General features: G+C 69.0%; 223 protein-coding genes, 1 tRNA gene and 9 pseudogenes (1 of these 233 running past the window's edge). 110 read left to right on the forward strand and 123 right to left on the reverse strand.

Annotation, left to right across the window (positions count from 1 at the left end; translation table 11 throughout):
- The 6 genes and pseudogenes from AB0M48_RS20635 to AB0M48_RS20660 form a co-directional block, all read left to right on the forward strand.
- Nucleotides 1–210 carry the 3' portion of a tyrosine-type recombinase/integrase gene (locus AB0M48_RS20635; protein ID WP_363844205.1) on the forward strand. 768 nt of this gene lie to the left of the window's left edge, so the window shows 210 of its 978 coding nt (coding positions 769–978); its start codon lies beyond the left edge, outside the window; the stop codon is at nt 208–210.
- 129 nt (nt 211–339) lie between these two features.
- Complete coding sequence (locus tag AB0M48_RS20640) at nt 340–1161, forward strand: Ku protein (protein WP_363844209.1); 822 nt, start codon at nt 340–342, stop codon at nt 1159–1161.
- Entirely contained in the window at nt 1162–2604 is a 1443-nt protein-coding gene (ligD, locus tag AB0M48_RS20645; protein WP_363844212.1) for a non-homologous end-joining DNA ligase, read from the forward strand.
- Nucleotides 2594–3466 carry a non-homologous end-joining DNA ligase gene (ligD, locus tag AB0M48_RS20650; RefSeq protein WP_363844214.1) on the forward strand — a complete coding sequence of 291 codons (873 nt, stop codon included), beginning with the start codon at nt 2594–2596 and terminating at the stop codon, nt 3464–3466. The genes ligD (AB0M48_RS20645) and ligD (AB0M48_RS20650) overlap by 11 nt, the downstream gene beginning before the upstream one ends.
- A gap of 33 nt (nt 3467–3499) precedes the next feature.
- Nucleotides 3500–3964 (forward strand): annotated as a pseudogene (locus tag AB0M48_RS20655) (GrpB family protein); the annotation flags it as partial.
- 87 nt (nt 3965–4051) lie between these two features.
- The gene (locus tag AB0M48_RS20660; RefSeq protein ID WP_363845148.1) at nt 4052–4537 is read left to right on the forward strand and encodes a GrpB family protein; all 486 of its coding nucleotides are present in this window, start codon (nt 4052–4054) and stop codon (nt 4535–4537) included.
- On the opposite strand, the gene AB0M48_RS20665 is transcribed toward AB0M48_RS20660, so the two are convergent.
- Entirely contained in the window at nt 4515–5486 is a 972-nt protein-coding gene (locus AB0M48_RS20665) for a helix-turn-helix domain-containing protein (protein WP_363844217.1), read from the reverse strand. The genes AB0M48_RS20660 and AB0M48_RS20665 overlap by 23 nt on opposite strands.
- A gap of 53 nt (nt 5487–5539) precedes the next feature.
- On the opposite strand from AB0M48_RS20665, the gene AB0M48_RS20670 reads away from it, so the two are divergent.
- The 3 genes from AB0M48_RS20670 to AB0M48_RS20680 all read left to right on the forward strand — a co-directional run bounded on the left by AB0M48_RS20670 (nt 5540) and on the right by AB0M48_RS20680 (nt 9442).
- The gene (locus AB0M48_RS20670; RefSeq protein ID WP_363844220.1) at nt 5540–5932 is read left to right on the forward strand and encodes a cupin domain-containing protein; all 393 of its coding nucleotides are present in this window, start codon (nt 5540–5542) and stop codon (nt 5930–5932) included.
- 62 nt (nt 5933–5994) lie between these two features.
- On the forward strand, nt 5995–8718 hold the full coding sequence (locus AB0M48_RS20675) for a BTAD domain-containing putative transcriptional regulator (protein ID WP_363844223.1): 2724 nt from the start codon (nt 5995–5997) through the stop codon (nt 8716–8718).
- Between the two features lie 34 nt (nt 8719–8752).
- On the forward strand, nt 8753–9442 hold the full coding sequence (locus tag AB0M48_RS20680; protein WP_363844226.1) for a hypothetical protein: 690 nt from the start codon (nt 8753–8755) through the stop codon (nt 9440–9442).
- On the opposite strand, the gene AB0M48_RS20685 is transcribed toward AB0M48_RS20680, so the two are convergent.
- From AB0M48_RS20685 to AB0M48_RS20700, 4 genes are read right to left on the reverse strand one after another with little or no spacing between them, the layout of a single operon-like run.
- The gene (locus AB0M48_RS20685) at nt 9403–10926 is read right to left on the reverse strand and encodes an ABC transporter ATP-binding protein (protein ID WP_363844229.1); all 1524 of its coding nucleotides are present in this window, start codon (nt 10924–10926) and stop codon (nt 9403–9405) included. The genes AB0M48_RS20680 and AB0M48_RS20685 overlap by 40 nt on opposite strands.
- 5 nt (nt 10927–10931) lie before the next feature.
- Nucleotides 10932–11750: an ABC transporter permease gene (locus AB0M48_RS20690; RefSeq protein ID WP_363844232.1), complete on the reverse strand. Its 819-nt coding sequence runs from the start codon at nt 11748–11750 to the stop codon at nt 10932–10934.
- Nucleotides 11747–12697 carry an ABC transporter permease gene (locus tag AB0M48_RS20695; protein WP_363844235.1) on the reverse strand — a complete coding sequence of 317 codons (951 nt, stop codon included), beginning with the start codon at nt 12695–12697 and terminating at the stop codon, nt 11747–11749. Before AB0M48_RS20695 ends, AB0M48_RS20690 begins: the two co-directional genes overlap by 4 nt.
- Nucleotides 12698–14419 carry an ABC transporter substrate-binding protein gene (locus AB0M48_RS20700; RefSeq protein ID WP_363844238.1) on the reverse strand — a complete coding sequence of 574 codons (1722 nt, stop codon included), beginning with the start codon at nt 14417–14419 and terminating at the stop codon, nt 12698–12700. It abuts the gene before it with no gap.
- Nucleotides 14420–14499: 80 nt separating this feature from the next.
- On the opposite strand from AB0M48_RS20700, the gene AB0M48_RS20705 reads away from it, so the two are divergent.
- Both AB0M48_RS20705 and AB0M48_RS20710 read left to right on the forward strand, forming a co-directional pair.
- The gene (locus AB0M48_RS20705; RefSeq protein ID WP_363844241.1) at nt 14500–15327 is read left to right on the forward strand and encodes a M55 family metallopeptidase; all 828 of its coding nucleotides are present in this window, start codon (nt 14500–14502) and stop codon (nt 15325–15327) included.
- 446 nt (nt 15328–15773) lie between these two features.
- Nucleotides 15774–17060, forward strand: coding sequence for a M20/M25/M40 family metallo-hydrolase (locus AB0M48_RS20710; protein ID WP_363844244.1), 1287 nt, complete (start codon nt 15774–15776; stop codon nt 17058–17060).
- On the opposite strand, the gene AB0M48_RS20715 is transcribed toward AB0M48_RS20710, so the two are convergent.
- The 5 genes from AB0M48_RS20715 to AB0M48_RS20735 form a co-directional block, all read right to left on the reverse strand.
- Entirely contained in the window at nt 17037–17537 is a 501-nt protein-coding gene (locus AB0M48_RS20715) for a pyridoxamine 5'-phosphate oxidase family protein (RefSeq protein WP_363845151.1), read from the reverse strand. The two genes, AB0M48_RS20710 and AB0M48_RS20715, sit on opposite strands and share 24 nt — an antisense overlap.
- 63 nt (nt 17538–17600) lie before the next feature.
- Nucleotides 17601–18176: a pyridoxamine 5'-phosphate oxidase family protein gene (locus AB0M48_RS20720; protein ID WP_363844247.1), complete on the reverse strand. Its 576-nt coding sequence runs from the start codon at nt 18174–18176 to the stop codon at nt 17601–17603.
- Nucleotides 18169–18825 (reverse strand): DinB family protein, encoded by a 657-nt coding sequence (locus AB0M48_RS20725; RefSeq protein WP_363844250.1) that lies wholly within the window; start codon nt 18823–18825, stop codon nt 18169–18171. Before AB0M48_RS20725 ends, AB0M48_RS20720 begins: the two co-directional genes overlap by 8 nt.
- A 5-nt stretch (nt 18826–18830) precedes the next feature.
- The gene (locus AB0M48_RS20730) at nt 18831–19430 is read right to left on the reverse strand and encodes a DinB family protein (RefSeq protein ID WP_363845154.1); all 600 of its coding nucleotides are present in this window, start codon (nt 19428–19430) and stop codon (nt 18831–18833) included.
- 4 nt (nt 19431–19434) lie between these two features.
- On the reverse strand, nt 19435–20157 hold the full coding sequence (locus AB0M48_RS20735; protein ID WP_363844253.1) for a class I SAM-dependent methyltransferase: 723 nt from the start codon (nt 20155–20157) through the stop codon (nt 19435–19437).
- Nucleotides 20158–20262: 105 nt separating this feature from the next.
- Here AB0M48_RS20735 and AB0M48_RS20740 point away from each other — a divergent pair, with 105 nt between their 5' ends.
- The gene (locus AB0M48_RS20740; protein WP_363844256.1) at nt 20263–21921 is read left to right on the forward strand and encodes a M14 family metallopeptidase; all 1659 of its coding nucleotides are present in this window, start codon (nt 20263–20265) and stop codon (nt 21919–21921) included.
- Between the two features lie 11 nt (nt 21922–21932).
- Here the strand turns inward: AB0M48_RS20740 and AB0M48_RS20745 are convergent, their stop codons facing one another.
- Nucleotides 21933–23138, reverse strand: coding sequence for an FAD-dependent monooxygenase (locus AB0M48_RS20745; RefSeq protein WP_363844259.1), 1206 nt, complete (start codon nt 23136–23138; stop codon nt 21933–21935).
- 85 nt (nt 23139–23223) lie between these two features.
- On the opposite strand from AB0M48_RS20745, the gene AB0M48_RS20750 reads away from it, so the two are divergent.
- From AB0M48_RS20750 to AB0M48_RS20760, 3 genes are all read left to right on the forward strand, one after another.
- On the forward strand, nt 23224–23757 hold the full coding sequence (locus AB0M48_RS20750; RefSeq protein ID WP_363844262.1) for a helix-turn-helix domain-containing protein: 534 nt from the start codon (nt 23224–23226) through the stop codon (nt 23755–23757).
- Between the two features lie 61 nt (nt 23758–23818).
- Nucleotides 23819–24268 carry a hypothetical protein gene (locus AB0M48_RS20755; RefSeq protein WP_363844265.1) on the forward strand — a complete coding sequence of 150 codons (450 nt, stop codon included), beginning with the start codon at nt 23819–23821 and terminating at the stop codon, nt 24266–24268.
- An 82-nt stretch (nt 24269–24350) separates the two neighbouring features.
- Complete coding sequence (locus tag AB0M48_RS20760; RefSeq protein ID WP_363844268.1) at nt 24351–25115, forward strand: alpha/beta hydrolase; 765 nt, start codon at nt 24351–24353, stop codon at nt 25113–25115.
- Here AB0M48_RS20760 and AB0M48_RS20765 read toward each other — a convergent pair.
- The 4 genes from AB0M48_RS20765 to AB0M48_RS20780 all read right to left on the reverse strand — a co-directional run bounded on the left by AB0M48_RS20765 (nt 25112) and on the right by AB0M48_RS20780 (nt 27922).
- Nucleotides 25112–25657: a TetR/AcrR family transcriptional regulator gene (locus AB0M48_RS20765; RefSeq protein WP_363844271.1), complete on the reverse strand. Its 546-nt coding sequence runs from the start codon at nt 25655–25657 to the stop codon at nt 25112–25114. The genes AB0M48_RS20760 and AB0M48_RS20765 overlap by 4 nt on opposite strands.
- A 7-nt stretch (nt 25658–25664) precedes the next feature.
- Nucleotides 25665–26645: an agmatine deiminase family protein gene (locus AB0M48_RS20770; RefSeq protein ID WP_363844274.1), complete on the reverse strand. Its 981-nt coding sequence runs from the start codon at nt 26643–26645 to the stop codon at nt 25665–25667.
- Between the two features lie 79 nt (nt 26646–26724).
- Nucleotides 26725–26985 (reverse strand): pentapeptide repeat-containing protein, encoded by a 261-nt coding sequence (locus AB0M48_RS20775; protein ID WP_363845157.1) that lies wholly within the window; start codon nt 26983–26985, stop codon nt 26725–26727.
- A gap of 532 nt (nt 26986–27517) precedes the next feature.
- The gene (locus tag AB0M48_RS20780) at nt 27518–27922 is read right to left on the reverse strand and encodes a helix-turn-helix domain-containing protein (RefSeq protein WP_363844277.1); all 405 of its coding nucleotides are present in this window, start codon (nt 27920–27922) and stop codon (nt 27518–27520) included.
- A gap of 48 nt (nt 27923–27970) precedes the next feature.
- Between AB0M48_RS20780 and def the strand changes: the two genes are divergently transcribed.
- Nucleotides 27971–28549 (forward strand): peptide deformylase, encoded by a 579-nt coding sequence (gene def / locus AB0M48_RS20785; protein WP_363844280.1) that lies wholly within the window; start codon nt 27971–27973, stop codon nt 28547–28549.
- On the opposite strand, the gene AB0M48_RS20790 is transcribed toward def, so the two are convergent.
- Nucleotides 28489–29664: a hypothetical protein gene (locus tag AB0M48_RS20790; protein ID WP_363844283.1), complete on the reverse strand. Its 1176-nt coding sequence runs from the start codon at nt 29662–29664 to the stop codon at nt 28489–28491. The genes def and AB0M48_RS20790 overlap by 61 nt on opposite strands.
- A 185-nt stretch (nt 29665–29849) precedes the next feature.
- On the opposite strand from AB0M48_RS20790, the gene pip reads away from it, so the two are divergent.
- A complete protein-coding gene (gene pip / locus AB0M48_RS20795) occupies nt 29850–30830 on the forward strand; it encodes a prolyl aminopeptidase (RefSeq protein ID WP_363844286.1) in 981 nt (326 codons plus the stop codon).
- Here pip and AB0M48_RS20800 read toward each other — a convergent pair.
- Nucleotides 30815–32086: an ArgE/DapE family deacylase gene (locus AB0M48_RS20800; protein WP_363844289.1), complete on the reverse strand. Its 1272-nt coding sequence runs from the start codon at nt 32084–32086 to the stop codon at nt 30815–30817. The genes pip and AB0M48_RS20800 overlap by 16 nt on opposite strands.
- A 103-nt stretch (nt 32087–32189) precedes the next feature.
- Between AB0M48_RS20800 and AB0M48_RS20805 the strand changes: the two genes are divergently transcribed.
- The gene (locus tag AB0M48_RS20805) at nt 32190–32627 is read left to right on the forward strand and encodes an Lrp/AsnC family transcriptional regulator (RefSeq protein WP_363844292.1); all 438 of its coding nucleotides are present in this window, start codon (nt 32190–32192) and stop codon (nt 32625–32627) included.
- A gap of 312 nt (nt 32628–32939) precedes the next feature.
- Here AB0M48_RS20805 and AB0M48_RS20810 read toward each other — a convergent pair whose 3' ends face one another.
- Entirely contained in the window at nt 32940–33911 is a 972-nt protein-coding gene (locus tag AB0M48_RS20810; RefSeq protein ID WP_363844295.1) for a YafY family protein, read from the reverse strand.
- Between the two features lie 62 nt (nt 33912–33973).
- Here AB0M48_RS20810 and AB0M48_RS20815 point away from each other — a divergent pair, with 62 nt between their 5' ends.
- Nucleotides 33974–34372, forward strand: coding sequence for a VOC family protein (locus tag AB0M48_RS20815; RefSeq protein ID WP_363844298.1), 399 nt, complete (start codon nt 33974–33976; stop codon nt 34370–34372).
- Here the strand turns inward: AB0M48_RS20815 and AB0M48_RS20820 are convergent.
- The gene (locus tag AB0M48_RS20820) at nt 34323–34886 is read right to left on the reverse strand and encodes a WHG domain-containing protein (RefSeq protein ID WP_363844301.1); all 564 of its coding nucleotides are present in this window, start codon (nt 34884–34886) and stop codon (nt 34323–34325) included. The genes AB0M48_RS20815 and AB0M48_RS20820 overlap by 50 nt on opposite strands.
- Nucleotides 34887–34953: 67 nt before the next feature.
- Between AB0M48_RS20820 and AB0M48_RS20825 the strand changes: the two genes are divergently transcribed.
- A complete protein-coding gene (locus tag AB0M48_RS20825; RefSeq protein WP_363844304.1) occupies nt 34954–35448 on the forward strand; it encodes an FBP domain-containing protein in 495 nt (164 codons plus the stop codon).
- Here the strand turns inward: AB0M48_RS20825 and AB0M48_RS20830 are convergent.
- The 9 genes and pseudogenes from AB0M48_RS20830 to AB0M48_RS20870 all read right to left on the reverse strand — a co-directional run bounded on the left by AB0M48_RS20830 (nt 35435) and on the right by AB0M48_RS20870 (nt 40021).
- Entirely contained in the window at nt 35435–35644 is a 210-nt protein-coding gene (locus tag AB0M48_RS20830) for a hypothetical protein (RefSeq protein ID WP_363844307.1), read from the reverse strand. The genes AB0M48_RS20825 and AB0M48_RS20830 overlap by 14 nt on opposite strands.
- Before the next feature lie 205 nt (nt 35645–35849).
- Nucleotides 35850–36026 carry a hypothetical protein gene (locus AB0M48_RS20835; RefSeq protein WP_170176235.1) on the reverse strand — a complete coding sequence of 59 codons (177 nt, stop codon included), beginning with the start codon at nt 36024–36026 and terminating at the stop codon, nt 35850–35852.
- A 146-nt stretch (nt 36027–36172) separates the two neighbouring features.
- Entirely contained in the window at nt 36173–36934 is a 762-nt protein-coding gene (locus AB0M48_RS20840; RefSeq protein ID WP_363845160.1) for an isocitrate lyase/phosphoenolpyruvate mutase family protein, read from the reverse strand.
- A 23-nt stretch (nt 36935–36957) separates the two neighbouring features.
- Nucleotides 36958–37419, reverse strand: coding sequence for an SRPBCC domain-containing protein (locus AB0M48_RS20845; RefSeq protein WP_363844311.1), 462 nt, complete (start codon nt 37417–37419; stop codon nt 36958–36960).
- Nucleotides 37416–37778: a metalloregulator ArsR/SmtB family transcription factor gene (locus tag AB0M48_RS20850; RefSeq protein WP_319989108.1), complete on the reverse strand. Its 363-nt coding sequence runs from the start codon at nt 37776–37778 to the stop codon at nt 37416–37418. The genes AB0M48_RS20845 and AB0M48_RS20850 overlap by 4 nt, the downstream gene beginning before the upstream one ends.
- Nucleotides 37775–38239: an SRPBCC domain-containing protein gene (locus tag AB0M48_RS20855; protein WP_363844315.1), complete on the reverse strand. Its 465-nt coding sequence runs from the start codon at nt 38237–38239 to the stop codon at nt 37775–37777. Before AB0M48_RS20855 ends, AB0M48_RS20850 begins: the two co-directional genes overlap by 4 nt.
- A gap of 88 nt (nt 38240–38327) precedes the next feature.
- Nucleotides 38328–38498 carry a DUF397 domain-containing protein gene (locus tag AB0M48_RS20860; protein WP_363844318.1) on the reverse strand — a complete coding sequence of 57 codons (171 nt, stop codon included), beginning with the start codon at nt 38496–38498 and terminating at the stop codon, nt 38328–38330.
- Nucleotides 38464–39338 (reverse strand): annotated as a pseudogene (locus AB0M48_RS20865) (helix-turn-helix transcriptional regulator). The gene AB0M48_RS20860 and the pseudogene AB0M48_RS20865 overlap by 35 nt, the downstream one beginning before the upstream one ends.
- A gap of 95 nt (nt 39339–39433) precedes the next feature.
- A complete protein-coding gene (locus AB0M48_RS20870; protein WP_363844321.1) occupies nt 39434–40021 on the reverse strand; it encodes a TetR family transcriptional regulator in 588 nt (195 codons plus the stop codon).
- Nucleotides 40022–40112: 91 nt separating this feature from the next.
- On the opposite strand from AB0M48_RS20870, the gene AB0M48_RS20875 reads away from it, so the two are divergent.
- The gene (locus AB0M48_RS20875; RefSeq protein WP_363844324.1) at nt 40113–41144 is read left to right on the forward strand and encodes an NAD(P)-dependent alcohol dehydrogenase; all 1032 of its coding nucleotides are present in this window, start codon (nt 40113–40115) and stop codon (nt 41142–41144) included.
- Nucleotides 41145–41163: 19 nt separating this feature from the next.
- Here AB0M48_RS20875 and AB0M48_RS20880 read toward each other — a convergent pair whose 3' ends face one another.
- Entirely contained in the window at nt 41164–41529 is a 366-nt protein-coding gene (locus AB0M48_RS20880) for a hypothetical protein (protein ID WP_363844327.1), read from the reverse strand.
- A gap of 56 nt (nt 41530–41585) precedes the next feature.
- Between AB0M48_RS20880 and AB0M48_RS20885 the strand changes: the two genes are divergently transcribed.
- Nucleotides 41586–42152, forward strand: coding sequence for a TetR/AcrR family transcriptional regulator (locus tag AB0M48_RS20885; RefSeq protein WP_363844330.1), 567 nt, complete (start codon nt 41586–41588; stop codon nt 42150–42152).
- A gap of 71 nt (nt 42153–42223) precedes the next feature.
- Nucleotides 42224–43642: a carboxylesterase family protein gene (locus tag AB0M48_RS20890; protein WP_363844333.1), complete on the forward strand. Its 1419-nt coding sequence runs from the start codon at nt 42224–42226 to the stop codon at nt 43640–43642.
- A gap of 65 nt (nt 43643–43707) precedes the next feature.
- On the opposite strand, the gene AB0M48_RS20895 is transcribed toward AB0M48_RS20890, so the two are convergent.
- Nucleotides 43708–43968 carry a hypothetical protein gene (locus AB0M48_RS20895; protein ID WP_363844336.1) on the reverse strand — a complete coding sequence of 87 codons (261 nt, stop codon included), beginning with the start codon at nt 43966–43968 and terminating at the stop codon, nt 43708–43710.
- A gap of 89 nt (nt 43969–44057) precedes the next feature.
- On the opposite strand from AB0M48_RS20895, the gene AB0M48_RS20900 reads away from it, so the two are divergent.
- The 4 genes from AB0M48_RS20900 to AB0M48_RS20915 are packed head-to-tail and all read left to right on the forward strand — an operon-like array spanning nt 44058 to nt 46330.
- Nucleotides 44058–44429 (forward strand): hypothetical protein, encoded by a 372-nt coding sequence (locus tag AB0M48_RS20900; protein WP_363844339.1) that lies wholly within the window; start codon nt 44058–44060, stop codon nt 44427–44429.
- A gap of 52 nt (nt 44430–44481) precedes the next feature.
- Nucleotides 44482–45078, forward strand: coding sequence for a thioredoxin domain-containing protein (locus AB0M48_RS20905; RefSeq protein WP_363844342.1), 597 nt, complete (start codon nt 44482–44484; stop codon nt 45076–45078).
- Nucleotides 45075–45611 carry a vitamin K epoxide reductase family protein gene (locus tag AB0M48_RS20910; RefSeq protein ID WP_363844345.1) on the forward strand — a complete coding sequence of 179 codons (537 nt, stop codon included), beginning with the start codon at nt 45075–45077 and terminating at the stop codon, nt 45609–45611. The genes AB0M48_RS20905 and AB0M48_RS20910 overlap by 4 nt, the downstream gene beginning before the upstream one ends.
- A 56-nt stretch (nt 45612–45667) precedes the next feature.
- The gene (locus AB0M48_RS20915; protein ID WP_363844348.1) at nt 45668–46330 is read left to right on the forward strand and encodes a hypothetical protein; all 663 of its coding nucleotides are present in this window, start codon (nt 45668–45670) and stop codon (nt 46328–46330) included.
- Nucleotides 46331–46335: 5 nt separating this feature from the next.
- On the opposite strand, the gene AB0M48_RS20920 is transcribed toward AB0M48_RS20915, so the two are convergent.
- On the reverse strand, nt 46336–46884 hold the full coding sequence (locus AB0M48_RS20920) for an HAD family hydrolase (protein ID WP_363844351.1): 549 nt from the start codon (nt 46882–46884) through the stop codon (nt 46336–46338).
- On the reverse strand, nt 46881–47618 hold the full coding sequence (locus AB0M48_RS20925; protein ID WP_363844354.1) for a DeoR/GlpR family DNA-binding transcription regulator: 738 nt from the start codon (nt 47616–47618) through the stop codon (nt 46881–46883). The genes AB0M48_RS20920 and AB0M48_RS20925 overlap by 4 nt, the downstream gene beginning before the upstream one ends.
- A 74-nt stretch (nt 47619–47692) precedes the next feature.
- On the opposite strand from AB0M48_RS20925, the gene AB0M48_RS20930 reads away from it, so the two are divergent.
- Genes AB0M48_RS20930 through AB0M48_RS20950 form a run of 5 tightly spaced genes read left to right on the forward strand, consistent with a single transcriptional unit; the run spans nt 47693 to nt 50977 of the window.
- Nucleotides 47693–48853 (forward strand): MFS transporter, encoded by a 1161-nt coding sequence (locus tag AB0M48_RS20930; RefSeq protein ID WP_363844357.1) that lies wholly within the window; start codon nt 47693–47695, stop codon nt 48851–48853.
- 10 nt (nt 48854–48863) lie between these two features.
- Nucleotides 48864–49535 carry an RraA family protein gene (locus AB0M48_RS20935; RefSeq protein WP_363844360.1) on the forward strand — a complete coding sequence of 224 codons (672 nt, stop codon included), beginning with the start codon at nt 48864–48866 and terminating at the stop codon, nt 49533–49535.
- Nucleotides 49536–49539: 4 nt separating this feature from the next.
- Complete coding sequence (locus AB0M48_RS20940) at nt 49540–50112, forward strand: TIGR03086 family metal-binding protein (protein ID WP_363844363.1); 573 nt, start codon at nt 49540–49542, stop codon at nt 50110–50112.
- Nucleotides 50113–50156: 44 nt separating this feature from the next.
- Nucleotides 50157–50555: a VOC family protein gene (locus tag AB0M48_RS20945; RefSeq protein WP_090062591.1), complete on the forward strand. Its 399-nt coding sequence runs from the start codon at nt 50157–50159 to the stop codon at nt 50553–50555.
- Nucleotides 50556–50560: 5 nt separating this feature from the next.
- The gene (locus AB0M48_RS20950) at nt 50561–50977 is read left to right on the forward strand and encodes a YciI family protein (RefSeq protein ID WP_363845163.1); all 417 of its coding nucleotides are present in this window, start codon (nt 50561–50563) and stop codon (nt 50975–50977) included.
- A 65-nt stretch (nt 50978–51042) separates the two neighbouring features.
- Here AB0M48_RS20950 and AB0M48_RS20955 read toward each other — a convergent pair whose 3' ends face one another.
- The 3 genes from AB0M48_RS20955 to AB0M48_RS20965 all read right to left on the reverse strand — a co-directional run bounded on the left by AB0M48_RS20955 (nt 51043) and on the right by AB0M48_RS20965 (nt 55549).
- A complete protein-coding gene (locus AB0M48_RS20955) occupies nt 51043–54105 on the reverse strand; it encodes a S8 family serine peptidase (protein ID WP_363844367.1) in 3063 nt (1020 codons plus the stop codon).
- A gap of 188 nt (nt 54106–54293) precedes the next feature.
- The gene (locus AB0M48_RS20960; protein WP_363844370.1) at nt 54294–54986 is read right to left on the reverse strand and encodes an aspartate/glutamate racemase family protein; all 693 of its coding nucleotides are present in this window, start codon (nt 54984–54986) and stop codon (nt 54294–54296) included.
- Nucleotides 54987–54994: 8 nt separating this feature from the next.
- Complete coding sequence (locus tag AB0M48_RS20965) at nt 54995–55549, reverse strand: TIGR03086 family metal-binding protein (RefSeq protein WP_363844373.1); 555 nt, start codon at nt 55547–55549, stop codon at nt 54995–54997.
- A gap of 98 nt (nt 55550–55647) precedes the next feature.
- Between AB0M48_RS20965 and AB0M48_RS20970 the strand changes: the two genes are divergently transcribed.
- Nucleotides 55648–56205, forward strand: a complete 558-nt coding sequence (locus AB0M48_RS20970; RefSeq protein ID WP_363844376.1) for a DUF6597 domain-containing transcriptional factor — start codon at nt 55648–55650, stop codon at nt 56203–56205.
- On the forward strand, nt 56172–56384 hold the full coding sequence (locus AB0M48_RS20975; RefSeq protein WP_363844379.1) for a helix-turn-helix domain-containing protein: 213 nt from the start codon (nt 56172–56174) through the stop codon (nt 56382–56384). Before AB0M48_RS20970 ends, AB0M48_RS20975 begins: the two co-directional genes overlap by 34 nt.
- Here the strand turns inward: AB0M48_RS20975 and AB0M48_RS20980 are convergent.
- Nucleotides 56377–56799 (reverse strand): VOC family protein, encoded by a 423-nt coding sequence (locus AB0M48_RS20980; RefSeq protein WP_363844382.1) that lies wholly within the window; start codon nt 56797–56799, stop codon nt 56377–56379. The two genes, AB0M48_RS20975 and AB0M48_RS20980, sit on opposite strands and share 8 nt — an antisense overlap.
- Before the next feature lie 123 nt (nt 56800–56922).
- Here AB0M48_RS20980 and AB0M48_RS20985 point away from each other — a divergent pair, with 123 nt between their 5' ends.
- The gene (locus tag AB0M48_RS20985; RefSeq protein WP_363844385.1) at nt 56923–57513 is read left to right on the forward strand and encodes a LysE family translocator; all 591 of its coding nucleotides are present in this window, start codon (nt 56923–56925) and stop codon (nt 57511–57513) included.
- Here AB0M48_RS20985 and AB0M48_RS20990 read toward each other — a convergent pair.
- From AB0M48_RS20990 to AB0M48_RS21030, 9 genes are all read right to left on the reverse strand, one after another.
- Nucleotides 57510–58754: an RNA polymerase sigma factor gene (locus AB0M48_RS20990; protein ID WP_363844388.1), complete on the reverse strand. Its 1245-nt coding sequence runs from the start codon at nt 58752–58754 to the stop codon at nt 57510–57512. The genes AB0M48_RS20985 and AB0M48_RS20990 overlap by 4 nt on opposite strands.
- Nucleotides 58755–58761: 7 nt before the next feature.
- Nucleotides 58762–58992, reverse strand: a complete 231-nt coding sequence (locus AB0M48_RS20995; RefSeq protein ID WP_363844391.1) for a hypothetical protein — start codon at nt 58990–58992, stop codon at nt 58762–58764.
- Nucleotides 58993–59061: 69 nt separating this feature from the next.
- Nucleotides 59062–59901, reverse strand: a complete 840-nt coding sequence (locus AB0M48_RS21000; RefSeq protein WP_363844394.1) for an NAD(P)H-binding protein — start codon at nt 59899–59901, stop codon at nt 59062–59064.
- Nucleotides 59898–60653, reverse strand: a complete 756-nt coding sequence (locus AB0M48_RS21005; protein WP_363844397.1) for a TetR/AcrR family transcriptional regulator C-terminal domain-containing protein — start codon at nt 60651–60653, stop codon at nt 59898–59900. The genes AB0M48_RS21000 and AB0M48_RS21005 overlap by 4 nt, the downstream gene beginning before the upstream one ends.
- 61 nt (nt 60654–60714) lie before the next feature.
- The gene (locus AB0M48_RS21010; RefSeq protein WP_363844400.1) at nt 60715–61413 is read right to left on the reverse strand and encodes a hypothetical protein; all 699 of its coding nucleotides are present in this window, start codon (nt 61411–61413) and stop codon (nt 60715–60717) included.
- 66 nt (nt 61414–61479) lie between these two features.
- The gene (locus AB0M48_RS21015) at nt 61480–61989 is read right to left on the reverse strand and encodes a general stress protein (RefSeq protein ID WP_363844403.1); all 510 of its coding nucleotides are present in this window, start codon (nt 61987–61989) and stop codon (nt 61480–61482) included.
- A 140-nt stretch (nt 61990–62129) separates the two neighbouring features.
- A complete protein-coding gene (locus tag AB0M48_RS21020) occupies nt 62130–62621 on the reverse strand; it encodes a GNAT family N-acetyltransferase (protein WP_363844406.1) in 492 nt (163 codons plus the stop codon).
- A gap of 40 nt (nt 62622–62661) precedes the next feature.
- Nucleotides 62662–63918 (reverse strand): hypothetical protein, encoded by a 1257-nt coding sequence (locus AB0M48_RS21025; RefSeq protein WP_363844409.1) that lies wholly within the window; start codon nt 63916–63918, stop codon nt 62662–62664.
- A complete protein-coding gene (locus AB0M48_RS21030; RefSeq protein ID WP_363844412.1) occupies nt 63915–64493 on the reverse strand; it encodes a sigma-70 family RNA polymerase sigma factor in 579 nt (192 codons plus the stop codon). Before AB0M48_RS21030 ends, AB0M48_RS21025 begins: the two co-directional genes overlap by 4 nt.
- An 85-nt stretch (nt 64494–64578) precedes the next feature.
- Here AB0M48_RS21030 and AB0M48_RS21035 point away from each other — a divergent pair, with 85 nt between their 5' ends.
- On the forward strand, nt 64579–64869 hold the full coding sequence (locus AB0M48_RS21035) for a hypothetical protein (RefSeq protein ID WP_363844415.1): 291 nt from the start codon (nt 64579–64581) through the stop codon (nt 64867–64869).
- Nucleotides 64870–65362: 493 nt separating this feature from the next.
- Entirely contained in the window at nt 65363–66094 is a 732-nt protein-coding gene (locus tag AB0M48_RS21040) for an SDR family oxidoreductase (protein ID WP_363844418.1), read from the forward strand.
- Here AB0M48_RS21040 and AB0M48_RS21045 read toward each other — a convergent pair.
- Both AB0M48_RS21045 and AB0M48_RS21050 read right to left on the reverse strand, forming a co-directional pair.
- The gene (locus AB0M48_RS21045; protein WP_363844421.1) at nt 66076–66579 is read right to left on the reverse strand and encodes a DUF2087 domain-containing protein; all 504 of its coding nucleotides are present in this window, start codon (nt 66577–66579) and stop codon (nt 66076–66078) included. The two genes, AB0M48_RS21040 and AB0M48_RS21045, sit on opposite strands and share 19 nt — an antisense overlap.
- 65 nt (nt 66580–66644) lie before the next feature.
- Nucleotides 66645–67121, reverse strand: coding sequence for a hypothetical protein (locus AB0M48_RS21050; protein WP_363844424.1), 477 nt, complete (start codon nt 67119–67121; stop codon nt 66645–66647).
- Nucleotides 67122–67170: 49 nt separating this feature from the next.
- Here AB0M48_RS21050 and AB0M48_RS21055 point away from each other — a divergent pair, with 49 nt between their 5' ends.
- Together AB0M48_RS21055 and AB0M48_RS21060 are read left to right on the forward strand one after the other, a co-directional pair.
- Nucleotides 67171–68136: a YafY family protein gene (locus tag AB0M48_RS21055; protein WP_363844427.1), complete on the forward strand. Its 966-nt coding sequence runs from the start codon at nt 67171–67173 to the stop codon at nt 68134–68136.
- 8 nt (nt 68137–68144) lie between these two features.
- Nucleotides 68145–69311 carry a glycosyl hydrolase family 28-related protein gene (locus AB0M48_RS21060; RefSeq protein WP_363844430.1) on the forward strand — a complete coding sequence of 389 codons (1167 nt, stop codon included), beginning with the start codon at nt 68145–68147 and terminating at the stop codon, nt 69309–69311.
- Here AB0M48_RS21060 and AB0M48_RS21065 read toward each other — a convergent pair.
- The 5 genes from AB0M48_RS21065 to AB0M48_RS21085 are packed head-to-tail and all read right to left on the reverse strand — an operon-like array spanning nt 69289 to nt 74277.
- The gene (locus tag AB0M48_RS21065; RefSeq protein ID WP_363845166.1) at nt 69289–70065 is read right to left on the reverse strand and encodes a DUF3626 domain-containing protein; all 777 of its coding nucleotides are present in this window, start codon (nt 70063–70065) and stop codon (nt 69289–69291) included. The two genes, AB0M48_RS21060 and AB0M48_RS21065, sit on opposite strands and share 23 nt — an antisense overlap.
- Nucleotides 70058–70675, reverse strand: a complete 618-nt coding sequence (locus tag AB0M48_RS21070; RefSeq protein WP_363844433.1) for a DUF2238 domain-containing protein — start codon at nt 70673–70675, stop codon at nt 70058–70060. The genes AB0M48_RS21065 and AB0M48_RS21070 overlap by 8 nt, the downstream gene beginning before the upstream one ends.
- Nucleotides 70665–71204 carry a sugar O-acetyltransferase gene (locus AB0M48_RS21075; protein ID WP_363844436.1) on the reverse strand — a complete coding sequence of 180 codons (540 nt, stop codon included), beginning with the start codon at nt 71202–71204 and terminating at the stop codon, nt 70665–70667. The genes AB0M48_RS21070 and AB0M48_RS21075 overlap by 11 nt, the downstream gene beginning before the upstream one ends.
- Nucleotides 71201–71959 carry an SWIM zinc finger family protein gene (locus AB0M48_RS21080; protein WP_363844439.1) on the reverse strand — a complete coding sequence of 253 codons (759 nt, stop codon included), beginning with the start codon at nt 71957–71959 and terminating at the stop codon, nt 71201–71203. The genes AB0M48_RS21075 and AB0M48_RS21080 overlap by 4 nt, the downstream gene beginning before the upstream one ends.
- A complete protein-coding gene (locus tag AB0M48_RS21085) occupies nt 71956–74277 on the reverse strand; it encodes a DEAD/DEAH box helicase (RefSeq protein WP_363844442.1) in 2322 nt (773 codons plus the stop codon). Before AB0M48_RS21085 ends, AB0M48_RS21080 begins: the two co-directional genes overlap by 4 nt.
- A gap of 41 nt (nt 74278–74318) precedes the next feature.
- Between AB0M48_RS21085 and AB0M48_RS21090 the strand changes: the two genes are divergently transcribed.
- The 6 genes from AB0M48_RS21090 to AB0M48_RS21115 all read left to right on the forward strand — a co-directional run bounded on the left by AB0M48_RS21090 (nt 74319) and on the right by AB0M48_RS21115 (nt 81326).
- Nucleotides 74319–75074, forward strand: a complete 756-nt coding sequence (locus AB0M48_RS21090; protein WP_363844445.1) for a TetR/AcrR family transcriptional regulator C-terminal domain-containing protein — start codon at nt 74319–74321, stop codon at nt 75072–75074.
- Between the two features lie 106 nt (nt 75075–75180).
- Nucleotides 75181–76422 (forward strand): hypothetical protein, encoded by a 1242-nt coding sequence (locus AB0M48_RS21095; protein WP_363844448.1) that lies wholly within the window; start codon nt 75181–75183, stop codon nt 76420–76422.
- Nucleotides 76419–77375, forward strand: a complete 957-nt coding sequence (locus AB0M48_RS21100) for a glutamate ABC transporter substrate-binding protein (RefSeq protein ID WP_363844451.1) — start codon at nt 76419–76421, stop codon at nt 77373–77375. Before AB0M48_RS21095 ends, AB0M48_RS21100 begins: the two co-directional genes overlap by 4 nt.
- 13 nt (nt 77376–77388) lie before the next feature.
- The gene (locus tag AB0M48_RS21105) at nt 77389–79521 is read left to right on the forward strand and encodes a tetratricopeptide repeat protein (RefSeq protein ID WP_363844454.1); all 2133 of its coding nucleotides are present in this window, start codon (nt 77389–77391) and stop codon (nt 79519–79521) included.
- Nucleotides 79521–80489: a protein phosphatase 2C domain-containing protein gene (locus AB0M48_RS21110; protein WP_363844457.1), complete on the forward strand. Its 969-nt coding sequence runs from the start codon at nt 79521–79523 to the stop codon at nt 80487–80489. Before AB0M48_RS21105 ends, AB0M48_RS21110 begins: the two co-directional genes overlap by 1 nt.
- Nucleotides 80490–80558: 69 nt before the next feature.
- On the forward strand, nt 80559–81326 hold the full coding sequence (locus tag AB0M48_RS21115) for an alpha/beta fold hydrolase (RefSeq protein WP_363844460.1): 768 nt from the start codon (nt 80559–80561) through the stop codon (nt 81324–81326).
- Here the strand turns inward: AB0M48_RS21115 and AB0M48_RS21120 are convergent.
- Entirely contained in the window at nt 81319–82350 is a 1032-nt protein-coding gene (locus tag AB0M48_RS21120) for a LacI family DNA-binding transcriptional regulator (RefSeq protein ID WP_363844463.1), read from the reverse strand. The two genes, AB0M48_RS21115 and AB0M48_RS21120, sit on opposite strands and share 8 nt — an antisense overlap.
- Before the next feature lie 145 nt (nt 82351–82495).
- On the opposite strand from AB0M48_RS21120, the gene AB0M48_RS21125 reads away from it, so the two are divergent.
- The 3 genes from AB0M48_RS21125 to AB0M48_RS21135 are packed head-to-tail and all read left to right on the forward strand — an operon-like array spanning nt 82496 to nt 85278.
- The gene (locus AB0M48_RS21125) at nt 82496–83512 is read left to right on the forward strand and encodes a sugar ABC transporter substrate-binding protein (protein WP_363844467.1); all 1017 of its coding nucleotides are present in this window, start codon (nt 82496–82498) and stop codon (nt 83510–83512) included.
- 3 nt (nt 83513–83515) lie between these two features.
- Nucleotides 83516–84517: an ABC transporter permease gene (locus AB0M48_RS21130; RefSeq protein WP_319989165.1), complete on the forward strand. Its 1002-nt coding sequence runs from the start codon at nt 83516–83518 to the stop codon at nt 84515–84517.
- Complete coding sequence (locus AB0M48_RS21135; RefSeq protein WP_319989166.1) at nt 84514–85278, forward strand: ATP-binding cassette domain-containing protein; 765 nt, start codon at nt 84514–84516, stop codon at nt 85276–85278. The genes AB0M48_RS21130 and AB0M48_RS21135 overlap by 4 nt, the downstream gene beginning before the upstream one ends.
- Here AB0M48_RS21135 and AB0M48_RS21140 read toward each other — a convergent pair.
- Nucleotides 85247–85612: a DUF4440 domain-containing protein gene (locus AB0M48_RS21140; protein WP_363844472.1), complete on the reverse strand. Its 366-nt coding sequence runs from the start codon at nt 85610–85612 to the stop codon at nt 85247–85249. The genes AB0M48_RS21135 and AB0M48_RS21140 overlap by 32 nt on opposite strands.
- Before the next feature lie 3 nt (nt 85613–85615).
- On the opposite strand from AB0M48_RS21140, the gene AB0M48_RS21145 reads away from it, so the two are divergent.
- Nucleotides 85616–85984 carry a helix-turn-helix domain-containing protein gene (locus AB0M48_RS21145; protein ID WP_363844475.1) on the forward strand — a complete coding sequence of 123 codons (369 nt, stop codon included), beginning with the start codon at nt 85616–85618 and terminating at the stop codon, nt 85982–85984.
- On the opposite strand, the gene AB0M48_RS21150 is transcribed toward AB0M48_RS21145, so the two are convergent.
- Together AB0M48_RS21150 and hrpA are read right to left on the reverse strand one after the other, a co-directional pair.
- Nucleotides 85958–86248 (reverse strand): hypothetical protein, encoded by a 291-nt coding sequence (locus AB0M48_RS21150; protein ID WP_363844478.1) that lies wholly within the window; start codon nt 86246–86248, stop codon nt 85958–85960. The genes AB0M48_RS21145 and AB0M48_RS21150 overlap by 27 nt on opposite strands.
- An 18-nt stretch (nt 86249–86266) precedes the next feature.
- Entirely contained in the window at nt 86267–90133 is a 3867-nt protein-coding gene (gene hrpA, locus AB0M48_RS21155; RefSeq protein ID WP_363844481.1) for an ATP-dependent RNA helicase HrpA, read from the reverse strand.
- A gap of 418 nt (nt 90134–90551) precedes the next feature.
- On the opposite strand from hrpA, the gene AB0M48_RS21160 reads away from it, so the two are divergent.
- The 3 genes from AB0M48_RS21160 (at nt 90552) to AB0M48_RS21170 (ending at nt 91860) form a co-directional block, all read left to right on the forward strand.
- Complete coding sequence (locus AB0M48_RS21160) at nt 90552–91133, forward strand: DUF4240 domain-containing protein (protein ID WP_363844484.1); 582 nt, start codon at nt 90552–90554, stop codon at nt 91131–91133.
- A 116-nt stretch (nt 91134–91249) separates the two neighbouring features.
- Nucleotides 91250–91498: a hypothetical protein gene (locus AB0M48_RS21165; RefSeq protein ID WP_363844487.1), complete on the forward strand. Its 249-nt coding sequence runs from the start codon at nt 91250–91252 to the stop codon at nt 91496–91498.
- Entirely contained in the window at nt 91498–91860 is a 363-nt protein-coding gene (locus AB0M48_RS21170) for a hypothetical protein (RefSeq protein ID WP_363845193.1), read from the forward strand. The genes AB0M48_RS21165 and AB0M48_RS21170 overlap by 1 nt, the downstream gene beginning before the upstream one ends.
- On the opposite strand, the gene AB0M48_RS21175 is transcribed toward AB0M48_RS21170, so the two are convergent.
- From AB0M48_RS21175 to AB0M48_RS21185, 3 genes and pseudogenes are all read right to left on the reverse strand, one after another.
- On the reverse strand, nt 91776–92141 hold the full coding sequence (locus AB0M48_RS21175; protein WP_363845169.1) for a hypothetical protein: 366 nt from the start codon (nt 92139–92141) through the stop codon (nt 91776–91778). The genes AB0M48_RS21170 and AB0M48_RS21175 overlap by 85 nt on opposite strands.
- Before the next feature lie 73 nt (nt 92142–92214).
- Nucleotides 92215–92765, reverse strand: a pseudogene (locus tag AB0M48_RS21180) (adenosine deaminase); the annotation flags it as partial.
- 94 nt (nt 92766–92859) lie between these two features.
- Nucleotides 92860–93141 carry a hypothetical protein gene (locus tag AB0M48_RS21185; protein ID WP_363844490.1) on the reverse strand — a complete coding sequence of 94 codons (282 nt, stop codon included), beginning with the start codon at nt 93139–93141 and terminating at the stop codon, nt 92860–92862.
- A gap of 149 nt (nt 93142–93290) precedes the next feature.
- Here AB0M48_RS21185 and AB0M48_RS21190 point away from each other — a divergent pair, with 149 nt between their 5' ends.
- The 4 genes from AB0M48_RS21190 to AB0M48_RS21205 all read left to right on the forward strand — a co-directional run bounded on the left by AB0M48_RS21190 (nt 93291) and on the right by AB0M48_RS21205 (nt 96413).
- Nucleotides 93291–93662, forward strand: coding sequence for a DUF4180 domain-containing protein (locus AB0M48_RS21190; protein ID WP_319989176.1), 372 nt, complete (start codon nt 93291–93293; stop codon nt 93660–93662).
- Between the two features lie 52 nt (nt 93663–93714).
- Nucleotides 93715–94761, forward strand: a complete 1047-nt coding sequence (locus tag AB0M48_RS21195; RefSeq protein ID WP_363844494.1) for a beta-eliminating lyase-related protein — start codon at nt 93715–93717, stop codon at nt 94759–94761.
- Nucleotides 94758–95876 carry a site-specific integrase gene (locus tag AB0M48_RS21200; RefSeq protein WP_363844497.1) on the forward strand — a complete coding sequence of 373 codons (1119 nt, stop codon included), beginning with the start codon at nt 94758–94760 and terminating at the stop codon, nt 95874–95876. The genes AB0M48_RS21195 and AB0M48_RS21200 overlap by 4 nt, the downstream gene beginning before the upstream one ends.
- Nucleotides 95877–96242: 366 nt before the next feature.
- On the forward strand, nt 96243–96413 hold the full coding sequence (locus AB0M48_RS21205) for a hypothetical protein (RefSeq protein WP_363844500.1): 171 nt from the start codon (nt 96243–96245) through the stop codon (nt 96411–96413).
- 145 nt (nt 96414–96558) lie between these two features.
- Here the strand turns inward: AB0M48_RS21205 and AB0M48_RS21210 are convergent, their stop codons facing one another.
- Nucleotides 96559–97008 (reverse strand): nuclear transport factor 2 family protein, encoded by a 450-nt coding sequence (locus tag AB0M48_RS21210; RefSeq protein WP_363844503.1) that lies wholly within the window; start codon nt 97006–97008, stop codon nt 96559–96561.
- Between the two features lie 110 nt (nt 97009–97118).
- On the opposite strand from AB0M48_RS21210, the gene AB0M48_RS21215 reads away from it, so the two are divergent.
- Together AB0M48_RS21215 and AB0M48_RS21220 are read left to right on the forward strand one after the other, a co-directional pair.
- Entirely contained in the window at nt 97119–97493 is a 375-nt protein-coding gene (locus AB0M48_RS21215; protein ID WP_363844506.1) for a YciI family protein, read from the forward strand.
- Nucleotides 97490–98668, forward strand: coding sequence for a sigma-70 family RNA polymerase sigma factor (locus AB0M48_RS21220; protein WP_363844509.1), 1179 nt, complete (start codon nt 97490–97492; stop codon nt 98666–98668). Before AB0M48_RS21215 ends, AB0M48_RS21220 begins: the two co-directional genes overlap by 4 nt.
- On the opposite strand, the gene AB0M48_RS21225 is transcribed toward AB0M48_RS21220, so the two are convergent.
- Genes AB0M48_RS21225 through AB0M48_RS21235 form a run of 3 tightly spaced genes read right to left on the reverse strand, consistent with a single transcriptional unit; the run spans nt 98640 to nt 101215 of the window.
- On the reverse strand, nt 98640–99332 hold the full coding sequence (locus AB0M48_RS21225; protein ID WP_363844513.1) for a histidine phosphatase family protein: 693 nt from the start codon (nt 99330–99332) through the stop codon (nt 98640–98642). The two genes, AB0M48_RS21220 and AB0M48_RS21225, sit on opposite strands and share 29 nt — an antisense overlap.
- 9 nt (nt 99333–99341) lie before the next feature.
- On the reverse strand, nt 99342–100169 hold the full coding sequence (locus tag AB0M48_RS21230; RefSeq protein ID WP_363844516.1) for an undecaprenyl-diphosphate phosphatase: 828 nt from the start codon (nt 100167–100169) through the stop codon (nt 99342–99344).
- Entirely contained in the window at nt 100166–101215 is a 1050-nt protein-coding gene (locus AB0M48_RS21235) for an LLM class F420-dependent oxidoreductase (RefSeq protein ID WP_363844519.1), read from the reverse strand. Before AB0M48_RS21235 ends, AB0M48_RS21230 begins: the two co-directional genes overlap by 4 nt.
- 72 nt (nt 101216–101287) lie before the next feature.
- On the opposite strand from AB0M48_RS21235, the gene AB0M48_RS21240 reads away from it, so the two are divergent.
- From AB0M48_RS21240 to AB0M48_RS21250, 3 genes and pseudogenes are all read left to right on the forward strand, one after another.
- Nucleotides 101288–102253, forward strand: coding sequence for an aldo/keto reductase (locus AB0M48_RS21240; RefSeq protein ID WP_363844522.1), 966 nt, complete (start codon nt 101288–101290; stop codon nt 102251–102253).
- Nucleotides 102254–102670: 417 nt separating this feature from the next.
- Nucleotides 102671–103108, forward strand: a pseudogene (locus AB0M48_RS21245) (hypothetical protein); the annotation flags it as partial.
- Nucleotides 103105–103317, forward strand: a complete 213-nt coding sequence (locus AB0M48_RS21250) for a DUF5703 family protein (protein ID WP_166053823.1) — start codon at nt 103105–103107, stop codon at nt 103315–103317. The pseudogene AB0M48_RS21245 and the gene AB0M48_RS21250, both read left to right, overlap by 4 nt.
- On the opposite strand, the gene AB0M48_RS21255 is transcribed toward AB0M48_RS21250, so the two are convergent.
- Entirely contained in the window at nt 103310–104242 is a 933-nt protein-coding gene (locus AB0M48_RS21255; RefSeq protein WP_363844525.1) for an aldo/keto reductase, read from the reverse strand. The genes AB0M48_RS21250 and AB0M48_RS21255 overlap by 8 nt on opposite strands.
- Before the next feature lie 69 nt (nt 104243–104311).
- On the opposite strand from AB0M48_RS21255, the gene AB0M48_RS21260 reads away from it, so the two are divergent.
- The 3 genes from AB0M48_RS21260 to AB0M48_RS21270 all read left to right on the forward strand — a co-directional run bounded on the left by AB0M48_RS21260 (nt 104312) and on the right by AB0M48_RS21270 (nt 109350).
- Nucleotides 104312–105034 (forward strand): helix-turn-helix transcriptional regulator, encoded by a 723-nt coding sequence (locus tag AB0M48_RS21260; protein ID WP_363844528.1) that lies wholly within the window; start codon nt 104312–104314, stop codon nt 105032–105034.
- Nucleotides 105035–105080: 46 nt separating this feature from the next.
- Nucleotides 105081–108719, forward strand: coding sequence for a hypothetical protein (locus AB0M48_RS21265; RefSeq protein WP_363844531.1), 3639 nt, complete (start codon nt 105081–105083; stop codon nt 108717–108719).
- A gap of 187 nt (nt 108720–108906) precedes the next feature.
- Nucleotides 108907–109350 (forward strand): hypothetical protein, encoded by a 444-nt coding sequence (locus AB0M48_RS21270; protein WP_363844534.1) that lies wholly within the window; start codon nt 108907–108909, stop codon nt 109348–109350.
- Here the strand turns inward: AB0M48_RS21270 and AB0M48_RS21275 are convergent.
- The 10 genes from AB0M48_RS21275 to AB0M48_RS21320 all read right to left on the reverse strand — a co-directional run bounded on the left by AB0M48_RS21275 (nt 109331) and on the right by AB0M48_RS21320 (nt 118681).
- A complete protein-coding gene (locus tag AB0M48_RS21275) occupies nt 109331–110434 on the reverse strand; it encodes a hypothetical protein (RefSeq protein ID WP_363844537.1) in 1104 nt (367 codons plus the stop codon). The two genes, AB0M48_RS21270 and AB0M48_RS21275, sit on opposite strands and share 20 nt — an antisense overlap.
- Before the next feature lie 9 nt (nt 110435–110443).
- Nucleotides 110444–111535: a hypothetical protein gene (locus tag AB0M48_RS21280; RefSeq protein ID WP_363844540.1), complete on the reverse strand. Its 1092-nt coding sequence runs from the start codon at nt 111533–111535 to the stop codon at nt 110444–110446.
- 11 nt (nt 111536–111546) lie between these two features.
- Nucleotides 111547–112380: an alpha/beta hydrolase gene (locus AB0M48_RS21285; RefSeq protein WP_363844543.1), complete on the reverse strand. Its 834-nt coding sequence runs from the start codon at nt 112378–112380 to the stop codon at nt 111547–111549.
- 64 nt (nt 112381–112444) lie between these two features.
- Nucleotides 112445–113230: an SDR family NAD(P)-dependent oxidoreductase gene (locus AB0M48_RS21290; RefSeq protein ID WP_363844546.1), complete on the reverse strand. Its 786-nt coding sequence runs from the start codon at nt 113228–113230 to the stop codon at nt 112445–112447.
- 10 nt (nt 113231–113240) lie between these two features.
- Complete coding sequence (locus AB0M48_RS21295; protein ID WP_363844549.1) at nt 113241–114566, reverse strand: M20/M25/M40 family metallo-hydrolase; 1326 nt, start codon at nt 114564–114566, stop codon at nt 113241–113243.
- Between the two features lie 19 nt (nt 114567–114585).
- Nucleotides 114586–115476: a glutaminase gene (locus tag AB0M48_RS21300; protein ID WP_363844552.1), complete on the reverse strand. Its 891-nt coding sequence runs from the start codon at nt 115474–115476 to the stop codon at nt 114586–114588.
- Nucleotides 115477–115502: 26 nt separating this feature from the next.
- Complete coding sequence (locus tag AB0M48_RS21305; protein WP_258951411.1) at nt 115503–116096, reverse strand: DUF6801 domain-containing protein; 594 nt, start codon at nt 116094–116096, stop codon at nt 115503–115505.
- Between the two features lie 143 nt (nt 116097–116239).
- The gene (locus AB0M48_RS21310; RefSeq protein ID WP_363844555.1) at nt 116240–117316 is read right to left on the reverse strand and encodes a helix-turn-helix domain-containing protein; all 1077 of its coding nucleotides are present in this window, start codon (nt 117314–117316) and stop codon (nt 116240–116242) included.
- A 139-nt stretch (nt 117317–117455) separates the two neighbouring features.
- Nucleotides 117456–118118 (reverse strand): GAP family protein, encoded by a 663-nt coding sequence (locus AB0M48_RS21315; RefSeq protein WP_363844558.1) that lies wholly within the window; start codon nt 118116–118118, stop codon nt 117456–117458.
- Nucleotides 118115–118681, reverse strand: coding sequence for a TetR family transcriptional regulator C-terminal domain-containing protein (locus tag AB0M48_RS21320; protein ID WP_363844561.1), 567 nt, complete (start codon nt 118679–118681; stop codon nt 118115–118117). Before AB0M48_RS21320 ends, AB0M48_RS21315 begins: the two co-directional genes overlap by 4 nt.
- Nucleotides 118682–118760: 79 nt before the next feature.
- On the opposite strand from AB0M48_RS21320, the gene AB0M48_RS21325 reads away from it, so the two are divergent.
- The 6 genes from AB0M48_RS21325 to AB0M48_RS21350 all read left to right on the forward strand — a co-directional run bounded on the left by AB0M48_RS21325 (nt 118761) and on the right by AB0M48_RS21350 (nt 123683).
- A complete protein-coding gene (locus tag AB0M48_RS21325) occupies nt 118761–119165 on the forward strand; it encodes a hypothetical protein (protein ID WP_363844564.1) in 405 nt (134 codons plus the stop codon).
- 142 nt (nt 119166–119307) lie between these two features.
- Nucleotides 119308–120126 carry an ABC transporter ATP-binding protein gene (locus AB0M48_RS21330; protein ID WP_363844567.1) on the forward strand — a complete coding sequence of 273 codons (819 nt, stop codon included), beginning with the start codon at nt 119308–119310 and terminating at the stop codon, nt 120124–120126.
- On the forward strand, nt 120123–120830 hold the full coding sequence (locus tag AB0M48_RS21335; RefSeq protein WP_363844570.1) for an ABC transporter permease: 708 nt from the start codon (nt 120123–120125) through the stop codon (nt 120828–120830). The genes AB0M48_RS21330 and AB0M48_RS21335 overlap by 4 nt, the downstream gene beginning before the upstream one ends.
- Nucleotides 120803–121969 carry a histidine kinase gene (locus tag AB0M48_RS21340; RefSeq protein ID WP_363844573.1) on the forward strand — a complete coding sequence of 389 codons (1167 nt, stop codon included), beginning with the start codon at nt 120803–120805 and terminating at the stop codon, nt 121967–121969. The genes AB0M48_RS21335 and AB0M48_RS21340 overlap by 28 nt, the downstream gene beginning before the upstream one ends.
- Nucleotides 121966–122571 carry a response regulator transcription factor gene (locus tag AB0M48_RS21345; RefSeq protein ID WP_363844576.1) on the forward strand — a complete coding sequence of 202 codons (606 nt, stop codon included), beginning with the start codon at nt 121966–121968 and terminating at the stop codon, nt 122569–122571. Before AB0M48_RS21340 ends, AB0M48_RS21345 begins: the two co-directional genes overlap by 4 nt.
- Nucleotides 122572–123600: 1029 nt before the next feature.
- A tRNA-Leu gene (locus tag AB0M48_RS21350) sits at nt 123601–123683 on the forward strand.
- A 42-nt stretch (nt 123684–123725) separates the two neighbouring features.
- Here AB0M48_RS21350 and AB0M48_RS21355 read toward each other — a convergent pair.
- Both AB0M48_RS21355 and AB0M48_RS21360 read right to left on the reverse strand, forming a co-directional pair.
- Nucleotides 123726–124361, reverse strand: coding sequence for a recombinase zinc beta ribbon domain-containing protein (locus AB0M48_RS21355; protein WP_363845172.1), 636 nt, complete (start codon nt 124359–124361; stop codon nt 123726–123728).
- Complete coding sequence (locus AB0M48_RS21360; protein ID WP_363844579.1) at nt 124358–125188, reverse strand: recombinase family protein; 831 nt, start codon at nt 125186–125188, stop codon at nt 124358–124360. Before AB0M48_RS21360 ends, AB0M48_RS21355 begins: the two co-directional genes overlap by 4 nt.
- A gap of 520 nt (nt 125189–125708) precedes the next feature.
- On the opposite strand from AB0M48_RS21360, the gene AB0M48_RS21365 reads away from it, so the two are divergent.
- From AB0M48_RS21365 to AB0M48_RS21375, 3 genes are all read left to right on the forward strand, one after another.
- Complete coding sequence (locus AB0M48_RS21365; protein ID WP_089961360.1) at nt 125709–126278, forward strand: QsdR family transcriptional regulator; 570 nt, start codon at nt 125709–125711, stop codon at nt 126276–126278.
- A 119-nt stretch (nt 126279–126397) separates the two neighbouring features.
- Nucleotides 126398–127759, forward strand: a complete 1362-nt coding sequence (locus tag AB0M48_RS21370; protein WP_363844582.1) for an alpha/beta hydrolase domain-containing protein — start codon at nt 126398–126400, stop codon at nt 127757–127759.
- Nucleotides 127756–129066, forward strand: coding sequence for an alpha/beta fold hydrolase (locus AB0M48_RS21375; protein WP_363844585.1), 1311 nt, complete (start codon nt 127756–127758; stop codon nt 129064–129066). Before AB0M48_RS21370 ends, AB0M48_RS21375 begins: the two co-directional genes overlap by 4 nt.
- 33 nt (nt 129067–129099) lie before the next feature.
- Here AB0M48_RS21375 and AB0M48_RS21380 read toward each other — a convergent pair whose 3' ends face one another.
- Nucleotides 129100–129708, reverse strand: coding sequence for a glycoside hydrolase (locus AB0M48_RS21380; protein ID WP_363844588.1), 609 nt, complete (start codon nt 129706–129708; stop codon nt 129100–129102).
- Between AB0M48_RS21380 and AB0M48_RS21385 the strand changes: the two are divergent.
- Nucleotides 129655–129786: pseudogene (locus AB0M48_RS21385) on the forward strand (IS256 family transposase); the annotation flags it as partial. The gene AB0M48_RS21380 and the pseudogene AB0M48_RS21385 sit on opposite strands and share 54 nt — an antisense overlap.
- A 68-nt stretch (nt 129787–129854) precedes the next feature.
- On the opposite strand, the pseudogene AB0M48_RS21390 reads toward AB0M48_RS21385, so the two are convergent.
- The 3 genes and pseudogenes from AB0M48_RS21390 to AB0M48_RS21400 form a co-directional block, all read right to left on the reverse strand.
- A pseudogene (locus AB0M48_RS21390) lies at nt 129855–129992 on the reverse strand (IS30 family transposase); the annotation flags it as partial.
- A 29-nt stretch (nt 129993–130021) separates the two neighbouring features.
- A complete protein-coding gene (locus tag AB0M48_RS21395) occupies nt 130022–130450 on the reverse strand; it encodes a hypothetical protein (RefSeq protein WP_363844591.1) in 429 nt (142 codons plus the stop codon).
- 281 nt (nt 130451–130731) lie between these two features.
- On the reverse strand, nt 130732–131310 hold the full coding sequence (locus tag AB0M48_RS21400; protein ID WP_363844594.1) for a PH domain-containing protein: 579 nt from the start codon (nt 131308–131310) through the stop codon (nt 130732–130734).
- Between the two features lie 444 nt (nt 131311–131754).
- Here AB0M48_RS21400 and AB0M48_RS21405 point away from each other — a divergent pair, with 444 nt between their 5' ends.
- The 10 genes from AB0M48_RS21405 (at nt 131755) to AB0M48_RS21450 (ending at nt 141599) form a co-directional block, all read left to right on the forward strand.
- On the forward strand, nt 131755–132132 hold the full coding sequence (locus AB0M48_RS21405; protein WP_363844597.1) for a hypothetical protein: 378 nt from the start codon (nt 131755–131757) through the stop codon (nt 132130–132132).
- Nucleotides 132133–132632: 500 nt separating this feature from the next.
- Nucleotides 132633–133529 (forward strand): YbaB/EbfC family nucleoid-associated protein, encoded by an 897-nt coding sequence (locus AB0M48_RS21410; protein WP_363844600.1) that lies wholly within the window; start codon nt 132633–132635, stop codon nt 133527–133529.
- Between the two features lie 31 nt (nt 133530–133560).
- Entirely contained in the window at nt 133561–133992 is a 432-nt protein-coding gene (locus AB0M48_RS21415) for an SRPBCC family protein (protein WP_363844603.1), read from the forward strand.
- Nucleotides 133953–135077 (forward strand): helix-turn-helix domain-containing protein, encoded by a 1125-nt coding sequence (locus AB0M48_RS21420; RefSeq protein ID WP_363844606.1) that lies wholly within the window; start codon nt 133953–133955, stop codon nt 135075–135077. Before AB0M48_RS21415 ends, AB0M48_RS21420 begins: the two co-directional genes overlap by 40 nt.
- A 132-nt stretch (nt 135078–135209) precedes the next feature.
- Nucleotides 135210–135641 carry an NfeD family protein gene (locus tag AB0M48_RS21425; RefSeq protein WP_363844609.1) on the forward strand — a complete coding sequence of 144 codons (432 nt, stop codon included), beginning with the start codon at nt 135210–135212 and terminating at the stop codon, nt 135639–135641.
- Nucleotides 135642–135645: 4 nt separating this feature from the next.
- The gene (locus AB0M48_RS21430; protein ID WP_363844612.1) at nt 135646–136692 is read left to right on the forward strand and encodes an SPFH domain-containing protein; all 1047 of its coding nucleotides are present in this window, start codon (nt 135646–135648) and stop codon (nt 136690–136692) included.
- A gap of 39 nt (nt 136693–136731) precedes the next feature.
- Nucleotides 136732–137034 (forward strand): DUF3040 domain-containing protein, encoded by a 303-nt coding sequence (locus AB0M48_RS21435; protein WP_363844615.1) that lies wholly within the window; start codon nt 136732–136734, stop codon nt 137032–137034.
- Nucleotides 137035–137168: 134 nt separating this feature from the next.
- Nucleotides 137169–138500, forward strand: a complete 1332-nt coding sequence (gene nhaA / locus AB0M48_RS21440) for a Na+/H+ antiporter NhaA (RefSeq protein WP_363844618.1) — start codon at nt 137169–137171, stop codon at nt 138498–138500.
- A 117-nt stretch (nt 138501–138617) separates the two neighbouring features.
- The gene (locus tag AB0M48_RS21445; RefSeq protein WP_363844621.1) at nt 138618–139247 is read left to right on the forward strand and encodes an NAD(P)-binding protein; all 630 of its coding nucleotides are present in this window, start codon (nt 138618–138620) and stop codon (nt 139245–139247) included.
- 294 nt (nt 139248–139541) lie between these two features.
- Nucleotides 139542–141599 (forward strand): acyltransferase family protein, encoded by a 2058-nt coding sequence (locus AB0M48_RS21450; RefSeq protein ID WP_363844624.1) that lies wholly within the window; start codon nt 139542–139544, stop codon nt 141597–141599.
- Here AB0M48_RS21450 and AB0M48_RS21455 read toward each other — a convergent pair whose 3' ends face one another.
- The 4 genes and pseudogenes from AB0M48_RS21455 to AB0M48_RS21470 all read right to left on the reverse strand — a co-directional run.
- A complete protein-coding gene (locus AB0M48_RS21455) occupies nt 141600–142418 on the reverse strand; it encodes a hypothetical protein (protein WP_363844627.1) in 819 nt (272 codons plus the stop codon).
- On the reverse strand, nt 142408–142653 hold the full coding sequence (locus tag AB0M48_RS21460; RefSeq protein ID WP_363844630.1) for a hypothetical protein: 246 nt from the start codon (nt 142651–142653) through the stop codon (nt 142408–142410). The genes AB0M48_RS21455 and AB0M48_RS21460 overlap by 11 nt, the downstream gene beginning before the upstream one ends.
- On the reverse strand, nt 142653–143864 hold the full coding sequence (locus AB0M48_RS21465; protein ID WP_363844633.1) for a cation:proton antiporter: 1212 nt from the start codon (nt 143862–143864) through the stop codon (nt 142653–142655). The genes AB0M48_RS21460 and AB0M48_RS21465 overlap by 1 nt, the downstream gene beginning before the upstream one ends.
- A 115-nt stretch (nt 143865–143979) precedes the next feature.
- Nucleotides 143980–144459, reverse strand: a pseudogene (locus tag AB0M48_RS21470) (ABC transporter permease); the annotation flags it as partial.
- 912 nt (nt 144460–145371) lie between these two features.
- Here AB0M48_RS21470 and AB0M48_RS21475 point away from each other — a divergent pair.
- The gene (locus AB0M48_RS21475) at nt 145372–146532 is read left to right on the forward strand and encodes a glycoside hydrolase family 5 protein (protein WP_363844636.1); all 1161 of its coding nucleotides are present in this window, start codon (nt 145372–145374) and stop codon (nt 146530–146532) included.
- 525 nt (nt 146533–147057) lie between these two features.
- On the opposite strand, the gene AB0M48_RS21480 is transcribed toward AB0M48_RS21475, so the two are convergent.
- Complete coding sequence (locus AB0M48_RS21480) at nt 147058–147894, reverse strand: SDR family oxidoreductase (protein ID WP_363844639.1); 837 nt, start codon at nt 147892–147894, stop codon at nt 147058–147060.
- A gap of 452 nt (nt 147895–148346) precedes the next feature.
- Between AB0M48_RS21480 and AB0M48_RS21485 the strand changes: the two genes are divergently transcribed.
- Genes AB0M48_RS21485 through AB0M48_RS21495 form a run of 3 tightly spaced genes read left to right on the forward strand, consistent with a single transcriptional unit; the run spans nt 148347 to nt 151199 of the window.
- Nucleotides 148347–149456 (forward strand): ATP-binding protein, encoded by a 1110-nt coding sequence (locus AB0M48_RS21485; RefSeq protein ID WP_363844642.1) that lies wholly within the window; start codon nt 148347–148349, stop codon nt 149454–149456.
- Complete coding sequence (locus AB0M48_RS21490) at nt 149449–150546, forward strand: hypothetical protein (protein WP_363844645.1); 1098 nt, start codon at nt 149449–149451, stop codon at nt 150544–150546. Before AB0M48_RS21485 ends, AB0M48_RS21490 begins: the two co-directional genes overlap by 8 nt.
- The gene (locus AB0M48_RS21495) at nt 150531–151199 is read left to right on the forward strand and encodes a response regulator transcription factor (protein WP_363844648.1); all 669 of its coding nucleotides are present in this window, start codon (nt 150531–150533) and stop codon (nt 151197–151199) included. Before AB0M48_RS21490 ends, AB0M48_RS21495 begins: the two co-directional genes overlap by 16 nt.
- 4 nt (nt 151200–151203) lie before the next feature.
- Here AB0M48_RS21495 and AB0M48_RS21500 read toward each other — a convergent pair whose 3' ends face one another.
- The 6 genes from AB0M48_RS21500 to AB0M48_RS21525 form a co-directional block, all read right to left on the reverse strand.
- Nucleotides 151204–151971: an AfsR/SARP family transcriptional regulator gene (locus AB0M48_RS21500; protein ID WP_363844651.1), complete on the reverse strand. Its 768-nt coding sequence runs from the start codon at nt 151969–151971 to the stop codon at nt 151204–151206.
- Nucleotides 151972–152168: 197 nt separating this feature from the next.
- Entirely contained in the window at nt 152169–152519 is a 351-nt protein-coding gene (locus AB0M48_RS21505) for a hypothetical protein (protein WP_363844654.1), read from the reverse strand.
- A 275-nt stretch (nt 152520–152794) separates the two neighbouring features.
- Nucleotides 152795–154531, reverse strand: coding sequence for a family 43 glycosylhydrolase (locus AB0M48_RS21510; protein WP_363844657.1), 1737 nt, complete (start codon nt 154529–154531; stop codon nt 152795–152797).
- A gap of 4 nt (nt 154532–154535) precedes the next feature.
- Nucleotides 154536–155873, reverse strand: coding sequence for a right-handed parallel beta-helix repeat-containing protein (locus AB0M48_RS21515; protein ID WP_363844660.1), 1338 nt, complete (start codon nt 155871–155873; stop codon nt 154536–154538).
- A gap of 4 nt (nt 155874–155877) precedes the next feature.
- Nucleotides 155878–157728 carry a hypothetical protein gene (locus tag AB0M48_RS21520; RefSeq protein WP_363844663.1) on the reverse strand — a complete coding sequence of 617 codons (1851 nt, stop codon included), beginning with the start codon at nt 157726–157728 and terminating at the stop codon, nt 155878–155880.
- 37 nt (nt 157729–157765) lie between these two features.
- Nucleotides 157766–160489, reverse strand: coding sequence for a Tat pathway signal sequence domain protein (locus AB0M48_RS21525; RefSeq protein WP_363844666.1), 2724 nt, complete (start codon nt 160487–160489; stop codon nt 157766–157768).
- A gap of 829 nt (nt 160490–161318) precedes the next feature.
- Here AB0M48_RS21525 and AB0M48_RS21530 point away from each other — a divergent pair.
- Nucleotides 161319–162332, forward strand: a complete 1014-nt coding sequence (locus AB0M48_RS21530) for a LacI family DNA-binding transcriptional regulator (RefSeq protein ID WP_363844669.1) — start codon at nt 161319–161321, stop codon at nt 162330–162332.
- Between the two features lie 13 nt (nt 162333–162345).
- On the opposite strand, the gene AB0M48_RS21535 is transcribed toward AB0M48_RS21530, so the two are convergent.
- The 4 genes from AB0M48_RS21535 to AB0M48_RS21550 all read right to left on the reverse strand — a co-directional run bounded on the left by AB0M48_RS21535 (nt 162346) and on the right by AB0M48_RS21550 (nt 167595).
- Nucleotides 162346–163653, reverse strand: a complete 1308-nt coding sequence (locus AB0M48_RS21535; RefSeq protein ID WP_363844673.1) for a cellulase family glycosylhydrolase — start codon at nt 163651–163653, stop codon at nt 162346–162348.
- Between the two features lie 203 nt (nt 163654–163856).
- Nucleotides 163857–164927 (reverse strand): glycoside hydrolase family 43 protein, encoded by a 1071-nt coding sequence (locus tag AB0M48_RS21540; RefSeq protein ID WP_363844676.1) that lies wholly within the window; start codon nt 164925–164927, stop codon nt 163857–163859.
- Nucleotides 164928–165162: 235 nt separating this feature from the next.
- The gene (locus AB0M48_RS21545) at nt 165163–166800 is read right to left on the reverse strand and encodes an extracellular solute-binding protein (RefSeq protein WP_363844679.1); all 1638 of its coding nucleotides are present in this window, start codon (nt 166798–166800) and stop codon (nt 165163–165165) included.
- A 30-nt stretch (nt 166801–166830) separates the two neighbouring features.
- The gene (locus tag AB0M48_RS21550; protein WP_363844682.1) at nt 166831–167595 is read right to left on the reverse strand and encodes a carbohydrate ABC transporter permease; all 765 of its coding nucleotides are present in this window, start codon (nt 167593–167595) and stop codon (nt 166831–166833) included.
- Between the two features lie 44 nt (nt 167596–167639).
- Here AB0M48_RS21550 and AB0M48_RS21555 point away from each other — a divergent pair, with 44 nt between their 5' ends.
- Complete coding sequence (locus AB0M48_RS21555) at nt 167640–167948, forward strand: NAD(P)-dependent oxidoreductase (protein WP_363845175.1); 309 nt, start codon at nt 167640–167642, stop codon at nt 167946–167948.
- A gap of 1 nt (nt 167949) precedes the next feature.
- On the opposite strand, the gene AB0M48_RS21560 is transcribed toward AB0M48_RS21555, so the two are convergent.
- On the reverse strand, nt 167950–169959 hold the full coding sequence (locus tag AB0M48_RS21560) for a beta-galactosidase (protein ID WP_363844685.1): 2010 nt from the start codon (nt 169957–169959) through the stop codon (nt 167950–167952).
- 151 nt (nt 169960–170110) lie between these two features.
- Here AB0M48_RS21560 and AB0M48_RS21565 point away from each other — a divergent pair, with 151 nt between their 5' ends.
- From AB0M48_RS21565 to AB0M48_RS21595, 7 genes are all read left to right on the forward strand, one after another.
- Nucleotides 170111–171400 (forward strand): extracellular solute-binding protein, encoded by a 1290-nt coding sequence (locus tag AB0M48_RS21565; RefSeq protein ID WP_363844688.1) that lies wholly within the window; start codon nt 170111–170113, stop codon nt 171398–171400.
- Nucleotides 171401–171403: 3 nt separating this feature from the next.
- Nucleotides 171404–172315 carry a sugar ABC transporter permease gene (locus AB0M48_RS21570; RefSeq protein WP_363844691.1) on the forward strand — a complete coding sequence of 304 codons (912 nt, stop codon included), beginning with the start codon at nt 171404–171406 and terminating at the stop codon, nt 172313–172315.
- On the forward strand, nt 172312–173187 hold the full coding sequence (locus tag AB0M48_RS21575; protein WP_363844694.1) for a carbohydrate ABC transporter permease: 876 nt from the start codon (nt 172312–172314) through the stop codon (nt 173185–173187). Before AB0M48_RS21570 ends, AB0M48_RS21575 begins: the two co-directional genes overlap by 4 nt.
- Before the next feature lie 26 nt (nt 173188–173213).
- Nucleotides 173214–174260 carry a LacI family DNA-binding transcriptional regulator gene (locus tag AB0M48_RS21580; RefSeq protein WP_363844697.1) on the forward strand — a complete coding sequence of 349 codons (1047 nt, stop codon included), beginning with the start codon at nt 173214–173216 and terminating at the stop codon, nt 174258–174260.
- A gap of 363 nt (nt 174261–174623) precedes the next feature.
- Entirely contained in the window at nt 174624–175934 is a 1311-nt protein-coding gene (locus tag AB0M48_RS21585; protein ID WP_363844700.1) for a ricin-type beta-trefoil lectin domain protein, read from the forward strand.
- A gap of 20 nt (nt 175935–175954) precedes the next feature.
- Nucleotides 175955–176965: a glycosyl hydrolase 53 family protein gene (locus tag AB0M48_RS21590; protein ID WP_363844703.1), complete on the forward strand. Its 1011-nt coding sequence runs from the start codon at nt 175955–175957 to the stop codon at nt 176963–176965.
- 11 nt (nt 176966–176976) lie between these two features.
- Entirely contained in the window at nt 176977–178017 is a 1041-nt protein-coding gene (locus tag AB0M48_RS21595) for a rhamnogalacturonan acetylesterase (RefSeq protein ID WP_363844706.1), read from the forward strand.
- 553 nt (nt 178018–178570) lie between these two features.
- Here the strand turns inward: AB0M48_RS21595 and AB0M48_RS21600 are convergent.
- A complete protein-coding gene (locus AB0M48_RS21600; RefSeq protein ID WP_363844709.1) occupies nt 178571–178795 on the reverse strand; it encodes a hypothetical protein in 225 nt (74 codons plus the stop codon).
- Nucleotides 178796–178823: 28 nt separating this feature from the next.
- Here AB0M48_RS21600 and AB0M48_RS21605 point away from each other — a divergent pair, with 28 nt between their 5' ends.
- Complete coding sequence (locus AB0M48_RS21605) at nt 178824–179189, forward strand: alpha/beta hydrolase (RefSeq protein WP_363844712.1); 366 nt, start codon at nt 178824–178826, stop codon at nt 179187–179189.
- 88 nt (nt 179190–179277) lie between these two features.
- The gene (locus AB0M48_RS21610) at nt 179278–180801 is read left to right on the forward strand and encodes an RICIN domain-containing protein (RefSeq protein WP_363844715.1); all 1524 of its coding nucleotides are present in this window, start codon (nt 179278–179280) and stop codon (nt 180799–180801) included.
- A 300-nt stretch (nt 180802–181101) separates the two neighbouring features.
- Here AB0M48_RS21610 and AB0M48_RS21615 read toward each other — a convergent pair whose 3' ends face one another.
- The 3 genes from AB0M48_RS21615 to AB0M48_RS21625 form a co-directional block, all read right to left on the reverse strand.
- Nucleotides 181102–181968 carry a GNAT family N-acetyltransferase gene (locus AB0M48_RS21615; RefSeq protein ID WP_363844718.1) on the reverse strand — a complete coding sequence of 289 codons (867 nt, stop codon included), beginning with the start codon at nt 181966–181968 and terminating at the stop codon, nt 181102–181104.
- Between the two features lie 155 nt (nt 181969–182123).
- Nucleotides 182124–183467 (reverse strand): SGNH/GDSL hydrolase family protein, encoded by a 1344-nt coding sequence (locus AB0M48_RS21620; RefSeq protein ID WP_363844721.1) that lies wholly within the window; start codon nt 183465–183467, stop codon nt 182124–182126.
- A 147-nt stretch (nt 183468–183614) separates the two neighbouring features.
- Nucleotides 183615–184361, reverse strand: a complete 747-nt coding sequence (locus tag AB0M48_RS21625; RefSeq protein WP_363844724.1) for a glycoside hydrolase family 16 protein — start codon at nt 184359–184361, stop codon at nt 183615–183617.
- Between the two features lie 417 nt (nt 184362–184778).
- Between AB0M48_RS21625 and AB0M48_RS21630 the strand changes: the two genes are divergently transcribed.
- The 4 genes from AB0M48_RS21630 to AB0M48_RS21645 all read left to right on the forward strand — a co-directional run bounded on the left by AB0M48_RS21630 (nt 184779) and on the right by AB0M48_RS21645 (nt 190570).
- Nucleotides 184779–186098, forward strand: coding sequence for a helix-turn-helix transcriptional regulator (locus AB0M48_RS21630; RefSeq protein ID WP_363844727.1), 1320 nt, complete (start codon nt 184779–184781; stop codon nt 186096–186098).
- Nucleotides 186099–186623: 525 nt separating this feature from the next.
- Nucleotides 186624–187574 carry an arabinan endo-1,5-alpha-L-arabinosidase gene (locus AB0M48_RS21635; protein WP_363844730.1) on the forward strand — a complete coding sequence of 317 codons (951 nt, stop codon included), beginning with the start codon at nt 186624–186626 and terminating at the stop codon, nt 187572–187574.
- A gap of 44 nt (nt 187575–187618) precedes the next feature.
- Nucleotides 187619–189115 carry a family 43 glycosylhydrolase gene (locus AB0M48_RS21640; RefSeq protein ID WP_363844733.1) on the forward strand — a complete coding sequence of 499 codons (1497 nt, stop codon included), beginning with the start codon at nt 187619–187621 and terminating at the stop codon, nt 189113–189115.
- A gap of 72 nt (nt 189116–189187) precedes the next feature.
- Nucleotides 189188–190570, forward strand: a complete 1383-nt coding sequence (locus tag AB0M48_RS21645; RefSeq protein WP_363844736.1) for a glycoside hydrolase family 43 protein — start codon at nt 189188–189190, stop codon at nt 190568–190570.
- Here AB0M48_RS21645 and AB0M48_RS21650 read toward each other — a convergent pair.
- The 4 genes from AB0M48_RS21650 to AB0M48_RS21665 all read right to left on the reverse strand — a co-directional run bounded on the left by AB0M48_RS21650 (nt 190564) and on the right by AB0M48_RS21665 (nt 195283).
- On the reverse strand, nt 190564–192069 hold the full coding sequence (locus AB0M48_RS21650) for an alpha-N-arabinofuranosidase (RefSeq protein WP_363844739.1): 1506 nt from the start codon (nt 192067–192069) through the stop codon (nt 190564–190566). The genes AB0M48_RS21645 and AB0M48_RS21650 overlap by 7 nt on opposite strands.
- 7 nt (nt 192070–192076) lie before the next feature.
- Nucleotides 192077–192940: a carbohydrate ABC transporter permease gene (locus AB0M48_RS21655; protein WP_363844742.1), complete on the reverse strand. Its 864-nt coding sequence runs from the start codon at nt 192938–192940 to the stop codon at nt 192077–192079.
- Nucleotides 192937–193902: a sugar ABC transporter permease gene (locus AB0M48_RS21660; RefSeq protein ID WP_363844745.1), complete on the reverse strand. Its 966-nt coding sequence runs from the start codon at nt 193900–193902 to the stop codon at nt 192937–192939. Before AB0M48_RS21660 ends, AB0M48_RS21655 begins: the two co-directional genes overlap by 4 nt.
- A gap of 67 nt (nt 193903–193969) precedes the next feature.
- Nucleotides 193970–195283 (reverse strand): extracellular solute-binding protein, encoded by a 1314-nt coding sequence (locus AB0M48_RS21665; protein ID WP_363844748.1) that lies wholly within the window; start codon nt 195281–195283, stop codon nt 193970–193972.
- Nucleotides 195284–195656: 373 nt separating this feature from the next.
- On the opposite strand from AB0M48_RS21665, the gene AB0M48_RS21670 reads away from it, so the two are divergent.
- From AB0M48_RS21670 to AB0M48_RS21680, 3 genes and pseudogenes are all read left to right on the forward strand, one after another.
- A complete protein-coding gene (locus tag AB0M48_RS21670) occupies nt 195657–196688 on the forward strand; it encodes a LacI family DNA-binding transcriptional regulator (protein ID WP_363844751.1) in 1032 nt (343 codons plus the stop codon).
- A 16-nt stretch (nt 196689–196704) separates the two neighbouring features.
- Nucleotides 196705–196882, forward strand: a pseudogene (locus tag AB0M48_RS21675) (lysine 2,3-aminomutase); the annotation flags it as partial.
- Nucleotides 196883–197328: 446 nt separating this feature from the next.
- Nucleotides 197329–198339, forward strand: coding sequence for a LacI family DNA-binding transcriptional regulator (locus AB0M48_RS21680; protein WP_363844754.1), 1011 nt, complete (start codon nt 197329–197331; stop codon nt 198337–198339).
- Between the two features lie 3 nt (nt 198340–198342).
- Here AB0M48_RS21680 and AB0M48_RS21685 read toward each other — a convergent pair whose 3' ends face one another.
- The 12 genes and pseudogenes from AB0M48_RS21685 to AB0M48_RS21740 form a co-directional block, all read right to left on the reverse strand.
- Nucleotides 198343–200055: a trehalase family glycosidase gene (locus tag AB0M48_RS21685; RefSeq protein WP_363844757.1), complete on the reverse strand. Its 1713-nt coding sequence runs from the start codon at nt 200053–200055 to the stop codon at nt 198343–198345.
- Between the two features lie 26 nt (nt 200056–200081).
- Nucleotides 200082–200900, reverse strand: coding sequence for a carbohydrate ABC transporter permease (locus AB0M48_RS21690; RefSeq protein ID WP_363844759.1), 819 nt, complete (start codon nt 200898–200900; stop codon nt 200082–200084).
- Nucleotides 200897–201768: pseudogene (locus AB0M48_RS21695) on the reverse strand (sugar ABC transporter permease); the annotation flags it as partial. The pseudogene AB0M48_RS21695 and the gene AB0M48_RS21690, both read right to left, overlap by 4 nt.
- Before the next feature lie 104 nt (nt 201769–201872).
- Entirely contained in the window at nt 201873–203105 is a 1233-nt protein-coding gene (locus AB0M48_RS21700) for an extracellular solute-binding protein (RefSeq protein WP_363844763.1), read from the reverse strand.
- 348 nt (nt 203106–203453) lie between these two features.
- Nucleotides 203454–207089: a LamG-like jellyroll fold domain-containing protein gene (locus AB0M48_RS21705; protein ID WP_363844765.1), complete on the reverse strand. Its 3636-nt coding sequence runs from the start codon at nt 207087–207089 to the stop codon at nt 203454–203456.
- A gap of 131 nt (nt 207090–207220) precedes the next feature.
- Complete coding sequence (locus AB0M48_RS21710) at nt 207221–209041, reverse strand: RICIN domain-containing protein (RefSeq protein WP_363844768.1); 1821 nt, start codon at nt 209039–209041, stop codon at nt 207221–207223.
- Between the two features lie 736 nt (nt 209042–209777).
- Nucleotides 209778–210716, reverse strand: a complete 939-nt coding sequence (locus tag AB0M48_RS21715) for a zinc ribbon domain-containing protein (RefSeq protein WP_363844771.1) — start codon at nt 210714–210716, stop codon at nt 209778–209780.
- Nucleotides 210686–211225, reverse strand: a complete 540-nt coding sequence (locus AB0M48_RS21720; RefSeq protein WP_363845178.1) for an integrase core domain-containing protein — start codon at nt 211223–211225, stop codon at nt 210686–210688. Before AB0M48_RS21720 ends, AB0M48_RS21715 begins: the two co-directional genes overlap by 31 nt.
- Nucleotides 211226–211312: 87 nt before the next feature.
- Nucleotides 211313–211648 (reverse strand): hypothetical protein, encoded by a 336-nt coding sequence (locus AB0M48_RS21725; RefSeq protein WP_363844774.1) that lies wholly within the window; start codon nt 211646–211648, stop codon nt 211313–211315.
- Nucleotides 211649–212050: 402 nt separating this feature from the next.
- On the reverse strand, nt 212051–212350 hold the full coding sequence (locus AB0M48_RS21730) for a DUF6480 family protein (RefSeq protein ID WP_363845181.1): 300 nt from the start codon (nt 212348–212350) through the stop codon (nt 212051–212053).
- A gap of 274 nt (nt 212351–212624) precedes the next feature.
- Entirely contained in the window at nt 212625–212897 is a 273-nt protein-coding gene (locus AB0M48_RS21735; RefSeq protein WP_363844777.1) for a hypothetical protein, read from the reverse strand.
- Between the two features lie 519 nt (nt 212898–213416).
- Nucleotides 213417–213560: a hypothetical protein gene (locus tag AB0M48_RS21740; RefSeq protein ID WP_363844780.1), complete on the reverse strand. Its 144-nt coding sequence runs from the start codon at nt 213558–213560 to the stop codon at nt 213417–213419.
- 101 nt (nt 213561–213661) lie between these two features.
- On the opposite strand from AB0M48_RS21740, the gene AB0M48_RS21745 reads away from it, so the two are divergent.
- Nucleotides 213662–213955 (forward strand): hypothetical protein, encoded by a 294-nt coding sequence (locus AB0M48_RS21745; protein ID WP_363844783.1) that lies wholly within the window; start codon nt 213662–213664, stop codon nt 213953–213955.
- 50 nt (nt 213956–214005) lie between these two features.
- On the opposite strand, the gene AB0M48_RS21750 is transcribed toward AB0M48_RS21745, so the two are convergent.
- The 4 genes from AB0M48_RS21750 to AB0M48_RS21765 all read right to left on the reverse strand — a co-directional run bounded on the left by AB0M48_RS21750 (nt 214006) and on the right by AB0M48_RS21765 (nt 217744).
- The gene (locus AB0M48_RS21750; RefSeq protein ID WP_363844786.1) at nt 214006–214389 is read right to left on the reverse strand and encodes an STAS domain-containing protein; all 384 of its coding nucleotides are present in this window, start codon (nt 214387–214389) and stop codon (nt 214006–214008) included.
- Nucleotides 214390–215672: 1283 nt separating this feature from the next.
- A complete protein-coding gene (locus tag AB0M48_RS21755) occupies nt 215673–216461 on the reverse strand; it encodes a GAF and ANTAR domain-containing protein (protein ID WP_363844789.1) in 789 nt (262 codons plus the stop codon).
- A 22-nt stretch (nt 216462–216483) separates the two neighbouring features.
- On the reverse strand, nt 216484–217215 hold the full coding sequence (locus AB0M48_RS21760; RefSeq protein WP_363844792.1) for a GAF and ANTAR domain-containing protein: 732 nt from the start codon (nt 217213–217215) through the stop codon (nt 216484–216486).
- An 88-nt stretch (nt 217216–217303) separates the two neighbouring features.
- A complete protein-coding gene (locus tag AB0M48_RS21765; RefSeq protein ID WP_363844794.1) occupies nt 217304–217744 on the reverse strand; it encodes an ANTAR domain-containing protein in 441 nt (146 codons plus the stop codon).
- A 59-nt stretch (nt 217745–217803) separates the two neighbouring features.
- Here AB0M48_RS21765 and AB0M48_RS21770 point away from each other — a divergent pair, with 59 nt between their 5' ends.
- The gene (locus tag AB0M48_RS21770; protein WP_363844797.1) at nt 217804–217980 is read left to right on the forward strand and encodes a hypothetical protein; all 177 of its coding nucleotides are present in this window, start codon (nt 217804–217806) and stop codon (nt 217978–217980) included.
- On the opposite strand, the gene AB0M48_RS21775 is transcribed toward AB0M48_RS21770, so the two are convergent.
- The gene (locus AB0M48_RS21775) at nt 217981–218481 is read right to left on the reverse strand and encodes a DUF1360 domain-containing protein (protein ID WP_363844800.1); all 501 of its coding nucleotides are present in this window, start codon (nt 218479–218481) and stop codon (nt 217981–217983) included. It lies immediately after the preceding gene.
- Nucleotides 218482–218546: 65 nt separating this feature from the next.
- Entirely contained in the window at nt 218547–218903 is a 357-nt protein-coding gene (locus tag AB0M48_RS21780; protein WP_363844803.1) for a DUF6292 family protein, read from the reverse strand.
- Nucleotides 218904–219517: 614 nt separating this feature from the next.
- Between AB0M48_RS21780 and AB0M48_RS21785 the strand changes: the two genes are divergently transcribed.
- Both AB0M48_RS21785 and AB0M48_RS21790 read left to right on the forward strand, forming a co-directional pair.
- Entirely contained in the window at nt 219518–220288 is a 771-nt protein-coding gene (locus AB0M48_RS21785) for a GAF and ANTAR domain-containing protein (protein ID WP_363844806.1), read from the forward strand.
- Nucleotides 220288–221418, forward strand: a complete 1131-nt coding sequence (locus AB0M48_RS21790; RefSeq protein ID WP_363844809.1) for a glycosyltransferase — start codon at nt 220288–220290, stop codon at nt 221416–221418. The genes AB0M48_RS21785 and AB0M48_RS21790 overlap by 1 nt, the downstream gene beginning before the upstream one ends.
- A gap of 587 nt (nt 221419–222005) precedes the next feature.
- Here the strand turns inward: AB0M48_RS21790 and glgX are convergent.
- Nucleotides 222006–224117, reverse strand: a complete 2112-nt coding sequence (gene glgX / locus AB0M48_RS21795) for a glycogen debranching protein GlgX (protein WP_363844812.1) — start codon at nt 224115–224117, stop codon at nt 222006–222008.
- Nucleotides 224118–224480 lie beyond the last annotated feature (363 nt).

Consider the following 224480-nt stretch of genomic DNA (forward strand, 5'->3'; position numbering starts at 1 on the left):
GACAGGGTGCCGACGGGGGCGAATCTGCACGCGTTGCGGCACACGTTCGCGACGAGGCTGGCGGAGGACGGGGCGTCGGCGAGCGAGATCATGGCGTTGCTGGGGCACGCGAGTTTGGCGACGAGTCAGAACTACATCGAGGCGACGGCGCGGGAGCGGCGGGCGGCGGTGGCGAGCAATCGGACGTATCGGGCGCTCAAGGACATCTAGCGGTGCTCCACCGTGGTGCGGGACCCTCGGTGGTGACGCGTGGGCCGGGGGTCGCTCAGTTGCCGGATCGTTAGGCCGGGTGGGTGATCTGGTGGTGCGAAAACCGCATTTCAGGGGTACCCAATGAGAATGAGATCCGTGTGGCGTGGGGCCATCTCGTTCGGCTTGGTGACGATCGCCGTGCGCCTTTACACGGCTGTCGAGGAGCATGACTTCCGTTTCAACCAGGTGCACCGGGAGGACGGCGGGCGCATCAAGTACAAGCGCGTCTGTTCGGTGTGTGGTGAAGAGGTGGAGTATTCGGAGATCACCAAGGGCTATGAGCTGGACGACGGCCGGATGGTGATCATGGAGAACGAGGACTTCGAGAAGTTGCCGGTGAAGACCGACAAGTCGATCGACGTCCTGGAGTTCGTGCCGGCGGAGGAGATCGATCCGATCTACTTCCAGAAGACGTATTACCTGGAGCCGGACAAGGCGGCGGCACGGCCGTACGTGTTGTTGCGGGACGCGCTGGTGAAGACGGGTCAGCTGGCGGTCGTGAAGATCACGATTCGGCAGAAGGAGACGCTGGCGACGATTCGGGCGCGTGATGACGTGCTGGTGATGCACACGATGTTGTGGCCGGACGAGATCCGCAAGGCGGAGTTCGACTTCCTGGACCAGGACGTGGAGGTGCGGCCGCAGGAGTTGAAGATGGCGACGTCGCTGGTGGAGTCGATGGCGGGCGACTTCGATCCGGACACGTTCACCGACGACTACCGGGACGCGCTGGAGAAGGTGATCGCGGCGAAGGCGGAGGGTGCGGAGTTGCCCGAGCAGCCGGAGGCCGAGGAGAAGGGTGATGTCATCGATCTGATGACGGCTCTGGAGCGCAGTGTGGAGAAGGCGAAGGCCGGGCGGAAGAGCGAGAAGAAGGCGCCGCCGAAGAAGAAGGCTTCGTCGGCGTAGATGGCCGGGCTCGACGAGTACCGGCGCAAGAGGGATGCGGCGAGGACGCCGGAGCCCGTTCCGAGCGCGGACGATCTGCCGAAGGGCGACAACGACACGTTCGTGATCCAGGAGCATCACGCGAGCAGCCTGCATTGGGATGTGCGGTTGGAGCGTGACGGGGTTCTGGTGTCGTGGGCGGTGCCGAAGGGTTTGCCGCCGACTACGGATGTGGTGCGGCTGGCTGTGCACACCGAGGACCATCCGCTGGAGTACGCGGAGTTCTCCGGGGAGATCCCGAAGGGTGAGTACGGCGGCGGTGAGATGTTCCTCTGGGATCGCGGCCGCTATGAGACGGTGAAGTGGTCGGACCGCGAGGTCGATGTGATCTTGCGCGGTGGTCGTGTGCAGGGGCAGTTCGTGTTCTTCCGTTCCGGGAAGGACGAGAAGAACTGGATGATGAAGCGCCGGCATGCGCCGGCGCGGCCGGACTGGCAGGTGTTGCCGGAGCTGCTGAAGCCGATGCTCGCGGTTCCGGGTCCTCTCCCCCACGACGATGATGATCAGTGGGCGTATGAGTTCAAGTGGGACGGTGTCCGGGCGATCCTGAGGGTCGAGGGCGGGCGTGTTCAGGCGTGGTCGCGGCTGGGCAACGACATCACGGTCGCTTATCCGGAGCTGCAGGGCGTGGGTGAGCAGCTGGGGTCGACGGAGGCTCTGCTGGACGGGGAGATCGTCGCGTTGCAGAACGGGCGGCCGAGTTTCAGCGCGTTGCAGAACCGGATGCACGTGACGAAGTCGGAGGCGGCTCGGCGGGCGGCGAAGCAGTATCCGGCCACGCTGCTGCTGTTCGACCTCTTGCACTTGGACGGCAGTTCCACGATGCAACTGCCTTTTCGGCAGCGTCGTGAGCTGTTGAGGGGTCTTGAGCTGCGGGGTCCGAACTGGATGACTCCCCCGTCGTACGACGAGGACGGGGCGTCGGTGCTGGCGGCGAGTCGTGAGCAGGGTTTGGAGGGTGTGGTCGCGAAGCGGCTGGATTCGCCCTATCAGCCGGGGACGCGGTCGCCGGTGTGGCGCAAGATCACGGACCTGATGGCGCAGGAGGTGGTGATCGGCGGCTGGCGGATGGGTGAAGGCAAGCGGGCCGGGGTGATCGGCGCGTTGTTGCTGGGTATTCCGCGGGACGGCGGGCTGGCGTTCGCGGGGTCGGTGGGCACGGGGTTCAACGACGCGGAGCTGGCGGTGCTGACGCCGCGGTTGAAGGCGTTGGCGCGCAGGTCGTCGCCGTTCGTGACGGAGATGCCGCGGGAGCGGTCGAAGGGCGCGAAGTGGGTGGAGCCGGAGCTGGTGGCGGAGGTGGTGTTCCGGCAGTGGACGCCGGACGGGCGGATGCGGTTTCCGGCGTGGCGTGGGTTGCGGCCGGACAAGACGCCGGAGGAGGTGCGTCGGGTTGTCGAGTGACGCGACTGTGCGGGTCGAGGACCGGGTGTTGAAGCTGACGAACCTGGACAAGGTGTTGTATCCGGGGTTCGGGTTCACCAAGGGTGAGGTGATCGATTACTACACCCGGATCGCGCCGGTGTTGCTGCCTCATCTGAAGGACCGTCCGGTGACGTTGAAGCGCTTTCCGAACGGGGTGGACGGGAAGTGGTTCTTCGAGAAGAACGCGTCGGAGCACCGTCCGGAGTGGGTGCGGACGATGCGGCTGGAGTCGCCGGGGAGTTCGAAGGGCAACGAGACCGTCAACTACGTGATGGTGGACGAGCTGGCGACGTTGGTGTGGCTGGCGAATCTGGCGGCGCTGGAGTTGCACGTGCCGCAGTGGACGGTGGGGCCGCGGGGCGGGAAGCGGGATCCTGATCTGCTGGTGTTCGACCTGGATCCGGGTCCGCCGGCGACGGTGGTGGAGTGTTGCCGGGTCGCGGAGCTGGTGCGGGTGGTGCTCGACGACGACGGTGTGGATTCGTGGGCGAAGACGTCGGGCAACAAGGGGATGCAGGTGTACGCGTACGCGCCGGCGAAGGACACGTCGGAGTATGCGAAGGCGGTGGCGCAGCGGTTGGCGCAGGAGCATCCGGCGTTGATCGTGTCGACGATGGCGAAGGCGCAGCGCACGGGGAAGGTGTTCATCGACTGGTCGCAGAACAATCCGGCGAAGACGACGGTGGCGCCGTATTCGTTGCGGGCTCGGGAGCGGCCGGCGGTGTCGACGCCGGTGACGTGGGACGAGGTCGAGGACTGCGAGGTCGTGGAGGATCTGGTGTTCACGGCGGACGAGGTGCTGGAGCGGGTCGAGAGCGCGGGTGACCTGTTCGGGAGTTGATGTTCTGGTCGATTGCCGATCTGGGGGTTTGCCGTGAACATCGAGCTCGCCGAGTACGACTCCGCCTGGCCCGGTCTGTATGAACGGGAACGGGTGCGGGTGCTGGCCGCGTTGCCGGGTGCGGTGCTGGAGCACGTGGGGTCGACGTCGGTGCCGGGGTTGTGCGCGAAGCCGTTGATCGACCTGATGCTGGTGGTGGACGCTCCGCTGGACGAGGCGTCGTACGTGCCCGCGCTCGAGGCGGCCGGGTATGGGGTGTCGGTGCGGGAGGACGACTGACACGAGCACCGGATCCTCAAGGGCCCGGACACGGACGTCAATCTGCACGTGTTCCCGCGTGGGTGTGCCCAGGTGCGGCGGCATCTGCTGTTCCGCGACTGGCTGCGCGGCAACGCCGCGGACCGCGAGTTGTACGCGTCGGCCAAGCGGGAGCTGGCGGCGCGGCCGTGGGAGCGGGTGCAGGACTACACGGACGCGAAGAACGCCGTGGTGCTGGAGATCCTGGAACGCGCGTGTCTGGCGTGTCCGGTGGAGCCGGGTGAGGTCGAGTTCGTGACGGAGACGGCGCCGCACAACGCCCCGGTGGTGCTGCGGGAGCACGATCCGGCGTGGGCGGGGTGGTACGCCGGTGAGGAGGCGAAGATCCGGGCCGCGCTGGGCGGGCGGGTCGTCCGGCTGGAGCACGTGGGGTCGACGTCGGTGCCGGGGCTGGCGGCGAAGCCGTTGATCGACATCCTGCTGGTGGTGCCGGATTCGGCCGACGAGGACGCCTACGTGCCGGCGTTGGTGGGGGCGGGTTACCACCTGCGGTTGCGTGAGCGGGCGTGGCACGAGCACCGGGTGCTCAAGGGCACGGTGCCGGACGTGAACCTGCACGTCTTCTCCCCCAGGTGTGAGGAGCTGGACCGGATGCTGGCGTTCCGCGACCGGCTGCGTGCTCACCCGGAGGACCGGGAGGAGTACGAGCGCACGAAGCGCGAGCTGGCGGCCCGGACGTGGGGGCGGGTGCAGGACTACGCCGACGCCAAGACCCGGGTGGTGGAGCGGATCATTCTGCGGGCGCTGGGCTGAAGCGGCGCCGGTAGTCCGACGGGGTGAGGCCGGTTTCGCGGCGCATCAGGGCGCGGAGGTTGGCGGCGGTGCCGAGGCCGGTGCGGCGGGCGACGACGTCGAAGCGCCGCTCCCCCAGTTCGATGAGCCGGCAGGCGAGGGTGACGCGTTCGCCGGTGAGCCACGCGAGTGGTGTGGTGCCGAGTTGTGCCTGGAAGCGGCGGTGCAGGGTGGCCGGGCTGACGGCGGCGCGGGTGGCGAGGTCGGTGACGGTGAGCGGGGTGTCGAGGTGGTGCTGGGCCCAGGCGAGGACGGGGGCGAGTGACTCGTCGGGCAGGTCGGGGACGGGGCGTTCGACGAACTGGCGCTGGCCGCCGTCGCGGTGGGCGGCGAAGACGAGGCGGCGGCTGACGGAGCTGGCGATCTGGGCGCCGTGGTCGCGGCGGACGAGGTGCAGGCCGAGGTCGAGGGCGGCGGCGCTGCCGGCGGAGGTGAGGATGTCGCCGTCGTCGACGAACAGGACGTCGGGTTCGAGGTGCACGGCCGGGAAGCGGGTGCGGAAGTCGTCGGCCCACTGCCAGTGGGCGGTGGCGCGGCGGCCGTCGAGGACGCCGGCTTCGGCGAGGGTGAAGGCGCCGCTGCAGAACCCGACGAGGCGGGCGCCGCGGGTGTGGGCGCGGCGGATGGCGTCGAGGACCTCCGGGCGTCTGGGTGCGTCGACGTTGGGGCGGTTGGGGACGATGAGGGTGTCGGCGGTGTCGGTGGCGGCGAGGTCCGCGACGCCGGTGAGGGTGAAGAATCCGTCGCGCATCGCCGTGTGGGGTTCGGGTGCGCAGAGGCGGAAGTCGTAGAGGTGGCCGCCGATCTCGGGGCGGTGCAGGCCGAAGACCTCGGTGGCGCAGCCGAGTTCGAACGGGTTGGAGTTCTCGTCGACGATGACCACGACTCGGTGCGAGGAATCTTGCGGCATGTGCGATTCCTAGCACTCACGCCTGTGGTGCGGCAACGGCGAGGCTGGTGGCTGTGAACAGCGAACCCATTGCCCTCGACAAAGCCCTGGCCTCGTTCGACGACCTGTGGAGCCCTCGGATCGTCACGCAGGTCAACGACTACGACGTGCGTGTCACGAAGGTCCGGGGTGAGCACCTCTGGCACGTGCACGACGACACCGACGAGTTCTTCCTGGTGCTCGACGGTGAGCTGCGCATCGCGTTGCGTGAACCCGCTGGGGAGCGGACGGTCGTGCTCGCGAAGGGGTCGGTGTTCACCGTGCCGCGCGGGACGTTCCACAAGCCGTCGGCTCCGCACGGCGCGGAGATCCTGCTGTTCGAGCCCACCGGGACCTCGACGGTCGGTGATCGGCACGACGAGGTCCCGGCTCACGTCGACGCGACGACGGGACACGCGCTGCGCTAGGTATCGAGACCAGTGCCGGTTCTGGCCTCGTAGATCGCCCGGCTCGGGAAGAATCACGTCCTGTGAGGTTCGGGGTGCTCGGTCCGGTGCTGGTCGACGGCGTGGAGGTCGCGGCGCCGCGGCAGCGTGCGCTGCTGGCGATGCTCGTGCTCGACGCCGGGCGGATCGTGGGGCACGACCAGCTGATCGGCGGCTTGTACGCCGACCCGCCCGCGGGGGCGGCCAACGCCCTGCAGTCGCAGGTCTCGCGGTTGCGCCGCACGGTGCCAGGGCTGGTGATCGAGCACCACCCGGCGGGCTACCGGCTCGTCGCCGGGCCGTCCGAGGTGGATCACCTGCACTGCGCCGAGCTGCTCGCGGCCGGACGGGCCGCGCAGGCGCTGGCGTTGTGGCGCGGGCCCGCCCTCGCGGACGTCGACGCGCCGTTCGTGGCGGTGGCGCGGCAGAACCTCACGGAAGTGCTCATCGGCTGCGCGGTGTCGGGCGGGACCGCGAAAGACCTGCAAGAGCTGCTCGCCCAGCACCCGTTGCGGGAGGACCTGCGGGCGGCGCTGATGCGGTCGCTGCACCGCGACGGCCGCCAGGGCGAGGCGCTGGAGGTGTTCGCGCAGGGCCGGGAGCTGCTGGCCGGCGAACTGGGCGTCGATCCCTCCCCCGTGCTCGCGGCCGCGCACCTGGAGGTGCTGCGGGCGCAGGCACCGCACCGGGGCGTGCCCGCGCAGCTCACCAGCTTCGTGGGCCGCGACGAGGACCTGCGGCGGGTGTCGAAGTGGCTGCGCGACAACCGGCTCGTCACGCTCATCGGCCCCGGCGGCACCGGCAAGACCCGGCTCGCCGTGGAGGTCGCGCACCGCGAACCGGGCGAGGTGGCGTTCGTCGACCTCAGCGCGACCACCGACGTCGCCCGCGCCATGCTCGACGGCCTCGGGGTGCGTGAGGCCGGACTGCTGTCCGGTGGCCCGGTCAGCGTCGAGGAACGGCTGCGGGCGGCGCTGGCGGCCCGTGACGTCGTGCTGGTCGTGGACAACTGCGAACACGTCATCGACGACGCCGCCCGCGTTCTCGGCGCCGTGCTCGCCTCCTGCCCGGACGTGCGGGTGCTGGCCACCAGCCGTGAACCGCTCGGCATCACCGGCGAGACGCTGAGCCCGGTCACCGCGCTGGACGACGACGCCGCCACCCGCCTGTTCCTCGACCGGGCGCAGGCCGTGAAGCCGGGGTTCCACGCCGATGCGGGCGTCGTCGCCGAGGTGTGCCGGCGGCTGGACGGCATCGCGCTCGCCATCGAGCTCGCCGCCGCCCGCGTGCGGACCCTGCCGCTGGCCGAGATCACCGCCCGCCTCGACGACCGGTTCCGGTTGCTGTCCAAGGGCAGCCGCACCGCCGCGCCCCGTCACCGCACGCTGCACGCCGTCGTGGAGTGGAGCTGGGACCTGCTCACCGACGCCGAACGCGACCTCGCCGCGCGCTTCACCGTGTTCTGCGGTGGAGCAGGCCTGGACGCGGTCACCGCGGTGTGCGAGTCCGATGTGGACACGCTGACGTCGCTGGCGGACAAGTCACTCGTCGAGGTCGTCGACGACCGGTACCGGATGCTCGACACCATCCGCGCGTTCTGCGCCACCCACGCCCCGGACCTCGCGGCCGGGCACGCGCGCTGGTTCCTGCAACGTGCGCAGCAGGCCGAACCGCACCTGCGCGCCCACGGCCAGATCGAGTGGCTGGCCCGGCTCGCCGCCGACCACGACAACCTCGTCGCCGCCGTCACCTGGGCAACCCGCCACGACGTGCGCCTCGCCCTGGAGCTCGTGGCCGCGCTCGCCACCTACTACTGGTTCCGCGGCCTGCGCACCGAGGCCGCCCAGCAGGCCGACGCCGTGCTGCACGCGTGCGGCGAGACCCCGCCGCCCGGCCACGAGCAGGAGTACGCGCTGTGCCTGCTGATCGCCTGGCCGGTCGCGGCCGGCGACCAGAGCGCCCGCATCCGGCAGGCCGACGCGCTGCTGGACAGGCTCGTCGACCCGCCGCGCTACCCGATCATGACCATGATGTGGGGCATGGCGCTCGGTGCGCCGCAAGGCGACTCCCAGGTGTGGCACCGCCGCAACCGGCTGCTCGGCGGCGACCCGTGGAGTGCCGCTCTGGCGCTGGTCGGCGACGGTCTCGTGGCACGCATGGCAGGCGACCAGGTGGCGGGTGCCGACCTGCTGGCGCGGGGCGCGCAGGCGTTCACGCGGATCGGTGACCGCTGGGGTGCGGCGCTCGCGTTCAACCAGCTCGGCGAGATCGCCCTGGCGCAAGGCGACGCCGCAGGCGCCTTGGAGCACGTCGAACGGGGCCGCGGCCTGCTCGACGAGCTCGGCTCCACCGAGGACACCGCCGAAGCCGTCATCGGACGCGCGCAGGCCGCCCTGCTCGCCGGCGACCTCGACGGCGCCCGCACGGACTTCGGTCTCGCGCTGACCCTCGCGCGGCGCGCCGGAGCACTCGTGGTGCAGGCCGGCGCCCACCTCGGCTTGGCCGGGCTCGCCCGCGTCACCGGCGACTACGCGGCCGCCCGCGAGCAGTGCGACCAGGCGTGGGAGCGGTGCCCGGGCGGCTGGTACGGGCCTGACCAGATGCGCTGCCACATCGCCGTGGAACGTGGCCGCGTCGCGCGGGCCGAAGGCGATCCCGTCCTGGCCCGCCGGTACTTCGAGGAGGCACTGCGACGGGCCGAGGGCCAGCGCGACCACGTAACCGTGACCGCCGTGCGCGCCGACCTCGCCGCCCTGGCCGTGACCTGATCCGCCGCCACCACAACCACGCCGGCAGCCTGCGGTGCGCGACGAACGTCCACAGGTCGTCCTCGGCCACCTCGTCGGGGTGGCGGCGCAGCACCTCCAGGCACTCCCGCGACACCACCCCGTGGATGCGCGCCACGTGCGCCAGCGCCGTCGCGCCCTGGCGGCGGACCTCGATGCGGTTGTGGTCCAGCGCGCGGGCCACCCGCCGCGACACCACCAGCGGGTCCGGATGCGACAGGGCCAGGCCGATCACCGCCACCCCGACCATGTCCTCGCCGCGGTCGAACGCCGCGTCGACCTCCTCGGGGCGGGCGACGCCCATCAGCGCCGAGTAGTCGTGCCAGTTCACGCCCTCACCGCGCATCGCCCGGTCCAGCAGGAACCGCTGCCTGCCGTCGGAGCGTTCCCCGGTGTGGTCGAAGTCCGCGGCCAGGTACCGCCACACGGCCGCGGTGTCGGCACGGCAGGTCGAGGCCAGGATCCGGCACAGCTCCAGCACGTGTCCGGGATCGCTGGCCTGCGCGAGCTCGCCCAGGACACCGGGCGGGCGGCCCAGGTCCTGCCACGCCAGCCGCGCGAGCGCCGGCACCTCGTCGACGGCCACCCAGCCGTCGGCCCCGCCGCGCCCGATCTCGGCTGGCGTCAGCGAGGCCCGGCATCGGGCGTGTTCGAGCGGGATCACGCTCAGACCTGCGGCACCGCGCGCAGCAAGGCACGCGTGTAGTCGTGAGACGGCGTGAGGAGTACTTGTTCGACTGAGCCTTGTTCCACGATTTTCCCCTGATGCATCACCGCGACCCGGTCGGCGATCTGCCACGCCAGCCCTAGGTCGTGCGTGATGATCAATGAAGCAAGGCCCAGTTCGCGGCGCAACCGGAGCAGCAGCGCCACGATCTCCCCGCGCACCGAGGCGTCCAGGGACGCGACGGGCTCGTCGGCCACCAGCAGACGGGGCTGCAGCACCAATGCTCCGGCGATCACCACCCGCTGCTGCTGACCCCCTGACAGCTCGTGCGGCAGCGACTCCAGGTACAGGCTCGCCGGACGCAGCTCAGCGCGTTCGACAGCGGCCGTGACCAGGGATTCCTGCTCCTGCGCCAGGCCGTGCACGCGCAGCCCCTCGGCGACCGCATCGAACACCGTGTGACGCGGGTTCAGGGCGCTGGACGGGTCTTGGAGCACCAGCTGCACCTGACGCCGGAAGGCCTTGAGCGCCTTGCCGGTGCGGCCCACCTCGGCACCGTCGAAGATCACCCGACCGGAGGACGGCTTCCGCAGCCCCATTATGGTACGAGCCAGTGTCGTTTTGCCGGATCCGGACTGGCCGACCAGCGCCACGATCTCGCCGCGCCCGATCGTCAGGTCCACCCCGTCGACCGCGCGGGTGCGCCCGTAGTCGACCACCAGATCCCGCACCCGCAGCAGCGGCTCCGGCTCCGGGGCGGGCTCGGCCCAGCGGTGCGCCGGATCGCCGATCACCGGGAACGCCGCCGTCAGCGCCGCGGTGTGCGGATGCCGCGGGTTCGCGATCACCTCACGGGTGCGGCCGCGTTCGACCACCTCACCGCGATGCATCACGGCGAGGTCCTCACACGTCTCGGCGAGCACCGACAGGTCGTGGCTGATCATCAGCAACCCGAGGTCCTGCTCGGCCACCAGGCGTTTCATCACCGCCAGCACCTGCGCCTGCACCACCACGTCCAGCGCCGTCGTCGGCTCGTCCGCGATCACCAGCCGCGGCCCGCACGCCAGCGCCATCGCGATCATCACCCGCTGCTTCTGCCCGCCCGAGAGCTCGTGCGGATACGACCGCGCCTTCTCCCGCGGCAGCTCCACCTGCTCCAGCAACTCGGCCACGCTGCCTTGCGTGCCGTGCAACCGCATCGGCTCGGCGATCTGGTCACCCACGCGGCGCACGGGGTTGAGCGAGTGCATCGCGCCCTGGAACACGATCGACGCCGCCGCCCACCGCACCGCCCGCAACCGGCCCCACGACATCGTCCGCACGTCGTCACCGTCGAGCAGGATCTCGCCCTCGACCCGCGCGCTCCTGGGCAGCAGCCGCAGCACCGACATCGCCACCGTCGACTTGCCCGACCCCGACTCACCCGCCAGCCCGAGCGTCTGACCCGGCGCGAGCGTCAGGTCCACCTCGCTGACGACGCGTTTCGGTCCGTAGTGGACGGAGAGGTTCTTCAACTCCAGCATCGGGTTCACCTCTTCGGCGTCACAACGGCTTCGAGGGCGCGCCCGACGAGCGTGAACGCCAGCACCACGACCACGATCGCCAGACCCGGCGGCAGCAGGTACCACCACGCCTGCTGCGGCACCGCCCCGTGCAGCTGGGCCTGGTGCAGCATCGCGCCCCACGAGATCCGCGTCGGATCACCCAGCCCCAGAAACGCCAGCGTCGACTCCGCCACGATCGCCGACGCCACCGCCAGCGTCGCGTTGACCAGCACCAGCGGCACCACCGACGGCACCACGTGCCGCCCGATGACGTGGACGTGCCCGCCGCCGAGCGCCCGTGCGCGTTCCACGAACGGACGGGCCTCGATCGTCAGCGTCTGCGCACGCACCATCCGTGCCGTCGACGGCCAGCTCGTCAGCCCGATCGCCAGCACGATCGTGCCCAGCCCGCGCGGCAGCACCGTCGACAGCGCGATCGCCAGCACCAGCGCCGGCAGCACTAGGAAGAAGTCCGTGACCCGCAGCAACGCCCCCGCCAGCAGGCCGCCGAAATGACCGCTCACGATCCCGACGAGCGTGCCGATCCCGACCGACAGGATCGCCGCCGTCAGCCCGACGAACAACGACGTGCCCGTGCCCTGCGCCATCAACAGCGCCACCGACCGTCCGGTGTGGTCGGTGCCCAGCCAGTGCCCGGCGTCCGGTCCCTGCCACGCGTCCGCCGTCACCCGCGTGACGTCCAGCGACTCCGCGTCGATCAGCAGCGGCGCGATCACCGCGACCAGCGCCGCCACGGCGAGGATTCCGGCACCCGCGAGGCCGGTTCTGTCGAACCTGTTCATACGACCTTCACCCGTGGATCCAGGACCCCGTGCAGCAGGTCGGCGAGCAGGTTCATCACCACGACCGCGCCCGCCGTCACCACCAGCAGCCCCTGCAGCAGGAAGTAGTCCGGCCCGGTCAGCGCGTCGTAGAACAACAGCCCCAGACCCGGCCAGGAGAACACCGTCTCCGTCGTGATCGCCCCGGCCACCACCAGCCCGAACCGCAGGAACACCAGCGTGATCGCCGGCAGCACCGCGTTGGGCACGGCGTGGCGGCGCCGCACCAGGTCGTCGCGCAGGCCCTTGGCGCGGGCCGTCGTCAGGTAGGGGGCGTGCATCTCCTCCAGCAACGACGACCGCATCACCAGCGCGTACTCCGCGCACACCACCGCGACCAGCGTCACCGACGGCAGCACCAGGTGATGGCCCACGTCCAGGGCCTGCGACACGAAGTCCGGCGCCGTGTCGGTGTCGCGCATGCCCCGCGACGGGAACAGGTCCCCCGTCACCATCATCAGCAGCATGCCCAGCCAGAACGTCGGCACCGCCCACAACGTCAGCGACACCCCCGTCGTGACCTTGTCGAACGCCGAGTCACGACGCCACGCCGCCCGCACCCCGAGCCACAACCCCAGCAGCACCGCGATCAGCGTCGCCGTGCCCACCAGCAGCAGCGTCGGTCCCAGCCGCTCCCCGATCACCTCCGAGACCGGGCGGCGGAACGTGAACGACGTGCCGAGATCACCCCGCAGCAGCGAGGTGAAGTAGCTCCAGAACTGCTCGTGCAGCGGACGGTCCAGGCCGAACTGCGCGCGCAGCTCGGCCTGCATCGCCGCCGTGGTCGGACGGCCGCGCGTCATCGAGACCACGGGGTCGCCGGGCACGACCCGGAACAGGAAGAAGCCCAGCACCGCCACCATCAGCAAGCTGAGCGCGGCACCACCGAACCGACCGGCCAGACGCACTTACTCGCGCTCCCCTGCCGTAGCTTTGCGCCGCCGCGCCAGCACCACGAACGCCAGCACCACCGCCGCGATCGCCGCACCGGCCGCGGCGAACCCGGCCCACCCCATGCCCCCGGTCCGCGCGGCGCGCTGCGCGGGTTCGGCGCCGTAGTAACCCCACATGCCGTTCTGCGCCATGATCACGCCACCCTGCGCGGGCTGCGTGGTGAACCTCGCGAAGCGGTCGGACCGGTAGCCCTCCAGCGCGTTCTCGTAGGCCAGCACCACGGCGGGCACCTGGTCGTAGAAGCGCGCCTGCATCTGCTTCACGATCTCGACGCGCTTCGCCTCGTCGAACTCCGAGAGCTGCTCGGCGTAGAGCCTGTCGTAGGTCTCGTCGCAGAAGTAGGTGTCGGTGGTGCCGCCCTTGCCGTCCGCGCCCGGCCGTTGCGCGCAGGTGTGCAGGCTCAGCACGAAGTCCGGGTCGATGTTCGTCGACCAGCCCGAGAACGCCAGGTCGTAGGTCGCGGCGGTGGTGGACTCGTTGAGCTGGTTGTCCGACACCAGCCGCACGTCGAGCGGGACGCCGATGTCGCCCAGCGACCGCTTGAGGTACTCGCTGGCCTGCTCGTCGTAGGCCCGTCCGGCACGGCCGATCAGCCGCAGCGGAAAGCGCGTTCCGTCGGCCTTGCGCGGATACCCGGCGGCGTCGAGCGCCGCGCCGGCCGCGGCCGGGTCGAACCTGCGCAGCTCGGCCGCGGACGGCTGCCAGTGGTACTTGCCGAACACCGGCGGCACGAGACCGGCGCCCTTCTCCGCGTAGCCGAGGTTCACCCGCGCCACCAGGGCGTCGAGGTCGATGGCCTGCGCGATGGCCCGGCGCACCCGCACGTCGCGCAGCACCGAGCTGCCGTCGCCGATCGGCTCACCGGTGCGGGTCTGCGCGCCGGGGTTGATCATCAGCTCGGTGAAGCGGCGGCCCATCGCCTTGTTGCGGGTGACGCCCTCCTTGCCCTGCAGCGAGTCGAACTGCGCCGGCGCCATCCGGTTGACCAGGTCGACCTCGCCCTTGCCCAGCGCCTGCACCGCGGCGTCGGAGTTCTGGAAGTACACGAAGTGCAGCTCGTCGTACTTCGGCGCGCCGCGCCAGTAGGTCCTGTTGGCCTTGAGCTTGATGAACTGCCCCGGCACGTGCTCGGACAGCACGAACGGCCCGGAGCCCACGACCGGCATCTGGTCGTTGGCGTAGTCCTTGATGCTGCCGACCTTCGACCACACGTGCTCGGGCACGATCGGCACGTCCAGCGCCAGCATCGTCACCTGCGGCGTCTTGGTCCGGATGACCACGTTCCGGTCGTTCGGGGCGGAGACGTCGGCGAAGTTGCCGACGAAGCTGCCGTTCGCGGTCCTGGCGACCTCGTCGGACAGCATCAGGTTGTAGGTGAAGGCGACGTCGCGGGCCGTGATCGGCACGCCGTCGGACCACTTCTTGCCCTCGGGGACCGTGAAGGTCCACGTCAGCCGATCAGGTGATTGTTCCCATCTGTTCGCCAGGCCCTCGGTGACCGACTGGTCCTCCGCGGTGTAGGCGGTCAGGTAGTCGTACATCAACCGGCCGATCTCGGTGCTCGACTGGAACACCGCGAGGAACGGGTTCATCGAGTCGATCTGCTGCACGATCGCGACCTTCAGGACCACCGGCTGCTGCGCCGATGCCGGAGGCGACGAAAGGCCCAAAATCATTGCTGTCGCAAGCAATGCGCACAACTTCACCCGCACGAAAACCCCTCTTCCCCAGCAGCCCACCGCTAACTTACCGAGATGTGCGGATCATGATCTCGGCGGACATGGAAGGCGCCACCGGAGTCACCTGGACCGGGGACGTCGTTCCCGGTACCGAGCAGTGGCAACGGTTCCGGCGCCTGTTCACGGCGGACGTCAACGCGTGCGTCACCGGCCTCGTCGCGGGCGGAGCGGAGCAGGTGATCGTCAACGAGGCGCATTCCTCGCAACGCAACCTCCTGCTCGAAGACCTCCACGCGTCGGCGCGCCTGCTCACCGGCCGCCACAAACCGTTGTCGATGATGCAAGGTATCGACTCCGATGTGGACGGAGTGGTCTTTCTCGGCTACCACATGGCCGCGGGCACCCGCGGCGTGCTCGCGCACACCTACCTGGAGAACTCCATCACCGGCGTGTGGCTCGACGGCGTGCTCGCCTCCGAAGGCCGCCTCAACGCCGCCCTGGCCGCCGAACACGGCGTTCCCGTGCTGCTCGTGACCGGTGACGACCTCACGTGCGAGGACGCCGCCTCCTACGCCGCCTCGGCGTGGACCGTGGCCGTCAAGGAGTGCGTGTCGCGGTACGCGGCCGTGTGCCTGCCACCCGCCGTGACTTCTTCACAGATCACAGAAGCGGCCACCGCGGCGATGGCCTCCGCAGGGCGTTGCGCCGGGGTCGTGGCCCCCCATCGCATCGAGGTCGAGTTCGACGCCTCGCACCTGGCCGACGCCGCCGCGGTCGTGCCGACCGTCGACCTGATCGGAGTGCGCCGCGTCGGGTTCGACGCCGCGTCGATGACCGAGGCGATGAAGGCGTTCAAGGTCGTCACGCACGTCGCGGCCGCCGCGACCGAGGACCTCTACGGCTGACTACAGGTCCGCCAGGAGCAGCAGCGGTTCCCCCTGCTCCAGCGGCAGCCACGCTGACCCCGCCGCCGCGCAGGCGGTCCAGTCATCTCGCGGGCCGTGTCGCGGCCGCTGCGCAGGGCGAGCGCGGCCCGCGCGGCCGCGTCGGGGTGACGGGCCAGCCGCAGCCGGGCGGCGCCGGCAGGGCGCGGTTGAGTCCGGCGAGTGCAGCAACCAGTGCCAGCCGGTGTCGATCATCTCGTCGGCCAGCTCGGGCGTCAGGTCCGGCCGCTTCCCGACCTCACCCAGTCCCTGGCGCCAGGCGATCAGGCGGCGGACCATGTCCAGCGGCAGCGACGGGTGAGCGGGAGGCCGTCCAGGGCCTTCTGCAGGTGCACCGGTGTTCCCCTATCACGATCGGCACAGGGCCGTCACAATTTCACACGAGGGCGCCGGATACGGTGGCATTCATGCCGCTGGACGTCGCGCAGGTGTGCGCACAGCTGATCCGCTTCGACACCACCAACCGCGGTGGCGGCGAATCCGCAGGTGAGCGGGAGGCCGCCGAGCACGTCGCGGGCCTCCTGCAGGACAACGGCGTGCAGCCGATGCTGCTCGAACCGGCCCCGCGGCGCACCAACGTCCTCGCGCGCGTCCACGGCACCGACCCGTCGCTGCCCGCCGTGCTGGTCCAGTGCCACCTCGACGTCGTGCCCGCCGATCCGGCCGAGTGGAGCTTCGACCCGTTCGCCGGGGAGATCCGCGACGGGTACGTGCACGGGCGGGGCGCGGTCGACATGAAGGACATGGCCGCGATGACGCTGGCCGTGATCAACCGCTGGCACACCGAGGGCCGCCGTCCACGCCGTGACGTCGTGCTGGCCTTCGTCGCCGACGAGGAGGACCAGGGCGCCTACGGGGCGCATTGGCTCGTGGAGCACCACGCCGCCTACTTCGCGGGGGTGCAGGCCGCGATCAGCGAGTCCGGCGCGTTCTCCTACGACGTCGACGGCGTGCGGCTGTACCCGATCGGCACGGCCGAGCGCGGCACGTCGCACATGAAGCTCACCGCCACCGGCCGCGCCGGGCACGGGTCGCGGCGCAACGACCAGAACGCGGTGACGGCGCTGGCCACCACCCTGGCGCGGATCGCGGCACACCAGCACCCCGTGCGGCTCACCCCGACCGTCGAGGCGTTCCTCGTCGGCGCCGGCAAGGCACTGGGCGTGGACGTCGACCTCGACGACGTCGACGCGACGCTGGCCCGGCTCGGCCCCGCCGCGAAACTGGCCGAGAACACCGTGCGCTGCTCGACCACGCCGACGATGCTGCAGGCCGGGTACAAGGTCAACGTCATCCCCGGCACCGCCACCGCCCAGCTCGACGTCCGCACCCTGCCCGGCACCGTCGACGAGCTCGTCGCCACCATCGACTCGCTGCTGCCGCCCGGGGTGACCCGCGAGTTCCTCGAGCACCAGCCGCCCGTCGAGGCGCCCATCGACACGCCGTGGTTCACCGCGATGGCCGAGGCCCTGCGCGACGAGGACCCCGCCGCGGCCGTCGTGCCCTACTGCCTGGGCGGCGGCACCGACGCCAAGGCGTTCAGCCGGCTGGGCATCCACAACTACGGCTTCTCGCCACTGCGGCTGCCCGCGGACTTCGACTACCGGGCCATGGCGCACGGCGTCGACGAACGCGTTCCCGTCGAGGGCCTGCAGTTCGGTGTGCGCGTCCTAGACCGCTTCCTGTCGAGCTGACCGCCGCTCGACGAGCTCCTGCACCGCGCTGGGCAGCGTCGTCTCGAAGTCGATCAGCTTCGCCCACGTCGGCGTCACCACGATCCGCACCATGCCGTCGTAGAGCGAGCGGACCTCGCGCTCCCACTCCACCCGCTGCTGCGCGCTCATCCCGTAGCTGCCGTTCATCTGCAGGTACTCCTCCGGGATGCCGTCGACCTCGTCCAGCTCGACGGTGCCGCGGATCAGCAGGATCTTCGGCGGGTGCACCTCGGTGTCGATCGTCAGCGCCACCACCGGGTTCGCTCGCAGCGCGTGCAGCTTCGGCGCGTTCGTCGAGGTGCACAGCACGATCCGCTCGCCGTTCCAGGTGTGCGCGATCGGCACCGCGCGCGGCGTGCCGTCCTTCGCCACGTACGCCATCCGCAGCATGTCGCGGTGCAGCAGCTCCTTGCTGTACGGACGGTTCAGGACCTCGGTGATCTCGCTCTGCGTCATCGTCGTCATGCCCTGGGGACGGAGCCGTGACGACGTTCTCGACATCCGCGCCGAAGGAACTTCTCAGCGCGGAGGCAGCGGCAGCTCCACGGCGGGCAGGCCGTCGATGCTCGCGATGTTGTACGGCTTCTTGTTCGTGTACTCGCGGAACTCCTCGTCGCTCTTGCGGCCGAAGTAGTCCGCGTGCAGCTCCCGCTCCGAGCGGTAGTCCATGAACGGCACGGCGAACCCGCACGTGTCGCTGATCAGCTCCGCCGTCACGACGATCACCGCCCGCAACGCCGGCCCGTCCGCGTCCCCGAACCCCGCCACCAACTCGGCGAAGCGCGGATCGTCGCGGAACACCGGCTCACCCCGGCCGTGCACGCGCACGATGTTCGGCGGGCCCTCGAACGCACACCACATCAACGTGATGCGCCCGTTCTCCCGCAGATGCGCGATCGTCTCGGCGTGGCTGCCACCGAAGTCCAGGTAGGCCACCGTGCGGTCGTCGAGGATCCGCAGCGTGCCCTGCCGGCCCTTGGGCGAGAGGTTGACGTGCCCGTCACCCGTCAGTGGGGCGGTGGCCACGAAGAACACCTTCTGGTTCTCGATGAACTCCCACAGCCGCGGCTCGATCCGATCGTATTCCTTACCCATGCTCAGCAGTATTGATCGCCTCGCAGGACCTGTCAGCCACATTCCCAGGTGCTGAACGCGGCCGTGCGGTCACGCCTGGCCTGGAGGCCTTGCGCGCCTCCAGCTCCACCCGGTCCCAGTGCGCCTGCCAGTCCTGCCGCGGCAGCTTCGAGTTGCCCGCGCGCAGCCCGGCCGTCCCGTCGAGCCCTTCGCGCAGGATGTCCGCGTGCCCGGCGTGCCGGTTCACCTCGGCGATCTCGTGGACCAGCAGCAGGTGCAGCGTCACGTACTTGCGCTCCTCCGGCCACCACGGCACCACACCGGGAGCGGACAGCGGCAGCTCCTCGATGCTGGTGTCGGCGAACGCCGTCGCCCGCGCGAACAGCCCCAGCACGTCCTCCCGCGACTCGTCCGCGGTGGCGAACATGTCCGAGTTCGGGTCGGCGTCCACGTCGAAGGGCAGCTTCTCGGGGAACGGGCGGCCCAGGCAGTCACCGAAGTAGCCCGCCTCGACACCGGCCAGGTGCTTGGCCAGGCCCAGCAGGTTCGTGCCCGTCGGCGTCAACGGGCGGCGCACGTCGTACTCCGACAGGCCCTCGAGCTTCCACAGGAAGGACTCGCGGGCGACCTTCAGGTAGCGGTGCAGGTCGGCTTTGGGATCAGAGGCCATGGCCCTCACCCTCGCAGAGCGGGGTCGGCCGCGGCGGCGATTTCCTCCAGCCGGGCGTGGTGCGCCCTCCACCAGGCGCGGTCCACCGCCGGCATGTTCGTGTTGCCGTCCTGCATGCCCACCGCGCCGTCGACCAGTTCCCGCACCACGTCCGCGTGCCCGGCGTGGCGGTGCAGCTCGACGATCACGTCCAGCAGCACCTCCCGCAACGTCACGGCCCGACGGCTCTCCGGCCACCACGGCACCACCCCCGGAGCGTCCACCGGCAACGCCGCGATCGTCTCGTCGGCATACGCGCGCACCCGCCCGTAGAAGCCGACGACCGACTCCCGCGTCTCGTCAGGCCCGGCGTACATGTCCGAGGCCGGTAACGCGTCCGCGGTCGACCACAGCGGAGGGTCGGGGAACGGCCGGTCGAACACGCGGCCGAAGTAGTTGAGCTCCACCCCGGCCGCGTGCTTCACCAGCCCCAGCAGGTTCGTGCCCGTCGGCGTCAACGGGCGGCGCACGTCGTACTCCGACAGGCCCTCGAGCTTCCACAGCAACGCCTCGCGCGCCTCGTTCAAATACCGGTGCAGCAGCGTCTTCTCGTCCACACGCACCAGCGTCTCAGACAGCACCGACAGTCTTGAGGACCAGCAGATCCAGGTGGTCCACCACCGGCCCGGACTCGACCGCGGCCGCCGCCAGCAACCGCTCCCGGCCCGCCGCGAACTCCTCGGCCGACAACGAACGCAGCAGCGTGTCCGCCTCCTGCCGCAACGTCGACGCCTTGTCCGCCAACGACGACGCCGTCACCTGCGGCACCGCCTCCAGCCGCTGCACCGCGAACCCCATGCCACCGGCCACCTCGTCGACCGTCGGGAACCCGGACAGCGCCCGCGCGGCCTCGGGGAAGAACCGGAACAGCCCGATCCCGCCGTGCCGCTCGCGGAACAACGACCGCAGCACCACCACACCGCCCGGCCGCAGCACCCGCCGCAACTCCGCCCCGGCGGCGGCCAGGTCGCGGACGTGGTGCACCACCGTCGACATCCACACCACGTCCACCGACGCGTCCGGCAGCGGAATCGCGCCGGCGTCCCCGACGAGCATCGGCAACCCCGACGCCTGCCTCATATCCGCGGACGGTTCCACCGCCACCACCGACACCTCCGGGAACCACGTCGCGAACGCCCGCACGAACAAACCCGTCCCCGCGCCCAGGTCCAGCACCGCGCGTCCCGACACGAAACAGGGCGCCACCGCGTCCCGCCACGACGACAACCCCTCGAGCGAAATCTCGCGCGCCACCCGGTACGAGGTGGCCTCCACAACGTCGTAACGCGTCATCCCACCAGGTAACCCCATACGTATGGCGGGATGACAGTGAGCCTTCACACGGACTACACATTGCGGAAGCCATGTCCCTGCCGTGGTTCGAAAGGGTTGCCCTGCATGCGAAAGAGCCATCTCAGACCCCTGATCGGGGTCACCGTCGCCGCGAGCGTCGTGTTCGCCATGGGGGGCGTGCCCACCGGCGCGGCCCCCGGCGCCGAGGAGCTGTCGACGAACTACCAGGTCAGCAACGTGCGCACGGTGGAACAGCGCACCAAGCTCGCCAAGTCCGGTGCCGCGATCGACTCGATCGAGGAGCACGGCATCGTCGTGATCACCGCGACGGCGCGTGAGGCCAAGAACCTGAAGGCACAGGGGTTCGAGGTCACCGAGCTGCCCAAGCGGATGGAGGCGAACTCGGCCATCGGCCCGTTCGACTTCCCCGCTGCCGACTCGAACTACCACAACTACGCCGAGATGACGACGGCGATCAACAACGCGGTCGCGGCGTACCCGAACCTGATCAGCAAGCAGGTCATCGGCAAGTCCTACGAGAACCGCGACATCGTCGCGCTCAAGATCAGCGACAACGTCGGTGTCGACGAGGCCGAGCCGGAGGTGCTGTTCACGCACCACCAGCACGCCCGTGAGCACCTCACCGTCGAGATGGCGCTGTACCTGATCAACCAGTTCACGACCCAGTACGCGAGCGACGCGCGCATCAAGGGCCTCGTGGACACCCGCGAGATCTGGATCATCCCGGACGTCAACCCCGACGGCGGCGAGTACGACATCGCGACCGGCAGCTACCGGTCGTGGCGCAAGAACCGGCAGCCCAACGCCGGTTCCGCCAACGTCGGCACCGACCTCAACCGCAACTGGGCCTACAAGTGGGGCTGCTGCGGCGGTTCCAGCGGCAGCACCGGTTCCGACACCTACCGCGGGCCGAGCGCGGAGTCCGCGCCCGAGGTGAAGGTCGTGGCCGACTTCGTGCGCAGCCGCAACGTCGGCGGCAAGCAGCAGATCGGCGCGTCCATCGACTTCCACACCTACAGCGAGCTCATCCTGTGGCCGTGGGGCTGGACCTACGACGACGTCGCACCAGGCCTGACGCAGGACCAGCGCGACACGTTCGCCACCATCGGCCAGCAGATGGCGGCCACCAACAACTACACGCCCGAGCAGTCCAGCGACCTGTACATCACCGACGGGTCGATCCCCGACTGGCTGTGGGGCACGCAGGGCATCTTCGCCTACACCTTCGAGATGTACCCCGGCAGTGCCGGCGGTGGCGGCTTCTACCCGCCCGACGAGGTGATCCCGGCGCAGACCGCCCGCAACAAGGAGGCCGTGCTGCAGCTGCTGGAACGCGCCGACTGCCCGTACGAGGCCATCGGCAAGGAGCAGCAGTACTGCGGCACCCCGCCGGACCCCGGTGGCAAGTTCTTCGAGAACGCCGCGGACTTCCAGATCAGGGACAACACCACGATCAACTCCCCGATCACGGTGTCCGGTGTGACCGGCAACGCCCCGTCGACCCTCAAGGTCGCCGTGGACATCAAGCACACCTACCAGGGTGACCTGAAGGTGGACCTGGTGGCGCCGGACGGCACCGTCTACGTCCTGCACAACCGCGCAGGCGGCGGCACGGACAACATCAACACCACCTACACCGTCAACGCCTCCAGCGAGGTCGCCAACGGCACCTGGCAGCTGAGGGTCAACGACAACGCCAACCAGGACACCGGATTCCTCGACAAGTGGAGCCTGCAGTTCTGACCGGCTGAGTGTCAGGGCGCCGGAGTTCCGGCGCCCTGACACTCGTAGTCCTTCACGCGCATCGAGTCGTGCATCCGCACGCCTTTCGAGTTGAGCTTGGCCAGCGGCCGTACCAGCCACGACGGCAACGACGTCAGCAGGTGCGCGCCTCTCACGAGCGCCGAGACACCCAGCCGCGTGGACGGGATCAGCGTCTTGGCCGTGCCGAGTGCGAACGCCCTGCTGCCGTGCACGATGTCGCGCATCTCGTCCTCGTACCGCGCGAACGCCGCCTGGTGGTCCGCGCCCGTGGACAACTCGCCCGCCAGCACGTACGCCCCCAGCACCGCGAGGCTCGTGCTCCCGCCGATCGCCGGGCCGGGGCAGTAGGCCGCGTCCCCGACCAGCGCCACCCGCCCGCGTGACCACGTGTCCCCGCGCAGCTGGGTGATCGAGTCGAAGTAGAACGCCCCGTCGCCGTCCAGGTGCTCCAGCCACGAGTCGACCTCGCGGTGCATCCCCGCGAACGCCTCCCGCAGCAGTTCCTTCTGCCGTGCGGTGTCCCGGTGGTGATAGGAGAGCTCGGGCGAGCGGAACAGGAACACCGCGCGTGCGTCGTCCAGGTGCCGTGCGCCGTACACCGCCGCGGTACGCCCAGGACCGATGTGCCCGGTCATCTCGCCCGGCACCCCCAGATCGCGCGGCACGGACAACACCGCCAGATACGCGCCCACGAACGTCTTGCCGACCTCGCCGAACACGAGCCGCCGCACGTTCGAATGCAGCCCGTCCGCGCCGATGACCAGGTCGAACCGCCTCGGCGCACCGACCTCGAAGCCCACCTCGTCACCGATGGACGCGATCGAGTCGCCGAACACGTACTCGACGTCCGCGCGCGTGGCGTCGTAGTAGATCTCGCTCAGGTCGTCGCGCATGATCTCGACGTGCCGGTCCGACGCGGCCGCGAACAACTTGGTCACGTCGGCGCTGATCGGCTTGCGCGTGCCCTCCCGCAGGTACGTCAGCCGCGTGGTCCCGGTCGCCAGGGCCTCGATGCGCGGCAGCACGCCCATGCGCTCGGAGATGTCCATGGCCGGCTTGAACAGGTCGACCGCGTGCCCGCCGGTCTTGCGCAGCACCGGCGACCGCTCGACCACCGTCACCTCGTGCCCGTGCCGCGTCAGCCAGTAGGCGAGCACCGGACCGGCGATGCTGGCCCCGGAAACGAGTATGCGCACCTCACAGCCCCTTACTTAACGGTCGGTAAGTCATGCGGCCGACTCTAGCACCACGACTTACCGACTGTTAAGTAAGATTCCGCCCGTGGCACGACAGAGCGACACCAAGCAGCGGATCCTGCAGACCGCCCGAGAGCTGTTCGCAGATCAGGGCGTGCAGCAGACCAGCCTGCAGGACATCGCCGACCGCCTCGGCATCACCAAACCCGCGCTCTACTACCACTTCGCCTCACGCGAGGACCTCATCCGCAGCATCGTCACCCCGCTGCTCGACGACGGTGAGGGGTTCCTCGCACGCATGGAGGAACGCGACGAGGTGCAGCCGGTCGAGCTGATCGAGGGCTTCTTCGACTTCCACCACCGCCACCGCAAGGACATGATGCTGCTGCTCACCGAGCTGACCACGCTCGCCGAGCTCGGCCTGATCGACGTCGTGCTGTCCTGGCGCGCCCGCCTGACCCGGCTCGTGTTCGGCCCCGAGGCGACCCTGGAGCAGCAGGCACGCGCGGTGCTGGCGTTCGGCGGCATGCAGGACTGCACCATGCAGTTCCCCGACACCCCCGTCGAGGAGCTGCGCGCGGCCACCGTGACGGCCGCACGCGCCGCCCTGGGCGTATAGCTCCACAAAAGCCGCCGTTCGGTCGCTGTCGGCCGGCGCCGCGAAGGACGAACATCACGCGGTGCCCCTCCGCCGTGCCTGGGTGCTGCCGCTGACGCCGACCGCCGCCGTGCTGCTGATCACGATCGCCCTCGTGCCGGTCACCGGCTCCCTCGAAGCCTGGCTGCCCGCCGTTCCCATCACCGCCGCCGTCCTCGCGGCCGTGATCGCGATCGCAGCCGGGCGCGTGTCCGGTGAACCGGCCGACCATCCCTGGCCGACGGCCGTCACCACCGGCGTGATCACCGCGAGCACGCCGCTCCTGATCAGCGGCCTGCTGGGCGAGCCCGCGCCGGCACTGGTCGTGGTGCCCTGGCTGATCTTCGGTCTCGGCGCCGGGTACTGGCAGCTGCACCTGTGCGAGGGAGCAAGATCACGTCCTCTGCACGCCGCCATAGGATTCAGCTACACCTTCGTTTTCACCGCCGTGACGCTGCTGTTCGCAGTGGTGTCCGCGCGGCTCGTCGACTAGATGAGAACGGACTCTCGAAACCGCGCTCGGCCCATCTGAGCGCGGGGTAAGGTCCGGAAACCGATTAACCGCCGGGAGAGACATGCGCGCCGTCGAGATCAGACCTGGGGTCCGGATCCGCTGGGTCGAAGTGCCGGGTGCCACGCCGGCACGCGTCTACCTGCACGGACTGGGCGCCTCGTCGGCTCCCTACTACGCCGAGGCCGTCGCGCACCCGCTGCTGGCCGGGCGTCGCAGCCTCATGATGGACATGCTCGGCTTCGGCATCAGCGACCGCCCCGCCGGCTTCGCCTACTCGCTGGAAGGCCACGCGGACGCCCTCGCCGTCGCGCTCGCGAAGATCGGGCTGCGCCGCTGCGAGATCATCGGCCACAGCATGGGCGGCGCCGTCGCCATCGTGCTCGCCGCACGCCACCCCGAGATGGTGCGCTCGCTCGTGCTCGTCGACCCCCACATCGACCCCCACACCCCGTCGCTCGGCGCGCCCGGCAGCCGCGGCATCGCCGCCTACGGCGAGGCGGACTTCCTGAGCCATGGCTTCGACCGCGTGCTGCGCGACGTCGGCCCGCACTGGGCCGCCACCATGCGCATGGCCGGCCGCGAAGCCCTCTACCGCAGCGCCGTCGACCTCGTCCGCGGCACATCACCCACGATGCGCAAGCTGTTGCTGGAACTGGAGATCCCGCGCGTCTTCCTGCACCCCGAGGACGCACCGCCCAGCGGCGGCCGCGAACTCGCCGCGTCCGGTGTGCAGCTCGTCTCCGTGCCGAACACCGGCCACAACATCATGATCGACAACGTCGAGGGCTTCGCACGCGCCGTCGCCCAGCAGCGGCTGTCGGTCTAACCGAGCTCGCGGGCGATCGCGCCGGCCAGCAGCTCACGCGCGCGTTGCAGGGTCAGCGAGCCGCTGTGCCAGCGCTCGCTCAGCCCCTCGACGAGCGCGGTGAGCCGTTCGGCGGCCGCCGCCGCGTCGACCTCCGGATTCGCTTGGCACACCAGGGCTTCCACGTCGGCGTTCCACGCATCGGTCGCTGAGCGCAACGTCGCGCGCAGCTCCTCGTCGAACGCCGCGCTGGCCCGCAGCTCACCCCACGCAACGCTCGTCTCCCGCACGAACGCGGTGTCCTGCAGCTCGCCGAGAAGCATCTGCACGACCCGTGCGCGCGGATCGCCGGTCTCCCCGTCGCCGGTGCAGGACTGCGCCCGGTGGTTCACGTGCTCCAGCGCGGCACGCAGGATCCCGGCGCGGTCCTTGAAGTGGTAGTAGATCAACGCCGTGGACACCCCGGCCTCGGCCGCGAGCTTCTCGACGCGCAACCCGCGCACACCGTCCTGCGCGATCACGCGCACCGCGGCCTCGAGCATCTGGGTCCTGCGCTCCGACACAAAGCCCTCACTTGGGTTCTTGCTGGGTGGTGCAGTGGATGCCGCCCCCGCCCGACGCGATGCCGTCGATGTCGATCTGCACCACCGCACGTCCGGGGAACAGCCGCTCCATCGTCGCCTTCGCCGCAGCGTCGGCCCGCCGGTCACCGAACTCCGGTCCGACCACCGCACCGTTGCACGCGTAGAAGTTGACGTACCCGGCCGCGAAGTCCTCGTCACGCACCCGCACCGTCTCCGGTCCCTCCATCACCTCGACCCGCAACGGCCTGCCCGCGGCGTCGGTGGCCGACCGCAGGATCTCCAGGTGACGGCGCGTCACGTCGTAGTCGAACGACTCGGGGTCGTTGTCGAGCCCCGCGACCACCACACCGGGCCCGGCGAACCGCGCGTAGAAGTCGGTGTGCCCATCGGTGATGTCGCGCCCGGCGATGCCCGGCAGCCAGATCACCTTCCTGATCCCGAGCAGGTGCGCGAGCTCCTGCTCGACGTCGCTCTTGCGCCAGCCCGCGTTGCGGTTGCCGTTGAGCACGCAGCTCTCGGTGATGATCGCCGTGCCCTCACCGTCGACCTCCAGCGCACCACCCTCCAGCACCAGGTCCGTGCGCACCCGCTCGGCACCGGCCCGCTCGGCGACGAACCCGGCGACCTCCGCGTCCCGGCGGTGCTCCTGCTTGCCGCCCCAGCCGTTGAAGTTGAAGCCGACCGCCCCGCCACCGCGCACGAAAACCGGCCCGGTGTCCCGCATCCACAGGTCGTCGATCTCCGCGGTCACCAGCTCGACACCCGGCATCAGCGACCGGGCCAGTTCCAGGTCCTCGGCCCGCGCCAGCATCGACACCGGCTCGAACCGGGCGATCGTGGTCGCGATCGTCGCCTGGTCGCGCCGAACCCGGGGCAGCAGGTCACGGCCCCAGATCCGCTCGTCGGCGGCGAACGCCATCCACGTCCGGCGATGCGGCTGCCCCTCCTCGGGCATCACCCACGACATACGCGCCAAGGTATACCTGACTGAAATTTCAGTCAATCGGCAACCGCTGGTAGTGGCCTTCGCGGTGCCGTGGGAGACGTCAGCGACGCCTGGCGGGCTCGGCCGTCCAGTGCGCGGGCCGCGACAACGCGGCGGGCAGCTTCGTCTTCGCGTTGCCTCGCGCGGCGTTGACCTGCGGCTGGGTCAGGAACAGGCACGTGCTCAGGTCCGCACCCGACAACTCCGCACCCCGCAGGTCGGCACCGATCATGTCCGCCCGCGACAGGTCGGAGTTCGTGAGGTCCGCGCCGATCAGGTAGGCACCGCGGAAGTCCGCGTTGCTCAGGTTCTTGTTGCGCAGCCGCGCCGATCAGGTCCGCGCCCCGGTACGACCTGGCACTGGTCCGCAGCCGTTCGCTGGTGCGCAGCAGCAGGACGTTCACCTTCGCCCGGATCTCCGGGACGTCGAGCGCCAGGATGTCCTCCGGCGAGGCGACCGTGTGCCGCTCCACCTCGGCGAAGGCCTGCGTGAGGTCGTGGTGCGGGTCGAGGCGGCCCGCCTCGGCGAGGTACCAGAGCAGTTCGTGCAGCTGCCGGACCACGGGGAACACCGTGAACATCTTCTGCCGCTCGGCGGTGCGCCAGTCGACGCCCGCGAACACCGTCTGCGACACCCGCTGACCCGCGCCGAAGCAGTCGTAGACGGTGCAGCCGGAATAGCCCTTCGACCGCAGCTTGTCGTGGATGCCGCACCGGTGATCGGCCAGCAGGTTCTTGCACGGCGTGCCCGCGTCCTTGGTGGCCGCGAAGTCCGCCGACCTCGCGAACGGCAGCGCGACGCAGCACAACCCGAAACAGTTGGCGCAGTCGCCTTTCAGCTCGTCCATCGCGGATCAGCCTACTGGGTCGCCGTTGAGCAACCGGATCTCCGCCGTGACGGCCACCGCGTTCGCCGGCCGCGTGCCCCGGTCGCGGTAGCGGAACAGCAACCGCCGGATCGACGCGCCGATCTCCGCCATCTCGTCGGGCGTCACGTGGATGAGCGCGCTGAACGACTCGTCCGTCGCCGGCGCGTCCTCGGTCTCCCACCGCAGCTGCCACGGACGGGCCTTGCCTCCCTGGTGCGGCGCCTCCTCGATCAGGCCCAGTTCGGCGAGCCGGCGCAGGTGGAACGAGCACAGCCCCGAACTCTGCCCGAGCCGTGCGGCGGCCTGGGTGGAGGTCAGCGTGCCGTGCTCGGCCAGCAGGTCGAGCAACGCGATGCGCACGGGATGGTCCGGAAGCGGCCGTCGAGACATGGAAGGCACCCTACCGAAAACTTTGCAAAGGCTGCTACTTTGCAAAGCATGTCCGATCGAGGCACGCCGCGCCGCATCACCGTCGTGGGCGAAGAGATCCTGACCCGCCGCTGCCGCGAGGCCACCGAGTTCGGCACGCCGGAACTCACCCGGCTCATCGACGACATGTTCGCCACCAACCACATCGCTGAAGGCGCCGCCATCGCCGCGAACCAGGTCGGCGTCGACCTGCAGCTGTTCGTGTGGGACATGACCGACGAGTGGGGGACCCGCCACACCGGCCACATCCTCAACCCCGTGCTCGACGAGCTGCCCGCCGAGCAGCGCACGCTGCTCGAAGAACCGGAAGGCTGCCTGTCCGTGCCGGGCCCGTACCGCGTGGTGGCCCGTCCGGACCGCGCCGTCGTGCGCGGCCAGGACAAGGACGGCAATCCCATCGTCGTCGAGGGCCGGGGCTACTTCGCCCGCTGCCTGCAGCACGAGACCGACCACCTCCACGGCAGGCTCTACCTGGACCGGCTGACGCAGCGCGAACGCAAGTCCGCGCTGCGCGAGATGGCCGCCTCTCAGGACGAGGTCTTCGCCCGCCGCGCCGCCCGAAGCTCCTCCGCCGCCTCGTCCAGCTGACGCTCGGCGCGCTCGGCCCTGGTCAACGTCTGAGCGCGCGCGTCCTCCACGACCGCGAGCGTCTGCCGCACCGCCGCCACCTGCTCCGCGCTCTCCTGCCTGAGCTGCGCGAACCGCGTCTCGAACTCGCCGCGTGAGCGCTCCAGCTCGGCGCGGGCGTCCGCGGCGGCCTGCTCAGCGCGTTCCGCCCGCACCACCGCCAGGTCACGAGCCTTCGCGGCCCGGCTGACGGTCTCCGCCGCCTCCGCGCGCGCCTGCTCCACCTGTGCCGCCGCATCGCTGCGAGCCTGCTCGGCGGCCTGCTTCGAGGCAGCCGCCTCGGCCTCGGCACGCTCGACCACAGCCTGCGCCTCGGCCCGAGCACGTTCCATCTCGGTCTGGGCCTCGGCACGGGCTCGCGCGATCTCCGCCTGAGCCTCGGCGCGCGCCTGCTCGATCTCCTTGGCCGCCTGCCGCCGCGCCTGCTCGGCGTGCTTCACGGCATCGGCCTTGGCCTGCTCCGCCTCGGCCCGGATCTCCTCGATCAGCGCCGCCGCCTGCACCCTGGCCTCGGCGATCTCCGCCTCGGCCTTCGCGACGGCGTCACGTGCGGCCTGCCGAGCCTCGTCCCGCTCCGTCACCGCCGTGTCGACGGCGTCGTCGGCTTCCTCCGCCGCCCGCACCGCCTGCTCGGTGGTCTCCTCGGCGGCCTTGCGGGCGCGCTCGGCCTCGTGCCGGCGTTGCTCGGCGGAGGCCAGTTCCCACTGGGCCTCCGCGACCCGTCGCGCCGCCTCGGCTTCGGCGGCCTGCACCAGGCTCTCGGCGACGCTCGGGTCCGCCATCGCGTTCAGCTCGCCGACAGCCCTGCCGAGGGTCTGCGTCATCTGCTCCGACAGCACCCGAAACCGGTCGAGGAGCTCTTCAGCCCTGATCTTGGCGGTACCGGAGACCCTGGGGAGATTCGTCACGGTGACGACCTCCAGGTTTTGCTCGGGGGTTTCCGCCAGCCGCTGCCGCTCCCTCCACGCCCGCCAGCGCGTGTGCTCGGGCAGGTCGCAGTACTCCGAGGGCCTGCCGGGCCCGCCACCTCGGAAAACAGGTCGCTCGCAGCCGGGGAAGTTACAGCTCGTCTCCACGTAGATATCGTAGCAGAATTACGTGTGCAATAACGTTATCCAACGAAACGCTACTCAATTGGGCACCGAAATCCTGACCGCCGATAAGTGAACATTATCGGCGGTCAGAATCAGGAGGCTTGGAGTTCCGTTGGCGTGTGCAACCTCGTCCGCGGCGGGGAAGGCAGTGGGCGATCATGGGCCGTATGACGACCACATCCGACGACCGCCGCTATCCACTGAGCGAGCCGTACGAGTCAGGCATGCTGGAGGTCGGCGACGGTCATTCGCTGTACTGGGAGGTGTCGGGCAACCCCGACGGCAAACCGGCCGTCGCGCTGCACGGCGGACCCGGATCGGGAAGCTCGCCGAGGATGCGGGGCCTGTTCGACCCGGACCGCTACCGCGTGGTCCTGTTCGACCAGCGCAACGCCGGGCGCAGCACCCCGTCCGCGACCGAACCCGTCGTCGACCTGTCGGCGAACACCACCCAGCACCTCATCGCCGACATCGAGGCGTTGCGGGTCCACCTGGGCATCGAGCGCTGGCTGGTCGAGGGTGGCTCGTGGGGCGTCACACTCGCTCTCGCCTACGCGCAGGCACACCCGGAGCGGGTGACCGAACTGGTGCTCGCGGCCGTGACCGACGGCGACCGCCGCGACACCGAGTGGATCACCCGTGACATGGGCCGCGTCTTCCCGCGCGAGTGGGAACGGTTCCGCGACGTCGTGCCGTCCGCCGAACGCGACGGCGACCTGGCGGCCGCCTACAGCCGGCTGCTCCACGATCCCGACCCCGAGGTCCGCGCCAAGGCCGCACACGAGTGGTGCCTGTGGGAGGACACGCACATGTCGCTGGCGCCCGACGCCGAGCCGTTCCTGTCCGTCGCCGAGCCGGAGTTCCAGCTGGCCTTCGCCCGCCTGGTGACCCACTACTGGTCCCACGGCTGCTTCCTCGAAGAGAGGCAGCTGCTGCGGAACATCGAGCGGCTGCACGGGATTCCCGGGGTGTTGATCCACGGGCGTTATGACGTCAGCGGTCCACTCAGCACTGCCTGGGCACTGCATCGGGCCTGGCCCGGAAGTGAGCTCGTGGTCCTCGAAGACACCGGTCACGGCGGTGGCAGCTTGGCCTCGGCGATCATCGCCGCCACCGACCGTTTCGCCCAGGATCAGAGCGTCGGGTAGACCGTCCGCAGGGTGGCCAGCACGAGGGCCTGGGTGACGGTGACGATCTCGCTGACGGAGACCTGCTCCTGCGGACCGTGCGCGAGCCGAACGTCACCGGGCCCGTACTGCAGGGTGGGGATCCCGGCTCCCGCGTACAGGCGCAGGTCACTGCCGTACGGCGCGCCTTGCTCGGCGGGACGCGAAGTCCGGGTGACGTCGGCGTGCGCATCGCCGACCAGCGCCGCGAGCGGATGCCCTGCCGGTAACCGGCCGCTGGCGAACTGGCCGCCGGGCCACGTCACGACGGCGGGATGGGCTCGCAGCCACGGGTCCGACGCGCAGGCCTCGGCCACGCACGCCTCGAGTTCCGCACGGGCCTGAGCGGGCTCCTCCCCCAGCGCCACGCCCAGACGTCCCTCGGCCACCAGCAGATCGGGCACGCTGCTCGCCCAGTCACCGGCCTGCAGCGTGCCGACCGACAGCGGGTACGGAACGGGGTAGGCGGCCATGAGCGGATCGGCGCCGGCGTTGCGCCGGGTTTCCAGCCGGGCGAGCGCGGCGTGGATCGGCAGGTAGGCGTCGATGGCGCTGACGCCGGCGTACCGCGTGCTGCCGTGGGTGGCCTGGCCGGGGACCTCGATGCGGAACGTGAGGGCACCGCCGTTGGCGATCATGAGCGCGCCACTGGTCGGTTCGGTGATGATGCAGGCGTCACCGGTGTGGCCGCGCTGCAGGGTGCCGAACGCCCCGAGCCCGCCGTCCTCCTCGCTGACGACGAAGTGCACCGACACCTGGCCGCGCAGCGTCGCCCGAGTCGCGCGGATCGCGGCCAGCGCGGCGAGGATCGCCACCACCCCGGCCTTCATGTCGCACGCCCCGCGGCCGTGCACGACGTCTCCTTTCACCCGCGGGAGGAAGGGATCTCCCTTCCACTGGGCCAGGTCGCCGGGCGGGACGACGTCGACGTGTCCCTGCAGGATCAACGTCGGCCCGTCGCCCTGCGGACGGGTGTTGCCCACCAGCCCCCATGCCTCCGTGCGCGGTGCCTCGCCGCCGGGGAAGTCGTGATGCGCGCGCAGCTGGGGCAGGTCCATCGACCAGAGATCGACGTCCAGGTCCATCCGTTCCAGGTGCCCGGCCAGCACGTGCTGCAGTTCGGACTCCGCGGCGCTGCCCGTCACGCTCGGCACCGCGAGCAGGTCCAGCAGGAGCGGGCCGATCGCGGCCTCGTCCACCGCGGCCAGCGCCGCCGCCTCGACATCATTGATGGTCACCAGCCGGACAGTAGGTTCGCGTGAGAAGGCCAACAATCACGAGAACCAGCTTCTAACCCTGAGTTCTTTGCAAAGATCAGGGCGGGGCGACGAATATTTGCGCATGGACTCCATCGACGAAGCGATCATCCGGTGCGTGCTGCGCGACGCCCGTGCCACCTACGCCGAGATCGGCAAGGTGGCCGGGTTGTCACCGTCCGCCGCGAAGAGACGCCTCGACCGGCTGGTCGCCACCGGAGCGATCCGGGGCTTCAGCGCGCTGGTGGATCCGCAGGCGCTGGCGTGGCACACCGAGGCGTTCGTCGAGATCTACTGCAAGGGCAATCCCACCCCCGCCCAGCTGAGCAAGGCGCTCGAGGACATTCCCGAGGTCATCGAGGCGTGCACCGTGTCCGGCGCCGCCGACGCGATGCTCTACATGCTCGCCAGGGACATCCCGCATTTGGAACAGGCGATCCAGCGCGTGCGTTCGACCGCTCCCGTGGACCGGACCGAGAGCGCGATCGTGCTGTCCCGGCTGCTGACGAGGCCCCGCCTGTAGCTTTCAGCAGCTGTCCGGTGTGGTCGACGACCTCCTCGACGACGTAGTCACGGCCCCACCCGGCCGTGCGGTCGCCGAGCCAGATCAACGCCTCGGTCCCGTCACGGCGGCGCCGCAGCGCGCGAGCCGCCATCGGGCCGAAGTAGTTGGAGACAGACCGATGGTGCGGATCAGCGGGATGTCACGTTCGTCGTTGTCCGTCGCGAGCAGGCCAGAGTACGGGTCGAGCGCGGCGGCGACGAACTGTGCAGCGCGACGGCGTGGTCGTACAGGGACGCGCTCACGCGCGGACCACGGACTCGATTCTGTCGATCATGACGGCGAGGCCAGGTCGTCACAGCCACCGCGGGCAACCGACTTCAGGAGTCTCCCGGCGAGCGCCGCGACGAGACCGCGCAGCTCGTCCGGCCTCTCGACGACGAACGGCAGGTCCAGCGAGGCGAGCACACCGGGCAGCCAGTCGAGCCGTTCCACCCGCAGTTCGACCCGCGACCAGCCGTCGCTGAGGGGCTCCACCACGGCGACGCTCGCGGGCAGCCGGGTGCGGATCTGCGCGACGGTCCCCTGGATCCGCAGTGTCACCTCGTGCCGGTGCGGAGCGGTGGCGAGCCCGGTCAGGACCCGCTGCGCCGGATCGAGATCACCGGGCGGGTCGAACGAGCCGGGCAGCGTCCTGGCCGTGGCGATGCGGTCGAGCCGGAACGTCCGGTCCTCACCGATCGCGGGATCGGCGCCGGTCACGTACCACCGGCCGGAGTGGGCGACGAGCCCGTACGGGTGCAGCGTGCGTTCGCTGTGCTGGCCGTCAGCGGCGGTGTACCGGATCGCGACTGGCCGGTGGTGGGTCACCGCGTCGGCGAGCGCGAGCAGGACCGAAGCCTCCGGGGTGGCCGGCGAACCGGGCGGGCTGGTGAAGGCGAGCGAGCCGAGCACGGCGTCGAGCCTGCCGCCGAGCCGGGCGGGCAGCACGCGGCGGACCTTCGCCGCCGCCGTCTCACTCGCGGTGCCCGTCATCGGACCCGTGACCAGGCCGATCAGCACCGCCAGCGCCTCGTCGTCGCTGAGCATCAACGGCGGCATGCGGTAACCGGGAGCGAGCCGGTAGCCGCCGTACCGTCCGCGCACCGACTCGACCGGTATGTCCAGGTCGAGCAGGTGGCCGACGTACCGGCGCACGGTGCGTTCGTCGACTTCGAGCCGTGAGGCGAGTTCCGCCACCGTCCGAACGCCTCCGGATTGGAGGAGCTCCAACAAGGAGAGCACGCGTGCGATCGGCCGGGGCATGGCCGAAATTCTCTCTCACATACCGGGCGGTTTCTGTCCGGTATCGCTTTTAGCGTGCGGCCATGGACTTCGCATCTATCCGTGTCATCACCGCCGACGTCGCCCGCCTCGCCGGTTTCTACGAACGAGCGACGGGCGTGCGGGCGACCTGGGCCAGCGAGGACTTCGCCGAGATCACGACCCCGACGGCGACCCTCGCGATCGGCAGCGTCCGCACCGTGGCGTTGTTCGCCGCCGGCTCGGCCGAGCCGAGTGCCAACCGCAGCGTCATCATCGAGTTCGAGGTCGACGACGTGGAGGGCGTGCACGCGGAACTGGCCGGCGTCGAGGTCGTCCAGGAACCCACCACGATGCCGTGGGGCAACCGGTCGTTGCTGGTCCGCGACCCCGACGGCAACCTGGTCAACTTCTTCAGGAGGGCCAGGCCCGCAGCACCGAGTCCAGCGCGTCCAGCGCTCTGAGCCACGACGCCTCGACCCCGCGCGGGTGGCTGTGGAACGCCCCGGAGCGTTCCAGCGAGACGAACCCGTGCAACGTGCTGTGCAGCAGCCGGGCGGCATCGGTCAGCTCCGGCTCCCACAGCTCATAGCCCCGCAGGACCGCGCGGGTCATCTCGGCGTGCTTCAAAGCGCTGTCGGCGGCCGCGTCCGGGTCGAGCGCGATCTGCATCGCCGCGTAACGGCCGGGATGCTCGCGGGCGTACCGGCGGTAGGCGGAGGCGAACGCGACCAGGGCGTCCTTGCCCGCACGGCCCGCGATCGACTCCGCCACCCGGTCCGCGAGTTCCGCGAGCGCGAGGACGGCCAAGCGGACGCGCAGATCCTGGGCGTTGCGGATGTGCGAGTAGAGCGAGGCGTCCTTCACCCCGAAGTGCCGGGCCAGCGCGGACACCGTCACGTTCTCGAAGCCGACCTCGTCCGCCAGGTCCGCCGCCGCCTGCGTGAGGCGGTCGGCCGTGAGCCCCGCTCGTGCCATCCGTCACCCTTCCTAGGGTCCTTAATGATTTGCCTAGGACCTCTAGGTAAGCCTAGCGTCCGTGGTCATGAAGCCGCTGACCGAACACGAGATACGCGCGTCCTTCGTCAATTCCACCAAGGGCGAGGCGAAGCGCATGCACGTACCCAAGGATCTGGGCGAGCGGCCGTGGGACGACCTCGACTTCCTCGGCTGGACCGACCCGGCCGCGCCCGACCGCTCCTACCTCGTGGCCGAACTGGACGACAGGCTCGCCGGCATCGCGCTGCGGCGGGCGGCGCAGTCCGGGCGGGTGCGCAAGACCATGTGTTCGTGGTGCCTGACCACGCATTCCGGTGACGGGGTGTCGCTGATGAGCGCGCGCAAGGCGGGCAAGTCCGGGCAACTGGGCAACACGGTCGGCGTCTACGTCTGCGCCGACCTGGCGTGCTCGCTGTACCTGCGAGGGCGCAAGGACGCCGGGTTCGGTGGCCGGATGCACGAGTCGATCAGCCTGGAGGCCAAGATCGAGCGGACGATCGCGAACGTCGCCGCGTTCTTCGCCAGGGTCAGCTCGTCATGAGCGTGCGGGTGATGTCCTCCGCCGCGGTGCGCAGCGGTCGGGCCAGCCGCTGAACGGACAGGTTCGCGGTGCGCCCGGTGACGCCGAGGACGCCGACGAGGGTGCCCGCCCCGTCGCGCAGGCCGACCGCCGTGCAACTGAAGCCGAGCCTGTTCTGCTCGTGCTCGGGGAGCGACCATGACAACACCAGGGTCACAGGGCAGACCTACCAGCAGCAGGTCCGGCAGAACAGCGCGACCTTCCACCGCAACGCCGCCTACCAGGACCAGTTGCGTCGCCGCCGTCCGGCCGGCGTGGTGAGGCGGCTTCTCGGCGTCGTCTTCTCGCTGCTGTTCGCGCTGGTCGCCGTCGGGATCTTCCTGGCGATCGTCAGCAGCCAGACCTTCTGACACCGGCAGGTCTCAGAGCTCGAGCACCAACTCCGCGGAGCACGCGCGGGCACAGGGCCACGGGTCGCCGCACTCGGTGCAGCCGGTCGTCGCGGGCAGGTGCGTGTCGAGCACCTGGACCGCCCTGGTCCGATAGCGCTCCAGGTCGGTCTCCCAGTTGTGGCGGGAGCCCGCGGTCGCACTCGTCATTGTCATCAGTCCTCGGGTTGAGCTGGTGCACACAGCATGCACCTGTGACGGCGCTCACGGGCGGCAATTACGCGAAACCCGACCTTCGGCGGGTCGGGACGATCGAGCGATGTGCCGCCCGGAATCGCCGGACGGCACATCGCTCGTCACGCTGCGGGCCCGCCGAGCTGCCCGAGGTCGGCGCGCAGGTGACCGAGCGCGCTGCGGTAGAGCTGCGGACCGACGGACACGCGCGCGACCCCGGCCGCACGAAGCGCCTCCAGCGACCCGCCCTGCAACGGCAGCCCGGCGTTCACCGGGGCACCGACCTCGGTGACGACCGCGCGGAGGTCCTCAGGCCCGGCGGCTGGCACGAACACGCAGTCCGCACCGGCCGCCCAGTACGCCCGTGCCCTGCCGAGGGCGTCGGTCAGCCTCTTGTCCCCGGTGAACGGCGAGGCGGGGAAGAAGGAGTCGATCCGCGCGTTGATCACCAACGGCACCCCGATCCGGTTCGCGGCGGCGCGCATCTCCCCGATGTAGGCCGCACGCACGTCGGGGTCCACCAGGCCGCCGTTCGCGTGGTCGGTGTCCTCGATGTTGCAGCCGACGGCACCGATCCCGGTCAGCAGCTCGACCAACTCGCCGGGAGCGAGTCCGTACCCGGCTTCGGCGTCGACCGTCACCGGAACGTCGACCGACGCCGCGATGCGCGCGGCGACGAACATCATCTCCTCTCTCGGTGCTCCCTCGCCGTCGTCGTACCCCAGCCCCGCGGCGATCGCGTTGCTCGCCGTCGCGATCACGGGGAAGCCCGCGTCGGCGACGGTGCGGGCGCTACCGACGTCCCAGGCGTTCGGCAGCACGAGCGGGTCGCCCGGGACGTGCAGCGAGCGCAGGAGCTCGGCCTTGGCGGCCAGATCGGACATGACGTTCTCCTGTTCCTCGGTCGTCACCACGGATCCGGTAAACCCTGTCCGGTGGTGACCAGGCTGCGCAGGCTGCCGTTGACGTAGTGCAGCCAGGCCGTGGAGCACGCGCCGAAGCACTCGACGTCCGGCACCAGACCGACGTGGGTGAACCTCAGCTCGGCACCACCGCCGACGGGGACGATGTCGAACACGATCTCGCTGCCGGTCCACTCGGCCGGGTCCGAGACGAAGGACAGCAGGCTGTCCGTGACCTGCCAGACCACGCGGCGGCCCGGCGTCAGCTCGGTCACGCGCTGACGGCTGTAGTGCTGCGGGGGATGCCGATAGGTGAACTCGGCGCCCACCTCGTCGGTCCGGCCCTCGACCTCGCCCGTCCACCAGGCACGGACGTCCAGGACGGCCGCGTAGACCTCGTCCGGCGACTGCTCGACCGTGTACGAAGTGGAGTAGCCGCGCTCGGTGCGCGGCACCTGCGTCGTCATGACTGATCCGATCCTGTCTCTCGATCCGCTGTGCCGCGCTGGATGCGCTCGGCGATCCGCTTGATCCGCTGCAGCCGGGCGTCCCAGGTGGTGCCGACCGCGGTCAGCTGGGCGACCGCGCGGGCGAGTTGCGCCTCGTCCACCTCGTAGCGGCGCTCACGTCCGGCCGGCGTCGAATGCACCAGTCCGACGCGGTCGAGCACGCCGAGGTGCTTGGCGACCGCCTGCCGGGTGACCGGGAGCCGTTCGCTCAGCGTGGTCGCGGTGCCGCCCCCGTCGCTCAGCAGCAGGTCGAGCATCCGGCGGCGGGTCGGGTCGCCCACCGCGGACCAGAGGTCGTCGTCGATCGCCGTGCTCACGGCCGCGCGACCAGGCTGTCGGCCCGCGCGACGAGACGCGGGAGGAAGTGGTCCCAGCCCCGGACGTGATCGGCGTAGGCCTGCTCCAGCACGGCGGCCTCCCAGCCGCGCTCGCGGAACCCGGTCTCCTTGAAGCGCAGCAGCGTGCCGTCGCCGGAGGGCACGATGTCGATCGTGACGAGCAGCGAGTTGCCCGGCGCCGGCGACGCGCCCCGGTCGTAGATCCAGCGGAACGCGAACCGGCGGGGCGGGTCGGCCTCGACGACCGTGAGGTGTTCGACCTTCGCGTCCGGCGAGGCCGGGTCGCCGAAGGTGATCGTGCCGGTGCCACCGGGCACGGGGTCGAGCTCGGCGTCGTCGGGCCACCACTCGCGCAGGTGCTCGGGAGAGCTGACCACCTCGTAGACCACCTCGGGGCTGGCGTCGATGCGCAGCTCGCGTTCGATGCTTCCGTGTTCCACGCGGTCCTCCTCACTTGAAGTGCAACCATCGGTTGCATCTCAAGCTAACTGGATCGCCCGGTCTGCGCAACCTTTGGTTGCGCAGACGTCACTTCGCCGCGGGTTGGGTCCTGGCCAACTGCAGCAGCGGTGCCCACTGGTGAGCCGTGAGCGGCAGTTCGACGGAGGGAGCCTTGCTGTCGCGGATGCCGACGCCGCGCCCCACCTCGACGCAGTTGCCGTCGCTAGCGCTGTAGCTGCTCTTCTGCCACCTGGTCATGCTCGAACTCCTCACCGATGATGTCGGTGATCAGCTTCCTCGTTTGGACCTCGTCCAACGCCGTCCGATCGAGTGACTTCAGGACGGTGTCGTAGCGGGCGACGGAAGCTTGATCCTCGATGAAGACGTTAGCTCCTTCGCTCTCGACGTAGACGAGCTCGGGGATCTTCTTGAACCTCAACCGGTCGAAGTCGCCTGCAAGCCCGGCGTGTGGCCCGAAAGTGGTGGGCATCAAGCGAATCGTCAGATGCGGACGCACTGAAAGGCGCAGCAGGTGGTGCAGCTGCTCCGCCATCACCCCCGTGTCGCCGACCGGCAGCCGCAGAGCCTGCTCGTGCATGAGATCTTGACTGTCCGGTTTCCGTCGAGCACGGCTGTCTGGCGAACGACCCGGTTCTCGACCACCACTCGCGCGGCCTTTTCGTCCAACGGCTTGGCGAGCGCCAGGTGCCAGGTGTAGTCAGGCACCTGGACCAGGCCGTGCACGACGTTCATCGACCAGCCGGTGATCTCCGAAGCGATTTTCTCGTGCTCTCGCAACGTTCTCACTCGGTCCGGCATGCCGGAACCCGCCGGCTGCAACCAGTCTCTGATGTGGGCGTCGTGGTGCAGCGCCATGAGGTGGTCGAACTCGTCGGGCGGCGTGCGCAACAGCCCCAGCAACTTGGCCAGGTCGACGTCGCTCACGCCTTCCTTGCCGTTGACCAGTTCCGAGACTTTGGCTTCCTGCCAGCCCAGCAATTCGGCGGCGGCCCGGTTGGTGAGGTCGGCCGCCCGCAGCAACGCCCGTATCGCGTCGCCGAACTCGCGGCCGCGCACCGTTGATCTCCGCAAAGGCATGCAGGGACGGTAGAGGCGGCGTTCCGTTTGGCTCCACCCATTCGCCGCAGGTCAACCTGAAAGCATTCCCTTTGGATGAGTTCCAAACTCCCGGCCTAGGCCGGCGCGACCGCGCGGCGGACGCTGTCTCGCAGGAAGTCCCGGCGGCGGTCGTGGGTCTCGGCGGGTTCGTCGGCCGTGGCCGCGTAGACGTTGCTGACCGGCGACCACGCCATCGACATCGCGATGACCATGGCCATCAGGTCGAACGGATCGCCGTCCCGGATCAGGCCGGCCTGCTGCGCCTCGGTGATCGCCTTGAGCTTGTTCTGGTCCAGGCGATCGGTGTCGGCGACCAGGTGGCCGGTGGGGCGCCGTTCCAGGCGCGCCCAGGTCGCGAGCCGGATGAGTTCGGGGCGCTCGAGGTACTCGTCGTAGAGGCGCACGGCCCAGTCCGCCAGGTCTGCGGCGTCGATGGGCACGACGTTGACGATCCGCTCCAGCGAGCCGAAGAAGATCGCGTCGAACAGCCCGTCCTTGTTGCCGAAGTAGGCGTAGAGCTGGGCCTTGTTGGTGCGTGCCGTGGCGACGACCCGTTCGATGCGGGCTCCGGCGATGCCGTGCTCGGCGAACTCGCGGGTGGCCACGTCGATGATGCGTTGCCGCGTGGCCGCGCCACGGGCGGTCAGCTGCTGGTCGGACATGGCTGCACTGTACCGACAGAACAGTCGGTTTACTTTGCCGCGCTCCGAGGGGTAGCTTCAAGTAGACCGAACAGTCTGTTTGAGGAGAGTCATGCGAAGCACCACCGGCTGGCAGGCCGACGGACACGCGCTGCACCGAGTGCCGCTGTCCCGCCGTGACCTGCGGCCCGACGACATCGCGGTGCGCGTGGACTTCTGCGGGGTCTGCCACACCGACCTGCACTCGCTGCGGGCACACAACGGCGACGACGTGCTCGTGCCGGGTCACGAGTTCACCGGCGTGGTCGTGGACGTCGGCTCAGAGGTGACCGAGTTCCGGGTCGGTCACCCGGTCGCGGTCGGCAACATCGTCGACTCCTGCGGCGTGTGCACGATGTGCACGGCGGGTCAGGAGAACTTCTGCCGTGAGTTCCCCACGCTCACCTACAGCGGGACCGATCGCCACGACGGGACGACGACGCTGGGCGGCTTCTCCCGCGAGTACGTGGTGCGCGAGCGGTTCGCCCATCCCCTGCCGTCCGGGCTCGACCCGGCGGCCGCGGCGCCGCTGCTGTGCGCCGGGATCACCGTGTGGGAACCGCTGCGCGCCCTGGGTGTCGGTCCGGGAACGCGCGTCGCGGTGGCCGGCCTGGGCGGGCTGGGCCACCTCGCGGTCAAGTTCGCGGCGGCGCTGGGTGCCGAGGTGTCGGTCGTGAGCCGGTCGGCCGACCGTGCGAGCGACGCGATCCGGCTCGGTGCCCGCGACGTCGTCGTCTCCACCGACCGGGACAGCACCGAGGCGGCCCGCGACAGGTTCGACGTTCTCATCGACACCATCCCGGTCCCCCACGACCTCGGCCCGTACCTGCGGCTCGTGGCGATGGACGGGACGCTGAGCCAGGTCGGCTACCTCGGCACCCTCACCGTCGAGACGATGGACCTGCTCCTCGGCCGCAAGAAGCTGAGCTCCGGTGGCAGCGGCGGTCTTCCCGCCACCGCCGCCATGCTGGAGTTCTGCGCCACCCACGGCATCACCGCCGACGTCGAGGTCCTGCCGTCCGCCCGCGTCGCCGAGGCCCTCGACCGGCTCGACCGCGGAGACGTCCGCCACCGGTTCGTCCTCGACCTGTCCGACCTGGACTGACGTGCCGCGACAGCGCTGATCACTTCCAGGGCGTCCGGCGGCTGGCCCGCGGCATCTTGGCGATCTTCGCTTCCGCCTGGTCCTCGTCGATGATGCCCGCGGCGGCTCGCCACCGCAGCTTCTCGGCCACGACATCGGCGAGCGGTGCGTCCGCGAACTTGCGCCAGCGCTTCGACGGGAGACGTTCGCGCTTGAGCTCGGACTCGATGTCATCGGGAAGGGCCTGGACGAGCACCACGTGCTCGCGGCGCCGGTCCGCCCGGACGTTGACGCGCTTGTTCCTGGCGATGGCCTTGCGCGAGCCCTTGTCGCTCTGCCCGTAGGAGTTGCGGGCGTCCCTGGCGTAGCTCAACGCCTTCTTCTCCTGCGGAGATCTCCTGGTCACAAGCCGATCCCAACAACGAGCGCACCTGATTTGCTCAGGCGTGCTAAGTTTTGCTCATGCGAGCAAAGTCCGTGACCGAGCAGGCCCGGCGGGCGCAGATCGTGGCGGCGGCGATCGCCACGATCGCGGAGCTGGACTACGCGGAAACGTCGTTCAAGGCCATCGCGGCGCGTGCGGGGCTGAGCAGCACGGGGCTGATCTCGTACCACTTCAAGAACAAGCAGGAGCTCGTCGACGTCGTGTTCGCGGACATCTTGGAGCGCTTCCAAGGGTTCGTGCACGCGCGGATGGGCCAGGCGAGCGCTCGCGAGGAGCTGCGGGCGTTCCTGAGCGCCAACATCGCGTTCCTGCGCGAGCACCGCGCCGACATGGTGGCGTTCCTGCGGATCAGGGCCCACGCGGCGGTGACGGACGGGGGCATCGCCGACTCCGATCACGTGGCGCTCGCCGACCTGCTCAGACAGGGGCAGCAGGCCGGCGAGTTCCGCGTGTTCGACCCGGACGTGATGGCGGTGTTCGTCCTCGCGATGCGCAACGGCGTCGTGCTGCGGTCCGGGTCACTCGATCTCGACGTCTGCGAACGGGAGTTGGTCGCGGCCGTCGATCTGGCCACAGGGGGTTGATCATCGTGCGTCGGGGCACGTTGTTGATCGCCGCATTGCTGCTGGTGAGCGCATGCGGGAAGGGGGAAGCCATGCCGTCGGAGATTGTGGAGACCGACGCTGGACGGCTGAAGGGGGAACAGCGCGACGGGCACCTGCGGTTCCAGGGCGTCCCGTACGCCGTCGCCGAGCGGTGGAAGCCGCCGGTGCGCGCCGCGGCCTGGAGCGGGGTGCGGAAGGCCTTCGAGCCCGGCAGTCCGTGTCCGCAGGTCGGGTCCAGCTACTCGGAGACGAAGAGCACGAACGAGGACTGCCTTTTCGCCAACGTCACGACCCCGTCGGCCACCGGCCGCAAGCCGGTGCTGGTGTGGGTGCACGGCGACGGCGCGATCGGCGCCGGGCACTACTTCGACGCGGAACGCCTCGCACGGCAAGGAGACGTCGTCGTGGTGACGTTCAACTACCGGATGGGGGTGTTCGGCGGGTTCGGGCTACCGGGACTCGAGCACTCCGGTGAGTTCGGGCTGCTGGACCAGCGCGCGGCGTTGGAGTGGGTCCAACGCAACATCGCCGCTTTCGGCGGAGATCCGGACAACGTGACGTTGTTCGGGGTGTCGTTCGGCGCGACCGCGGTCGGCGCCCACCTGATCGGCCAGCGGCCGCTGTTCCACAAGGCGATCATGCACAGCTCGTTCACGCTGGTCGACGTGCCGCGCGGCGCCTGGTACCCGGATCTGGAGGCGTTGCCGTCGCTCGCGTGGCGGCCCGTGCCGGAGATCCAGGAGATCGGCGCGGTGATCAGCTCCGAACTGGGCTGCGCGGACGTCGAGTGCCTGCGCCGGCTGCCGGTCGAGAAGCTGCTCGACCACTCGCAGATCATGAACATCTTCCAGCCCGTCGGCTACGGCGGCTCAGTCCTGCCCCGGCTGCCGGGCGACTCGCTGGAGGCGGGCGAGTTCGCCGGCGTACCGATCCTGGCCGGGGCGACGCGCGACGAGCACAACAGCTTCGTCGGGCTGTTCCGTCCGGACCCGATGTCCACTGAGGACTACTCGCGGCTGCTGCGGGAGGCGTTCCCCGGCCGCGCGGCCGAGATCGAACGCGAGTACCCGGCCAGCGCGTTCGCATCGCCGAAGCAGGCGTGGGCGACCGTGCTGACAGACCGCATGTGGGCGCGTGCGACGTTCCGGCAGAACACGCTCTACGCGAAGAAGGCGCCCGTCTACGCGTTCGAGTTCGCTGACCGCAACGCGGCCACGAATCCGGAGTTCCCCAAGGAACTGCACGGCGCGAACCACTCGTCGGATATCGACTACCTGTTCCCCGATGAGGACTTCACCGAGGACCGCGGCCTGTCCGACCACATGATCGAGGCGTGGACGGACTTCGCCCGCACCGGAACACCGGGGTGGCCGCGGTTCTCGGAGGGGCAGTACGTGCAGTCGCTGGCTCCGGGCGCGATCGGACCCGTCGACTACGCGGCCGAGCACAGGCTGGTGTTCTGGAACTAGGCCATGGCCTCGGCGGACTCAGCGTCGCCAGGTCGGCGGCGGGGACGTCGAGCAGGGCGGAGAGATCACCGAACGTTGACCGCCTTGGCGACGGCGGCCTGGTTCATGTTCCGGTTGCCCAGCAGGCGCATTACGAGCGGGCCGGGGCCGTCGCCGTCGAACCTGGCCGGGATGGCCTCGGGGCTCGTGCGGTTTCGCCGAGGAACCGATCGCACGAGTGCGCGCACCTCGGCCTGCGCGCCGCGGCTCAACGGCAGGTAGGCGCGCAGCAGACCGGGGATGCATCCGCCGGCTGTCCTGTCGAGCGGCGCCAGTTCTTCCGGCATCGGCTGGGAGACGATCGCGATCCGGCCGATTCGTGCAGCTTCTCCCCCATGCGCACGAGCCTAGGCGCGACATCGCTACCCTGGATCACGTGCCAGGCACCCGCAGCTCGCGAACCCGCGCGTATCTCGCGCGGGTCTTCGCCGTGCTCGCGCTGGTCGCCGGGATCGCGATGATGCAGGGCACGCCGTGCGAGGCGGAGTTCGCCTGGACCGCCCAGTGCCCGACGTCGAGCACGCACGCGGTCGCCCACTCCGCTCCCACCGACGACGGCGGGCTGATCGAGGGCATCCTCGTCGCCGGAGCCTGCCTGGTGGTGGCGCTCGCCGTGCTGATCGGGCTCGCCGTGCTGCGGCGGTCCGGCTCGTTCCAGGTGCTCTCGGTGCGCCTGCCCGCTGTTCTGTCCCCTCCTTCACGTCGGCTGGAAGTGCGGCTGACGCAGCTCTGCGTGCTGCGCGCCTAGGCCGAACCCGTTCTGCGGGTCCGTCTTCCTTCGCCACACGTGGAGTTCTGCCATGTCGAAAAACGCTCGTCTGTCCCTGATCATCGTCGCCGTCGTGGCGGTCGTGGTCGCCGGCTTCCTCCTGTTCAGCCGCAACGACACCACCGCGGCACCCCAGTCCGCCGACGGCAGGGTGACCGTCGTCGAGTACCTCGACCTCGAATGCCCGTCGTGCCGCGCCGCCTACCCCGGCGTGGAGAGGCTGAAGACCGAGTACGGCGAGCGCGTGACGTTCGACGTGCGGCACTTCCCCATTCCCAGCCACCGCAACGCCGAACTGGCCGCCGTCGCGGTCGAGGCCGCGGGCGCGCAGGGCAAGCGCGACGAGATGTTCCGGGTGATGTTCGACGCGCAGCAGGAGTGGGGCGGCCGACAGACGTCGCAGCGCGCCGCGTTCACCGGCTTCGCCCAGCAGCTCGGCCTCGACCAGGCCGCGTTCGACAAGGCCCTGGACGACCCGGCGCTGCTCGACCGCGTGCTCGCCCAGCGCACCGAGGGCAGCAAGGCCGGCGTCACCGGCACGCCGACGTTCTTCATCAACGGAACCAAGTTCACCGGCGCGCCCACCTACGACGGGCTGAAGGCAGCGATCGAGAAGGCGCGTTCGTGAACCGGATCGTCGCCTGGGTCCTCGCGGCCGGCGGGTTCGTCGGCCTGCTTGCGTCGTTCGTGCTGACCATCGAGAAGATCGCGCTGCTCAAGGACCCGTTCTACGTGCCGACGTGCAGCATCAACCCGGTGCTGAGCTGCGGCTCGATCATGAAGACCGCCCAGGCCGAGGTGTTCGGGTTCCCCAACCCGTTGCTCGGCATCGCGGGCTTCGCGGTGGTGACGACCCTGGGCGTGCTGCTGCTGGCCGGGGTGTCGCTGCCGTCGTGGGTGTGGATCGGGCTGCAGGTCGGCGTGACGTCCGGCGTGCTGTTCGTGCACTGGCTGATCTTCCAGTCGCTGTACGAGATCGGCGCGCTGTGCCCGTACTGCATGGTCGTGTGGGCGGTGATGATCCCGATCTTCTGGTACACGACGTTGCGCAACATCAGGCCGACGTTCCAGTTCCACAGCGTCGTGCTGATCCTGTGGTACCTGGTGATCGCGGGCGGGGTGCTGCAGGCGTTCTGGTTCTACTGGTCGTCGCTCGTCTAGCAGCAGCGGTCCCAGCCTGGCATTCGTCAGGCTGGGACCGCTGCTTGGATGTCGGCGTGACCGCATACGACGTCGCTCGTCTCCTGCCCGCCATCCCGGAGCTGCGCGCGTTGTGCCGTGCGCTGGCCGCGCTGGACGTCGTGCTCGACCCCGAGAGCGACGAGCGCCACCACCGTTACGACATGGCTTGGGCGCTTGGTGAGGAGTTGGCGTCCATGAACGACGGCTCGGGCAACGAGTACTCCGTCACGTTCACGGCCGCGGGGGCGTACGTGCGCGGGTTCGACCACGAGTCGCCGATGAGCCCCTACGCCACCGACGACGAGAAGCCGTGGCCCGGTGTGCTCGACTCCGTGCCCGACGTGTTCCGGGAGTGCGTGGAGGAACCGGCGTTCTCCGATGAGTTCGGCACGCCGTCCGTGACGGTGTGTTTGTGGCGTGAGCACAGCGACACCGCCTGGCGGCACGGAGACATCACCTTCCCCGACGGGGACGAGGACGGGGCCGACTGGCTGTTCTCCCTGCTGACCGACCGCACGCCTGAGGCCTTCCAGGACTGGGCGCAGGACTACTACGAGATGCCGGTCGACCTCGACGCGGTGCGGCACGTCTACGCCGGGCAGCCGTTGACCGCGGAGGTCGTGACCGCGCTCAACCCCGGCACCACCCTGGCCGCCGTCGCCGACCAGATCGTCGCGACCGGGTATCCGATCCGCTGACGTCCCTAGGCACTCTTGGCAGTACCGAGCAGCGTGCGCAGCCCGCCGATTCCCGTGAAGTGGTGCCCGCGCATCCCGGTCAGCTCCGCGGCCCGCACGTTCTCCAGCCGGTCGTCCACGAACAGGATGTCGTCGTCGCCCAGCGCGTCACGGCACCACTCGAAGGCCGCGCGGTCCGGCTTGGCGTGGCCGATCCGGCACGAGAACGCGCGCACCTCGAACAGGTCGAGCCACGCGTAGGTGCGCTCGAAGTTCCGGGCGTGGTCCTCGGGGATGTTGGACAGCAACGCGATGCGCCGGCCCGCGTTGTGCAGTTCGTGCAGCAGCGCGACCATCTCGTAGTCGACCCGGCTCCAGCTGGCGACGTCCTTCTCGACCAGCGGCGGGTGGCCCACGAGGGCCCAGTACTCGTCGGCTGTCACGTCGCCGCGGTCGTAGGCGGGGCGGTGGGCCCAGTAGGCGTCCCAGAACTCCGGTTCGGTGCTCATCGTGGCCATGACCTCGGGTGACTGGTCGCGGGCGATCACGCCGAACATGTCGAACAGCACGATCATGCCGTCACCACCGCGACGCCCGCGGCGGTCAGGCCGTCGTCGCCTTCCGCGTCGGTGACTACGGCGTCCAAAGAGGACACCGGGACGACGTGGGCCAGGGCCGTGCGGGTGAGTTTCGAGGCGTCCACGGCGGCGATGACGCGGCGGGCCGAGGTGATGGCGGCTCGTTTCACCGAGGCGTCCTCCAGGTCGAAGGCGGTCAGGCCGTGTTCGGCGGAGAGGCCGCAGCAGCCGATGACCGCGGTGTCGAAGCGCAACGCCTGCAACGAGGCCAGGGTCAGCGGGCCGGTGAGTGCGAGCTCGCCGGGGCGTGGGCGGCCGCCGGGGACGAGCAACGTCAGGGTCGAAGAAGAGGACAGGGCGTTCACGGCGTGCAGGGACAACGGCATGACGGTCAGGCGTCGGTCGTGCAGCAGGCGGGCCACTTCGAGGCACGTGGTGCCGCTGTCCAGGACGACCGACTCGCCGTCCGCGATCAGGGCGGCCACGGCGGCGGCGATGCGGCGCTTGGCGGGCGTGTTCTCGTCCGAGCGCAGCGCGAACGGGGGTTCGGAACCGCGCAGGAGCAGGCTCCTGGCGCCGCCGCGGTAGCGTTCGAGGACGCCCTGAGCTGCGAGGACCTCCAGGTCACGGCGAATGGTCATCTCGGAGGCGCCGGTCAGCGACGCCAGGTCCGCCACACCGAGCGAGCCGGCGTCGCGGACTGCCTCGGTGATCTGCTTCAGTCGGGACACGGTCGTGATTGAACATCAGTGATGTTCGAAACTCAATCTTTCGAACATGCGAATCGTTCGTTAGCGTGTGGCAAGTGAACGCTCTCAAGGCCGCGCGGGTCGCCACCTTCACGTACTTCGCCCTCAACGGGTTCCTGCTCGGGCTGTGGCTCGTGCACATCCCGACGGTCGAGGACCGCACCGGCATATCGCACGCCGAACTCGGCCGGTTGCTGCTCCTGCTCGGCCTGGGCGCGTTCATCGGCATGCGGCTCGGCGGCAAGTTCACCGACCGCGTGGGCGTGAAGCTGGTCGTGCCGCTCGCCGGTGTCGTGTGCAGCGTGACGGCGTTCTTGCCCGGTGCGGCGGTCAACCAGTGGACGCTCGGTGCGGCGCTGCTCATCTTCGGCATCGGCAACGGGCTGATCGACGTCAGCATGAACGCGCACGCCGTGGTGGTGGAGCGGCACTACCAGCGTCCGGTGATGTCGGCGTTCCACGCGACGTGGTCGCTGGGCGGTGTGGCCGCCGCCCTGACCGGTGCCCGCACGCTGAGCTGGGAGCTCTCCCCCGCCACGACCCTCGGCGCCGCGGCTGTGCTCGGCGTGGTCGTCAGCCTCGTGACCGCCAGGTTCCTGCTCGACGAGAAGGAGTCGCAGCACGCCACCGAGCAGGCCGGCAAGCGCAAGGCTCCCCGCCGGATCTGGATCATGGCGGTGCTCGCCCTGCTGGTGATGCTGAGCGAGGGCGCCGCGAACGACTGGAGCGTGCTGCACCTGCAGGACGTCCTCGACGCGTCCCCGCAGATCGCCGCGCTCGCCTACGGCGCGTTCGCCACGACGATGACCATCGGCCGGCTGCTCGCGGACCGGGTCACCGCGAAGATCGGGCCGATGGCGGTGCTGCGCTGGGGCTCGGCGATCGGTGCCGCCGGCATCGCGACGGCCGCGCTCTCGCCGTGGATCTGGCTGGCGCTGGTGGGCTGGGCGATCGCCGGGATCGGCCTGTCGGGCACGGTGCCGCAGCTGTTCAGCGCGGCCGGGCACGCCGAACCGGGTGCCGCGGCCGCCAACGTCTCGCGCGTCGCGGGTCTCGGCTACCTCGGCGTGCTGGCGGGACCGGCGGTGATCGGCTGGCTGACCCACCTCGTGCCGCTCAACATCGCGTTCCTGCTCCCGGTCGCGCTGTGCCTGATCGCGGCGCTGTCCGCGGGCGTGTTGCGCAATGATGCCGCCGAGGAGAAGGTCACGGCGTAAGAATGCGCGCATGGATCTCGCCACTCTGGATCTCACCACCGCACACCTCGCCGACGCGTGCATCCGGGCGGACATCCCGGTCCGCACCGTCTCCCTGACGCCGGTCATCCCCGGCACGAAGACCGGTGGCCGCGTGCTGCCCGCCCGGCACGCGGGCAGCGTCGACGTCTTCCTGGAGGCCATCGAACGCAGCGAGCCCGGCGACGTGCTCGTCGTCGACAACGACGGCCGCACGGACGAGGCCTGCGTGGGCGACCTGATCGTGCTCGAAGCGCAGAAGGCCGGGCTCGCGGGCGTCGCCATCTGGGGGCTGCACCGCGACACCCAGGACATCAGGGCGATCGGGCTGCCGGTGTTCAGCCTCGGTGCGAACCCCACGGGGCCGTTGAGCCTGCGCGACCGTGCGCCGGAGGCTCTCTCGACGGCCGAGGTCGGCCAGTGGACCGTCACCTCCGACGACATCGCGTTCGGTGACGACGACGGCGTGCTGTTCGTGCCGGCGTCCGAGGCCGCCGCGCTCATCGAGAAGGCGCGCGGCATCCGGGATGTCGAACGAGCGCAGGCGGACCGCGTGCGGCAGGGTGAGTCCCTGCGCGGCCAGCTGCGGTTCAGCGAGTACCTGGACAGCGGTCTGACGTTCCGCGAACACCTGCGCAAGATCGGCGGCGCCGTCGAGGAGTGAGGCCATGACATCGATTTCGGCCAGATACCGGGTTCGCGCGGACGCGTTCGAGGCGAAGGTCGCCCAGGTGAAACCCGACGCATGGGACAACCCCTCACCGTGTGCGCAGTGGACGGCACTTGAGGTCGTGGACCACGTCATCGAGATGCACGGCGTGATGCTCGGCCATCCGATCCCGCGCACCGAGGACCCCCTCACGGACTTCCAAGAAGCCCGTCGCCAGGTCCAGGAAGCCTTGGACTCGGACCGAGCCGGCAGCGAGGTCTCCACACCCGCCGGCCCGATGACGCTGCAGGACCACGTCGACCAGGTCGTGAGCGACGACCTGGTGCTGCACGGCTGGGACCTCGCCCGCGCCACCGGCCAGGACGAGACGATCCCGGCGGCCGACGTGGAACGCCTCTGGGCCACGGCGACGTCGGTGCCCGCCGACCTGATGGAACGCTTCCGCACACCCGGCGCGTTCGGCCCCGGCATCGAGGTCTACGGCGCCGAGATCCCGGTGCCCGACGACGCTCCGCTGCAGGACAAACTCCTCGGGTATGTGGGCCGGGACCCCATGTCGAAAAATCTCTGAGCACTTCGACGGGTGCGTACAAGGCAGCCGCTGAGAGGAATGACATGGACTGGACCCTGGAAGTCGTCGTCGTACCGGTGTCGGACCTCGACAGGTCGAAGCGCTTCTACGAGGAGCAGCTCGGTTTCAAGGTCGACCACGACACGACGTTCAACGAGGACACGCGCGTCCTGCAGCTCACCCCGCCCGGTTCCGGCTGCTCGATCGTCATGGGCAAGGGCATCGTCAAGGGCGAGCCGGGGACGTTGAAGGGCGTGCAACTCGTCGTGTCGGACCTGGAGAAGGCCCGCGCGCAGCTCGTCGAGCGCGGCGTAGAGGTCGGCGAGATCGTGCGCATGAACGAGGCGGACGGCGGGTCGTTCATCTTCTTCGACGACCCGGACGGCAACAGCTGGGCCGTGCAGGAGATCAAGGCCCGCGCTACCGGTGGGGAGTGGAAGTGAAGTACATGCTGGTCAGCTACGGCGGCAGCCAGGAGGACTGGGAGGGTCTCGCCGCCTGGTCCGACGAGGACATGCACCGCATGATCGCCTACATGCGCGACCTGGACGCCGAGCTGCGCGCGTCCGGTGAGCTGCTGCAGTCCGAAGGGCTGAGCGGTCCCGCGCGGGCGTTCGTGGTGCGGGGCAGCGACGCCGGACCGGTCGTGGTCGACGGGCCGTTCGCGGAGTCCAAGGAGGTCATCGCCGGGTACTGGGTGGTCGACGTCGCCAGTCAGGAACGGCTGCTGGAGATCGCCCACAAGGCCTCGGCGTGCCCTGGGCCGGGCGGGAACCTCCTGAACCAGCCGATCGAGGTGCACCCGATCATGGGTGCGCCCGACGTGGACCAGGACACCCTCGCCCCGTATCAGCAGCAGCGCTGACAGCACGCGGGGACCTTTCGTACTGACATGCAGTACGAAAGGCCCCCGCGTGCGAACCAGGCAGGCTACTTCAGGTCGTACGCGCGGATGATCGTCTGCTGGACGTCACCGCCCGCGTCCGCCGCCCGAGCCTTGAACGACACGTTCTTGGCCCCGTGCGGGTGGATCAGCGTGACCTGCCAGCCCGCCCGCGTCTTGCGCAGCGGCACCGGCTTCCACGTCTTGCCCTCGTCGTAGGACACCTGCACAGCGGGGTCCTTGATGTTCGTGACGGGGCCCGTTCCGTTGCGCTCCACCGTGATCGGCACGGTGACGACGCGACCGGCGCGGTTGTTCTCGTCCAGCGCGGGCGCGAACCGGACGGCCAGCAACGGCACCGACTGGTAGAGATCGCCGGCGACGTGCTCGGAGTGGAACGACCAGTCCGCGGTGACCTTCGACGAGAACGAGTCGCGGGTCGCCTCGGTGTGGACGGTGTAGCGCTTCTTCTCCGCCGGCACGTTCGGGAGGTAGGCGTAGCCGGGTTCCGGCTGGTCGGAGATGACCTGGCCGTCCACCGTGACGGTGGTGCGGCCGGTGGTCGGCGAGGAGTACCCGTACATGCCCTGCGCGCTGTGCACGGGCAGGTCGAGGCGCAGCAGGTTGCCCACGCGTCCGGCGAAGCGCACGGTTCCTGGCGCGTGCGGCACACCTGGGCCGTAGACGGCGCTGTTCCAGTGCTCGGTCGTGGTGCGGCCGAGCTTGAACACGCGCGGTGCGACCGAGTACTGCGAGCCGAGGCTGGGCCACTCGCCGAGCTTCGTGAACTCGGTCAGCCCGCCGGACCACTCGACGCCCGGCGTGTAGAACTCCTGGAGCCGCAACGGCAGCGGGCCGGAGGCACCGTTGTCGCGCTGGCCGATCGAGCCCGGCACGCGGGCGTGCGTGACGGAGTTGACGCGGGCCAGTTCGCGGTCCTTCACGGAGCGCTGGAGGTCCGCCGGCACGCGGGTCTTCTCGCTGATCCGCACGTGGTACTGGTACGGGCTGCCGTCGAACTTGCCGTTGGTGTCCGGCTTGGCGAGCACGGACTCGGCGTAGAACTCGAACTTCGGCCACGACGTCTTCGACGGGCGCACGCGGATCGAGTCGAAGTTGGTGAGGTACCAGGTTCCGCCGGTCTCGCCCCAGTTGGCCTCCATCAGGAAGCCGAGGCCCGCGGACGCCGACTTCGCCTCCTTCTGCTCGACGGAGATCACCGGCTGGATGCCCTGCCGTGCGTCGAACACGATCTCGGTGTTGCCGGTGACCTCCAGCGCCGGTTCGGTCAGCGTGGTGATCAGGCCGCCCTTGGCCGGGTCGGGGTCACGCGTGCTGATCGTGCCGTCGAGGAAGAACTTGCCCTTGGGCAGGCGCTGCACGAGCGTGCCGGACGGGTCGAAGCGGAAGTACGCCTGCGCCTGGTCGACGTTGACGAACCGGTAGTCGTAGTACTGCGTCGGCGCGCCGTTGTGGTCGAGGAACGTGAGCTTCACGTCGTAGCTCTCGACCTCCTTCACGACGCCGACGGGCACTCGCACGCCGTCGGAGGACAGGATCACCGCGCCGTAGATGCCGTCCGCGACGGCGGCTTTGGTGTCGGCGGTGACCGTGGCGTCGGCCGTGCCACCGGCCGGGATGGTCAGCTTCGCCGGGGAGACGCTGAACAGGCCTGCGGCGGCGGGCTTCACCTCGGCGACGCTGAGGTCGACCGTCACGTCGGACGTGCCGTTGTTGCGGTAGGTCAGCTTCTGCGTGATGGGCTTGTCGTCGTCGTGCGGCCACTGCGCGGTGCCCAGCGTGAGGCTGCCGTGGTTCGTGGAGACCCCGGCGGACACGGCGCGGCCGACGTCGAGACGTCCGGCGCCCTGGTCGTAGATGGTCAGCGACGGGTTGGGCTTGGCGCTGTTCATCAGCGCCGCCTTGATGTCCTCCGCCTTCCACGCCGGGTTCTTGGCAGCGAGGATCGCCGCGGCTCCCGCCACGTGCGGGGTGGCCATCGACGTGCCGGACAGCGCGACGTGCCCGTCGCCCACGGGCGTGCCGATCTGGCCGTTCTTGGCCTTCGCGGCCACGATGTCGACGCCCGGCGCGGTGATGTCGGGCTTGACGGCGTTGTTCACCCAGCGCGGGCCGCGGGAGGAGAACTCGGCGAGCGTGTCGTCACGGTTCACGGCGCCGACGGTGAGGGCTGCGTCGGCGGACGCGGGCGAGCCGATGGTGCCGCCGGAGTTGCCCGCGGCGACGACGAACAGCGCGCCGGTCTGCTCGGTGATGCGGTTGAGCGCGAGCGACATCGGGTCGGTGCCCTCGTCGGGCCACGAGCTGCCGAGGCTCATGTTGACGACCTTGGCCTTGGCCGCGGCCCACTCCATGCCGGCGATGATGTCGCTTTCCCGGCCACCGCCGTAGTCGCCGAGCACCTTGCCGTTGATGAGCTTCGCGTCGGGCGCGATGCCCTTGTACTTGCCGTCGCCGGTGACGGTGGACGCGACGTGCGTGCCGTGGCCGACCCGGTCGTCGGTGGTGTCGCTGTCGGAGAAGTTCTTCGACTCCACGACGGAGCCCGCGAGGTCCGGGTGGGTCTCGTCGACGCCGGTGTCGAGGATGGCGACGGTGACGTCCTTGCCGGTGAAGCCCTTCTCCCACGCCTGGGGCGCGCCGACCTGCGCGGCGCTGCGGTCCAGCGACGCGGTGACCTTGCCGTCGAGCCAGATCCTGCCGGTGCCCGCCGCCCGGGCACCGGCCCAGAACGAGCCATCCTTGCCGACCGTGATCGCGTGCGCGCCGATGCTCGGCAACGACTCCGCGTTCGCCGCGCTGATCGCCTGCCCCTGCACGATCAGCGGAATGGTCTTGCCGGCCGCGTCGTCGTAGCCGGATCTGGCGAGCAGCGAGACGTCGAACAGCCGCTCGTCCAGCTCGCCGGAGTTGAGCCCCGCCTGGGCGTCGAGCGGGACGACGTGCAGGTCGCCGCGCGGGTCCTTGAACGAGCGGAACCCGACGTTCTCCCTGCCCTTGGCGCCCCTGGCCTGGACCTTGCCGTTGTGGACGACGACCTCGTCACCGGTGACGAGCGTGACCTTCGTGGTCAGCCCGTCGGCACGCACTTGCTGCTCCTGCGGTGCCGCTGAAACGGGAACGGCTGCCGTGGCGGCAACCACGACAGCCGTCAGCCCTGCGGCGATGTGTGATCGTTTCAACGCGAACTCCCCTAGTTCACTGAAGAAGGAATAGCCCTCAGTGACTAAGACACTTCGTTCGGTGGCCGCGTTGCGGCCTGGATCACATCACTTGTTCACAGAGTTGTCCGGATCGCCCGTTCGACGGCCGCCTCGACGTGCAGGCGGGTCGTCGGGAACACCGGAAGTGGCACGTCAGCCTGGGTGATCAGCAGTTCGATCTCGGTGCAGCCGAGGATCACGCCCTGTGCCCCTTCGAACCGTGCGATCACGTCTTGATAGGCCCGGCGGGACTCCTCGCGGACGATGCCGACGCACAGCTCGTCGTAGATGATCCGGTGCACGGTCGCACGGTCCTCAGTGGACGGCAGCAGCACTTTCAGGCCGTGGTCCTCCAGGCGTTCGCGGTAGAACGGCTGGTCCATGGTGAAGCCGGTGCCGAGCAGGCCGACCGTGGTGAGGCCGGCCTGCTTGATCGCCTGTGCCGTCGTGTCGCCGAGGTGGATCACCGGGACGTCGACAGCGGCCTGGACCTGGTCGAACACCTTGTGCATGGTGTTGGTGCAGATCAGCAGGAAGTCGGCGCCGCCTGCCTGGACGTGCGCGGCGGCTTCGGCGAGCGCCTTGCCCGCGTCGTCCCACCTGCCCTCGACCTGCATGCGTTCGATCTCGGCGAAGTCCACGGAGTGCAGCACGAGCTTCGCCGAGTGCAGCCCGCCGAGCCGTTCCCGTACGAGCACGTTCGCGAGCCGGTAGTACTCCGCGCTGCTCTCCCAGCTCATCCCGCCCAGCATCCCGATCGTCAACATGGGGCCAGTCAAGCACTCCAGCGCGGGTCGCGGCCGGTGGCGGCGAGCAGCCGCTCGAACGGCGACGCGTCGGCCGGTGCCTCGGCGGGTTCCTTGAAGACCTTCCACTCGACGGCCATCGGTCCCATCCGGGCGACGAGATCGGCGACCGCGGTGAGCACCTCGGGGTCGGGCTCGAAGTGCCGGCCGGTGGCCTGGGCGAGGTCGGACGCGTGGACGGTGAGGTCGAGCAGCGCCAGTTCGCCGACCGTCTGCGCGGGCATCTGCATGCTGCCGGAGATGCCGTCGGTCGCGCCGGGCTCACCCCACGCGTCGACGAGTTTCGCGGACTCGGCCGGGTAGCGGGTGCGCCAGTCCGGGTAGGACGGGGTGTGGCTGAAGTCGGCGTCCTGCTTCGCGGCGAGCTTCTGGAACTCCACGACGACGTGCAGCAGGTGGTCGAGCAGGGCGCGGACGTCGTAGTCGGCGCACGGGGTGGGCTTGGACAGGTCGTCGTCGGTGATGCCGGCGACGACGGGCAGTACGCGGTCACGGGCTCGGTCGAGCAGAACGCTGAGCTTCATGGTGCCGAGCCTATTTCCGGGCGTCTCGTCCCTCTTGAAAAAACGCGCCAACCTAGGATCGCGCTGTGCAGGGACCGCGTCGTGACACTCGGGGGATCGTGGACGCGCGCGAGCTGTTCGCCCGCGTGCGGTTCCGCCGCCGGATGCCTTGCTCGGAGTTGCAGCCGTACCTGGAGCACTACTGGCTGATCGACGGACAGTTGGACGCGCCGTACACCTCGCACGTCGTGCCGCATCCGTCGGTGAACATCGTCTTCGAGCGCGGATTCGCCCAGCCGGAGGTCGCGGGCGTCGGTCTGGGGCTGTTCAGCCGGGTGCTCGACGGGCGGATCCGGGTGGCGGGCGTGCAGTTCCGGCCCGGTGGGTTCCGGCCGTTCCGGGCCGAGCCGGTGTCGGTGTGGACCGGGCGGCACGTGCGGCTCGACGTCCCGTCGTCGCTGGTGCTGGACGTCGAGGACGAGGACGAGCGGGTGGCCGCGCTCGACGCGTTCCTGCTGGGCTCGGACCCGTGCCCGATGCCCAGGCGACGCTGGCGATGGAGCTGGTCCAACGGATCCGGGACGACCGGGAGATCCGGCGGGTGTCGGACTTCGCGCGGGACTGCGGCGTGGCGGTGCGCACGATGCAGCGGCTGTTCGCCGACTACGTCGGGGTGAGCCCGAAGTGGGTCATCCTGCGGTACCGCATCCACGAGGCGCTGGAACGGGCCGAGGCGGACGTCGAGTGGGCGCATCTGGCCGCTGACCTCGGCTACAGCGACCAGGCCCACCTCGTCCGGGACTTCACGCAGACCGTCGGTGTCTCTCCCACGGCGTATGCGCGGGCACTCACGTGAGGTACTCGCACAGCTCGACGAGGATGCCCTCGGGACCGCGGACGTAGCAGGTCTTGAGGACGTCCTTGTACATTTCGACGTTCTTGACCAGTTCGGCGCCGTGCGGTTCGAGGCGGGCGAGCGTGTCGTCGAGGTCGTCGACGGTGAAGGCGATGTGCCGCAGGCCCAGGGCGTGGATCGGCCCGCGGGAGCTGCCGTCGATGCTCTGCGGGGCCTGGAACTGGCTGAACTCGATGCGGTACCGGCCGTCCGGGGTCTTCATCATCGCGATGTCGCTGCTGGAGCCCTCGAGTCCGATGACGCCGTCGACGAACGCGCCCTCCATGTGGGCCTTGCCCTCGAGCTCCATGCCGAGCTCCTCGAAGAACGCGACGGCGGCCGCGAGGTCGGTGACGGTCATTCCGACGTGGTGCATGCTCTTGATGCTCATGCCCAGGGGACGGAGCCGCCGCCGCGTTCTCGACAGCGGAAGTGGTCCAACTTGATGGGCGATTTGTGGCTCTGTCATCTGGACCGGTTGCGCGGCAGAGTTCACCGCATGAACCTCGCATTCCTGATCACGACGTTGATCGCGGTCGCCACCCCCGGCACCGGTGTGCTGTACACGCTGTCCGCCGGTCTCGCGCACGGCCGGAAGGCGAGCGTGATCGCCGCGTTCGGCTGCACGCTGGGGATCGTGCCGCACGTGCTGGCGACGGTGACGGGGCTGGCGGCGCTGCTGCACGCGAGCGCGCTGGCGTTCGAGATCGTGAAGTACCTGGGCGTCGCGTACCTCGTCTACCTGGCGTGGGCGACGTGGCGGGACCGCAGCGAACTGGTCGTGGACACCGCGGCGGCACCGGCGTCGGCGCGCAAGGTCGTGGTGTCGGCGGTGCTGATCAACCTGCTCAACCCGAAGCTGACGATCTTCTTCGTGGCGTTCCTGCCGCAGTTCGCCACCGGGTTCGGGCAGATGGTGACGCTGAGCGCGGTGTTCATGGCGCTGACGTTCGCGGTGTTCGCCGTCTACGGGGTGTTCGCGGCGTCGATGCGCGACCGCGTGCTCGCGCGGCCTCGGGTGATGGTGTGGCTGCGGCGGTTCTTCGCGGCCTCGTTCGCGGCACTGGGCCTGAAGCTGGCGCTCACCTAACAGGCGGCGGCGCGTTCGAGCAGCAGGGTGCGCTCGCGTTCGTTGCGGGTGAGCGCGGCCGCCTTCTCGAACTCGGCCTTGGCCTCGGCGTTGCGCCCGAGCTTCACCAGGAAGTCGCCGCGCACGCTGGGCAGCAGGTGGTAGCCCTGCAACGCCTTCTCGCCCGCGATCTCGTCGACGAGTGCGAGGCCGGCGGCGGGGCCGAAGGCCATCGACAAGGCCACGGCGCGGTTGAGCTCGACGACCGGGGACGGCGAGATGCTCGCGAGCACCTGGTAGAGGGTGGCGATGCGTTGCCAGTCGGTGTCTTCGGCCTTGCGCGCGCGGGCGTGGCACGCGGCGAGGGCGGCCTGCACGTAGTAGGGGCCGGGGGGCTGGTTGAGGGCTTCGGCGCGTTCGAGGGCTTTGAGGCCGCGGCCGATGAGCAGCCAGTCCCAGCGGCCCCGGTCCTGCTCGAGCAGCAGCACGGGTTCGCCGCGAGGGCCGGTGCGGGCCTTGGTGCGGGAGGCCTGGATCTCCATCAGCGCGACCAGGCCGTGGACCTCGGCCTCCTTGGGCGCGAGTTCGGCGAGCACGCGGCCGAGCCGCAACGCCTCGGCGCACAGTTCGGGGCGCAGCCAGTCGTCGCCCCGGGTGGCGGAGTAGCCCTCGTTGAAGATCAGGTAGATGACCTCCAGGACGCTGGCGAGCCGGGTGGCGAGTTCGGGACCTTCGGGGACCTCGAACGGCACGCCGGCGTCGGCGAGCGCCTTCTTGGCGCGCACGATGCGCTGGGCCACGGTCGCGTCGCTGACCAGGAACGCGCGGGCGATCTCCTCGGTCTTGAGGCCGCCCAGCATCTTCAGCGTGAGCGCGACGCGCGCCTCGGTGCCCAGGACCGGGTGGCAGGCGGTGAACATGAGGCTCAGCAGGTCGTCGCCGATCTCGTCGTCGATGCCCTCGCTGGCGTCCGGGGTGGCTTCCTGGACGTCGCGGCCGATCTCCTCGACCTTGCGGCTGAGGTTCTCGCGCCGGCGGATCTGGTCGATCGAACGCCGCTTCGCCGTGGTCATCAGCCACGCGCCGGGATTGTGCGGCACGCCTTCGGCCGGCCACTGCTCCAGGGCCGCGACCAGCGCGTCCTGGGCCATCTCCTCGGCGAGCCCGACGTCGCGGGTGTACCGGGCGAGGGCGGAGATGACCTTCGCCGACTCCATCCGCCAGACCGCGTCGATGGTGCGGTGCACCGAGGTAACCCCCATGGGGGAATCACACCACAGCCACCTGACGTATTTCCACGACGCACGCGGGCAGCGCGATGCGCTTCATCCGCTCGACCGCTTCCTCGCGGTCGCGCACGTCGATCAACCAGTACCCGGAGACCCCGGACGCGTCCGGGACGAGGTCACCCGCGTCGAGCAGCACGCCCGCGCGCACCAGCGCGTCCCCGTGCAGTGCCGTCAACGGAATCGCGCTCCTGACGAAGACCATGAACCGCACCGGACCTCCTCGTTCGCCGTCTACCAGGACGTCGAACGAGGAGGTGCCGAAATCGACGCGATGATCAGGTCACTGCGCGGTGAAGTCGGCCGCGTGGTCGCGGGCCCACTGGGCGAACGTCCGGTACGGCCTGCCGGTGAGCTTCTCGTAGTCGGGCGACACGACGAACTCGTAGTCGGCGAAGTCGTCGGGGTCGCCGCCCTCGTACCCGGCGATGCCGAGGATGTAGCGCGCGATCTCCTCAGGCCAGCCGACGCTGACGTAGTAGGCGAGCGCCTCCTCGACGCTGACGTCGCGGAACGTCAACGAGCGTCCGATCGCGGCACCGATGTCCCGTGCCATGTCCCGCTGGGTGATCTGCGGCGGGCCGGACAGGTCGTAGGCCTTGCCCGCGTGGCCGTCCTCCTGCAGCACCTTGATCGCCACGTCGGCGATGTCGGCCTCGTGGATCGGCTGCCCGAACGCGTCCGGCTCGGGGTGCACGATCGTGCCGTCCGCGCGGATCGACGGTCCCCAGAGGTCGATCTTGTTGACCGCGAACTCGCCCGGCCGCAGGTGGGTCCACTCGGCACCGGACGCCTCGACGGCCTGCTCGACCGGCAGGTGGTGGCTGGTGTCGTAGCCGTAGGTCACCGCGCCCGAGGACAACGTGACGATCCTGCGCACACCTGCCCGCACCGCACGGTCGACCACCTCCTGCGCGGTCGGCGGGGGCACGAACAGGTAGAGCTTCTCCACGCCGTCGAACGGGATGCTGTCCGGGTCGTCGAGGTCCGCCTTCACCGTCTCCACGTGCGCGGGGAAGCCGGCCTTCGCCGGGTCGCGGGTGATCGCCCGAACGTGACCGCCGAGCCCCCGCACCACCAACCGGCCGACGTTGCCCGTCGCGCCGGTGACCAGCGTGGTCATCGCATGCCCCCTTCGATGCCGTCCAGCAACCTGTCGAGCCCGTAGTTCCACGAGCGGTGCATGTTCTCCGCGAGCGTGCCCTCGGTGTCGTAGGCGCCGGCGTTCCACAGCGCCGTCATCGCCGGGTAGCGCTCGACGTCGAAGTAGTCGTCCCAGAACACCTGCCGCGCACCCCACCACGAGTCACCGGACTCGCCGGTCGCCGCCGCGAGCTGTTGATCGTCCACTTCGGACGCCGCGGCGCCGTGCACGAAGCCCTCGACGGCCACGTGCGCGACGGTCACCTGCCTCGGTTCCAGTCCGGAGTCGGCGAGTGCGGCCAGCACGAACTCCTGTCCGTCCATCAGTCCCGGGCCGAGCGGCGGCCGCACCATCGACACGTCCCGCATCCACGGATGTGCCTGGTAGACCGCACGCGTGCGGTCGGCGTAGTGCTGGACGCGCTCACGCCAGGTGCCCTCGGGCACAAGGTCGCGTTCCTGCAGCACCGCGTCGGCCATGAGGTCGATCAGCTCGGCCTTGCCGGGCACGTGCGTGTAGAGCGACATCGTGCCGACACCCAGTTCCTGCGCGACGCGGGCCATTGACATCGCGCCGAGCCCCTCGCGGTCGGCCACCGCGATCGCCGCGGTGACGATCTGGTCGACGCTCACCTTGGGCTTCCTGCCGACCGGTTTCGGCTCCTGCGGCGTGCGCCAGAGCAGTGCGAGCGTCCTGGCCGGGTCTCCCGCGCCGCTGCGTTCGGCGGCCATCCGTCCACCTCATTTCCGTAGGACATACAGAAACAATACCGTATGACGTACGGAAACAGGCTCAAGCAGCGGACCGGTTGACGTACCAGAGCACCCGGACGCTGGTCGGGGACGTGTGGCGGAGCTCCGCGCACACCTCGTGGACCAGGACGAGTCCGGTCTGCCTGCACAGGCGCTCGTCGGTGGGCAACGGCGGCCGATAGGTGAACCCGCCCGACGCGAGTCCCGCGCGGACCACCTCGGCGGCGCGGTCTCCGGTCGCGGTCAGCTCTCGCGCACAGTTGGCGCCATGGCCGGAGCCGCAGCGGCCGCCATCCTCGGCCACCTCCAGCCCGGACGCGGCCGACACCACGCCCTCGTCGCGGGGCATGCTCGCTTCGATGTCCAGGAACACGGCGATCGCCATCCCCGCAACGATCATGGCGGGCAGCCACAGGACGCCGATGAGCAGGCGCCGTTCGACGAGCAGACCGACGGCGATCACGACCGCCGCGATCATCGGGTGGAGCCAGTAGACCTCCAACGCCGAGGGCACCCACCGGCCGGGCAGCTCCATCGCACGCGGCAGCACGAACCACGCCAGCAGGGTCACCAGGAGCAGGCCGACCACGAGCCCAGTCCGCCACGAACGGGCGAGGACGATCCACAGGACGATCGGCACCAGTCCGAACAGGCCGGTGTCCACGGACAGCACGTTCACGACGAATCCTGCCGCCAGCGGCACGGCGCGCCACCAGAGCGACTCCCCCAAGTTCTCCACGCGACCAGTAAAGCGGAAACGCCGCCCCGAAGATCGGGACGGCGTTTCCTCGTGGTGGGAGCTGGTTCAGGAGCGCCAGGCCAGCACGGTCAGCATCTCCTTGCCGCGTTCGGCGCTGCGCGGGTGGCTGAGCACGTCGTAGCGGCCGGCCACGAGCTGGGTGACCGAGGCGAAGTCACGGCGGCCGCGCGTGGCGGCGTACCGGGCGGCGGCGCTGGCCAGGCCGAAGATCGTACCGACGACGAGGCCCGTGACGATCGGGGCGAGAGCGCCGCCGGTCGAGAACAGGCCCAGCAGCAGACCGACGAACAGACCGAACCAGGCACCCGACGCGGCTCCCGCGCCGAGGACGCGGCCCCAGGTCAGCCGGCCGGTGACGCGTTCGACGATCATCGGCTCGACGCCGACGATGGTGACGTCCGCGACCGGGAAGTCGTTGTCGGCCAGGTGGTCCACGGCCCGCTGGGCCTCTTCGTAGGTCCCGTAGGAGCCGATGGGCCAGCCGGTGGGCGGAGTGGGCAGTGCGTTGACGCCCGTGGAATTCGTTCCCGTGGCGAACGGAGTCGCGGTGGTCATTTCCAACACCTCCGAATTGCGATCCCTACACCTGGTATTACGAACGCGGCACCGCCTTTGTTCCCAGAGTTGAGCGGGTGTGACTCAGCTCCCTGCCGGTAAGCGTGATGACCAGCGATTCCGCTGTTTCCTGAGAATTCTCAGGTTTCTCGCCGTAGTGCCCGCTGCCATTCCTCCTTTGTCAGCGCGTACTCGACCTCACCGTGTTCGGCGCCGGGCAGCGGATCGGGGAAGTCGACGTGGAACGTGCGGACGTGCCGCAGCCCGCACTTCTCCATCACCCGCCGCGACCCGGCGTTGACGAACATCGTCGTGGCGACGACCCGCTGGACACCGCCCGTGGTGAAGCCGCGTTCAATCAGTGCTCTCCCACCCTCGGTGGCGTAGCCGAGGCCCCAGAACGCGCGGTGCAGCCGGTAGCCGAGCTCGACCTCGGTCGTGCCCTGGAACTCGAACCAGCCGGCGAACCGGCCGGTCGCCTTCTCGACGGCCGCGTGGAAGCCGTCGCCGAGGTAGTTCTCGACCGGTGCCGGGTCGAGGTACCGCATGACCTCGGGGTCGGCGTGCAACGCGCGCAGTGCGTCCACATCGGATCGGCCGAGGGGTCGCAGCGTCAGGCGTTCGGTGTCCACGAGGAGATCCTGACGCGGTCGTCCACCGCTTTTGAGGTGTCTACGACGGGTTCTGCGGCGTGATCGTCTCCAGCGCGTTGCCGGCGGCGTCCCGCACGACCACGCGGGCGTCGGGGTGCCGGTCGAACAGGCGTGCTGCCAGCACGAACGTGCCGTTGCCGATCGTGGCGGGCACGTCCGCGGCACCGGGGCTGGTGTAGGTGATCGACGCCGCGCGGGGGTCGAGGACCAGGCCGACCGCGGCGGCGCTGGTGCTGCCGCCGTCGTAGTACTCGCCCTGCTCGTTGACCTTGTACGGCTTGAAGTCGTAGAACGCCGACATCGCCGCGACGGTGCTGCCGCGGATCTCCGTCAGGTCGTCGAGGTCGAACACCGATCCGGGCGTCGGGTCACGGTCTGCCTCGCGGCAGTAGAGCAGCAGGTCGCCGAAGCGGCCGGTGATCATCGTGTCGGTGGCGCTGACCTTCGCGGTGAGGCCGTGCGCGAACTGATCGGGGTCCGGCACCGCCCGGTCCTTCAGGCAGGCGGCGAACCGCGCGGCCTCGGGAGTGTCCCGGGCGGCGGGCAGCAGCGGGCGGTCGACGACGGACGCGGTGGGCTTCGGCACGCCCCGCACGGCCGACTCCTCGCCGTTGACCAGCGCCTTCGTGCCGTTCTCGGCCTTGGGGAACCCGCTGGGCGCCAGGAACAGGCCGTCCACCAGCGCGGGCATCGTGGTGCTCTGACCTGTGTCGGCGATCTGGGACAGGCTGAGGAACCTGACGTCCGCGGAGACCAGGCCCGCGATCGTGCCGCTCGGCGTGGTGAACAGGATCTCCACCTGACGCCGGCCCTCGAGCTCGGCCGGCTTCGGCACGGAGATCGTCGTGGTGGTGGCGGTGTTCGCGCAGAAGAACACGCCGGCCGGAACGCGGAACGCGGTGAGGACCGTGCCGTTCTTGGCGCTGGTCGCCATCGGCTGCCACTGCTCGGCGGGCGGGTGCTCCTTCGCGGCGGCAGCGCAGCGGGCCAGCGCGTCCGGGGCGACCTTGCCGGTCTCGACGTGGTTGACGAGCTTGCGGTCCTTGCCGACGAACTCGCCGTTGTACTGCATCGGCGGGGCCGCCGGGTCGGCCGAGCCGCCGAGGAGGGCCTGGCTCGCGAAGACCGCTCCGGCGGCGAGCACGCCGACGCCCGCGGCGATCAGGAGCGGCCTGCCGGTGCGGGCTGCCGGGCTCATGCCCTCGGACAGCCTTCGGCGGGCCCGCATGCGGACGTCGTCGGGCATGGGGCGGTGTTCGGGCAGCTGGTCGATCATCCGTTGTCCTCGGGGGTCAGGTCGCGCAGCCGGGCGCGGGTGCGGGAGACGCGGGCGCGCACGCTCGACTCGGCGATGCCTAGGAGCGCGGCGGCGTCGGCGGTGGACACGTCGCCGAGCAGGCAGAGCTGGGCGATCTCGCGTTCGGAGGCGGGCAGCTTCGCGATGGCGGCCACCACCTCGACCAGTCTGCGCTGTGCGTCGGTGCGGGCGGCGACCTCGTCGGCGTGGTCGCGTTCGTCCTGCGGGGTCAGCTTCGTGACCAGCCGCAACGCTCTGCGCGAGGCCCGCCATTCGGTGCGGGCGCGGTTCGCGGTCACCGTGTAGAGCCACGGCAGCGCCGAGTCGCGCACCAGCTGGGCGTCGCCGCGCTTGCGCCACGCCGTCAGGAACGTCGCGGAGAGCAGGTCCTCGGCCTGCGACCACGAGGCGGTCAGGCGGTAGGCGTAGTTCCAGACCGCTTCCGCGTGGCGTTCGAACAGCTCCGTGAACGCGGCGTGGTCGCCTTTCGCGATCTGTTCCCAGAGGCGCGTGTCGGGCGGCCCGACGTTCGCGCGCTCGGTCGTCTCAGTCATCACACTCCGCCTGGGGCCGTCACAGGCCAGTGTGCTGCGTGACGCGCGTCACCGGACGGGAAGGGAGCCGCCCCTCATTCGAGGCGTGAATGGCGCCGATGGCAAGATCTTCGCCGTGCCGATCGAGCAGAAGCAGCCCGGCAATGTCGAGGCGGAGACCCAGGTGTTCGCGAAGATCACGATCCCGGAGCAGGACGCGGCGACGATTCCGGGGGTGTCCCCGGTGACGCCCCCACCCGCGGCGGTCACTCCGCCGGCACCCGCTCCGGCGGCTGTTCCCGCGGCCGCTTCCGCAGCCGCCGAGGTCAAGCCCAAGTCGCTGACCCGGCGGTTGGCCCGCCGGATCCTCGGCCCGACCTTGATGACGAAGAGATAGGCCCTGCGACAGCTAGCGGTCCGGTACCTGCCCCAGGCCTCCGCAGACCCGGCAGGCGGACCGGTCCTCGTTGAGCCCAGAACCAAGGCAACGGCTGCACTCCTTCACAGAAGAACAGTGTCCGCTTCTACTCCAAGTGGCGGCATCCGCCAAGCAGGGACCCTGCTGGCAATAATGGGTGACCCCCATCGTTCACTCTCGGTGATCAGGCCTGGGAGGACGGTCCGGCTGGAATCTCGTTGGCGCGTGCGACGTTGCCTGCGACGATTCCTCCGCTCTCCCCGTGCGGGAGCTTCCACCAGCCGGAGCACCCGCGCGGGCACGGATGCGACATCTGGTGCAGCACAAGGCCTTGCGGACCGGGAACGGGTTGCTGCCACGACATGGTTCCGGAACCCGCGCATAGCAGGCAGGTGTCCTCTTCGCACTCCACACCTGTAGGTACTCCACACGGGACACTCCAGGCAATCACTGGATCGAGGGGAGATCACCGATGGCAGTCGCGGTCGTGACGGGAGCGGGATCCGGGGTGGGGCGAGCGGCGGCGCGAACCCTGCTGGGGGCGGGGTTCCAGGTGGCGCTGGCCGGCCGGCGCGAGGACGCGTTGACCGAGACCGCGGAGGGCTTCCCCGACTCCGCCCTGGTGGTGCCGACCGATGTGTCGCGTGAGGACTCGGTCGTCGCGCTGTTCGAGGCGGTCGTCGCGCGCTTCGGCCGTGTGGACGTGTTGTTCAACAACGCGGGGATGAACGTGCGCGCGACACCGATCGAGGAGTTCAGCCTCGGCGCGTGGCAGAAGGTCGTCGGGGTGAACCTGACAGGGGCCTTCTTGTGCGCCCGCGAGGCGTTCAAGGTGATGAAGACGCACGGCGGTGGCCGGATCATCAACAACGGCTCGATCTCGGCGTCGGTGCCGCGCCCGCACGCCGTGGCGTACAACGCGACCAAGCACGCGATGACGGGCCTGACCAAGTCGTTGTCGCTGGAGGGTCGTGCGTTCGGCATCGCGTGCGGGCAGATCGACATCGGCAACGCCGCGACCGAGATGACCGAGCGGATGGGCGCCGGCGTGCTGCAGGCGAACCTCGAGGTCAGCCCGGAGCCGACGTTCGACGTGCGGCACGTGGCCGACGCCGTGCTGTACCAGGCTCAGCTGCCGTTGAACGCCAACGTGCAGTTCATGACCGTGATGGCGACGACGATGCCCTACATCGGCAGGGGTTGAGCCTGGTACATGCCGCCGCCGCGCTCCAGCAGGCCGAAGTCGACGAGGTAGCGGCGAATGGTGACGTGGTCGACCTCTCCCCCGTCGCACCACGCCGCGAGCCGCTCGTTGATCTCCTTCTCCTCGTAGTAGGTCCGCGCGGTGAAGGCGTGCGCGGCGACGTGTTCGAGGATCTTGCGGCGCCGTTCGTGCGCCACCGGCAGTGAGACGAGCTTGTCGCCCCGGATGAACGGCGCGAGCCCGTCGGCGGGCATCGCCTCGGTGAGCGTCGCCGCGAGCGGCTTGAGATCGGCGGGCCGGGCCGGTTCACCCTCGACCAGCCCGGCCTCGCGGAGCTTGCGCAGCGCGGTGCCGGCGTCCTTGACCTTCAGTCCGGAGGCGGCGGCGACGTCGGCCAGGGTGCCCGCGCCGAGGACGACGGCGGCGAAGGCCCTCAGCCTCGTGGGTTCGGCCAGGGCGCGCACGACGGATTCCGGAGTGGTCATGCCTGCGAACCTAACGCCGCCGTCCACCTGTTTTCAGCGAGAAGCCGCCCCCTGCCAGTCCTCGCTCATCGGCCCACCAGCCCTTCGGCCATGACGTCGCCGAGGTAGCCCTCGAAGTCCGGCGTGTCGGGTTCCAGCACGTGCCGCACCCACGCCGTGCGTTCGTGGGCCAGCGGCGGGAGCTCCCAGACGCAGCCGATGAGGTCCTTCGGGATGACGGTGAAGTGCGTGAGGTCGGGGTCGGTCGAGCCGAGGAACGGCTGGTCGCCGGACACGGCGGTGCGGCAGTGCAGGACGTTGTCCCAGACCCAGTTGTAGGCGTTGAGGTACATGCCCGCGGCGCTGCGGTGCAGCACCGTCACGGTGGCGGGCGGCGTCGGGTCCTCGAAGTCCGGGTAGATCTGCGGCAGGAACGCGTAGGCGGCGTCGCGGATGTCGTCGGTGATCTCCAGCCCCGGGGTGACCACCTCGTAGCGCTTGACGTGCCTGCCCGCGACGACCAGCGGTTTCTTGACCGCCAGCTCCTTCTCGTAAAAAGCCATGGGTCGAACGTATGAGCTAACCCTGACAGGGTGTGTCAGTGTGTGCCGCGTGCGCGCGAGTCGATTGGTGTCGTTGCTGCTCCTGCTGCAGAGCAAGGGGCGCATGACAGCGCAGGCGCTGGCCGACGAGCTGGAGGTGTCGGTCCGCACGATCTACCGGGACGTGGAGTCGCTGCACGCCGCCGGGGTGCCCCTGTACGGCGACGCGGGCCCGTCCGGGGGCTACCAGCTGCTCGACGGCTACCGCACCCGGCTGACCGGTCTGACCGAGCAGGAGGCGGAGTCGCTGTTCCTGGCCGGCCTGCCGGGCCCGGCGGCGGAGCTGGGCCTCGGGGACGCCGTCGCGGCGACGCAGCTCAAGCTGATGGCGGCGTTGCCGTCGTCGATGCGCGACCGGGCCTCGCGGATGGCCACGCGGTTCCACCTCGACACCCCCGCCTGGTACTACGACCCGGAGCGCTCGCCGTTGCTGGGAGTCGTGGCCGACGCGGTGTGGCGGGAGCGGCTGCTGGAGGTCAGCTACCGGAGGTGGCGCGCGCCCGAGGAGGTGACGCGCGTGCTGCGCCCGCTGGGCCTCGTGCTGAAGGCCGGGCGCTGGTACCTGGTCGCGCAGGGGTCCACGCGGATCTCCACGTACCGGGTGTCGCAGATCCAGGCGGCCACCGTGTCGGAGGAGTCGTTCTCACGGCCGGAGGGCTTCGACCTCGCGGCGCACTGGGCGGCGTCGCTGGAGGAGTTCCAGGCGCGGCAGTACACGGGTTCGGCGGTGGTCAGGCTGTCGCCGACCGGCTGGGAGGCGTTTCCGTCGCACGTGCTGCCGGTCGTGGCGCGGGCGGCGGAGGAGTCCGTCGTGGAGGACGGCGGCTTCTTCGTGGCGACGATCCCGATCGAGTCGGTCGCGCACGCGACCGGGATGTTGCTGCGCCTGGGCGGTGAGGTCGAGGTGCTGGAGCCCGTGCAACTGCGTGAGCAGATTGCGGACGCGGTGCGCCGCCTGGCCTCGATGTACCTATAACTGAGGTCATGGGGGATTCATCAAGCTCAACTCGCCGTTCGTTCCTGCGTGCCGGTGCGGTGGCCGTGGGCGGTGTCGGTGTGATGGCCGTTCCCGCGCAGGCCGCTCCGGGGGGCGCGCACGTGGTGAAGGCTGGCGACTTCGGTGCCGTGGGCGACGGCCAGACCGACGACACAGCCGCGATCCAACGCGCGATCAACGAGGCTTACCGCCTGGCCTCGGAGGGCAACGGCTACGCCCGCGTGGAGTTCGACGCCAGGACCTACCGGCTGGCGTCACCGCCGGTCAGGCCGGTGACTGGCGAGGCGCACACGGCGGGCCAGCTGATGATCCCGCTGCGCACGTCCGGTCCGATGATCACGCTCGAACTGGCCGGCGCGGGCGTGCAGACAGGCCTGCAGTTCATCTACGACGGCGAGCAGGCGCCCGCGGGCACGATGCTGAAGTCGACCATCACCACGTCCTGGGCCGGTCATGCCCAGGGCCAGCCTCCCGCGGTGCTCGCGTCGCCACGGGGCGCGGAGTGGGGCGGCTTCAACCGCGTCAGCGTGGCGGTCACGAACCTCGCGATCCAGGTCCCGCCGAACCCGACGGTGTCCGGCCTGAACCTGTTCTGGGCACCTCAGGCCCGCCTGCAGGGCGTCCGGATCAGCACCCCGGACCCGCTGCCCGCCATCACCGAGCCCACGCACAGGTCCTCGACGGGCATCGTCCTGCCCGGCGGCGGCAACAACGCGGTCATCTTCCTGCGTGACGTGCACGTGTGCGGGTTCCACACCGGCCTGGTCTTCAGCGAGCACACCGACGGCTCGAGCATCCTGGTCTTCGGCTGCAAGGTGGCCCTGGCCCCGCTGGGCGTCGTCCTGCACACCTCGCGCTTCGGCCTGGTCACCGTGGAGTGCTGCCCGATCCTGATCTCTCAGGTGGACTGGGAGGCGGGCCCGATCGCGGCGCCGTCGGGCGACCGGTTCCGCATCGACCTGCTCGACGTGGAGGAGTTCAACGGCTTCGACGCGCGGCTGAACTGGACCCGCCACCAGTTGCACGTCAACGACCCGGGCAACCGGTACCGCGGCTGGATCTGGATGGCCCGGTCCGGCCGCGACTACCTGAACATCCCGCTCACCCTGAACGGCGCGCAGAACCTGCAGATCAACGAGATCCAGGACAGCTGACCCCGAACCGCGCCAGGTGGTGCCACAGGTGTTTGAGCACCTGTGGTGCCGCTTCGGCGGTGTCGAGCATGCGCGGGGTGAGGAGGCCGTCCTGCGCGATCGCCAGTCCCAGCGCGACCGACTCGGGCGTGCGGTAGTCCGCGTGGCGCAGCAGCTCCTCTGTGGACAGCCGGAAGCCGGGATGGCGTTCGACCGGGCACGGCAGGTCGACGTCGGGGAAGCTCGGGTCGAGGACGACCGCCTCGACGTCGTCGAGCGTGACGGGGCCGTGGACGTGGGCCTCGATGTAGTTGTCGAGGGCGTCGCGGTCGTCGGCGTCGGCCAGTTCGATCAGGGCGAAGTGGCGTGCGGTGCCGAAGTCGACGGGGTCGAACACGCTGTCGGGGTAGCAGAACGTCGTGCGGTCCAGCACGTCTTCCTTGAGCCGCACGTGCGCGGAGCCGAACCGGGGCGCGCCGCCGCAGGCGAGCCGGCGGTGGTTGAGCGCGCCGTACTTCGGCCGGTCGGCGGGATCCGTGTGGTCGTAGGCGCCGCCGAACAGGCGGCTCTCCCAGTCCCAGCGGGCGCCGCCGGGGTGGGCGGTGAGGCCGCCGTTGCTGGTGCCGGTCTCGAACTGCGAGCGGTAGACGCCGTCGCGAACGAGGGCTTCGAGGACGCCGCGGCCGGGGTGGAAGTTGAGGGTGACGCGCAGGTCCCGTGGCAGGGGCTCACCGGCCGACAGGGCGCCGACGTGCGCGATGGCCTTCTCAAACACCACGCGCGAGCTCCCGGTCGTGCACCCGCGCCAACGTCAGCTGCGCGGCCAACGCCCCCAGCAGCGCCATGAACATGTCCCACTGCGTGTCCCAGACGTCGCCCTGGGTGCCGAGGAACTCGTCCGCGCCCGAGCCGGCGACCACGGCCGCCAGCCACTCGCCCAGTTCGTAGGTCGCGCTGAAGGCCAGGCACACGCAGACGACGAGGAAGAACAGCCACCCACCGGGCCGCAGCGGGGTCCGGCGCAGCAGGATCTCGCGGGCGAGCACCGCGGGCACGAACCCCTGCACGAAGTGGGCGAACCGGTCGTAGTGGTTGCGTGCGAGGTCGAGCCAGTCCTGCACCCAGAACCCCGCCGGCACGCGCGCGTAGGTGTAGTGGCCGCCCAGGATCAGCACCAGGGCGTGCAGGAAGATCAGCCGGTACAGCAGCGGCGTCAGGCGGAAACGCCGGTAGGTCGCCACGAGCAGCACCCCGCCGATGACGACGGGGGCCACTTCGAGGTACCAGGTGGCGCGGTCGTGGGGGCCGATGCCCGACGCGACCAGGGCCACGACCGTCAGTCCCAGCAGGACCAGCGGCTCGAGAACACGCTTGTCACAGCTCACGGATCACCTTGCAGGGATTGCCGACGGCCAGTACGCGCGGCGGGATGTCGCGCGTGACGACGCTACCGGCTCCGATGACCGAGTTGTCGCCGATGGTGACGCCGGCGCAGACGATGACTCCGCCGCCGAGCCACACGTTGTTCCCGATGGTGATGGGGGCGGCGGACTCGAAGCGCCGGCGGCGGGCCTCGTGGTCCTCGATCGGGTGCAGGGCGGTGAGCAGTTGTGCTCGTGGGCCGATGGAGACGTCGTCGCCGATGGTGATGGTGGCGCAGTCCATGAGGATGGCGTCGTAGTTGAGGAAGCTGTTGGAGCCCATGTGGATCTGGTAGCCGTAGTCGCACTGGAACCGCGGCATGACCCAGGAGCCCTCGCCGAGGGAGCCGAAGAGCTTCTTGATGACGTCGCCGGAGCGGGTGGCGTTGAACTCGTCGACGAGTCGCTGGGCGGAGAGGCGTTCCGCGACGAGTTCGGGGTCGGAGTCGCGGTAGAGCTCGCCGGTCATCATCTTCTGCTTCTCGGTGATCACTCTTCGAGAGTGCCCGAACGCAGCAGTGCGCGTGCCCGGGTTGCGGCGATCTCCATCAGTGCCATGATGTCCGCAGCCTCGAAGCCGGGTGGCGGTTCGACCGCGAGCACCACAGGTGTGGTGGTCGGCGTTGCGGGCCGAGGGGGCAGCTGACCTGCGGGTTCGGTGGAAACCACCACAGGTGTTCTGGTGCCGACGGGGCCGGCGACGCGCTGGCGCAGGGCGTCGAGGAGTGCCTGTTCGGGTTTTCCCTTGAGCAGCAGCAGGACGAACGGGTCGGCGTCGAGCAGCCAGCCGACCTGCAGGGCGAGGGCGGCGGCGTGGCGGCACGGCAGTTCCCAGCCGTCGCAGTCGCAGTCGGGTTCGAGGTCGCCGATGCCGGGCAGCAGGTCCACTCCGGACTCCTCCGCGGCGAGGACGAGGTCGCGCGGCATGTCGTTGTCCAGCAGGGCGGCGATGTGGCCGGCGTGTTCGGCGACGCGGTCGAGGAACCGTCCCCATTGGACCTCGGAGAGCACCGGAATGCTAACGGTGGTGCTGTAGACGGTGTCGTCGTCGTGGACCTGGGCGTGCAGGCGGCCGGGGCTGACGGTGATCGGGCCGACGACGCCGGCGTGGGCGTAGCGGCGGCCCAGGCGGATCAGGCCGGTGTCGAGCGCGGTGTCCGACAACGCCTTCACCCAGGCCTTGCCCCACCAGGTGCCGGCGACGCGGCGCGTCACCTTCGGGAACGCGGCGAATCCGCGTGCGGTCACGGTGCGCTCCTCAGCTGGACGAGCTCGGCCAGTTCGGCGTCGGTGAGTTCGGTGAACGCGGACTCCCCGCCGTGCAGCACGGCGTCGGCGAGGTCGCGCTTGTCCTGCAGGAGCGCGGCGATGCGTTCCTCGACGGTGCCCTCGGTGACGAGCTTGTGCACCTGGACGGGCCTGGTCTGGCCGATGCGGTAGGCGCGGTCGGTGGCCTGGTCCTCGACGGCGGGGTTCCACCAGCGGTCGAAGTGGATGACGTGGTCGGCGCGGGTGAGGTTGAGGCCGGTGCCGGCGGCCTTGAGCGACAGCAGGAACACGGGTGCGCGGCCGTTCTGGAAGTCGTCGACCATCCGCTCGCGCTGCGGTACCGGGGTGCCGCCGTGCAGGAACCGCGTGGGCTGCGTGATGTGCTTCTCCAGCAACCGGGCCATGCCGACGTACTGGGTGAAGATCAGCGCAGAGCCGTCCTCGGCGACGATCGTCGCGAGCAGTTCGTCGAGCAGGTCGAGCTTGCCGGACGTGCCCTGCAGCGCGGGGTGGCCGAGGTAGTGCGACGGGTGGTTGCAGATCTGTTTGAGCCCGGTCAGCAGCTTGAGCACGAGGCCGCGCCGGGCCATGCCGTCGCTGGACGCGATCTGCTCGAGGGTCTCCCTGGTCAGCGCCTCGTACAGCGCCGCCTGCTCCACGCTGAGCGAGACGTACCGGTCGGTCTCGGTCTTGGCGGGCAGTTCGGGGGCGACGCCGGGGTCGGACTTGCGGCGGCGCAGCAGGAACGGCCGCACGACCTTGGCGAGCGTGTCGTCGGGTTCTGGCCAGCGGGTGCGGAACGCGCGGTGTGTGCCGAGCAGGCCCGGTGTCGTCCAGTCCAGGATGGACCACAGCTCCGACAGCGAGTTCTCGACCGGGGTGCCCGACAACGCGACGCGTGCGGCGGCGGGGATGGAGCGCAACGCCTTGGCGGTGCCGGAGTGCGGGTTCTTGACGTGCTGGGCCTCGTCGGCGACGACCATGCCCCACGGGTGCGCGCGCAACGCCTCGGCGTCCAGGCGCATGGTGCCGTAGGTCGTGAGCACGACGCCTTCGGCGGCGAGGGTCCGTTGTGGACCGTGGTAGCGGGTGACGGGTGTGCCGGGGGCGAAGCGGTGGATCTCGCGTTCCCAGTTGCCCAGCAGCGAGGCCGGGCAGACGACGAGCGTCGGCTGGTCGTGGCGGCGGTGCAGGTGCAGGGCGATGAGCGTGATGGTCTTGCCCAGGCCCATGTCGTCGGCGAGGCAGGCGCCGAGTCCGAGGCCGGTCATGTGGGCGAGCCAGCGCAGTCCGTGCAGCTGGTAGTCGCGTAGCCGTGCCTGCAACGCGGCGGGTTGCGGGAACTGCGGGATGGTCGTGATGGCGGTGGTGAGGCTGTGCGGGGCGACCTCGACGTGTTCGCCGCCGATGATCGCCACGCCGGTGAGGGCGGCGGTGACGGCCTGGGCCGCGGTGATGGGTTCGAGGCGCTGCCGGGCCTTGCGGCGCAGCTTCGGGTCGATCAGCACCCACTGGTCGCGCAGCTTCACGATCGGCCGGGACGCCTCGGCGACGAGGTCCATCTCGGCGTCGGTGAGCTCGGAGTCGCCGAGCGCGATGCGCCAGTCGAACGAGAGCAAATCGCCTGCTTGCAACGGGCCGCTGGGTTCGCCGATGACGGCCTTCGCGGACAGGTTGGTGGCGAGCTCGCGCGGCCAGTGGACCTCGATGCCGGTGCCGAGCAGTTCGCCGACCTCGTCGTCGGTGAGCTCGGCCTGGTCGAGCAGCCGTTGCAGCGGCGGCCAGTCGATGCGGGCCATCGCCCGGATGGCGTCGAGCTCACGGCCGGAGCCGCGCACGTCGCGCGGGTAGGGGTCGGTGACGGCACGGACCTGCACGATGGCCCGGAACCGCAGGTCGTCGGTGGTCTCGATGCGCAGGGAGAGGGTGATCTGCTCGTCGGCCCACGTCTTGAGCGCGGAGACGTCACAGGCGTCGGTGCCGGCGAACGGTCCCGTGCCGGTGCGGGGCAGCGTGTCGGCGACGGCGTCGAGGAACTGGCGGAGCAGCTCGTAGTCGCCGTGCGCGGCGAGCTGGCGCAGGTGCAGTTCGTCGGCGTGGTCGAGCGGTCCGGCGCGCCAGGTGTCGTACCCGCCGGCCGTGACGCCGGGCACGATCCGGCCGCGGGCGACGAGGGTGAGCGCGGTCGCGGCGGCCACCGCCCAGTAACCGTCGCCGGACAGCACCTCGGGTAAGGCTTCGAGCAGGGGTTTTCCGTGGAGCTGGCCGAATCTGGGCGGGTCGGCAGGCACGAACATACTATGTACCGTACACCATACGGTACGGTAGTGTCGGGCTCGTGATCGAACACACGGGCAGCGGTGACCCGGCGCGGACGCTGGCGTTGCTGTGGCGCACCCAGGAACGCGTGTCGCGCAAGGGCAAGCCGGACCTGAGCGTGGACCGCATCGTGCAGGCGGGCATCGCCCTGGCCGACGCCGACGGGCTCAAGGCGCTGTCGATGCGGCGCGTGGCCGAGTCGCTGGGCGTCGGCACGATGTCGCTCTACACCTACGTGCCCGGCAAGGGCGAGCTGATCGACGTCATGGTCGACACGGTGCAGGCCGCGACTGGGCGGGAGCCGGCGCAGGGCTGGCGCGCGCACCTCACCTACGTGGCGCGGGAGAACCTGGCGCTGTACCGGCGGCACCCGTGGTTGCTGCAGGTGGCGCCGTCGCGCACGGTGCTGGGCCCGCAGGTGGCGGCGAAGTACGACTTCGAGCTGCGCGGGCTGGACGGCATCGGCCTGTCGGACGTGGAGATGGACTCGGTGCTCGAGCTGGTGCTCGGGCACGTGCAGAACTCGGCGCGAGGCCTGACGGCGGCCGAGGTCACCGAGAAGGAGACCGGGCTGACCGACCAGCAGTGGTGGGACGCGGCGGCACCGGTCCTGATGACTGTGTTCGACCCGGCCCGCTACCCGGTGGCGGCACGCGTGGGCGGCGCCGTCGGGCAGGCGCACCAGAGCGCGTTCAGCCCGGAGCACTCGTTCGAGTTCGGGCTGGAGATGATCCTGGACGGGGTCGAGCGGCTGATCGGGTCGCGTGCGATGTAACTCCTGAGTGACACCTGCCGGGAAGCGTCGTTAATTCCCACGCGGTGGCATCGAGGTGCCTACAGTTACGCCACGCCGATCAACTTCACCGCTGGGAGGCCCGCTCGTGGTGATCGACTCGCAGCCCCGGCAGGCGCTGGTGCGCCGGTTCACCGGCCTGGCGCGGTCGACACCTGGGCGGCTGAGCCTGATCGTCGTGGTGCTGGTGGTGGCCAGTCTGGCGAGTGGCTGGCTGACGACGTGGAGCGTGAACCGCCAGGAGCGGGCGCTGGAGGACCTGGCGACGCGGTCGGAGCCCCTGGCGCACGCGGCGCAGGAGGTCTACCGGGCGTTGCAGGACGCGGACGCGACGGCGGCGAGCGCGTTCCTGTCCGGCGGCCTCGAGCCTGCCCAGCTGCGGCAACGCTACGAGGCGGACATCGCCCAGGCGCAGGCGGCGCTGTCGGTCGCGACGGCCTCCTCCCCCGATCTCACCGCGACGCTCGCGGCGCAGCTGCCGGTCTACACGGGGCTGATCGAGACGGCGCGCTCGAACAACCGGCAGGGTTTCCCGGTCGGCGCGGCGTACCTGCGCGAGGCGTCGGGGCTGATGCGCACGCAGCTGCTGCCGGCGGCGCAGGAGCTGTACCGGGCGGAGACCGACCGGGTGGCCCGCGCGCAGGACGAGGCGAACTTCCCGGTCGTGCCGGTGCTGGTGGCGCTGGCGTTCGTGATCGGGCTGGTGCTGATCCAGCGGTACCTGACCCGCAAGACGAACCGGCTGCTCAACGTCGGCCTGCTGGTGGCGACCGGGGCCGCCACGCTGTCGTTGCTGTGGGTGACGACGGTGTCGGTGCTGGTCATGAACGACGTGGCGGACTCGCGTGACGCCTCGGAGAAGGTCGACGTGCTGGCGCAGGCGCGGATCGCGACGCTGACCGCCCGCGGCGAGGAGACGCTGACGCTGGTGGCGCGGGGTGCGGGCCAGTCCTACGAGAAGAACTTCGTCGAGGTGTCCAAACGTCTCGAAGGCCTGCTGGACCGCGCCAAGGCGCTGGAGAGCACCGAGGCCGTCGATCAGGCGATGCGGGAGTTGCGGCAGTGGCAGCAGGTCCACCAGCGCATCCGCGAGGCCGACGACGCCGGGCAGTACAACGACGCGGTGGCGCTGATCGGCAACCCGTACTTCGACTCGCTGGACCAGTCGCTGGTGCGGGCGATCGGGCAGGCGCGGCAGGAGTTCAGCGACGAGGTGGCGGTGGCGCGGGGGTCGCTGGCGGGCACGGTGGTCGGAGTGCTGGTGCTCGCGCTGATCAGCGCGGCGGGATCGACGATGGGGCTGTGGCAGCGCCTGAAGGAGTACCGATGAGGCGACTGGCGCTGGCGGCGGTGTTGCTGCTCGGTGCGTGTTCGGCGGGACCGGCGCCGAGCCAGGTGGTGCCGCGCAGTGCCGCGGCTCCGCAGCCGGCGAACGCGAGCACGGTCTCCGCGGCGCCGAGCAGTTCGGCGGGTGCGCCGCCGTCGTGCGACGCGACGGCGAGCCTGCGGCCGGGCCCGTTGCCGCAGGCGGGGCAGATGCCTGCGGGATCGACGATGGCGAAGATCGCGCAGCGCGGCCGGTTGATCGCCGGGGTGGACCAGAACTCGTTCCTGATGGGGTTCCGCAACTCCTTCACCGGCGAGATCGAGGGCTTCGACGTCGACGTGGCACGCCAGATCGCGAAGGCCGTGTTCGGCGACGAGAAGAAGGTGCAGTTCAAGGTCGTGACGGCGGCCGAACGGATCCCGATGCTGCAGAGCGGCGCGGTCGACGTCGTGGTCCGCACCATGACGATCACCTGCGACCGGCTGAAGGACGTGGACTTCTCGCAGGTCTACTACCAGGCCGGGCAGCGCGTGCTGGTGCGCCGCAACTCCGGGATCACCGGGGTGGAGGGCCTCACGGACAAGCGGGTGTGCGTGGCGTCGGGGTCGACGTCGCTGGGCAACGTGGTGAACCGGGCGAAGACGACGGTGAGCGTGCCGAACTGGACGGACTGCCTGGTCATGCTGCAACAGGGGCAGACCGACGCGATCTCGACCGACGACACGATCCTGGCCGGACTGGCCGCGCAGGACCCCTACACCGAGGTCGTGGGGGCGCGGTTCACCGACGAGTCCTACGGCGTCGGCGTGCCCAAGGGGCAGGAGGACCTGGTCCGGTTCGTCAACGGCGTGCTGGAGCGGATGCGCACCGACGGCACGTGGAGCGCGATCTACGGGCGGTGGCTGACACCGCTGGGCCCGGCACCTGCGCCGCCGGTCGCGCGTTATCGGGACTAGGAGGGGTCCGCCGATGAGTGAAGAGCTCGATCTGCCCGAGACCGGGCCGTCGACGGCGCCGGGAACGGCACCCTGGTCGGCGTCGCAGGAAGCGTCCCGGTCGAACTCGGGACGCACGCGCCGCGGCAGTGCCCGGTCGATGAGCCGCGGCCGGCTGGGCGCCGGGCTGGTCGAGGTGCCGCGCGTGCCGTACCGGGATCCGAAGACCGCCGTGCTGGAGAACCCGGAGGTTCCGGAGGCCAAGCGGTTCTGCTCGAAGTGCGGCAAGAAGGTCGGGCGCCGCAAGGACGGCAAGCCCGGCCGGGTGGAGGGGTTCTGCCCGCAGTGCGGGCACGCGTACTCGTTCACGCCGAAGCTGGCGCCGGGTGAAGTGCTGCACGACCAGTACGAGGTGCTGGGCTGCCTCGCGCACGGCGGCCTGGGCTGGCTGTACCTGGCGCTCGACCACGCGGTGAGCGACCGGTGGGTGGTGCTCAAGGGCCTGCTCGACTCCGGTGACGCCGACGCGATGGCGGCGGCGCTCGCGGAACGCCGGTTCCTGGCCGAGGTCGAGCACCCGAACATCGTGAAGATCCACAACTTCATCCGCCACGAGAGCCGCGAGAGCGGCAAGCTCGTCGAGTACATCGTGATGGAGTACGTCGGCGGCGAGTCGATCAAGGACATGATCACGCAGCGGCGCCGCGACGGACGCGGCGACGAGGCGTTGCCGCTGGCGCAGGCCATCGCGTACGTGCTGGAGATCCTGCCCGCGGTCGGCTACCTGCACGGTGTCGGGCTGCTGTACTGCGACTTCAAACCGGACAACATGATCCACACCGAGGAGCAGCTCAAGCTCATTGACCTGGGCGCGGTCCGGCGCATCGACGACCACCACTCCCCCATCTACGGCACGATCGGCTACCAGGCGCCGGAGATCGGCACGATCGGGCCGTCGGTGTTCTCCGACATCTACACGGTCGGGCGCGCGCTGGCGGTGATGAGCTTCCCGTTCGACTTCCGCGGCCGCGGCAAGGACCGGCTGCCGACGGTGCAGGAGCAGCCGCTGCTGGGCCGGTTCTCCTCGTTCCACCGGCTGCTGCTGCGCGCCACGAACCCGAACCCGGAGCTGCGGTTCTGCTCGGCGGAGGACATGGCCGAGCAGCTCACCGGGGTGCTGCGCGAGGTGCTGGCGATCGAGGACGGCGTACCGCGGCCGGGCCCGTCGCGGCAGTTCACGCCGGAACGCCGCCGCTTCGGCGTGGAGGGCACGCTCGACCTCGCGGAGGTGGCGCTGGCGTTGCCGGCACCGACCGTGAACACCTCGGACGCGGCCGCGTCGTGGCTGGCGACGGCGACGACGTCGGATCCGGCGGGGCTGCGCAAGGCACCGGAGGTCACGGTGGAGGTGCGGCTGCGGATCGTGCGCGTGCTGATCGAGTCCGGTGACACCGAGGCGGCGATGCGCGAGCTGGAGTCGCTGACGGCACCGTCGATGTTCGACGAGCCGGAGCTCGACCCGGCGGAGGACTGGCGCCCGGACTGGTACCGGGGCCTGGCGGCGCTGGTCGACGAGCGACCGGAGGACGCGCTGCGGTCGTTCGACGCGGTGTGCTCGGCGGTGCCGGGTGAGGCGGCCCCGAAGCTGGCGCTGGGCGTGTGCGCGGAGGCCGTCGGCGATCTGCAGGCCGCGGCGGGCTGGTACGAGCTGGTGTGGCGCACGGATCACTCGTACGTGTCGGCGGCGTTCGGGCTGGCACGGGTGCTGCTCGCGTGCGGTGACCGGGCCAGGGCCGTCGAGGTGCTGCTGTCGGTCCCGGACACGTCTTCGCAACACTTGGCGGCGCAGATCGCGGCGGTCCGCGCGCAGCTCGGCGACTGCGGCGCGGAGGACCTCGTCGCGGCCGGGGAACGGTTGCACGCCTTGGACATCGACGTCCATTCGCACACGCAGCTGGCGGCGGAGGTGCTGGAGGCGGCGTACGACTACGTGACCCGCAATCAAGCGGCCGAGGGCAGGGTGCTGGACTGTGCACTCTCCGAACACGAGCTTCGGCTGGGTCTCGAGCAGCGCTACCGCACGCTGGCCCGGTTCGCTGCCACGCCGGAGGAACGGATCGCATTGGTGGACCGCGCGAACGCGGTAAGGCCTAGGACGTTGGTTTGATGGACACCCTGAAGTGCCCGGAGTGCTTCGCGCCCGTCGCGGCGGAGGACCGGTTCTGCGAGGCGTGCGGACGCAACCTGCTGGTCCGCCGCACGCCGCTGGGCGGACCGACCGGTCCCGCGCAGGCCTCGTGCATCCTGTGCGGGTCGCCCGACATCGACGACGAGGACTACTGCACCCAGTGCGGCCGGCACCAGCCCTCGGCGCGTGACCGGGTCGAGTACGCGCTGGGCGCGGTGTCGGGTGTGTCGGACCGCGGCAAGCGCCGGGCGCGCAACGAGGACTCGATGGCGTTCGGTCACGTCGCGGGCAAGGGTGTCGCCGCCGTCGTCTGCGACGGTGTGGCCTCGTCCGAACGCGCGGAGCAGGCCTCGCAGGCCGCCGCCGACGCCGCGGTGGACGTGCTGCTCAACGCGCTGATCGACACCGCGGACGCCGAGCAGGCGATGGTCGACGCGGTCGCCGCGTCGTGCTTCGCGGTGGAGCAGCTGGTGGAGAACGAGCCCATGGAGCCGGGTGCGCGGGGTGTCGCGCCGTCGTGCACGTTCGTGTCCGCGCTGGTCATGGGTTCGTCGGTGACGATCGGCTGGGTCGGTGACTCGCGGGCCTACTGGCTGTCCGATGAGGGCTCCAAGCAGCTCACGACGGACGACACGTGGGCGGCGCAGCTGGTCGCGGAGGGTGTGCTGACCGAGGAGCAGGCGCGCACGGACCGCCGTGCGCACGTGCTGTCGCGGTGGATCGGCGCGGACGCCGGGCGGGTGGAACCGCAGGTCGTGACGCTGAAGCCGACCTCGCCGGGGGTGTTCCTGCTGTGCTCGGACGGGCTGCACAACTACCGGCCGGAGCCCGAGGACCTGCAGCCGCTGCTGCCGTGCGGGCCGGAGGAGTTCGTGAAGGTGGCTCTGGAGGCGGGAGGGCACGACAACATCACCGTGGTGCTGGTGCCGTTCGCACCGGAGCCGTAGAGGTTCACTCTTCGCGGTGAACCACCGCTGTCGTTCGCCACGACGCGCAAACGCTGCTGGAATGAGCTGATGCGGAGGGCGGTGTTGATCGCGTTGGCGGTGGTTGTCACCATCGTCGCCGTGGTCTTCACCTTCCAGCGCAAGCTCGTGTACTTCCCCTCCCCCGGTCCGCTGCCGAGCGCGGACGAGGTGCTGCCGGGCGGGCGTGACGTCCGGCTGGTCACGGCGGACGGCCTGCTGCTCGACGGCTGGCACTTGGAGCTGCCCGACGCGCCGGTGACGGTGGTGGTGTTCCCGGGCAACGGCGGCAACCGGGAGGGCCGGGTGTCGCTGGCGCGGGCGCTCACGTCACGCGGGCTGTCGGTGCTGCTGTTCGACTACCGCGGCTACGGCGGCAACCCCGGCACACCGTCGGAGGAGGGCCTGACCTTCGACGCGCGGGCGGCGCTGGACCTGATCGACGGGCCGGTCGTCTACTTCGGCGAGTCGCTGGGCGCGGCGGTGGCCGCGGAGCTCGCGACGTACCGCGCCCCGAAGGGCATGGTGCTGCGCTCGCCGTTCACGTCGCTGGCGGCGGCCGGGTCGCACCACTACCCGTGGCTGCCGGTGAAGATGCTGTTGCGGGACAAGTACCCGGTGGTGGAGCGGGTGTCCACCTTGGACGTTCCGACCGTGGTGCTGCTGGGCACCAGGGACTCGATCGTGCCGCCCGCGCAGAGCCGCGAGGTGGCGACGGCGGCGCGGGCCAGGCTCGTCGAGATCGACGGCGCGGACCACAACGACGAGGTGCTGCTGTCGGGGCCGCAGGTGATCGACGCGGTGCTGTCGGTCAGCTGAGCGCCGCGATCTCGCCGGAGCCGCGGGGCACGAGCGAGGCGGGGACGACGGCGTGCACGGGCGGTGAGGTGTCGCCGTCGATGCGCGCGAGGATGAGCTCGGCGGCCTTGCGGCCGATGCCGGGGACGTCCTGGCGCACGACGGTGACGGCGGGGTCGAGCAGGTCGGCGAGCGGGAAGTCGTCGAAGCCGATGACGGCGACGCGCCGGTGCAGGTCACGCGCGCGCAGCACGCGCATGGCGCCGACGGTGACGAGGTTCTGGGCGGTGAACAGCGCCGTGGGCGGCCGGTCGAGGTCGAACAGCGCGGCGGTGGCGGTCTCGGCGACGGCGACACCGTGCAGGTCGGTGCGCACGAGCGCCTCGCGCAGGGTGAGACCGGCCTGGGCGAGGCCTTCGAGGTAGCCGGTGTAGCGCTCCTGGCTGGTCCACAGGGTGCGGCGGTCGCCGAGGAACGCGATGTCGCGGTGGCCCAGGGCGGCGAGCTCGAGCACGGCGGCGCGGGAGCTGTCGCGGTTGGTGGTGGTGACGCAGTCGGTGCCGCCGAAGGTGGGCGGCCGGTCGACGAGCACCATCGGCGTGCCGCGTTCGCGTTCGTGCTGCAGGGCGTCCTGGTGGCCGCCGGCGGCCATGACGACGACTCCGTCGACGCGGCGCGCGGACAGCGACACGAGCAGTTCCCGTTGCAGGGTCTGGTCGTCCTCGGTGCTGCCGGCGAGCACGAGGACGCCGCTGCGCCGGGCGTGGTCCTCGACGGCGCGCAGCAGGGCGGCGTCGAAGGGGTTGGAGAGGTCTTCGAACAGCACGCCGATGGTGGCGCTGCGGCGGTCGGCGCGGCGCAGGCTGCTGGCCGTGAGGTTGGGCCGGTAGCCGAGGGTGCGGGCGGCCGCGCGGACGCGTTCGGTGACCTCGGTCCCGGCGCCGGGCAGGCCGTTGATGACGCGGGAGACGGTCTTGATGCTGACCTTCGCCAGCGCCGCGACGTCGCGCATCGTGGGTTCGCGTCTCTCGCCGGCCTGGTCCATGTCCCGCTCCGCTCACGTCCTGCGACCCTTGCGTCAACGATGACGCGAGGGTATACCCGATTCACATCAAAACGTAGCCGCTTCACCGTAACTCGCGGTGGGTCAGCGGAGGGCCGGTTACGTCAACGTTGACGTAGGAGTTGTCATGCGCAGAACGGTCGGGGTAGTCGGCGCAGCGGCGTTGCTGGTGTTCGCGACCGCGTGCGGAGGCGGTGGGTCCTCCGGCGGTGCGGCGACGCTGGTGGGCCTGGTGACGAAGACGGACACGAACCCGTTCTTCGTGAAGATGAAGGAGGGCGCGCAGCAGGCGGCGTCCTCGGCCGGGGCGACGGTGCAGTCGTTCGCGGGCAAGCAGGACGGCGACAACCAGTCGCAGGTCGACGCGATCGAGAACCTGATCGCGTCGGGCGCGAAGGGCATCCTGATCACGCCGAGCGACTCGAAGGCGATCGTGCCGTCGGTGGACAAGGCGCGGGCGGCGGGGCTGCTGGTGATCGCGCTGGACACGCAGCTGGAACCGGCGAACGCCGCCGACGCGACGTTCGCGACCGACAACTACAAGGCCGGTCAGCTGATCGGGCAGTGGGCGAAGGCGAAGTTCGCCAAGGACGGCAAGCAGGCCAAGATCGCGCTGCTGGACCTCAACCCGAACCAGGTGTCGGTGGACGTGCAGCGCGACCAGGGGTTCCTGGAGGGCTTCGGCGTCGACGTCAAGGACAAGAACCGCATCGGCGACGAGTCCGATCCGCGGATCGTGGGCCACGACGTGACCGACGGCGCCCCGGAGGGCGGCCGCACGGCGATGGAGAACCTGCTGCAGAAGGACCCCGGGATCAACCTGGTCTACACGATCAACGAGCCCGCGGCGGCCGGCGCCTACGAGGCGCTCAAGGCGGCGGGCAAGGAGAAGGACGTCGTCATCGTCTCGGTCGACGGCGGCTGTCCCGGTGTGGACAACGTCAAGGCGGGCGTGATCGGCGCGACCTCGCAGCAGTACCCGCTCAAGATGGCGCAGCTGGGCGTGGAGGCGATCTCGAAGTTCGCCAAGGACGGCTCCAAGCCCCAGGACACCGACACCGGCGTCACGCTCATCACCGACCAGCCGGCCGAGGGCGTGGAGTCGAAGAACTCGGCGTTCGGCCTGCAGAACTGCTGGGGCTGAGCCATGACGGCCGTGGTGGAGCAGCGGGACCGTTCGCTGCTGACGCGCGTGCAGCACGTGCTGCACGCGCAGGCGACGATCGGCCCGGCGGTGGTGCTGCTGGCGTCGGTGATCGTGTTCGCGTTGCTGTCGGAGCGGTTCCTGACGCCGGGCAACATCTCGCTGATCCTGCAGCAGGTCGCGGTGGTGGGCACGCTCGCGGTGGGGCAGACGATCGTGATCCTGACGGCGGGCATCGACCTGTCGTGCGGGGCGATCATGGTGCTGACCTCGATCGTGATGGCGAAGGTCGCGTCGGAGACCGGCCTGCCGGGACTGCCCGCGCTGCTGCTGGGTTTCCTGGTGGGCACGGTGTGCGGCCTGCTCAACGGCATGCTGGTGACGCGGCTGAAGCTGCCGCCGTTCATCGTCACGCTGGGCACGCTGAACGTGTTCTTCGCGTTGAACCTCTGGTATTCGGGCAGTGCCACGATCCGCGGCTCGGACATGCCGTCGCTGCTGCTGTGGACGGGACAGACGTTCACCGTCGGCGGCACGCGCATCACCTACGGCTCGATCCTGCTGGTGCTGCTGGTGGCGGCGATGGCGTTCGTGCTGAAGAACACCGCGTGGGGCCGGCACGTCTACTCCACCGGCGACGACCTGGAGGCCTCACGCCTGTCGGGCATCCGCACGGCACGGGTGCTGCTGAGCGTGTACGCGACGGCGGGGCTGATCTACGCGGTGGCGGCGTGGACGCTGATCGGCCGGATCGCCTCGGCGAGCCCGCAGGCCGGGCAGACCGACAACCTGGACTCGATCACCGCGGTCGTGATCGGCGGGACGTCGCTGTTCGGCGGCCGCGGCGCGGTGGTGGGGTCGCTGATCGGCGCGTTGATCGTCGGCGTGTTCCGCAACGGCCTCGCGCTGGCCGGCGTGGACGTGCTGTGGCAGACGATGGCGGTCGGTGTGCTGATCATCGTGGCGGTGTCGCTGGACCAGTGGATCAGGAAGGTGAAGGCATGACCACCCCGATCCTGCAGGCGACGGGCCTGGTCAAGCGGTACGGGAAGGTGACGGCGCTGGCGGGCTCGGACCTGGAGCTGCTGCCGGGCGAGATCCTCGCGGTGATCGGTGACAACGGTGCGGGCAAGTCGTCGCTGATCAAGGCCCTGTCGGGGGCGGTGGTGCCGGACGAGGGCGAGGTCCTGCTCGACGGCGAGCCGGTGTCGTTCTCCACACCCCTGGACGCCCGCAACGCGGGGATCGAGACGGTGCACCAGTCGCTGGCGGTGTCACCGTCGCTCGACATCGCCGCGAACCTGTTCCTGGGCCGCGAACTGCGCCGCAAGGGCGTGCTCGGCTCGGTGTTCCGGATGCTCGACCGCGCCGGCATGCGGGAGGAGGCACGCCGCCAGCTCGACGCGCTGGGGATCATGACGATCCAGAACCCCGGCCAGGCGGTGGAGACCCTCTCCGGAGGCCAGCGCCAGGCCGTGGCGGTAGCACGCGCGGCGGCGTTCGGCAGCCGGGTCGTGATCATGGACGAGCCGACGGCGGCGCTGGGCGTGCGGGAGTCCCGCGCGGTGCTGGACCTGATCCTGCAGGTCCGCGACCGCGGCCTGCCGGTGATCTTGATCAGCCACAACATGCCGCACGTGTTCGAGGTCGCCGACCGCATCCACATCCAGCGCCTGGGCCGCCGCAAGGCGGTGGTGGATCCGAAGTCGGTGTCGATGTCGGACGCGGTGGCGATCATGACCGGCGCGATGGAACCGCCTGACTGACCCCGAAGGGGTTGTCGATCACGTACCGCCACCGGCCGTCCGCGCCTTCGCGTGCGACGTCGGTGGCGGTGCCGTGCACGTCGCCGATGGTCCAGTCGACGATGAGCAACGCGATGCCGTCGTGCGCGTAGACGTGCCGCGGGCGGACGTCGATGGGCAGCCCGAGGCCGAGGAACCGCTGGTTGGCCGCCTGCCGCGCGGCACCGGTGACGGTGGTGCCGGGTTCGGGGACGAACAGGCCGCCGGGTTCGTAGACGGCGTCGACGGCCCGCGGGTCGCGGGAGTTGAACGCGGCGGCGAACTCGTGGGCCACACTGGCGGGGTGGATGGTCATGCTGTGAGCGTCGCGCCCGCCGGCGTGGGTCACCAAACGGTGACCTGGGACCGGCCGTCGGCGGAGTGCCCGGTGGAGGTGGCGCTGGCGGCGATCAGCGGCCGGTGGGCGACGCTGGTGCTGCGGGATCTGATGCACGGCCCGCGGTCGTTCTCGGCGTTGCGGGCCGGGTTGCCGTCGCTGAGCGCGAAGGTGCTGACCGAGCGGCTGGAGTCGCTGGTGTCGCAGGGTCTGGTGTCGTGCTCGCGCTCCCCCGGCTTCCCGGTGCGGACGTCCTACGAGCTGACGCCCGCCGGGTTGTTGCTGCGGCCGTTGCTGGCGCAGCTGTACCGCACGGGCGAGGCGCTACTGGGCGAGCTCGCGGATGACTGACTCCAGCGGTGCCAGGACGTTGCGGGACCGCAGGAGGCCTTCGGAGACCTCCACGAGGTCCGGTTTCAACCGCTTCCAGTACTGGTCCTCGCCGGGGATCTGGAACAGGCTCAGCGCGAACACCGGTGTGCGGCCCAGTTGCTGTTCCAGGTCGGCGAGTACCTCCCGCAGGGCGTCGTCGAACCTGGCTCGGGTGTCGTCGTGCGCGTTCGGCGCGTCGCCGCTGATGTGGACGACCCACCGGGAATTCCCCGATGTGCTCATGCTCCACGGTAGCGAGGTCTACAACGGCACGGCGTCGAGTGCCTTGTAGATGCGCTTGTCGCTGATCGTGTACCGCGTCTTGATGGTCTGGGCGAAGTACGACAGCCGCAGTTCCTCGATCATCCAGCGGATCTCGTCGAGCTCGGGCGAGGGTTCGTCGGCCGGGGTCTGCGCGCGCAGCTCCCGGTACTCGGCGTGGACCTGGTGGACCTGGTTGGTCCAGTCGAGGTCGCGGCGCGGGTTCTCGGGCAGCTTCTCGATGCGCCGCGCGATGCCTTTGAGGTAGCGCACGAGGTCGGGTAGCCGGTCGTAGCCGGTGTGGGTGACGAAACCCTTGTACACCAGCGAGTTCAGGTGTGCGCGGATGTCGTTGGCGGAGTCCGGGGCGCCCTTGAGGCCGGTCAGTGCCAGTTCGGCCTCGTGGGCGGCTTCGAGGACCTTGCGGACCTCCTGCACGACGACCCAGGTGGTGTCGTTCAGCGCGGCCTGGACCTTCTTGAGCTGGGCGGCGTAGGACTTGGCGTCCCAGGCCGGCTCACCCATGAGCCGGTCGACGGCGGCCATGATGCAGTCCGACAGCAGCGCGGCGACGCCGCCGTGGGGGTTGCGGGTGAGCGCGAGTTTGGCGGCGTTGTCGAGGTGGCGCTGCAGGTGCTTGACCGGTGAGTTGATGCCGAGCAGCAGGAGCCTGCGCACGCCGCGGCGGTGCGCGTAGGCCTGCCGCCCCGGCGTGTCGAGGACCTTGATCGCGACGCTGTCGCCCCGGTCGACCAGGCAGGGGTAGGCGGTGACGGTGATGCCGGACTGCCGTTGCTCGATGGTCTTCGGCAGGGCGTCGAAGTCCCAGGTCGTGATGCCGGTGCGTTCGAGGTGGCCGGCGGCCTGGCTGAGCGACTCGCGGACCTCGTCGCGCAGCTTCTCCTTGAGCACCGCGATGTCCTTGCCCTCGGCGAGGGTGCGGTTGTGCTCGTCGACGACCTGGAAGGTGAGCTTGAGGTGGTCGGGCACGGCGTCGAACTGCCAGTCCTCGCGGTGCACGGTCACCCCGGTGAGGGCTTTGAGTTCGCGTTCGACGCCGCTGAGCAGGCTGGAGTCGCTGGGCTTGATGCGCGCGAGCACGGCGTTGGCGACGTCGGGGACGGGCACGAAGTTGCGGCGGATCTGCTTGGGCAGCGAACGGATGAGCGCGACGACGAGGTCGTGGCGCAGACCGGGGATCTGCCAGGAGAACGCGTCGTCGTCCAGGGCGGTGAGCGCGGGCAGCGGGAGCTGCACGGTGACGCCGTCGTTCTTCGTGCCGGGCTCGAAGTGGTAGCTCAGCGGCAGCGTCAGCTCACCCTGGCGCCACTGGTCGGGGTAGGCGTCGGGGGTGACGTCGGCGCGCTCGTTGACCAGCATCTCCTTGGTGAAGGTGAGCTGGTTCTTGTCCTTCTGCTTCTTCCACCACGAGTCGAAGTGCCGTGCGGACACGACGTCGGCGCCGACGCGTTTGTCGTAGAAGTCGAACAACGTCTCCTCGTCGACGACGATGTCGCGCCGCCGTGCCCGGTTCTCCAGTTCGCCGACCTCGTCGAGCAGCGCGCGGTTGGTGTGGAAGAACCGGTGGTGCGTGGTCCACTCCCCCTGCACGAGCGCGTGGCGGATGAACAGCTCACGCGACAGCGCGGGGTCGATGCGGCCGTAGTTGACCTTGCGGCCGGCGACGATCGGCACCCCGTACAGCGTGACCTTCTCCAGCGCGACGACGCTGCCGCGTTTGGTCTCCCAGTGCGGTTCGCTGTACTGGCGTTTGACGACGTGTTCGCCGAGACGTTCGGCCCATTCGGGTTCGATCTTGGCGACGATGCGCCCCCACAGGCGGCTGGTCTCGACCAGTTCGGCGGCCATCACCCACTGCGGTGGTTTCTTGGCGAGCGCGGAGCCGGGGAAGATCGCGAACTTGGCGTTGCGGGCGCCCAGGAACTCGGTGAGGGGCCGGCGTTTCTCGTTCGGCGCCTGCTTCTTGAGGACGTCCTTGACGCCGATGTGGCTGAGCAGACCGGACAGCAGCGCGATGTGGATGTTGCGCGGGTCGCCGGGCTGGTCGTTGACGTGCATGCCGATCTGCTTGGCGGCCTGGCGCAGCTGCAGGTAGATGTCCTGCCATTCGCGCACGCGCAGGTAGTTGAGGAACTCGGCCTTGCAGCGCTTGCGGAACTGGTTGCCGCTCAGTTCCTTCTGCTGTTCCTTGAGGTACTGCCACAGGTTGAGGAACGTGGTGAAGTCGGATTCGGAGTCGACGAACCTCGCGTGCTGCTGGGTCGCGGCCTCCTGCTGGTCGGCGGGCCGTTCGCGGGGGTCCTGGATGGACAGCGCCGCGGCGATGATCATGACCTCTTTGAGGCAGCCGGTGGTGTCGGCTTCGAGGACCATGCGGCCCAGCCGCGGGTCGACCGGCAGTGCGGCGAGCTTGCGGCCGGTCGGGGTGAGCTTCTTCTCGGCGGCGTTGATCGCGCCGAGCTCCTGCAGCAGGCCGATGCCGTCGTTGATGTTGCGGGAGTCCGGCGGGTCGATGAACGGGAACCTCGCGATGTCGCCCAGGCCGATGTTGGTCATCTGCAGGATGACGCTGGCGAGGTTGGTGCGCAGGATCTCCGCGTCGGTGAACTCCGGGCGGGCCTCGAAGTCCTCTTCGGAGTACAGGCGGATGCAGATGCCTTCGCTGACGCGGCCGCAGCGGCCCTTGCGCTGGTTCGCCGACGCCTGGCTGATGGGTTCGATCGGCAGGCGCTGGACCTTGAGGCGGTGGCTGTAGCGGGAGATGCGGGCGTTGCCGGGGTCCACGACGTACTTGATGCCCGGCACGGTGAGGCTGGTCTCGGCGACGTTGGTGGCGAGCACGACGCGCCGGCCGGTGTGCCGCTGGAACACCCGGTGCTGCTCGCCGACGCTGAGCCGCGCGTAGAGCGGGAGGATCTCGGTGTTGCGCAGGTCCTCCTGCTTGAGGGCGTCGGCGGTGTCGCGGATCTCGCGTTCGCCGGACAGGAACACCAGGACGTCGCCGGGGCCCTCGGCCTGCAGTTCGCGGACGGCGTTGATGATGCCCTGGGTCTGGTCGTCGTCCTCCTCCAGCGGCCGGTAGCGGGTCTCGACGGGGTAGGTGCGGCCGGAGACCTCGATGACCGGGGCGTCGCCGAAGTGCTGGCTGAAGCGCTGCGGGTCGATCGTGGCGGAGGTGATGACGATCTTGAGATCGGGGCGGCGCGGCAGCAGCTGCTTGAGGTAGCCGAGCAGGAAGTCGACGTTGAGGCTGCGTTCGTGGGCCTCGTCGATGATGATCGTGTCGTAGCGCGACAGCGTGGGGTCGGTCTGGATCTCGGCGAGCAGGATGCCGTCGGTCATGAGCTTGACCAGCGTCTCGTCACCGGACTGGTCGGTGAACCGGACCTTGTAGCCGATCGTGTCACCGAGCTTGGTGCCCAGTTCCTCCGCGACGCGTTCGGCGACGGTGCGCGCGGCGATGCGGCGGGGCTGGGTGTGGCCGATCTGGCCGGTGATGCCCCGGCCGAGCTCCAGGCAGATCTTGGGCAGCTGCGTGGTCTTGCCGGACCCGGTCTCGCCGGCGACGATCACGACCTGGTTGTGCTCGATCAGGTCCTTGATGTCGTCCTTGCGCTGGCTGACCGGCAGCTCGGCCGGATAGCTGATCTTGGGAACGGACTCCCTGCGCAGCGCGACCTTGAGCGCGGCCTCGTCGATCTGGGCGGCGATCTCCTCGGTGATCTTCTTGCGCGCCAGCGGGTCCTTGACCTTGCGTGCGCCGTCGAGGCGCCTGGCGAGCCGGCGTTGATCACGCGGCATGAGCTCGGGCAGGCGTTTGTGCAGTTCAGCGTGCGGGGTGTCCATTTGGGTTCCAGGATAGTCAGGGCGTGCGGGTTCGCTCGCGTCAATAACTGCCAGACCCCGCCGCCGGCGTGGCGGTGTGGACGCGCGGGGCTTCTGGAAGCCGGCCGATCACGCGGTGGGTCCGCGTCTGACCTGGGACAACGCTGGGAGCGGCTGACGGGGCGGCTCGCGCTGCCACCCTCGGGTGAGATCGCCGACTTCGCGGCGCGGCTCGACGAGCAGCGTGAGCGCGCTGGCGGGTTCTCCCGCGGGGCCGGGCGCGCGTTCGACGTCTCTCCCGGCGGCGAGGACGTGGAGAGGGGACATCACACGCCTGCCCGCCTGTGGGCGTTGTTCGGAAAGGCCGAGGCATATCTTCTGCGGTGGACCGTCCGGTGGATACCGGAAATTGTCAGACCCCTTCGATAACGTCGCGGGTATGGATCTCGACGTCTTCTGGGCCCTGCTCGACCAGTCGGCTTCTGCCAGTTCTGACCAGCATGAACGCCGGGTGTGGCTGACGTCGCGGCTGGCTTTGCTGCCGCCGGGCGACATTTGCGGTTTCGAGACTTTGTTGAGTGCTTCACGTGGTCGTGTAAACACGTTCTTGCACTGGCACGCGGCTTATGTCGTGTGTGATGGATTGTGTTCGGCCGACCGTTTCTTCGAGTTCCAGTCGTGGCTGATCGGGCTGGGCCGTGAGGTGCTGGCGTCGGTGGCGTCCTCACCCGACGCGCTGGCCGGCGTGCCCGCGGTGCGGACGTTACTGGCGGTCGGGGCGCAGTCGTGGCCGGACGCGGCGTGGCCGTTGTGGGAGGGGCTGTCCGGGGTGGCTCGTGAGGCGTTCTTCCTGGCGACGGGCCGGTCGCTGGACAACGCGCTGGCGGTCCTGGGCCACGTGCCGGTGGCGGACGCGGGGCCGTTCACCGGCGAGGCGTGGGATCTGGACTCACCGGTGGAGGTGGCGCTGCGGCTGCCCAGGCTGTGGGAGCTGTCGGGCGGGCTGGAGGAGGCGGCGTGAGTGCGTGGCGGCTCCATCCAGGTCGTCCTGGGGCGCAGCCGGGCTCGCGCGCCCTCTGAGCTGCTCTGATGTCGAGGCTTCAAAAATTGTCAGACCCTCTCGCTAGCGTTCTCGGCATGGACCTGAACGCGTTCTGGGGCCTGGCGGAGCCGTCCGGTGTGGGCGCTTCCGACCGGGACCGTCGGCGGGAGTGGCCGGCCGCCGTCGTGGCGGCGCTGTCCGCCGGTGCGGTGCTGGCCTTTTCGCCGGGCGTCGTGCGCGGGATGTGTTCGGGCCCGGTGGGTGAGGCGTGGGATCCCGGTGATCTGGCGGAGGTCGCCGCGCGGGTTCCGCGGTCCGGTGCGTTGTTCGGGAAGGTGGCGTGATGGCCGTGCCAGTCGATGTGCCGGGCGGTGTGCCCGTGGAGGTACCGGTCGACGTGGTGGTGTGGCGGGCTCCTGGTCCGGCGTCCTTCGCGGAGGCGGCGGCCCGCTACGCGGAGCTGCGGTCCTCGCCGCTGGGCGCGTTCGAGCCCGCGGTGGCGGCGTTCGTGCGGGAGTTACGGCGCACCTCGCCGGACCCCGCCTCGCCGGTGTCGTGGGACGAGGCGCTCACGGTCGGGGTGGACGCGGTGATCGTGCACGTGGTGTGGCCGGGGCAGCGTCAGGTGCTGGACCTGGTGGCGTTGCTGGCGTCGCGGCACGGGCTGGTGTGTTTCGAGCCGGCCCGCCAGGCCGCGATGTCCTGACGCAGCGAGGCTTTCGTGTCCTCCGGCGCGAAGGACGCGTCGACGGCGTTGGTGGCGATGCGCGCGAGGGCGTCGTCGCTGAACCCGAGGTGTTCGCGCAGCAGGCGGTACTCGTCGGTGAGCGTGGTGCCGGTGGAAGCGGGGATGTCGGTGTTGAGCGTGACGGTCAGCCCGGCGTCGATGAGCAGTGGCAGCGGATGAGAGGAGAGGGATTCGACCAGTCCCAGCGCGACGTTCGACGACGGGCAGGCTTCGAGCGGTATGGCGCGGTCCCGCAGCAGCGCGACGACCTCCGGGGTCGTCGAGCGCCCGGAACCCGTGCCCGATCCGGTCGGCGAGCCCGACGGTCACGGTTTCGGCGACGCTCGGCGCCCCGCAGCACTCCCCGGCGTGGTGCACGAGCCCGACCCTGGCGTCTTTCGCGGCACGGAACACGTCCGCGAACGGGGTGAGCGGGTGGTCTTCCGCTCCGGCCGTCCCGATCGCCACGACCTGAGGGTGCACTCTCGCGAGACGCAGTGAGTCCCGCAGTCGCGCTACCGATCGCTTCCTGGGGTGGTCCACGATCACACGGCATTCGATGCCGTGGGCGGCCTGTCCTGCGGCGAGCCCGGACAACACCGCCTCGAGCGGCATGTCCGGATCACCGAGTCGTTCTCCGTGCACTGCCGCGGTGAACGTGACCTCGGCGTACCGGGTCCCTGCGCTGCTTCCTCGGCGCAGAACTCGTACGCGATCCGGTGGAAGTCCTCGGCTCGCCGCAGGCAGTCCCGCACCGCCCCGTTGTGGGCGGCGAACTGCGCGAAACCGTCGAACGTCCCGGCCTGCACGGCGGGAACGTCGACACCGTGGTGCTCGGCGAGTTCCGCGAAGGTGTCCACGCGCACGGTGCTTTCGAGGTGCACGTGCAGGTGGGCCTTAGGCAACGTCGCGAGGTCACGCGTGTGGCGCGACGCTACCCAAGGCCCGTCCGCGGGCGCCCCGGCATTTTCGCGGGCGTCATCCGGCGAGGAACGTCACCGCGGCGGCGAGTTCGTGCCTGGGGACGTCGCCGTGCCCTCCGGGGTTGGCGTGCAACGACTTCTGGCGTGTGGCAAAGGCGTCGAACATCGTGAGGCCGACGACGCGCGGGATGAGCCGGTCGCGCCACTGCAGCAGGAACCGCACGGGGACGGTGATCGCCGTCGCTGCACGAACCAGAGGCTCGGTGGTGCCGATCAGCCCGAGGACGCGGGGTTCGGCGGCAACGAGCGGGATGCCGATGGCGCTGCCCATCGACACGCCCAGAACCCGACGCGGTCGCCGATGGCGGACAGGGCGTCGAGCGCGGATCGCCATTCCGGGATCGCGCGATCCAGAGAGCGGTCATCACCGGGCCCGCGCGTATTCGGCGCGACACCGGGTGTGTGCCGCTACTAGGTTCCGGTGCCATGCCTGATGTTGTGCAGACGCGCCACGGCGCGACGGTGCTGATGTGCGCCGAGGACGGTCCCCTGATCACCGACGAGCAGTCCGCTGTGGACCTGATCGGCACGTTGTGGGGTCAGGACGTGCGGTGGCTGGTGCTGCCGGTGGCGCGGTTGTCGCCGGACTTCCTGGTGTTGCGCACGCGGGTGGCGGGTGCGGTGGTGCAGAAGTTCCAGCAGTACGGGTTCGCGGTCGCGGTGGTCGGGGACATCTCGGAGCAGGTGGCGGCGAGCACGGCGTTGCGGGATTTCGTGTACGAGTCGAACCGGGGCCGGCAGCTGTGGTTCGTGGCCGATGAGGCGGAACTGGACGCGCGGCTGAGCGCGGCGGCCTGACCAGTCCGAACAGCCCTATTGCATATTGCTTGCAATAGGTAGTGTCGCGGGCATGGACATCCGTCGTTCGCTCTCCCAGCACAGTGGCCCGCGCAAGGCACCGCACGAGGTCCTCCGCCGTCTCGCCGAGTGGGTGACACCGGGGACGCGGCCGGAGGATCCGGTGCGGGAGCTGGAGCAACGGGTCGCGGCGCTGCTGGGCAAGCCCGAGGCGTTGTTCTTCCCATCGGGGACGATGGCGCAGCAGGTGGCGTTGCGGGTGCACGCCGACAGGACGGGCCGCCGCTCGTTCGCGGGGCATCCGCAGACCCATCTGCACGTGTGGGAGAACCAGGGCTACAACGCGCTGCACGGCCTGCGGTTCCATCCCGTGGGCGACCGCAACGAGCTGTTCGGCCTGGACGATCTCAAGGCGGTGCACGAACCGCTCGCGGCGGTGGTGTTCGAACTGCCGCAACGCGACATCGGCGGCGTGCTGCCCGCGTTCGGGGACCTGGCGGCGCAGACGGCCTGGGCGAGGCGGTCGGGTGCGGCCGCGCACTGCGACGGCGCGCGGCTGTGGGAGGCGCAGACCGGGTACGACGCGACGTTCGCCGAGATCTCCGCGTTGTTCGACACGGTGTACGTGTCGCTCTACAAAGGACTTGAGGGTGTGCGGGGCGCGGTGCTCGCCGGGGACGCCGACACGATCGGGCAGGCGGCGGTGTGGCGGCGCCGGATGGGCGGGGCGATCGCCGACGCGTGGCCGCTGGCCGCGATCGCGTTGATGGGCATGGACGTGAACCTGCCGAGGATGGCCGAGTTCCGCGACCACGCCCAAGCCCTCGCGCGGGCGATCAACGCCGACGGGTTCGCGCACACGACACCCGAGGTGCCGGCCACTCCCCTGTTCCACGTGCACCTGCCCTTGTCGCGCCACGACGCGCAGCGGGCCGCACAGCACCTGCTGGAGGAGACGGGGATCAGGCTGTTCCTGTACGCGCGGTCCAATCCGGATCCGCACCGGTGCAGCTTCGAGGTGAGCGTGGGCATCAGCGGGCTAGAGTTCACGCCGCGCGAGGCGGTGGAGTTGATCAGAGGACTACCATCGCGGGTGTGAGCCTGCCCGAACCCGTCCAGCACGCGCTGGTCAGGGTCTCGCACTCGGTGCTGATCGACGTCGACGCGCTCGCGGGCGTGCGCGAGAGGTTCGACGACGAGCAGGCGGCGTCGCTGGCCGGGTATCTGCGCAACGCGCAGTCGCCGAACACGGTGCGCGCGTACCGGTCGGACTGGATCGCGTGGGCCGGCTGGTGCCAGGCGGAGGGCCGCCAAGCGTTGCCGGCCGATCCGCTGGACGTGGCTGTCTACCTGGCGGTCGCGGCGGACACGGTGAAGCCGGACGGGTCGCCGGCGTTCGGGGCCTCGACACTGGAACGCAAGTCGGCGGCGATCTCGGCGGTGCACGCAGCCAACGGCCTGCCGAGCCCGACGCGCAGCGACGTCGTGCGGCTGACGCTGCGCGGTGTCCGGCGCACCCGCAAGTCGCAGCCCCGCCGCAAACGGCCGGTGCTGCTCGACACCCTCGAGGCACTGCTGAACGAACGCCCGCCGGCCGGTCCCGCGCGCGCGAGGGACGCGTTGCTGCTGCTGGTGGGGTTCGCGGGGGCGTTGCGGCGCAGTGAGCTGGCGGGCATCGAGTTCTCCGACGTCACGGTGGACGTGGATCCGCGCACGCACGAGCCGTTGCTGCTGATCCGGCTGGGGGCGACGAAGACCGACCAGACGGGCAAGCACCAGCAGTCGGTGGTGCTGCCGCGCGGGAGCAGGCGGCCGACGTGCCCGGTGTGCGCGTTCGCGGACTGGGCCGACGTGCTCGACGGCAAGGAGCTCTCCGAGACCGGCCTGCACCGCTGCCACGGCTTCGAGGCCGGTGTCCGCCAGGGGCCGGTGTTCCCGGTGGTGAACCGGCACGGCGGCATCGGGTCCAAGGCGATGTCGGGGCGCGCGGTCGCGGAGCTGGTGAAGCGCTACGCGGTGCGGGCGGGGCTGGATCCGGCGTTGTTCGGCGGGCATTCGCTGCGGGCGGGGTTCGCGACGCAGGCGGCGCTGGGCGGGGCGAGCGACCGGGAGATCATGCGGCAGGGCCGGTGGACCAACCCGCGCACGGTGCACCGCTACATCCGGACCGCGAACCCTCTCGAGGACAACGCCGTGACCCGCCTGGGTCTGTGAATCTGTGACCCAGCTCTCACTCTCCGTAGTTAACTGTAAACAAGATCCCCTCCGGTAGGCCTGCACCACTCGGGGCAGCGCACTACGCCATAAGTATGTACGTACCGGGAAGTTTCCGGCGTGTTTCCACGCCGTTTGAGCTGCTCTTTTGTTCCACCCCGTGGGCAAAACACGGTGTCCTGAGCAGCGGCTCAGCCCAATTCGTGAACCGATCTCGCATTTTGGGAGTGGCTGGTCGCATGCACTGAGAGCAATACGATCACCACACCTGGTCATCGACGATGGTCGGGCCTGTTCCACGGTGTTCGCCCCGGCACCCCTGTAACGCCGGAGCGAGCACCCCCTGCACCGGAACAAGGAGCGTTCATGAAGCGCAGAACCCTGGGCATCACCACCGCCCTGGTGGCCGGGGCGGCTCCGGCCGCCACGGGCACGCTGGAAGCCAACGCCGTCGTGCGCGACGCCAACGGCATTCACCACCTGCGCTTCGACCGCACGGCGGTCAACCGGGCCAGGGCCGCGGTCAACGTCAAGTAGACCCGCCCCGGAAAGCGCCGAGGCCCGGACCGACCCCCTGCACGGTCCGGGCCTCGGCATATTCGCATCGCGACCACCCACACGCCCGGTCTCCTCGCACCATGGATGAGCGACTGCGGGCACGCGACCTCGAACGCCTGACCGCTCAGGGCTCCAGATCGGTCGCCGCCAGGAACGACCCGTCCATGTGAAACGGCACCGAGTCGTGCACGTGCGTCACCAGCCACCGCCCCTCACGCCGCTGCAACCCCACCGTCGTGCGCATCCACATCGAGAACCCCTCCGGATACCCGACCGGCACCGCCGACAGCCGCGCCAGCCCATGCGCGAACGCCACGTCACCGGACACGACGACCGTCAGATCCCGGTGCTCCAGCGTGATCGGCCCCTCGAACCCGGCCATCCACCCCGCCAGCGACTCCACGTCCCGCGCGTCCCGCCCGGAGTTGCGCAGCGGAGGCGCCAAAGTGCACGTCACCACGTCCTCGGCGAAGCGGGCCACGATCCGCGCGGGATCACGCAGCCGCATGCCCTCCTCGTGCTCGGTGAACGTCTCGCGGATCGCCGTCTCGTCCTGCACCAGCGTGTGAGTCATCTCGGACCTTCCGTCGAAATCGGCTGACACACCGGTGTCGAGACGCAGCCCGCTGTCTCGACATGGCGGTGAGAAGATTTTTCCGCCAGCCACGAGCCGGGAGGCCGCACGTGAAGTACCTGATCCTCATCTACAGCAACCCCAAGTCGCGGGCCGCCTGGGACAAGCTCACCGAAGAGCAGCAGATGCAGTTCGGCAAGGACCACTACGACCTGTCCGACAAGCTCCGCGCCTCCGGCGAGCTCATCGTCAGCGAAGGCCTCCCCGGCCCCGAGACCGGCAAGGGCGTGAGCATCCGCAACGGAGAGGTCGTCGTCACCGACGGGCCCTTCGCCGAGGCCAAGGAGTACCTCGCCGGCTTCTACCTCGTCGAAGCCGACTCGATCGACCAGGTCATCGCCCACGCCGCGACGCTGCCCGACGCCCACAACGACGGCATCGAGGTCCGGCCGGTCTGGGACACGTCCATGCTGGACGGCCTGTGAACCCTGAGGTGGAGGGCCTGCTGCGCACACTCGCGCCGCAGGTCCTCGGCGTGCTCGTGCGCCGCCACGGCCAGTTCGACGTCTGCGAGGACGCCGTGCAGGAAGCACTGCTCGGCGCCGCCCAGCAATGGCCGGTCGACGGCGTCCCGGACAACCCCAAGGGCTGGCTCATCACCGCCGCCTCACGACGGTGGATCGAGCAGTACCGCTCCGACACCGCCCGCCGCCAGCGCGAGGACAAGGTCGTCGCCCTCACCCCGGCACCACCCGATCCCGTGCCGGCACAGGACGACACCCTCACCCTGCTCGCCCTGTGCTGCCACGAGTCACTCACCACCGCCTCGCAGATCGCCCTGACCCTGCGAGCCGTCGGCGGACTCACCACCGCCGAGATCGCACGAGCGTTCCTCGTACCCGAAGCGACGGTCGCGCAACGCATCAGCCGCGCCAAGCAGAAGATCAAGCAGTCCGGCGCCCGGTTCCGGCCACCCCAGGACCTCACCGCCGTCCTGCACGTCCTCTACCTGATCTTCACCGAAGGCTCCACCGCGAGCTCCGGCGACGACCTGGTGCGCGTCGACCTCACCGCCGAAGCCATCCGCCTCACCCGCCAGCTGCACAAACGCAGACCAGCCGACGGCGAGCTCACCGGCCTGCTCGCGCTGATGCTGCTCACCGACGCACGCCGCCCCGCCCGCACCGACCCCCACGGCGCGCTCATCCCGCTCGCCGAGCAGGACCGCACCCGCTGGGACACCCGAGCCATCGACGAAGGCACCACACTGATCAGCACGGCACTCAAGACCGCCCAGATCGGCCCGTACCAGCTCCAAGCGGCCATCGCCGCCGTCCACGCCGACGCCACCAAAGCGGAAGACACCGACTGGCACGAGATCCTCGGCCTCTACGACCTGCTCACCGTCACCGCACCCGGCCCGATGGTCTCACTCAACCGCATCGTCGCCGTCGCCATGGTCCACGGCCCGCGACAGGCACTCGACGAACTGTCCACACTGGACCTCGACCACTACCGCGTGCACGCCGTCCGAGCACATCTCCTCGACCTGCACGGAGAACACGACCAAGCACGCCAGGAATACGAGAAAGCCGCGAAACTCACCCTCAGCGCCCCAGAACAGCGCTACCTCAGATCCCGGTCGCGCCACCCACGGTAGCGTCCGACGACGGAGCCTCCTGCGGCGGCGCCACCGGCACCACACCCGACAAATCCCCACCGTTGTCGTTGGTGCGCAACACAAAAGGCCGCGTCTGCGTGTACTGCACCACCGAGATCGAACACGGATCCACCACGATCCGCTGGAACCCGTCCAGATGCACACCCAACGCATCCGCCAGCACAGCCTTGATCACATCACCGTGCGAGCACAACACCCACACCGCACCAGGACCGTGCTCCTCGGAAATACGCGCATCATGCGCCCGCACCGCCGCCACCGCACGAGCCTGAACGTGCGCCAGCCCCTCACCGTCCGGAAACACCGCGGCGGAAGGATGCTGCTGCACAACAGCCCACAACGGCTCGTCATACAGGTCCTTCAACGCCTTACCGGTCCACGCGCCGTAATCCACTTCGGACAGATCCGGCTCCGCCACCGCCTCCAAAGACCGATCGGCCAGCAACGGCGCCAACGTCTCCTCACACCGCTGCAAAGGAGACGACACCACCGCGCTGACCGGAACGTCCTTCAACCGCGACACCAAAGCCGCCGCCTGCTTCTGTCCCCGCTCGTCCAAACCCACACCCAGCGAACGCCCGGCGAGCACACCGGAACCGTTGGCGGTCGAACGCGCATGCCGAAGCAGGATCACCGTAGCCACGGCCCCACCTTAGTTCGGCTGCAGCAACCCCATCGACAGCAGCCCCATCAGCACCAGACCCAGCATCAACCGGTACCACACGAACGCCGAGTACGAATGCTTCGACACGTACTTCAACAACCACGCGATCGTCGCGTACCCCACCACGAACGAGATCAGCGTCGCCACGACCATCTGCGGAATCGACGCCTGCACACCCGTACCCGACCGCTCCAGCACGTCCGGAATGGAGAACAACCCCGCCCCGAACACCGCCGGAATCGCCAGCAGGAACGAGTACCGCGCCGCCGCCTCCCGGTTCAGCCCCAGGAACAGACCCGCCGTCAACGTGCCACCCGAACGGGACACGCCCGGAATGAGCGCCAGCGCCTGCGCCAGACCCATCCCGATCGCGTCCTTCATCCGCAACTCGTCACGCTGCTGCTTCGCGAGGTGGTCCGCCAGACCCAGCAGCAGACCGAACACCACCAGCATCGTCGCCGTGATCCACAGGTTCCGCGCCGACGTCCGGATCTCGTCCTTCAGCAGATAACCGAGAACCGAGATCGGCACCGAACCGATGATCACGTACCAGGCGAGCCTGTAATCCCTCTCCTTGCGCGCCTCCGCGCTGAAGAGGCCGCGGAACCAGGCGCTGATGAAGCGCCCGATGTCCTTGGCGAAGTAGATCAGCACCGCCACCTCGGTACCCAGCTGGATGACCGCGGTGAACGAAGCGCCCGCGTCGTTGCCGAAGAACAGCGTCGACGTGATGCGCAGGTGCGCACTGCTGGAAATCGGCAGGAATTCCGTCAGTCCTTGGACCAGTCCGAGGACCAGAGCCTGCAACCAGCTCAACTACCCACTCCTGCCAGATCCAAAGCCTCGGCCGCGGTCCGAAGACCCGCGATCCCCTGCTCCAGATCTTGCAGCATCGGCGAAACGGACAGCGTGGTGACCCCCGCCGCGGCGAGCGCCTTCATCTTGTCTGCTATGCGCTCCTTCGGGCCCAGCAACGACGTCGCGTCCAGGAACTCCAGCGGGATCGCCGCCATCGCACCGGCGTAGTCACGAGCCAGGTACTTCTCCTGGATCTCCTCGGCCTGAGCCGGGAAACCCATGCTTACCATCAGGTTGTTGTAGAAGTTCTGCTTGCGCGACCCCATGCCGCCCACGTACAGCGCCGCATACGCACGCACCGGGTCAGCACACGCCTTCCAGTCCTCACCCACGATCAACGGCGCCGTCGGAACGACGTCGAAGCCCTCCATCGTCAGACCGGCCTTCTCCCGCCCGGCCTTCACCGACGCGATCGAGTCGGCCGAGTGCTCCGCCGAGAAGAACACCGCGAGCCAGCCGTCCGCGATCTCACCCGTCAGCTCCAGGTTCTTCGGACCCACCGCCGCGAGGTAGATCGGAATCTGGTCACGCACGGGATGGACGGTCAGCTGCAACGCCTTACCCGGACCATCGGGAAGCGGGAGCGTGTAGTGCTCACCCTCATAGCGCAACTTCTCCCGAGACAGCGCCTTCTTCACGATCTCCACGTACTCACGCGTGCGCGCCAACGGCTTGTCGAACCGCACACCGTGCCAGCCCTCCGACACCTGCGGACCCGACACACCGAGACCCATCCGGAACCGGCCACCCGACAGGGTGTCCAAAGTGGCCCCGGTCATCGCGGCCATCGCCGGCGTCCGCGCCGGAATCTGGAAGATCGCGCTACCGACGTCGATGCGTTCGGTCTGCGCGGCCACCCACGCGAGCACCGTCGGCGCGTCGGAACCGTAGGCCTCCGCGGCCCACACCACCGAAAAACCGAGTCGGTCGGCCTCTTTGGCCAGCTCAAGGTTCGCGGCGTCGTTGCCGGCGCCCCAGTATCCGAGGTTCAGTCCGAGCTTCACACGGCGAGACCCTACCGGTCAGTAACACCGATTGCCAGGCTCAGCCGATGATCACCCCTTAGCATCGCGCACGTGGAACAGCGATACCTCGGCCGCAGCGGCCTCCGCGTGTCCAGGACGGCACTGGGCACGATGACATGGGGCCGCGACACCGACGCGGACGAGGCCGCCACCCAGCTCATGGCCTTCGCCGACGCCGGCGGCACCCTCGTCGACACCGCCGACGTCTACTCCGAAGGCGAAGCCGAACGCATCCTCGGCACCCTCCTCGGCGAAGTCGTCCCCCGCGACGAACTCGTCCTCGCCACCAAAGCCGTCGCCCGCCGCACCGAAGGCCCCTTCGGCGGAGGCGCCTCCCGCGGCGCCCTCCTCTCCGCCCTCGACGGCTCCCTGCGACGCATCGGCGTCGACCACATCGACCTCTGGCAACTCCACGCCTGGGACGCCGGCGTCCCCATCGAGGAATCACTGTCCGCCCTCGAACAGGCCATCTCCTCCGGCAAAGTCAGATACGCCGGCATCTCCAACTACAGCGGCTGGCAACTCGCCACCGCCGCACTGACACCCACCACCTACCCGCTCATCTCCACCCAGGTCGAGTACTCCCTGCTCGAACGCGGCATCGAACGCGAAGTCGCCCCCGCCGCCCTGCACCACGGCCTCGGACTCCTGCCCTGGGCACCCCTCGGCCGCGGCGTCCTCACCGGCAAGTACCGCAACGGCACACCACCCGACTCCCGCGGCGCGTCCGCCCACTTCGCCGGCTACGTCGAACAACACCGCAACGACCGCGCCGCCCGCATCGTCCAGGCGGTCTCCACCGCAGCCGAAGGCCTCGGCACCTCGGCGTTGTGCGTCGCCCTGGCCTGGGTCCGCGACCGCCCCGGAGTCGTCTCACCCGTGGTCGGCGCCCGCGACACCAACCAGCTCCTCGCCTCGCTGGAAGCTGAAGAGCTGACGTTGCCACCTGCGATCAGGGCCGCACTGGACGATGTCAGCGCCATCGAACTGGGCTACCCCGAACGCCCCATGCCCTGACCTCCCTCTCTTGGCTGCTTGTTGAGTTGCGCTTTGAGTGCTCCGGACTGTTGTTAGTTGTTGAATTTAGTCAACACTGAAGTTATAGAGATTAATGCTGCGAAGCCGCGGAACGGAGTTTCACCCCACCCCTTGCGTGACCTCCGACGGAACGTCGTGGATGCTGGAAGACGACGACTTCTTACGGAGGACCCGATCTTGCGCCGGCTCGCTGCTCTGATCCTGACCACCGCCGCTCTGACAGCGTGCGGCCAGAGCGAGGGGTCGCAGGACCCGCTGCAGGTCGCCGAAGTCCTCGAGGCCGCCAAGCCGGCCCTCTCCCCCGCCCAGACCGGCACGCCGCCCGGCACCATCACCCCCGGCGGCACGTTCCACGAGGGCGACACCACGCTGAAGTTCCAGGTCAACGGCCGCGACGTCGAACTCGACCGGCTGCGCAGCGCGGTCTTCGAGATGACCACCGACGACAAGGGCGCGCAGACCAGGGGCCCCGGCCTGCGCGCGGGCGACGGCGCCACCAACGCCGTCCCCGACCGCTTCGGACGCCTGCTCGTCGTCGACACCCGCGGCGGGGAGTTCATCGCGTTCTCCATCAACCCGCTGATCATGCGTCAGCGCTACCCGATGCCCGGCACGCCCTACGGCATCGCCTACGACGCCAAACGCGACATCGCGTGGATCACGCTCACCGAGCGCAACGAGGTCGTGGGACTCAACGTCGCCGCTGGAGAACCGGCCGAGAAGTACCGGTTCCCCACCGTGCGTCAGCCCAACACCGTCAGCGTCGACCAGGAATCCGGACGCGTCACCGTCACGTCCAGCGACAACGGAGGGATACAGGTGATCTCACCATGAACGAAGGGGTGATCGACGGGGACTGGGAATACCGGCCGCTGCGTCTGCCGCCCGGCATCTCCCGCCGCACCGCGACCACGCAGCTGGCCATCCACGCCGAGTTCGCGGGCTGGGAACTCTCCCGCACGCTGCTCTACGGCGACGGCTCCCGCAAGATCTGGCTCCGCCGCAAGCGCCAGCCCGACCTGGTACCAGGCCTCATCACCTGACCACCGGCCCGTCGCCGAACGCGACCGGCTCGCACTCGGCGATGAAGTCCGCCGGAAAGCCCCGCTCGAACGGGGCCGCCGCCTCCAGGCGCGCGACCGCTTCCGGCGGCAGCACGACCTCGCCCAGACAATCGAGCACCTGCTCCGGTGTCCGCGCGCCCACCAGCGGCAGCGCCCCGGACGCGCGCACCCACGCCAGCGCCACCTGGGCCGGCGTCGCACCCAGCTCCTCCGCGACCACCCGCACCGCCCCGGCCACGCCCGCCTCCCGCTCGGACAGCGGGCCGGACCGCTGCGTGCCGCCGGAGAGCTTGCCCGCCGCCAGCGGCGCCCACGCCGTCACCGTCAGCCCCAGCGCCGACGCCATCGGCAGCAACTCCCGCTCCACATCGCGCTGCAGCAGGTTGTACGGCACCTGCAACCCCGAGAACGCCGTCCAGTCCCGCCACTCCGCCAGCGTGTTCGCCCGCGCCACGAACCACGCCGGCGCGTCCGACACCCCGACGTAGAGCACCTTCCCCGCCCGCACCACGTCGTCCAGCGCCCGCATCGTCTCCTCGACCGGCGTGTGCCGGTCCCACAGATGCACCCACAGCACGTCCACGTAGTCCGTCCGCAACCGCCGCAGCGACTGCTCCAGTGACAGCACCAGGTTCTTGCGGTGGTTCCCGCCCGCGTTCGGGTCTCCGGCGTCCCGCGACAACGCGTACTTGGTCGCCACCACGAACCGGTCCCGCCGCGTCAGCACCGCACCCAGCACCTCCTCGCTCTCGCCGTAGGCCGAAGCGGTGTCGAGGAAGTTCCCACCGGCGTCGGCGTAGGCGTCGACGACCCGCCGCGCGAGGTCCTCCGAACGCAGCGTCATCGTGCCCAGCAACAACTCCGAGACGCGCAGGCCGGTCCGGCCGAACAGTCGGTATCTCATGATCCACAGCATCGCCGCGCACGGCGCACCGAGGGAGACCGGCTCAGGGCCCCTCTAAACTGGCCGATCATGGCCGACAACGCACTGGGCCGCTTCCTGCGCGCCCGCCGTGAAGCCACCACTCCCCCGGCCACCGGGCGCCGCCGCACCCCCGGCCTGCGCCGCGGCGAGCTCGCCGACCGAGCCGGCATCAGCGTCGAGTACCTCACCCGCCTCGAACGCGGCACCGACCGCTCCCCCTCCGGCCAGGTCCTCTCCGCCCTCGCCGACGCCCTGGCGATGACCGCGGACGAACGCGTCCACCTGTACCGCCTGATCAAGGCCGGCACGACCTGCTCCCCTGCCCCGCCTCCGCCGCTGCGCCCCACGGTCAGAGCGATGTTGGACACCCTCGAACCCGCCGCGGCCGCCGTGCTCTCCCCCGCCGGTGACGTCCTCGCGAGCACCGCACGATTCCGCGAGATCTCCGGCCTGCAGGACGAGCACAACCTCGTCCGCTTCGCCTTCAGCCCGCGGGCCAAGGCCCACTACCCCGACTGGGACCAGGTCGCGACCGACCGCGCCGCCACCCTCCGCGCTGCCGCTGACCTGGGCGATCACTCCGCCGCAGCGCTCGCCTTCGAACTCTCGGTCACTGCCGGCGCGGCTTTCACGGACCGCTACGACGCCGTGGCGTCCCTGCCTCCGGCCACCGGCACAGAACGCTGGGGCTCCTACCTCTTGGCGTACGAGACGCTCTACTTGGCGGGCGAAGGCGAGCATCGGTTGATGGTCTTTTTCAGTCAACACTGAAGCTATAGAGTCTGACGAGACACGGACGGATGAAAGAATCACCGTCATGCCCCGCCCGGAAAAACCGCTCGACCCGTTCGCCGGGCCTGTTGAACAGTTCGCCTTCGACCTGCGCAAGCTCCGCGAGAAGGCCGGCTCCCCCGGCTACCGGGAACTCGGCAGGCTCAGCCACTACTCCGCCAGCACCCTCGCCGACGCCGCCCGCGGCCAGCGGCTGCCCAGCCTCGCCGTGTCACTCGCGTTCGTCCGTGCCTGCGGCGGCGACGAAGAGGTGTGGGAACAACGCTGGCGCGAGATCAGCGAGGCCGAGCCGCAGCACCCCGCGGGCGACTCCCCCTACGTCGGCCTCAAGGCGTTCACCGAGCACGACGCCGACCGCTTCTTCGGACGGGAACGGCTCGTCGGCAAGTTGCTGGGCAAACTGGAGCACCACGACACCGTGCTCGTCGTCGGCGCCTCAGGCTCGGGCAAGTCCTCGCTGCTCAGGGCCGGTCTGCTGGCCCGCACGCGAGGGGAGCTGATCACTCCGGGCACCCACGAGACACTCCCCGCCGTCGACGGCCTGCTCGTGGTCGACCAGTTCGAGGAGATCTTCGCGCTCCCCCACCGCGACGAGTTCATCACCGCGCTCACCCGGCGCGACGGCCAGACCGTGATCGGCATGCGCGCCGACTTCTACGGCCACTGCGCCCGCCACCCCGACCTGGTCGCCGCCGTCGAGAACGCCCAGGTCCTGGTCGGCCCGATGAGCACCGACGAGCTGCGCAAGGCCATCACCCAGCCCGCCGTCGAGGTCGGCTGCGCCCTCGAGACCGGACTCGTCGCGCGTCTCATCGCCGACGCCACCGGCGAACCGGGCGTCCTCCCCCACGTCAGCCACGCGCTGCTCGAAACGTGGCGGCGCAAGCGCGGCAACACCCTCACGCTCTCCAGCTACCACGAGAGCGGCGGCATCGCCCGCGCGATCGCCAACACCGCCGAGAACGCCTACACCGGCCTCGACGAGCGGCAACGCGTCCAGGCCCGTCAGGTCTTCCTGCGCCTGATCACCCCGGGTGAAGGCACCGAGGACACCAAACGCCACGTCAAACGGTCCGAACTCGCGGCCGACGACGTCGTCGAGCACCTCGCCGCCGCGCGCATCCTCACCGTCGACGACGACAGCGTCGAGATCAGCCACGAAGCCGTCATCCGCAGCTGGCCGCGCCTCAAAGACTGGCTCGCCGAGGCGCGCGACGACCTGCGCGTGCACCGCCGGCTCACCGCCGCCGCCGCGGACTGGGAGGCGCACGGCCGCGACCCCGGCTCGCTGTACCGAGGGGTGTCGCTCACCCAGGCCACCGACTGGGCCGAGCGCGAACCCGACGCGCTCAACGCCGCGGAGAAGGCGTTCCTCGACGCCAGCAAAGCCGCGCTCCAACACGACCTGGCCACCGTGAAACGCCGCACCACCACCTTGCGGCGTGTGGTCGCGATGCTCGCCGCGCTGCTGCTCGTCGCCACCACCGCGACCGTGTTCGCCGTACGGGCGCAACGCCAGACCACCGAGCAACGCACCATCGCGCTCGCCCAGAAAGCCATCGCCGAGGCCAACGGCCTGCAGGACCGCGATCCCGGCCTCGCGAGTCAGCTCCGCCTCGCCGCCTACCGCCTGACGAGCCTGCCCGCAGCACGCGACAGCCTGCTGAGCACCTTCGCCGCACCCCAGATCACCATCGCCAGGGGCCACGCGGAGGCCGTGTCGTTCGCGTTGTTCAGCCCTGACAACAAGCTCATGGCCTCGGCCGCCGACGACAAGTTCGTCATCATCTGGGACGTGGCCGACCGCCACCACCCGGTCGAGCTCGGCAGGGTGCACGCCGGCGACGACGCCACCCACGGCATGGCGTTCAGCCCGGACAGCCGGACCCTCGCCTCAGCGGGCTGGGACGGCACCATCCGTCTGTTCGACGTCTCCGACCCGCGCAAGCCCGTGGAGAAGGCCCGCGTCACAGGGCACGAGGGCCAGGTCGAGGCCGTCCAGTTCACCCCGGACGGCCGCACGCTCGTCAGCAGCGGCGAGGACGGGACCATCCGGCTCTGGGACGTCTCGGGCGCCGTCACTCTCGCGCGCACCATCAAGGCCCACGACGAGGTCGTGCACGCCATCGCGCTGAACGCCGCCGGCACCATCGTCGCGTCGGTCTCCTGGGACGACACCGCCCGGCTCTGGGACCTCGCGACCGGCGAGAACCTCTCCACGATCACGTCAGCCCTGGGTGACGTCTCCTCCGACGGCATCGCCTTCTCCCCCACCGGTCTGCTCGCCACCGGCGGTGACAACGGCGGCGTGCGGATCTGGGACGCCAGCGACCCGCGCAACCCCGTGCTGCTCGGCGTCGCGCCCGGACACATCTTCTCCGTGCACACGCTGGCGTTCTCCCCCGACGGCAGGTTCCTCGCCACCGGCGGCGGCGACAAGACCACGCGCATCTGGGACGTCTCCGACCCGCGCGACATCCGCCTCGCCGCAGCCATCACGGGTCACACCGACATGGTGTGGTCGATCGCCTTCAGCCCCGACTCCCGGCAGGTGGTCACCGCCACCACCGACGCCGAGGTCCGCGTGCTCGACCTCGCGAACCTCAACCCCCCACGCCACCGCGAGACGGTCTGGAAACTCGACTACGACCCGGCCGGCAAGTTCTTCACCACCGTTTCCTCCGACGGTGACGTCAGGCTGTGGCGCCCTGAGGACCGCCACGCCGAGCAGCTCTCCGCATTGCCAGGACTGCCCGCGATCGAGGAGTCGGCCACCGTCGACGTCCATCCCGGCGGCAAGCTGCTGTTCGCCTCGACCTACACCGGCAGCGGTCTGTGGGACGTCAGCGATCCTGCCCGCCCGCACTTGCTGAGCAGTGCGATCACCGGCACCCAGGTGATCGAGGCGGCGTCGTTCAGCTATGACGGCACCACGCTCGCCGTAGCCGAGAAGAACGGTCTGGTGGGGCTCTGGAACATCACCGATCCCGCCAGCCCGGTGAAGAAGGGCAGCTTCGCGGTGCCCACGGCGGACCACGTGTGGCAGATCGAGTTCTCCCAGGACGACCGGACGCTCGTCGTCGCGAGCGGCGCTCGCGAGCTGCAGCTCTGGAACGTGAGCGATCCGGCCTCGCCCCGCGCGTACCCCGCTTTGCGCACCGACGAGAACCCGGACCCGATTCGCCGCGGCGGCCAGGCCGGCCGGCAGGAGGTCATGACGGTGGTCATCCACGGCAACGTCATGGCGTTCGCGAACATGAACTCCAGCGGCGCGCTGTACGACATCAGTGATCCCGCACAGCCGCGCGAGCTGGGTTCCCTTCCCAACGACGGCGGACCGCTGCAGCGCCTCGCCTTCTCCCCCGACGGCACCCTCATCGCGGCCGGGACGACCGACGACCTGGTCCGCGTGTGGGACGTGCGCAATCCCCGAAACCCCCAGGTCCGGGCAGTGCTGCACGGTCACACCGAACGGGTGTGGGGCGTGGCGTTCTCTCCCGACAACCGCACCCTGGCCACCACCGGCGCGGACCGCACCGTCCGTGTGTGGGACATCGACGTCGAGGCGACCGCAGCCCGCGTGTGCGCCACTACGACGGCGCACCTGTCCACTCGTCATTGGGAGCAATACTTCCCCGGCGTCGAACCGAGGCCTCTCTGCTGAACAACACCGCTCACCTTTCCTTTCGCCCTAGTTGTAGTGCGAAAACGTTGTGCGGTGTCGATGCAGGGGTGCCGCACAACAACGTTCGTGCAACGCGAGCGGCCAACCGGCGGAAGATGACGCTTCAGTCAACACTGAAGCAATAAAATTAACCGAACTGGTTGTAGATATGATCAGATTCTGAGCCATGGAGCTCGTGCCGCACGAAGTCGGGGTCGCTCACAGCGCACTGCCGCACGACGAAACGTCCGCCCGTGCCCTGCTCGCGCAAGCCGCGGCCCAGGGCCTGCACACAGTCGTCGTCACCGCCGAGGAAGGGGACGAGCGCGCGATCGCCGTGCTGCGCGAACTGCGCGCGGAATGGCAGACGGAGGGCGGCCGCATCACCGCCCAGCTCGACACGGACGCAGAGGGCCAGTTGCAGCACCTCTGGGGCCTCACGGCGGACGAACGTGCCGCGTGGCTCACCGCGTTCCCCCGCCACGACGACCCGAACTGGTGGATGCACCGCCTGCTCGTCCTCAACCACCACCCGGAGTGGTCACCGCTCAAGGACTGGCTGGTCGACGAGCACGTGCGGCTCTTCGGCCGGCCGCCCGGACGGCGCCGCCCTAGCGCGGCAGGCCGCTGAAGTCGGGCTGGTGGAACCGCAGGATCGGGGGGATCGGGTCCTCCTTCGGGGTGTCCCGATCCGGCTGGACCGCGGCGAACGTCAGCACCGGCACCCTCGGTACGCCCACGGCGATCACGTCCCCGTGCGTCCCGGCGATCCACATGACGCCGGTGTCGGCGATGTTCGCGACCACGTTCAGGTCCGGTAGCACGAACTGCACCAGCGCGAGGCCACCGGGCATCTCCGCGAGCCCGGCGACGTGCTGGTTGGGCTGCCACGGGAACAGCGTGATCGCCACGGGCGTCCACTGGGCCGAGTTCTCCACCGCCGTCACCGCGTCGCGGTACCAGCGGCTGATCTCGACCGACGTCGGGATGCCGAGCAGCCCGAAGACCAGCGCGAGCCCGCCCACGACCAACCCGGCCGGGGCGACCGGGAACAGGCTCAGCAGGACCACCACCGCGCCGGCGCCCGCCGGAACGGCCGCCCACAGCCACGCCCGCACACCCCACCGCATCCCCCGGTGGGCCCGCGCGGTCGCCGCGTCGTCCAGCGGCCGGCCGAGCGGCCGCTCCACCCGCTCACGCACCGGGCAGCTGCTCGCCGCGTCCTCGTCGCGGTCGACCTTGGCGTTCTCCATCTTGGCGAACCCCGCCGCCCGCAGCACGGCCCGTCCGCCGGCGTCCGGGCCGCAGACGAAGACCTCCTGCCGTTCGAGCACCATGTCCGGCAGGTCCTCGAACCAGCCCTGGAGCACCACGCCGTCCAGGAGCAGCCGATCGGTCCCGTCGGCGTGCTTCTCCAGCACCTGAGCCGGAACCCGCCGCCACGGCTGCTCCAGCAGCCCACGCCGCTCGGCCTTCGTCTCCGACCGGTACATCAGCGGGCCGAGCCCGCACACGAGCGTGACCAGCGCGAGCACCACGAACGCGCTGATGTTCCCCGGCGTCGACGGCAACAGCCAGCACGTCACCGCGCCGGCACCGGCCACGACGGCGATGCCGCCCAGCGTCCTCGCGCCCCAGCGCAGGTCCTGCAGGATCAGGCCCGTGGACCAGTCGTCCTTCGCGGGCACGTCCGTCCGCGGTTCCAGGTACTGCACCGGCCCCTCCTACTTCGGCAGGTCGCTGTAGTCGTTCCGCCGGATCCGTCGCCACCACGACATCGGGTCGCTCCCCCGGCCGGCTCGATCGGGGAACACGACCGCGGTCATCAGCCCACCGGTGCCCGGCAGCCCCACGGCCAGCCGGCCTCGGTGCGTGCCCGCGACCCACATGACGCCGGTGGCGGCCACGTTCGCGACCAGGTCGGAGTGCGGCTGCGGAAACCGCACCAGTGCGGGCCCACCGGGCAGGTCGGCGATCCCGGCGACGTGGTGCCCGCGTCGCCACGGCAACAGCCTGACAGGCACCGGCGTCCATGCCTCCGAGCCCGCCACCGCCCTGGTGTTGCCGCGGCTCTGGAGGAACGCCTCGACCGACCAGGGCCAGGAGCGCAGACCGGGGATCAGCACCGCGACCGCGATCAAGCCGGCCGGTGCGAGCGGCGACACGCTCAGCGCGATCAGCACGCCCACGACCAGGAAGTTCACCACCGGGAGCACCCAGAACAGATGCCCGAGCACGCGCATCATCTCGACGCTGTCCTGGAGCAGCGGCTCCTCCGAAGGGCTGACCATCGGCCGCTCGACGCGTTCCGCCGCCCGGTACTCCCCCTCGTCGGTGGACGCCACGTACATCGACGTCGAGCCGGCGGCCCTGATCAGCGCACGGCCCTCCGGGTCCGGACCGAGGACGAAGACCTCCTGCCGTTCCGACACCACGTCCGGCAACTCGGCGAACGAACCTTTGAGGACCAGGCCGTCGAGCAGCAGACGATCGGCCATGTCGTTCTCCTGCTTCTCGGCGACCATCGCCGGTACGCGCCGCCACGGCTCGTCCAGCAGGCCACGCCGTACCGCACGCCGGATGCGCCGGTTCGGCAGCAACGCGCCGAGGGACATCACCACGAGCACGCCGAGCACGATCCTCGCGGCGGTGTTGCCCGGCGACGACGGCAGGAAGAACGTGGCCACGAACGTGACGGCCACGACGAGCGACCCGAGGTGGTGCCGCACGCCGATGCGGACATCCAGGAGCGCGAGACGGGTCGACCAGTCGTCCTTCGCGGGCACGTCCGTCCGCGGTTCCAGGTAGTGCAGCACCAGCCCCCCAGCTATGCCTTGGCGGCCACCTCCCGGATGAGGTTCGCGAGTTCGGCGGGCCGCTCGAGCGGAAGCATATGTCCCGCGTCCGGCAAGATCACCGACGTCCCGCCGAACTTCACCGCGTCCGACTCCGCCACGAGCCGGTCCTCGTCCCCCACGACGGCGACGACGGCCTTCTCCTTGGCCACGGTCAGCCCGGCCTCGCGGTCGTAGCGGTCCACGGCGGGGCGGAACAGCGCGACCGTCTCCGGCCAGTGCCCCCACACCATGTCCGCCGTCAGGTCGACGTCCTCGTCCGCTGGCTCGTCGCCGAACAGCCACCACCGCAGCCCGGCGGTCTTGGTCGGCTCGATCTTCTCCCGCACCGCGCGCACGATCGGCCCGAACGCCCGTTCCAGCTCCCGCACCAGCTTCCCGACGGCCTTGGGCCACGCCAGCGACGTCTCGGACAGGCCGCTCGCCGCCGTGGACACGAACACGTTGCCCAGCACCCGTTGCCGGAACAGCCGCGGCCTGCGTTCGGCCATCGCGAGCGCCGCCATGCCGCCCATCGAGTGCCCGGCGATCACGACCTGGCCCTGCGGAACCGCGCGTTCGATCAGCTCGCCCAGGTCCTCGCCGAGCTGGTCGATCGTGGCCGTCTCCTTGGACGCGCCGTCCGACCTGCCGTGGCCGCGGTGGTCGTAGGCGATGACCTGGAACTCGGGGCTCAGCAGCTCGACGACCTTGTGCCAGCTGCGGTGGTCGAGGGCGTACCCGTGCGCGAGCACGACCGTCACCGGTGCCTCGGGGTCGCCCGCGCGCAGCACGTTGAGCTCGGTTCCGTCTTCCAGCCGCACCATGCGGAGTTCCTTTCGCCGTGTCGTCTGATCGTCCTAACGAGACGACCCGGCGAAAGGACACGCCCTAAACGCGGCCCAGCACCACGTCCGGCGGCAGCTGGCCGCCACCGACGCCCGGCACACCGCGGAAGTCGTAAGCCGTCGCCGTGCCGCCGGGCTGGATGATCCACGCCTCCCCCGGCCCGCCCCCGGCCAGCACCGACTGCACGGCCTCCGCGACGTCCGAGGGCGTCAGCAGCGGGAACGAGACCGCGGCGAACTCCTCCTTCGCCGCGCCCAGCAGCAACGTGTCGACGAACCCGGGGCACAGCGCGGAGACCGTGATGTTGTCGCCCGCCAGTGCCTTGCCCGCAGCCCGCGCGTACCCGACGACCGCGTGCTTGGTCAGCGTGTAGAGCGGATCGGACGGCATCGCGGCGATCCCCGCCAGCGACGCCGTGATCACGACCTTCCCGCCGCCCTGCCGCCGCAACGCCGGCACGGCCGCGCAGAGCCCGTACACGACGTGGTCGACGTTGACGCCGACCAGTTTGCGGTATCGGGCGACGTCCAGCGCGTCCACACCGGTCTGCCCGCCACCGATCCCGGCGTTGAGCTGCACGACGTCGAGGCGGCCGAGCTCCTCCTCCGCCTGTGCCACGGCGGCGGGCATGGTCGCGGGATCGCTGACGTCACCGGCGATGGCGATGCCGCCCACCGCGGACGCGACCCGGTGCGCGCCGGCGGCGTCGAGGTCGAGCACCGCCACCTTCGCCCCGAGCTTCGCGAGCCGGCGCGCCACCGCGGCGCCGATCCCTCCCGCGCCGCCCGTGACCAACGCGACCCGGCCGGTCAAGTCCACAGTGGACACGGCGGTCTCCTCAGCTGTTGCGCAGGAATCGGTCGAGGACCCGGACGCCGAACTTCAGGGCGTCCACCGGCACGCGCTCGTCCACGCCGTGGAAGAGCCCGGAGAAGTCGAGGTCGGCGGGCAGCTTCAGCGGCGCGAAGCCGAAGTTGCGGATGCCGAGCGTCTGGAACGACTTGGCGTCCGTGCCGCCGGAGAGCATGTAGGGCAGCACGCGGGCGCCGGGGTCCTCGGCGATGATCGACGCCGTCATCGCGTCGACCAGGGCGCCGTCGAACGTCGTCTCGACCGGCGGCAGGCCGATCCACTCGCGTTCCACGTCCGGGCCGAGGAGCTCGGCGAGCTCGCGGTCGAACGCCTCCTCGCGGCCCGGCAGGATCCGGCAGTCCACAGTGGCCTCGGCGGTCGACGGGATGACGTTCGCCTTGTACCCGGCGGAGAGCATCGTCGGGTTCGCCGTGTCGCGCAGCGTTGCGCCGATCATCCGCGACAGCGCGCCGAGCTTGCCGATCGAGCCCTCGATGTCGTCTTCCGGGAAGTCCAGACCGGTGATCTCGGTGACGCCGTCGAGGAACTCGCGCACGGACGGGCGGATGATCAGCGGCCACTGGTGCTGGTCGAGCCTGGTAACGGCGGCGGCGAGCTTCGCCACGGCGTTGTCGCGGTGGATCATGCTGCCGTGCCCGGCGGTGCCCTTGACGCGCAGCTTGAGCCAGCGGATGCCCTTCTCCGCGGTCTCGACGAGGTAGGCGCGGACGTCGTCCTTGAGCGTGATCGAGAAGCCGCCGACCTCGCTGATCGCCTCGGTGACGCCCTCGAACAGCTCGGGCCGGTTCTCCACCAGCCACTTCGCGCCGTAGAGGCCGCCCGCCTCCTCGTCGGCGAGGAACGCGAACACGATGTCGCGCGGTGGCACGACGTTCTCGCGCTTGAAGTGCCGGGCCAGGGCCAGCGTCATGCCGACCATGTCCTTCATGTCGACCGCGCCGCGGCCCCACACGTACCCGTCCTGCACGGCTCCGGAGAACGGGTGCACCGACCACTCCGAGGCGTCGGCGGGCACCACGTCGAGGTGGCCGTGCACGAGCAGCGCACCACGGCCGGGGTCGGCACCCTGCAGGCGCGCGACCACGTTGCCGCGGCCTTTGGCGCCCGACTCCACGTAGGTCGTCTCGTAGCCGACCTCGGACAGCTTCTCGGCCACCCACTCGGCGGCCGCCCGCTCCCCCACGACCGTCGCGGGATCACCCGTGTTCGTCGTGTCGATCCTGATCAGCTCACTGACGAGGGTGACGACCTCGTCCTCCACCAGTGCCAGTGCGTTCCCCGTTGTGCTCACCCCGTCTTCCTACCATCCGTCAGAACACCGACCAGCCCGTGAGAGTGGTGAAACGGTCCAGCGCGTCGACACCCGCGACGGAGTTGCCGCGTGCGTCCAATGCTGGACTCCACACGCAGATCGCGCACTTCCCGGGGACGACCGCTATGATCCCGCCGCCGACGCCGCTCTTGCCGGGCAGGCCGACGCGGTAGGCGAACTGGCCGGCGGCGTCGTAGGTGCCGCACGTGAGCATCACGGCGTTGACGCGCTTGGCGCCGCTGACGCCGAGCAGCCGGGTGCCGTCGTTGCGGACGCCGTGGCGGGCGAGGAAGAGGGTGGCGCGGGCAAGATCAGCGCAGCTCATCGCGATCGAACACTGCCGCACGTACTCGTGCAGGACCACGTCGACGGGGTTGCGCATGTTGCCGTAGGAGGCCATGAAGTGCGCGAGCGCGCGGTTGCGATCGCTGTGCTCGAGCTCGGACTTGGCGACCTCGGGGTCGACGTCCAGCGCCGGGTTGCCGCTCTCCTGCCGCAGGAACTCGAGCAGCCGGTCCGCGGCGCCGAGGCCGAGGTGGTCGGTGACGACGACCGCGCCCGCGTTGATGAACGGGTTGCGCGGAATGCCCTGCTCGGTCTCCAGCTGGACCAGCGAGTTGAACGGCGACCCGGACGGCTCGCGGCCGACGCGGCTCCACACGTCGTCGTTCTCGGCGAGGGCCAGAGCCAGCGTGAACGCCTTGGAGATGCTCTGGATCGAGAACGGCCTGTCGTACTGCCCCGCGCCGAAGACCTCGCCGTCCAGGGTGGCGACGGCGAGGCCGAAGGCGTGCGGGTCGATCCTGGCCAGTGCGGGGATGTAGTCGGCTACGGCACCACCTGGCGTGACCTCTGAGGCGATGCGGTCCACCAGCTGCTGCAGCTCCATGCGCTCATCCCATCACGGGACGAGCATCACGCCACCGTGAACTCGTAGAACTTGGTGGGCTGGCCCGCGACGACGGTGCAGGGGACGTGGACGACGCCGATCCAGGTGGGCTCGCCGTTGTCGTAGCGCGGCGTCAGCGCCAGGTCCGCGTTGCCGAGGTTGATCGACGTCGTGCCGGCGTTGGCCAGCGTCAGCGCGGGCAAGGTACCGCTGGCGACGACCTGGAACGTGCCGGACGAGGGAACCGGCGTGTTCGGGATGGTCAGCGTCGACGACAGGTTCTGGACGCTGCCCGCGTTGTCCACGGCGATGTTCGTGGTGAGCGTGCCGTCGACGGAACGGCCGCCGATCCACCACAGCGTGTTGCGGACGTCGTCGGACACGGTGGACGTCACCGTCGCCGACGCCGGCTCGGTCGGCACCCCGACGGCGGCCGAGTCCGGCAGGTTCGGTGAGCTGACCACGGTCGGCACGTCGTGCGTGCCCGCGACCGAGAACTGGCACGAGTAGGTGAGGCTCAGCTCGGCGGTCGCGGCGGAACTCGTGCCGGCCGTCGCCACGCTCAGCGCTCCGGCAACCATCAGAACTGCGGCTGCGCGCGTGAAAAGTCCGGTCTTCATCTGCAGGGACCTCCTGAGTACGTCATTGAACTGCAAGAAGGCGATGGTGCGTTACTCGTCAGTAAGGTAGCCAGCTTCGATTCGGCAAGGCAAGCGAAAACCGGCTTTTATCACCTGCGTACGAAATGGCTTCCCGCTGTTTGTCAGTCGCGCAGCAACAAATAGTGCGCGCGCAGGGCGAGTTCGAGGTTGAACCGCTCCTCCGCGTCGTGCATTCGGTCGCCGAAGAGTTCGTCCAACTGGTTGACGCGGTAGCGCACGGTCTGCGGGTGCACCTTCAGGCGGGCGGCGACCTCGGGCGCCCCGCCGCGCGCCGACAGCCACACCAGCAGCGTCTCGGCGAGCTTGGTGCGTTGCAGATCGGTGAGCGGCGCGAGCGGCGCCAGAGCCCGTCCGGCGAGCTGCCGGGCCAGGAACTCGTCCGCGAGCACGGTCAGTTCGACGATGTGGTCGGCGCAGTCGAGGACCGGCCGGTCCGGCAGCACCTTCTCCCTGGAGAGGGCGAGGACCCGGCGTGCGCAGGCCAGTGACCTGCGCACGTCCTGAGGAGCCACGGGCAGGCCGACCGCCGCCCGCCATCCCGGCAGTGCCCCGCGCAGCCAGCGCGTCACCGCCGCCGGGTTCGGCACCAGCAGGTACGGCGTGGCGTCCTCGAAGTTCACCAGCACGTCGGCCGGCAGGTCGTCCGCGGGCGCGGAGGACGGCTCGAGCGCGACGGCCACCAGCCGGTCCGGCATCGGCCAGGCCGCCGCCCGCGCCGCGTCCAGCACCACCTGCCAGTTGCCGGCGGAGTCGCCGACGAGCAGCTCCATCAGCTTGCGCCGCTTGCGTTCCAGCGTGCCCGCCGCACTCGCCTGCGCGGCCGCGTACCCCTCGACCGACAGGCTCACCAGCTCGTCGACGTGCGCGAACATCGCCTCGCCCAGCACCGACATGAGGCGCAGCGACAGCTCGCGTCGTTCCGCGAACCCGCAGACGTGCCGCCACGCCACCCGCGCGCCGATCCGGTAGGCGGCCTGCAGGCTGTCGAGGCTGCGCCCGGACTTGAACTCCCACGCGCCGAGCTTGCGGTGGATGTCGTCGTGCGGATCGGGTTCGGCATCCGGTGCGGCGATGCGGTCGACGAACTTCACCAAGGCCTGCCGGATTCCGTCGACCACGTTGTCCCGGAACGCGCTGTATTCCGGGATCGATTTCTCGATCGCCTCGAAAATGCTCACCGAAACGGGCGCCACTTCCTTTCGGAGCAATGGCGCCAGTTCGCGCGGGACCGATCTGCGCGGATCGTCCAGCCCAGTCACGGTGGCGAGTGTAGGAGTAAAACGGAACCGGGTCGTTCAGCCAACTGGACCAAATGGTTCACACGAAGAACAGCCGTGCGATGGCATCGCGTGCGACCAGGAACCCGGCGATGCCGAGAATCCAGCCCGTCGTGCTCGCACCCTTCTCCGCGAACCACGTGCTGATCCTCGTGAGGAACGGCTCGATCCTCTCGCCGAGCGCGAGCCTGCCGCCGAGCAGCAGCAGCGCCGGCACGATCATGACCAGGCAGTACCCGGCGAGCAGCAGTCCGACCTGGCCCGCGTTCAGGTCGGCGGCGCTCATCATCCCGATCGCACCCAGGTAGGGCAGCATCGTCGCGAGCTCGACCACGCCCGCCAGCACCGCGACGCCGGCCAGCGCCGGCGTCGATCCACTGGTGCGGCGCTGCCACTTGCCCGTGTCCAGCTTCTTCTTGCCGTCGAAGCGGAAACTGATCGCGAACAGGAGGACGCCGATCACCAGCTGGGCCCAGTCGACCACCTTGCCGTCGAGGTGACCGACCACCTGCGAGGCGCCGAGCACGATCAGAACGCCGACCGCGAAGTAGAAGACCGTGATCGTGCCGAGGTAGACGGCGAACCTGCTCAGCTTCAGCCGCCCCGGCGTGAGCATCAGCCAGATCGGGATGAACAACGTCCCGATGCTCGTCGAGTCGAGCAGCGCCAGCCCCGCCAGCGCCGCCACCAGTCCCAGTGTCATGTGCTCCCCCACAGTCGTTCGAGGTGGCGGCCGATCACGCGCGCCGCCAACTCCCCTGTCATCACTTCGGGCTCCAGCGCCCGTTGCGCCGTCACCCCGTCGACCAGGGCCGCGAGCCCGACGGCCTCCCCGCCGTCCAGGCCCGCGACCTCCAGCACGTCCCGGCACAGATCCCTGATCACCCGCGCGCCCTCCACGTGCCGTTGAAGCAGCACGGGATTCGCCGCCGCACGAGCAGCGAACGCAAGCCACACCCGTGCGCGCGCCGCGTCGTCCACGAGCGCGATGGCGCACAACGCCTTGTGCAGCCGTTCCTGGAGACTCCCCTCCTGCGCCAGCACCGCCCGCACGCTCGCCGTGAGCTCCTCGGTGAGCTGGTCCTGCGCGAACAGCAGCAGCTCGTCCTTGCTGCGGAAGTACTTCTGCAGCAGGCCCGTGGTGGCGCCCAGCTCCCTGGCGATCCTGGGCAGGCTCGCCGCGTCCAGCCCCTCGGCGTCGACCACCCGGTAGAGGGCCGTCACCACCTGCTGACGCCGTTCGACGGGATCCGCACGTTTTGGCACAGTCGTGAGATTACGTCCTTAATCTGATCACGGCAACTTCGCGCGCAACCCTGCGGCCTGCTGCGGCGTCGAACACCTCGTGAAGCGTTGGATCTGGGCGGCAGTGGCCGTGGCGCCGGTCGTCGCGGGCGCGATCTGGTGGGCGCTGCCGGACACCACGGACGTCGCGGTCATCACCGCGATCAACCCCGACGGCACCGTGCGGTGGGTCGACGGCGAGATCCGGCCCGCCGAGGAGAACAACTCCGTGGTCCACGAACTGCCTGGCGACACGCGGGTGTCGCGGCTAGCCGACGACGTGGTCATCCACACGCCGTTCGGATGCGGGGAACCGCAGGCCCTCTCGCTGACCTGGCTCGGCATGGGCGCGGTCGAGTGCACTCGCGCGGACTTCCTGGCGAAGGCCGATCCGCCCTACGCGCCGCGGCTGACGTTCAACGGCGACGGTGAGATCACCGAGATTCAGGGGCGGTACCACCCGTAAGTCATGACATCTGTCATGGGGAACTGATGTGTGACGGCACTGCCGGTCCACCGTTTCTCCCGAGATCGTTTACCTCATGACAGCGATCGAGGTGCGGGGGCTGACTCGCCGGTACAGCGGAGGTTTCGAAGCTGTACGGGGCGTGTCATTTGATGTGGAGCGGGGCGAGATGTTCGCGCTGCTCGGCACGAACGGCGCGGGGAAGACCTCGACCGTGGAGGTCGTGGAAGGGCTCTCACGCCCGGCCGAGGGGACCGTGCGTGTGCTGGGCCACGACCCGTTCGCCGAGCGCAAGCTCGTCCGGCCGCGGATGGGCGTGATGCTGCAGGAGGGCGGTTTCCCGCCCGACCTGGCCGTGACCGAGGCTGCGCGGATGTGGGCCGGGACGCTGACGTCGCCGCGACCCGTCGACGAGGCGTTGTCCCTGGTCGACCTGGCCCATCGGGCGTCGGTGCGGGTGAAGCAGCTGTCCGGCGGTGAGCGGCGGCGGCTGGACCTGGCCCTGGCGCTACTGGGGAAGCCGGAGGTGCTGTTCCTCGACGAGCCGACCACCGGGCTCGACCCGGAAAGCCGGCGCAACACGTGGGAGCTCATCCGCGCCCTGTTGCGCGAGGGCGTGACCGTGCTGCTGACCACGCACTACCTGGAGGAGGCGCAGGCGCTGGCCGACCGGCTGGCGATCATGCACCGCGGCCGCATCGTGGCGCAGGGAACGGTGTCCGAGGTGGTCGACGCGTATCCGTCGCGCATCTCGTTCGTGCCGCCCGCGGGGATCCCGCTGCCCGTCGTCGCCGACGTGGAGTCGTCGGGACGCGTGACCGTGCGGACCAACGAACTGCAGTCCACCCTGCACGAGCTCCTGGTGTGGGCTCGGCACAACAACGTCGAGCTGTCCGGTTTGGACGCCCGGTCGGCGTCGCTCGAAGAGGCGTTCCTGGCGATCGCGGAGGAGGCCGCATGAGGGCCGTGGCTGTGGGACAGGCCGAGCTGAAGTTGTTCTGGCGCAACCGGACCGCGCTGTTCAACTCGTTGCTGCTGCCGTTGTTGCTGGCGCCGGTGCTGTACTCGGTGGACGCGGACGGCGTGCCGCTGGTCGTCGGGTTGATCGGGTTCGCGCTGCTGATGGCGGTGTACTACAACCTCGTGACGACGTTCGTCGCGCGGCGTGAGGAGCTGGTGCTCAAGCGGCTGCGCGTCGGCGAGCTGACCGACCCGGAGATCCTGGCCGGCGCCGCCCTGCCGTCCGTCGTGGTGGCCTTGGGGCAGATGGTGCTGTACACCGTGGTCGTCGGGCTGGTCACCGGCGTCGCGCTGCCGACGCGGCCGTGGTTCCTGCTGCTCGGCGTGCTCGGCGGCGTCGCGGTGTTCGTGCTGCTGGCGGCGGCGTCCTCGGCGTTCACCCGGACCGTGGAGATGGCGCAGGTGACGTCGTTGCCGGTGCTGATGGCGTGCATGTTGGGCTCCGGCCTGATCTTCCCGCTCTCGGTGCTGCCCGACGAGATCGCCTCCGTGCTGCAGTACCTGCCGCTGACGCCGGTGCTCGAACTGCTGCGCGCCGGGTGGGCCGACGGACCCGTGCTGAAGCCGTTGATCGTCCTGGCGGTGTGGATCGTCCTGGGCACCTACGCTGTGCAGCGGTGGTTCAGGTGGGATCCGCGGAGGTGAACTTGCTCGGCTGGTGGCGGTCGCGTGGCAACGCGGCGCGGTTCGACCTGTTCGTCCGCTACACGTTCTACCTCAGCTACGTGTTCCTGCCGCCGTTGCTGCTCACCAGCCTGGCCCCGGAGATCAGCACGGCCGCCCTGGTCGTGCTGATCGCGGTGCTGCTGACCTACGTGGTCATGAGCTGCCGCCTGGTCCACCTCGGCATCGAGCACCACCTCGGCCGGGGCCCGTTCCCGCGCACCCTGCTGACGACCTACCTGGCCGCCACCTGCGCGGCACTGGCCGCCGGCGCGCTGACCTACCCGGATCCGTTGCCCGGCAAGCCCGACAGCCCGGGCGACGGCATTTCGGTGATCTTCCTGGTCCTGGCGATCACCACCCTGTCCGCCGTGCTCCGCCCGCGCTACGTCGTGCTGGCGGCTTTCGCGGGCGGCGCCTGGATGCTGCTCACCGCCCCGCCCGGCCACGCCTTGTTCGTCACCCTCATGCTGCAGTTCCTGGTGGTCGCGTTCCGCTCGACCCTGTGGATGCTCGCGATCGTCTGGGAACTCGACCGCTCCCGCGAAGTCCGCGCGAACCTGGCCGTGGCCGAAGAACGCCTCCGCTTCGCCCGCGACCTGCACGACGTGGTGGGCCGCAACCTCTCCGCCGTGGCCCTGAAGGCCGACCTGGCAGCCCAGCTGGCCCGCCGCGGCCGTTCGTCGTCGGCGGTGGACGAGATGCTGGAGGTCCGCCAGATCGCACAGGACTCCCTGGACGAACTCCGCGAGGTGGTCAGCGGCTACCGCACCGCCGACCTCGCCGTGGAACTGGCGGGCGCCCGCTCACTCCTCGCCTCCGCGGGCATCGACTGCCGGGTGATAGGCGACGTGACGTTCGACGGCGAACCGGCAGGCGCGCTGGGCTGGGCGGTCCGCGAGGGCGTCACCAACGTCCTGCGCCACAGCGAGGCCAGAACGTGCACGATCACGTTGCGCGGCAAGGTCCTCACGATGACGAACGACGGCGTCTCGCTGAACGCGTTCCGCTTCGGCAGCGGCCTGACGGGCCTGCACGAACGCGTAGCGGCCCTGGGCGGCTCCGTAACGGCAAGCCGGGAAGCCCCCAACCGCTTCGTCCTCACCGTGGAGCTCCCGTGATCCGCATCCTCCTGGCCGACGACGAACACCTGATCCGAGGCGCCATGGCCGCCCTGCTCTCGCTGGAGGACGACCTAGAGGTGGTGGCCCAAGCCGCCACCGGCGCCGAGGCAATAGCCACCGCCCGAGTGGTCCGCCCAGACGTGGCCGTGATCGACCTGCAAATGCCAGACCTCGACGGCGTAGCGGTAGCCCAGTCCCTGGCGCTCGAACTGCCCACGTGCTCCACCATGATCGTCACCAGCCACGGCCGCCCAGGACACCTGAAACGCGCACTGGCAGCAGGGGTCCGAGGCTTCCTCCCGAAAACCGTCTCCTCGGACGTCCTGGCCACAGTGGTCAGAACCGTCCACACAGGCGGCCGCTACGTGGACCCGGCCCTGGCCGCCGAGGCCATCAGCGCCGGCGACAGCCCCCTGACCCCACGAGAAGCAGACGTCCTGGAACTGGCACTGGAAGGCGCCCCCATCGACGAAATAGCCCGCCGCGCCTCCCTCTCCCCCGGCACAGTCCGCAACTACCTCTCCTCAGCCGTGGGCAAAACCGGCGCTTCGAACCGCCACGAAGCAGCCCGCTTCGCCAGGGCAAAGGGCTGGATCTAACTCTCCCACCACCGCAGAACCCTCATCGCGTAGAAGGTGAGCCACTTCGACGGCACCCCCTTCTCCACGTCGATCCAAACCAGACCCGCCCAGCTTGCAACCAGGTCCCATCCGCCTGCCGGGCAGCCCGAACCACCTCAACAGCCTCAGCCATCCGAGGATCCTTCCTCCCAGCAGCCCGGAAGTAGTCCAAGGCGTTGAGCGCGCTGTCCCCCCACCGAAACGGCGACCGGAACTCAAAGGCCCACTCCCCCACAGCCACCCCGGTGGACAACCGCTTGTAGAGCGCCCGCTCCAACAGGTACTCCTCCCCGCGCTCCCGAGCAGCCTGAGTCCCCACAGTCCCGCCAGTAGCGACCTCGTGAGCCAGCAACCCCTTCAGCGAGTTGAGCGTCGAGTGGAACGAGGACCGAACCGACCCCTCAACCCACTCGCAGTTCCACTACCGTCCTCAAGCTGATGCTCCACGAACCAGTCGGCAATCCCCTCAACCGCCGCCCCAAGCCACACCCCGTTGGCCAAGGTGTTGATGCAGCAGTCCACCTCACCACCCCAATAGGGCAGATCCTCGTACTCCCACCGACACCCGGCGTCAAGCAACTCAACGGTCCCCTCAAGCGCCGCCGGCTCAAGCCCCCACTCCCGCAACGAGGTCAACGACCAGGTGGTAGCCGTCCAGGGCTGCCCCTCCTCCGTCCCGTCGAACCCAGCGGGAAAGAAGGCCCCACCACCCCACATCCCATCCGCACCCTGAAGCCTCACCAACCGAGCCCCGAACCCCTCACGACCGACCCGAGCCCGAGTAGCCCGCCAGACAGCCTCAGGCGCCCCCACAGATCCCGCTCGACCTGCCACCGCAACGCAGGGTCGGAGTCAAGCAACCACCCAGTAACCTCAACCACACCCCGGCCCTAGCCCGCAGCCCGCCGACCAGCACAGACACAACCCAGTCCCCCCGATTTTGGCGCGCGCTGACGATCATGTAACCTATGCACACACCACGGCGCGAGCCGGGGCACAACTCAATACGTCCGGGTGGCGGAATGGCAGACGCGCTAGCTTGAGGTGCTAGTCCCCGAAAGGGGGTGGGGGTTCAAGTCCCCCCTCGGACATTCTCTTATCCCACGGGATTCCCAAGAATCCTGTGGTGTAATTCATGTTTCGACTACTTTTACGTCAGCACACCAATCCAACGCGAGCGCCGGTTGAACTGGACGACGAGCAGGTTCCGCGGTTTTCAGCGTTAGTGATGCGGGTCGAATTTCAAGACGCTCGCCGTCGTAGTGAATCTGCAGGCGTTGCTCGCGGACTTGATCGACCAACTCCCTGCCCACACCTTTCTCCACGGTTCCAGCGGTCCGCACGAGTAGATGTGGCAGTGCCTCGAGCAGGTGGTCTTCTCGGACGTAGAGGTTCCTCGGTTCGCCGTCGGAACGTCGCTTGGCGCTGGTGAAGCCATGCCGGCATCGATAGCCAGCCCGCCCGTGAACCCAGTGCCCGTCCATCCGTCGGCCACACAACCCACATACAACGAGCCCAGCCAGCATGCAGGAACGGACTTCGCCGTCCTTGGCAGGCTTCGCCACCCGCATCCCCTGCACCGCAACGAAGGTCTCGTCATCAACGAGAGGCTCATGCGCGATCCGCTCGGACACCTCCCACTCGCTCACCGGGTTCCACCGCAGCGCACCCGAACCGCGCCCGCCGGGACGTCCGCCAGGCCCGTGACCAGTTGTACTGCTTCGGTTCCACACCTGCCGACCGGTGTAGCGCGGGTTCTCCAGAATCATCGCCACCGTCCGCACGATCCACCGCCCCCCCCCGACCTATGCGCGTTCCGCTCAGGATCCGCACTCGACGGACACATCACGCCACGGTCGTTGAGCTCCCGCGCCAACGACGCCACCGTACGACCGCGAGCACGCTCGGCGAACATCCACCGCACCCACGGCGCCGTCACCGGATCCGGCGCCAACACCTGCACACGCCGACCCCACCGCCCACGCACCGGATTCGGATGCCGTCCACCATCAACAAGCCGATACCCATACGGTGGACGACCACCCAGGAACCGGCCCTGCACCCGCGTCTGAGACCGCATCGCCGCCAACACCCGCTGCCGCGCCCGCGCCACCTCACGCTGCGCCTGCGCACCCAACAACACCATCAACGCCTCGTGCACGGGGCTGCCGAGTTCCACAGGGCCACCCGCTTCCGGCAACCACACCGCGACGCCCAGCGCATTGAAACCAGATACGACTTCACGGAACTGATCACCGTGAAACGCCCGCTCGTACTCCCCAACCACGACCGCATCGAACTCACGACCAGGGTCTGCGGCAGCGGCCAGCAACGCCGCCGCTTCCGGACGGTCCAGCCACGACCACCGCCGCGACACACCCACATCGAAGAACTCCGCGACGACAGAGCCGACACCCTCGATCAACTCAACCGACACGGCGCGCTGCCATGCACGCGACGTCTGCACATCCTGAAACGTGCTCGTCGACATCCGGCCATAGAACGCAAAACGCACGCCAGGCACCTCAGACGGCGCCACTGGACGACGACGCCCCATCAACGCGGCAACCAGTTCGGCATTCGTCAACGTGGCCACAGTCAGCTCCCTCGGTCAAACGGAGACCCAGCTGCCAAAGACATCGTGACGACATCCTGCCCATCTCCACCCGAACAGCCCAAGAGCAAGCCACACCAGACATCAGGCCAACTCACCATCACGGCAAGCCAACTCAGATGTCACCTAACGGTGCAGCAGACCCGACGTAGTGCCGTGGCGGGTTTTGAACTTCAGCGGCGACCACCGTCGCATGTGACGGCTGCGGTTGACTTTAGTCAACACTGAAACTACAGAGTAGACAATCCCTGCGCTGGATGCTGCGCGAACGTGTTGGTCACAGCACCAGGCGCGAGCAGAGTCGACGAACGTCGAGAGCGGCATGCGGCGGTCACCTTCGATCGCCACGGCGCCGCCACCGCGCACCTGGGCGCGCCCGGCACTCGGGAAGTGACGTGACGCACACCCCGGCGGCACCGGTCCGGGTCTCGCGGGCAGACCCGCAGGGCGACGATGATGCGGGTGGCCGGACGGGCGGGCCGGCGGAGGCGAGGGGCTGCGAGTGGGGTCGATCGGCGCCCGGCGGGTGGTGAGCCAGGACCAGGTGCTGCGCGGCGCGTGCCGGTTCTTCCTGCGGCACGGCCGGGTCGAGATGGACGCGCTGGCGGCGAGCCTGGCCATCAGCCGGGCGACGCTCTACCGGGTCGTGCACAGCCGCGACGGGCTGCTCGCCGACGTGCTGTGGGTGCTCGCGGACCGGCTGCTGGCCCGTGCCCGGCAGGAGCGCACGAACGTCGGCGTCGAGGGCGTCCTGGAGGTCACCCGGCGGTTCGTGGCCGACCTGCGCGCGGCCGGCCCGTTCCGGGCGTTCCTGCGCAGCGAGCCCGACACGGCCATCCGGGTGCTGTTCAACACCGCCGGCGGGGTGCACCGGCGAGCGGTGTCGGCGCAGAAGGAGATCCTGCTCGAAGTGGACGGCGGGCCGTGGTCGGCGGCGGCCCTGGACCAGGTCGCGTTCCTGTACGTGCGGATCGTGGAGTCCGCCCTCTACGCCGAACTGCTCAGCGGCGCGCCGCTCGACCCGGCCCTGGCCGAAACCGCCGCCCGCACGGTGCTGCTGCAGCACCGCTGACCCGACCACCGCAGCGTGCTGCGACGGCGGTCTCACGATGGCGCCGCGTTCTGGTGCCGGTCGTCCGGGCCTGGCTACGGTCGGTTCCGCACCCATCCCCCATCGCTGTGGGAGCCGGTATGTCCCCTTCCCCCTGGCGTCGCCTCGGTCTGGTCGTGGCCGTGCTCGGCCTGCTGGTCCCGACGTCCGCCCCCGCCTCCGCCTCCGCGCCCGCCGGTCCGGCGCCGCGGGTCGTCGGCCCGTTGCCCGGGACCGTGCCGGGTGACCGGCTGGCCGACCGGATCGAGGACACCTACCCGTTCTTCTCCACGCCCGACGACCTCGCCGCCGCCGGTTACGTCGAGCAGGAATTCCACGTCTCCGGCGCGGCCGACGGCTGGGCCGGCAACGGCACGAAGGTCGCCACCGGTGTGCCGTACGCGACCCGGGTCGTCGTGCGGCGGCCCGCGCACGCCCGCGACTTCAACGGAACCGCCCTGGTCGAGTGGCAGAACGTCACCGCCGGGTACGACCTGGACGCGTTGTGGAACGCCGAGTCCGTCGTCCGCGCGGGCTACGCCTGGGTCGGTGTGTCGGCGCAACGGGTCGGGGTGGACCAGCTCCGCGCGTGGAGCCCCGCGCGCTACGGCGGGCTGGACGTGACCGGCGGCGGTCGGTTCACCGCCGACGAGCTGTCCTACGACGTGTTCACCCAGGCCGGCCGCGCCGTCGAGTCGGGTGCGGTCATGGGCGGCCTGCGGCCCCGGACCGTGCTGGCCATCGGCGCCTCGCAGTCGGCGGCCCGGATGACCGTGCTGTACGACCGGGTCCTGCCGCAGCAGCAGCCGGTGTTCGACGGTTACGGCTTCGTCGTCGGCACGGCGCCGACGCGGGCCGGCGCGGAACCCGTCTTCCAGGTGCAGTCGGAGACCGACGTGCGCAGCGCGACCCGTCCCGCCGACACCGACCGCTTCCGCCGCTGGGAGGTTGCTGGCGCGGCCCACTCCGGCTACGAGGGCCAGGCCTACCGCGTGCCGATCTCCGAACGCGACCTCGGCGGCGCACCGCAGTACGACTGCGACCGGCCGCCGTTCAGCCGGGTGCCGATGCACCACGTCACCGCCGCGGCCTACGACCACCTGCGCCGGTGGGTCGAGCGGGGCACGCCGCCGCCGACCGCGCGCCCGTTGGAGTTCGAGCCGGACGGCGTCACCAAGAAGCGCGACGCGCTGGGCCTCGCGTTGGGCGGCATCCGGTTGTCGCAGGTGACCGCACCCCGGGCGCTGAACACCGGCGACAACACCGGTGAGACGTTCTGCCGCCTGTTCGGCACGCACGTGCCGTTCGACGCGGCGACGTTGGCCCGGCTCTACCCGCACCGCGGGGACTACCTGCACCAGGTGGTGACCGCCGACGTCGCCAACGTGCACGCGGGCTACCTGCTGCCGGCCGACGCGCGGCAGAACCTCGCCGACGCCCTGGCCGTTGGAGGTCGGCGATGAAGGTTCCGTTGCTCGCGCTCGTCGTGGCCCTCGCGTCCACGGTCGCGGCCGTGCCCGCCGGCGCCGAACCGCTCACCCCGATCGTCTTCGTGCACGGCCAGCAGGGGTCGGCGCAGCAGTGGCAGTCCAACGCCAAGCGGTTCTCCGGCAACGGCTACACGGACGCGCTGCTGCACGCCTACGAGTACGACACGAGCATCCCGACCAACGACCGCGCCGTCGCCGACCTCGAAGCGTTCATCGCCGCCGTCCGCGCCCGAACGCGGGCGGCCAAGGTGGACGTGATCGCGCACTCGCGCGGCACGACGGTCATGCACAGCTACCTGTCGTCGCCCGGACGGGCCGCGTCGGTGCGCAAGTACGTCAACGTCGATGGGCGCTCCAGCGCCGCACCGCCGGGCGGCGTGCCGACGTTGGCGCTGTGGGGTAGCTTGCAGCCCAACGGGTCCATCGGCGGCGCGACCAACGTCCACCTGACGACGCTGGGCCACACCGAGACCACCACGTCGGCCGACGGTTTCGCCCACATGCACCGGTTCCTGCGCGGTCGGCCCGCGTTGACGACCCGGGTGCTGCCCGAACCGCCCGGCCTGGTCCGGATCGCGGGCCGGGCGACGTACTACCCGCAGAACGAGGGGCTGGCCGGACTGCTCCAGGTGTGGGAGCTCGACCCGCTCACCGGCGCGCGGCGCGGCGAACCGCGGCACAGCGCCCGGACCGGCGCGGACGGCTCGTTCGGCCCGCTGCCCGTCAACGGCCGCGCGCACTACGAGCTGGTGGTGCTGCGCGAGGGTCAGGTGCCGCACCACTTCTACTTCGAGCCGTTCGAGCGCAGCGACCGGTTCGTGCGGTTGCAGGTGTCGCGTCCCGGCGGCATCACCGACCACATCGACCGGTGTCCGACGCACAGCGCGCTCACCGTCATCCGCAACCGCGAGTGGTGGTCCGACCAGCCCGACAGCGACCGGCTGGAGCTCAACGGGGCCAACGTCCTCACCGCCGACGTCTCGCCGCGGCTGCGCCAGGTGATCGCCGCGTTCGCGTTCGACGACAACTGCGACCTGGCCTCGACGCCGGGTGCCGCGCTGCCGCCGTTCGCCGCGCTGCCGTTCCTGACGGGCGTGGACGCCTACCTGCCGACGCGGCCGGAGGGCACGATCCGGGTCACCCAGACGGCGCGCGGCACCGGTGGCGGGTCGCGCACGATCGCGGTGCCGAACCGGCCGTCGGACGCGCACGCGGTCACCGTGCAGTTCAAGGATTACCTCGATGTCGGAACCGGAGGACCCCGCGCAACGTCCCCCTGAGCGGAGAAGGGGGTTCGTGTGGCCGAACGGTTGTCAGGGTTCGGCGAAGTCGTCCACCCGGTCGGCGCGGATCTGGTCAGCGCTGGGGTCGAATCCGCCCGACACGTACCCGCTGACCGTCTGGAACCACGGCGGCGAGTTGCTGAACGCCTCCCAGGTGTCAACCCTGTCCTTGATCCGGTCGATCCACCACCGCTGGTTCGCGTCGGCGTCCCAGTCCCAGTGCTCCGGGTTGTCCGGATCCCACCAGTCCACGTCCTCGCGGGTGGTGCCTTCCGGTGCGCGCCAGGAGCCCTCCATCGTCGCGCCGACCTTCATGTAGTCCTTGCGGACGTCCAGCGCGTTCGCGCCGCCGATGTTGTAGCGGGCGATGTTGAGCCGCAGCCCGTCCTCGCCGAAGAGCAGGTCGGCTAGGTGGTTGCGGATTTCGTCCGGGTAGCCGCCGGTGATGTTGGCGAACCACACCAGGCTCGTGCCCCAGCCCTCGAACGCCGGCTGCTGGTAGGACGGGTCGGGGCGGACCGTGACGGACCGGACGTCCGCCTCCTGCCCCGCGGCCTGCGGTGGGCCGGCGGCGGCCAGGGCGCCTGCGTCTACATGGCCATCATGAGCTTGGACCCGACCGGCACCGGCCGTGCGCACTGGACGATGCGGTGGAAACCCGCGCTCAACGCGTTCGACATCGCCTTCGACGGCCGCCTGGCCGCCGGGCGCAAGTAGCTTCCTTCAACCTGAGTTACGCCGTTCGTTTGACAGACCCACATGCAGCGATGACTTTCGAGCGGCACAAGATGTTCAGCGAAGACTTCGGCGGGTGTCTTCCAGCCGAGTGTCCTGCGGGGTCGCGAGATGAGCGTGGCGGCTACAGCGGCGACGTCCTTGGCGCTCCAGCGGGAGAGGTCGGTTCCTTTGGGAAAGTACTGGCGTCACTGATCGACTCTTCCGAGTGTGATCGTCAGCGCGGATCCAAGACGCCGATCGACCATCGGTCCGGCGGCGGGTTCTTGTTGAACGGCCGGTAGGAGTAGGAAGGGCGGCAGCCCACCACGAGGAGTTGGCCTGGTTTGAGCTCGACCTCGCGGCTGACACTCACTTCCTTGGTCAGGGTGCCCGAGCACAGCACGAGTTGGTGCACACCAGGACTCAGCCGCCGGAACTTGGAGAACGGCAACTGGGAGTCGGACTCCGCGAGCACTTCGCCGTTCTCCCGGACCTGGTTGATCCGGAAGTAGCGGGATGCGGTGTGCCGCACTGAGGTGCGGCTGGTCGTGAACATGAGCAGCCCGGTCTCGCGGCGCTTGCGACGCCGGTTGATGCGGTATCTGGTGAAATATGGGATTCGACCCCAGTGGAGGTCCTCGACCTCGATCTCAAGTTCGCCCACTGAGGTCTTCTGCCCTTCCTCTGGACGAGCGGTCAACCCCGTCACATCGTCATCCGTCAGCAGCACCGCTTGCGCCAGCAGCCGCCGCTTTGGCCAGCCTGACAGCGACACGTTCGGCCGCGAAACCGCCCCGCCGGTCCTGAGCCTCACGACGCCCGAAGCGCACCCTGTCCGATCGCCGCCCCTTGCAGAACTACTAGGTGCTCATAGCGCTGAACAGCGCTACACCGGAACTGCGCCATACGAGTCAGTAGTGTCCCATCCGCAAGAACCAGCGAAGATCAGATCGACGGGTGAACCCCCAACCAGGCGACGATCAGCAGATACCCGATCAAGGCGAGGAAGTGCCACGGGCAGAGGTCGAGACTCCTGACCACTCCGCCGGAGCCAACGGTGACCGGATTCGGGCGATTGCGTTCCACCGCGTCCCTGAACCGGGCCTGCAGCTGATTTCCCCTCAGCGAGCTGGCCACGGAAGACGCACCCGAAGCCATCCCGATCCGCTCGCCGGACACGAGCATCAGGTTGACCTCTTCGGTCGCCTCGACCCAAGCCAGCTCGGCCCACGGCACCCAGTACCTGCGAAACCAGTTCACCACCAACACACCCGACTCGTAAACCTTCACGACCGGATGCGCGGACACCATCCACATGAACCATGTCAGGGGTGCCATAGCCAGGATGAACTCGAGCTGGTCAGTGAATTGGGTATCAGGGAAGGGAGTCAACAGTGCATAGGTGGTAGCGACAATTGCTCCGGGAACGCCTACCCAACCGAGCATGCTGTCGAACCTTCGGCGCAGCACCACCTTCGCCGTCCCGCGACTTCGCGTCACCACTACCTTCTCCGATTGCTCCACCAACCGACCAGGCTCCCCCGGCCGAGCTGGACATTGATCACCGCGGCTCGGGCATGATCCCGCTCTGCACACCGTAGAGCCAGTGGTGCATCTAGTCCGGGCTCGGCTCGATGATCGCGGGGACCTTGGTCGCGGCCGGCGTGTCGGGTGGAGCAGTCACATCTGAAACGCGGTCGGACCGGTTGAGTTTCATTGTCCAATAGTGTGGTCACCGACGCGGCGTTCGTTTTGAGTCAAAGCGATTGCGGGGCCGGGTCTCGAGGAACGCGTGCTCGGTGACGAGGCAGATGATGCTGGAAACAAGGCATGGCCTGGACTGTCGCAGCCGCACTGGCGAGCTTGACACTTCCAAATATGCATAGCTTGCTGGCAACGTGTCGCAGGAACGCCAGAACGACGACGATCTTCCCTTTGCCCGGAGGAGACCGACGAGGACGGCGAAACATGATCCGGATCGACGACGATCAGATCTGGTCCTCGCATGTTCGAGCGACGAGCAGTTCGAACCGCACCGCGTCACCGCGTCATGCGCCGCCGCCAGGCGATAACCGCCCGTCAACGCCTCAACCACTGTGTTGCAGAAGTGCGTTGCGCAATCGGGAACCAGGCTGTGCAGCCGCGACCGTGATCGAAGGCATTGCTCACCAGCCCGGTGACCACGACGAGGATGTCCTCAGGTTGACACCGCAGATCAGCGGCGTCACTGTGCGGCCGCTCGCGCCGGTGGTGCTCGGCAGGCTGTTCGGCCAGCTCATCGGCTCGTGCCGACCTGAACGCCCGGTCGATCTGCTGATGACCCGCTGGCAACAGCGATTCCCCTGAAGGCGCAGGGACCCATCCGGGGTTTGCCTTGTGAGCGTTCTTACGGCATCTTTATGGGTGGAGCGCCGGGAAGCCTGGTCGGCCCGTCCGTCACAACACGGTGACGAACGGATACGCGACTTGAGGTGCCATGCCCCGGCTTCGATCATCCTTCTCCGCATGTTTCCTTCCCCTGTCGAGCAAGACGGGCCATCCGCCCGAACGCTGAACCGCGCGTTCTTTCGGCTTGGCGGGCACTCGGTTCGAGCTGCTCTTCTACTCCCGTCTTGCAAGGCGTTCACGCCACAGGACCGCTAGGGGTGAGGTGTGCCGTGGTTTTGGTTCCCCGCATGATTCCGATGATCGACAGCCCACAAGTAGCTGTCGTACTGGCCGCACGATGGCACCACGCAAGAGTGCTCCTGCTGGCATCGATGGTGGGTCTTCCCGCGTTGCTCGGGTTGATCTGCCTGACGTTCGCGCTGTTTCCCCACCCGACTGCCTCAGCGACGACATGGTCGGTGATTCCCGTTGTCGTGGCGGCCCTGCTGTCCGTAGCGCTTGTGGCGTGGCTGCGTCGCGACGGTCTCACCGATCCCGCCTCGTGGTTCCCCGCGACAGTGCTGATGACCGGCAGCCAACTCGTGTTCGGCGTGATCCCGGGTTTCGGCGTGGCCCTGCGTTCGGCGACCGGGACCGCTGTGGCGCTGAAAGCGTTGCTCGCCCTCGGAATTCTGAGCGCGGGTTCGGCGTGGTCGCTCGCCCGGCGCGCGTGCCGTTCGTTGCTCGCGTCGCCGGTGGCCGAGCTCGGTTCCACTCCGCTCCAGCTGGTGTTCCGCAGTTCGTTGTCCCGCATCATGATCGGCACCGACCGAGTCGACTGGAGCTGTCGCACCGCAGGTGGCCGCCTCGATGCGGGCGTGTCTTTCCGCAACCTCCACGACGTGACCATCACGATGGCAAGCGTGGACAACGGCACATCGCCCGCCTTGGTGCTGCACACCTCGTCAGGCCGGTGGACAATTCCCGCACACGAAGCGGCGGCGGTGTGTGCGCTGCTACGCAGACGGAAGGCGCGGTGGGAACAGCGCGTCGAGGCTGCGATCGAGCAGGAACGCGCTCGGTACCACGAGATGATGCGACTGCTCGGCACCGCGAAGGCGACTTCGTCCACTGACGACGGCTCCGTCTCGGTGACGGTGAACGCGGACGGGCTCACCACCGGCATCGAGTTGACCGAAGGAATTCGGGGGAAGAGCCCTCAGCTCGTCTCCGCGGATCTCATGGTGTGCATCGACCAGGCGCACAGGATTGTTCGCAAGCAGGTCCAGCACCTCATGGTCGAGCGGTACGCGACAAAACAGAGGACGGAGGAGTTGCCCGCTCTCGCGCAGCAGGTCGCCGAGCTCGCCGCATGAGGTCCGGAGTCCACAAAGGAGTGTGACTGCGTTGCCACGAAGCCGTTCGATCCATGCTGACGCCGACACCGTGTTCCAGATCGCCGCCGACCTGGCGAACATGGCGTGGTTGCCACCAGGTGTCGAGACCGAGATCTCGGGGCCGCGACTTCTGCGCCTGTGGTTCCGCGACCGGGATGTCGAGATGCCAATCATGATCGACTGGAGGCGGCTGTGCGTCGAGTGGGGTTCCGACAGCGGTGCCGATTACTCGGGTCGGCTGCGGGTACTCCGGCTCGGCGACAACACCAGCGTGGTGTCGGTCGACCTGCACGTGCCGCGCGGCGTGCGCAGGACGCGTGTCGACGCTTGGATCGATGAGGCGTTGGCGGCATTGGCCTCCGAGGTCCGCGCTGAGTTCGCGCCTGACTCCACGGAGGTCACATGGCCAGGAAGTCGACCGGCCCAGTGCCGAACAAGATGACTGCGGATGTGCCGGTGTTCGTGCAGGCGCTAGGGGATATCAGCCGGGCGAGAAGATCGCTCTCGGCCAAAGAGCGGCGTGACCTGCACGACACGGGTGCCGACGCGGCGGCGCGCGGGGTGCCGCTGCGTGAGCTGATCAAGGGGTATCTCGAGGCGACGGGGCGAACCTGGGCCACCTTGCCCGGTGAGGACGCCGCAGCGAGTGCCGACGCGCTGAAACGAATTGGTGACGCCTTGTTCCAGGCGGCGGAGGACGCCGTCGGCGAGTTGACCAAGGGTTACGAAGAAAGCCAACGCTGGACCCTGCGCCGCGACGAGTCGCTGCGTCACGAGTTCATCGACGACCTGCTCACCGGGCGCGACCTCGGCCAGCTCGCGGAACGCGCGGAGCGGTACGGGTTGCAGCTCGCCGGCACGAACGTCGTCGCAGCGGCATCCACGTCCGAGCCGTTCCTCGACTCGGGTACGGCGACTCCGAGTATCCAGGCCGCTATGAGTCTGCGGTTCAGCTCCCGCCATGTGCTCGTGGCCGCGCGCGAAGGCCTCCTGGTATGCGTGGTCCCGCACGACCTCGATGGTGCGCCCGAGGAGTTCGCGCGTCAGGTCGGCGAGGTGGTAGGACGGACCTCCGCGTGGCGGGTCGGTCTCGGCCAGCCGCAGTCCGGTCCCGGAGGTGCGGTCCGCTCCTTCGAACAGGCCCGCAACGCCCTCGACCTCGCCGAACGGCTCAACCTGAGCGAGCGGCTCGTCAAAGCCGCCGATCTCCTGGTCTACCAAGTACTTCAACGCGACAGCGCGGCACTCGGCGAACTCGTCACCGCCGTGCTCGAGCCGCTGCTGGGCGCTCGCGGAGGGGCTGAGCGTCTGATGGACACGCTAGAGGCGTACTTCGCTTCCGGGCGGGTGACGACCACTACCGCAAAGAATCTCGGCGTCGGCGTGCGCACAGTCACCTACCGCCTCGATCGGGTGCGCGAACTGACCGGTTACCGCGCCGACGATCCCGCCCAGGCGTTCATCCTTCAGGTGGCAGTGCTCGGTGCGCGTCTGCTCGGCTGGCCCCAGGCTGCGCCGACTCGCTGATTGCCGGGCACCGGCAGGCAACGGCGGTCCAAATGGCCGGGCGGGCACCTGTCCGCCGGACAGGATCGGATCCACGATGAAGGGGAGACGTCGCACGTTCGAGGCGTACCTCCACCTAGGGAGGGTCGCACCATGGATCCCTGGCTCATCTGGTTGATCATCGCGCTGGTGCTGGCCATCGCCGAGATCTTCACCTTCACCGCGGCTCTGGGCATCCTCGCCACCGCGGCTGCCGCCACGGCGGGGACGGCGGCGATCGGTCTGCCGCTTCTTGGCCAGCTCGTGGTGTTCAGCGTCGTGTCCACAGCCGGTGTGGTGCTCATCAGGCCCTGGGCGCGGCGAATGATGCTGCAGCCGCGGCTGGAACGGTTCGGCGTGGAAGCGTTGGTCGGCGCTTCGGCCTACGTGCTGCGCGAGGTGAACGGCCACGAGGGCCTCGTGCGCCTCCGTGGCGAGGACTGGACGGCCCGTCCGTACGACGAGTCGCTCGTCATTCCCGCCGGAAGCACGGTCGACGTTCTGCACATCGATGGCACCACCGCCGTCGTCTATCCACGGGAGTGAGTCCATGTCCACATTGCTCGTCGCCGGACTCGTGCTCGCGATCTTCGCGGCGTTCACGGTCCTGCGCGCCGTGCGCATCGTGCCGCAGGCCCGAGCGCGCAACGTCGAACGCCTGGGCCGGTACCAGCGCACCCTCAAGCCCGGTCTCAACTTCGTCATCCCCTACATCGACCGCGTCTACCCGCCGATCGACCTTCGCGAGCAGGTGGTGTCGTTCCAGCCGCAGCCGGTGATCACGGAGGACAACCTGGTCGTGCAGATCGACACGGTGCTGTACTTCCAGGTCACCGATCCCCGCGCCGCCGCTTACGAGATCGCCAGCTTCCTGCAGGCGGTCGAACAGCTCACGGTCACCACTCTGCGCAACGTCGTCGGGTCCATGGATCTCGAGAAGACCCTCACCTCACGCGACACGATCAACAACCAGTTGCGCGGTGTGCTCGACGACGCGACTGGCAAGTGGGGCCTGCGGGTGAACCGGGTGGAGATCAAGGCCATCGACCCGCCTCAGAGCATCAAGGAGGCGATGGAGAAGCAGATGCGGGCCGAACGCGACAAGCGGGCCGCGATCCTGAACGCCGAAGGGCAGCGCCAGTCGCAGATCCTCACGGCCGAGGGTGACAAGCAGGCCGCCGTGTTGCGCGCCGAAGGAAACCGGGCCGCCACGATCCTGAAGGCGGAAGGCGAGTCCCGCGCGATCGACCAGGTCTTCCAGTCGGTGCACCGCAACGACCCCGACCCGAAGCTGCTCGCCTACCAGTACCTGCAGATGCTGCCCAAGCTCGCGGAGGGTCCCGGCAACACGTTCTGGGTGATTCCGAGCGAGGTCACCACCGCGCTGCAGGACGTCTCCAAGGCGTTCTCGGAGGTGCTGCCGCGATCGGCGGCCGCCACCAAGCCCGACGAAGCCGTCGAGGCCGCCGCGGCACAGGCCGAGAAGGACGTGGCCCGGGCGAGCGAGGCCGCTGCCGAAGCGGTCGCGGACGCGGCAGAAGCCGCCGAACCGGTGAACGCGCGGTCCGCGCTGCGACCGGAACTGGCGGATCGCTGAGCAGGCGCGGACAGTCGATGTGGCGGGTTCAGGAGGTGCGTGACAGTGGGATTGGCCGAGGACGAGCAGCGCGAACTGGACGACATCGCGCAACGTCTCGCCGAGGACGATCCCACGTTCGCGGCCGAACTCGCCACAACGCCGGCACCGCATCGCCTGCTGCCGCCGCGTGTGCTGAGGCTGATCGGCCTGCTGCTGATCTACGCCGTTGGCCTGGTGGTGGTCATCACGGGCGTGTCGCTGTCATCGACCGTGCTGATCGCGATCGGCGCGGCGGTGACCGCGTCCGGCCCGGTGGCCGTCATCGTCCAGGTGTGGCGGAACCGCAGGACATCGACCTGATCCTTTCCGGACAAGATCACATCGACAGTCCCGCTGCCTGATCGTGAGGTACGGTCGGGCTGTTGCCGTGACGAGCGGCATGGTGTGCCGGGAAGTCTGGTCGGCGATGCGGCCGACGACACCCGGAGTGAGCTGTGGAACCCGTGAAGACCCGGCTGTTCAGCCGCGCGTCCTGGCCCGAGGCCAAGCGCATCGCCGACCTGCTCCGCCTTGAGACCGTCGGCGGCGTCATCATGCTGGTGGCGGCGGTGGTCGGCCTGGTGTGGGCCAACTCGCCCTGGTCGTCGCTCTACGAGACCCTGCGCTCGGTGGAGATCGGCCCCGAGTCCCTGCACCTGCGGCTCAGTCTCGCCGAATGGGCCTCCGACGGCCTGCTGGTGATCTTCTTCTTCGTCGCGGGCCTGGAGCTCAAACGCGAGTTCGTCGCCGGCGACCTGCGTGATCCTCGTCGTGCCGCCGTTCCGATCGCGGCGGCGTTCGGCGGCGTGCTCGTGCCGGCGTTGATCTACACCGCGGTCAACCTCGGCAGCGGGCCCGCTCTGTCCGGCTGGGCCATCCCCACCGCCACCGACATCGCGTTCGCCCTCGCGGTGCTCGCGGTCATCGGCAGGTGCCTCCCGTCGGCGCTGCGAACGTTCCTGCTGACCCTCGCGGTCGTCGACGACCTGATCGCCATCGTGATCATCGCCCTGTTCTACACCGACGACCTGGCACTGCTGCCGTTGCTGCTGATGTTCGTCCCACTGGCGTTGTTCACCGTGCTCGTGCAGCGACGCGTCCGGTCATGGTGGCTGCTGATCCCCCTCGCGGTGGCGACGTGGGCACTCATGCACGCCTCCGGGATCCACTCGACGGTGGCGGGGGTGTTGCTCGGGTTCGCGGTGCCGGTGATCCGCAAGTCCGGCGAGGGCCCTGGTCTGGCCGAGATCTTCCAGCACCGGTGGCAGCCTCTGTCCACGGGTGTCGCCGTGCCGATCTTCGCCTTCTTCGCCGCCGGTGTCTCGATCGGAGGCCTGAGCGGCTTCGTCACCTCGCTCACCGACAGCGTGACGCTCGGCATCGTGCTCGGCCTGCTGGTGGGCAAACCGATCGGCATCACCGCCGCCACCTGGCTGGTCGCGCGGTTCACCAAGGCCGATCTGGACGACGACCTGGCGTGGATCGACGTGGTCGGCCTGTCGATCCTCGCCGGCATCGGTTTCACCGTCTCGCTCCTGGTCAGCGAACTGTCGTTCGGCGAGGGCAGCGCGGGCTACAGCAACGCCAAGGTGGCCGTGCTGCTCGGCTCGGTGCTGTCCGCGCTGATCGCGACCGTGATCCTTCGCGTGCGCAACAGGGTGTACCGCCGGATCTACGAAGAAGAGACCCGCGACGCGGACAACGACGGCATCCCGGACGTGCACCAGCGGACAGCGCCCACCAGCAGTGGTGCGACCACGGGGAACCGCAGGCCCGCAGACGGCTGACGACACTCCGAGGTTTGCGCGGGGTCAGTTCGTCAGTCAACGGTTATTCTTCCGTTTCAGGTGTGCCGGGAAGTCTGGTCGGCGGTCGAGTTGTTATGCCGTGACCTGGGAGCTTTCATGGCCTCGTACACCGTGCTCATCGGCTATGGCCGCAGATCTCACCAGATACTGCGCGCGCTGACCGACCGTCAGCTCAAGTCCTCCGTCGTGGTCGACCGCGATCTCGCGTGTGCTGCTCACATCACCCGTGACGGCTCCCGGCCGGTTGTCGGTGACGGCACCGACGTCGCGACGCTGCGCGCAGCGAACATCCCGCTGGCAACCCGAGTGATCGTGGCGGTCACCAGTGACGCAGCCGCATTGCGCATCGTCTCCGCAGTCCGGGCGCTCAACGACCAGGCGACAGTCGTGATCGCACTCCGCCAACCCCGCTGGCGTGAACTCGCGTTGTCCCTGGGCGCCGACCACGTCGCGGTCTGCGAGACCTTCCCAGATCTCCTCACCTGCGACATCCCGTTCGCGCCGCCGGAAGGTGGCACGGCGGATGTCGACGCTCCTGATGTCACTGAACTGGTCCTCGTCGAGCGGGAGGTCACGCCGGGCGAGATCGACCGGCGCCTGTCTGCGTGTGGCCCAGCGGTGCTCGCCGCCCTGCGCGGCATCACCCACAGCTGGCGTGACCAGGACGAACCGCTCGTGCTGCGCGCCGGGGACCGTCTTCTCGAAATCCAAGCCCGGCCGATGTGACCCCATGCCTGAAGACGGTTCGGGCGCCGGGCGACCAGACGGCCGGAACGCGGCCGTGGAGGACTTTCATCGCGCACGCATCCGATCACCGCGTCGGACAGCAGACGCCAGACCCTGTGGTACCAGGCAACTACGACGAGAGAGCTGTGTGGTTGCTGAAGATCGAATTACCGGATTGGCAAATGCGCGGCGAAGACGGGTACGGTTCCGTCGCTGACGTCCGCTGGGCGTCATGGTGTGCCGGGAAGTCTGGTCGGCGACGGAGCCGAACCACCCCCGGAGTTGATCTTTCTCGTGCCTTCCACCAGCGATGCGGCCACCACCACCCCGGCGCGCTCCGCGTCGGCCGGGCGACGGCGCCACCGGCCGGAACTGCAGGGACTGCGTGCCCTCGCCGTCGTCCTGGTGGTGGTCTACCACGTGTGGCTGGGCCGGGTGTCCGGTGGCGTCGACGTGTTCTTCCTGCTGTCGGGCTTCCTCATGACCGGCCAGCTCGTGCGCGCCGCGGAGGGCGGCGGGATCATGTTCGGATCCCTGTGGGCGCGCATGATCAAGCGGTTGTTCCCCGCCGCGCTGGTCGTGCTCACGGCGTCCATGGCGGTGAGCATCCTGGTGCTACCGGAGAACCGCTGGTTCCAGACGATCAAGGAGGTCGTCGCCGCCGCGCTGTACGTGGAGAACTGGCAGCTCGCGGCTGACTCTGCGGACTACTTCAACCAGCACAACGAGGCGAGCGTCGTCCAGCACTTCTGGTCGCTGTCGATCCAGGGCCAGTTCTACCTCGTGTGGCCGGTACTCGTCGCGCTGGCGGCATTCCTGGGGGCCCGTCTTGGCCGTCCGGTGCGCGGCTCGGTCGCGTGGTGCCTCGCGGTGGCGTTCGCGGCCTCGCTGACCTACTCGATCATGCTGACCGAGGCCCAGCAACAGCTGGCCTACTTCCACTCGTTGACGCGTGTCTGGGAGTTCGCGCTGGGCGGTGTGCTCGCTTTGGTGATCGACCTCGTCGTCTTGTCGCGAATGTCGCGGATCGTTCTCGGCTGGGCAGGCGTGCTCGGCCTGGTGGCGTGCGGACTCGTCCTGCAGGTGGGCAGTGTGTTCCCGGGATACGCGGCGCTGTGGCCGACGCTGTGCGCGGCGGCGGTGATCGCGGCGGGAACCACCGGAAGCCGCGCGGGAGCCGACCGGTGGCTGACCACACGACCGATGCGCTATGTCGGCGACCTCAGCTACGCGCTGTACCTGTGGCACTGGCCGGTGCTGGTGTTCTACCTGGTAGCGCGGGACCGTGCGGCCGTTGGCCTCGCCGGCGGAACGGTGATCATCGCCGTCTCGTTCGCGCTGGCCGCGCTGACCTACCACCTGGTCGAGCATCCGGTGCGCGAGTCCACAGTGGGCACACGGTCACGTTGGGGCGGTTACGCGCTGGGCACTGCAATGCTCGTGCCGGTGCTGGTCGCCGCCGGCCTCTGGAACGAGGTCAGCGTGCGCAAGGCGCGGACGTACGCAAGCCTCGTCGCCGATCCCGACCATCCGGGTGCCTTGATGCGACAGCCCGGATTCGAGTTCTGGGGCGACGAGAACGCGGCCGTGGTGCCACCGCTGGTGGCGCTGCCTCAGGACTTCGCCGCCATCGAAGGTGCCACCTGCAGGCGAACGGCCAACAACAACATCCTCGAAATCTGCTCGTCACCGGTGTCTCCGCCAGCGACCAAGCGGATCGTGGTCGTGGGCGACTCACACATGCAGCAGTACCTCGCTGCCCTCTCCCCCGTCGCCCGCCGGCACAACTGGCAGATCGTCCACATGCTCAAGGGCGCATGCCCGTTCTCCGCGGACGCCAACGCGATGCCAGGAGACCGGGAATGCATCAAGTGGAACGCCGACGCGGCTGAGGAGATCATCCGCATGAAGCCGGACGCCGTGTTCACCAACGGCAGCCGCAACGTTCGAGTCGGCCTCACCGAGGAGACACCGTCCGGCTTCGTCGCCCAATGGCGAAAGCTGGAGGAGGCCGAGATTCCGGTGATCGCCGTGCGGGACAACCCCAGGCACTCGTTCTCCCCACCGCAGTGTGCCGCCACGCACGGTCGCGAGGCGCCACACTGCAGCGTGCCACGAGCGGATCTGCTGGCACCGGAGGCGCCGTACGCGCTGATCGAGGACCTGCCGAGCAACACGTCGTTTTTGGACTTCAGCGACTACTTCTGCACCGAGGACCTGTGCCCGCCGACGATCGGAAACGTGCAGGTCTACCTCGACGACAACCACGTGAGCGGCACGTACATGGGAACCATGAGCCCCATCGTGGAGGAGGCGCTGCTAGCTCAGCTCGCCGACCTCGCCGGGGCGTGATCAGCTCGTTCCCAGTACCCACAGTTCTCGGCGACGGTTCAGAAGTTCGGTGACGAGCACCGAATCGTGCACAGGGATGAGCCACTCGTCCTCGATGGACGTCAGCAGGACGGCCGGTCCTGCTTGGGCGTACAACGCGATGCCTCCGGGCAGAACGGTCCACGGCCGCAGCTCCGGAACAACTGGCAAGGTCACCGGCATGACACGGATGAGATCTCGGAACGGAACCGACGTGTCCGACCTCGATCCCCGACCGCGGCCCGTGTGCAGGCGCACGGTCCACTCGACACGGTCACGACCGACGACGAGCTGAGCCGACACGAGTTCAGGACCGTTGACCGCGGCCCGCACCTCGAGCGTCAAGCGCAGATCAGCTGATCCGAGTTCGGCGATGAGCGGCGTGAGGAGAGCGCGGCTCGCGCGATGAGCTGCCGCGCAGGTCGCGACCGCGACACTCCAGCTGCCGAAGAACAAGGCGGTCAGTCCGGTCAACGCGTCAAGTGTTCTGCCGGCAGCGATGCCATAGGCGGGAATCGCGATGGACAGCTGCTGCACTGCCACTACGAGAAACGCCGCGGGTAGCCACGACGACGGGTCATGAGGTGTCTGGCGGCGGAGCCAGATGCGCAGCGCCAGCGCTGCGACAGCGATCGGCACCAGCGCAATCGCCGCAGACGAGAAGATTCCGTCACCTGCGAGCATGACGATCGCGGTGCACAGCAGGAACTGCAAGGCCGGAAGCAACACGGAGAACGCTGTGACGTACCGCTGGCCGCGCAACCACCGTTCGCGCAACACCGCTTCCGCATCAGGACTCATGGCGGCGTCTCTCAGTGTTGCCGGGAGATTTGCCGAACCACAGCCACAACATGCTGACGCCGGCCACGGCCAGTCCCAGGGAGTCCGTCCAGTGACCGGTGAACTCGCCGTCGAACCACACCAACGCCCAGCCGAGGACGGCGGGCAACTGCACGTACCAGTAGCGCCGCGGGGTGGCGAAGAAGGACAGCATCACCAGCGCCGCCCACACGAGGGTCGGGTTCTGCGATCCCATCAGGCCTGCTCGCGCTCCTTCCGGTCGTCAGGCCGGCCTGTGGGCAGCCCGTCCGGAGGCTCGAAACTCAGCGCCTTGGCCACGGGCACGTCCGTCGAGGAGTGCAGCACGATCGACAACGCGATGGTGATCGCCACGAGGTCGAAGACGTGCTCACCGGCCGGAATCCCGGCCTGCAGGACGAGAAGCCCGTAGACCACGGACGCGAAGCCCTTCGGTCCGAACCATGCTGCGGCGGAACGTTCGCGTGCGGGCAGGGGCGTGCGCAGCAGCGACAACATCATCGCCGCCGGGCGCACGAGCAGGATCGCGATGACCGCGACGGCCCAATCCCCCAGAGTCAGGTGCGAGAGGCGTTCCGGCGTGATCAGCGCGCCGAAGACGAGCAGTGCCGCGAACTTCGTGATCTCGGACAGGAGGTCACCGAAGTGCTCGAAGTGCTCTGCCGCGACGCGGTCCAGGGTGGCGATGGTCGACCCGGCGGCGAACGCGGCGAGGTAGGGATTGGCGTGCGTCAGGTGGCAGGCCGCGTACAGCATCACCGCGATCGCCAGGGGCCCCAACGCTTGCAGCCGAGGTTCGGCGGTGAAGATCCGCAGCCGCCACGACAGCACGACGACCGCGGGGATCACGATGCCCAGAGCGAGCCCTGCGGCGAGTTCGATGCCGATCGTGGCGAAGTCGGTGTCCTTGTTGGCGGCCGTCGCCAGGAAGATGAGCACGAACGGCAGCGCGAGACCGTCGTTGAGTCCGGACTCGACGTTGAGCAGGCGCCGCAGCCGGGCGGGTACGTCGGTGCGGCCCACGATCGCGGAGGCGAACACCGGGTCGGTCGGCGAGAGGATCGCGCCGATCAGGAACGACGTCGTCCAGTCCAGTCCAGTGAGGAAGTGCGTCGGCACGGCGATGCCGACCATGGTCAGCGGCATGGCCAGGCCCAGCGCCCTGCCCGAGAGCCGCCACCCCTGCTTCAGGTCGGGCAAGCCTGCCCGCTGACCGTCGGTGAACAGGACGGTGAACAGCGCGAGATCAGCGAGAACCGTGACGAAACCGCTGTTGGACGGGATGTCGACGAGCCCGAGGCCGCCTTGGCCGATCAACGCGCCCGCGACGAGGAACATCAACGCCGTCGACAGGATGGTGCGCGCGGCGAGACCGGACAGCGAAACGCTGATCAGCAGGACCACACCGAACGCCAGAACCAGCGCCATCAAAGAACTCCGCCCACGTCGACCAGGCCCACCACGAGTTCGTGATGAGCGTTGCCGACCAGACTTCCCGGCGCACCGCGCGCAAAGATGCCGCAAAGCTCCGAGCAAAGCAAACCGGCGTGGTGAGCAGACCCGTCATCATCGCGGTCGCCACGATCACCGCCGCGCCGGAAGCCAGCACTTCCGCGGACAGACCCGGCAGGCCGAGCGCCACACCGATCAGCAGACCGAGGACAAGCAGCTGGAACGTCAGCGCCAGGCACCACACCAGAGCCACGACGAACTTGGCCGCGACGATCGAGGTCCGGGAGGTCGGCAACGCCAGGAGGTCCTTGACGGTGTTCTGGCTGAACTCCCGCCCGAACAGCCACACCGAGACAAGACCGAACACCACGATCCCGCCCACAGCGGTGATCTGGGCGAGGAAGGAGACGTACGCCGGCCAGTCCGCCTGACCGCCGACGAGCGTGGCCTTGGTGCCGATCAAACCGAGTGACCGGGCACGGTCCTGGTCTTGGAGTATGAACATGAACAGCCCGCCGACCAGAACGGCGACGGTGAACGCAACAGCGGTCACCAACGGCACGCGAGATCGTCGCGTCTTGAGCGCTCATTCAGGGCGGCCTGGCCGGAGCTCGCAACGGGCGCCCGGATCGATGACCGGGCAGCGCCGCTTCCGTTGCTGCGCCCGCTGAGGGCGTCCCTGCTGACGCCCGCCGAAGGACAGCGAAGCTGCACCATGGGCACAGCCATCACGATGAACGTCCAATTCTCGCCCACACCTGCTGCGCGTGGGGCTTGGCTGACGGACATCGCGGGTCGCGGATGGGGCAGGCTCCTGGTCGGCAACGGCGCGAGCATCAACGTGAGTACAGCCGACCACCGTGAAGTCCTGCCCATCGATCCGACTCGGCAGCCGGGATGGCGGACGACGCGTTGGCGCATGTGGTTGTCGGTGACGACATCCAGGCGTTGCAAGGTGTCGGCGACGGGTGATCTGAACGTCTGACTGACCTCCGGACCGGTGCGCTCCACATCGGACGGATCACCCGGACCATTCACACACCGGCGCCCGGCCCGCCGAGTACTACAGCCTTCGCAAACGCCCTGACTGCGCGCGATACCAGGCCACCACCAACATGTCCTTCCCCGGCCCTGTCAAAATCGCCCGAGAAGACGCGGAGTAGCGCCGGACTGACCGCGCAGGGCGTACTCGACGGCCGCACCGCGACAGTCCGGACGGTGAACCGCACAATCCAATCCCCGTTGGCGATACCGCTCGATCTAGCCGTTTCGAATCGAATATCGTCGAATTCGCCCGTCGTTCGCCAATTTCCCACAAGACAAGGATTGACTGCACAGATCGGCCCTGCCATGTTGGAATTCACTTTCCCCTGCTCCGCAGATGCGACAGATGGACCTACCTGACCTTGGCACCCTCAAGGCCGGAAAAGAGAAACCTATGGGTTCAAAAGTTAGAAGGTTCAGGGCCTGCTTCCTCGCAACCGTGCTGGCGATTGCCGCGTCCGCGTCCGGCCTGGCGAGTCCTGCGTCAGCCGACACCAGGAACCAGCTGAACGCTTCCCAGATCGTCGCCGACATGGGCGCGGGCTGGAACCTCGGCAACCAGCTGGAAGGCACCCTCGACGGAACCCCGAACGAGACGGCGTGGGGTCAGCCGGTCGTCACTCAGGCTCTTGTCGACAAGGTGAGGGCCGCCGGGTTCAAAACGATCCGAATCCCGGTCTCCTACCTGAGGCACATAGGTCCCGGGCCGAACTACACGATCAATTCCTCCTGGCTGGACAGGATCCAAGCCGTCGTCAACTACGCGTACAACCGCGGCATGTACGTGCTGATCAACATGCACGGCGACGGGTACAAGAACTTCGCCGGCTCCTGGCTGATCTGCGACTCGTCCTCGCAGTCGACGATCAAGGCGAAGTACCAGAGGGCCTGGCAGCAGATCGCGCAGAGGTTCCAGAACTACGACCAGCGCCTGGTCCTGGAGTCGATGAACGAGAACTTCGACGGGCAGTTCGGCCGACCGACCCAGCCGTGCTACTCGAACATCAACAGCTACAACCAGATCTTCGTGGACACCGTGCGGCGGGCCGGCGGGAACAACGGTTCGCGCTGGTTGCTCGTACCCGGCTGGAACACGAACATCGACTACACCGCGGGGAACTACGGCTTCGTGCTGCCGAGCGACCAGTACCGGTCCCCCTCGATCCCCAGCAACGAGAAGCGCATCATGATCTCCGTGCACTACTACGCTCCGTGGGACTTCGCAGGAGAGGAAAACAGCCGGATCACGCAGTGGGGACGAGGATCGACCAACTCCTCGAAGAAGTCCACCTGGGGACAGGAAGACTACTTGGACTCCCAGTTGAAGCTGATGCGCGACGTCTTCGTCTCGAAGGGCTACCCGGTGGTCGTCGGTGAATACGGCTCGATCGACAAGTCGTCGTTCGACTCGTCGAACAACAGGTACCGCGCGGACTTCGCACGTGCCGTCGTAGCGACTTCGAAGAAATACGGCGCGGTCACGATTTACTGGGACAACGGGCACAACGGGCAGTACGGGTTCGGACTGTTCGACCGAAGGGCCCGCACGGTGACGCAGCAGGGCATCATCAACGCAATCATGGGTGGCCTCGCCGGCTAGCATCCGCAACAGCGACCATCGACAACAGAACTGGCCGGGCGAGGACGATGGTCTTCGCCCGGCCAATCCGTCTTCGTGGCCGCTGTTCCCGAACGGGATGTCGCAGATGCCGTACACCGCGCCACGCCGGTCGCTGCCCGCGATCACCAGCGCCCGCGCCACTCCAGGCAGTGGGCTCGCCACCACCTGCGTCACCGACGCCTCCCATCGGCCTGCCACCTTCGCGGTGTCCAGCCGCCCCTGTGCGTAAAGACGGTCGATGACCGGACTCGCCCCGATGGTGCCTATCAGCACCACGGTCCCGGACATCGCGGACGAGGTGCGGCGCAGGCGTGGCCTCACACCGCTGACCGCTCCACATCAGCGGCCAGATCCCCGCGGCACGGCGACGGCAGGATCGTCCGCCTCGTACACGACTCCGGCCTCGTCGACGACACGACGAAGTTCGCACCGAACGCGTACTTCGTCACCGAGGGGGGAGAACACCATCCCCGATCCACAGCACCGGGTACGAGTCCGGGCGGGTTACCGGGCCGTTGCGAACTCCTTCCCGGCCTTGGTACCCCCATCGATCAGGATGTCGACCCCGGTCAGATAGCCGGGTGCTTCGCTCGCGCAGAACGCCAGCACAGCCGCGACCTCCTCGGGCTTGCCGAATCGCTTGATCGCCGCCGACTTCACCAGCTCGCCGGCGCCGTGGTTCTCCTCCAGGCGCCCCATCGCGGTGTCGAAGCTCCCCGGAGAGACGGAAACGACTCGCGCTCCGCGCTCCCCGAACCCGGCTGCGAGGTAACGGCTGTACCAGTGGACGAAGTTCTTGCTGATCGCGTAAGCCAGTCCGGGCTTCAGCTTCCGGCCGACGACCCTCGCGCGACTGACGATCGCCTTCTCGAAGTCGTCGGGCCGTTGCTCGGCGAGACGGAAAGCGCGGAGCGGGACGAGGATCTTGGGAATGCTGTGTCCGGCGGTAGATGCCACGTTGACGAGTGCGTCACCGTCCGCGGCCCGCGTGAGGAATGCCCGCGCGATGTTGACGGTGCCGGTCGCGTTGATGCGAGCAATTCGTTCAGCCGTACCCATGTGCGGACTGATTCCAGCGGCGTGGACCACTGCCCGGACGTGACTTCCCTCAGACTCCGCGCGCTGGAACAGTTGCTCGACGGATGCCTTGCCGGTGATGTCGCACACCACGCCGACTGCTTCAACTCCGGCCGCGGTGAGCTCGCGCACCGCATCGTCCAGGCGCGTCTGGTCGAGGTCCGCCAGCACGATCCGGTGGTCGTGACCCATCAGCCTCGCCGTTGCCAGCCCCATGCCGCCGGTCCCACCGGTGATGATCGCAGTGGGGTGTTCAGCCGACATGTTCGATCCTTGCCGTTGAGATCGGAGCTTCGAGACAACGCGCTCGAGTGTGCATCCTTACCCATCGCTGCCGTCACCCACCAGTCGGCAGGCGTGGAGCTACACGATCCGGTCGCGCCAGCCCGGTGGCGAGCAGTGATCGGCGCGCTGACGAGGCGTTCGGCCTCGTCGTGGCCAGTTCGACCATCAGCTCGCATTCACACGCGGCGGAACTGCCCAGTCCACTGTGGTCAGTGCTCAGGTGTGGGAAGAGCATGCCGTCACCGGCCTGGGGGCACGCACGTTGCCGCCGGAGGCACTGGTGACCAGCCGGACTTGGCCGGGTTTGCCGCCGGAAGCTCGTCAACGCGGTCCTGAAACCGCGATTCGGCCGATTCCCGTCCATCTGGGGGTTCCGACCGGTAACGTCACGAAGCGACATTTGATTCCAGTCGACTCGGCCGGGGGAACGGGTGGCAGGTGAAGCCGTACGGCTGTTGAACGGCTTCGGCCGCCGTTACGCCGTCACCGTGCGCATCGCGACCCTGCCGCCCATCGGGGCGGTCGCCCTGCTGCAGTCCTCCGCCAGCAAGGTCACGGCCACCGCGCTGATGGTTGCCGTGGCGGTGGTCTGGACGTGCGCGCAAGCATGGCTGCGCAGGACGGCCACCACGCCTGTCGCCCTGGACATGGCCGTGCTGCTCGGTTTGTGCCTGAGCGTCTTCTGGACCGGTGCGGTGGAAGACGGCAACACCGCGTGGCTCCGACTCCTCGTCACGTTCGCGTGCGTGACCTGGCAGTGGCACACCGCACCGGTGACCGGCACCGTCGCGGCCTTGGTCACCGGTGGTTCGATGCTCGTCATCCTCGCTCTGGCCGGGCAGAGTCCGACCTCGTCGCTGTTGTGGGTGCCGGTGATGGCGGTCATGTCCAGGGCGGCCTGGACCGTGGTCACCCGCTCGGCCGAACGGGCCGACCGCGTGGCGGCCGAGGCCGAACGGGCACGCCGCGAGTCCGCGGTGGTCGCGGCCGTGCGGGCTGAGGAGCGGGAGTTCGCGAACTCGCTGCACGACACCGCGGCCACCACGTTGCTGATGGTCGGCACCGGTCAGGTCCCGGTGGGTGCGAGCTGGCTGGCTCCGCAGGCCCGTCGCGACCTGGCCCGGTTGCGTTCCTCCACCGGCGAGCGACGACCGGAGCAGGCGGATCTGGTGGACCTGCTGCGCGCCGACCTCGACGCCGGCCACCTGATCGTCGAACTCGACGCGCCGGAGACGGTACAGGTGCCGTTCGACGTGGCCGGCGCGATCACCGGCGCGGTCGGGGAAGCCCTCAACAACGTGCGCCGGCACGCCGGGACAGACCGGGCGCTGGTCCGGTTGCGCGGCGGCCAGGACGCGGTGCGCGTCGAGATCTCCGACAGCGGCAGGGGGTTCGCCGTCACCGATGGCGCGTCGACATCCCGGCGCGGGCTCCGTGAGTCCGTGTACGGCCGGATGGAACGGGTCGGCGGCGAGGCCACCGTCATCTCGGCCGAGGGGGCGGGCACGGTGGTACGGCTCGAGTGGAGGCCGGATGGATGACGACGGCACCAGGGCACAGCTGCGGCGAGGGCTGCGGATCGCCACGCTGATCCTCGCCGTGCTGACGGTGGACGTGCTCGGTCTGATCAACCTGGTGCACGGACTGGAGTTCCACGACTTCCCGGTGGCCCAGTTCACCGCCTTCGCCGCACTGACCGCCGTGCTGGCCGCCGAGGCGGTGCTGGTCGCGCGGCAGCGACCCTGGCGGACCGGCCGCAGGCTCGCCATCGCCGTGGTGTTCGCCGCGTCCGCGTTGTCCTACCTGACCCTGCCGGACGGCATGACGTCGACCACTGTGGACTGGTTGTTCGGAGCGGCGAACTGGGCAGGGGCCGTCGTGCTGCTCGATCGTCCTTTGCGGACCTTCCTGGCATTCCTGATCACGCACGAGCTGCTCGCGCTGGCGAACCTGCTGGTGTTCCACGAGGTGGACCGGGCGGCGCTGGTGCGGTTCACCACCGGTTCCGTGACGGTGTTCGGTCTGCCGCTGCTCATGGCCGTGGTGGCGGCGGTGCTGGGCGGGATCGCCGCGGAGGCGGCGAGGGCCTCCCGCGAGCTGGAACTGGCCCGCACCGCGGAAGCCGCCGCGTCAGCCGCCCATCGGCGCCGGACCCAGCGGTTCACCGAACTGAGCGAGACGACGGTCCCGCTGCTGACCGGCCTCGCGGACGGATCGCTCACGCCGTCGGACCCGGCGGTGCAACGTCGGTGCGCCATCGAGGCGTCCCGGATGCGTCGGCTGTTCGCGGAAACGGACACGGTCGCGAACCCGCTGCTGCACGAGTTGCGCCACTGCGCGGAGATCGCGGACCGCAAGGGGGTCGAGGTCGAACTCGACGCGCGCGGCCAGTGGCCGACGCCACCCGTGGCCGTCCGGCGGGACCTGACCGACGCCGCGCTCACCGCACTCGCGACGGCGGGCTCGTGGGCGCGGGTCACCGTGGTCGGCGGTGCCGACTCGGTGTCGGTCAGCGTGGTGGCGGACTGCACCGAGCCCGCGGTGCCCTCGCCGGCTACGCCGGACGTGCGAGTAGAAGTCTTCGGCAACGGTGGAACGGTGTGGGTGGAGGCCCAGTGGCAACCGAGTTGATCACGGCAGTGATCGTGGACGACCACGCGGCGATCGCGGCGGGCGTGCGGTACTGGTGCGAGCAGGCCGATCCGCCGATCAGTCTCGTCGACGCGGGTGACCGCCTCGCCGACGTGTGGACCGGCCAGGGCGCCGAGGCTGACGTGGTGATCTTCGACCTGGAACTCGTACCGGGCAAACCCGACTTCGGCGAGCTCCGCCGGCTCGTTGACAGCGGCCGGCGAGTGGTCGTGTACTCACAGCACGCCGACAACGCCACAGCGATCAAGTGCATCGACCTCGGCGCGTTGTCCTACCTGACCAAGCGCGAAGGCCCCGAGCACCTCGTCCCCGCCGTCAGGGTCGCGGCCGAAGGCCGGGGCTACACCGCGCCCTCGCTGTCCGGTGCGCTCGCTGCGGACGACACACCGGACCGGCCACGCCTGTCACCGCGTGAGGCCGAGGTGCTGCGAGCGTGGTTCGCGTCGTCCTCCAAGGAACTCGTCGCCGCGAAGCTGCACATCACCGCGAAGACCGTCGACACCTACATCGCGAGGGTCCGGGTGAAGTACGCCAACGTCGGACGGGCCGCGAGCACCAAGAGCGAACTCATCACCCGAGCGCTCGACGACGGCGTCATCACGCTGGCCGAGTTGAACGAGGCCGCGCCGTGAGGCGTCACCCGGCACGCCCGAGGACGGCGCTCGGCGCCTGATCGGGAACGGCACCGGCGAGCACGCGGCGGTGCAGCTCACGCAACACCGGCCCTGGTTCCAGGCCCAGCTCGGACACCAGCGCGTGGCGTGCCCTGCGGTACACGTCCAGCGCCTCGGACCGGCGACCGGCGCGGTGGAGCGCGGTCATCAGCAGCTCGTGCAGCCGTTCCCGCAGCGGGTGTTGCCCGACCAGGCCGGAAAGTTCACCGATCACCGCCTCGTGCAGGCCACACGCCAGCTCCGCCTGGTGGAGCGACTCGACTGCGACCAGGTGGTACTCGGCCAGCCGACGCCCCCAGTCCACGAGCGCCGGCACCTCCACATCCGCGAACGGTTCGCCGCGCCACAACGTCATCGCCGATCGCAGCAGCCCGATCGCACGCTGCGGCTCCCGCTCCGCCATCGCCGTACCGACCTTGACCATCGCCTCGAACCGTTCGGCATCGACCTCCTCCGGCCTGACCCGCAACCGGTAACCAGCGGCGCCGAACGACACCCGGCCCGGCTCACCGAGCGCCACCCGCAACCGATGCACGTGCACCTGCAACTTCTGCGGCGCCCGCGGATCGCGCTGCTCCCCCCACAGCGCCTCCGTCAACACGTCCACCGGCGCGGGCCGTCCTGCACGAGCCAGCAGCACACCGAGCAGCACCCGCCGCAGCCGCCCGGTCAACACCTCGACCCGGCCACCGTGCCGGACCTCCACCTCTCCCAACACCCGGAACTCCATGCCCCTCCCCCTTCGGTGAGTCCATTCCAGCCTTCCGGACGGGCCAGGACTGTCAGGCGTTCGCCGGACACCGCAAAACGCCGCCGACACGGGACGAGGAAGCCGGGGACATCAGCACGGCGGACGGTCCACCAGGAGTGTGACCCTGGTGGACCGTCCGCCGTCCTGCCACCGGTTCACCGAACCGGCTCGTCACCTCAGGCGAAGTCGGTCGACCACGCCGAGCACTTGTCGCGGGCGTTGTTGACGTTCACGCAGGCCTTGTACTCGACCTTGGAGCCTTCGGAGAAGTTCTTGTCGTACTTGCCGCTCTTGTTGCACCCGCCGCTGAACTCGATCCGCTGCTCGGAGCCACCGCGAAGCTTGTACACGAGGTACACGCTGTAGCCGTCGCACTTCTCGTCGTACAGCTTGAACACCTCATCGCTCGAGGTGAAGGTCGCCCTGGCACCGGCACTGGTCTTGGCGCTGCTGTCCGCGTGCGCCGCCGGCGCGATCGCCGCGGCACCGCCGAAGGCGAGCGCGAGTGCGCCGAGCGTGAGTGCCATCTTCTTGATCATATCGTACAACCTCCGAGTTGCCCCTTGTCCTTCGGCCCCCTCGGCCGACGACATGACAAGAATCCCGGCGGCGCTTTCGCCGGGCTGTCGCAGCGGTGAAAGCGCGCTCACCGAGCCAGCGCGGTCCACAAAGGATTCCGGGATTGAAAGCTCGCACACCTTCAGGGCTGGCCGCCCAACACATGAACGCAAAGCGGCGAGTGCTCGTGAAGAGCACTCGCCGTCCATGCTGACGCGGTCTCCGCCCGCTGATGCTGTCCTGGCTACGGTGAGGTCTTGACCAGTGAGAGCTGGTCGACGACGACACCGCCCGAACCCGACGCCCGCACGGTGACAGTGGCGCCACCGCTGGGTAGCTGGACGCCGGTGAGCTCCCGCTTGGCCCAGCCGCTCGACGACGGGATGCTCAGGGTTCGTTGGCTGCCGTTGGCGCCGGTGATCACGACCTGTCCGGCACTGCCCCGAGCGTGCAGGGCCAGGGTGTAGGTGCCCGCGGGCACCGACTCGATCCGCTGCTCCACTCCGCCGCTGTTGCTCACCTGGAGGGCGAAGCGGGATCCGTTCACACCACCGTTGACGTTGGTCACCGAACCGCCGAGGTTCCGCCATCCCCGTACGCTGGAGACGATGACGCGGTCGGCCTGGATGTCCGGGTTGAGGATGTAGTTGTTCGCCGGCCCGACGCGCCATTCTCCGGTCGTGACGTTGAACTCCCACTGGCTCACCGAGTGGAACTGCGGCCGTGCGCCGGTCTTGGTGATCGGCACCCACTGGTTGTACCCGATGCCGTTCCAGGCGAAGTCGGCCCAGCGGTCGCCGGCGTAGATCACGGTGTTCTGCTTGGTGCCCTTGACCGTCACGAAGAACCCGGTCTGGGTCACGTGGCTGTAGTCCATCTCGGTGCCGGGGAGGACGTACTCGCTGCTGTAGGAACCCTGGACGTTGCTGCCGGTCGACTCGTTGACGTAGTTGACCGAGGTGTTCCACCCGTGCAGGTCCGACGCTGCGTGGTAGTACTTGCCGTCGAGCTTGAACATGGCGTTGCCCTCGCGACCGCTGCCGCGGCGGATCTCCACGCCTGGCTCGATCCGCAGCGAGTCGGACTCCCGGAACTTGGCCACGAAGCCGCGCGACCGTCCTTCGCGGTTGGAGAAGATCAGGTAGTCCTTGCCGTTGTCGTCGGTGAAGACCGTCTGGTCACCGGTGCCGGTCGTGGGCGAGTTGGTGATCTGGGTCTGGAAGTAGCCGTAGTCGAACGTGTCGGTGGGTGAGTCGCCCTGCAGCAGCAGAACACCGTGTCCGCCGCGACCGGTGTGCCACATCTGCACGGCGAGCACGTACTTGCCGGTGTTCTCGTTGTAGGAGACACCGAGCCGCCCGACCCAGCCCGCGCCACCGAGGTTGGCGCCGCTGCCCACGCCGGTGGAACGTGTCGCGACCCGGTTCTCGAACTTCCAGTTCACGAGGTCCTTCGACGAGTACACCGGGATCGACACGAAGCTGACGTTCCCGTCGTACTTGCGCGTCGGGTTGGCCCGGTAGAGCTCGGCACCGGTGTAATGCACGCCGTACCAGTAGTAGGTGTCGCCGAACTTGAAGACGCCGCCACCCTGCGAGTAGATCGGGTTGCCGCTGGTGTCGTTCCAGAACTTGTTGTTCGTGATGGTCTGGAACGTGCCCTCGTCAGCAGCCTTCAGATCGGCGGCGGCGTTCATCAGTGCCGTCTTCGCGGTGGCGACTTCCGACGTGGCGGCCGACCGGTTGTCGGCGACACCGGCAGCGGTGGTCAACGCCTTGGCGAATGGAGCCCAGGAGTCAGCCGTGTACTTCGACGGAACGCGGGTCTGGTAGTCGCGGACCAGATGTTCCAGCCCTCGCTCGACCGGCTCCGCCACTGCCGGTTCCGCCGCCGAGGGGTCTGCCACCGCGGGGTTCGCCGAGAGTGGTACCACTGTCGCCACCAACAGCATCGTGGCGGCGGATAGCTTCCAGTACCTCAAGATGTCACCTTCCATCGTTCTCGAAGGCGCCGAGATCCGGCGCACTCCCGCTGAAGGGCAGTCCTGCGTTGGTGCCCTTGTCGATCAGAACGCTGTTCGCGGCGAGGCGGAGATGGGGCAGTACGGGCAGACTGCCGTCGGCTTGGCGGGGTGCGTCCCAGCCGGACGTCGACACGCTCCGGAACTGCGCGTCCGACAACGGGACGTCGAGGTTCCAGGAGTTGTGCGAAGCGGTCGTGCCGCTCATGTTCGCGAGCAGCGTGCCGGTGTAGGCGATGTTGTTGCGCAGGGTGCCCCTGCCGACGGAGGCGCCGCTCGAGTTGATCCCCCGCATGTCGAAGTCGGGACGGTTGCCGTAGCTGGTGTTGTTGAAGTAGTCGTTGGCGACCGGGTGGTGGTTGGAGTAGAAACCCGCGGCCTTGTTGTTGAACGCCACCGAGAAGCGGACGGTGTGCTTGACCGCTCCGGTGTCGTACTCGCGGCCGAAGCCACCCATCTTGAAACCCGCACCGTTGCCCGCGGACGTCGTCGTGCCCGGCACATACCCGTTGCGCCACGCCCACGAGTTCTCGATGAGCACGGGCGAATAGGTGGAGATGAGGTCGAACCCGTCATCGGCGTTCCACCACGCACGGCACCCCCGGAACACGTTCGCGGGCCGCCCGGCGGGTGTGTAGTGCGAACCGAAGCCGTCGGCGTTCTCGCCGGGGCTGTCGTTGCTGCGCAGGTCGTAGTTGTCGTGCGCGTCCGAGTTGAGGACGAGGTTGCCGCCCCCGCCGTTGATGAACAGGCCGGTGCCCATGTGGTGGTGGGTGTCGATCTGCTCGAGGACGTTGTTGCTGCCGGAGATCCACAGCCCCCACGACTCGGCGTTGCGGTTGTTGTTCTGCGGCACACCGGTGACTTCCAGTCCTTTGAGGTGGATCCAGCTGCCGGTGACGCTGAAGCCCTTGATGCGGCAGTCGTCCTTCATCCGGGAGAAGTCGAAGACCGGCTTCTCCCCCGGCTGGGCCCAGTACCTGATCGGATTGCCCGAGCCGCCGCTCTTGTTCAGGGTGATCGCGTCGACCCTGGCCGTCTGGCTCGAGCAGGCGCTGTTCGCACGGGTGTAGGCGTACCTGCCGCCCCGGAAGTAGACGGTGTCCCCCGGCTTGGCGGCTGTCTGCGCGCGGGCGATCGACGCCCACGGAGCGGCCTGCGTACCCGCTGCGCCGTCGTTGCCGTTCGGGGCGACGTAGTAGACGGCTCCGGCCGCGGACGCCGAGCCGGCGGTCATCACCAGAGGACTCACCGTGATCACCGAGAGCAGGAGGGCGCGGGTCACTGACTTCGTGGTTCTCACAGCGTCACCTGCCCGGGTGAGTGATGTTCGGCCTGGGCGGCCGGCTCATGCCGGACCCGAGGAAGTAGTCGACGTGGTGGGACTGCATGTATCCCTTGAGCGTCATGGCGTTGCGGTAGGCGGGGTTGTGGGCGAGCGTGTACAGCCTTGTGCTCGTGGGGTGGTTGGTGGTGAAGATGATCAGTTCGTTGTAGCCGGCGTTGGTGTACACGGCTTCTTCGCGCCAGTCGCCGAGGATGTCGCCGTAGAAGGTGGGCTGGACGTTCTGGCTCGCGTCGACCGCGCCGTAGGCCGAGGTGTTGAGGATCCGTTGCAGGCCGTTGGTGGGCTTGGGGTTGTTCGGGTCCCACTTCTCGAACTTGCCGTCGTTGAGCAGTTCCATCGTCATGTCGCCGTCCCACCACAGGCCCAGTTGCGGCCATGGCTGCAGCGAGGTGTCCGGTTCGGTGAGGCGGTTGGCGGGTGCGTTGTAGAGGCCGGAGAAGGACCAGACCTCCATGCCGGGGAACCGCGGGTCGATGTCGCCCGCCATGCCACGTCCCACGTCGGCGGTGCCGGACGCGGAGTGCCGCCAGATGATGGAGCCGTTGGCGGCGTCGTAGTAGTACTCGCGCAGACCGCTGGGGTTGTCCTGCTGGACGCCGTAGCCCTGCAGGCCTGGGCGGCTGGGATCCATCTTGGCGATGTGGAAGCGGTCGCCGTGGATGACACCCGAGGGGCCCAGCGAGTACCGCAGGGTGCCGTTCCCGTTGAGCACGAACCCGATCTCGGCGACCTCGTCGGTCCCGTCGCCGTTGACGTCGATGACGCGGGTGTTGTGCCCGTCGGGTGTGTTCTGGTTGCCGCGCAGCCACTTCCACTGCTGGGTCAGCGACCGGCCGTCGAACTGCCAGGCACCCATCATGAGGTTGAACCCGCCGTTGCCGACCCGGTTCTTCATGAAGGCGACCAGGCTGGGCCGCGTGCCGTCGAGGTGGCCCACGCCGAACCGGGCGTACATCGGGCCGTCCCGCAGGTAGTCCGTCGGCACGGGAGCCGTGGCGCGGGGTGCCCCGGTCATGCCGTCGAGGATCGCGATGAACTGGCGGTTGTTGTCGCTGTCGGTGAAGGTGGTGCCGTTGCCGAAGCGGACACCGTTGGCGATCCGCACGGCGACCTCGGCGCGGCCGTCGCTGTCGAAGTCGTAGACGGTGACGCCGTCGTTGTGGCCCACGTCGATCGTGGACGATCCGCCCTCGATGTTGTTCTGGTTCGTGCTGTTGGGTCCCATGTTGACCGACCAGAGGAGCTGGCCGTCACGCCGGTAGGCCTCGATGCTCTGCGGCGACGTCTGGCGGTCCAGGACGTAGTCGTACTCACCGTCGCCGTCGAGGTCGCCGACCCAGACGAACTTCACCGGGCCGCCGGAGCGCAGCGGTACGCGGACGACCGGCTCGACGGCGTGGTCGGCGGTCAGCGTGAATGCGCCGCTCGGTGGCTGCTCAGCGCCGTTGAGCACGGGCCGCACCCGGTAGCTGTTCGACCGGGTCAGGTCCGCCGTCGAGTCGGTGTAGTTGGTCCCTCCGGTCAGGACCGCGGAGTTGAGCTTGACCTCCGGGCCTCCGGCAGTGGAGCGGTACACGTTGAACCCGATGCCGTCCGGGTCGAGTCCCAGCAACCGCCAGGAGACCAGCACAGCGGTGTTGCTCGACCGCACGGCGACGACGCCGCGGCCGAGGTTCTCCATCGGTCTGGCGGCCGCCGCGACGCCGACCAAGGACGTCGCGGCGGCCGGGGCGACGGCAGAAGCCGTCACCGTGGCGGACAGCAGGGCGACTACAGCCCCGGCGGTCGAGACCATTGTGGACAGTTTCATCAATCCTCCCTGTGCAGGGTCAGGGCAGGGCGCGGGGTCAGGGCAGTTGATCGCCGACCAGTGCCAGGCACTGGATCGCGGCCAAGCCGTACTGCGCCGAGGCGTTCGTGGACACGAAGCTCGCCTCGTCCACCGGTTTGAGCACGGCCGGGCCGTCGACCCGCACCGTGGTCCAGGGGGCGTTGCGCGGATAGCCGGCGTGGCCGGTGTAGAACTCCTGCCACGCCCTGGAGGCCAGCGCGGCATTGCCGGTCTTCGCCGCGGCGTACGCGGTGAGCCGGGAGTGGGCCTGCCTCAAGTTCTGGCTGCCGAACGACTGACCGGTCTCGGCCTGCTGTTCCTCCGCCGTGGCGTTGTACAGCCGGCAGTACTGCAACCAGGCGTTGGTGAACTCCGGGATGTCGAGCAGGCCGACGAGTTCGCTGCAGATCTCGACGAGGCCGAACACCGCGCCGAGCGAGCCCACGGAGACGGCCGGTTTCGCCGGGGCGAAGGCTCCGGTGTCGAGGTCGTACAACCCGCTGCCCTGGACGAAACCGTTGGGCATCGCCCCGATGGTGCGGGCGCCCGCCTGCAGCTTGCGCAGCGCGATCGGGTCTCCGCCACGCTCCCACTCGGTCAGGAAGGCGGCGGCGAGACCGCTCCAGTCCGTACCGAGCGAGACCGACAGGGCGTGCGGATCCGGTTCGTAGGGCTCGGTGCGGATCTTGCGGATCGGGTCGAGGACGAGGAACGTGCGGTCGCCGTCGACGAGATCGCGCATCAGGTCGCCGACCCGTTCGTCGGCGGTGAGGAAGTAGTAGAACCGCCGGTACGCGGCGGTGCTGATCCGCAGCTGCTTGGCGCTGTCCGCCCAGTGCTGCACGCCGTGCCTGGTGCCGAGGTCGCGCCACTTGCCCAGGTGGTAGACGTCGACCTCGCCGGTGTGCCGGGTCATGGCCTCGGCGAACCGGAACACGTCGGCGCGCCCGGACCGCAGGTACTGGTACCACAGCCACAGGTCCGGTGAGAGCTCGGAGTTGTCCCAGGCGTACCCGCCGATGTCGTAGCGCCACACGTGCCGGTCGGAGTCGTAGGTGTGCATGATGTCGCCGTAGTCCCAGAACCCGTACCAGCTGCGCTGCTCGACCTGGCGGCGGTGGTGGTCGAAGAGGAAGTCCAGCCGGTCCTCGATCTCCCGCCGCGCCGGGGTGCTGCGGTCGACCGGGCTCCAGTCGCCGAAGACACCGGCGCCGTGCAGGTGGGCCGGTGCAGCGACGATCAACGGTGGTGTGCGGACGGCCGCGGCCAGCTGGGCGAACCGCTCCGCGGGCGGCGTTGCTCCCAAGGCCCAGAACGACAGCTCGGTGGTGCGGGCGATCCCGTACGGCGTGCCGAAGCCGGGTTCGTAGTCCTCGTAGGTGATCTCCAGCCCTTCCAGCTGTTCGGGGTAGGTGTCCTGGCCCATCCCGTCGTGGTAGAAGCGCAGGTCCATCGGGGTGGCGTCGGGCGACCAGAGCCACATCGTCACCTCGGCGGTCTCCCCCGCAGCGCCGCGGACGTCGAGCTGCGTGGGGTGCAGCTGCCAGAAGTCGCGCATGCCGAACGCGAACCCGCCGCTGATCCCGCCGACGTAGCCGAGGCCGGACGCCCGGCGGCCGGAGTCCACCGGGATCCAGCCGTGGCCCGCGCTGGTGCGCTTGCGGATGTCGAAGCAACCGTCCGACAACTGCCGCAGGCTGTAGTCGCCCCAGGCCGGGATGTACTGCAACCGGCTGCTCACTCGGGTGTCCCAAGTGGACAGCGGAGGTGTCGCTCGTCCGGCGATCTGCGCCTGCCGCACCGCCGCACCGGGGTCACGGCGCAGGCCGGTGATGCCGCGGACGGCCTCGCCGAGCACGCCGTCACCGTCGCCCGCGAACCGCACGTGACGGTCGTGCGGCTGGTCGGTCATCGGCACCCGGAAGCGGACGCCGAGGCCGGAGATGAAGTCCTTGTTCGCGTCGCCGTCGAAGACGAAGGTGTGCATCATGCGGATGCCGTCGCTGCCCGCGTACAGGTACAGCCGGATGGTGAACGGCAGCCACGCCCGAGGGCCCCGGTCGGCGCGGTGCACGCCCTCGATGCGGACCACGGCGCGAACCGGGCCACGTTGTTCAACGGTCACCGCACGGATGTCGGCGGTGAACCGCTCGGTGCGCACCACCTCGGGCGCGTCGTCCGCGGTGTTCTTGCGCAGGCAGACCAGGGTGCCGCCGGTGGCGACGGTCCGGTCTCCCCTGGAGATCGACGGAACCAGGACGCGCCCGTGGCGAGCGATCCGGCAGCGGATGACGCCGGTGTCGACCTCGATCTCCTTGCGGTTCTCACTGACCCGCAACGGGGTGGCGGGCGCGGGCGGCTTTCCTTTGCGCAGCAGGTACTCCCGCGCCGGCGGGACCTCCGTGCCGATCGCGTGTGCGGTCCACTTGACCGTTCCGTCCGGCCAGAAACCAGTCGGCCACGACTGCACGGGCACGGCCTGTCCTGCGGCGGTGGTGAGGGACAACTCGCTGCCTTTGGGCAGGACACCCCGCGCCCACGGCACTCCCCACGTGGTGCCGACGAGTGCCTGAGGCGCCTCGCTTTCCAGCCAGCGCAGTGACACTCCCGCGTCCGCGGCGGGGATCGGCGGCGGATGACCGCCCTGTGCGGCGCCGGCTTGCGCCGGTGTGCGCAGTCCGCTTGCCGCACCGGTCATCGCGACGCCCACGAGGAGAGTGCGGCGAGACAGTTCGGGCATCGTTGCCCTCCAACTGAACGGGGTTGAAACGTTTACTATTGCTGGGGCAGCGAACCAAGGATTTCTTGATCGTGTCAAGACCGCCGGACAGTTTTTCCTTACCAGTAACGACATTGACCATGTCGCGTCGCGACTGCGGATTCGATCCATCGACAAAAACGTTTTAACTCGAATTCGACGATCTTCGACAGATGGCCTGCCGTCGCCCTGCACGGGACGGACCAGAGGGCACTGGGCAGCGGTGGCCGATCCCCTGCCGGACTCCGTGGCGCCCTACGCCACACAGGGCGGAGCCCAGTACCGGCTGTCGGGCCACGCGGGCCTGCACAACGGCGGTTCGGAGGGCTGTGCACGGACTTTCCTGCTCGCGGCCTTCCGCATCGCCGGTGCCCGTGGCGACGTGCCCGCGGAGCCCATGGCACTGCACTGGTCGATGGCTGTTCGATCGGTTCGACTCCTCGGCGCAGGACCCTGCCGGAAGTGCCGTCTACGTCTCGCTGATCGTGCTCACCGGCGATCGGGTCGATCCCGCCGCGCTGCGAGATTCGGTCACCGCACCCGTCGCCGGTGACCGCGCCAAGATGCGGCTGCCGGACGTGGGTGGATCGAGATGGTGCTCGGTGCCCACGTCACCCACGCCCGCCATCCCGTGGACGGCGCACCCGTGCGCTGGCCTGCAGGCGACACCGGAGGCACAGGGTATAAATGATTCAGTAACCGTTTTCTGAAACAATGCTCCCGGTGCTGCGGTGACGGGAAGGGCCGGTGGACGATGACTCGGCGGGCGAGCGAACCAGCGAACGGCCGGCGGCGGTCCACGATCCGCGAGGTGGCGGAACGGGCCGGCGTGTCCGTCGCCACCGTCTCGCGCATCCTGAGCGGCGACTATCCGGCCTCCCCCGCCACCCGCAAGCGCGTCATGCGCGCCGTCGAGGAACTCGACTACGTCGCCAACGCCCACGCCCGTGCGCTCGCGGGCACGCCCGCCAAGAGCATCGCCATCGTGCTCAACTCGGTGATCTCGCCGCACTACGCGCATGTCGCGCAGGGCGTGGAGGCCCAGGCCGCCGTTGAAGGCCGGCTTTGCCTGATCGGCACGACCGGCGGAGACGCCGAGCGTGAGCTCGCCATGGTGAAGTTCATGCGGGAGCAGCACGCCGAGGCGGTCATCCTGGTCGGTAACGTCGTTGCCGACGAGAAGTACCGCAAGCGCATGGGCCAGTACGCGCACGCCCTGACCGCGATCGGTTCCCGGCTGGTGCTGTGCGGCCGCCCGCCACTCGACCCCGATGTGCCCGCGCTCGTCGTGGAGTACGACAACGCCGGGGGCGCGTTCGCGGCGACCAGCCATCTGCTTTCCGCGGGACACGAGCGGATCCTGTGCCTCGGCAGGCGTTCCGGCTACACCACGCAGGAAGGCCGGGTGACGGGGTACCGCCGGGCGCTGGCGGCGCACCGCGTGCCACACGACCCCACGCTCGAGGTCGACGGCACGACGATGGAGTGGCACGAGGGCTACCGGATGATGAAGGAACGACTGGTCACAGGTCCTCGCGACTTCAGCGCGGTCTTCGCCCTCAACGACCTCATCGCCGGCGGCGCCTGCCGCGCACTGGAAGAGCACGGTCTTCAGGTGCCCGACGACGTGTCGATGGTGGGATTCGACGATCTGCAGTCCTCGCTCGACCTCGACCTGACCACCGTGCACCTGCCGCACGAGGAGATCGGGCGCACCGCCGTGCGCCTCGCACTGGAGCACGAGGCACGCGGCGGCACACCTCCGCACGTCGTTCTCGGGACACACCTGGTGATCCGCGACTCGGTCCGTCCCCGCGTGCCCTGATGCCTGCGAGCTGTCAGGCGGCGGCTCCGACGTCGAGGTAGTCGATGTTGGGTAGTCCGGTTGCCGTGGTCGGGGCGATCCGGATGGTGTTGCTGCCGTTGTTGAGCGACACAGGCACGGACTTGGTCGACCATGCCGGCCATGAGCCGGTGGGCTCGAACGACACGGTGGCCACGGTCGTCCCGTTGACGATCACGTTCGCCGGCCGCGCATCCCCGCCGTTGGCGAACCGGATCCCCACCGTCGCCGCACCAGCCCCCGCCGGGGTCACCGTGACCTGCGCTGCCGCCCCGACAGCGTTGTTGCCGTTGCAGAACCCGCTGCCCGAATAGCCTGCGTGATTCGAATCGATCGTGCCGTCACACACCGCGAGAGCGGACTCCGCCTCGTAACGCTGCCCCGGCTGCGGGCCGTCAGCGCCCCAGCCGTGCCTGAGTCGGTCGGCGCCGGTCGAGTTGCGGATGCTCACGCTCAGGTTGGTTCCGCTGCCGTGGAGCGCGAACATGGAGTACCAGTCGTAACTCTGTCCGGCGGTGACCTTGCCGCCGAGCGCGGGCCAGTAGACCGCGCCCATGTTCAGTGCTCGCAGGGAGTCGGTGTCCGCGCGGAGGTACCGGACGAAGTTGTTGGAGCTGTTCGCGTTGTTGTAGTTCAGGCCGGTGTCCATCGGAGCGCCGAACTCGGTCAGGACCGAGCGCGAGGCGCAGTTGCCCAGTCGCTGCCGGAAACTCTGGACCCAGCCGTTGTAGTCCATCTCGCCGTAGAAGAAGGCGTAGTGGTGATAGGACAGGAGCGTCCCGTCGAGACGTGTGTCGGCACAGACCGGCCTGACGTCCTGGCTGTAACCGGTGCCGCCCACCAGGATTCGCCCCTTCGGGATCGACGGTCGGGCGCCGATCCACGAGGCGGCGAGATCGATCCACTGGGAGGCGCTGTAACCGTGGGGTTCGTTCATCGGTTCGAAGTAGACCAGGCTGTTGGAGCCGTACTGGGCGATGACGGTGTTCCACATCGAGTTGAAGGCGTTCATGTTGGTGATCCGGCCGCCGGATGCGGCACCGTCCTCCCAGTAGGCCAGGATGACCTTGAAGCCTTTGGCGGTAGCGGCGTCGATCGTGCCGCGGTAGGCGTTCCACCACGACGTGCCGACGGTGTGGGTGTTGACCGGCAACCGGACGGTGTTGACGCCGAGTTGGTTCTTGAACCCGTTGTAGACGGCGTCGGCCTTGGCCCGGACGGTCGAGTAGCTGTCCGACTGGTTCAGCCCGTCGAGGACGAGCGGGCCTGTGACGAAGTTGTCGCCACGCACAGCCCAGTTCACGCCTCTGAACTGGGAGGTGTCCGCGCTGGCCGGTGATGCGCCGGTCAGCGCGGCCACCGGCAGTAGAACCAACGTGCTGAGAACGCTGAGCAGAGTGCGGCGCAGGGAACGGATGCGGGGTGCCGAGTGTCTGCGGGTACGTGTCGGTGACATCTGATTGCCCGATCTCGTGAGTTTGTGCTGATGTGGGCCTGTCGATGGACTCAGGTACCGGCGGTCTCGCCCGAGGGACCGGCGAGGACCTTTGAAGTCGGGACCGGGACGCCGAGGTTCGGGGTGCCGTCGGCGTTCCAGGAGATCTTCTGCACGCGCGTGGTCCGGGTCGTGCCGCAGCCCTGGGACGCCGAGGAGTTGGCGTGGTAGGCGATCCAGGTCTCGGTGCCGTCGGGTGAGGTGAAGAACGAGTGGTGGCCGGGACCGTAGACCCCGTTGGCGTTGCTGCGCTGGAAGATCGGGTTGGGGAACTTCGTCCAGGACGACGCCGCGAGCGGGTTGCCGCCGCGGTACTCCAGCATGCCCAGCTTGTAGTCCGCCGTGCCGCAGTAGCTGGCGGAGTAGGTGAGGAACGTGCGGCCGTTGCGCTGCAGGGCGAACGACCCCTCGTTGACCGGCTGCCCCTGCCGCTCCCACGCGAGCGTCGGCGCCGAGATGCGGGTGCCGTAGGCCGATACGGAGGTCGGGCTGCTCATCGGTGCGATGTAGATCGACTGGAGCTTGTCGGCGTGGAACGCCGAGTAGTGGAAGTACAGGGCACCGTTGAGCTTGAGCACCGCGCCGTCGATGGCCCAGCCGTCGTTCGGCATCAGGTTGAGCACACCCCGGTAGGTGTAGGGGCCCATCGGGTCGTTCGCGGCACTCTCCAGCACGTGCGTGCGGCGCTCTCCGTATCCGGCCCGTGGCTGGACCGAGTAGTAGATGTACCAGCGGTTGTTGATCTGCTCCAGGTGGGGAGCCCACATCGTGCAGCAGCCCGTGTTCTGGGTCGCGGTGAAGATCCGCCTCTCCGGGGCGCTGCGCAGACCGGCGATGGTGGACGACCGGCGCATCAGGACGTCGGACGTCCACGTGGTGGCGACGTGGTAGTACTGGCCGTTGTACTGCACCAACGTCGGGTCGGCGCTGTTGGGCGGGGGGACGACGGGATTGGTGAACGAAGGGCCGGGGGCGGCGTCCGCTCCGTTCTGACCCGCCGCGATCATGGACAGGGCGACGATGAGCGCGGCGACGAGCGACAGGGCTCGCCGCCCCGCACCGCGCCGGTGAACGAGCATCATGAGGTACTCCTGGTGATGGGAACTCGTGGGATGCGGCCGACCTGCGGCGAGCCGGCCGAGTCTGGGACCGGCGCTCGACCACCATCGGAGTCGCGCACCGGTCCGCCTTGATGTTGTTAGCGTTAACAGTCTGCGGCTCGCCAGAGCGTTCCGGCACAGCCGGCAACGACCCCGCAGCGCGAGCCAAGAGCGTGGATGAAAGTGTTTCGTCGCGAACCTGAGGGCGCACGAGGGGCTATCTGGCGGCGTGCTCCTTGGCCAGTTCCTCCGCCACCTCGTCGCCGCCGGCCTGCCGCCACTGGCTGACCGCGTCCTTCCAGGCGGACACCAGCTTGCGGCCGAACACGACGGCCCCGATCGCGTCGCCGACGGTCCGGGTCAGTTCGGCGCCCTTGCTGGTGCGGGTCGCGGACCGCAGCCCCGCCTCCGGATCGGCCACGCTCCCCGGCAGCACCGCCTTCTCCCACTCGTGGACGGCCTTGGCCGCCTCCGGGTGGCCAGGCAGGTGCAGCACGGCCGGCGCGGCCCCGAGGTACTTGATCGGCAGGTTGACGTTGTTCTCCACCTTGAACAGGTCGGTGGTCCTGATTCCGCCCGAGTCCTTGGTGAAGTGCGTGCCCTCCACGCCGTAGTTGACCAGCTCGTACTCGGAGGTGCCGAACGGGGAGCTGAGATAGTTGGAGACGCGCAGCAGCATCTTGATCCGGTCGGCACCGGCCTTCTTGAACGTGACGTAGCCGAAGATGCCGGTGCCCTGCCAGGGTGTCGCGTCCGGCCCGTACGGGCGGGCGAGGTCGAGCTCGAACCGGCGGTTGATGCCGTCCAGCGTCTCCCTCGCCACCGCGCCGAAACCGTCGGTGATCGACAGGACGGAACCGTTGTACCAGAAGGTCTTCAAATCGGTCGCGCTGATCGTGAGGCTGTCCGGGTGGTAGGCGCCCTTCTCGGCGAGCCTGCGCATCACGCCGAGCGCCTCCTCGAACTGGGGCGTGGTGAGGGTGCTGACGAACTGGCCGTCGCGCAGTTCCCAGGCGTTCGGTGCACCGAGCGAACCGGCGTGGTAGGCGATCGAGCCGAAGCCGCCGAAAAGGCTCTTGGAGCCACCGATGCCCCACCTCCCGGCGCTCGACTGACCGGTCATCGCGGCGACGAACTCCTCCGTGCGCCACTCCCGCGCTACACCGGCCTGCTGGAACGCCGTGCGGTTGACGTAGAGGCTGTTGCCCGGCTTCGGGCGCTCCAGCGGCACGCCGTAGATCCGGCCGCCGACGCGGCCCATGCCCTGCCATGCGTACGTGGGGATGTTGGCCAGGCTGGGGTAGTCCTTGACCGCGTCCCCGCCTACGAAGTCGGACAGGTCGGCGCAGCGGCTCTGGACGAACTCGTGCGAGCGGGGCAGCTGGAGGTTGCTGAACATGATGATGTCGGGCAGGTCGTCGCCGGAGGCCATCAGCGTGGCCATCTTCTGGCCGTACTCGGCGTCCGGGACGACCACGACCTTCAGGTTGACGTTCAGCGCCTTGTTGATCGCCTGCCAGAACTGGTTGCTCTCCAACGGTTTGGGCGGAGCTCCGTAGGTGACGACCACCGCGGTGACGTCCGAACCGTCACCCGGTGCTTCCGGCACCGACCGGACGAGGTTCTGCGGGTAGTTCAGGTACAGCGGTTGTACGCCCGACTTGTCGCCGGGCGCATCGGGGGCCGGGCCCGAGAACGGTACGTGTGCGGGCCACGGCACCACGTTCTTGCCGGCGTTGCCGACGTTGCCGGTGGATCCGCCGCCGCAGCCGGCGAGCGCGGGTCCGGCCGCGGTGGCGAGCGCACCAGCGCCGGCGAGCTTCAGCAACGACCGTCGGCTGAGGTGAGAAGACATGCGTGGCTCCTTCCCTTCTTGAAGGGTGGATCAGGCCTTGACGGCGCCGGTGAGCACGCCTTTGACGAAATAGCGTTGGAGCAGCGGGTAAATGCACACGATGGGCGCGACGGCCAGGACCACCACTGCCATCTGCGTCGACTGCGGAGCGGAGGTGACCGTCGAGTCACCGCTGAGGTCGGCTCCCCCGGTGACGTACTGGCGCAGCACCGTGCCGATCGGCCACTTCGTCTGGTCGTTGAAGTAGATGATGGCCTCGAAGAAGCGGTTCCAGTAGGCGACCGCGTAGAACAGGCTCACGACCGCCAGCACCGCCTTGGACAGCGGCAGCACGATCCGCCACAGCATGGTCAGTTCGCCGGCGCCGTCGATGCGGGCGGCCTCCAGCAGTTCGGCCGGGATGGACTGGAAGAAGCCCCGCAGCACGATCAGGTTGAACACGTTGATCAGGAACGGCAGGACCAGCGCGGCGTAGGAGTCGAACAGGCCGGTGGTCCGCACCACCAGGAACAACGGGATCATCCCCGGCGGAAACAGGAACGTGAACAGGATCAGCAGCAACATCGGCCGGCCGCCGTAGACGTGGGGCCGCGACAGCGCGTACGCGAGGCCTACCGTGCAGACGAGGCTGAGCGCCGTGCCGATCACCGTGACGCCGCCGCTGACCAGCAACGCCCGCGTCACGACTCCGCCGTCCAGTATCTCCGAGTACGCGCCGAGCGTGAACCGCTCCGGCCACACCACCCAGCCACCGTTGGCGATCACGTCCTGGGGCGAGGCGAGGCTCGTCGCCACGACTGCCGGAGACCCACCACCTGCTCGACGCCCGGCGGCTCGCCCTGCTCCAGGACGGCGCGACGCTCATCAACACCGCGCGCGGATCCCTGGTGGACACCGTCGCCCTCACCCACCACTGCGCGACCGGGCGCATCGACGCCGTGCTCGACGTGACCGATCCCGACCCGCTGCCGCTCGATCACCCGCTCCTGCGGCTACCGAACGTGCTCGTCACCCCGCACCTGGCCGGTTCTCAGGGACGCGAGCTGCGGCGCCTGGGCGAGTTCACCGTGGCCGAGCTCGCGCGCTTCGTCGGAGGGCAGCCTCTGCACGGCACCATCTGTTTCAGCGACCTGCACCGGATCGCCTGACTCACCACGATCGGAAGAAGACGCGGACTCCGCCCGCGGGCACGTGCAGACTGCCCACGACGTCATCGCCTGTGATCAACTCCATGCCGGGCCCGCCGATGTCGATCTTGGCTTCGTCATCGGTGTGGTTGATCGCGAACAGGTATCGCCCCTCCGATCCGGCGCGCTCGACCACCTCGACATCGCGAGGCAGGTCGCGCGGAGTGAGCGTGGTGGGCGCGATCACGGCGCGCAGGACGGCGTCGAGGCCGTCGGCGGCCAGGCACGTGGAGACGTACCAGGCACTACCGCTTCCACAGGCGTGCCGGGTGACGGCGGGAAGGCCTGCCGCCGGACCGTCCAGATAGGACCAGATGCGCTCGGCGCCGCGGAGGGTCACGACTTCGGACCACACGTCGCCTGTCGTGTCGTTGTCCAGTCGAACCCGGTCGCCGGCGGGCAGGGGTGTGAACTCCTCGACCGTCAGGCCCAGCACGTCGCGCAACGCGCCGGGGTGGGGGCCGAGGTGAAAGGTGTCTCGTTCGTCCACGATTCCGGAGAAGCAGGACACGACGAGGGTGCCGCCGTCCTCCGCGTAGCGGCGAAGGTTGGTTCCTGCGGCCTCCGTCATCGCGTACAGGGCCGGCACGACGACCAGGGGGTAGCCGCTCAGGTCCGCTTCCGGGTGCGCGAAGTCCACGGTGAGGTGCTGGTCGTACGCTGCGGCGTACCAGGCTTCTGCTCGCTCGCGGGCGTCGAGGTCGACACTCGGCCGCCACTCGAGCCGTTGTGCCCACCAGGACTGCCAGTCCCACAGCATCGCCACGTCCGACACGACGCGGCTGCCGCGAACGGGGCTGATCGCGTCGAGGTCCTGGCCCAGCCGCACGACCTCGCGCCAGATCCTGCTGTCGATGCCTGCCTGGGGAAGCATGGCCGAGTGGAACTTCTCGGCGCCGAAGCGGGAATTGCGCCACTGGAAGAACATCGCGCCGTCCGAGCCGCGAGCGACGTGCGCGAGGCTGTTGCGCGACATCTCCCCCGGCTGCTTGGCGATGTTGCGGGGCTGCCAGGACACCGCGCTCGTGGAGTGCTCGAGCAAGAGCCACGGCCGCCCGCCGGCCAGCGAACGCGTGAGGTCGGCGGTCATCGCGAGGGTGACGTGGTTGCGGTCGGCCTCAGCGGTCAGGTAGTGGTCGTTGGTGACGAGGTCGACCTCCTGCGCCCAGGCCCAGTAGTCCAGCGAGTCGCACTGGGCCAGCCCCGCGTGGAAGTTCGTGGTCACCGGGATGCCGGGCGACAGGGAGTGCAGCACGTCCCGTTCCCGCTTGAAGCTCTCCATCAGGGCGTCGCTGGTGAACCTCACCCAGTCCAGTTGCTGGGCCGGGTTGCCCACGGTCGGGGTGAGGCGCGGTGGCTGAACCTGTTCCCAGGAGTTGTAGTTCTGGCCCCAGAACGTGGCGCCCCACGCCTCGTTGAGCTCCTTGACCGTGGTGTACCGGCCGGCCAGCCAGGTGCGGAACGCAGCAGCGGAGGTTTCGCAGTAACAGGCGCTCACCGGTGCGCCGTACTCGTTGTGGACGTGCCACAACGCCACGGCGGGGTGTTCGCCGTAGCGGCGGCCCAGTTGCTCGGTGATCGAGACGGCGGCCCGCCGGTAGTCCGATGAGCTGTGACAGATCGCGCCCCGGCTTCCGAACGCGTAGCGCACGCCCTCGCGGTTCACCGGCAGCGCTTCGGGATGACGCTCGTAGAACCACGCGGGCGGCACGACCGTCGGGGTGGCGAGGTCGACGCGAACACCGTTGTCGTGCAACAGGTCCAGCAGGTGGTCCAGCCATCCGAACTCGTACTGGCCGGGCTCCGGCTCCAGCAGTGCCCAGGCGAAGATTCCCACGCTGACCATCGTCACACCGGCCTCGCGCATGAGGCGCACGTCCTCCTGCCACACCGGTTTCGGCCACTGTTCGGGGGTGTAGTCGCCGCCGTACGCGAGCGTGTCGAGCCCAGCCGGCCAGCGCAGCCGTTTCATCCACGGACCTCATCTCTGTGATCGTGCACAGTGAATTCTCCGCCGATCTTTCCTCTACAACCGTACATTTCACCTATTGAACATGTCGAGGCTGCATCACTACTGTGAACGTGCACAGTCCAGCACCTCCCACCTGACACCGGAGGAACGGATGCAGCGCCGCACCACCCTCAGTGCCATCGCACTCATCGGCTCGCTGACGCTCGCCGCGTGCAGCGGCGGAGGAACCCCTTCGGCCGACGGCCCGGTCGAGCTGACCATGTGGTCCTGGGCGAGCCTGCAGAAGGTCGCGGACATCTGGAACGCCGACCATCCCGACATCAAGGTCACCGTGCAGGAACAGGGAGGCGGTGACGAGCTCGTCACCAAGGTCATCACTGCGGCGAAGGCAGGTGACGGGCCGGATCTGGTCCAGGCGGAGTACCAGATGATCCCGACGCTGGTGTCCAACGACGTGCTCGCCGACATCACGGAGTTCGCGGGTGCGGTGAAGGACGAGTTCGCCGAGAACGTGTGGAAACAGGTCACCCTCGACTCGGCGGTCTACGGGATCCCGCAGGACACGGCTCCACTCGCGTTCTACTACCGCGAGGACCTCTTCACGCAGCTCGGACTCAAGGTGCCCACCACGTGGACGGAGTTCGCGGACGTCGCGCGGCAGGTCAGGCAGAAGGACCCGAACCGCGTGCTGACCACCTTCTCCAGCAATGACGCCGGACTGTTCGCCGGGCTGACCCAGCAGGCGGGAGCGACCTGGTGGTCGGCCTCCGGTGACACCTGGAAGGTCGCCATCGATGCCGAGGCGTCCCGCAAGGTCGCCACGTTCTGGGGCGATCTGGTGGCGGAGGGCGTGATCGACAACCAGCCGATGTACACGCCCGCCTGGAACAAGGCTCTCAACGACGGCACGCAGATCGCCTGGGTGAGCGCGGTCTGGGCACCGGGCGTGCTGGTCACCAGCGCGCCGGACACCAAGGGGAAGTGGCGGATGGCTCCGCTGCCGCAGTGGAGCGCGGGCTCGAACACGACCGGCAGCTGGGGCGGCTCCACCACCGGTATCACCGCCAAAGCGGCGAAGAACGGCCGCGCGAAGGCCGCCGCCGAGTTCGCCACCTGGCTCAACACGGACCCCAAAGCCGTAGCGGCTCTGGTGAAGGAGGCCGGCGTCTACCCCGCCGCCACCGCCGCGCAGACGAGCGGGGCATCGGCCACGCCGGAGTTCTTCCCCAACCAGCCCGATTTCCACCAGCAGGCCGCCGAACTCGCGAAGGGCACCGCCGCGGCGAGCTGGGGGCCGAACGTCAACGTCGCCTACGGCACGTTCAAGGACGCTTTCGGCAAGGCCGCCACGGAGAAGTCGCCGTTCCCCGCGGCGCTCAAGGCCGTGCAGGACGCCACCGTCGCGGACATGAAGAAGAACGGCTTCAAGGTCGAGGGCTGATCCATGGCGTCCACCCGCAACGGCAGACGGCTCGCGCCCTACGGCTTCCTCGCTCCTGCGATCATCCTTTTCGGACTTTTCTTCGCGCTGCCGATCGGTCACGCCCTTCATCTGAGCCTGCACTCGGTCCAGGTGAGAGGGCTGGGGCTCGGCAGGAACGCGCGTGAAGAGGTCTGGGTGGGTCTGGACAACTTCACCGCCGCTCTGTCCGACCCCGAACTGCTGGCGGGTGCGGGCCGGGTACTGCGCTACGGGGCGATGCTCGTGCCCGTGATGCTCGGGCTGGCGCTGCTGTTCGCGCTCCTGCTGGACCTGCCGCGGACGCGGTTCAGTGCGTTCTCGCGGCTGGCCATCTTCCTGCCCTACGCGGTGCCCGGCATCATCGCGTCACTGCTGTGGGGCTTTCTTTACCTGCCGAGTGTCAGCCCCGGTTACTTCCTGCTCAGGGCGGTGGGCTGGAGCGGACCGGACCTGTTGCAGGGCGACTGGCTGTTCCTGGCGCTGACGAACATCGCGGTGTGGGGAGGCACGGGGTTCAACATGATCGTCATCTACACGTCCTTGCGCGCCATCCCGCCAGAGCTGTACGAGTCCGCGCGGCTGGACGGCTGCTCGGAGACGCAGATCGCGATGCGCATCAAGATCCCGCTGGTCATGCCCTCGCTCGTGCTCACCTTCTTCTTCTCCACCATCGCGACGCTGCAGGTCTTCGCCGAGCCGATGACGCTGCGTCCGCTGACCAACTCGCTGAGCTCGACCTGGAGCCCGTACATGAAGGTCTACCGGGACGCCTTCATCCAGGGCGGTATGCACTCGGCCGCCGCCACAGCGGTGGTGATCGCGGTGGTGACGCTGGCGCTGTCGTTCGGCTTCCTCAAGGTGGTCAACAGGCGTACCGCGGAGCGCACACCATGAGCGCTCCGCGGGTCGGGCCGCGGGTGAAGCCGTCCACGCCGGCACGCCGTACCTCGTGGCTGCCGTCGTTCCTGCTCCTGCTGGGAGCGATCTACTGCCTGGTTCCCGTGCTGTGGGTGGTGATGGCCGCCACCAAGGGCCGCAGCGAGCTGTTCAGCACGTTCACCTTCCTGCCCGGCAGCGGGCTCTGGGCCAACCTCTCCGAGCTGACGGCCTACCGCGACGGGGTGTACTGGCTGTGGATGCTCAACTCGGGGCTGTACGCCGGCGTGGGCGCCCTGCTGTCCGCAGCGGTGTCCGCACTGAGCGGGTACGCCCTGGCCAAGTACTCCTTCCCCGGCCGGAGCGTGATCTTCACCGTGATCCTGGCCGGGGTGCTGATGCCGCCGATCGCCCTGGCCGTGCCGCAGTACCTGCTGCTGGCGGAGGTCGACCTGGCCGGGTCCTACTGGTCCGTGCTGCTTCCCAGCGTCCTGAGCCCGTACGGCATCTACCTCGCCCGCGTCTACGCGGGCGCGGCGGTGCCCGACGAGGTGCTGGAAGCAGCACGCGTGGACGGCGCTCGCGATCTGCGGCTCTTCACCTCGATCGCGCTCCCGATGATGCGGCCGGGCCTGGTGACGATCTTCCTGTTCCAGTTCGTCGCGATCTGGAACAACTTCCTGCTGCCCTACGTGATGCTCGCCGACGACGAGACCTTCCCGGTCACCGTCGGTCTCTACAGCCTGCTCCAGCAGGGCGCCAGCAAACCGGCGCTCTACACCCTCGTGATCACCGGTGCGTTGCTGTCCATCATTCCCCTGATCGCGTTGTTCCTCGGGTTGCAGCGCTACTGGCGCGTCGACCTGCTGACGGGGGCCGTAAAGTCGTGACCACCGGTCACAGCGGATGAGGACAGATGACGGACACCGCGCCACAACGGCGAGCGCGCCCGCGAACGAAGCGGCCGCCGACGATTCTCGACGTCGCCGCGCACGCCGGCGTGTCGCGTGGCACCGTCTCCCGCGTTCTGCAGGGTGGGCACAACGTCAGTCCGGCCTCGCAGGAGGCGGTCCACGCCGCGATCCGCAAGCTGGGTTACGTGGTGAACCGGGCGGCCCGCAGTCTGGTGACCCAGCGCGCGGGTTCGGTGGCGTTCCTCTTGTCAGAGCCGCAGGAGCGGTTCTTCGAGGACCCCAACTTCACCACTCTGCTGCGGGGCTGCACTGCCGCACTGGCCGAGCACGACCTGCCGCTCATCCTGATCACCGCGGGCACCGAGGCCGAACGCCGCCGCATCGCCCCGTTCCTGTCGGCGCATCACGTCGACGGCGTGCTGCTGGTCTCCTCGCACCGCGGCAACCCGATGATCGAGCACCTGCGCCAGGCCAACCTGCCGTTCGTGTGCTGCGGCAAGCCGCTCGGTGAGCGTGACGCGGTGTCCTACGTGGCGGCCGACGACCGCGAGGGTGCCAGGGCCATGGTGCGCTACCTGCTCGAATCCGGCCGCAAACGCGTCGCGACCATCGCCGGCCCTCGGGACACGCCCGGAGGTCTGGAACGGCTCGACGGCTACCGCGAAATGCTCGCCGAGCACGGCATCGCCCACGACAAGCGGCTGGTGGCCGTCGGCGACTACAGCCGGGCCAGCGGTGAGGCCTGCATGCAGCAACTTCTGACCAGTGCACCGGACGTCGACGCGGTCTTCGTGGCGTCGGATCTGATGGCCGACGGCGCGCTGGCGGCGATCGAACGGGCGGGCCTGCGCGTGCCCGATGACATCGCTGTCGGCGGCTTCGACGACTCACCGGTCGCAACCGCTGCACGTCCCCCGCTGACCACCATCCGGCAGCCGTGGAATCGCATCAGCGAGATGATGGTGCGCCAGCTGCTGTCCCAGATCGACGGTGAAGGGCCGGCCACGGTGATCCTTCCGACCGAGCTCGTCGTCCGCGAATCAGCCTGATTCAACCAGTGTGGTCGAATCTGCGGTCGAATTTCGTCGAGACTGTGCACGTTCACAGGATTTCAGTGCACCACCCTTGAAATGATCACTTACATACGGTTCTATCAGAGCTAATCCTGCATCTCGCAAATACTGTGCACGTTCACAGACAAAGCACACTGAGCCTGCCTCACTCGATCAAAGGAGATCGAATGACCGCGTATGGCATGCGCCGGATGAAGGAGGCCGTCTCACTGCACACCGCACGGGTGGAAAGCGGCGCCCGCAACGGGCGGCTGTCCGGCATCCGCTGGACGCCCTGAACCCACATCGACCCTGTTCCGACTTCTCTTCACCGCCCTGTCGAAGAAGAGGTGCTTCAGCATGTCCCAGATCCAGCTGTCCTCACCGGAGCCGCCCGTCCAGCGAGGAAGTGGCCACCTCAGCGGACCGTTGCGAGGAGCAGCGATCGCGTGCGCGGCCGCCCTCGGCCTTCTCGCGTCCACTGTGGTCTCGGGATCGGCGTCCGCCGCCGACAATCCTCACCAGCGCGGGCCGAATCCCACCCAGGCGAGCATCTCGGCGAACCGCGGCACCTTCGCCACCGCGGAGACGAGCGTGGGCGGGGGGAACGGCTTCGGTGCCGCGAAGATCTACTACCCCACCGACACCAGCCAGGGCACGTTCGGCGCCGTCGCGGTCTCGCCCGGCTACACCGCCACCTGGGCAGCCGAAGGCGCCTGGATGGGACGCTGGCTGGCCTCGTTCGGTTTCGTCGTCATCGGCATCGACACCATCAACCGCAACGACTTCGACGTCGCACGGGGTACCCAGCTGCTGGCGGCGCTGGACTACCTGACCCAGCGCAGCTCGGTGCGCACCAAGGTCGATCCACACCGCCTCGCGGTGATGGGCCACTCGATGGGCGGTGGCGGAACCATCTCGGCTGCCCTGCGCCGGCCGACGCTGAAGGCGGCCATCGGACTGGCGCCGTACAGCCCTTCGCAGACCACGACGGGCATGCAGGTCCCCACCATGCTGCTGGCAGGGCAGAACGACGGGACGAGCACTCCGGCGAGCATCACGACCCTCCACAACAACATCCCGGCCCCGACCGAGAAGGCGTACCTCGAGCTCACCGGCGCCGGGCACGGCTTCCCGACCTCGAGCAACTCCGTGGTGACGCGCAAGGTCATCCCCTGGATGAAGATCTTCATCGACCAGGACACGCGCTACACGCAGTTCCTGTGCCCGCTGCAGGACTGGACCGGTATCAGGTCGTACCGCAACAGCTGTCCGCTCCTGCCGGACGCCCCCGGCACCACCTTCAGCCTGGCGAACTCCGCCTCCGGCAAGTGCGTCGACGTACCGGGCCGGGTCCAGACCAACGGCACCGGCCTGATCGTCTGGACCTGCAACAGCGCGGCCAACCAGCACTGGACCCGGACGGCAGCGGGCGAGCTGCGGATCTACGACAACTCGAAGTGCATGGACGCATCCGGGCAGGGCGCTCGGGTGACGATCAACTCGTGCAACGGCGGAGCCGGTCAAAAGTGGACTGCCGGCACCGACGGCACGGTGACCAACGCGGCGTCCGCAGGGTGCCTCGACACCGGCGGCACCGCCGACAACGCGCCGGTCGTCGTCAACACCTGCACGGGCGGCTCCAGTCAGACCTGGACCAAGCGCTCCTGACAGCGGAAGGACCCATTGTCATGACCGGAATCTCCCGCCGCAGCCTGATGATCGGCGCGGCCGCCGGAGCAGGTGCCCTCGCGCTGGGCACGGCTCCCCCGGCGTCCGCCGCGACGTACGTCAAGGGCGCGGACATCAGCTGGATGCCGCAGATGGAAGCCAACGGCCACTACTGGCTCAACAAGTCCGGCGTGCGGCAGGACCTGTTCACCATCCTCAAGGGCTACGGCCTCACCGCGATCAGCCTGCGCACCTGGGTGAACCCGTCCAACAGCCCCACCGACGGCCATTGCAGCATCCACGAAACCGTGAAGATGGCACAACGTTGCCGTGACGCGGGAATGGAGGTGTTGCTCGGCTTCCACTTCGGTGACACGTGGAACTCCGTCGGCGTGCAGAAGCCGCCCAAAGCGTGGGCGAACATGAGCTACGCGCAGATGCGGGACGCGTTGCGCAAGTACGTCGACGACTCGTTGAAGTTTCTCAAGGCCAGCGGTGTCACCCCAGGATGGGTGAAGATCGGCAACGAGCAGAACAGCGGCATCTGCTCCCCCGTCGGCAGCGTCAGCAAACCGTCGCAGATGACCGGACTGCTCAACGCCGCCTACGACGTGTCCAAACAGGTCTTCCCGGCCACGCCGGTCATGGTGCACCTGGCCCAGCCGCAGAAGATGGACAGCATCCAGCGGTTCTTCAACGCCTACCGCGGCAACGGCGGCAAGTGGGACATCACCGCGCTGTCCTCCTACGCCCAGGGCGGCAACGTGGCGCCCGTTCTCGGCAGCATGCGGACCATCCAGTCCACCTACGGCAAGCCGGTCATGCACGTCGAGTACGGAGGACCGGTCGGCAAGGCCAACCAGGTCCGCGACGGGCTGCGTCAGTTCATCACCGGCACCAAGGGGTTCGGCGGGCTCGGCACGTTCTTCTGGGAACCGGCCGGCTACTCGCCGTTCACCGGCTACGACATGACCGCCTGGACCAGCGACCGCCGTCCCACCGCTGCCATGGACGGCTTCCTCAACGCATGACTGGAGAGTCGATGTCTCTCAAGCGTCTCGCGCTCCTCGCGGCCGCGCTGAACGTGGCCGTGCTGGCCCCTGTTCCCGCCGTGGCGGGAGCTGCGGCAGTGCCGCCACAGTGTTCCGGCACCGCGCCGATCAAGTGCAGTTTCAACGTCGCACCCGGCAACTACGACGTCACCGTGGAACTCGGCAGCACCACCAAAGCCGCCAACACCTCGATGTCGGTGGAAGCCCGCAGGCAGGTCCTCAACGCCGTTTCCACGGCCGCGGGACAGGTCGTCCGCACCACGGCCACGGTCAACGTCCGCAACCCGGAAGGGCAGCCCACCGGACAGGGCGGCACCGGCACACCGGGCCTGCAGATCACGTTCAGCGGCAGCGCGCCCGCGATCGGCACGCTGACCGTCACACCGGCCAAGGCCCCGCTGGCGGTCTACGTCGCGGGCGACTCGACCACCTGCGACCAGCCCACCGTGCCGTACGCCGGCTGGGGCCAGTTCCTGCCGGTGAGGGTTCGCGAAGGTGCCGTGATCGCGAACTACGGCGACTCCGGGGAGAGCTCCGGCAGCTTCCTGTCCAACCGCGCGCTGTTCCCGACGATGAAGCCGCTGATCAAGAGCAAGGACCTGGTGTTCATCCAGTTCGGTCACAACGACAAGCAGACCACCGCGACGGCCTTCCGCGACAACCTCACGCGGTTGATCAACGGTGTACGCGAGCGCGGCGGCGTTCCTGTGCTGGTGACGCCCCCGGTGCGCAGGCAGTTCAGCGGCAGCAAGCTCACCGGGACCGCGTTGCACGTCAACGGCAAGGGCGTGGACCTGCCTGCCGAGATGCGGTCGCTCGGCCGCAGCGCCACCGTGCCGGTCATCGACCTGACCGCCAAGAGCAAGGCCCTCGTCGAGTCGATGGGGCCGTCGGCACCCCAAGCGCTGTACCTCACCAGGGAAACCGGCGACAACACCCACTTCTCCGAGCGCGGCGGCGCGGAGATGGCGAACCTCGTCGTGCAGGGCGTCCGGGAGCTCAACCTGCCGCTGACCGGCTACCTGCGCTGAACCAGGCGCGTCCGACTTTTCAAGTCACCTGTCGGAGGCACCCATGCCTTTGCACCGCCGGCGCCACACCGCTCGCCGGCGACTGGCGCGAGGAAGTCGTCCTGCCGCCACATGCGAGGTTCCTTCCTCGGCAACGGCATGAGCGCGCTGCCGCAATCGAACATCCACGTCCGCTGAAACCGGCGGTCAAGCGGGCCGCCGGCGCCGACCCGGCTCGTCTGACCGCGGCCAAGTCGCTCGCCGCCAGCTCCGCACACCTCACCACCGCTGCAAGGAGTCATCGTGTCGATGCAACGACGTTCTTTCCTGAGGCTGAGCACGGTCGCCGCGGCGACCGCGGGTAGCGCGACGCTCTTCGGCACCGGCCTGGCCAGTGCCGCCCCCGCCTGGTCTTTGGGGACCGCGCCGACCACGCCGTTCGCCGTCGGTGTGCGCCAGTACAGCTGGACGCGTGGCAGCCGCCGGATCAACACCTACGTCTACTACCCGGCCACCGGCACCGCCGGCGGCAACCCGGTGACGAACGCCCCTGCCGCCACCGTGTCTTCCCCGTCTACAACTTCACCCACGGCTTCGGCAGCAGCCCGCAGAACTCCCTGTTCATCATCCGGGCGCTGGCCTCGGCGGGCTTCGTCGTCCCCGCCCCGCATTTCAACCACAACTTCGACGACGTCAACAACGGCAACACCTCCAAGGACGTCTCGCAGGTCCTCACCAACACCCTCGCGCTCAACGCGAGCGGTCCGCTGGCCGGGCGCATCAACACCGGTATCGGCATCGGCGTCTCCGGCCACTCCCTGGGCGGCATGGTCACCCACGGCCTGCTGACCCGCTGGGCCGACAGCCGGATCATCTCCGCCAACCCGCAGTCCTGTGTGGACATGGGCAACCCCGCCTCGTCGGTCTCCGCCAAGGTCCTGTTCGTCCACGGCGACAAGGACTCGACCACGTCGTACTCCTCGGCCCGGCAGGCCTACACGGAGATGAGGTGGCCCAAGGCGTTCCTCACCTTCGTCGGCGGCAGCCACACCAGCTTCTGGAGCGACCAGCGCTTCCCCAGGACCGTCGTCGACTGGGCCCGCTGGACCATGTACGGCGACACCGCCGCACGGGACCGCCTCCCGGCCGACGCGTCCGGCTCCAAGACCAGGTGGGAAGCCCAACTGGGCTGACAAGCAGACAGAGACCTGACGGGGCACCGCTCGGGCGGTGCCCCGTCTGAACGCCGACACCCCTTCGCAACCACATTGGACGCGCTCGATGACGCAGTCTTCCCACGAAAATGCCTCACCGCGACCTCGGCACAGGCGCCGCACCTCACTCGTTCTCGTCGGTGCGCTGATCGCGAGCGGCGCCGCGGCACTGGTCGCGGGACTGCCGGCACAGGCCGCGGTGATCGACCCGGCGGCCTACTACCAGATCGTGGCTCGGCACAGCGGTAAGGCCATGACCGTCGCAGACCAGTCGGCCACCGACGGCGCCGTCGTCGAGCAGCGAACCCGCGCCGACGCGGCCGGCCAGCAGTTCCAGTTCGTCGACGCCGGTAGCGGCTACCGCAAACTCCGCGCCCGCCACAGCGGCAAGGTGGTGGACGTCGCCTCGGCGTCCACCGCGGACGGCGCGAACGTCGTCCAGTGGATCGACAACGGTGGCACCAATCAGCAGTTCCGGGTCACCGACACCGGCAGCGGGTATGTCAAGCTCATCAACCGCAACAGCGGCAAGGCACTCGACGTGCTGGACCAGTCCACTGCGGACGGTGCGCGGATCTCCCAGCACACCGACACCGGTGCCCTCAACCAGCAGTGGCAGCTCGTCCGGGTCGGTGCGGCGCCGTCACCGAAGTACGCCGGCTACCTGTTCAGCTACTTCACCGGCGAGGGGTCCTCCACCGGTGAACAGGTCTACTTCGCACTCAGCCAGGGAAACGACCCGACGCGATGGCGGCAGCTCAACAGCGGACGACCGGTGCTGACCTCGGCCATCGGCACCCGCGGCGTGCGCGATCCGTTCATCATCCGCTCACCGCAGGGCGGCAAGTTCTACCAGATCGCCACCGACCTGCGGATGTACGGCAACGGCAACTGGGACCAGGTGCAGCGGACCGGCAGCAAGTCCCTCGTGGTCTGGGAGTCGGCCGACCTGGTGAACTGGAGCGCGCCGCGGCTGGCGCGGGTCTCACCGGACACCGCCGGCAACACATGGGCCCCTGAGGCGTACTACGACGAATCCCTCGGTCAGTTCGTCGTGTTCTGGGCCTCGAAGCTGTACTCACCCAACGATCCGAACCACACCGGTAACACCTACAACCGGATGATGTACGCCACGACGTCCGACTTCCGCACCTTCAGCGCCGCACAGGTCTGGGTCGACAAGGGCTACTCGACCATCGACTCGACCCTCGCCAAGCACAACGGCAGCTACTACCGCTTCACGAAGGACGAGCGGGGGTCGTCGCAGTCTCCGTGCGGCAAGTTCGTCCTCGCGGAGAAATCCGCGACGATCCTCAACCGCGACTACTCGTTCGTCACCGACTGCATCGGCAACAACGCGATCAGGCAGGGCGAAGGACCGCTGGTCTTCAAGTCGAACACCGAAGATCGCTGGTACATGTTCATCGACGAGTACGGCGGTCGCGGCTACGTCCCGTTCAACACCACCGACCTCAACACCCGTCAGTGGACGCCCGTTTCCAGCTACACCATGCCCGGCCGGCCACGTCACGGCACCGTTCTGCCGGTCACCCAGGCCGAGTACGACCGGCTGCTGCAGCGCTGGGGCTGAGCCGCCCTGTGGTGGTGCCGCGCCGTCGACCAGGCAGCGCGGCACCACCGAGTCCCGCGTCCGGGCGGCCCTGCGCCCAGCCATGAACCGCCGCTCACCACCGCACCGGAGGACCGCGTCTTCGTCCGCCTGAACCTGCGTGAGGATCCGATCTCAGATCCCATCCGCCGTCCACGGGCTCAACCGCTCTGGCAGGTCTTCCACGGCCATACCGCTCCGGCGGATCCCGCCGCCGGCCACGACGCCTGCTGGAGCGCGGCTACAGGGGCAGGGTCCGCGCCCAAGCCGCATCGGTCATCTTCAGACGGCTCGACTGACGTCCAGCCGTTCGGACGACGGCTCGTATCCAGCCGCCCTGTAGGCGGCAACGGCGGCAGCATTCGAGGTCGGGGTGCTGACGAGTGCGCTTGACGCACCCAGTTCACGCAGCGCCGCCGCAGCGGCGACGCTGATCGCCGTCCCGTAGCCGCGGCCGCGGTGGTCGGCGTGCACGCCCACTGGCTCCAGCAGGCCGGGCTTGCCGGACCCGGCCGACCAGACCGTCGCCGCGGCCACCGCGTTGTCCTGGTCGTCGTAGCCGATCAGGCAGCGGGCGTCGGCATAGACCGGCCCGGCCGCGAGGACGTGCCAACGCTCCTCGGTGAACGCCGGGCTGCCGAACGCCGAGCGGTGCACCGCGGTCCGCACGCCCGCCGTCTCCGGACCGGCTACCTCGATCCGCAGGCCGGAGTCCTTCACCGGTTCGGCGAGGTCGTGGCGCAGCGGCGTCCACGGCTCGTCCAGACTCCAGCCCGCCTCCAAGAGGACCTCACGGAGCAAGGCGCCGTTGGGGATCTCGAGGCCGACCTTCCCGGCCGGCAGGACCCCCCGCTCCGGATCATCGAGGTCCGCGAGCAGCCGGCGCGCCAGATCACCGTCCTGTCGCAGATCCGGCGCGGTCGTCAGGCGCAGCACATCAGGGTCGTCCAGGTATCCGACGGCAACGATCCGTCCGTCCACACTCCAGGTGCGGACGGCCGCGGCCAGCCTCTCCGCGCCCAGCGCCCAAGCCCAGCCGAGGTCTCCCGGATGGAGTTGCAGCGGCGTGCGGTCGTCCTGCCACACGCGGAGGGCATCCACGACCCCCGTCAGCTCATCGACACCGGGCTCGTTCAGGACGGTCGTCATGTCGCGCATCTCACATCATCGCGGTGACCGGCCACACCTGGTTTTACTCAGACGGTCAGGTCGGCAGGACACGCCCTGTCGCTCGGTTGCGGCAGAGGCGTGCACAGTTCGGACATCATCGCTTCCAACCGGGATGTGTCGAACCGCTCGCTGTTTCAATGCCCGATCAGTGCGGCTGTGAGGACCGGTACGTAGAAGCTCATTCCGGCGAGGTTCGGATGGGTGCCGGTGCCGCCGGTGCCGGGGTAGCCGTTGACCAGGCCGTTGAAGGTGTAGGCCACCCGCTGGCCGTCGTTGCGGGTGTCCAAAGTGGAGTCGGTGAAGACGTCTGCGATCGTGATGCCCCACTTGGCGCAGATCTGCAGAGTCACCGAACGGATCGCGAGCTGCGTGTTCCAGTCGCGCGAACCGAGCTTGTGGACGGTGACATGAACGATCCGAGTGGCCGGCCACTTGGTCCGCATGGCGTGGAGGGTGGTCTCGAGCGAGCCCGCGTAGGTGGACCTGACGAACGTGGCGGGGTCGAAGCCCGGCGCCATCGTGCCGACACGGTACCGGTTGTGGTGAATGAGTTCGGCGTCGTTCGTGCCGCCGTTGAACGCGACGTAGTCGGGTGACCGCGACGCGGCATTCCGCACCTGCGTGAGGATCTGCTTGTCGCCGGGACCGATCGACGCGCCGTTGACGGCGTGTTTGGTGAGGTTCATCTGCTCGCGTTCGGCCGCGAGGTTCACGAAGCTGCGCGAGTAGCTGTGGCCTTGGACGATGCTGTCACCGAACGCGTACATCGTCTTGCCCTTCAGCCGTCCGTCCGGTGCGTTCGCCGCAGCGGTGAGGCGGAAGTTGTCGACGGATTGCACGCCGGTTCCGTAGTAGTTGCAGGCGACGAACTTCGCGAGGTTCTTCCCGGTCACGCTCGCCGTACCGGAGGCCATGACCGTCGAGGCGACCTCTTTGGTGGCGATCAGGTACTGCACTCGCTGGAGCGTGAAGTCGAGGTGCAGGTTCACCGTGTACCACTTGGCGCGGTCGTAGGCGATCCTGGTCCACACCGGGTTGAGCAGATCCGGGGCGGACGCCGAGCCGGACGCCGGACCGGTCAGGCCGTACCGGAGTTCCGCGGCGGTGCCGGCGAGCGCGAACACGAGACTTCCTTGGCTGTCGCGCAACTCGATGCCGGTCTTCTGCGCGTCGCTCGCGACGGCTGTCTTCCAGTCGAACGTCAGATCGAGGGTTCGCTCTCCGGCGATGGCAGCGCCGAACACCTTGACCGACGTCGTGTAGTTGCCCATTCCCTTGGTGAGGTTCAGGACCCCGCCGGTCACCGAGGCTCCCACAGGAAACCCGAAGTCGGCCGGGTTCGTCTGAGTGCTGAAGGACTCGTCGACGAGAACGCTGGTTGCGGCCTCCACCGCAGGAACGGCCAGGGCGGCCGCCACCGCCGCGGCGACAACCGTGGCCCGGAAGAATCCCCGATTTCGCCGTAGATCTGAGTGCATGGGGATCCCTCCGACCAGGTGCACGAGGTGGCGGCACAGGTCCGCCGTTGAAGGCTGCCTGGCCCACCGAAGGTGGCCGGCGAGCGGCATTGGGTGAGCTGCTCCCCCCTTCGACGTACGGGCGGCTCGTCGAAGGGGGCAGCATGCCTATCTGCGGTAGGCGCGGAAGTAGTCCACGACGAACTCCTTCGGCCTGGGGTCGTTGGGATCCACCGATCCTGTCCACCCCGCGTTCTCGTAGATGCCCAGCAGGAACCCCGACGCGTAGGCCGGCGAGGCGTTGACCGTCCTCGTCAACCGATTGTCGACGTACAGCTTGATCTGGGTGGGGGTCCACTCGAGGCCGTAGATGTGCATCCCGCCCGCAAGATCGAATCCCACCGGGACTGACTGGGTCACCTGCGGGATGTTCGGGTCCGACCACTTGAACAGGTTGAAGTTGAAGTTCCGGGGAGTTCGTCCTGGGTGTTCCATGACGTCGATCTCGGCGCTCTGGGCCGGCGTGTCCTGTTTGCCCACCGTCCAGAACGCGGCGTGCAGCCCGCTTCGCGCCGAGGTCCTCCCCCTGATCTCGAAGTAGCCGTACTTGGGCGCGTACTTCCAGATCGTCGGGATCGCGTGGTCCTGGGGAGAGGACTTGTGCAGCCCGGTCCGTTGTCCTGTCTGGATGCTGGAGACCTTCATCCGGTCACCGTTGGCGTAGTAGGTCGGCTGGTCATCGTCGATCCGCAGTACGAGCGCGTTGTTGCGGAATCCGTACCGCGCCCGCGACCGCCACTCCGGTGTGCGGGACTCGAGGTAGTTGGTGATCCACAGGTTGTGGTCGAGGGCGCCGTTGAACTCGTCGTGCCGGTCGAGAACCCAGCCCGGCTTCTGCAGCGGGTTCGGTGGCATGTCGGCGGCATTGGCAGGCGGAGCAGCACCGACCAGAGCAGCGGCCAACAGTGGCCAGATCGCAGCTGACCTGATGAAGCGTCGGGTCACACTGGCGTTGTTCATCGCTTCGTCTCCTCACAGCACGCCGCGGGGCGAAGATCACTGTAGGAGCGTGAAGAGGCGCGGAGAGGCATGCTGAACGCTGCTGTCAAAAAGTGTCAAGCGGACGGCCTCACGAGCGGGATGACGATATTCATGGCTTCGTCGACAAGTTCGAGGAATTGTCGAATTCGATTCGAAAAATGTTGTCGAATTCCAGTCCGCCGCCCATCCTGCTGACAACGCCACCAGAGCCGTCGTAGCGTTCACAGCGGCGGACGCGACCACAACTGCCTTCCGCGTCGGCGCCCGGACGAGGCACGGGGGTGGCGGGCGATGACGCGCGAGAGATCAGGCCGAAACGAGTTCGGACAGGAACTGCGCCGCCTGCGTGAGCAGGCGGGTCTCACCCAGATCCAGTTGGCCGCACACCTCGACTATCACCACACCTACGTCTCCAAGATCGAGAGTGGCGCCCGGCTACCGCGGATCGCGTTCGCCGCCAAGGCCGACGACCTGCTGGCAGCGGGGGGCGCCCTGTTCGCCGTGGCGACGAAGATCCGCTCACGGCTGTGCTCCGGCCCGTCCACCGGGGAAAGCTTGATCCCGCTGCCGCGCGCACCGCGCGGTGTTGAGCAGTCGCGGCTCTCGCTCACGCGGTACGTGCGGTTGCCGGCGTTCGGAGTCACCTGCCCTGCGCACGGCATCGACGGTTGCGAAGCGTTGGTGCCCGGTCGCCTCGCGGAGGTGCCCGGCGTGGACGGGCTCACCGTGGGCAGCGAGACGCTGCACGGATTCGCCGCGCTGCTGACGACCTACGTCGACGCCGACGTCAGCGAGGTCGCCGGTGACCTGGCTGTTCCTGTCGAACGGGCGTTGCACACCCTCATGCCCCTGGTTCCGATGGCGCGAGGCGTCCAGGCGGACGGTCTGCTACAACTCGCCGCCAGGTATGCCGACCTGGCCGGATGGCTCAGGGTGAAGCGAGGGCAGCACGGAATCGCCATGTCGTGGCTGCACCGCAGCGTCGAGTGGGCGCTGGCCTCCGGCGGCGCCGGGACGGCCTGTGAGGCGCTGAGCAGCATGGGCGTGCTCGCCATGATCGAAGGCGACGCGGCGACCGCGCTCGACCACAGCGTTGCCGCGGCCGCAGTGGACCCCAACCGACAGTGGACGGGCGTGCACGCTCAGCTGAACCAGGCCCGCGCGCACGCCATGCTCGGTGATCATCGAGAATTCGCCAGGTTGTCGAGGGCCGCGCAACGTGCCGCCGACCGGTTCGACGACCGGGACCGCACCGAGGCGCCATGGCTGACCGGAGCGGCGGGCGTGACCTACATCGCCTCTCACCTGGCCGGCGGCCTGCGCGACCTGGCAGAGGTCACCGGCCGATCGGTGATCGCCGACCGCGCGGTGACGTACGCGGAGACATCACTGGCGAACGTACCCGCCCGGATGCACGGCAGCAGGCTCATGCTGACCCTGCGCCTGGCCGACAGCCAGGCGTGCCGCGGCGACCTCGACGCCGCCGTGGAGCTGGCACGGCCGGTGATAGCGGCGGCGGCATCGGCTCCGGCCACCCCCATCCGCCACGAGCTCAGCAGGCTCCGCAGCCGGCTGGGCAGCAGATTCGCAGAACTGATCGACATTGTTTGAGGACCGCGTGTTCTGCCTGTGCAGTCAGGACCCTGATCTCCACGAGTACTGATCGAGCGGGGCACACGACCCTGCGTCATGTGATCGCTAACATGGACGTCGGTCTCGACTCGGTTTCCCGCCAGGCCGATCGCCACATCGCCAGCTCACAGACGTTTCGAAACTCTCATCGTCGAATAATTCGATGACAGAGGACCTGTTAACGATAACATTGACCCTTGTCGCCGTCGCCTGTCGTCGTTATCGTGCTGATAGCGCTTTGGGTGATGCAGCCCGGAACAAGACCGGTGGTGCACTCAAGTTCCCGCTCGCGAGAAAGCGGGCTCGAGCTCACGCACGCAATCGACCTTTCGGGCAGCTGACGTCCCGGCACCACGCAGACAACACCGGTACCGAACGTTTTGTCACCTGCGCTGACGTTGCTCACCTGCACCAGCCGATACGTCCACCGGACCAGATCGGCAACGAACCCGCGCCGCCGCAACCTCTCACTCGCCAGAAATCGAGGACATCGTGGTCTCATCGATGAAACGCGTTTTGATACCGATGCTGGCCTTGGTCGTCACCGTCGTGGTGACACCTTCCGCGTCGGCGGCCTACCCCGCCCCAGGCCGGGTGACCGGTGACATCGGCGTGCACGACCCGAGTGCGGTCAAGCGCTCGGACGGCAGCTACCTGATCGCACACACCGGCAACGGAATCGCGCTCAAGACCTCCGCCGACCGCACCGCGTTCCGCAACGCCGGCGCCGCCTTCCCCGGCGGCACGCCGTGGGCGAACACCTACACCGCGAACAGCCGCAACCTCTGGGCGCCGGACATCTCCCACCGCAACGGCCAGTACTGGATGTACTACTCGGCCTCGACGTTCGGCTCCAACCGCTCGGCGATCTTCCTGGCCACCAGCCCGAGCGGCAACTCCGGCACGTGGACCAACCGCGGCCTGGTCGTCGAGTCGCGCACCAGCGACAACTTCAACGCCATCGACCCCGACCTCGTCGTCGACGACCAGGGCCGCTGGTGGCTCAGCTTCGGCTCCTTCTGGTCCGGCATCAAGATGATCGCGATCAACCCGTCGACCGGCCTGCGCTCCGACTCCACGATCCGCGCCATCGCCGGCCGCAACGGCGGCGCGATCGAAGCGCCGAACATCGTCAAGCGCGGCAACTACTACTACCTCTTCGTCTCGTTCGACCGCTGCTGCCAGGGCGCGGCCAGCACCTACCGCGTCATGGTCGGCCGTTCCACCAGCGTCACCGGTCCCTACGTCGACCGCAACGGCACGGCGCTGACCTCCGGCGGTGGCACCGAGATCCTCGCCGGCCAGGGCAGTATCCACGGCCCTGGGCACCAGGACGTGCTGGCGGACAGCGACGGCGATGTGCTCGTCTACCACTACTACGCGGACAACGGTGCGTCCCTGCTCGGCGTCAACCTGCTGGCGATCGACTCGGCCGGCTGGCCCTACGTGCGCTGACGCACGTACCTGACACCCGTGCAGCGCCCCGCAGGGAGAAGAGCATGATCTCCACCATCAGCCGCCGCGGACGGCGGCGGACCACCCTCGTCCTGGCCACCACCACCGCGTTGCTCGGCGGGATCACCTCCGCCGTGCCACCCGCGGTGTCGGCGGCCACAGTGGACACCAACGCGTCGTACGTACTGGTCAACCGCAACAGCGGCAAGGCTTTGGACGTCTACGACCTCGCCACCAACGACGGCGCCCGGATCTCGCAGTACACGCGCAACGACGGGGCGTGGCAGCAGTGGCAGTTCGTCGACTCCGGCGGCGGCTACTACCGGCTCAAGTCCAAGCACAGCAACAAAGTCCTCCAGGTCTCGGGCAGCTCGACCGCCGACGCCGCCGACCTGGTGCAGTGGGCCGACAGCAACGCGGCCAGTCAGCAGTTCCGGCTCGCGGACTCGGCGGGCGGGTACGTGCGGTTGCTCAACCGCAACAGCGGCAAGGCCGTGGAGACCTTCGAGTGGTCCACCGCCGACGGTGCGCGGGTCGTGCAGTGGCCCGACACCGGCGGCGCGAACCAGCAGTGGCAGCTGGTGAAGCTGGGTGCGCCGGCGGCGGGAACGTTCACCAACCCGATCAAGCGCAACGGCCCGGACCCCTGGCTGCAGTACCACAACGGGTACTACTACCTGGCGACGACGACGTGGAACTCCACGATCACCATGCGCCGATCGCGCACCCTCGCCGGGTTGTCGAGCGCCACCGACCAGGTGATCTTCAACCTGTCGGGCCGCCCGAACGGGTGCTGCAACATGTGGGCGCCGGAGTTCCACCTCCTGGGCGGCCGCTGGTACCTCTACTACGTCGCCGGGCAGAACGTGCCGGACTTCAACCCCACCCAGCGGCTGCACGTGCTGGAGTCCTCCGGCACCGATCCCATGGGGCCCTACAGCTTCAAGGCCGACCTGGGCAACACCTGGGAGCTGGACCCGAGCATCCTCCAGCACGGCGGCAAGCTGTACCTGATGGGCAGCGCGACGGACGGCACCCAGTCGTTGACCATCACCCCGATGTCGAACCCGTACACGCTCAGCGGCGCGCGGCGCACGATCAGCCAGCCGACGCTGGCCTGGGAGCGGCAGACCCATCCGGTCAACGAGGGCGCTGAGCCGTTGTACCGCAACGGGAAGACGATGATCGTGTACTCGGCCAGTGCGTGCTGGGGTCCGGACTACAAGCTGGGGCTGCTCACGCTCACCGGGTCCGATCCGCTCAACCGGTCGCACTGGACGAAGTCGCCCAACCCGGTGTTCCAGCGCAACGACGGCAACGGCGTGTACGCGCCGGGCCACAACGGGTTCTTCAAGTCACCCGACGGCACCGAGGACTGGATCGTCTACCACGCCAACGACAGCGCCTCCGGTGGTTGCGACATGAACCGTTCGACGCGTGCTCAGAAGTTCACCTGGAACGCCGACGGCACGCCGAATTTCGGCTCCCCGGTCCGCCTCGGCACGCAGCTCGCCGCCCCGTCCGGCGAACCCGCGGCCTGATCGATCACCCCTCCGATGGCCGGCGGCCCTCGCCGCCGGCCATCCCCCGTCGCTCCGGACAGGAGACGTCCCGTGCTGCAACGACGCACTTTTCTCGCCGGTGGACTGGCCGCGGTGGCCCTGGCGGGCACGAACCGGCTCACCGCCCTCGCCGCGCCCGGTGACGCTGCCTACGTGATGGGCTACTTCACCGAGTCGCCCGGCAAGGTCGCCGACCGGTACGCCCTGCACCTGGCGGTGAGCACCGACGGCCTGAACTGGATGCCACTCAACCAGGGCAACCCGGTGGCCACCCCCACCGCGGGCACCAAGGGCCTGCGCGACCCGTTCATCATGCGCAAGCAGAACGGCGGGTTCGTCGTGCTGGCGACCGACCTGACCGGCACCGACTTCACCCGCCAGAACCAGTACATCCACGCCTGGGACTCGGCCGACCTGCGGTCGTTCACCGGGTACCGTCGGCTGAAGATGCACTCCATGCCGACCCACACGTGGGCGCCGGAGGCGTTCTGGGACGCCTCGCGCAACCAGTACGGCATCCTCTACTCCGCCAAGAGCGGCGACCGTGACGCCTTCTACGTCAACTACACCACCGATTTCGTCAACGGCAGCGCACCACAGCTGTTCTTCGACCCCGGCTTCAACGTCCTCGACGCCACCATGCACGTCGGCGACGGCGTCAACTACCTGTACTACAAGAGCTTCCGCGACGGCCGCCTCTACGGTGCCCGATCCTCCACGCTCACCCCGCGCAGCTTCGACCGGGGCACCTACACCGCCGGCGTGGTGACCGGCGGCATCGAGGCCCCGATCGTGGTCAAGGCCCACGACCGCAACGAGTGGTGGCTGTGGGGCGACTCGTACTCACCCGTCAACGGCGAGCTGTACGCCTGGCGCTCGGGCAACATCGCCACCGACTCGTGGTCGCCGCTGACCAAGGCCCAGTACAACCAGCCGCTCAACGCCAAGCACCCCACCATCTGCGGCATCACCACGACCGAGTACAACGACCTGATCAGCCGCTGGGGCGCGCCCACCTGGAACCGGATCAAGTCCTACAACTTCCCCGACCACCTCATCCGGCACGCAGGCAACGCCGCGCGCATCGACCCCTACCCGTTCGACCCGTACCAGGACGCGATGTGGCAGCTCGTCCCTGGGCTGGCGTCCTCCGCCGGCATCTCGTTCCGTTCGGTCAACTACCCCGACCGCTACCTGCGCCACGCCGACTACGCGCTCGTCCTGGCCGCGAACGACGGCAGCTCGACCTTCGCCGCCGACGCCACCTTCCACCGCGTCGCGGGACTCGCCGACTCGGCGTGGACTTCGTTCCGCTCCCACAACTTCCCCGACCGCCACGTCCGGCACTCCGGATACGTGTTGCGCATCGACCCGATCTCAGCTGGATCAGCCGCAGCCGACCGCCAGGACGCCACCTTCCGCATCGGCTACTGACCGCCGGTGAGGCGGACGGCGGTCCAGGACCTGGGCGGCAGGACGACGTGCAGTGCGCGATCGGTGATGCCGGCCTCGTGCGGTCGCGGGACGACGCGGTCCGGGTCGGCTTCCGTGTTGGTGGCCGACCCGTCCTCGTCGTGCACAGACCACGCCTCGGCCACCGTCACCTCACCGAACGCGGCAAGATCCGCCCGGAGCTCCACCGGTTCGGACTGATGCCGGTTGACCATGAACACCACCGTGTCGCCCGTTTCGGTGTCGTGCGTCGCGACCGCGTCCACGACGGGGACGTCACCGAAGCGCTTGGTCCAGTACGTCGGCGAGGACGACTCCACCCGCAGCACCTGCCCGCGCGCCAACCGCGAGGTCAACGCGAACGGGTGGAAGATCGTCTGGCGCCACGCCGGCCCGCCCGGCTCGCTGCGGATCGGCGCGATCACGTTGACCAGCTGCGCCTGGCACGCCACGGCCACCCGGTCGCTGTGCCGCAGCAACGACATCAGCAGGTTGCCGACGACGACCGCGTCGTTCACGTCGTACTGGTCCTCGATGACCCGCGGCGCGATCTCCCACTCGGTGCGCGGTGTGTCGTGGAACCGCTTCATGTACCAGACGTTCCACTCGTCGAACGACAACGTGATCCGCTTGTCGCTCTTCAGCCGCGCGCCGACCGCGTCCGCCGTGGCGACGACGCTGTCGATGAAGTGGTCCATGTCCACCGCGGAGGCGAGAAAGCTGTCCACGTCACCGTCGAGCACCTCGTAGTAGGCGTGCAGGGAGATGTGGTCCACCTGCTCGTACGTCAGCTCCAGCACGGTGGACTCCCACTCGCCGAACGTGGGCATGGCCGAGTTCGAACTGCCGCACGCCACCAGTTCCAGGTCCGGCTCGGCCTGCCGCAACGCGCGGGCTGTTTCGGCGGCCAGCCGTCCGTACTCGTGCGCCGTCTTGTGGCCGAGCTGCCACGGGCCGTCCATCTCGTTGCCCAGGCACCACAACTTCACCCCGTGCGGCGCTTTGGACCCGTTTGCTTTGCGCAGCTCCGATAGGTGCGTGCCGCCTTCGTGGTTCATGTACTCGTGCACGTCGAGCGCTTCGGCGACACCGCGGGTGCCCAGGTTCACCGCGTACATCACCTCGACGTCGGCCTTGCGTGCCCAGGAGACGAACTCGTCGATGCCGACCTCGTTCGTCTCGAGGCTGTGCCACGCGAGTTCGCGGCGCACCGGGCGCTCGGCGACCGGGCCGACACCGTCCTCCCAGCGGTAGCCGGAGACGAAGTTGCCGCCGGGGTACCGGACCAGCTCGACCCCGAGCTCACGGGTCAGTTCCAGCACGTCGCCGCGGAAACCGTCCTCGTCGGCGGTCGGGTGGCCGGGCTCGTAAATTCCGGTGTGGACGCAGCGGCCCATGTGTTCGACGAACGACCCGAAGAGCCGTCGTCGCACCGACGCGACGACGTAGTGCGGGTTGAGGACCAGGGAAGCGTTGAGCACGGTTCTCCTACTTCAGGGCGCCTGCCGCCGCGCCGCTGCGCCAGAAGCGCTGCAACAGGACGAAGGCGACGACGAGCGGGACGATGGCCAGCAGTGAGCCGGTCACGACGAGGTTGAACAGCATCCGGTTTCCCGCGTCCTGCTGTGCGGTGTTGAACCAGGTGGTCAGTCCGACGGTCAGCGGGTACAGGTTGGCGTCGCTGAGCATCACCAGCGGCAGGAAGTAGTTGTTCCACGTCGCCACCAGCGTGAACAGGAACACGGTGATGAGCGCGGGACGCATCATCGGCAGCACGATCTGCCAGAAGATGCGCAGCTCGCCCGCCCGGTCGATGCGCGCGGCGTCGATCAGCTCCACCGGCACGCTCTCGTCCACGTAGACGCGGACCAGGTACGCACCGAACGGGCTGAGCAGCGACGGAAGCACGACCGCCCACATGGTGTTGACGATGTCGAGTTCGGACAGGATCAGGTACGTCGGCAGCACCAGTGCGGTGGCCGGCACCATGATCATGCCGAGCAGCGCGGTCTCGAAGAACCTCTTGCCCATGAAAGAGAACCGCGCCAGTCCGTAGCCCGCGGCTGCGGCGAGTGCGGTCGCGCCCAGAGCGCTGAGCCCCGCGTACAACACCGTGTTGACCAGCCACCCGCCGTAGACACCGCCGTCTTCGCGGAACAGCTGCTCGATGTTCTCCAGCAGGTTGAAGTCGGCGAACCACAGCGCCGGGCTGTCGAGCAGGTCCGGCTGGCTCTTGGTGGCCGCGATGACCACCCAGAGCAGCGGCACCAAGAAGTACAGGATGCCCGCGCCCATCAGCACATGCGGAAGCCAGGTCTTCGCTGTCGTGTTGCCGGCTGCGCCGCTGGTCATGAGCGAACTCCCCGCCTGCGGTTGACGAACACGAACGCGTAGGCCACCACGAACACCAGGAAACCGAGCGCGAACGAGAGTGCGGCCGAGTAGTTGAAGTCCGAGTAGGCGAACGCCTGGTTGTAGGCGTAGAGGTTCGGCGTGTAGCCCGCCGAGACCTGCGGCGCGAACCGGGCCATGATCTGCGGTTCGGTGAAGAACTGCATGGTGCCGATGACGGTGAAGATCACGGCCAGCGAGATGGCCTGCTTGATCGCGGGCACCTTGACCCGCAACGCGATCTGCACCGGCGACGCCCCGTCGATGACCGCGGCCTCGTACATCTCGCGCGGCACGCCCTGCAACGCCGAGTACAGGATGATCATGTTGTAGCCGGTCCACGCCCAGGTCACGATGTTGCCGAGCGACACCAGCAGCAAGGAGGCGCTGAAGAAGTCGATCGGGTCGCCGCCGACGAGCGTCGGCAGGTCCGCGAACGGGCCGAACGTGCGGCTGTAGAGGAAGCCCCACATGAGCGCGCCGACGACGGCCGGCACGGCGTAGGGCATGAACGCGATGAGCCGGAACGCCACGGCGAACTTCGTCGTGACGGCGTCGAGCGTCAACGCTCCGGCCAGCGCGATGCCCAGCATGACGGGGATCTGCACCAGTCCGAACAGGACGACCCGCAGCAGGCCGTCCAGCAGGACCGGGTCGGTGAACGCGCGCACGTAGTTGTCGATGCCGGTGAACCGGGTGCCGAGCGCGAGGCTCTTGGTGGACAAGCTGAGCCAGAACGCGTAGCCGAGCGGCACAACCAGGAACGCGACGACGACGAGGAAGAACGGCAGGACGAACAGTGCTCCGGCCACCGGGCGCGCGGTGACCCGGCGCCGTCTCCGCCGTGACGGGCTCTCGACCGGACGGGGAGACGGCGGCAGGTCGTCGGCCGCGGGTGCCGTGATCGGTATGGACCGCGTCACGGGGACCTCCTGGACTGGGGATGATCGGCCTGTCGCGGCCCGCAGGCCGCGACAGGCCTCGGGCGCACTACCGGCTGACCTTGAAGCCCTGCTTCTCGGCGTACGCGACGACGTTCTTCTGGGTCTCCTCCAGCACCGTGCTCCACTGCCTGCTGCCCGACATCGCCTCAGCGGCGCGGTCGTTCAGGTCCTTGAAGACGAAGTCCTGGAAGGGCGTGTACTGGAACTCGCCCAGCTTCTCCGACACCGGCACGAAGATCTCGTTGACCTTCTGCCCGTTGAAGAAGTCGTAGGCCTTGCCGGTGAACGCCGGGTCAGCCGCGACGTCCTTCACCAGCGGGTAGAGGAACGCCTTGTTCAGCCCTATGTCCCACGCGGCCTTCGAGCGGCCGAACAGCTCGCGGGCCACCGTGGCCGCCGCCTGCGGGTTCTTGGCCTGCTTGGTCACGGTGAACGTCGAACCGCCCCAGTCGCCCTGCTCGTCGGCGCCCGCGGTCCACTGCGGCATCGGCGCGACCGCCCACTTGCCCGCGGTGTTCTTGAGCGAGCCGGCGACGTAACCGGGCGTCCAGCCGGCCGCGGCCCAGGTCCAGTACTTGCCGGAGTCCAGCGCCGCGGTGGCGTCGGCGGTGAAGAACTTGTCCTGGGCCATCAGGCCCTTGTTCACCAGGTCGCCGTACAGGTTGACGACCTTCTCGCACTCGGGCGCGGTCAGATTGATCTTCACCTGGTCCTTGGCCTGGGCCTGCGAGTAGCCGTAGGGCCGGCAACCCGCCTGCCACATCAGCCCGTTGAGCCAGCCGCCGTCACTGCCGAAGCTCGCGATGTAGGCGTTCGGGTCGACGGCCTTGATCTTCACCGCCGCGTCGGCGTACTCCTGCCAGGTCTTGGGCACTGGGATGCCGTGCTGGTCGAAGAGGTCCTTCCGGTACATCAGCGCCATCGGTCCGCCGTCCACCGGGATGGCGTAGACCTTGTCGCCGTCGGTGGCCTGGCTCCACGCCCATTCGGCATAGAGGTTCTTGTCGTCGTTGGCGCCGTACTGGCCCATGTCCACCAGCGCGTCGAGGATGACGAACGTCGGGATCTGCTGGAACTCGACCATTGCCACGTCCGGCGCGCCCTTGCCGGCGGTGAACGCCGTTTTGAGCTTGGCGTACTGGTCAGGGCCGGTGCCGACGTTGGTCCAGTCGACCTGGATGTCCTTGTGGGAGGCGTTGAACGCGTCGACCACGCCCTTGAACTCCGGGTACCAGGCCCAGACCGACACGCGCACGGGTCCGTCGGCGCTGTCCGCCGCCCCGCCGCACGCGGCCACAGCGAGCAGTCCGGCGGCAACGAGCCCTGCACGGAGTTTCGCCATCCATTTGGTGCCGAGCATGAGGAGCGCCTTTCCGTCGCGGCATGCATCAGGGCATGCGCCATCACCATCACGGTGCGTGATCGGGAATGCGGGTGACCCCGTGAGGCACGAAACGAGGACCTCTGAGGCCTGTGCGGTGCTGCACCGCGGCTGGCGGATTCGGGTGAACCGATCGTGGCTGCCACCGTGGCACTGGGTCTTGCTGCGCTGCAAAGCACTATGGCCTGCCTTTTGCTGCGCTGCAAGGCCCAATCTGAAGTCGTTCGACTGAGGCGCGCGTCCCGTTCCAGGTCCCTCGGAGACTGGGGCTTGTCGCGACGGGGATGGGCGGGCAAACTGCGCTGCAGCGCTGCAGCGGTGGGCCGCCGCGCCGGTCCGATGGAGTGAGCCGATGCGCGATGCCACGCTGCGTGACGTTGCTGAGCTCGCGGGAGTATCCGCGCGTACGGTGTCGAACGTGGTCAACGGCTACGCCCCGGTCACCGGACCCACCCGCGAGAAGGTCGAGAAGGCGATCAAGGAGTTGGGCTACCGGCCCAACGTGCTGGCCCGCAATCTGGCGAACGGCCGGTCAGGGCAGATCGCGGTGGTGGTTCCCTTCCTGGACGTCCCCTACTTCTCCGAACTGCTGCAAGCGATCATCCCCAGGGCCCGCGAGCGGGGCTACCACGTGCTCATCGACCAGACCGACGGCGATCCCGCCCACGAGCGGGAACTGATCCGGCGTGGCGCACGGGCGGCCCTGTTCGACGGAATGATCTACAGCCCCCTCGGCCTGGCGCAGGAGGACCTGGCCGAGAGCGACCCGACGTTCCCGCTCGTCCTGCTCGGCGAACGGTCGTCCAACGCCTTCTTCGACCACGTGGGCATCGACGACGTCGAGGCTTCCCGTGCGGCCACAGCACATCTGATCGACCTGGGCAGGCGCCGGATCGCCGCGATAGGCGATCAGCCGTACCCGACCGGCGAGGCGGCGCAGCTGCGCACACTCGGCTACCGGCAGGCCCACGCGGACGCCGGTCTGCCGGTGGACGAGTCGCTGATCATCCAGACGCCCCGGTTCAACCGCGCCGACGGTGCAGCCGCCATGCGGGCGTTGCTCGATCGGGACGACCCGCCGGACGCCGTTTTCGGCTACAACGACACGGTGGCGCTCGGCGCGTTGCACGAGGTGCTGGAACGCGGCTTGCGGGTGCCCGAGGACATCGCGCTGATCGGCTACGACGACATCGACGAAGGCCGCTACGCCAACCCGGCGATCAGCACCATCTCCCCGGACAAGGACGCCATCGCCACGACGGCGGTCGATCGGCTGCTCATGCGCATCGGCAGCACGGAACCACTGCCCGGCATAGAGGTGCGCGCCTCACACCGGCTGATCGCCCGCCAAAGCACCCTGGGGCGCACACCACGCGCTGAGTGATCGAGATCCCTGGGAACTGCCCGGCCACCCAACGCCGCGCATCGTGTGCGACGCGCCGTACGTGGGCAAGCAGTGGGTGCACCAGCTCGCCGAACATGATCGCAGAGCTGGGCATTTCCTACTGGCCGAAGAACTTCCGCATCGGGATCGAGCTCGAAGACCCCGAGGCGCTCGATCACCGCTACCCCTACTACTCGTCAGTTCCCGACCTCAAATGCCCCGAATTCCCGTTGAGGCCACAGAGGATGGAATCGATCGTCCACATCGGATGCCTGGCGCTCACAACCAGGCCGAAACGACTGAGGGCGGCCTACCACCGCTACGACGGGGTGGCCGCTCCGTGGAACGTCTGGCCTTGGCGCTTGGCTGCCCTGCTGCCCGAGGCCGCACGAGCCGCGAACGAAGGAGTGCCGGCGATGGTCATTTGGCACTTCCAGCTGACCACGCCTTGATGTCGCCGACGGGATGGTCTCGTCGATGCCGGTCCACCACACCGCGGTCGTGCGTCCGGGCACCGGGCTTCGGCAACTCGCATGAATCGGCTCGTCCGCTGACGGATGACAGCATGCAGTCGAACCGGTTGGCATAATCAACGTCGACGTGATCCGCCGGTGGATGCGCGCGCTGGTTCGGAGGTCCGATGAACATCGGGGAGATCGCTCGGCGGGCCGGAGTGTCGCGCAGTACGGTGTCGTACGCGTTGAGCGGCAAGCGGACGGTGTCCGAGGCGACCCGTCGCCGCATCCAGGACGTGATCACCGAACTCGACTTCCGGCCCAACGCCTCCGCGCGAGCGCTGGCCGAGGGGCGTACCCGCACCCTGGGTCTGGTCGTGCCGCCGGCGAGCAGGCGGTTGACGGCCGTCCAGCTGGATTTCGTGGCCAGCGTGGTCGACGCGGCGGCCGTGCACGACCTGGACGTGCTGCTCTCGCCCAGCGGTGGTGACCACGACCGGTCGTTCGAGCGCCTGCTGGGCGGTCGCCGGGTGGACGGTGTGGTCCTGATGGAGGTTCGCTTGGGGGACCAGCGAGTGGAGCGGTTGAGCAAGTCGGGGCTGCCCTTCGTGACGATCGGGCGGGTGCGGCACCCGGAGTCCACCTGGTGGGTGGACGTCGACTTCGAGGCGCTGGTGTCGCGTTGCGTGCATCACCTGGCCGACCTCGGGCACGAGCGGGTGGTGCTGATCAACCGGTCGCCGGAGCTGGTGACCTCCGGGTACGGGCCCGCGATGCGCGCCTCGGCGGGGTTCAGCGCCGCCGTCGGGGCGAGGGGCGTCGAAGGCACGGAGGTGGCGTGCGCCGACGACGCGCAGGCTGGTGAAGCGTGTGTGGAAGAGATCCTGCGGATCCCGGGCGTCACGGCGGCGGTGACGGTCAACGAGGCCGCGTTGACCGGGGTGCAGCGGGGTCTGCAGCGGGCGGGGCTGCGGATGCCGCAGGACTTCTCCCTGGTCGGTGTGGTTGCCCAGCACCTGGCGGAGGACCTGCAGCCGCCGCTGACGGCGGCGGACGTTCCGGCGGTGGAGATGGGCAGGCAGGCGGTGGAGCTGTTGCAGGAGCGGATCGCGGTGCCGGACGCGATGCCGAAGCACCGGTTGTTCGCGCCTCCGATCTCGTTGCGCGCCAGCACCGCTCCCCGCCCACGGGCCTGACGGTCAGCGGCGGCGCGCGACCGCGTCCCCTGCCAGCACCAGGTACGCGGCCGCGGTCCAGGTGTAGGCCCTGTCGCGCAGCCCCTCCCCGGTCAGCGCGTCGAAGTTCTCAGCGAATCCGGACTTCTCGCACACCGCCCGGAAACGGGCGCTGACGGAGTCGGCCAGCTCGGTGAACCCGCTGCGGCGCAGGCCGTCCTCGACCAGGACGGTGGCGGGCGCCCACACCGGGCCGCGCCAGTAGCCGTCGGCTTCGTAGTGCGGTGAGGCCGGGAGTTCGGTGGCCAGACCGGAGTGGACGAGGTGGCGCTCGACGCGGTCGGCGAGTCGCCGCTGCTGCTCGGGGCGCAGGTGTTCGCCGAGGACGATCGGCATGAGGTCCAGCAGGCTGTCGGTGGTGTGGCGGGCGCCGGTGGTGACGTCGCGGGCGGTGAACCGCTCGCCGTCCCACAGCTCGTCCAGCAACGCGTCCAGGACGTCGCCGGCGTTCTCCCGCCACCGCGACTCGCCTTCGCGGTCGCCCAGCTCGACGGCGAGGTCGGCGAGCTGGCGCAGCTGCACGACGAGGAACGCGGCCAGGTCGGCGCTTTTCACGAGGCGCCCGGCGTCGAAGGTGGTGGCGTTGTCCCAGCCGCTGTCGTTGCCGTGCTGGTAGTGGGGCAGGCGATGTCCGGCCGCCCTGCGGTGGTCGAGCCAGAACTGCGTCCAGGCGGCGAGTTTGCGGTAGGCGTCGGCGAGCTGGTCGCGGTCCAGCGGTCGTGGCAGGCGCCGTCGGAGCTGTCCCAGCGCCCAGCCGTGGATCGGGGGTTTGACGAAGTTGTGCAGGACCTCGGAGTGGGTGACCGAGTCCGGCAGCGCACCGCTGGCGTCCTGGTGGTCGAACGGCAGGAGGAACTGGTGCCACGCCAGGTCCGCGTCACCGGCGGCCAGTGCCAGTGCGTTGAAGCAGTGGTCCCAGCTCCAGACCTTGTTCATCCAGTGCTTCGACATCAGCACGGCCGGCCTTCCGACGAACCCCGACGGCGCGACGGTGGCCGACCACAGCACGTAGGCGGCGAGCTCCGCCGCGGGGGTGGAGCGGTCGCGCCACGGCGCGACGGCGTCGAGGAAGGCGGTGAACTGCCGGGAGCGGTCGTGCACCACCTCGTCGAACGACCTCGTCCGGTGGTAGGGCGCCGCGGAGGTCCGGTAGGTCTCCACCACCACTTCCCAGGCGCCCCGCTCGGCCGAGACCACGACGCCCCTGTCGTGGGTGCCGAGGGACTCCGCGCCGAAGGCTTCCACCGTTCCGGTGAGTGCGGTGACGCGGTAACGCCTGCCCGTCTCGTAGGAGGTGAACACGTGCCCGCCGGTCACCGGGTCGCGGTAGAAGTACGTGCCGCTGAACGGTGTCAGCGTTCGCTGCGACGCCGCCAGCCTCAGCGCGAGCGAGGTCCCGGTGATCCGGACGGCGTCCGGACCGTCGAACGCCAGGTCGATCCGTCCGCCGTCGTGGATCCACGACAGCACCGCGGGCGTGGCGGTGACCGCCGTGTCCACGCGGTGCCCGTCCAGCAGCGGCACGAGCGACAGCACGGCGTGCATGCCCGTGTGGTGCGAGACGAGGTGCAGGTACTGCTCGACGCGCTTCTCCGCCACGACCGGCGAGACGTTCAGCCACGACCCGGCGCAGCTGAACGGGATCTCGGCGATCGGGAAGGAAGGTGCGATCGTCACGGTGGTCCTTTCGAGGGGAGTGGTGGTCATTCCTTGACCGCACCTGCGGTGACGCCCGCGGCGACGAAGCGCTGGGCGATGACCAGCAACACCGCGGCGGGCACCGAGGCCACCACCGCCGTCGCCATGATGGCGTTCCACTCCTGGTTGTTGTTGCCGATGTACTTGAAGATGCCGAGGGTGACCGGCCGCAACGCGCCCCCGCCGTTCAGCGTGGAGGCGAAGACGAAGTCCGACCACGCCCACAGGAAGGTGAACAGCGCGGCGGTGACCATGCCGTTGCGGCTGACCGGCAGGACGACCGACACGAACGTGCGGAACGGGCCCGCGCCGTCGATCTTCGCGGCCTGGAGCAGCTCACCGGGGATGCCGGACATGAACGCGGTGAGGATCAGCACCGCGAACGGCACGGCGATGGTCGAGTCGGCGATCACCAGGCCCCACGCCTGGTTGATGATGCCGAGGTTGACGTAGGCCCCGTAGAAGCCCAGGGCCATGATGATGCCGGGGACCATCTGCGCGATCAGCAGCGCGAGGTCGAGCACTCCCCTGCCGCGCGGGCGCAGCTTGGCGAGGGCGAAGGCGGCCGGCGCGGCGACGGCCAGGGTCAGCACCACGGTGCCCAGGCCCACCCCCAGGCTGGTGCCCAGGTAGGGCAGTTGCTCGGCGAAGACCTTCCGGTAACCGTCGAACGTCGGGTTCAGCGGCACGAGGTCCGGCGGGTCCTTGCGCATCCGGTCGGCGGGGGTCAGCGAGACGTTGACCATCCAGTACACCGGAAACAGCATCAACGCGGTCAGAACGAGACCGATTCCGGTCTTCCACAGCGTCCGTCGACCGGTCATCGGGCCTCCTGCCTGCTGCGCAGCCGCAGGTGCACCAGGGCCGCGGCCAGCGCGAGCACGATGAGCAGGTTGCCCACCGCCGCTCCCTGGCCGAACCGGGGCACCGGGCTGCCGAACCCCAACTGGTAGGACCACGTCGCCAAGGTGGTGGACGCACCGCTGGGCCCGCCCCTGGTCATGATCCAGATGATGTCGAACACCTTGAGCGTGTAGACCAGCCCGAGCAGCAGCGTGATCGCCGAGACGGGCCGCAGCAGCGGGAAGGTCACCGACCGGAACCGCTGCCAGCCGGTCGCGCCGTCCAGCGCCGCGGCCTCGTAGACCTCGGGCGGGATGGCGCGCAGCCCGCTGTAGAGGATGACCAGGTTGAACGGCACCCCGATCCAGACGTTGGCGATGGTCACCGACACCAGCGACCAGTCCGGTGAGGTCAACCAGTTGACCTGGTCGAACCCCAGCGCCCCGAGCAGGGCGTTGACCACGCCCGACTCGCTGTTGAGCATCCACGCCCACGTGGACGCGGACACGATCAGCGGCAGCAGCCACGGCACCAGGACAGCGCGCGCAACGTCGCCGACAGCGGGAAGTGGCGGTCGAAGAACACGGCCAGGGCAAGCCCGATCCCGTACTGGAACACCAGCGACCCGAAGGTGAACAGCAGCGTGTTGACCAGGGCGCGCGTGAACGTCGGATCACCGAACACCGACGCGTAGTTGTCCATCCCGGCGAACGCCGCTCCGCCCTGGACGAACGACCGCACCGTGTAGAAGCGCAGGCTCAGGTCGACGTTGCGGTACAGGGGATAGACGTAGAACACGGCCAGGTAGACGACCAGTGGCGCCAGGAAGGCCCAGGCGGTGAATCGTTCCGCCGACCGCGACCGCCAGACGGTGCCCGTGCCTGCCGGGCGGTCGCGGTGTTCGCCGGCCGTCGTAGCCGATGAGCCCTGAAGAGAGGTCGACGTGCGCACGGTCAGTTCGCCGCCGCGGCGGTTGCCTGGGCCTCGGTCAGCGCGTCCTTCGGGGACTTCGCACCGGTCAGTGCCGCCTGCACGGCGTTCCACAGCGGCTCGGAAACACGCGGGTACCTGGTGCCCAGGTCGTCGGTGCGGCCCTTGGCGGCCTTGACGGCCTTGACCCACACCTGCAGCTCCGGCTTGGCGGCCACCTGCTTGGCCTGCACGTCAGGCAGTGCCGAGACGTAGGACAGCGCGGTGTCGGTCGTCAGGGCGTTCTCACCGCTGGTCAGGCAGTGGACCACGGCCTTGGCGGTGTCGTTGCGGGAGTTGTCGGACTGCACGGGGACGGTGACGAACTCGCCGCCGGTGGGCGCGGGGGCCGTGCCGCCGTTCCTGCCGGGGATGGCCAGCACGCCGACGTCCAAACCGGACTTGGCGGCGTTGGCCAGCTGCCACGTGCCGTTCTCGGCGAAGGCGTACTCACCGGTGGCGAACTCCTGCCAGCTGGTGGTCTGGGTGTTCCCGATGACCGAGTTGGGCGCGTAGCCCTTGTCGAGCCAGCTCTTCCACAACGCCAGCGCCGACGCCGCGTCGTCGGAGGCCAGGTCCATCAGGTTCGCTCCGGCGCCCCAGAACCACGGCAGGAACTGGAAGCTGCCCTCCTCGGTGCCGACCGCGGAGAACGTGATGCCCTTCTTGCCCGACTGCTTGACCTTCTCCAGCGCCTCGGTGAGCGAGGCCCAGTCGCGGACGGAGGCGACGTCCACGCCGGCGGCCGTCAGGACCGCCTTGTTGTAGTAGAGCGCCAGGGTGTTCGCGCCGATGGGCACGCCGTAGGTCTTGTCGTTCATCCTCCCGGCCGCCAGGAGGTTCGGCTCGACCGCCGAGGTGTCCAGGCCGAGTTCCTCTGCGGTCTGCAGCACGCCGCCCTCGGCCAGCGTGGACACCACGGGGTTGTCCACGACCAGCACGTGCGGCGCCGTGCCCTGCTGCGCGGCCAGCAGCACCTTGTTGGTCAGGTCGGTGGTGTCGTGGCTGGTCCGCTCGATGCGCGTACCCGAGGCGGCGGCGCAGCTCTCGATGGTGCGGGCCCAGTCAGATTCGGCGTCCAGTTGCGGGTAGGGGTCCCAGAGGGTGAGCGTGCCGCTGCCGGACCCACCGGACTGCGGGTCGTTCGAGGAGCAGGCGGTCGACGTCGCGACAAGGACCAGCGCGAGCAGGCCGGTGGTGAGGCGGGTTCGGTTCACGGCGGTTCTCCGGTAGGGGGTGCGCTCCGCCTCCGCCATGGGGCGGCGGGGGCGGGGCGGGTGGTCAGGCGGCCTTGCCGTGGCGCCGCCGGAATGGTTGCGCCGAATGGGCAGGGCGGAGGCACGGCAAGTCCTCTGGTGACCGCACGACGGGAAAGATGGCCCCTTCGTCACGGCTGTGCGTGCACGTCAGCGAATATGGAACCGGTTCGACAACCTTTCGCGACACAGATGGGGCGTGGCAACCGTTTCACGAGCTTCCATCGGAATCGGCGATCTGTTGTCGAACCGGTTCGATGAGCGAACACTAAAGTGACACCGAGCACATGTCAATCACCGCCCGGCCGTTCAGCGCCGGGTCGTGCCGGCGAACCGGACGACGGAGATCCGGTCGATCACGGGCGCGTACCGGGAGCGCAACAGCGCGTCCGGGAAGGTCTGCGAGGCATAGGTCTTCCCGTCGAAGTTGGGCAGCTCCTCCGAGCGGAACGAGATGGTGTTCGCACCCTTCACGAGGCGCACCACGGCGGTCAGCTCCCAGAAGTTGTTGGAGTGGAAGCTGTGCGGGAACAGCACGCGCTGCGCGGTCCCCCCGTTGACGGACATGTCGGCGTGCCTGGCGAGCGGGTCCGGGTTGTAATGCGTCGCCACGGACTGCTCGGGGTTGGCGTACTTGATGCGGACGGCGTGCGTGCCCGCTTGATCGGCTTGGACGTGGAAGGTCAGGGTGTTGGTGTTGCCCGGTGTGCCACCCACGCCCTCGACCGCCGAACCACCATGCGCCAGCGACAGCGGTGCCGCCTTCGCCGTGCCGGCGAGTTCGGCCGCCTCGGCCTCGTACACCTTCGGCGTCAGCGTGCCGGAGGTGCGCCCGACCTCGATGCGGTCCACCAGCGTGCGGCCGGACCGGCCGACGACGGTGATCTTGTTGACGCCTCCCGACAGGGAGACCGCGACCTCGGAGGACGCCGGGTTCACCTTGAGCACGTCCTGACCGTTGACGGCCAGTTGTGCCTGTCCCCCACCGATCGTGCGCACTCGGATCGTCGACTCCGCGTCCACGGGCGAGTAGACCCAGAAGGTGGCCGTGCCGCCCTTGGCTACCTCGACGACACCGGAGCCGGACACCCTGCGATGGGCGTGCGCGCCGTCGTGGACGGGACGCGCACCATCGAGTTCGGCCAGCTCCGCCTCGTAGACCGCGACACGGGCCTCGGGATCGGGCAGTGAGAGCCGGATCCGGTCGACGATGGCGTCCCCCTTGGTGGTCCTCGTGCCGTCGAGGCTGCGCGCGGCCAGGGAGATCACGTGCCTGCCGGCAGTCAGCTCGACGGTGGTGTCCGCGTGGTCCCACACCACCCACTTGTAGCCCAGCGGGAGGTGCAGCTCCTGTTCCGCGCCGCCGTCCACGCGCAGGAACACGTTGGTCGGGCCCTGCTCCCGCACCGCGGCGAAGGTGTTGAGGGAGTTGGCGAACACGCTCAGGTCGTACCTGCCGGCCCTGGGCACGTCGACGGTGAAGTCGAGCACGCCGTCGGAGCCGGTGCGCAGTCCGCCGACGCTGTAGCCGCCGGAGGTGTAGAACTTCGACACGTCGGCCGGAGAGCCCTCCGGTCCGTTGCGGCTGTAACCGGACCCCGTGTACCGGGCGTCCTCGGCCTCGTAGCCGGCTTCCCACACCTTGGGCGCCCGCACCGTCTCCGTGGCGCCGCCGGCCGGGGTGAGGACGATCTCGTAAGCCGAGGACTCCTCCAGCGCCGGGAGCGCGCCGCCGAAGTCGAAGGCCACCGAACCGTCGCGCACGTCCACGTCGTACTCGGCGACCAGTTCGGGCTGGGCCGAGTCGCCGATCTGCCCGGTCCACGGGATCTCGCGGACCCAGGCGTGCAGCTTGCCGCCGAACGCGCGCGGGACGTTGTCGAACCGCACCCACGACGCGCCGCCCTTGCCGCCGAACAGCGCCTTCACCCGGTGCTTGGCGTCGTCCAGGGTTGCCACGCCCTGGAGGGTGTAGTTCTGCCCCGGCGAGGGAGGCGCGACCGCGACGGTGTGCCCCGTCATGCTGCCGTAGGCGTTGTAGAGCCACCACTGGCCGTTGCCCCGGTTGGCCTGCACGGCGGAGTCGGAGAGGTTGCCGTCGATGTTCCAGTAGGCGATGTCCGCGTCCACTTTGGACTCCTCGATCGCGGAGATCCACTGGATCATCTGGCCTGGCACCGAGGTGTGGTAGTTGAACGCGTACTCGTTGATGTTGATCGGCAGCCGCCTGCCATCGTGGGCGGTGCCCGCGAAGACCTCCTGCTCCCAGGCGCGGTAGCGGGCGACGCTGGTGCGAACCTGTTCCGGGTGGCTCAGCTCGTGCCAGGTCATCACGTCGGGGACGGTGCCCTTCGCCACGGTGTGCTGCAGGAAACCCTTGACCTGGTCGAACAGCACGCTGGTGTTCGGTCCGGCGATCCGCGCGCCCGGCATCCTGCCCTTGATCAGCGCGTACACCTCGTCCCATGCGGTGAAGAAGTCGTCGGGGTCGCTCAGCCAGCTGACCCGGTCGTAGCTCCACTCACCGGTGCCGAACATGTTGCCCTCGGGCTCGTTGAACGGCACGAACACCACGTTGTCCTGGTACTGCTCGGGCAGCTGGAGCACCTGGCCGACCTGAGTTGCGATCTTGTCCTTGTACAGCCGCATCTTCTCCTGCGGCGTGCTGCCAGGCCACTGGTAGGGGAAGCCGCGGTGGATGTCGGTCATGTAGATGTAGACGTCGCCGTCCGAGCTGTCGGCCAGCGGCTTGACCACCTCCAGCGCGTCCGCGCCGGGGTGCTGCGGGCCGTCCTGGGCCTTGGTCGAGACCGTGCGCACGTGCATGCCCTCGATCAGGTTGTTGGTCGGCACACCCTGGCCGTAGAGGCCGTACAGGGTGCCGGAAGCACCGCCGTGGAACTCCCCCGTCTTGCGGCCGAGGTCGACCACCAGCTGCCCGTCCCTGATCACCGTGACCGTCGCGGTGACCGTCCTCCCGGCCGCCGTGCCCGAGACGGTGAACGTGCCGGGCCCGGCGTAGCGGTCCGCGGGCACCGCCGCCCACGTGATCGGCACGTCACGGTCGTAGCCGTCGGTGAACCGCGCCCCGACCGCGCCGGGCAGTTGCGGTGCCCGGCCGACCGGGGTGCGCACGTCGAAGGCGAGTCGGTCCAGGGCGACAGGTGCCGGGACCGTGCCGCCGACCAGCTCGGCCACCTGGCCGGCGGACAGCGCCGACCGGTACACGCGGAAGTCGTCCACCGCGCCGTCGAACAGCGGGTCCGGGTAGAAGGAACGGCCGATGAACCCCGCGGCGGTCGCACCCTCGACGAGCTGCCCGGCGGTCGCGGTCGTTGTCGCGGAAGCCACCGCGGCCCCGTCCAGGTAGGTGGTGATGCGGTCGGCCGCCGCGTCCAGCGTCACCGTGACGGTCTTCCACACACCCGAAGGCAACGCCCCCGATCCCGTGACCTGCGCTTCTGCCCCACCTCCCGCGGTGGTGACAGCGGTGCGCAGGCGACCGCCGCCGCTGTAAGGGGTCGAGAACAGGTACCGGTCGGTGTCCCTGCCCAGCGCGTAGATCCACTGCCACGGCGCCGTCGTGCCGTCCCACTTGACCCGCACCGAGACCGTCAGGTCCGACGCGCCCTCCAGCACCGGCTTCGGCAGGCTCACGTACGGGCCGTCGGAGGTCGGTGCGCCACCGGGCAGCTCGAGCGCCTTGCCGCTCACGCCGTCGACCAGCGCCGCGCGCGTGCCGTTGACCAGTGCGCCGTGCAGGCCGTTGCCGGAAAGGTCGGTGACGACTCCGGAGGCCAGGTCGTCGCCGTCGAACCCGTAGTGCAGCGCCGGTGGCGGCAGGTCGGTCGTGGTGGCCGTCGCCGGCGAGCCGCCGACGGCCACCAGGTACTGGACAGCCAGCACGACCGACGCCGCAGCGCCCGCGCGTCTCGCCCTTGACATCCCCATCGTCACTGCTCCTGAGGTCGCTGGTGGTCATATCGCCTGCTCAGCCGGACCTGAGCGCGGCGAATGTCGAACCGGTTCGATTTCACGTAGTACCTGCTGGCAGCCCCATCACCTCTGGACGCGGGCTAGAAGCCCCACAGCCGCCAGGTCTGGTTGAGCGGGCCACCCTGGCCGGCGGGGTTGCAGGTCCACTGGTGGATCGGGGCGCGTGCCGCCGTGGAGATCTCGCTGACGTCGACGCACTTGCCGCTGTGCCGAGCCACGAGCTGGTAGTCGTGGGGGTCGTTGCCCGGATAGGTCACCTTGCGCAGCGCGAACTGCTGGTTCTGCGCCCCGCCGACGCAGGTCCACTGCTGCACGGCGGCACCGTCCGCGGTGGACGAGCCGTTGACGTCGAGGCACTTGCCGGTCTGCTGGTTGACGACGGTGTAGGTGCCGGCGACCCCCGGCACCGGGCGGAAGTCCCACAGCTGCTGGTCGCCGCCCTCGCAGTGGTACTGCTGCTGCCGGTTGCCGTCGGCGGTGCTGAGGTTCGTGTTGTCCAGGCACTGCTGCGAGTGCTGGGCAACCGCCACGGAGGCCACTCCCCTGCTCGTCGGCGGCAGGAGCGTGATGGTGAACGTGTCGTCGGCGTTCGTGTGCGGCAGGTTGACCGTGGCACCGTTGCCGGACAGGGTCACCACGGAGTTCTGGGTGGTGATCGGTCCCTGGACCGCGCCGCCCCGGTTGTGCGCGATGCGCTGGGTGACGACCCGCACCTGGTTGTTCTGCACGATGCCGCTCGTGGCGTCCAGCCGCCGGAGCTGGAGGGCGATGTTGCCCGTGGTACCGCCGCCGCCGACCAAAATCTTCGCGACCCCGTTCGCCTTCGTGGTGAACGCGTCGTAGGACGGACTGGGCGTCACGGAGACGATCTGCCCCGTCTGCGAGCCGTAGAAGCGGTAGACCCACCACTCGCCCTTCGGCTGGTGCACGCCCGCCGAGTTGCGCACGAGCAGGTTGCCGAGGTCGTTGTGCAGGTTGCCCGCGCTGGCCCAGTTGGCGCGCAGACCGTCGGCCCCGGCCCGTTCCAGGCGCGCGACGTACCAGGAGCCATCGCCGGGGTTCTGCTCGTCGGGCGCCCCGTACTCGTTGATCTGGTACGGACGCGGGTGCGGGATGCCACGCGAGTCGAGCGTGGCGTTCGCAGCCCTGACGTCCGCCACCGGGTCACCGGGCAGGGAATGCCAGCTGATGATGTCGGGCACCGTGTTCGACGTGCGGATGAAGTCGAGGTACTGGTTCCACCACGCACCCGTGGTCGTCGGCACGCCCGCGAAGCTCGGACCGACGATCAGCTGCTGGGGGAACGCGGCCCGGACGCGGTGGTACGTGCGGCGCCACAGCTCGAAGTACTGCGACTGCGGGCGGTTCCAGAACATGGCGAGGTTGGGCTCGTTCCACAGGTCCCACTGCACCGGGACACCGGTCGCCCGCACGTCGTTGATCACGCGGGTGAGGAAGTTGTCGTAGTCGGTCCAGTTGCCGTTGTCGCCGGGGAAGCGGGAGATCGGGTAGCCGTCCGCGCCCCACAGGTCGTGCACCAGCAGGACGAACTCGCCACCCAGCGACCGGGTACGCACCAACTGGGCACGCGTGGCGTCCCACCGGCGGTCGTACCGTCCCGCGACCCAGCCACCGGGGCCGTCGAGCTGTGCGCCACCGGCACGCATGTACCTGAACTTCACGTCGCGGTAGAAGTGGTCCGCCGGCCCGGACGCGTCCTCGGTCATGCCGTAGATCCACCCGGAGGCCCGGTAGGTCGGGGAACCGCCGGCGACGGAGAAGTCGACCGAGATCGACTCGTTCCCGGCCAGGGCGGCAGGGGCAGGTGCTGCGAGGGATGCGGCGACCGCGAGGACAGCGGCGGCGCAGCGGCCTCGCCGTCTTGCGAGTGTGGTGGCCACGCTTGACTCCTTTGTCAGGGCACCGATGAGGGAGGCGCAGGGCAGACCGTGCGCCGTTCCTGGAACGGGGTGAGCGGAGGCGTTATCGGCGGTGACACCGGACCGCGGTGACGGCCGGGTGCACGCAAGCAGGGATTTGCCGTTGAACCATATGAGCTCCGTACGCGGCAAGAGCAGTCGAACCGGTTCGATCGCTGAGGACCGTACGCCTTCAATCCCTGGCTGTGCAAGAGAGTATGGTGATCGAACCGGTTCGTTAAGCCGTCGCGGTTCACCGCGTCGTGCGTGGTCGGCCATCGGCGCCAGGCCAGGAGTCGCGGTGCACCAGGGGCGCGAAGCGGATCAGGTGGAGGTCGAGCTGGACCTGTACATCAGGGTCTCGCCCAGTAATTTCACCGTTCACGAATGACACGACACTGTGCCTGCAGAAAATTGTACCCGAGCAGGTTAAGCGTCATCGCGATACTGTGTACGACTCCGCCGAGACGGTCCTGTCGTTCTAGACGAAGCGTTCAATCCAGCTGGGTTCAAGAGACTGAGGCCGTGCCTGCGGGGTATCTGGCCGCGAGCGATCGGTACGTGCGGTGCTCATTGTAGTGCCGCTCGCACTCATTCAACGCGTACCATAGGTGGATCTGATTCCAGATCAGCGTGCGATCCAACAGTTCCCCGCGAAAGGTCTTGTCCCAGTCGAGAGAACTTAGCGGCGAAAGATTGAATCGCGTCGACTGGCCCTCTACACCAGGTTCGAGCTATCCAGTGGCGCATGAACACACAAACTGCGCACGCTTGCTACGAGCGGGTGCTGAAGTTCCCCTCGGACACGGACGTTAAACACACGCGGAGAGGTCGTCGCATAGACGGCCTCTTTTGCTATGTCGTACCTGAGTTCGACACCGAGGTCTTCATAGAGCTTGGCGAGCCTTTCCGACTTCCCTTCCGTGATGATCGTCGTCACGTCGTCGAGACCGTCCAGCCTCGCTTGAACTTCAGCGGCCGTGAGTGTTGAAGGCGCGGGCAGGCCTTCCAGTTCGGCGCTCGCCGCCGCGCGCTGTTCCTCCGCCTCGTTGATCGCCTCTACCAGCGCGACCGGATCGACGCCTGCCGCGATCGCCGCCTGAAACCGCCGCAATTCGGCCTCAGCGACTTCTAGCCGCTTCTTCGCGGCATCGCGCGTCGTCGACTTCTCCGCCGAGCCACCCTGCGACTCGACGAGGTGCGCCACCGTCCGATCTATGCTCTTTCGATCGACGATCTGGCACAGCCACTTGTTCAGCAGCTCCAACACCACGTTCTCGGCGAGATTCACCGTCCTGGGATGGCTGTTCAATGCCGCTGACCCCGGAGCCAACGAGCGCGCCAGACACCGGTAGTAGGTGTGCTCTTTCCGGATGATCGCCCCTTGCATCTTCCGCGTGCAGATTCCGCACCGCACCCGGCCTTTCAGGATGTACGGCCGCGCTCCGCTGGTGCGAGTGCGTTCGAGCTTCGCCCTTCCTCGCATTCCACCGGCCGCCCGCGACTTGCGGAGTAGCTGGGCCTCCGTGAACTCCTCGACCGACACGAGCGCCGGGTGCGCGGGTCGGCGAGAGCGAACGACGCGGTCGGGGCTCGATCGGCGGAACTTGACGACGTGACCGGCCGCTACGTCGTCCGGGTCGAGCAGCGTCTCCAACTTCCGCCACCGACCAAAGAACGCGTAGCCCGTGTAGCGGGGTCATACTCGTTGATCAAGCCGCCTAGCACTCGCCGACGACGTACGGATCTACAGCCTGGCTCTCTGGTCGGTTGATCGGGTCGTGGCGCCGTATGGTGCCGCGCTCGATGTGGTCGCCGGTGGTTGTAGTGGGAGACGTAGCGGTTCAACACTGACGTCAGGTGCCGCTCGTCAATGATCAGCAGCCGATCCGTGAGCTCACGTCTGACGGTGCCGACAAACCGTTCCGCATAGCAGTTGGCCCGTGGACGTCGCGGTGGGATCTCCACAACGTCGATGCCGGCGTCCGCGAGAACGGAATCGAACGACACTGTGAACTGGCCGGCCCTGTCACGGACCAGGAAACGAAACTCGCTGGCCCGGTTGTCCAGCTCTATGAGGAAATTGCGAGCCTGCTGCGTGGTCCACGGGCCATCGGGGTTGGTGGTAGTGCCGAGGATGTGGACATAGCGGGTGCCGACCTCCATCACGAAGAACACGTACACCCGCTTCAACGTGACGACGCAGTCGACGTGGAAGAAGTCGCACGCCAGCATGGTCTCCGCCTGAGCACGCTAGAACCGCCGCCGCCGCGACGTGTCGGAGTCCCGAGTCGGCGACAGCGGAATCCGAAGCCGCTTCAACACCTGGCGAACAGGTGATGCGGCCGTCCGGTGGCCGAACTTGAGCAGTTCACCTTGGATCCGGCGGTAGCCCCAGCCCGTATTCTCCCGCGCCATATGCTCGATCAACGCCACCACGGCCTCATCAATCCGCGGCCGACCACTCCGCTTCCGGTAGGTCCACTTCTTGGCGACCAAGCGCCGATGCCACCGCAACACCGTGCCCAGCGACACCGACCGGTGCTCTCGCAGCCACACCGGTAACCGCCGCACCAACGCGGCGAGCACGGCACGATCAGTCCAATCCAACCGAGGACACCGCTGACCTCGACGAGTACGGAGTTTCGGCACCGCACAGGCAAGCAACGCCCTGTCCTCCGGCCGCAATCGTGGCCGCTGACCGCCGAGTTGCCGCTGCGGACCGCGAGTTGATGGCGTAGCGCGAGGATCTCGATGTCCTTCTCGCGATCGGTCATGCGCAGCAGCCATAGCCCGGTGAATGCGTGGGAGACGGCGCACTGGGCGAAGCGGACCAGCACGGCCGCGAGCATGCCGGATGATGTTCGTTAGCACGTCGACGCCTGCTGAGCTGAACGGACATCTTTCTCGGCACGCACAGGTTCGTGTCGAGAGCCTGGGAATCTTCTCAGCCATCCGTCTGCCCAGTTCCGCAGCTCGTCCTGGCGAGGCTCAGAAAGCGCTCAGCCAGCCCATCACCGTCGCGACCATGAACGCCAGCGTCATGAGCACCACGATCATCACCGCCACCAGCGTCACGATGGGGGCCTTGCGCGACGGCATCGGTTGAGGATGGGACAAGCCGGAGGTCTGACCGGACTCGGGCGGGGTGTCGCCTGGTGTGACGCCGCCGCCTCGTTCCAGGCCAGGCGTGCGGACGGGATCCGGGTCGGGCGGCGTGTCACGGGGAGCGCCGCCGCCCTCGAGTCCTGCGTTGCGATTGGGATCCGATTGAGACGGAGTCGCGGTCATGTGCGCCGAATACCCCACGGCAACACCGTGAACCATCGGGTGAGGAAGGCCCGCTCGTCCTCGTGGTGTCGCCCGTCGACAGCGACTGATCTGCTCACCACCGCGTCCTGCGACTGTGCCGCGCCGCGACGTACCGGTCACGAAACAACGATGTCACAGGATGATGTTGAGCAGAACGGTCAGCAATACAGAGGCGAACACGGAGAAGGCGATCATCGCAAGGCAGCCGAGTCGGCCACCGAGGGGACGGATCTTCACTTGTTCTTCCCTGTGCTCAATGGTGTGCGGCGTCGCGCCGGCGAGCGCCCGCCTTGGCCAGGCCACGGCTGATCATGTAACCGATGGCCAGGAAGGTGATGTAGCGCAACGCCTGCTCGGCGTTGAACGGGTCGGCGGTGCCGGCATCGCCGCTCACCATCAGCGCCGTGACCACAACCGCGGCAACCGCGGCGAGGAACACGAAGAACTCCGTGGTCTTGAACGACGGTTTCGTCTCCACATCCGGCCGATGCATCGCGGGCGCACCGGATGCGAGGTCGCCCGTCACCCTGCCACTTTGCAATCCCGGAGTTCTGGGAACGCCGCCCACTGGACCTGTTGCGCTGGTCATGTCTGTCCTCCTGCCGAGATCAAGCGCACATCGATGGTTCGCTGTACGTACCCTTGCCTAAGCGACACAAACCGAGGCCCGCGATCTGGCCCCTGAGCTGGCCGGGATGACGCGGAACAGGTCGACAGTTGGTGGTGCGATCGGCTCGAAGCGGAGTACCGCAACGCCGTGCCAGGCAGCCGCCGCGGTGACGCCTCGACCACCCACCCGCCCTGCGGGCGCAGCGAAACGTGCGTCTTGGCGTAGGGGCACCAGCCACATCATCGCGAACGTTGTCAGCGCATCACCCGAAGGCGACGTCCACGCCACCGACGCACGCAACGCAGTGGCCACACGGCTCGAGGCCGAGCATCCGGACTGCAAGATCGAGCTGTTCACGTGGACGCCTGCCGGAGTCGCTACGAGCTGCAGACCGACTCTGGTTCGCCGCGCTATCCACGCTTCTACATCGTTGCTCTACAGGAACAGCCACCGAAGTTCACGCACTTGGCCGGTCAAGCCCAGCTCGTCCCTGGCTCGCAACAACCTCACGATCGCCACCGTCGACCACGCGCACGCGATGTCGGTGTAGATCACGAAATACCCAGCGTCACCGCCCATAGGGGATTCGTCCGCATCTGGCGGGCGGTAACCGATCAGATCTTCACCCGTTGCGGTGATGGCGCTCGGTTCTCGCGCAACACTGGTGGAGGCTGGCCAGTATGGACCGCGTACATCCCTGCGACCTGTGCGACGGCACGGGCGCGATGACCTGGCAGCAACCCGTGCCCGGCCCAGATGGCTCGCTCGTGTTGACGGAGATGAACCACCCCTGCGTCAACGGCTGCTCGGGCTGGTTCAAGCTCCCCGCCGCCGAGCGCGGCACTGTCATCGAACCTGGCACGGCCAAGATGACAGGGGCGGGCAACGTCGCCGTCACCAACCTGGAACACCGCACGGAGTGGACCCGGCCGATGCCGCCGCCCGGCGGCAATACGCCCGCGCCGTCGATCTGATCGCACCTGGCCTACGAGGGCCGAACGCTACGCCGACCTCTGCAGAAGCCCTACGCATCATCTTCAGGCCACGCCATGGGCCGACTTCCCAGCTGCGCGGCGGCGATTGCCTCGAACACATTGCGGTGCACGTGAAGGACCCCGTCGACACGGGTCACCGCGAGCGGGCAGAGCGCGGCGCACTGGTCAGCGACGATCGCCAGTCGCGTGCCCGCCTGCTCGGCGTCGGCATGGCTTCGGACGAGCATCCGCAATCCAGCAGAACCCATGAACGTGGCTTGCCGCAGGTCGATGACGACCGCGGGTGGACGCTGCGCGATCTGTGCGGAGATCGCAGTCCGGACGACGTCCTCGCCCTCTCCCCGCTGGGCCACCTCGCCGACCACGACGATGACCGGCAGCCCACCGACAAGAGATACCTCGACGAACACCATGCCTGAGTCGTCGCTGTATTGAGCACTCATCGTGCGCTTCTTCCTACGCGTGCCAGTCGGTACCGACGCCCACCCCGTACGCCGCAGGAAAGTGCACGAGTTGTGGGGATGGCCGTCTTGCACGGTAGGAGCAGCATCCGGGGGCCATCAACCGACGTTCACCTGTTCTGCCGATGAGCCACGCCGGTCGTCGGCGTTGCGCTGGTGTGACGGCCCAGGCCCTTGGTGGCTACGCCGAACACGTCGTGCAGGAGCGTTGTCCCTCCCGGTCCCGAACGGTCTTTCCGCAAGGACGTCGCGATCGTCCCGAGCTGCGGTCCGGTTAGCCGCGCGGTCGTCTCCGTGCGCAAACCGGGTCCTTCGCGTTCTTCGGTCCGTAGTTCCTGTCGGCGCCTCGTCGTGTTCTTCCTTGCCCTGAGAGGGGGGTCGAGTGCTGGACAGGCCGCCCTCCGTGCGAACAACCCGCGGGGGCATCCGGACGCCGGTCGGCACTGTGGTGATCCCCGCGGAGCTGAGGATCTTGTCAGCCAAGGCGGGTGTTTGGCGTCGCGGTCACGGATGAGGAATCTGATCCGCGCGAGGTATCCGGTGTCCTCGAGGTCCATGAGCAGGATGCGGACGGCCTGGCTGGCCCAGGCATGAGTGGGGTGCAGCCTGCGAACGCAGAAGTCTTTCCACCTAACGGTTGTCCGACGCGGGGACGGATCGACGCCAGCAGCCTTCAGGATCTCCCACACCGTGGAGGCGGCGATCGCCACGCCCAAGAACGCGAGTTCGCCGTGAATGCGTCGACACCCCACGACGGGTTCTCGGTTGCCAGACGTAGTCAGCACCGTGTCCGGGCTGACCAGAGCCGGAGGCGGCGCAACCCCGCCCGATCCAAGGGCACGAGCAAGACTGCGAGCAACGCCTGTCCTCAGACCGCGGTCGTGGGCGCTGATCGCCGAGCTGTCTGCGCATGACCGCGAGCTGATGACGACGGCACCGCCTACCGAGCCGGCGGCCTGCGCGTCGGGGCGTACTCCGACGACCGGAAGATCACGCCCATTGTTCCCGACATCGCGGGCGTAGCGCTGAACGACAAGACAAATCGCATTCCAGGAACGCTTCAGCTTCTCGTTGAGCGCTGTCCTGGGGTTCGCAAGGTGTCTCCGGCCGCGGCCGATTGGTTCGTCCGAAGCTGGTCTGCGAATGTTGGGTGTCCAACGCATCCGGAACGCTGCAAGGGCGGCGAACAGTTCACGGTCGTCGGTCTTGTCGCTGACAGCGTTGCGCACGTGGAACTAGTGATCAGACGTGTCCGCCAGTGTGTCGGCGGACCCGGGGGCGACATCGGCCGCAGCGGGGCGGGTCAGCACCGCGGCCGTGTCCAGCGCGCCGGTGGCGACGTCGCGGGCGACGTCGGAGAGCCGGAGGCGATGGGCGCGAGCATGGTCGCGTAGCCGTGTGTAGGCCTGATGCACGTCCAGGCCTCCTGCCTCGACCAGTACCCCCTTGGCCTGCTCGAGGACAGTGCGGTGGTGCAAGGCGGACTGCAACTGCTCGTAGATGATCTCCTCGCGGCGCACTGAGCGCTGCTGCAGAATGCCGATGGTGGCCATGTCGGCCAAGGTCTGTCCGAGCGCGACACTGGCATCGTCGATGGCCGCCGGCTGGGCCCGAAGCAACGTCAACGCCCCGATGACCTCGTTACGCAGCCGCATCGGCACCGCGGTCGCCGCACGGAATCCCGCCTGCACCGCCGCAGGCGCGAACAGCGGCCATCGGTCGGTCGCGGTGGCCAGATCACCGCTGGAGACCACGGCACCGGTGTGCACGCAGTCCAGGCACGGCCCTTCGCGCGTTTGCGCGGCGAACACCTCCACCAGGTAGGCGTGTTCAGAAGACCCGGCTGCGGGCCTCCATCCGCCGCGCTGGTCAGAGAGGATCACCCCGGCGGCGTCGACCCGCAGCAGCTCCACCGACCGCTCGGCGAGCATGCTGAGGAAGTCGAGGACGTCGAAGTCCGCGACCAGCGTGTCGGCAAGCGACAGGAACACCTCGGCCAACCGCTGGTCCCGCCCGGTGCTCATCGTGACGACCTTTCCACCCGCGTCATGACCAATCCTCCTCCTGCGTGAACCGCAGTCTGCGCGTGACGACCCGCCGGGCGACCTCGGCCAGCGGCAGGTCGTGGGCGAAGGCATACCCGCGCAATCGCAGCAACGCAGTCTCGGTGGTTGTCTCAAGTTGCACCTGCGCCATGCCCGCCGCCTGGTACACCTCGACATGTGGGTCGAGCAGCCAGCTCATGTCCGCGGTGTGGTGCCCGGCGAGCTCGTCGGAGATGCCGTGAGTGGCCATGTCGGTGAGGATCAGCGCGTCGCTCATCTCGCTGCGCGACAGCGAACCGGGTGAACCGCGGTAGAGGTCCAACGACCCCAACCGCGCCACACCGACCTGCAGCGGGAACGAGAACACCGCCGCGGCCCCCAGCGCCAACGCGCCAGGGGTGAACGCGGGCCACCGCGCACCTTCGGCGGCCAGATCGGGCACCAGCACCGGACCACCGGAGGCGAACGCGTCCAGGCACGGTCCCTCACCGACGGTGAGTTGCAGGTCTTCCAGCCCGGCGCTCGTCGGATTCGTCGCATGCACCAGGCCCCGACTCGGATGGTCCGCGCTGCCGCTACCGATGCCGAGGTGGCTGAGCACGGTGGCGCCGGCGCCGGTGATCGACAGTTCCTTCACGCACCGCCCGCAGACCAACGCCACAGTGGAGGCCGATTCACCGTCGCGATCGGCGATCAGCAGCTCCCGGAGCCGAGCACGCCGGTCCTGATCCACGACACCCTCCGCGCTCGACTCGCACCGCTCGATCGACCCTAACCTGTCCGCGACCTGCCAACGGCCGTACAGGCCGTGCAAGGCCCGACTACCTCGACGGCTCGGGAGCCTGGGAACCAGAGGTGAGCGACTCGTGAAGGGCCTGGTGTCCAGTCCGTTCGGCCCGGAAGGTGCTGTGCGGGAGCGCGGGCGGCTGCCAGCATCGCGGGTCCCGGTAGCAGTGTGCGGAGTCGCAGCGGCTTTGCGAGCGCTGGGCTGGCATCACGAAAGCCTCACCGGCGCTGCAGCCGTGAACGGCCATCAGCATGCCCTTGGCCTGATCGATCTCGACCGGGAGTACACGGCGGTTTCCAGGTGGGTCACCCGCGTGCGGGTGACCTGCCACAACTGGGCGTTGGTGATCGCGGCGGAGGCGCCAGTGGTGAACGGCCGCATGACGCTCTCGTCGAACAGGTCGAAGGCACGCGCGGTGGCTGTAGACGTTGAGCGACCCGAGCAGCCTGTCGCCGTCGGCGACCGTCGCCAGCATCGGCACGGCGAGGTAGGCGCAGATGCCCGACCTCGTGGGGCGACAGGGCCGATCCTCCCGTGCGCACCGATCCCGCGATCGCCGCGCTGCAGACCGCAACGACGGTGCTGAGCGTGCTGCTCACGGCCAGCAAGGCGTCGACCGCTCGAATTGATCGGCTCACCGCTCCGTTCCGGTGCACTACGACGGCTATGGCGGCACACAGCGCCGCCATCCCGCCGATGATCAAGCAGTGATCATTGTCCTTTGGCCGCGTCGTAGCCGAGGTGCAACCAATCCGACGCGGCGACCGCCGACAGAGCGGTCGCGATCAGCCGGGTCGCCCTCGGCGCGAGCACCAGACCGGCCGTGAGTGCGCCGGCGATCCACACACCCGAGCAGAACGGACAGGTGACGAGCTCGCCGACGGCATGGCGCACACCGTGACCGCGGACGGTCTCGTTGACCTCGGCCTCGCCCGCCGACTGCTCGTAACGGGTGAACGGAGCGCGCAGGACGCTGGTGATCGATGACTTGGTGGCCAGCCTGCTGGCCTTGTGGGTGGCCAAGGCCAGCAGGACGGTGTCGCCGGCGGTGAACCGCTCGGGAAGCTGTGTTCCCTTGTGCCGGCCGACGGCCGTGGCGATGCCGACCAGCGCACCGTAGGAGCACAGCGACGCCAGGTATCCGAGCAGCGGGCGACGTTCATCCCCGGCGTAGGCGGTCTGCATGCGGGTGAAGGACTCGACGATCGACATGGGCAAGGTGTTGCCGCCGCTGCGGCCGTCAAACCGCGATGCCGGTGGGTTCGCCATGGCGGAACTCAGGCGCCCACGCGGTTGGGAACCGGTGCTGACCCGTCCCCGCGCAGCGCGCTCCTCGCCCACCGGGCCACCGACGACGGCTCGGGACGCAGCTCGTCACCGTGCTGTTCGACCACGATGAGGTCTTCACCGCTGTGCGTCTCGATCGCCAGCGACCACCCGTGCCGCTCATCCCAGAGCAATGCCACCTCCCGGCCCGGGAAGTCCGGCAATCGTCCGTCCAACGCCACATAGGCGTTCGATGGTCGTTCCCCTTGGACACAGCAGCACTGCGGGCTCAAGCCCAGCGCGCGGGCGACCAGCCGGACATGACGGCGCACACCGCGTGTCCAGGTGTCGTCGAAGTCGAGTTCCATCACGAGCGCCGCCTTCGCTAGTCGGATGTGACACGCCGACTGCTTGACGTGGGAGAGGGATACCTCCGCCCGCTTCGCCCAATCATCCGGTTGTGGCACCCGGATCGGCTCGCAGGTCCGCCAGGTGTGCGATGGGATCTGTCTCGTCCTCGTCGACATGAGCGTGACTGCAAGACCGCGGATACGAGCCGCCGGTGCCCAAACAGGACTCGATCTCGCTGCACCACCGAACCGGTCGACCGCACCTCACGTTCGAGCGAGGTGACCAGGTTCAACGCAGTGCGGTCGTCTCCCGCGGCAGCAGCAGACCCTGCGTCCGTACCACACGGACTGACCGCTTTCCGGTGACGGACGTGCAGATACGCCCGACCTCCCTGCCGCCACGGCCAACGCACACACCCTCGGCACGTCGAGCAGCAACCGTCGCGGCGCGCTACCCTCGAAGGATCTGCGGTCTTCCTGCGCCGAAAAGCGGCACTCGCCCCGGATGTGGTTGGTGATGGACGGGTACGCCGGACGTCGCACGATAATCCGGTTCAGCATCGAGCCGGTGGGGTCGCTCCCGCCGTGCTGCTCGTCTCGGGGCTCTCGTCAGCCGGCGAGGAGACACGAGCATGACAACCCGCGACCAGGTGAACCCGTTGTTGCCCCTCGTGCTGGACGAGGTGACAACCGCACTGGGACGCCTTTCCGAAGCGCTCAGTCGTGAGGACGACCTGCGGAGGCTGATGGCCTCGGTCTGTGAGCAAGTCGTGCGTGCGGTGCATGGTCTCGACGAGGCGACCGTGACACTGCTCGATGACGGCACGCCGTTCACCGCCGCGAGCACGAGCGAGCTCGTCACCCGGCTGGACGGTGTCCAGTACCGCGACCGTGCCGGTCCGTGCTTGGATGCCGCCAAGACGCGCCAGCTCGTGCGGGCAACGATCGACGAGGCAGAGGATCGCTGGCCCGCCTTCGGCATGGAGTCCCGTGCCGCTGGAATGGGCAGCTTCCTGTCCGCACCGCTGACCCTGGACAGCGAACACTCGGGCGCCATCAACGGTTACTCCAGGCAGGGACATGGCTTTCTGGAACTGGATGCTCCGCTGCTGGCGCTCTACAGCACCGCCGTGGAAACGAGCCTGCGCAGCCACAGCATGTACCTGCAAGCGTTCAAACTCGCCGAACAGCTGCGCGCCGCGCTGACCACGCGTGCCGTGATCGACCAGGCCAAAGGCGTCCTCATCGCCGTGCACGGCATCACCGCCGACGAAGCCTTCCAGTTGCTGGTCGAGCGGTCACAGCGCGAGAACATCAAGCTGCACGCGCTGGCCGAGCGGTTCATCGAGGACCTGATCAACCGCTCCGGCCCGCTGCAGGTTCTTTCCCGGGAAGGCGCCTGATGGGCATGCGGATCGCGTTGATAGCCACCGGCCACACCGGCGCGACGCCCTACGGGGCCGGAGTCGGCGGGCTTGCGCGAGCGTTGGTCCGGCACCGGCATGAAGTTGTGGTCTACACCCGCAAGGACGCGGCCGACCTCCCAGCACGTGAGCGCACTCAGGACGGCTACGAGGTCGTGCACGTACCTCTCGGGCCCGCCCGCCCGATGACCGCAGACGACGCGTGGTCCTTCACCGACGACCTGGCCCGGTTTCTGAAGCGCGAGTGGGATGAGCGAGCTCCGGACATCGTGCACTCGGTCGGGTCCATGGCCGGCCTCGCCGCATTGCTGGCAGCACGCGAACCCAAGGTCCCAGTGGTGCACACCCACCACGAACCGAACCCCGAACAGGAGCGGGTCGAGCGGCTGATCTGCCGGCACGCCGCGCACCTCATGACGACCAGCAGCGGTCAGGTGACCGGTCTGTGTCACATGGGCGTGCCTCGCTCCCAGATCACGGTGGTGCCCGTCGGCGTGGACCTCAAGGGCGAGGAGACGGCCGGGAGCACCGAGCAGCGCACCGACCGGGTGAACGTGCTCGGCGTCGGCGAGCTGCTGCCGGGCCACGGATTCGACACCGTCATCACTGCCATCGCCGGCGTGCGCGACGCCGTGCTGGTGATCGCCGCACCTGTCGAAACGCCCGACCTGAGGACCGGCCACGAGGCGAAGCGGCTGCGACAGCTCGCCGTGGAACTCGGCGTGCAGGACCGGGTGTCGGTGACAGGAGCCTCAACCCGGTCCGACGTGACCGGGCTGCTGCGCTCGGCCGACCTCGTGGTAACCGCACCGCGACAGGACTCAACTGGAATCGTTGCGCTCGAAGCAATGGCGTGCGCTCTACCGGTCGTCGCCTCAGCTGTGGGAGCGCTCGCGGACGTAGTGGTCGACAAGATCACCGGCCAGCTGGTACCGCCAGGCGACGCCCCCGCACTAGCACTCGTCCTGCGCGAACTGGTCGCGAATCCGGCCAGGCGGGAAGCCTTCGGCATCGCAGGCGCCGACCGTGTCCGAGCGCGGTACAGCTGGGATCGCATCGCGGCCGACGTAGTTCTGGTCTACCAACGCGCGCAGCTCGTCCGCGCGTGACGTGAAACGTCATCGTCGCGCGGGGGCGGCCGTCCGCGACCACGCCAGCAGCCAGGCCGCCCCCATCGCGGCGTCGATGAGATACGCCTTGGGAATGCGACCACTGCCCGTCCGCCGCCGCACGAGTCTGCGCCCAGCCAAGTCCGATCAACAACGCGGCGGTGGTGCGTTGCAACCACCGGTCGGTCTTGCGACCGAACACGCCTCGAAGCTGCGCATGGTCGTCAGTTCGCCACGCCAGCACACCAACGGTGGCGCCGCTCTGTGTTTGCTCACAGAGGGATCGCGTCCGTTGGTCCCACCCTTTCGGTTCGGGCCAGCACTGGCAGTGGGTCTCGTGTGGACGTTGTCAAGCCGCCTGGCGCGCTGACGCACCAGTCTCTGGTTCGAACCGGGGGCGGCACGCTGCTCGACCGTTCCACCGAGGTGACGACCCGACACCTGCTGAACAGATCCCGAGGTCAGGGCCTGGATACCACTCTTCTGAGAGGACAAACGTTCTATCAAGTCACGTGTTCTCCGCCAGCCGAACCGCCCTGCCGCACATCTGCGAGGTGATGCGCGACAGGGCTTGCGTTCGAGCGGTGTCAGCTCACGCGTTGCAGAACGACCAGCGATCGCGCCGGCAGGGTCAGCTGCTCAGCCGCCGCTGTCGGCTTCTCGCTCTCGCCGACCTCGCCGGTGGCGGTGTCGACCACGACCGTCCACTCCGGACTGTACTCGACGTCGGGCAGCGTCACCTCGATGTCTTCGAAGTGCGAGTTGAAAGCGATCAAGAAGGAGTCGTCGACCACCTGCATGCCCCGCGAGTCGAGGTCGGGGATGCCTTCACCGTTGAGGAAGACGACGATGCACCTGCCGAAGTCGTCCTCCCAGTTCTGCTCGGTCATCTCTTCGCCGGACGGCGCGAACCACGCGATGTCGCGCAGCTCCTCACCCTTGCGAATCGGCCTGCCGACGAAGAAGCGCTTGCGCCGGAACACCGGGTGCGCCTTGCGGAACGCGGTCACCGCGGAGGTGAAGTCGACGAGTTCGGCGTTGCCGGCCAGCAACGACCAGTCGACCCAGGAGACCTCGTTGTCCTGGCAGTAGGCGTTGTTGTTGCCGTTCTGCGTGCGCCCGAACTCATCGCCGTGCAGGATCATCGGCACGCCCTGCGACAGCAGCAGGGTCGCGATCAGGTTGCGCCGTTGCCGTGTCCGCAGTTCGAGCACCCCGGGGTCGTCGGACGGGCCTTCGGCACCGCAGTTCCAGGACCGGTTGTGGCTCTCGCCGTCCTGGTTGTCCTCGCCGTTGGCCTCGTTGTGCTTCTCGTTGTACGACACCAGGTCGTTCAGCGTGAAGCCGTCGTGCGCCGTCACGAAGTTGATCGACGCGTACGGCCGGCGCCCGTCGTTCTGGTAGAGGTCCGAGGAGCCTGTGAAGCGAGAAGCGAACTCGCCGAGCGTCGCGGGCTCACCGCGCCAGAAGTCGCGCACGGTGTCGCGGTACTTGCCGTTCCACTCCGTCCACAGTGGAGGGAAGTTGCCGACCTGGTAGCCACCGGGCCCGACGTCCCACGGCTCGGCGATCAGCTTGACCTGCGACACCACCGGGTCCTGCTGCACGACCTCGAAGAACGTCGCCAGCCTGTCCACGTCGTAGAACTCGCGCGCCAGCGTCGCCGCGAGGTCGAACCGGAAACCGTCGACGTGCATCTCGGTCACCCAGTAGCGCAGCGAGTCCATGATCAGCTGCAGCGTGTGCGGCGAGCGCACGTTCAGCGAGTTGCCGGTACCCGTGTAGTCCGTGTAGTACTGCGGGTCGTCGTCTTCCAGCCGGTAGTACGACACGTTGTCGATACCGCGCATCGACAGCGTCGGCCCGAGGTGGTTGCCCTCCGCCGTGTGGTTGTAGACCACGTCGAGAATGACCTCGATGCCCGCGTCGTGCAGGGCCCTGACCATGCCCTTGAACTCCTGCACCTGGTTGCCGGAACCGGCCTGCGAGGCGTAGGCGTCGTGCGGGGCGAAGAACCCGATGGTGTTGTAACCCCAGTAGTTGCTGAGCCCCTTCTCGACCAGGGTGTGGTCGCTGATGAACTGGTGCACCGGCATCAACTCGACCGCCGTGACCCCCAGCCGGGTCAGGTGGTCGATCATCACCGGGTGCGCGAGGCCCGCGTAGGTGCCCCGCAGGGGCGGCGGAATCTCCGGATGGGTGATCGTGAGGCCGCGGACGTGGGCCTCGTAAATGACGCTCTCGTGGTAGGGAGTCTTCGGCAACCTGTCGTCCGCCCAGTCGAAGAACGGGCTCACCACCACGGACTTCGGCACGAACTCCGCCGAGTCCGCGTCGTTGCGCTCGTCCGGCGAACCGAACCGGTAGCCGAACAACGACTCGTCCCACCGCAGACCGTCGCTGATCGCCTTGGCGTACGGGTCGATCAACAGCTTGTTGGGGTTGCAGCGCATGCCGCGCTCCGGGGCGTACGGCCCGTGTACGCGGTATCCGTACCGCTGACCGGGACCGACACCATGCAGGTAACCGTGGTGGACGAAACCGCTCACCTCGGAGAGGTGAACCCGCGTCTCGGTGCCGTCGTCGTCGAACAGGCACAGCTCGACGCGGTCGGCGACCTCCGAGAACAGAGCGAAATTGGTGCCGACGCCGTCATAGGTGGCGCCGAGCGGATAGGACGTTCCAGGCCAGGCTTTCACGGGCGAGGTATGCCCACCAGCGCCGGGTTCAACCGGAGACAGATGTGAGGCTCAACGCCCTTCAGCTGGCGCGATCGTCCTTCGCTCCTGCCACTCGCCTGGCAGCGCCTCGTCGCTCGCGGCGTCCCGAGTGGGGATGGCCGCTGCTCTCATTCCCGTGCACCGGAGCCGGATCTTGGTCCGTCCCGCCCATCTGGGGCTACCGGGATGCCGATCCGCGTCTCCGCCTGGAGGCGCCGATAACGGTTGCGCCGCAAGCTCGCAGTGTTCACCTGTCGCAGGCAACGCACCCGCGTCCGCGACGCTCGATCCGACAGTGCGGCGGATCAACGACGACCGGTTGACGCTCACCCTCACCGACAC

This window comes from Lentzea sp. NPDC051208 (assembly GCF_040682435.1).
Lineage (GTDB): Bacteria > Actinomycetota > Actinomycetes > Mycobacteriales > Pseudonocardiaceae > Lentzea > Lentzea kristufekii.

Excerpts from the sequence above, each read along its gene's own strand:
- AB0M48_RS20640 (WP_363844209.1), top strand. The coding sequence starts at position 340 with ATGAGATCCGTGTGGCGTGGGGCCATCTCGTTCGGCTTGGTGACGATC.
- ligD (WP_363844212.1), top strand. The coding sequence starts at position 1,162 with ATGGCCGGGCTCGACGAGTACCGGCGCAAGAGGGATGCGGCGAGGACG.
- AB0M48_RS20665 (WP_363844217.1), bottom strand. The coding sequence starts at position 5,486 with ATGCCGCAAGATTCCTCGCACCGAGTCGTGGTCATCGTCGACGAGAAC.
- AB0M48_RS20685 (WP_363844229.1), bottom strand. The coding sequence starts at position 10,926 with ATGCTGGAGTTGAAGAACCTCTCCGTCCACTACGGACCGAAACGCGTC.
- AB0M48_RS20690 (WP_363844232.1), bottom strand. The coding sequence starts at position 11,750 with ATGAACAGGTTCGACAGAACCGGCCTCGCGGGTGCCGGAATCCTCGCC.
- AB0M48_RS20700 (WP_363844238.1), bottom strand. The coding sequence starts at position 14,419 with ATGATTTTGGGCCTTTCGTCGCCTCCGGCATCGGCGCAGCAGCCGGTG.
- AB0M48_RS20710 (WP_363844244.1), top strand. The coding sequence starts at position 15,774 with ATGCCGCTGGACGTCGCGCAGGTGTGCGCACAGCTGATCCGCTTCGAC.
- AB0M48_RS20715 (WP_363845151.1), bottom strand. The coding sequence starts at position 17,537 with ATGACGCAGAGCGAGATCACCGAGGTCCTGAACCGTCCGTACAGCAAG.
- AB0M48_RS20720 (WP_363844247.1), bottom strand. The coding sequence starts at position 18,176 with ATGGGTAAGGAATACGATCGGATCGAGCCGCGGCTGTGGGAGTTCATC.
- AB0M48_RS20725 (WP_363844250.1), bottom strand. The coding sequence starts at position 18,825 with ATGGCCTCTGATCCCAAAGCCGACCTGCACCGCTACCTGAAGGTCGCC.
- AB0M48_RS20735 (WP_363844253.1), bottom strand. The coding sequence starts at position 20,157 with ATGACGCGTTACGACGTTGTGGAGGCCACCTCGTACCGGGTGGCGCGC.
- AB0M48_RS20740 (WP_363844256.1), top strand. The coding sequence starts at position 20,263 with ATGCGAAAGAGCCATCTCAGACCCCTGATCGGGGTCACCGTCGCCGCG.
- AB0M48_RS20760 (WP_363844268.1), top strand. The coding sequence starts at position 24,351 with ATGCGCGCCGTCGAGATCAGACCTGGGGTCCGGATCCGCTGGGTCGAA.
- AB0M48_RS20770 (WP_363844274.1), bottom strand. The coding sequence starts at position 26,645 with ATGTCGTGGGTGATGCCCGAGGAGGGGCAGCCGCATCGCCGGACGTGG.
- AB0M48_RS20780 (WP_363844277.1), bottom strand. The coding sequence starts at position 27,922 with ATGTCTCGACGGCCGCTTCCGGACCATCCCGTGCGCATCGCGTTGCTC.
- def (WP_363844280.1), top strand. The coding sequence starts at position 27,971 with ATGTCCGATCGAGGCACGCCGCGCCGCATCACCGTCGTGGGCGAAGAG.
- pip (WP_363844286.1), top strand. The coding sequence starts at position 29,850 with ATGACGACCACATCCGACGACCGCCGCTATCCACTGAGCGAGCCGTAC.
- AB0M48_RS20805 (WP_363844292.1), top strand. The coding sequence starts at position 32,190 with ATGGACTCCATCGACGAAGCGATCATCCGGTGCGTGCTGCGCGACGCC.
- AB0M48_RS20810 (WP_363844295.1), bottom strand. The coding sequence starts at position 33,911 with ATGCCCCGGCCGATCGCACGCGTGCTCTCCTTGTTGGAGCTCCTCCAA.
- AB0M48_RS20815 (WP_363844298.1), top strand. The coding sequence starts at position 33,974 with ATGGACTTCGCATCTATCCGTGTCATCACCGCCGACGTCGCCCGCCTC.
- AB0M48_RS20820 (WP_363844301.1), bottom strand. The coding sequence starts at position 34,886 with ATGGCACGAGCGGGGCTCACGGCCGACCGCCTCACGCAGGCGGCGGCG.
- AB0M48_RS20825 (WP_363844304.1), top strand. The coding sequence starts at position 34,954 with ATGAAGCCGCTGACCGAACACGAGATACGCGCGTCCTTCGTCAATTCC.
- AB0M48_RS20835 (WP_170176235.1), bottom strand. The coding sequence starts at position 36,026 with ATGACGAGTGCGACCGCGGGCTCCCGCCACAACTGGGAGACCGACCTG.
- AB0M48_RS20840 (WP_363845160.1), bottom strand. The coding sequence starts at position 36,934 with ATGTCCGATCTGGCCGCCAAGGCCGAGCTCCTGCGCTCGCTGCACGTC.
- AB0M48_RS20845 (WP_363844311.1), bottom strand. The coding sequence starts at position 37,419 with ATGACGACGCAGGTGCCGCGCACCGAGCGCGGCTACTCCACTTCGTAC.
- AB0M48_RS20860 (WP_363844318.1), bottom strand. The coding sequence starts at position 38,498 with ATGACCAGGTGGCAGAAGAGCAGCTACAGCGCTAGCGACGGCAACTGC.
- AB0M48_RS20870 (WP_363844321.1), bottom strand. The coding sequence starts at position 40,021 with ATGTCCGACCAGCAGCTGACCGCCCGTGGCGCGGCCACGCGGCAACGC.
- AB0M48_RS20875 (WP_363844324.1), top strand. The coding sequence starts at position 40,113 with ATGCGAAGCACCACCGGCTGGCAGGCCGACGGACACGCGCTGCACCGA.
- AB0M48_RS20885 (WP_363844330.1), top strand. The coding sequence starts at position 41,586 with ATGCGAGCAAAGTCCGTGACCGAGCAGGCCCGGCGGGCGCAGATCGTG.
- AB0M48_RS20890 (WP_363844333.1), top strand. The coding sequence starts at position 42,224 with ATGCCGTCGGAGATTGTGGAGACCGACGCTGGACGGCTGAAGGGGGAA.
- AB0M48_RS20895 (WP_363844336.1), bottom strand. The coding sequence starts at position 43,968 with ATGCCGGAAGAACTGGCGCCGCTCGACAGGACAGCCGGCGGATGCATC.
- AB0M48_RS20905 (WP_363844342.1), top strand. The coding sequence starts at position 44,482 with ATGTCGAAAAACGCTCGTCTGTCCCTGATCATCGTCGCCGTCGTGGCG.
- AB0M48_RS20920 (WP_363844351.1), bottom strand. The coding sequence starts at position 46,884 with ATGATCGTGCTGTTCGACATGTTCGGCGTGATCGCCCGCGACCAGTCA.
- AB0M48_RS20935 (WP_363844360.1), top strand. The coding sequence starts at position 48,864 with ATGGATCTCGCCACTCTGGATCTCACCACCGCACACCTCGCCGACGCG.
- AB0M48_RS20940 (WP_363844363.1), top strand. The coding sequence starts at position 49,540 with ATGACATCGATTTCGGCCAGATACCGGGTTCGCGCGGACGCGTTCGAG.
- AB0M48_RS20945 (WP_090062591.1), top strand. The coding sequence starts at position 50,157 with ATGGACTGGACCCTGGAAGTCGTCGTCGTACCGGTGTCGGACCTCGAC.
- AB0M48_RS20950 (WP_363845163.1), top strand. The coding sequence starts at position 50,561 with ATGCTGGTCAGCTACGGCGGCAGCCAGGAGGACTGGGAGGGTCTCGCC.
- AB0M48_RS20960 (WP_363844370.1), bottom strand. The coding sequence starts at position 54,986 with ATGTTGACGATCGGGATGCTGGGCGGGATGAGCTGGGAGAGCAGCGCG.
- AB0M48_RS20965 (WP_363844373.1), bottom strand. The coding sequence starts at position 55,549 with ATGAAGCTCAGCGTTCTGCTCGACCGAGCCCGTGACCGCGTACTGCCC.
- AB0M48_RS20975 (WP_363844379.1), top strand. The coding sequence starts at position 56,172 with ATGCAGCGGCTGTTCGCCGACTACGTCGGGGTGAGCCCGAAGTGGGTC.
- AB0M48_RS20980 (WP_363844382.1), bottom strand. The coding sequence starts at position 56,799 with ATGCACCACGTCGGAATGACCGTCACCGACCTCGCGGCCGCCGTCGCG.
- AB0M48_RS20985 (WP_363844385.1), top strand. The coding sequence starts at position 56,923 with ATGAACCTCGCATTCCTGATCACGACGTTGATCGCGGTCGCCACCCCC.
- AB0M48_RS20990 (WP_363844388.1), bottom strand. The coding sequence starts at position 58,754 with ATGGGGGTTACCTCGGTGCACCGCACCATCGACGCGGTCTGGCGGATG.
- AB0M48_RS21000 (WP_363844394.1), bottom strand. The coding sequence starts at position 59,901 with ATGACCACGCTGGTCACCGGCGCGACGGGCAACGTCGGCCGGTTGGTG.
- AB0M48_RS21005 (WP_363844397.1), bottom strand. The coding sequence starts at position 60,653 with ATGGCCGCCGAACGCAGCGGCGCGGGAGACCCGGCCAGGACGCTCGCA.
- AB0M48_RS21015 (WP_363844403.1), bottom strand. The coding sequence starts at position 61,989 with ATGACCACCGCGACTCCGTTCGCCACGGGAACGAATTCCACGGGCGTC.
- AB0M48_RS21025 (WP_363844409.1), bottom strand. The coding sequence starts at position 63,918 with ATGATCGACCAGCTGCCCGAACACCGCCCCATGCCCGACGACGTCCGC.
- AB0M48_RS21030 (WP_363844412.1), bottom strand. The coding sequence starts at position 64,493 with ATGACTGAGACGACCGAGCGCGCGAACGTCGGGCCGCCCGACACGCGC.
- AB0M48_RS21040 (WP_363844418.1), top strand. The coding sequence starts at position 65,363 with ATGGCAGTCGCGGTCGTGACGGGAGCGGGATCCGGGGTGGGGCGAGCG.
- AB0M48_RS21045 (WP_363844421.1), bottom strand. The coding sequence starts at position 66,579 with ATGACCACTCCGGAATCCGTCGTGCGCGCCCTGGCCGAACCCACGAGG.
- AB0M48_RS21050 (WP_363844424.1), bottom strand. The coding sequence starts at position 67,121 with ATGGCTTTTTACGAGAAGGAGCTGGCGGTCAAGAAACCGCTGGTCGTC.
- AB0M48_RS21060 (WP_363844430.1), top strand. The coding sequence starts at position 68,145 with ATGGGGGATTCATCAAGCTCAACTCGCCGTTCGTTCCTGCGTGCCGGT.
- AB0M48_RS21085 (WP_363844442.1), bottom strand. The coding sequence starts at position 74,277 with ATGTTCGTGCCTGCCGACCCGCCCAGATTCGGCCAGCTCCACGGAAAA.
- AB0M48_RS21100 (WP_363844451.1), top strand. The coding sequence starts at position 76,419 with ATGAGGCGACTGGCGCTGGCGGCGGTGTTGCTGCTCGGTGCGTGTTCG.
- AB0M48_RS21105 (WP_363844454.1), top strand. The coding sequence starts at position 77,389 with ATGAGTGAAGAGCTCGATCTGCCCGAGACCGGGCCGTCGACGGCGCCG.
- AB0M48_RS21110 (WP_363844457.1), top strand. The coding sequence starts at position 79,521 with ATGGACACCCTGAAGTGCCCGGAGTGCTTCGCGCCCGTCGCGGCGGAG.
- AB0M48_RS21115 (WP_363844460.1), top strand. The coding sequence starts at position 80,559 with ATGCGGAGGGCGGTGTTGATCGCGTTGGCGGTGGTTGTCACCATCGTC.
- AB0M48_RS21120 (WP_363844463.1), bottom strand. The coding sequence starts at position 82,350 with ATGGACCAGGCCGGCGAGAGACGCGAACCCACGATGCGCGACGTCGCG.
- AB0M48_RS21125 (WP_363844467.1), top strand. The coding sequence starts at position 82,496 with ATGCGCAGAACGGTCGGGGTAGTCGGCGCAGCGGCGTTGCTGGTGTTC.
- AB0M48_RS21130 (WP_319989165.1), top strand. The coding sequence starts at position 83,516 with ATGACGGCCGTGGTGGAGCAGCGGGACCGTTCGCTGCTGACGCGCGTG.
- AB0M48_RS21135 (WP_319989166.1), top strand. The coding sequence starts at position 84,514 with ATGACCACCCCGATCCTGCAGGCGACGGGCCTGGTCAAGCGGTACGGG.
- AB0M48_RS21140 (WP_363844472.1), bottom strand. The coding sequence starts at position 85,612 with ATGACCATCCACCCCGCCAGTGTGGCCCACGAGTTCGCCGCCGCGTTC.
- AB0M48_RS21150 (WP_363844478.1), bottom strand. The coding sequence starts at position 86,248 with ATGAGCACATCGGGGAATTCCCGGTGGGTCGTCCACATCAGCGGCGAC.
- hrpA (WP_363844481.1), bottom strand. The coding sequence starts at position 90,133 with ATGGACACCCCGCACGCTGAACTGCACAAACGCCTGCCCGAGCTCATG.
- AB0M48_RS21160 (WP_363844484.1), top strand. The coding sequence starts at position 90,552 with ATGGATCTCGACGTCTTCTGGGCCCTGCTCGACCAGTCGGCTTCTGCC.
- AB0M48_RS21165 (WP_363844487.1), top strand. The coding sequence starts at position 91,250 with ATGGACCTGAACGCGTTCTGGGGCCTGGCGGAGCCGTCCGGTGTGGGC.
- AB0M48_RS21170 (WP_363845193.1), top strand. The coding sequence starts at position 91,498 with ATGGCCGTGCCAGTCGATGTGCCGGGCGGTGTGCCCGTGGAGGTACCG.
- AB0M48_RS21190 (WP_319989176.1), top strand. The coding sequence starts at position 93,291 with ATGCCTGATGTTGTGCAGACGCGCCACGGCGCGACGGTGCTGATGTGC.
- AB0M48_RS21195 (WP_363844494.1), top strand. The coding sequence starts at position 93,715 with ATGGACATCCGTCGTTCGCTCTCCCAGCACAGTGGCCCGCGCAAGGCA.
- AB0M48_RS21205 (WP_363844500.1), top strand. The coding sequence starts at position 96,243 with ATGAAGCGCAGAACCCTGGGCATCACCACCGCCCTGGTGGCCGGGGCG.
- AB0M48_RS21210 (WP_363844503.1), bottom strand. The coding sequence starts at position 97,008 with ATGACTCACACGCTGGTGCAGGACGAGACGGCGATCCGCGAGACGTTC.
- AB0M48_RS21250 (WP_166053823.1), top strand. The coding sequence starts at position 103,105 with ATGAACGAAGGGGTGATCGACGGGGACTGGGAATACCGGCCGCTGCGT.
- AB0M48_RS21255 (WP_363844525.1), bottom strand. The coding sequence starts at position 104,242 with ATGAGATACCGACTGTTCGGCCGGACCGGCCTGCGCGTCTCGGAGTTG.
- AB0M48_RS21260 (WP_363844528.1), top strand. The coding sequence starts at position 104,312 with ATGGCCGACAACGCACTGGGCCGCTTCCTGCGCGCCCGCCGTGAAGCC.
- AB0M48_RS21265 (WP_363844531.1), top strand. The coding sequence starts at position 105,081 with ATGCCCCGCCCGGAAAAACCGCTCGACCCGTTCGCCGGGCCTGTTGAA.
- AB0M48_RS21270 (WP_363844534.1), top strand. The coding sequence starts at position 108,907 with ATGGAGCTCGTGCCGCACGAAGTCGGGGTCGCTCACAGCGCACTGCCG.
- AB0M48_RS21285 (WP_363844543.1), bottom strand. The coding sequence starts at position 112,380 with ATGGTGCGGCTGGAAGACGGAACCGAGCTCAACGTGCTGCGCGCGGGC.
- AB0M48_RS21300 (WP_363844552.1), bottom strand. The coding sequence starts at position 115,476 with ATGGAGCTGCAGCAGCTGGTGGACCGCATCGCCTCAGAGGTCACGCCA.
- AB0M48_RS21305 (WP_258951411.1), bottom strand. The coding sequence starts at position 116,096 with ATGAAGACCGGACTTTTCACGCGCGCAGCCGCAGTTCTGATGGTTGCC.
- AB0M48_RS21315 (WP_363844558.1), bottom strand. The coding sequence starts at position 118,118 with ATGACACTGGGACTGGTGGCGGCGCTGGCGGGGCTGGCGCTGCTCGAC.
- AB0M48_RS21335 (WP_363844570.1), top strand. The coding sequence starts at position 120,123 with ATGAGGGCCGTGGCTGTGGGACAGGCCGAGCTGAAGTTGTTCTGGCGC.
- AB0M48_RS21355 (WP_363845172.1), bottom strand. The coding sequence starts at position 124,361 with ATGATTCTGGAGAACCCGCGCTACACCGGTCGGCAGGTGTGGAACCGA.
- AB0M48_RS21370 (WP_363844582.1), top strand. The coding sequence starts at position 126,398 with ATGTCCCCTTCCCCCTGGCGTCGCCTCGGTCTGGTCGTGGCCGTGCTC.
- AB0M48_RS21375 (WP_363844585.1), top strand. The coding sequence starts at position 127,756 with ATGAAGGTTCCGTTGCTCGCGCTCGTCGTGGCCCTCGCGTCCACGGTC.
- AB0M48_RS21405 (WP_363844597.1), top strand. The coding sequence starts at position 131,755 with ATGATCCGGATCGACGACGATCAGATCTGGTCCTCGCATGTTCGAGCG.
- AB0M48_RS21420 (WP_363844606.1), top strand. The coding sequence starts at position 133,953 with ATGGCCAGGAAGTCGACCGGCCCAGTGCCGAACAAGATGACTGCGGAT.
- AB0M48_RS21425 (WP_363844609.1), top strand. The coding sequence starts at position 135,210 with ATGGATCCCTGGCTCATCTGGTTGATCATCGCGCTGGTGCTGGCCATC.
- AB0M48_RS21430 (WP_363844612.1), top strand. The coding sequence starts at position 135,646 with ATGTCCACATTGCTCGTCGCCGGACTCGTGCTCGCGATCTTCGCGGCG.
- AB0M48_RS21445 (WP_363844621.1), top strand. The coding sequence starts at position 138,618 with ATGGCCTCGTACACCGTGCTCATCGGCTATGGCCGCAGATCTCACCAG.
- AB0M48_RS21455 (WP_363844627.1), bottom strand. The coding sequence starts at position 142,418 with ATGAGTCCTGATGCGGAAGCGGTGTTGCGCGAACGGTGGTTGCGCGGC.
- AB0M48_RS21460 (WP_363844630.1), bottom strand. The coding sequence starts at position 142,653 with ATGGGATCGCAGAACCCGACCCTCGTGTGGGCGGCGCTGGTGATGCTG.
- AB0M48_RS21465 (WP_363844633.1), bottom strand. The coding sequence starts at position 143,864 with ATGGCGCTGGTTCTGGCGTTCGGTGTGGTCCTGCTGATCAGCGTTTCG.
- AB0M48_RS21480 (WP_363844639.1), bottom strand. The coding sequence starts at position 147,894 with ATGTCGGCTGAACACCCCACTGCGATCATCACCGGTGGGACCGGCGGC.
- AB0M48_RS21490 (WP_363844645.1), top strand. The coding sequence starts at position 149,449 with ATGGATGACGACGGCACCAGGGCACAGCTGCGGCGAGGGCTGCGGATC.
- AB0M48_RS21500 (WP_363844651.1), bottom strand. The coding sequence starts at position 151,971 with ATGGAGTTCCGGGTGTTGGGAGAGGTGGAGGTCCGGCACGGTGGCCGG.
- AB0M48_RS21505 (WP_363844654.1), bottom strand. The coding sequence starts at position 152,519 with ATGGCACTCACGCTCGGCGCACTCGCGCTCGCCTTCGGCGGTGCCGCG.
- AB0M48_RS21520 (WP_363844663.1), bottom strand. The coding sequence starts at position 157,728 with ATGAAACTGTCCACAATGGTCTCGACCGCCGGGGCTGTAGTCGCCCTG.
- AB0M48_RS21525 (WP_363844666.1), bottom strand. The coding sequence starts at position 160,489 with ATGCCCGAACTGTCTCGCCGCACTCTCCTCGTGGGCGTCGCGATGACC.
- AB0M48_RS21540 (WP_363844676.1), bottom strand. The coding sequence starts at position 164,927 with ATGATGCTCGTTCACCGGCGCGGTGCGGGGCGGCGAGCCCTGTCGCTC.
- AB0M48_RS21545 (WP_363844679.1), bottom strand. The coding sequence starts at position 166,800 with ATGTCTTCTCACCTCAGCCGACGGTCGTTGCTGAAGCTCGCCGGCGCT.
- AB0M48_RS21560 (WP_363844685.1), bottom strand. The coding sequence starts at position 169,959 with ATGAAACGGCTGCGCTGGCCGGCTGGGCTCGACACGCTCGCGTACGGC.
- AB0M48_RS21565 (WP_363844688.1), top strand. The coding sequence starts at position 170,111 with ATGCAGCGCCGCACCACCCTCAGTGCCATCGCACTCATCGGCTCGCTG.
- AB0M48_RS21570 (WP_363844691.1), top strand. The coding sequence starts at position 171,404 with ATGGCGTCCACCCGCAACGGCAGACGGCTCGCGCCCTACGGCTTCCTC.
- AB0M48_RS21575 (WP_363844694.1), top strand. The coding sequence starts at position 172,312 with ATGAGCGCTCCGCGGGTCGGGCCGCGGGTGAAGCCGTCCACGCCGGCA.
- AB0M48_RS21580 (WP_363844697.1), top strand. The coding sequence starts at position 173,214 with ATGACGGACACCGCGCCACAACGGCGAGCGCGCCCGCGAACGAAGCGG.
- AB0M48_RS21585 (WP_363844700.1), top strand. The coding sequence starts at position 174,624 with ATGTCCCAGATCCAGCTGTCCTCACCGGAGCCGCCCGTCCAGCGAGGA.
- AB0M48_RS21590 (WP_363844703.1), top strand. The coding sequence starts at position 175,955 with ATGACCGGAATCTCCCGCCGCAGCCTGATGATCGGCGCGGCCGCCGGA.
- AB0M48_RS21595 (WP_363844706.1), top strand. The coding sequence starts at position 176,977 with ATGTCTCTCAAGCGTCTCGCGCTCCTCGCGGCCGCGCTGAACGTGGCC.
- AB0M48_RS21600 (WP_363844709.1), bottom strand. The coding sequence starts at position 178,795 with ATGCCGATACCGGTGTTGATGCGCCCGGCCAGCGGACCGCTCGCGTTG.
- AB0M48_RS21605 (WP_363844712.1), top strand. The coding sequence starts at position 178,824 with ATGGTCACCCACGGCCTGCTGACCCGCTGGGCCGACAGCCGGATCATC.
- AB0M48_RS21610 (WP_363844715.1), top strand. The coding sequence starts at position 179,278 with ATGACGCAGTCTTCCCACGAAAATGCCTCACCGCGACCTCGGCACAGG.
- AB0M48_RS21615 (WP_363844718.1), bottom strand. The coding sequence starts at position 181,968 with ATGACGACCGTCCTGAACGAGCCCGGTGTCGATGAGCTGACGGGGGTC.
- AB0M48_RS21620 (WP_363844721.1), bottom strand. The coding sequence starts at position 183,467 with ATGCACTCAGATCTACGGCGAAATCGGGGATTCTTCCGGGCCACGGTT.
- AB0M48_RS21625 (WP_363844724.1), bottom strand. The coding sequence starts at position 184,361 with ATGCCACCGAACCCGCTGCAGAAGCCGGGCTGGGTTCTCGACCGGCAC.
- AB0M48_RS21630 (WP_363844727.1), top strand. The coding sequence starts at position 184,779 with ATGACGCGCGAGAGATCAGGCCGAAACGAGTTCGGACAGGAACTGCGC.
- AB0M48_RS21635 (WP_363844730.1), top strand. The coding sequence starts at position 186,624 with ATGAAACGCGTTTTGATACCGATGCTGGCCTTGGTCGTCACCGTCGTG.
- AB0M48_RS21640 (WP_363844733.1), top strand. The coding sequence starts at position 187,619 with ATGATCTCCACCATCAGCCGCCGCGGACGGCGGCGGACCACCCTCGTC.
- AB0M48_RS21655 (WP_363844742.1), bottom strand. The coding sequence starts at position 192,940 with ATGACCAGCGGCGCAGCCGGCAACACGACAGCGAAGACCTGGCTTCCG.
- AB0M48_RS21665 (WP_363844748.1), bottom strand. The coding sequence starts at position 195,283 with ATGCTCGGCACCAAATGGATGGCGAAACTCCGTGCAGGGCTCGTTGCC.
- AB0M48_RS21670 (WP_363844751.1), top strand. The coding sequence starts at position 195,657 with ATGCGCGATGCCACGCTGCGTGACGTTGCTGAGCTCGCGGGAGTATCC.
- AB0M48_RS21680 (WP_363844754.1), top strand. The coding sequence starts at position 197,329 with ATGAACATCGGGGAGATCGCTCGGCGGGCCGGAGTGTCGCGCAGTACG.
- AB0M48_RS21690 (WP_363844759.1), bottom strand. The coding sequence starts at position 200,900 with ATGACCGGTCGACGGACGCTGTGGAAGACCGGAATCGGTCTCGTTCTG.
- AB0M48_RS21705 (WP_363844765.1), bottom strand. The coding sequence starts at position 207,089 with ATGTCAAGGGCGAGACGCGCGGGCGCTGCGGCGTCGGTCGTGCTGGCT.
- AB0M48_RS21720 (WP_363845178.1), bottom strand. The coding sequence starts at position 211,225 with ATGGAGGTCGGCACCCGCTATGTCCACATCCTCGGCACTACCACCAAC.
- AB0M48_RS21730 (WP_363845181.1), bottom strand. The coding sequence starts at position 212,350 with ATGACCGCGACTCCGTCTCAATCGGATCCCAATCGCAACGCAGGACTC.
- AB0M48_RS21740 (WP_363844780.1), bottom strand. The coding sequence starts at position 213,560 with ATGGGCGGTGACGCTGGGTATTTCGTGATCTACACCGACATCGCGTGC.
- AB0M48_RS21745 (WP_363844783.1), top strand. The coding sequence starts at position 213,662 with ATGGACCGCGTACATCCCTGCGACCTGTGCGACGGCACGGGCGCGATG.
- AB0M48_RS21750 (WP_363844786.1), bottom strand. The coding sequence starts at position 214,389 with ATGGTGTTCGTCGAGGTATCTCTTGTCGGTGGGCTGCCGGTCATCGTC.
- AB0M48_RS21755 (WP_363844789.1), bottom strand. The coding sequence starts at position 216,461 with ATGAGCACCGGGCGGGACCAGCGGTTGGCCGAGGTGTTCCTGTCGCTT.
- AB0M48_RS21765 (WP_363844794.1), bottom strand. The coding sequence starts at position 217,744 with ATGCTGGCGACGGTCGCCGACGGCGACAGGCTGCTCGGGTCGCTCAAC.
- AB0M48_RS21775 (WP_363844800.1), bottom strand. The coding sequence starts at position 218,481 with ATGTCGATCGTCGAGTCCTTCACCCGCATGCAGACCGCCTACGCCGGG.
- AB0M48_RS21780 (WP_363844803.1), bottom strand. The coding sequence starts at position 218,903 with ATGGAACTCGACTTCGACGACACCTGGACACGCGGTGTGCGCCGTCAT.
- AB0M48_RS21785 (WP_363844806.1), top strand. The coding sequence starts at position 219,518 with ATGACAACCCGCGACCAGGTGAACCCGTTGTTGCCCCTCGTGCTGGAC.
- AB0M48_RS21790 (WP_363844809.1), top strand. The coding sequence starts at position 220,288 with ATGGGCATGCGGATCGCGTTGATAGCCACCGGCCACACCGGCGCGACG.